Source organism: Paenibacillus sp. EB106-04-04-XG159 (assembly GCF_058791835.1).
This window is the reverse complement of record NZ_JBYTDY010000006.1, coordinates 1-228,397: the sequence shown is the minus strand read 5'-3', so window position 1 is coordinate 228,397 and position 228,397 is coordinate 1. Positions and strand designations below refer to the sequence as shown.

Genomic DNA, 228,397 nt, shown 5'->3' with positions numbered 1-228,397 from the left:
TTTTGTTAATCTCAATTTACGGAATTATTTTTCAACTTTCGTGATGTCGTCCATATTAGGAGTTAGGAAACCTAATGAACGGATGTATATAACTGCTTTGCAGGAACTGAATGTTAATCCCCATGAGGTTATATTTGTGGATGACAACATTCATAACTTGGATGGCGCGAAGAAGTTGGGTATACATACGGTATGGCTGTTAAGAGGCAGTGAGGAATTTATTAATGGAGATTATAAAAGTATCAAGGACTTATATGAATTGGAGAGTTTAATTGAAAAAACGTTTGATTGATAGTTGAAGGATGCGAAGTTCGGTGCAGAACCTTTCTGAGAGAGGAGTTTTTTTATTAGCCAAAGCGATGATTTCATAACAAGACAAGTTAAGCGTGGACGGATCGTTACGCGTACTCTGGTTATTTTAAATGTTGTGTTTATTATAATTGTTGAAATCATTAGTTTAATGCATGGAATATTTTCAAATCTCTTAGGATCTATAATATGGATTACTATTTCTGCTTTCATCTATTTGGGAAGTAACAAAGCTAAATGGATTTTTATTATTTACACCTTAATAAACCTATTCTTATTCTCAAATGCATTAGTTCAAGGGATAATTGAGACACGTTTAACGAATCTATTGATCATAACCATAATCACTTTATTACTGAACTTGATAACTTCAATTATTCTTATATTTTCAAGCGATGTTAATGAATTTTTATATAAACAGGCTAATTGAATGTATATCAGAGCTGCCCTTAGTATGTAATTAAGGATTTTGGTTCGTAAATATAAGAGACGTTATAAGAAATCAACGCGAGTACAATCTAACTGCATAATAAACGGAAAGGAGTTATTTGAGTGGATCCGATTCTATTAGACTTTCCATCTGAATTCTACACTGAAAGGCTATATATAAGAATGCCAATGCCTGGAGATGGTAAAGCAGTATATGATGCAATTGTTGCTTCTATTGATGAGTTGAACCAATGGTTGCCCTTTGTTCGAAAGACACAAACTGAAGAAAACACAGAAGCAATTGTCAGAACAGCCCACTGTAGATTTTTAACACGTGAAGAACTAAGGCTACTAATTTTTCTAAAGGGAACGAATCAGTTCATTGGAGTAACGGGGCTGCATAATCCAAACTGGGATATTCCTAAATTCGAAATAGGTTACTGGATTGATAAACGTTTTAGTGGTAAGGGATATATGACAGAAGCAGTACAAGGTGTTTCTGATTTTGCATTTAATGAATTAAAGGCTCGAAGGCTTGAAATACGATGTGATACTTTAAATATTAAAAGCAAGTTGATTCCTGAAAGATTAGGATTTGTGTTAGAAGGTACACTTCGAAATGAAGATATATCAGTTGATGGGAGTGGAATTCGAGATACTTATCTATATGCAAAGATTAAATAATCGTTTCTTCGACCGGGTGACGACTGTTCTTTCCATCATATGTAATTTATGATAGAGTATTAGCATATCATAATTTTTCCATAGGGAATAGGTGTGCGGAAATGAATAGAACAAATAATAAGAGAAGTATACTTCAAGGATTATTATTAATTTTGATGCTGTGTTCCTTAATAACTAGTGGTTGTACACAAAGCGATGAGAAAGTAGTTAGAGAAACCGTTGATTCGTATCTTGAAAATGTAAAGCAAAACAAACCTGAACAAGCTTATGAATTATTGAACACAACTAGTCTTCCTGAAAAAGAAGAGTTTACTAAGTCAGTACAAGATCATAATTTGAGTAAGTATGAAATTGTAGAAACAAAAGAAGTTGATAGCAATACATACAAAGTACTAACCCAACTTGTTGTAGATGATCAAAGTGCAGAAATGGTCTTCATATTAAGTAAGCACGATAATGAGTGGAGTATCCTTTTGAATACTGACACAACAAAAGATAATATAACGTTTTAGGCACCAGCTCCACATGGGAAGCATCCCAATGGAGCTGTTTTGCATTGATGCTGCAGTTATTTCAAGACATCCATCAAGATTAGGACTGATATAAATGAATGAATTAATTTTCAATAGCATATGTAGTGAATTAAGCAAAAATATCCTCAACAAATTAGAGGAGGGAGCATTCTATGGAACTTCAAGAAATCAATCAAAAATTAAAAGAAACAAGAGACGAACTGCTAGACATTCTTAAAGGATTAAGTGGGGATCAATTAAATGCACATAAAGACTCAAACAGTTGGAGTATTAGTCAGGTATGTCAACATCTCAGTAAGACAGAAGAATTATATGTTGCAGCCATAAAGCGAGGATTAAAGAGCGAAGAAGATTCATTCGTTGAAAAAAAGTCATTGGAATTTCTACTTGATAGAAGTAAGAAGTTAGAAGCTCCTGATATTGCTAAACCAACGGATGAATATATAGAATATCAAGAAATTATTGAAAAACTAAACGATTCAAGACAGAAGCTATATGAGACATTGAACAGTGTAGAAGACCTATCAGTTCTGAGTAGAAGACACTTTAAACACCCCGTCTTTAAAGAGATGTTATTAATTGATTGGGTTAGATCACTGTATTTACATGAACAAAGACATATTAAACAAATTGATGAAAATATAAGTGGATTAAAGTAAACGATCTAGTGAAGAAAGCAAGTTAAGGACCACTGGTTCATATTCTGGTAAGTTGTTTCCTGTCATTAGAATTAGTAATTATGTTTACATAAGTACAGATGATTTAAAAGAATGGTTAAAGGATTCTACATTACAGAGAAAAGAATATTAGGGGGAATTCTGGGATGCATATAAGAGGAATTATACTGGAGGGTTACTCTAATTCAGGGAAAACATCACTATTAAAAACATTAAAGTTGATGCAATCTCAGGATGAAAGTGCTGAACGAAGCCTTATTGTGCTGGGGGAGCATTATTCCCAAGTATTAAATAGTGTTAATGGTGAATTCGTTTTATTAAGTAGATCTGAACATTTAAAGTTACTACAAGAAAGAGTAGAAATGCTAACACAATTAAATGAATGGGCTATCGGGCTGGGCCCGTTTTCTCGTAAATCTCGGGGATTGTTTTTTGTACTAGAAAGATTTCATTTAAATCACAGAGCAGCCTTTAGCAGCACATTAAATCATGAAATTGAAGAATTAGAACAAAACTTAGTTGAACTTGGAGCGAAATGTGCGTTATTGACAATTTCAGATGAGATTGTTGAGGAACGAATAATGAGTAGAGATGCTGGGATATGGAGCGGGAAATCGAGAGAAGATATTTTGAAGGGATGCAAAGAGTTGATAGATACTCAAATGCTATTAAGAGAGCAAGCCAAATTATCGAAAGTGCCTACAATTGAGATAAACACGGATTCGAAAGAATGGGATATATATGCGAAGAAAATTATTACGTACACTGATCTTGAGGGATAGTACCGAAAGGAAGTGAGGGGTGAAGCATTAATGAATAAGAGAATTTACTTACCATTCCTGCTTTGTTTATTGCTAATTGGATGTTCGTCAGCGAAGATGGTGAAGCCAGAAAGCCCTGAAGAACTAGCTTGGTTTATGAAACTTGCGTTGAATAAAGGAGATTACAACAAATTTAATTCGTATTTATCCGAACCTAAAAAAGGGCTTATTAGCATGGAACAGTTTAATGAATTATCTGAGATTACAACTGCAGGGGCTGAATATAGGACTTACAGCTATATCAGGATGGAAAATGGAAAAGTCATATTACTTGAAATTATTAAAGATAATCCAAGTGAGGATTATAAAGTACAGCGAGTAATTGAGGTTCCTGAAGAAATGACGAGTATTTTTGATAGTGGTTTGTAATCGGCAATTAGCGCAAAACCAACAGTGTATAAATGTAAAAAACAGAAAGGGGTAATCCAATTGAATGAACAAAGTCAAAGAAATAAAAAAGCATGGGAGTATCGAGCATACGAGTTTTGGCATAAAAGAGGTGGAACACCTGAGGAGTTAGCAAATCAAATATTAGAAAATCCGATCGCATGCCTTAAAAAGCATAAACATTATTTTGAGCATGTTGAAGGTAAAAAAGTTGCTAATCTGTGTGGATCCAATGGAAGGAAAGCTGTTCCGATAGCTTTATTAGGAGCAGAGGTGACCGTATTCGATATTTCTGAGGAAAATAGCAACTATGCTTTAGAATTAGCTGCGAGTGCGAATACCACAATAGATTATATCGTTACTGATATCTATGAGATTGATCTGAAGAAGTATGGAGGATACTTTGACCTTCTTTATTTAGAAGGAGGGATACTACATTATTTTGGTGATCTAGATAAGTTTATGTCTATTCTTTTTGGTTTATTGAAAGATGGAGGGAGCATGATTCTAAGTGACTTCCATCCCTTTAGAAGATGCATTATTAGCCAAGGGGAAATCGAATATTTTGATCCGGAACTAAGAAGCGGAGACGTGGCATACAAGGGATTCTTTGACGAAGAGGAACAGTCGGGTTTTCCTGATGTCTCCATTCGATTGTATACTTTGAGTGAGATTATCAATGCTGTTCTTTCATCAGGTTTCATATTGAAGAAGTTTGATGAACATCGTGGATGGAATAATGAAAACATCCCATGGGAGTTTACGATACTTGCGGAGAAATAAGAATGTGGTTTGAATACAAGAACATTAGGCGATATTCAAGCAAGATGGGAGAGACAATAAATGCCGCTAAACGATGATCGATTACTAGAAATATTAAGAGATCATGGAATTACTAAGGTTATTGACATCCGGAGGACAGAACAGGTTGCTCGAACTCGAGCTTCCCTCCATAAAATAGATGTACAAACAGAAGACAATAGGGTTTTATCGCTATTAGAAAAGTGCACGGTCTCAAACAATATTCCATACGAAAATACGATATACAAGTATTACTCCAATAAGGATGTGTCTATTCCAAAGGTTCTGTTCAATGAGTATGATACAGTTGGACAAGAAGGTATATTGCTGATGGAAGATCTGACCCCGTCACATAGCAGCATAGCAGACTGGGAACCGCCAATTGATTCCGATCGATTAGCAAATATTATTGAAGCGATCGCACAGTTTCACGCGGTCTCCTGGGAGACAAGCGAGCTGTCTGCTCCTAGGCATCTGGAGAGTGTGGAGGAATATGTAAAGCACATTGCATTTTTAGAGAGAGACTATGATGAATTTAGAAAGCATCAGACTTATGGCCTTGGGGAAGATCAGTTTAGTATTTACGAGGAGAGCTTAATTCGTTTACGTGAACATGCCCAAAAACATATTGATCGTATATCCAGATATCAAAATACTACATATATACATGGTGATCTGAACGTTGGCAATTTATTATATCCGTTGTTCAGTAATGCAAGGCCGTGCATCATAGATCTTGAGGCAGTGAAGATGGGGCTATGTACTGAGGACCTGGTAATGCTATTTGTTCATGATTTATTTCATGGCTGTGACGAGACCTTACGGATTTTTGATCTGTATTTTCATTCATTGCGTAATAAAATCAAGGTCGAATATTCATACGATCAATTCGTGGAGGATATCAGAATATCGATCATGGAAGGAGTCTTTTTTCCATTAAAGCTATTTGTTCATCATGGTGTTAGGGATGAGGAGCTTGTATGGAAATCGTTAAATGCTTACAAGAATTTAGTGGGGGTTACTCGATGAGTGACTTGTTATCTGAAGAAAATCCCATCCAAGGGGGCAATATTTTGAACAGTGTGGGAACCAATAAGCGACTTGAAAGCATTCGATTTCTAGTTCAAGAAATGATCATTTCCATAAATAGCGCAGAACAGAGACAGGATGCATATGTTCAACTTTACGGGGTATCTAACCTTGCCTCCTTGCTTGCGAAGAAAAGGGGTCTCAATCAGGAAATCGCTGCAATCATTGGCCTTCTTCACGATTATTATTTTTTTAAAACCGGAATTAAAGAGTTTCCTGGTCCAAACAGCGCAGAAACGGCAAGACCTCTATTAAGAGATTTGAATATCTTCACCAAAGAAGAACAAATCACAATATTACAGGCGATCTTTTATAGAGGGGACAGAAGTAAGATCCATGGTCCTTATGATGAACTCCTAAAAGATGCTTATGTGATGCAGTTATACTTTCAGAATCCGAACTGTATCTTAACGCAGCAAGATGCCGATAGACTACGAAATGTTTTTCGTGAACTAGCGATTCCAGAAGAGTGTACGGAAGAGGTAGCACACCAAAAGGATGAGATTCTCCAGAACACAGATAGGCGCAGCAAGTTGGCTGATATAGCTGAAGCACTCGGTAGAGAAAATATAATCGGAGTACACGGAGATCAACGATATCGTGAAATCTGCAAATATTGGCCTGATCAAGATATCTATAAAGTATTGCAGAATAGTTGGTGCGCTGCTTTCGTGTATTACTGTTGTATGCAAGCCGGATTTCTATTACCGATTCGATACCCGAATGGCATATATCGACTAGCTGGTGTAGGAGCTTGGTTGGAATGGGCCCAGTTGCCTGAAACTGGATTTTTCCATTCTGATAAGCAAAATGGGTTTACTCCTCGACGCGGTGATATCGTGATTTATGAAAAATTGCTATCTAATGACTCACATGATCATATAGGTATTGTATTAGCATGCGACGACAATGAAATTTTAGCTGCAGAGGGTAATAGGGATAATCAGAATTACTCTAGCGTTTTCTATAGAAATAGGTGGCATTGCATATTGGGTTATATCCGTATAGACAACGGCTATCAATTTGAGTTTAGAGGTGATTACAATCCTATTGTATGTGGGTGAATTAAGGAGTTGATATAAGCTTGAAGATGAGAGAAATGGCAACAGCCTTTATTTCATATAATGACAAATTACTGATGATAAAGAAGAAGCCGGGAAGAGTTTTTTCTTTTGAGTTCTGGAGTGGAGTAGGAGGGCATTTAGAAGAACAGGAATTAAACCGTCCTTATGAAGCCTGCCTTAGAGAGATAGAGGAAGAGACAGGGTTGAAGAAGGATGACCTAATCAATCTGGAATTAAGATATATTTTGTTACGCCAGAAAGACGATGAGATCAGACAACAGTATGTTTATTTTGGGGAGAGTAGACACTCGGATGTGATCAGTTCTGATGAAGGAGAATTATACTGGATACATAAGAACGAAGTAGAGAATTTAAGGGTTTCTACTATATTGAAGTTCATGATTCAACACTATAACGAGAATAGACATAAAACCAGTGTACATGTAGGGACTATGACGATGAGGAATAATGAAGAACCACTGGTACAATGGACAGAACTAATGGATCCAGGGGTATTTTAGTAATTCTGAAGAAGATATCTCTATCAAATAACTTAATACCTTATTCATAAGAAGAAATTCTAGAACCGTATAGGAACGCTTGTACGCAGATGTGAATACAGGTAAAATATAACTACAATTGAATCTTGGGTGGGCATGGTTTCCCTTCAAGCAAATGCTTTCGAAGTAAGTTTCCTTCGGACACTTTGGAGGAGGTGAAGCCATGGAAGTGAAAGATGCAATAACGATCATGTTCTTATTTGGAACGTTCATTCTTGCTCTTTTAACATACATCGATCAAAACAACAAGAGAAAGTAAAAACCCACCCAATGGTTACCGCCGAAGGTGGGTTTTGTCTCCTATAAGACTCAGAAGGGAATAAACCATCCAAGCCAATTGTACTGACCAAGTGTTAGCGCACTTGGTCTTTATTACATCTATGATAACACAAAGAAAAACATGATCAAAGTGTGAGAAGAAAAATTCGAAGATAAAGATAGACGTTATCGGAAATTCCCCAGGGAGGTAGGTAATATATCAACTCTTAACAAGATAATCCCAAAGAGAGCAAACCTGATATTACCCATAGCATTTATACTAAGTGCAATCATAATACTTATTTCTCTAAGTTCAGAAAGTAAACTAAGTCTATCAGACATTAATAGTAACCTTTATGCTGATGGGATTAGAATGGGTATGACTGAAGATGAATTAATTGAGATATGGGGACCTGGTAAGTACCAGGAGGGATTTGGAGGTCATTTTAGAATATTTGGGATTAATATTGGAGATTCCCTTCAAGAATGCATACAAATATTGAAATCAAATGGCTTCAAAACAATAGGAAATGAAGAAAAAATCTTTGTTAATGGAGAATATTATATCTCATTAAGTGGTCAAGAAAATGTTGAATCCATTCAACTGTCATTTTCGGATAAAGATCTGAGAGATAGAAGTTATTAATGTGGAGGTTGAAACCCATGGAGCTGAATATCAATGATATCGAATTATTAAAGAAAGCTGAGAATGTTATTGAAAATAATTTTGATCATACAAACTATAATCATACAGTTGGTGCAGCTGTACGTTGCAAGAACGGAAAAATATTCGTTGGAGTCAATCTTGATGGTATACATGGATCATGTGCAGAAGCGATAGCATTAGGTGCAGCCATTACCTCGGGTGAACGTGATTTTGAATGCATAGTGGCCGTATACGGAAAGGAACATCCTCATCCTGTGTTGCCACCTTGCGGAAATTGCAGACAATTGATATATGAATATGCACCTGAAAGCTTTGTAATATTACAAACCGAAGGGAAATATCAAAAGATAAGAATCAAGGAATTATTACCTCATCCATGCTTATAAAATGATCGTAAGTATAAGGGGGAAGTGATTTCATGAAGCAAGTGATGGCTATTTTTTTACTGATCATTATTACTGGGTGTCAGAGCAATCCAGATCCCGTTGTTTTGAATCCGATATCATTGTCTGAGGCCTATCCAGGAAACATCACAGAGGTAGATAAGATTGAATTGTTGGATGGTTCTTCTGGGGAAAGAAAAGTCATTGAAGATCAAGTAGTCATTGAACAATGGATCAGCAAAATGAAGGATATAACCTTAATGCCTGATGATAATCAAGAAGGAAGCGTCGGTAATATTTTTAGTATAAGGCTTTATGAAGGAGACGAATTTAAGTTAAGTTTTATTCCCAATCGAATTAATAACATCTATTATAAGGCCAATGATGAATTTGGAGGGCTTATAATAGAATTATTTGAAGAATAATTTGGGAAAGAGTTCTAAGGAAAAGCGACATAACTTAATAACGTAACTACGATATGTAGCTAACGCTCTTAGGTGTGCCTCGCTGCAAGGCTAAGTGGTGGACCCACCCAGCGTATTCGCGCCTTAATCCTTTTGGGTTCGTGGATACAAGAGTGTTATATGAAATTCACTAAGTGCTTAAATGAAAGGAGAAATATTAATGGTGAACTTGTCAACATTAGCTCAACTTCTCAATCAAAAAAATGAAATAGATAGACAAATTGCTGCACTAATGGGGCGACCAGCGATGCTGGGGCATACTGGTGAATTTATAGCTTCAAAAATCTTTAATATTACGCTTCAAGAAGTTGCAAATGCAAAGGGCATAGATGGATATTTTGAAAATGGAGCTCTAAAAGGACAATCGGTAAATATAAAATGGTATACCAAAGATTCAAGAATGCTTGATATGAATCCTAAAGGATTGCCTGATTACTATTTACTGTTAACTGGTTCGGAGAATTATTCACTAGGATCTTCAAAGGGATCTCATGCACCATGGATAATTAAAAGAGTGTACTTATTTAATACTAGAAAACTTATGGATTCGTTAAAATCAAGAAAGGTAAAAATAGGAGTTGGCACAAGTATAATTAAATCAATGTGGGAACAAGGAGAGATATATCCAAACTCAATAAGTAAAGAATTAATTATCAATAATGAACAAAGGAATCTTCTAAGCTTATTTGGTGAAGTGGATTAATTTATTTTGAAATGAGGATGTTTATGGATTATTCTCATCTTCAAGAATGGTTTGAAAATGAGCGAGATTTCAATAATGTAGAGAGATTAATTCTGAGTGAATTATTGAGTAAACCATTTAAAGGAAGAGACATTCTTCAAGAACAACTAGCTTATACAAAAGTTAATGGACGATGTACCTGTGGTTGTCAAACGATCACTTTAAATGTTTCTCATGAAATGAGAGCGTTTCCGTATCAATTTCGAGTTCCAGTAGAAATGCATGTCAAAGAACGAAATGAACTTGTTGTGGTTATGTTGCACGTAGTTGACGGTTATGTTAATGAATTGGAGATTTTAAGGGCGGATTCAGAACCAATAGTAGGACAAATAGATCTATCGATTAAAGAACTGTTTATTGAAAGTGATCTCGAAGAAGAATCGAATAGCGTATAACACCTTATTAATGCTGTGCGGCCGCTGCTCTTAAAACCATTAATCTCAGGAGGGTGAGTACGTATGCCTCAATTTGATGAAGTTCTAATTCATCCAGTTTATAATCAAGATTTTTCAAGTTCGGAACATCCAGAAGGGCAATATGCTTACATCGGTGATGCTCTCGGGAGAGATTGTATGGTTACGAAGTTTGTGGATGGTTGGATGAGAGCATATTCAGGGGATGGAAATCGAAATGAAGATTGGTATGGATGGTATGCTGACGTCCTTGCACCATTTGATGGAGTAGTAGAAGACATACATATCAATCCTAAAACTAATATCCCCGGTACCATTGATCCAAGCAGGTCCAGTAGTATTGTATTTACAAGAAACGACGGCGTGAAAGTTGTCTATGCTCATGTGAGAGATGTAGTTGTCAGTATAGGGGATTCTGTTAAAGCAGGTGACGTTGTAGCCAAAGTAGGGAATAACGGCTACTCGAGGCATCCCCATATTCATATTGGTGCGTGGAAAGGAGATACTCCACTACAAATAAGGTTTGATTTAAATATTATGGGACGACAACTAAGGGAATTGGGAGAACAGGGATATTTCTTCTCGAGGGGCGGATTGACTATATGATTACATGGTTATCTCAAGTTAAACGAATTAATAGAGGCAAACCAATAAACCTTAGACCATTTAAGATCGAACAAATTGAGCTAGAACCAGCAGATAATCTCAATGAAATTGCTATGCTATTCATCGCAGGAAGCGTTTTGATATCAGAAGGTATGATGGTTAGTCTTCCAACAAAGAATGAAAGTTCAAGGAAGCAGATATTAGAAGAAGTAGCTCCACATTTTCAAGAAATAAAACTAGTTTGGGTAGATCATCAAATTGAAAAAATTAATATGCGTTTTGTTAAAGAACAATCGAAAAAACTATTTAAGAATGGTAATGCTGAATTTTTAGAAGTAGTAAAGGACCTCTATCGAACGACTGAGAATGGTAATTGGACGAATAGTTCAAAAAGATCAATTCAACGCTATAGAATCGTACAAGAGAAGATTCAAGCATTACATATGTCTAATACAGAAGGAATTAAAGAGTATATTCTTAGGGAATTTATTGAGGAAGATGAAGAGTTGGTCCTTATTCCTACAGGGTGGTATTTGCAGGATGAATTAAGGGAGTCCTTATTTTTAAGGTTTGTTGCAAGTTTTGTCCCTGTAATCGATTTATTGGTAGACCAAGATAACAATGAAATAATTGCAATTGAATTAATGAAATAGACTTGTCGGGAATTCTAGAGAGAGGGTTAGGAGGTAACGCACATGAATTACGAGTTAAGGAAATTAACTATAAACGATGATATGGATATATATGAGATGTTACAAGAGATACCGAGAGATGAAAATGGTTTTATCAATTCAACAAATGGAAGAATATTTGAAGAATACAAACAATGGCTTATTCGCAGTGAAGCTATTTCTAAGGCAGAGGGTTTAGAGGATTGGATGGTTCCATCAAATACATATTGGTTATATGCAAATGGATATCCAGTTGGGTTTGGTAAGCTGCGTCACTTCTTAACTGATAAGTTAAGAGAAGAAGGCGGACATGTAGGATATGCGATTCGACCAAGTGAACGAAAAAAAGGGCATGGCGCCATGTTATTGAAATTATTGCTTGAAGAAGCGAAATCAATGAACATTGATAAAGTATTGCTTACCATTCAAAATAATAACACCAATTCAATTAAAGTTGCTCTGCGTAACAACGGAACAATAGAAAGATTCAATGAAGAGCGGCATTATATATGGATTGAGTGTTAAGCTAAATGAGATATGTTGTGGTAAGAATCGGTAAGAAGCGTTAAATTGAACATACCAAACATGGTCATTAAGGTACGAGTATCTTTGACCACTTTGGGCATCCCCATTACATAGGAGCGTGCGCTATGCTTGTACATATTGAAGAAAGAGAATCTATTGCCATTATCGGAAAGGTAGGACAAGGCTTATCCTCTGAAGGCAGCAACTGGATACCCGCACTATGGCAGGAAGCAAACCACAACTTTAATGAGATCAGAGACTTCGCCAAGACTGACGAAGCCGGTAATATTGTCGGGATATGGGGCGCTATGAGTGATATCTCCGAATCCTTTGAACGATGGGACGAGCAAGGGAAATATTTAGCTGGTTGTGAAGTGCTTGAAGATTCTGAAGCTCCAACCGGCTGGACGAAGTGGGTGATTCCATCCTATAAGTATGCCGTAGTGAAATGCAACCAAGAAACCTATCAAGACATATTTACTAATATGGTCCATGAATACTTGCCCAATCATAATTATTCAATAGTCGGGGCAGTACATGAATATTATAACCCTTCAGAAACAAATGGAGACTTGTATCTGTATTTCCCCATTGGAAAAATAAATAAGAATTAATCCGAGCTATCAAATTTCGGGACTTAAAGTGGAGGGAGAGAATTCTTTGAAGATATATCTAGTCAGACATGGTATGGATGAAGAAGGGTTTCGTGGTGGATGGAGCCAACGAGGACTCATTGATCAAGGTATTATTCAATCGAAGAAGCTAGGGGATCATCTACATAATAATGATAGACATTACAGAATAAATACGATTATTAGCAGCGATCTTCCTCGTGCAGTTGAGACAACAAGAGAAATTGAAGGCTCTTTAAATATAAAAGGTGCATATCTGGAAGAATGGAGAGAAATGAATAATGGCTTTTTAGCTGGAATGCCTAATACAGAAGCTGAAGTACAATATCCAGGTATTTATTTTAATACTCTTCAGATGGATACCCCCTTTCCTGGCGGAGAGACCCCTATGAACTTCTATAATAGAATCTGTAAATCGTTTGATGAACTATGCATGAAGATCGAACATCAAGAACTAGAATCAAATGTTCTGCTAGTTACACATGGCGGTGTAATTAATGTCTTATATTATTATTTGAACGGTCGCGAATGGACGAATAAGTCGGAGTTTTATCCCATTGACAATACAAGCATGCACTCGGCCGAGAAGGGAATAGATGGGTGGAAGCTTCATGAAATGAATATGAAGAACCATCTAGATTGAATATTGATAGTAACTCATCATATTGATACTGCGGAGAATAAACAAATGAAACAAGTAATGATAATAGGCCCTGGAGGTTCAGGTAAATCCACTTTCGCACGTAAGTTGGGGGAAATCACCCATTTGCCTGTACATCATTTGGATGCTTATAATTGGAAGCCTGGTTGGATACCTATGCCCAAAGATGAATGGGATGATTTTCAGAGACGATTAGTAGAAGAAGATGAGTGGATTATTGATGGGAATTATGGAGGGACTTTGGATATTCGAATGGCAAGAGCGGATACCATCATTTTCTTTGATCTACCTCGGTATATTCCTATATTCAGGGCATGTAAGAGAAGAGTTCAGTATCACGGCAAAACAAGACCAGACTTAAATGAGGGGTGTTCGGAACGATTAAGCTTAGATTTTATCAAATGGATCTGGAACTATAAAAAAGAGAAACGACCAGCGATACTGAACAAGCTAGAATCTTATTCCGATACAAAATATGTGATCATTTTCAGATCATTAAAAGATGTGAATTTATTTCTGGAAAATATAAAGCAAGATAAGATGACTAACAGATGATCTATTTTACTTAATGGATGGTGAATTAGAATGCAGGTTTCATTTTATGAGCTTGATACTGTAGATGATAGAAAACTAAAATATGCCGTAATTATGGCAAGATATAACGAGAAATGGATATATGTAAAACATAAAGAACGAGATACATGGGAGTGCCCAGGTGGAACAAGAGAAGAAAATGAAACAATTGAGGAAACAGCAAAACGCGAATTAGTTGAAGAAACAGGCGCTCAATCTTTTGACTTACGTCCTTTATGTGTTTATTCAGTAAAGCGTGATAACGGAGAAGAGTCATACGGTGCATTGTATTATTCTAATGTCACAGATATTGGCTGTTTATCCCCCGAATCGGAGATCGGTCAAGTTTCATTCATGAATGAACAACCAAACAAATTAACATATCCAGAAATACTTCCAGAATTATATAATAAAGCATTGCAAGGTATAAGAATGAAGGTTTGATAAGACAATTTAAAAAAACTCTAGAAAAGAAGATGATAACTCTGAAAAAAGTCTACGTAGCAATTGTTTTCTTCTTTTTGTTTCCAACCATAACGTATGCTAATTTTGTATGGCCAGCAATGTACATGATAGAGGATGTATATTCATGGAAGATCATACTGCTTAGCACAGTAATTGAAACACTAGTGATTTGGGCTATGATAAAGCAGTTCAATTTATACAAATCCATAATTGTAAGCGTGATCATGAATGCGACTTCTGCAGTTTGTGGCGCCCTCCTCCTACCGATATCCGGAATTATATGGGAGTTCATATATGGGCCGATTAGACAGTTGATTTTTGATTACGGTACTTTTCATTGGAGTACGTGGATCTCAAGTTTTATTCTTGCTGTATTTATCAATACGATATTGGAGTGTTCATCAATAAGATGGATCTTCAAAACCAAATTAAGCTTCAAACAGAAACTTTATATTTTCTTAGTGAACGCAGTAACCATAATATTGGCAGCTATTATGGTTCAACAAAAACATAGCATTTGGTAGAAGTGTTCAAGAAGGAGATAAGATCATGTGGTAGGGGAGTGATTGAGATAACAATATTTTATTCTTTCACAGAAGATGAAACTAAGAGGATTATCAGCCATTTTGGTGAGGACTTTTATAAGAAAGTATTAAGGGATATTGAGACGTATGCGGATAGATGGAAATTAACCCGATTTGAATTCTTTCATTCATATTCCCAATGAAACATTAAGAGAGTGTCTCTATATACAAACTGCAATGACTGTATGTTGGGATGTTGAAGATGGATCGCCGCCTACTCTCGACAGAGTTGCTTTTGCTGAAGCTCTTCTTCGCCATTAGTTAGAGTACCAAAGTACTATTTATTTTGAAGGAGATATTATGTCAAAGATCATCTTATTTAGAGGTAAATCTGGAACAGGTAAAACAACTTTATCCAAAGAACTTGGTAAGAGACTCAAACTCCCTATCTTACATAAGGATGACATATACGATTCGGTTGCGGGTCTGGTACCCGAACATGATAAGAGAAATCATATATGTTTTGATTTTCTGTATCGATTTTTACAAACGGTTATGGATTCCAATGCCTCGATAATACTGGATTACGGTCTGAATAATGTTGATGGCGTACGGACACTAAAAAATAGGGTTGAGGAAAGAGGCGGGGAATTAATAACGATTCTTTGTACATGTAGTGATGAGTCCATCTGGGCTGAGAGACTAGCCGAACGAAGTATTAATCCATTGCCTAATCAACTAATAACTAATCTATCCGAACTAAAAGAACATTATAAGGACATCAAAACCGAAATTCTTGAAGGGGAATGTTTAGTAGACACAGTTAATTCAATAGAATCATTGATTGTTCAAGTTAAGGTATTTGTTTTGAAGTAATTTCAAACTATTTTATGAAATATAACTATAAGATTTAAGCGGTCCAACAGATGCATTTCGGAGGTGACTATTGTGATCATATGGATAAATGGAGCATTTGGGGCTGGAAAAACTCAGGCTGCTCATGAATTACAAAGAAGAGTCCCGAATTCATTTATTTACGATCCTGAAAATGCAGGGTTCTTCCTACAGAAGAATATTCCCACTGGGATTAAGCTAAGTGACTTTCAAGATTATCCGATATGGCGTGAAATTAACTATACTACGCTAAAATATTTGAACGATCATAATGATGGGACCATTATAGTTCCAATGACCATCGTTAACCCTCAATACTTTGATGAGATCGTCGGCAAATTAAGAAGAGATGGCGTAACCGTTCATCATTTTGCATTATGTGCTTCGGAAGAAGTCTTGCTGAAAAGATTGCGAAGCAGAGGCGAAGGAAGAAATTCATGGCCTGCCCAACAAATTAAAAGATGCATTGAGGGTCTGTCAAATCACATATTTGAGTTCCGCCTCGATACAGATCATATGACAATCGATGATGTCGTGACACATATAGCATCTACATTAAATATCAGTCTGTTACCTGATAACAGGGGGAAATTCAAAAAGAAATATGACAAGATGATCACACAACTAAAGCAACTCCGATTTATGAATTGAAATAAAGGAGCTATAAGTTAATTCGAAGACAGGTAATGGCATCAGTTAACAACGTAATTACATTGCAGAGGTGATATTTCTGAGATTCATTAGAATAAGCATATTGCTTCTCTTAATTACTATAATAACTTCTTGCCACAACGTCACAATGGAAAAACAATTACCAGATGAACTCATTAAACCGATCATTACAGTCGATGAGAAAGTTATTGAGTATCAAATTGGACAATACTGCTGGTTTGGAACCAATTCAGAACAAGGAATCTGCGGTGATCCGCCTCATCCGGATACATTTAATGAACAAATAAAAGATGATGCCATCACGCTTAACTCTGATAGTGAGATTGAAGTTGAATTTTCGATAAAACCGGAGAAATTGATATTCATTAGAAATAATCCTGACGGTACTCAAGAACAACTAAATAGCAACGGTAGAAAATATTCATTACCGCTATCTCCGGGATACTATCAATATAGACTGTCTGCAGAATGGGACGAAAAGAATACAGCTTCCTATCATTTTGGGATCATAATTGAAAAGTAAGTGAGCAACTATAGACTATAAAAATTTGCAGAGGTAATCATGGGAGAACAACTATCCAAATACAAAACATACATTGAAGAAAAATACCCTAATCTCGAAATCAAGGACATTCAAGCCAATCTTACAGACGGCCTTCATAATGATGTCATCGTAATTAATGATCATGATGTATTTCGATTTGCAAAGCATGATTTTAGTAAAAGTCTATTATCCAACGAATACAAGGTGCTTCAGATTGTTAAACAGTTTGTTGACATGCCCGTACCGAATCTGGAAATGATTGATGAAGGAGTTTCAAGGTATTCCTATATTAAGGGGAATCCCATTTATAGGAGTAATATATTGAGTCTGCCCGAGGACCTTCAAGATCAGACCGCGGAACAACTTGGTCGATTTTTATATCAGCTGCATTCCATTCCGATGAGTATCGTTGAAGAAAATAATATTAGTCCGTTTCCTGGTAATGGAACACGAGAGTCATATATGGATCTGTATTCAAGAATCGAAGCCAAACTGTTCCCTCATATGAAGAGCTATGTCAGAGAGTGCATTCAACATATATTTAGTCCTATATTTAAGTGCAGTGATTTCCTTGATTACAGTCCGACATTAATACACGGGGATTTGGCTCCATACCACATCATAGAAGAATCAAACCGAGTTGTTGGAATAATTGATTTCGGTGTGGCTGGATATGGTGATCCTGCTCACGATGTCGGTGTTGTTCTAGATACATTAGGCGAGGGATTTACTGAGGAAATGGGTAAGTACTACGAGGGTATGGACTCATTTATGGATAGGTCAAGATTCTATGCTAATGTATCATCAATAAGATGGGCACTCATCGGATATGAAAGTAATGATGTATTGTGGCATTTGAATCACTTTTTCACAGCAAAAGATATTAGCCCATATGGTAAAGAGTTGATGATCCTTGGTCGTTAGGGCATTTCGACAGAAGATGCATTCGCATGAAATATGAACGAGAATAGGATGTGGATCCATGGCATATCCATTTGATTGCATAACCGAATTCATGTTTTTTGAAACTAATATTGAGCCAGCAGATGTCATCTTAATTCCTGGTGGAAGCCAGCCGCAGCTAATGGAAAGGGCAGCAGAATTATACCACCGAAAGATGGCACCCTATATTTTGCCGTCCGGCGGACCTACAGCAAAAGTCGAGACAACAGAGTGGGAATTCCTACGCGACATTGGGGTAGGTCTTGGAGTACCTGAAGATGCGATATTACGGGAAGATCAGGCAACGAATACATTTGAAAATGCTAGACTGTCATGGGAAGTACTTCAACGGCATCGAATTCATCCTCAAAAGGCAATATTAGTGAGCAAATGTTATCATGCAAGACGCGCTTTGCTTACTTACCAAGTCTATTTTCCAAGAGAAACCCGTTATTATGTAAGCCCTGTCACGGATAAGACGGGAATAACAAAAGATAATTGGTTCATGGAAGAACAGAAGATCAGAACTGTAATGAATGAGCTAATCAAAGTGGGTCAATACTTCGCACACCATATTCCGAACTGGATTAAAGGGGAGATTTAATAGTGGGTGCAATTGTATTCATATTAATAGTTCTCATTTTTTCTCGCATACTATTAAGATTGTGGATTGTTGGAACCGAAAAAGAAGAAATTGCAGAAGAAGGCAAGGATATTAGTCTATGGGGGAAGGTTGTTCTAGCAGTCATTAGTATGACTACTTACTTTGTTATCATTGCTATTGATAGCGTAGAAGGCAAGGCTATAAAGTGGTTTTGGATGATACTAATCATTGCTGCACTTGGCTTTCAGTCCTTTATAGATTGGAAGTATCTAAAGGGTTCGAAACAATACATTGTATCGCTTATTGTGCTACTCATTGGAGTAACTATGGTTTATTATCTTTACTAATGATATGGGAAATAAAAATATCAGGCGGAGGCCTGAAATACGTATACAACAAGCTAAGTGAAGGAGAGCTTCTATACATGTATGAAGTGAAGACAAAACAAACTGATAGCAGTGTCATTGAGTTTATTGAAAATGTTGAAAACCTTAAAAAACGTGAAGACGCGTATCGATTATTAGATATTTTTACGGAAGCGACAGGTTATGAAGCGAAGATGTGGGGACCAAGCATCATTGGATTCGGAAAATACCATTATAAATATGAGTCCGGTCATGAGGGCGATGCACCGCTAGCTGCCTTCTCACCTCGGAAGGCAAAAATTAGTCTGTATTTTGCAACTGGTGATACAGGTCGAGAGGAATTACTTAAGAAATTGGGGAAACATACCCCAGCTAAAGCGTGTGTATATGTCAATAAAATTGCAGATATTGATGTAGAGATATTAAAAGAATTAATAAAGCAATCCGTCACGTTCCTGAATGAGACCTATCCCAATCATTAATGGTTAAATAAGTACCTTTTCACGCCGAGGGGCTTCCACCCTTTATTTGACAAGTGTATAATTATGGAAGTGTCTCAACCAACAAGCCTCCCGCCTAAGATAGGAGCTATCTAAGGTCGGGCATTTCGCGAATATAGGGATGTTAGATTAATCAAGATGGCAGTGTAATCACATGATAAGGTAGATGATGTAATGATGCTTATGATTAGTGGTTTGGTCCTTGGGTTTTTCTTTTCTCTCATAGCTATATCTAGAAATGCGAATGATGAATATAAGAAGCATATTTTCCAATCTATAACTGTATATTCGATTCTCCTATGTATCATTAAAATAAATCAGGCTACTAACGATTTACCGATAGTGAATGTTCTGGTGTGCGTTTCCATGATATCGTTATTGATCTATCAATATTCAGAGACAGATATTAAATGGAGTTAAAACACTAGGGTAAATATCAATCCTATAGGAGACGTGATGATGAATGGCAAAGACCAATGCAGAAATGATAGAAGAGTTTAAGTCATTTATTCCATTTGTCATAACATTAGATGATCTGGAAGAAAGTCTATGGAACTCACCCCTATCTGAAGGAAAATGGACGTTGAAGGACGTTATCTGCCATATCATGTTGTGGGATAAGTATTTTTATGAAGAAGCAATTGCAAAGATCAAGCGGGGAAAACCCTTAACGGTTAGACATCTGAATTTCAATGAATTCAATGCTAATGCAGTAGAATACGCCATGACTCAATCCAAGAAATCAATCCTTGATCAATTTGTGGAGTATAGATCGAAGATTATTAATGATATTTCAGAGCTAAGTGAAGAGGAATACATCAAAGAATATGTGGATGGCGATAAGAAGAAGTTTAGTATCCGGAAATATTTAAGAGGATTTATACCTCATGACAAACACCACAAAAAGCAGATCGCGAGATTGATAAAATCCTAGGAGGGATAATGTGAAGTTTCTTAACAAGGTAGTATTATTAGCTTTTGTGTTTATGCTTGCGTTTTCAACTACGATGTCAGCACATTCAGGAAGAACGGATTCGAATGGTGGACACAACTGTTCGAAAAAATCTCAGGAAAAAGGTCTGTGTACGGGTTATCACTATCATAACTCTGGTAAATCTTCAGGCAGCAGCAATAGTTCGTCCAGCGACAATAGTAAATCATCGAGCAGTAGTTCATCTTCAGCTAACAAGAAGAGTTCAAGCCCTCAATACGCTAAGTCTACAGTTAAGTACTTTGTTAATAACAAAGAAGTAAAATTGAAAGTCAGTCCAATAATGAAAGATAACAGCAATTATTTCCCTATAAGAGAGGTAGCAGATTCATTAGGAGCGGTAGTCGAATGGAATGAATCTGATTCTACAATATCAATTACTAGAGAGAAGAAGAAAGTTGTATTGGATACAAAGTCAGATAAATTGATCATCATAAATAACACTAATTATGCTCCGATTAGGTTAATCGTTGAGGGGCTTGGAGCAAACATAACATTTGATCAAGACAAAAACTCTATAAATGTTGAGATATAAAATTCATGTCGGTGGTAAAAGCCATCCTAGCTAATTGTAAAGGCCAAGTGTTCGCAGCACTTGGTCTTTCTTACATATATCTTATTTCCAGGGGGGCCGAAATGACGATTACGATTCGAAACATACACATTCCAGAAGACTACGGACAGATCGCTGATTTGCTCAACACTATTTTGTCTGAACAGACAGATGCAGAGAAACTTGCGGATGAGGACTCCAAGATTCCGTCCACAGGAATGCTGGGGAAGAATGAAGCGGGATTATTAACCGGGTTCGATCGATATCGGATAGTGGCTGTCCATGAGGACGATAAACTAGTAGGTTACGGGATCTCATGGAGAGCGCCGTGGACTGCTGCAGGTAAGTTGAATCATACACTTGTTGTTGCACCGAGCCATCGCAATCAAGGGATAGGCACTGAACTTTATAACCGCTTAAAGCAATGGGCAAGCAGCAACGGAGCAAGTGAGTTGTGTTATGAAGTCCGTGATGATGCGGAATGTGCAGTAGCATTTGCCAAGAAGATGGGGTATGAGGTCGAGAGACATTCCTATGAATCTGTCTTGGATCTCTCCTCGTTTGATCGGAATAAGCTTAATGATATGAACCAAGAGTTAACGATTCTTCCTCTATCCGAAATCAAGGATGCTGATAAAGAGCTGAAGCTATACGAATTATACAAAGAGACCAGTTGTGACATCCCTGGCTTCGATGGAGAGTTCTTCGATTTCAACGAGTGGAGAAAGTGGACTTTAGAGTTGCCGGGATCTAAGCCAGAATATGTGCTGATAGCGATGAATCAAGACTGCTATATCGGGGTTGTACATCTGCTCCATCATCCATCAACACAGAGTGTGTATCACGAATATACGGGGGTAAAGAAAGAGTATCGGGGGCAAGGCATAGGCCTAACTCTTAAACTGAAAAGTATCGAACTTGCCTTGAATCTGGACATGAAATACATGCGCACCAACAATGATTCTTTGAATAAGCCCATGCTGAGAATCAACAGAGATCAACTCCAATTTATAGCCGTGCCTGGGAACTACAGAATGGTAAAAAAGTTATAGTTCGTTGTTGAGGAGGACATACGTGCATACTAGATTAGGATATTCGAAGAGTGAACGGTTAATAATCATCAATGCTGATGATTATGGCATCAATAGACGAGCCAATGAAGCTATTTATGACCTAATGCAATCAAACGAGAAGATATCGGCATCACTGATTGTACCTGCTGATGATGTGCAAGAGGCTGCTGAGTTATGTAATAAGCTGCACAACCCACAAGTGGGGATTCATCTGACACTTACAGGAGCACATCAACCGGTCAGTCCATCAGATCGAGTCGACAGCTTAGTTAACGAAAACGGATATTTCCATTCAGATTCGTATGAAGTTGAGATGAAGGCCGACAGAGAACAAGTTAGGCTTGAACTGCAATCTCAGATCGAGAAAGCTATTTCTCTTGGAATAGACCCTACGCACTTAGATAATCATCAAGGGAGCTTACTGGGACTAATGACGGGGCGTGATTTCATAGATGTTGTATTTGATATATGTGAGATGTATGGGCTGCCATTTCTGTTTCCTAGAAATATTGTAGAGCAGAGCTTTTTCACCAATGAACAGAAAGCTCGTTTCTCTCAAATCATTCAACTGGCTGACGATCGAAATATTCCGTTAATCGACGACATGATCACCCCTCCCTATCAGCATCAAGAAGGCGAAACCTATGAAAGCTACAAAGCGATGATGATGAAGGCCATAAAGGATATAAAGCCCGGGATTACTCAGATCGTCATTCATCCCGAAACTAGTGAGAGGAATAGTGATGGATCGAGTCCAGCATCAAGCAATATGAAGAGAGTGATGGAATATAGATTATTTACGGACCCTGAGGTATGGTCTTTCATTCAGCAAGAGGGGATCAGCGTCATCACCTGGAAAGAGATTAGAGACCTATATCGAACAAATAAGATGGAATCTAGATAAGCGGAGGCGTTGTGCTATGCAATTAGAAACTAACAGATTAAGGATCCGTGAACTAACTATGGAGGATTGGAAGGACGTGCACGTATACGCATCCCATAGTGAAGTAACGAAATATATGACCTGGGGACCCAATAGCGAAGTGGATACACAAGCTTACATTGAGCAGCAGATTATGAAGCAGCAAGCCCCAGAGCGGACCGATTATGAATTCGCAGTCATATTGAAGGAGACGAATCAGCTAATAGGCGGCTGTGGAATCTACATCATGGGTCGTAATGCTGAGATCGGGTACTGCTTCAACCAAGAATATTGGGGCAACGGTTATGCTACTGAGGCGGCAAGAGCCATGTTAAAGCTTGGATATGAAACCTTCAACGTGCATCGGGTGTTCGCTACATGTAGACCAATGAATAAGGGGTCAGCGAATGTGTTAATGAAGATTGGCATGAAGCAGGAGGGGCATCTACGGGAACATTTGTGGCACAGAGGGAAGTACCTTGATTCGTATCTATTCTCGATATTAGAGCATGAATACAACTCGAACACGGAATTGGGGGATGAACCATGAAGCAAGCTGTAGAAGCAGTCTTTTTGGATCTTATATAACAAAGGATGCATGCCAATGATACTTGAAGCAGCAGTATTGCAAGTCAAATCGGGACTGACTGAACCATTCGAAGAGAGCTTTAGACAGGCATCCGTGATTATAACAGGAATGAAAGGCTATATCGATCATGAGCTACAAAAGTGTATGGAGGATGAGCATAAATACTTGTTATTAGTAAAATGGGAAACGATAGAGGATCACACCATAGGCTTTCGAGGCTCGCGCGAATATCAGGAGTGGAAGGCGCTGCTGCATCATTATTATGATCCATTCCCGATCGTTGAACATTATACAAGAATATTCTAAGCCCTTCGAACCTTGAGCGAATTCTTATTCATGACACCTACCTGGAGGAGTAGACTACAATGCATCATATCATTTCGCAAGTGAGAGCATTTTTGGAACATGCTAGCTTCGATTGGGCTGTATGCGGCGGCGGAGCAATAGATTTGTATATCGGACGGGACACGAGATCGCATAAAGACATCGATATAGCTGTGTATTGGGAAGATCGAGGCACAATCATTGCTTACATGCTAAACGCAGGTTGGAGAGTCTTTGAAGCATGCGGTGGCGGGATCATACATGAGTTGTTTACAACGGATAGCCGCGAGAAGCGCAATTTATTCTGCTTTACAAGGAGTGAAACACGCTGTCACCTAGAACCGTTAGGTGAACATAAGTATCGATTCACATTTGCCAATGAGGAACAGCATGGTTTTAATTATGTTGAATTTCTATTTAATCGTAGGGATCGCGATGACTTCTATTATTCACGAAATGAAGACATAAAAAGGAGCCTGGATCAGGCGATTGTTGTAAGGCACGGACATCGTTTATTATCTCCGGAAATGGTACTCCTCTATAAATCAACCTATCTGCACGGACCTGATTCCGAGGATCATCATCATGATTTCAATATGGTCCTATCTTACCTTAACGATGAGCAGAAGCTATGGTTGAAGCAAGCTCTTGAAGTCGTGCACAGAGGAGACCATCCGTGGCTGCAGAAATTGTGACATTGTGATTGTTATAGGGTACTGCGGAGATGATCGAATGGGATTGTTACAGGAAAATGAGCGTATGCGGAAGCGGGAAGGGTGGATCTTGTGAGGATCGTCGAACTTAACGAAATGAAGTTGGTTGGAATCAGAGTAGTGTGTCCAGGAGATCAGTATGTCCATGAAATTCCAAAGGCAACTCTGACGCTTAAAGAAAGGCTGATCGAGGTTCAGAATGCCGTAAGACCAACAAGGCTAATTGGTGCATTTGTGGTTGGAGATTTCTCAGAAGAGGAAGACGGTTATTGGGTCTGTGTGGAGGTAAGCGAGATTAATCTAGTTCCAGAAGGCATGGTTTCATTGGTTGTCCCTAAACAAAAATATGCAGTCCTTACACACAAGGGTCCAAATGTTGAAATCAGAAACACGTATGAACAACTGCATGCTTGGATCGAAGCCAATAATCTCGAAAGAATGCATAGAGCTTGGCATCTAGAGATCTCTAGTGAATGGGGAAATGGAGAGACTAGTGATCTTGAGGTGGACTTGTATGACACCATCAAATAGATCTAATGTAACTCTATGCACTCTCACCTCATTCGACCTGGAAGCGGCATATCGAGTCTTTGAGACGTCAATTCCGGATGCATTTGAGAAAGAGGGTCTCGGCCAATTAATCGACGACATTCATCAAGAGATTGAGTATAAGAAGAGTCTGCTTCATGCATCACTGGATCAGACTGATTCGGGGATCCATTTCTTGCTTGCAAAACGAAATGAGACAGTCATCGGTACAATCTCATATGGCCCGTGTGGTGAAGATGTTAAAGCATGCACTCATAATCAGCTTGATAATGTAGGCGAACTTGGAGGCTTATATGTGCTGCCCGAATATCAGGATCAAGGTGTGGGTTCGGCTTTAATTAAAGCTATGGCAACACATCTTAAGGAACAAGGGATTGAGCAGTTCTGCTTGGACAGCGGCTTCCGACGGGCGCAGAGAAGATGGACGCGCAAATTTGGCGAACCCCATACCGTTGTTCAGGATTATTGGGGACCCGATTCTGTTCACATGGTCTGGCTATGTCGAGTGAATGATTATGTAGACACTGTGATAGGTGAGGTTTAGCTATCTGTATCTATCGTAGGAACGCTTCATCCATGGTATATGAGGCCTTGAAGAATCCATCATCTTGAAACATTTACAACGTATTAAGCGTTATTGTAAACGTGAGGTGATCAGATGAGAAATTATATGATTATGTTGGCATTAGCGTCTTTACTGTTGTCTGCTTGCAGTAATAGTGGTGAACATGACTCACCTATTAAAGAGCTGGGTTTCCCAAAAGTAACAGAGCCTTATAGTTCAGAACAAGCAGCTGAAAATGGTGATGTGGTAAGAGTCCATGGAAAGTATATGAATTTAGATAAATGGAATCAGTTTCTTGAGAATGTGAAAAACAATCAAGCAGATCAAATTCGCATTACTCAATATACCGATGAAGGAGACCCTATTTTTTACGAATTAATTTTTGATGGTAATGCTATTCAGTTTACATATGATAATTCTATGGATGCTTTTGGTTCTGATACTGGTAGACCAACAACCACTTGTAAGGGGATTGGAACGAAGAATAGCGAGAATGGTCAAGAGTATTATGTTTTGACTGAATGTAAGAATGATACTGGCGACACGTTTTGGTTTCCAAAAGAATAATATTTCGGGAGATAAGGTATGTACATTAAGAAATATATGTATCAGATAGATCTCAATAAAATGGAAGAGTACAGACGAGTGCTCGCAGAGGCTCATGAAATATACAAACGATATACGGATTACACGATCATGGTCATGGAGAGTATGGAACGGCCAGGAATCATCGAGGAAATACAGATCTATCAGAATGAAGAAGAGTATCAGAATAGTCAACAGCTTATTAATTTGGAGCCCAAGATACAGAAGCTATACGAGGCATTCACCAGCATACTGCACAGAGATCATTCTCTTATCGAAGAAGAGGCATACAGTGATATCATGACGAGTATCACGGGAGATTATAACCATGTATGAAGGTACCTTTAATAAGGAAAATGGTCGTGAAGTGGAGCATGTGGGCAATTTTATGAATAATTATGGAGTTCATGGCGATCCGCCATATCAAACGATACTGTTGCACGGCGGACCAGGTGCTATAGGCGAAATGGAACCACTGGCGAAGACACTATCTGCTTCAATCGGAATCATAGAGGCCTTGCAGACGAAGACATCAATCTCCGAACTGGTGATAGAGTTGAATGAGCTCATCGAACAACACAGCCATGAACCCGTAGTATTGGTGGGGTATTCTTGGGGAGCATGGCTCGGTTCCACATATGCATCTTTACATCCTGATAAGGTTAGGAAACTCATACTGGTTTGCAGCGGACCCTTCGAAGAGTCTTATGCATCAGAGATTATGGCGACTCGATTCAAACGTATGAGTGAGGAAGAAATGCAGGCCTTTAGAGAGCTGCAGCAGAAGCTTCTTCAACAGGACATACATAAAGATGACATCTTAAAGCAATTAGGCCAGCTTATTAGTAACGTAGATGGTTACGACCCTATCTTCCCAGACGGGGCAGAACGGACTGAGGTTAACTTCTACATGCACGATCGTATATGGCAGGAAGCGAGTGCACTAAGAAAGAGTGGTCAATTATTACAGCTGACCGCTAATATAAAGTGTCCTGTATCCGTATTTCATGGAGATTATGATCCACATCCAGTTGAAGGGGTGATTGAACCTCTTGCAAGAACTGTCCAATCCTTCCATTACACCCTGTTAGAGAAATGCGGGCATAAACCATGGACAGAACGGCATGCGAGGGATACATTTGTGAAGCTGTTGCTGGAAGAGCTTAGCTATTGAGTCGACAAGCCGAGTAATTCCGATCGGACGGAATGAAACGAGCTTAAGGATTATTTATTCTCAAGCTTTAAAGCGTCAACATATTGTTTGGCTTCTATTAAAGACAGTCCTAGTGTGTCTCTAACCTCTTTAACGGCTTCAACCTCATGGCCTTCTTGCAGCAGCTTGCGCAAATAGCTGTTTACTAGTTTATCACTGATTCCCATTTCTTTGGCCATCTGGTCCAAAGTATAGTTCATTCTTTTGATACGGCCTTCAAGTTTGGTAATCATAAAGAGTAAATAAACGATGACTGCTAATAACAATAGGTCTATGAATGTAAAGTCCAATTGAATCCCTCCATTATGATCAATCAAGCGTATACTCAATATTTTACATATGGATGATCCATTGTGTCAAAGAAAGCAAGAACATTTCGAATAAACACCACACTAATGAATAGAAAAATTCCTGAATCTGAACACCTTATATAGAATCAACGTAAGGACTAGGAGGAATAGGGTTAATGCCAGCCAATCTAAGCGTTGGAATTAATGATGAAATCATACAGCATTATGTGAGTAAAATGTACGACAGCTCAGCTGTAATACTCACATCGTGGGAAGTTACCCCCTTTAATTACAAGTCGCCTAACTTTACAACTGGAGGAGTCTTTCGCATTCATGGACAAGCTCAGCATAAGGAGAAGACGATAAAATGGTCATTCGTGCTTAAAGTGTTGAGCCCAGATCCGAATCGTAATGTCCCCGAACACTACAACTACTGGAAAAGGGAAGCCTTATTTTATCAATCATCATTGCATCACAGTATTACTCCGATCATCCATGTTCCAAGATGCTACGGAGTAGAAGAACAACCTGACGGTACAGTGTGGCTATGGCTCGAAGACATGTCTGGCGACAATGATTCGGTTTGGCCCATTGAGCGATTCTACGATATCGCGTATGAACTCGGAAGGTTCAATGGAACGTATCTAGTGGGGAAGTCAGTACTGCCTGATGATCCTTGGTTATGCCAAGGTTGGATCAACTCCTGGGTAACAGAGTGCCGCAAGTACATCGAAGAGAATTGGTCTGACTTTCTTGAGGGAGATTACACAACGATTATAGGAGCGACCATCGAACGACACAGGAGCTTTCTAGCCCATATCGACGGATTGGTTCAAGCCTTAAATCGATTGCCGCGAGTGCTTGCGCATCAAGATGTATGGCAGAAGAATCTATTTATAAACGATCATTCTAATGGGCATGGAATGATAACTGCGATAGATTGGCAGTTCACAAGCATTTCCGGTGTAGGAGAGGAGTTAGGAAGGTTCTTCGGACTATGCATGAGTAAGGCTAGCATCCCCCAAGAAATGTATGAAAGCTCAAAGTTTAAGATATTCGATTCCTACATTGAAGGTCTTCGGTCTGAAGGATGGGAAGGCGATATCAGCCTTCCACTGCTAGGTTATTATGGAGCAGCAGCCATTCGTTCGGTCTGGGAAGTTCCTAAGCTTATAAAGAAGATCAACTCCTTAACCGGCTTGTCCGATGAGAGAAGAAGCACTACCGAAGCTCAGATCAACAATCTACTTTTGATTACAAAGATTCAACTAGATATGGCTGATGAGGCTATCAATATAATGTGCATGTTGAAGTAGAATCCCCCATAAGGTCGACACCTAAGTATGATTGTACATATATGAAAATAAAGGTAAAATCCATAATAACATCAAGATCAAGTAAGCCCACCCCGAAGGTTGACCCTCGAAGGTGGGCTTTGTTGCTAATAAGACTATGTCCAACATCATTCTTTATAAGGAAGTGATTCTTGGTGAACATTCAGCAAATTCAAGAAGTGGCGTTCAAGACCATGAGTAAGCGAAAGTCGCATCTGCAAAGAGAGCGGGGATTCATCTATTATCACGGTGAGCGAGTAGCTAAGATTGCGTTGAGATTAAGAAATGCCATATTTCCAGAACAGGATTCCATGGATGACATTATATATGTGGGTGCATTATTTCACGATGTTACGAAAGGAATAGAACCTCATAACCAAACCGGAGCATATCTAATACCTAGTTTACTGAAAGAATATTGTACAGAACAAGAATTGACACAAGTATCAGAAATTATTGAGTTTCATAACCGCAGGCAGCAAGAAGATCAACCTTTCTACGTGAAATTAGTTCAGGATGCGGATGTGATTGATCATTTTGGATCGTTGCAGATGTGGTTGAAATTCATGTACAGCGCTCATACAGAGGAAAATGTATTCGATGCGATTCGATTGTGGGAAAGTGCAGAACACGCACAATATATTAAGAACAACAGAAATGTCCTGAATTATGATCTATCCAAGGAAATATATGATAAGAAGATCGAGTTTGAGCGGGCATACCAAGAGTGCTTCACTCTAGAATGCAATGGAGAAATAGAATGGTGAACGACTCGTAACAAGCCATGTCATTGCAATAGTCGTTTTAATAGAATGGGAGGTGTAGCATTGAGAGCAGCAGCGATACTTTTCTTAACGGCAGCTTTATTATTAACCGGTTGCAGCGATACCAGACTTTTAGAGGAACAGAATGCAGAGCTTCAGAGCCAATTAGAACAGATGAAGGACACAACCACTAAGCTGACAGAGGAACTTAAGGAGAAAGAGGCTGTCATTTCCAAGTACGAGGAAGAAAAATTAATCCTAGAGAATGAGATTCAAGTACTAACTAGTAGAATAAACACTCCTTCCTTCAACGTATTTGAAGAGAAGCTGCTCTCGGATCCTGTCATGTTGACGCCAATAACGATGACGATGTCGAAGATCAAGGAAGTTATGGGTCAACCTCTTAAAGAGGAAGTGATTGAATACTTATATGGTGGAGGCAACCTGCACATATTACATTTTGACGGGATGAAGATTGAATATAATGTGGATGGCGAAAATGAACACCTCAGATGGTATGAGCTCGCGAAGCCGCTGTTCGTTACGAATCGAGGCATCACGGTTGGATCGACTAGGGATGAAATCGTTGATGCATATGGTATAGATTATTACAACTTCTTCGAGAATGATAAAGAAATATCCATGGGTGAAAAGACAGGAATAAAATTTCAGCTTATGAACGGGAAAGTCAGTGAGATCAGAGTGTGGTTTGCGTATGAGTAGAGCCACTATGAATCCCCCTACCAGTTAAAGATCCGAAGGAGAAGGATACTATGAAAAATATATACCTTGTCAGGCACTGCAAGGCAGAGGGGCAAGAGGCGGAAGCCGCCCTTACTGTAGAAGGGGAGCAGCAGGCTGTAGAAATAGCTGATTATTTTGCACAACTAGATATTGATTATGTGGTTTCAAGTCCATTTACTAGGGCAGTTGAAACGATAAGGCCGTTATGCGAGAAGAAGAACCTAGATCTGCATATAGATGATAGGCTTAAGGAGCGAGTGTTAAGCTCACTTCATTTGGATGAATGGATGGATAAGCTGCGAGAAACCTATCATAATGCTGATCTTAAATACGAAGGTGGGGAATCATCCAACGAAGCGATGCGAAGAGGCATGGAAGTCATTCATGAGCTGCTGGACAGACATGAATCCAACGCGATTGTCGTGACACATGGGGCGCTAATGTCCCTCATGATTAGATACTATAATCAAGCATTCGGCTTTGAAGAATGGAGAAGCCTGACTAACCCTGATATTTATCAATTACAGGTAAGTGATGATCGAACTGAAATCATGGTTAACCGTATCTGGACATAGAATTAGGAGGTCGCGGTAATGATCTATGTGATTAGACACGGACAAACGGATCTGAACAAGGAAGGCAGACTTCAAGGTAGACAAGGGTTGCCATTAAATGAATTGGGTATTCAGCAAGCGGAAAGCTTGAGAGATAGGTTAGAAAATATAAAGTTCGACTATGTCTTTTCTTCTCCTCAAGAAAGAGCGATTCAAACAGCGGGGATTGCTACCGGAATTGAAGCCATCATTGATTCCAGACTTGACGTATATGATCTAGGTGAAGCGGATCGGTTAATGAAGGGCGAAGTTAAGATGGCTGGCGTTATTCCTGATCCGAGCGTTTATAGGGGAGTTGAAGATATCGACTGCTATGTGAACAGAATATTTGAATTTATGAAGGAATTAGAGGCAAAGTATCGTAATCGTGACGTGAACATTCTATTATCTGGACACAGATGTACAACTGGTTGTATCGGTGCCTATTTCGAGGGCGTTCCTGAGGATGGGAATATTCTAAGATTCTCGTCAGATAACGGGGATTACAAGACCTATCATTTTGCAAATTGAGATGAGCGGGGTATTCATTTCATGGGGACAGAAAAAGGATTATTGGATTATAAAGGATAGGTATTGTCTAGAATAATTCAAGTGGTAAGGAGACTTATGAAAAGACTTCTGTACGTCATCATTTCCGTCATTGTGATCTCGTTTCTTATTAGTGGGTGCGGGTATAATTCTCTTCAAGAAGCTGTACAGTCTAAATGGGAAACACCAATCTCAATTAAGAATGAGGATAAGGAACATGGATTGGTCATTTATCTAGATCAGACACAGTATGTATTCGGCGTGTATAAGTATAAGAATCACAAATACTATTACGATAATAGTCAGAGTTCAGGATGGAGAAAAAGTCCTGATAATGGAATCCCGCTATTGGTTGTAGCAGAACAAAAGGAGGGAATCGGGAATTTCATATGGGGTGCGGTGTATACGGACATTCCAGCGAAGAGGATAGTCATTGAATATGAAAATGGTGAGAGTCAGGAAACCACTGCGGTTAACAATACATTTATATTAGAAATGCCAGAATCATTCAATAGTATAGAACCACATATGTTCATGGGGGAGCTGCATGATGTGACAGCATACGATGAAGATGACCAAGTGCTAGTTGAATGGTGAAGTTGAGTACTGGTTGGAAATAGATGAATCTTATATGTTAATTGAAACTATATACATCCAAATCTGATTGTAAAGAGGGGTATCATGGAAACCAAGCCTTCAGAGAGCAATATTCATGTGGAGAGGCAATTGCCTTTAGGTATATCTGGACTAGGTGGATGGTTGGTATTAATTCAGATTGGACTCTATTTAACGATCATCATGATAATTAACTCATTGTTTAACTACACCATTCCATCATTCTCTTCAGAAATATGGGGTCCTTTAACCTCAGAGAATTCAGAGCTGTATCATCCTTTATGGGGCTTCTCCATTATTTTCGCAGGAGTGTTTAATACTCTTATTCTGCTGTTGAGTATCTACTGTCTCTTTAATATGTATCGTAAGAAAACTATATTTCCTAAACTGATGATTGTTTTCTATACTTTAAGTTTGATCATTGCAATTGTTGATTATGGATTAACGAGTCAAATACCGTTAGCTAATGAATTAGATGATGGCAGCATGTTGAAAGATATGATTAGAGCCGTAATAACTTGTATGATCTGGATACCATACTTTCTGAAGTCTGAGAGAGTAAAGAACACATTCATCAGATAGATTCATAATATGCCCTACACCGCATATAAGGAGGGGAAATGATGGAGAAGCAGCGATTAATCCGTATATTTGATAAACAAGCGAACCAATATGCCAAGAAGCGGGAAAACCCGGAAATGGCACGATGGCGTCAGCATCTCTTGAGTCATGCTAAGGGCGAGGTGCTTGAACTTGCGGTAGGTGCTGGAGCTAATTTTCCATTCTATCCTCCTGGTGTTAGAATTACCGCTACTGACTTCAGCCCAGCCATGATTGAGAAAGCGAGACAGGCAGCAATTCATCATCGTGTTGATGCTGAATGTGTGTGCTCTGACATTGAACATATGAATTATGAAGATCAATCGTTCGATACGATCGTATCGACGTTATCTCTATGCAGTTATGATGATCCGCGAATGGTCTTGAATAAGATCAACAGATGGTGCAAGCCGGATGGGGTCATTTTACTCATGGAGCACGGGATTAGTTCAAAATATGTGATAGCCGCTATGCAGAAGACGCTTAATCCTCTCCTTTATCGTGCGTTTGGATGTCACCATACAAGGAATATTCTAGGTCTGATCGAAGAGTCCGGCATGAGGATACAGACAGCGGAAAGCCACTGGCTTAACATGGTTCATCTAGTAAGAGCGAAACCGACAATCAAATCCTAAGGAGGCGGATAACATGAAGCGGGCGCAACTGCAGCATACATTTCAACTGTTATTTGGAGAATGGCTTGACCAGTTTGAAGAGGGAGAAGAATATGCTCACTATCATTACGGTCCTGAGGAGATTCATCGTATAGGGTATTCAACTAACATAACACGGGATATCGTGAGACAGGCTGCTGAGAAGCAGGTTCAGCTGATCTTTACGCATCATGATGCGTGGGATTTCATGTACGGAATGAAAGAAGAATGTCACGCGCTCTTGAAGGAGCATCATATCAATCATTTATTTGTACATTTGCCGTTGGATTATGCGGAGTTCGGGACTTGCCATTCGTTGTTTGAAGTGCTCGGGATCGAGAACCTGATCCAACGTTCAGTTCATGAAGAAGATAGAAGTGTTCCAGGTGTGGGTGAGCTTGATGCGCCTGTTACATTTGAAGAACTCGTAGATAAAGTAAAGAATGAATTGGCTGAGGATGTAAAGTCGTGGAAGAATTCTAACCGGCTCATTAAACGAATAGGAATACTGACAGGTGCGGGGAATTCTACAAATAACGTTCGAGATGCATTTAATCTGGAGTGCGATGTGTATATAACAGGAGAAAAGTCATTATATACGGTCCAGTATGCACAGTATATGGGGTTGAACTTAATTGTGGGAAGCCACACATTTACAGAAATCTTCGGGGTAAGGTCGTTTGCGCAGAAGATAAAGGAACTGCACCCGGACGTAGAGATCGTGCAATTAATAGAAGAACACGTTGAATGATAAACAGTGGATGGTGACTAGATATTAAACTTTTATTTATATGCAGCCAGAATAAGTGGAGAAGCTTAACGGCGGAGAAGATATTTCACGGAATCAATGGGTATGAAGTTCGATCTGCGGGTACAGAGGCGAATGCAAGAATTAAGGTAACAGAAGGGCATATCGGGTGGGCAGACCTCATATTTGTGATGGAGAAGAAGCATCTGAGGAGAATAAAAGAGAAGTTCAGTGACTCCGCGTGTAACAAGAAGATCATCTGCTTGAACATACCTGATGAGTATCAGTACATGGATGAGGATTTAATCGGGATGCTGATCTCTAGTGTCTCCATGTATATCGAGCTGCCTGATTCATTAACGGACTTATAATACCTTAGAATTCTTAGATTCGTGAATGCCTTATGCGTTAGCTTGAATTCTCGAGAGTAATATGAGGGTGAGGTATTAGACATTGATATATATTCTAATAATAATCGTCATTGCCGTATTATTTAACATTGATCTCGGGTTGAGGAAGAAGCAGAAGAACGATGAAAGAATCATGAAACTCCTTGAATCCATATTGGCAGAAACGAAGGAACTTAGAAAGCAGGGGGAGGCTGGACAGAACTAAGATTGAACATTCTCGGATTATCAGGTGAGTATGAAACGAAGAGGAATGACACCAACCATGAAAATAAAAGAAATCAATCATCTCTGCTTCTCCGTATCTAATCTGGACACCTCAATTGCGTTCTATACCGATGTATTTGAAGCAAAGCTTTTAGTGAAGGGAAGAAGATTGGCTTATTTTGAACTGAATGGTTTATGGCTGGCGCTGAATGAAGAGGAGATCGATCGGAGCCAGAACAACAGGTCGTATACGCATATCGCCTTTACGGTTGAGGATGTGGACTTTGAATCCCTTGTTAATAGACTTGTAGAATTGAAAGTGAATATATTACCCAGTCGAACTAGAGATGCTAGGGATAAGCGATCGATCTACTTCTTGGACCCAGATGGACATATGTTTGAGTTTCATACGGGGCGGTTAGCAGACAGATTGGACTATTATAAGGCGGATAAAGAACACATGACATTTTATGAATGAGAATAATGCCTTTGTGCATCCTATAGCGTTAAATGAAAATGCAGCAGCAGATAATGGACTCATTTAGCTTGAAGAGATCACAGACTATTCGGCAATAGAGAATAACCCGGAGCTATTGAAGCAGGATATTAGGGATCAGTGGGGGGGCGTCGATGGAACTGTTATTTATTCGTCATGGACATGGTGAACATTTGCTGGATTATCCGCACCGCTTAAACACAGCACATCCAGGTCTCACTAGTTATGGAAAGTTGCAGGTCAATCAGCTTCGCCACGAGTTAGCCATTCAACCTGACGATATTATACTCGTAAGTCCAACCAAACGAACAATTGAAACAGCGCATATCCTGACCGACCATCATCATATCATCATATCTCCACTTGTTGGTCCTAGAATGTTCCCGCAGAATCCAGAGTTCCCGATATTCACATGTGATCAGATCTATTCTAAAGATGAGATTATGAAGCTCTTCAAAGACGCAATCACCCTCGACTTCGATGTGGACTGTTGGGAAGAAGGAATTAATCGAATAGCTCTGGAGAGATTTGAGCGTTATGCCAAGCAGTTACTAGATTGGTGCAAGGATAAGCATAATCGTATCCTCATAATCTCACATGACGGCACTATTACCAATTACCGTATCCTTTTAGGGGAGCGCGGATTAACGAGAAAGGATTTTCTCGGTGAGGCTGGGGTATACAAGATCAACATATAGCAGCTATTAAATTGCTTGGAGTCGTAAATAATCGATGGAATGATTAATGGGACAGCAGAAATGATTCCGAGACCAAGGGGGGAATGTGCTGATGAACATTCGATTGGCAACGTATCGCGACTGTGAAGGATTAGCGATGGTTCATGTGAATAGTTGGCGAACCGCTTATAAGGGGATCGTTGCGGAAGAATATTTGTCCAACTTATCCATCGAGGCAAGAACGAAGAGATGGGAATGGATTTTCAATAATCTCCATCAAGACGAAGTTATCTATGTAATTGAAGAACAGGGTCATATCATGGGGTTTATAGACGGCGGCAAGAATAGAGAAGTAGACACTGAATACTCCGCGGAGATCTATGCATTTTATCTGCTGCAGGAAGTTCAAGGAATGGGATACGGGAAGCGGCTTTTTCATACACTGCTCGAAGAACTGCGGTCGAAGGGGTATAACTCCTTGATGGTGTGGGTGCTCGAACGCAATCCTTCTATTCATTTCTACGAGAAATTAGGAGGACAGTTCGTAACGAAGAAAGAGTTTAAGATCGGGGAAGAGCTATTCATGGAGACCGCATTAGGATGGAAAGATCTTAATTAAGAGTGATCGAACGATAGTGCCATTCATTCTTCATAAAAAAAAGCCCAACCCTCAAGGCTTATGTGCCAATCAGGTCAGCTCCATTACAGGTTATAGTTGAGGAGATTAACAACAATGTGAGTCTTTATCTTTTGGACAGCAAATACAGAATGTCTTTTGAATATTCATCGAATACAAACAAGATCCTTGTGCAGAGCCCTGACAGCGAATCGATACACGTTTAACATCTTCAACTTGAATGGTAAATGTCGAACCACTGCTCTCTTGAAATATGCGTGGAGGAATAATTCTTTCAATTGGGGGGCAGTCATTTCTTGTTTCGATAACAAGAATTACAGTACAAGGTGGTCCTGAAAGATCAGTAACGGAAATTTGCATTATATTGTGATTATTAGTAACATCTTCATAAACTAACTGGTTTGAGCCATTGCAGGCTTGGCGATTCTCAAATGTTACAACATGTGTTTCTATAAAACAGGTGGTTTGGACTTTATGTTTGTCTTTATGTTTATCCGAACATCTACAATTGTCTCGTTTCTCATTACACAGAATACAAATATCCCAAAATGAACGACTATTCATTGATTGATGCACTCCTTTAACCATTTATTTATGATTCGGGATGTTCAATGCTCATTAAAGCACGGCCTCCGCAACCACAATCAGTATCTTGGTCTAGCAATTGAAGTAAACGGTGGATTCGTTGATTAGTGGGAAGGCGTAGCTGTTGTTTCTTTAACCTATCGATTAACTGGTCTAACTGGTCTTGAGGCATAGATAATCCGGTGTTTGGATATAGCAGCATCCTTTGATATTGCGAATTCTGATAGAGCACACTTTTTTCAAACAACTCGATAACATCTTCCTTGGCTGCATCAGTATTTATTAGCTCCATGATATTAAACATGTTCTGTTCTGCAAGATATCTTCTAAGGATTTGTTTCATTCCATTATCCACATATCTCACCCCCATGAATCTATTATATGAAATCTGAGAGAAATTGATCATGTGTTTGTCCAATGCCTTGACCAATTAGTAGCTAGTAGTTATAGATTGTTATGTCAGCATCATTCAGTGATAGATTCTTACCCCAAGGAGGTACTAATGGCATTTGATCATATTAGAAAATGGTTGATAGCAGTCATTGTAATAGGTGTTCTCGTTCTGCTGTATGGGCTGTGGAGTTATATACCGAGGTCGGTGAGCTCAGATACACCGGATTCCTACTATATGGGAGTGATGATTAAGCAAATCACCCTACCGCTATTAGGGCTTGCGCTCATAGCCCTTGGAACGATACTGTTGCGAACCATAGAGAGTACTAAACGAGAGTTATCGGCATTAAGATGCGAATTAATTGAATTGCGCAAACAAACGGAAGCCTTGAACAAGAACAACTCCAACTCATTAAAATGAGTCACATCGGATAACATGGAACAGAGGGAGCCACTACATGGAGAAGCTGTATCTAATTGAGCCAACATCTGAACTCAAGGAAGAATATATCGAGATGATCGAAGAATGGAGTCAGACTGGAGAGAGGATGGTTCCATTCGTTTTGAGGTTTGATTACCGTGATTATGATGGACTACTCAAGGAATTAGCTGATCTAAAGGCAGGAATCAATCTCGCCGAGCATGCAGTCAGTAGTTCGACCTATTGGTTAATTGGGGCAAATAGGCGAGTATTGGGAGCCGTCAATATTAGACATCGATTGAATTCATGGCTGTTAGAGAGAGGCGGACATATCGGATACGGAATACGGCCAAGCGAGAGAAGAAAAGGGTATGCAACTCAGTTGCTGTCTCTAGCCTTAGAGGAATTCAAGAAGATGGGGATTGAGAAAGCATTAGTTACCTGTGATAAAAATAATATAGGATCAGCTAAGACCATACGGAATAACGGCGGTGTGCTGGAGTCTGAGCCAATCGTAGACGGCGTAGCCATTCAAAGATACTGGATTCTTACGTAAGATAGGTGATAAGGGGGAGAATCTTATGAAGCTAGTTATCATATTTGGGCCTCAAGCAGTCGGGAAGATGACAGTTGGGCAGGAACTCGCCAAGATAACGGATCTGAAGCTGTTTCATAACCATATGACGATAGAACTCGTCTCTAACTTCTTTAACTATGGCACTGCGGTGGGGAAACGCTTGGTTAGAATATTTCGAGAAGAAATCTTCGAGGAAGTATCCAAGAGTGATCTAGCTGGCTTAATCTTCACTTATGTGTGGGCGTTCGAGATGCAGAGTGAATGGGACTATATAAATAAGATCAGTCATATGTTCGAGTCTAGGGGCGGTACAGTCTATTATGTTGAGCTTGAGGCGGATGTAGAATTAAGGCTCGAACGCAATAAAAGTCCGAATCGACTCGAGCACAAGCCGACTAAACGAGATCTTGAGTTCTCCGAACGGGATCTTATTCGGTCTATGGAGAGGCATCGATTAAATTCCCATGAAGGCGAAATAACGAAAGAGAACTATATCAGGATCAATAATACGATGCTGAGTCCAGAGGAAGTCGCGCGAATGATTAAGGAAAGGTTTCAATTATAGCAGAGGCAGTGGGGGAGAAGAGCAGTGATAAACGAGTTGTTCAATGCCACAAAATCGTTACGAAGCGAGTGTGATACTTGATGGATTCAGTATGGGGAGAGCTTACTCGGAACTTCGAGCTCACGAATAACTTGAGGGATGACATCTACACATTTCTCAACGCTAATCATTGTCCGAAGACTGCCGAGCATTGTATGGATGTTGGGGCGGAAGCGAGGAGAGTGGCGATCTTGTTTCACGCTGATCCTGCTGCAGCAGAGATCGCGGGCTGGCTGCATGACATAAGCGCGGTGTTTCCGAATCAAGAGCGGATTGCTGTAGCGAGAAGGCTGGGTATTGAAGTGCTGCCCGAAGAAGAAATGTTCCCTATGATCATTCATCAGAAGTTATCGAAGGCGATGGCCAGAGACATATTCAAAATATCGAATGACGAGATATTGGATGCGGTTGGATGTCATACGACACTTAGGGCGAATTCGACTAAGCTGGATCAGGTATTATTTGTGGCGGATAAGATCGCATGGGATCAATCGGGCGAACCGCCATACCTGTATAAGCTTCGCAGTAGTCTGGATAAGTCACTAACTCACGGGGCCTTTGCTTATATCGATTATTTGTGGGAACGGAAGGAATCACTTCAGGTCATACATCCATGGCTCAGAGATGCGTATGAAGAGTTAAAGGATATTGGTATGAATAATATCTTCATTAAACGTATCCATGATCTATCTAAGGTTGATACCTTAGAGTTGGTACAAGAAAGCAGCCTTGCCGGTTATCGTCATATTGCGCGTTTAGTTGAGGAATATCGCTTAGGTCAGAATACATTTGATAAGCCAGGTGAAATGTTGTTGGGGGCATACGATCATGAGCGATTGATTGGCGTATGCGGATTGAATCAGGATCCGAATCATGAACAAGCAGGAATAGGCAGGCTGCGTCGAATGTACGTGTTAGAGAAATACCGCAGACGAGGGATCGCGAAACGCTTGGTAGATGACATTTTGAAATGTGCTCAAGATCATTTTCAGGTGATAATTCTGTATACGGATAACAAGGACGCTGCGAAGTTCTATGAATCTATAGGATTCAAGGTTAATCGAGAATACGTAAAGGCAAGCCACTACATATTGCTCTAAGAGCTGGCGCAGAACAGGATCCTACAGTTTCAATTCATTCGTGAATCCAATGTGCGTTACATTCGGTTGGCGAAGCCTATTATGAGAGGAAGTGTAGCAGTATCTATGAATAAGAGACCAGCATGTTTAGATGCTATTGCTGAAAGAGCGAGTGAACTCAACTTTACGATGTCATGCGATACAGCGACAGGGCAGCTGCTGCGGACATTGGCAGGCTCCAAGCGGAATGGGATATTTTTAGAACTAGGTACTGGAGCAGGTGTTTCGACAGCATGGATACTAGACGGCATGGATGAGTCATCTAAGCTGATTTCGGTAGAGATGAATGAATCCTTTCAGAATGTTGCAAGAGCTAGCATTGTCGACGAGCGAGTGGAGTTTGTCACGATAGATGGCGGTGTGTATATCGAAGAGAATAAGGATAAGAAGTATGATCTTATTTTCGCGGATACTTGGCCTGGTAAATATTATTTGCTGGAAGAGGCATTAGCAATGGTGAAGCCTGGAGGACTCTATATTATTGATGACTTGACGCCAGTGGAATCGTGGCCTGAAGGTCATGCTGAGAAGGCAGAGAGCTTGATTCAGACGATGAGAGAGCTCGAAGACTTTCATGTGCTTGAGTTGAATTGGTCGACAGGCTTGATGATAGCTGCCAGAAAATAAGAGTGTTATTAGAAGGAGGAATCATCCCATGAGGCGTGTAGATGTATCCTATGCATTGGTCGTAGATGAGTCGAATACCAAGGTGCTTATGGTGAAGAACAATAGAAACTCCAGCTGGTCTCTTCCGGGCGGAGCAGTTGAGAGCTCAGAATCGCTTGCGCAAGCAGCGATCAGGGAGGCAAAAGAAGAAACCGGTCTGGATGTAGCGGTGCACGGTATAGTTGCTGTAAATGAATGCCTATTTCAAGACAGAGGAGAACATGCACTGTTTATCACTTTTCGAGCAGAGATCATAGGGGGCAGTCTGGAAATTGTGAGGTCTCATGAAATTGCTGAGGTTGCGTGGGTGGATATAGATCAAGCGGATGAATTCATGCCTTATTACAAGCAAGGTATGAGAGCGTTAATCGAGGGAAGCGAAATCTACTATCATGATCAGGGTGTGATCTAAAGAAAATGTTTAAGGGAAGGGATAGCATGAAGAAAGCTGTAACTGTCGCGATTGTTGTGATCGTAATCGTTTCTGTTGGGTGGCTGGTCAAGGAGCTATTCAGTTGGGGTCCCCCTTCACCGACGATTCAAGCGGGCAAGGATAAAGTTGCTGCGTTACAAGGCTCCTATTGCTGGACCGAGATGTTCCGATCAAAATGTGCAGATATGGCATCTCCTCCGATGATGGTAAAACATGAAGGCGTTAAGCCTGTGGTTGTTTCACCAGAAGCTCAGCTGACTATTAGTTTCGGGAAGAAGCCGCATGAAGACACATTAGGTGCGAATATCTGGCTGGGTGAGAGTGGTCCGAAACAAGCCAATCTCAACGGAAACGTTCTGACCGTGCCTAAGGAAAAAGGCGTGTACATCTATGACATCTATGCGAGGTGGAACAAGGGCGGTTCGAGCTATGTGTTCGTCATTGAGGTTCAATAGCAACTAAAATGGACAGTAAGATCCTCTATTGACGAAAGCGGTTTCAGTCGATATATTAAGTATAAATCGTAACGTTTATATATAAAATGGTACATAATAAACGAAAAAATAGGATGGAATAGCCGTTGATGCTGCTGTACTTCATGGGTAGTAACTTTTTTTGCTTTATTTTCGAAACGTTTCGATCGCGGCAAAGGCTCTTATCATTCATTATGTGTTCTATTACAGCATGTAAAGGAGAATTGCAATGAAGAATGAAAGCGTTAGCATAAAGAGGATATTACTACTGTGTATTACGGGGATGATCGTGCTCACTCTTGTGTTGATACCCATTCTGTCGCAACCAGCCGCACCGGTTCAATCGTTACCTAAGCAAGCAGCACTGTTGCCTGGCGATGAGGAGATGCTGGAGGAAGAGACTCGCAAGTCATTTGATTTTTTCTGGAATGAAGCGAATACAGATCCGAATAGCGATGGATATGGATTGATTCGTGACCGAGCGCCCGGAAATGCGGACATGAGCAGTGTAGCTTCGGTTGGCTTTGGAATGTCGGCGATTGTGATCGGGGCAGAGCGCGAATATATTACGAAGGAACAAGCAGAAGAGCGCATACTGGGAACACTTGATACGATGCTGACAAAGGCGGAGCAGGTTAATGGCTTCTTCTATCATTTTTTAGATATGGATACAGCGCAGCGCTTCGGAAATAGCGAAGTATCGGTTATCGATACGGCCATTTTTATAAGTGGAGCTATCTCGGCAGGAGAATATTTTGGCGGGGAAGTCAAAGAGAAGGCAGAGCAGCTCTATAAGAATGTGGATTGGGAATGGTATCGCAATAAGGACACGAACCAATTCTATATGGGATATTCTCCGGAACATGGATTCACGGGAGCATGGGACTTTTACGGTGAGCAATTTATGCTGTACTTCCTTGGAGCTGCTTCACCAACGCATCCTGTAAATCCTGATATGTTCTATGACTTTATTCGGGAAACAGGGTCGTATGGCCACTATCCGCCATTTATCCATTCTTGGTTCGGATCGATCTTTACTCATCAATTCTCATATGCATGGTTCGACCTCCGCTATAAGATCGATGAGGAAAATGTAAACTGGTGGGATAACTCCGTTATTGCGACGAAGACAAGCCGTCAATTCAGCATCGATCAAGCGGAGCAGTTCAAGACGTTTGGACCGAATTCATGGGGATTAACGGCATCTGATGGTCCAAATGGTTATCAAGGTCGTTACGGCTCAGCGCCGACTGGATTTAACAATGATCAGCATTTAATTGATGGGACGGTTCCTCCAGCGGGTGCGATCGGGTCGATCGTATTTGCGCCAGAAGATGTGCTTGCTGCCATGCGTCATTATAACTCAATTCCGGAATTGAAAGGTCAATATGGCTTTCAGGACTCCTATAACTTAGATGTTTCTCCTGCTTACTATGGAGAGGATGTTATCGGAATTGATAAGGGCATTTCGATGATTATGATCGAGAACTATCGCACAGGGCTCATATGGGATCTAATGAACCAGAACAAGTACATTCAGGCTGGGATGAAGATGGTTGGTCTGACACAGCTAGGTACTGAAGTTGTAGATGATTATGAAGGCAACCGAAATCATGACGGCTGGCAAATGAACACATCCGATCAAATGTATACGCTGCAAGAATCGAATGAGGAATCATATACGGGCTTAAAGTCGATGAAAGTCGAATACGATAAGAAGAATGCCGCCTCGTCTTACTTTAATGCTCAATTCGATCAGGTCGACTTCAGCGATATGGATGAGCTGAGCTTTAATGTGAAAGGGAAAGTCAAGCTGTTAGTTAAACTTGAAGGCGATTCGGGCAATAGCATCGAGAAAGAGTTTAGTTCAAAAGGTGACAAATGGAACCAGTTCGTATGGGAGTTCTCTAAGGAAGAGAAGGCGAAGCTAACCACGATGAACACATTGATGTTCATTGCCCAGCCTGGAGAAGAACAGGTTCAGGGAACCTTTTACATGGATGATATTCAATTTGCGTCCAATCGACCGTTAGGCACGAATCCATTGGTTGAAGGTAAAGTCACTGTTGGCGAGGAGTTAACGGGATCATATACTTATCTTGATGTGAATGGCAGTCCAGAGGGCAAGACGCGCTATCAGTGGCTATCCGCATCGGATAAGTATGGTGAATATACTGAGATAGCTGGAGCGAATGCCAGCAGATATACCGTTAAGGCGGAAGACAAAGGAATGCATCTCAAGGTCGCGATCACGTCTGTTAATCGTGAAGGCATTGAAGGTAAAACATTGGAGAGTCCTGCTTACGGTCCGGTGGTGGAGCCATAATTCTTTTGTAAGATGTTATGAAAAGTGAACTCTAGGTTGAAATGAGTATTGGGCGGGGATTATCTGGAATATTGCCGAGGAAATAATGAAGCTCAAGCAGCAATTAGGCAGAGATTTCATAATCTTCGGCAGTGGAAAACTAGTTCTGCTTTGACTCGGCCGCAGATTCTGCGGCTTTTTTTTGTTGAGCGGTCGCACGATATTACATTATATCTAATCAGCTGGACTACAATGATCGGAAATCCCCCCTCATGAGAAGATTTTATTAGCCGCACAATTATGCCGACACCAACGGACAAATTATTTTGCTCGAATGCGTTATATTAGGTTAATACCAAGATTACATATACTTCCAACAAATAGAATGCCAGTACCTGATGTTGAAATCGCGACGTAATCCATATGTTCAACATTCCAAGCATAGGTGGTGGTCTAAGTGTTTCCTGAATCTTCAACTCCCTCCTTTCGCGCGGCCTTTTTTTGGCGGCACTTTATCAATTACTTTATGTTGATCTTTATTCCGGTGATTGTCGCCAGCATACTGGTGCATCTTCTAGTCGTCAGCTTGATTGAAGAGGATGCTAAGAAGCTGAACAACATGATGATTAGCAAATTTACGGAGCAGGCTGATACCGAGTTCAATAGGCTGAAGACAAATATGATTAACATGCTCAGCAACTCCAACATTCGCAGTCTGTTGAACGCAGTGGAGGATAAGAATCAGGATCCCTTCCAACGCGCTGAGCTGATTCAAGTTCTGCGGGAGCAGCTGAACAAGCTGCAATCGGAAGCTTTAGTGTCCAAAGCGTATTTGTACTTTGTACAACATGACCTGGTGATTGATGCTGATATCTATACGGACAAATACTATTACTTTAACTATTCCTATCCGCTGACCGAACAACAGCAAACGTCTCTTAGGACGAATTTTATGGGTAAAAAAATGATGAGCTTCTTAGAGCAGCAGGGTACTGTCATTCCCGCCGTGATGAGCTATCCTTTCAATACGAACTCTCCAGATGTGTATCTCGTCGTTAACGTTCAACATGATAAGCTGCAGGAGCTCATACGCATTCAGCAGGAATGGGTGACGGGAACCGCTATAATCGGCACCCAAGGGCAAGTTCTAAGCAGAGCTGGTCTGGATACGGAAGAGATTAGCCTGCTGAATGTGCTTCCCCGCCAAGACTTGAGTGACAGCAAGGAAACGAGGTATATGATCAATGGAGACAAGGCGCTGCTAGTCGTTCCATCCGGTTTCGATGATGCTTGGCATTATCTGAGTATCATAGACCAGCAGTTGCTGATGAAGCCCGCGGATATGACCAGAATGATCATCTGGCTGTTCCTGGCCTTCTTCCTCATGGTGGGGAGCATCGTATCGTATATGTTGAGCCGCCGCATCTATCGGCCGATCATGGAGATCCAAGAGAACTTGAAGTCCCATCGCCCTGCCACCAGTCAGGCGGGTGCAAGAGAGAACGAATTTGATGTCATTAACCGCTTCTCCCGGCTGCTGGTAATCGAGAATAAGCAGTTATCCCAGCTGATCAACGGCATGCTGCCTATCGTTCAGGAGCACTTTATCGCGAAGATGCTGCTGGGCGAGTATCGGGATGAACTGTCGATCGAAACGTATGCGAAGGAGATCGGATTCACGTACAGCAAGAAAGCAATGCGCACCGTTCTGTGCATTGCCTTTCATTACAGCGCGGAATACGAAGTGCTATCCGAATCCTCGAGATCGTTTCTGATGGCGGAGCTTAAGGAGCGCATTCATCAACTGTTTCCCCCGACGATCTGGTTCTGCCAGACGAAGCCGGATACGCTGGCATGTGTCGTCCATCAAGATCCGTTCCTCCATCTAACTTCGATGGAGGATGCGAACCTATTGAAGATGGCGCTGCAGCTATACAGCACCTACTTCAAAGCGTCGATCGGCATCGGCCAGAATGTGCATACCATCGAAGATCTGCATCTGTCGTATGAGACTGCGATGTCTGCGCTTCAACGGCGGAGACTTCATTCAGACATTGAGATCTGCACGGTCAACACGGAAGCTGATTCTGTCCCGTGCGATACCTTCTTATCGGTGCAGGAAGTAACACATATGCTGAACCAATACAAGACACGCGAGTATAACAAGCTGCTTCAGTATGTATACGATGTGATTGATGAGGGCGTTCACATGAATACGACGGTCGTCCAGATGAAGCAACTGTGCACGGATATTCTGAATACGTGGATTCGCGCGGTTGAAGTTGACCGCAAGGATTTCAATGTGTCCTTCTATGCGGATCTGTATCAGAAGCTGAATCGATGCATCACGGGTGATGAGCTCAAGGCGTGCTTTGCAGATATTCACGGACACCTATTTCCTATAGCAGAGTTCGGAGATAAGGTCAAGAAATTCAATGATATTCTGACGTACATTCACGAGCACTATGATGAGGAGCTGTCGATCGATTATTTTGCGGAAACCTTGAACATGTCAGTAGGACACTTTAGCCGTACATTCAAGGAAGAAGTCGGGGAGAAATATGTGGACTACATCGCGAAATATAGATTGATGAGAGCAAAAGAGATGCTGCTGACGACGGACTGGAAGATTGACGATATCGCCGAGAAGGTAGGATATTGGGGGCGCAATTCATTTATCCGCATGTTCCGCAGATATGAGGGGATCACCCCTGCACAATACCGTGCGATTCATCAGTAGCCAGCGAGAGACTTCATTATTTTCTGAAGTCTCTTTTTTTTCCTGAATGCGTCTTTTTTCTGTATACTGCAAGGCTGTAAGAATTGCTACCTTACACAAATAAGTACGCTTTACGCTCCAATAACGGCTGCCTATAGTTAGACCTACGGCGCTCAATCCGCCGTCAATACACTGCGAAGAGGGGGGGAGGTTGTGTCAAGAAGTTCTCGCATCTGGTATATATTGAAACGCCATAAAGCGCTGTATCTGCTCATGCTTCCTGGGATCTTGTACTACATCATTTTCAGATACATGCCGATGTATGGGATCGTTATCGCGTTTCAGGATTATTCTGTAGGTCGAGGCATATGGGACAGCAAGTTTGTCGGACTTAAGCATTTCATCGAGTTCTTCTATGTGACCCCGGATGCTTGGAAGCTGATTCGCAATACAGTGATGCTGAATATGTATGACCTATTGTTTCATTTCCCAGCACCTATTGTATTGGCGATCTTGTTCCATGAGATTCGCGGCAAATTTTTTAAGAGACTGGTACAATCCATCAGCTACATGCCCCACTTCTTGTCCACGGTCGTTATCGCCGGGATACTGGTTACCTTTCTCTCGCCGACCACAGGTGTCATTAATCATCTTCTAGTGAAAATATTCGGTATGGAGCCAATCATGTTTCTGGGGATGCCGGAATGGTTCCGGACGATATACGTCGGTTCGGAGATATGGCAGAAGATAGGCTGGGGAACGATTCTCTACCTTGCCGCGATCGCAGGGATCGATCCTACCTTATATGAAGCGGCCAAGATGGACGGGGCGAATCGGTTTCAGCAGATTCGTCATATTACGCTCATAGGCATGCTGCCTGTCATGATCATTCTGTTTGTGCTTACGCTCGGCAATTTCATGGAGATCGGATTCCAGAAAATATTGCTGTTGTACAACTCTATGAACTATGAGACTTCAGATGTTATCAATACGTTCGTTTATCGGCGAGGTATTCTGGATGCGGACTTCAGCTTTGCTACGGCTGTCGGACTGTTCCAATCCCTAATCGGGCTTATTCTTGTCGTGTCAGCCAACCGTATCGTTCGCAAATATTCGGAGACCAGTCTATGGTGAAAGGCGGACGGATATGAAGATCAAAGAAAGTGTTGGGTCACGGCTGTTTGACATCTTAAATTATGGCTTCTTGATCCTGTTTATCATTGTCATGGTCTATCCGATGATCTATGTATTCTCCGCCTCGATCTCTAACAATGCGCTGGTGGCAAGAGGAGATGTGCTGCTATGGCCGAAGGATATCACTTGGATCGCCTATGAGCAATTAATCTATAACTCGGATCTGTGGATCAGTTACTGGAATACGATTCGCTATACAGTTCTTCACGTTGTGCTCACCTTAATCGCAACTGCGGCCATGGCATACCCATTGTCGAAGAAGTGGCTGCCTGGACGCCGAATCATATTGATGCTGGCTGCATTTACCTTGCTGTTCAGCGGCGGAATGATTCCGACCTTTCTCGTGGTTCAGTCATTGGGCTTGTTGAATACGATCTGGGCCATGGTCCTCCCGACATTGATCAGCACCTGGTATCTATTCATTATGCGAACCTTCTTCGAGGCGCTTCCTGCTGAATTGGAAGATGCGGCGACGATAGACGGATGCAGTACCTTGCAAGTGCTGACTCGGGTCGTCATGCCCCTATCGATGCCTGTTATCGTGACGATCGGCTTGTTCACCGCCGTTAACCAATGGAATGCCTTCTTCGAAGCGTTGATTTACATGAGTGACCGCAATATGTATCCGTTGCAGATTATGCTCCGCAACATATTGATAGCTGGAACGAATGTGCAGGGCGAAGGCGATCTAACCTACCTGGAGACGTTGAAGTACGCCATGATCATTATCGCGACGTTGCCTATTTTGTGCGTGTATCCGTTTTTGCAGAAGTATTTTATTCAAGGCACTATGATCGGCGGAATTAAAGGATAGTTGAATAGTTGGATAGTTGTAGATTCATGGAATCTATCGCTATATCGTGTGTGGTTCTGATATGAAAAAAGGGAGGTAGAAGCGTGAAGAGAAAATATGTAGCCATGATTCTAACCGCATGCTTGTTGATCGGGGTACTTGCAGCGGGATGTTCAGGTAAGGGGTCCGATAGCGGCGACGGGGGCGGAGGCTCTAAGAAGCCGATAACGTTCTCTTGGCTCGTATATGACCGGACCGAGGGCAAGGTTCGCACGGATTGGGATATATTCAAGGAGATTAAGGAGAAGACAGGCGTATCGGTTGATTTCCAGGTGGTCAGTCAGGAAGGGCTCGCTGAGAAGAAACAGATTATGATCGCGACGAACACCGCGACAGACTTCATTCAGGTCACCACGCAGGAAGGCAGAGAACACGGGCCAGACAAGATATTCCTTAACTTAAATGATTACCTGGATAAAGCTCCAAACATCAAGAGCTTCTTCGATAAATATCCGGAAGCTAAAGCGGTAGCCACAGGAGCGGACGGCGGCATCTATATGGTTCCCGTAATCGAAGGGGATGCCGAAGGCAAGGGCTTCAACTTCATCTGGTACAGCCGCAAAGATCTGATGACGAAGCACGGCTTGAAGGCGCCGACGACGCTGGATGAATTCTATCAGTTCCTGAAGCAGTTCAAGGAGAAGGAACCGAACTCCTATCCGCTCACAGCGAATGCTATAGTGGGCGATACGGGGATCTATACTACGTTCGGAAGAATATTTACGGGCATTCACGGATTCTATAATATCGATCCGACGACAGACAAATACGCGTTCGCACCATACCATGACGGCTACAAGGATGCTCTCTTATTCTTGAATAAGCTGTACACGGAGAAGCTGCTAGATCCAGAATATTCGTTAATCACGCAAGCTCAATGGGAGGAACGCATCCTGACAGGCAAGTCGCTTGTTACTTATTTCTGGAAGGCGGATCTGGAATCGCTTACAGCGAAGGCTCACAAAGCTGGGACAGCCGACTATGAACTGGATGCTATCCCGCAATTTGCGGCTGACGGCGTTAAGAATTATCAGTTCTCGCGTCCGGTCGTAGGCGCCGTAGGCCGCTCGATCTCAGCGAAGGTGAAGGATAAGGATCGGGCTGTTCAGTTCCTCGACTACCTGGTAAGCGATGAAGGCTCCAAATACCTTTCGCTGGGTATTGAAGGCAAGACATATACGATGGAGGACGGCAAGCCGGTCTATATGAAGGAATTCGGCACTTCTCCATTTACCGTGCTGCGCAAGGATTGGGGCGTGTGGTATGACATGATCACCTTGGATAACGCCAGATCCCGTGAAGTATGGGAACGCGGCCTGAGCGATAAGAGTAAGGATATAAATGCAAGATATGCGGAGTACATCATTCCAGCGCCGAAGCAGATCGTGAAGACGGATGAAGAGCTGGAGCTTGAGAAGTCGAAGCTGACGAACTTGAACAAATTCCTAGAGCAGAAGCTAACAGAATTCGTAACGGGCAAGGTGCCAATCAATGATAAGACGTATCAAGATTTTATCGATCAAGCGAAGAAGCTCGGCTCTGATGAACTGCTGAACATGTACAACACAGCTTATACACGGACATATGGCGGCAAATAGTTGGGAGGGAGTGCGTTGACGGAAGTTTTCAAGATCATCGATGCCGATATCCATAATGAGCAGGAGGACTCGGCTCTAGTGCCGTATCTTCCGGAGCCGTGGCGCTCACGGGTCGCGGCATCCGGTATCGGATATTCGGGATCGGGGTATTACTCTCCGATCGGAGTGATGAAGAAGGACGCCATACCTCCAGGCGGGGGCAGGGCGGGGTCAGACCCTGACCTGATGATTAAGCAGCTCATAGAGAAATACAATCTGGAGTATGCGATTCTGACGGGAGTTGTCTACAACATCTCGTCAACGCATGATCCTGATTATGCGGCGGCCATCTGCTCCGCATACAACGACTTTTTGATCGCGGAGTGGCTTGGCAAGCACCCTGCGTTCAAGGGAGCGATCGCCGTCTCCACGCTCGATCCGGCGCTGGCGGCGCGCGAGATCGACCGGGTGGGAGGTCACCCGGACGTCGTTGAGGTGATCATCTCCAGCGCGGCCCGCATGCCGCTTGGGCATCGGTTCTATCATCCGATCTATGAGGCGGCTGAACGCAACGGTCTGCCCATCGCGATTCATCCGGGCGCGGAAGGAGGCGGAAGCTCAACGGCGCCGACCGCCGCCGGTTACCCGGCGAGGTACATCGAGTGGCACACCTGCCTCGCGCAGATGTTTATGGCGCATCTGGTGAGCATCGTGACCGAAGGCGTGTTCGTCAAGTACCCGCGCCTGAAGATGGTGCTGGTCGAGGGTGGCGTGGCGTGGCTTCCGCCGCTTATGTGGCGGCTCGACAAGAACTATAAGGCGCTGCGTTCCACGGTTCCGTGGCTGAAGAGGCTGCCGAGTGAATATATTCGCGATCACTGCTACCTCACGACACAGCCGATCGAGGAACCGGATAATCCGCAGCATCTGATCGATCTGTTCAATATGTTCGACGCGGAGAATATTCTGCTCTATTCCAGCGATTATCCGCACTGGGACTTCGACGCGCCGGATCAGATCCTGCGCAAGATGAAGCCGGAGGGAAGACGCAAGGTATTCTATGAAAATGCGAAGAAGTTGTACAATCTCTAATGCCGGAGGCGAAGGGCTAATATGGCGGTTCATATGGTGCTGAATGAGGCTGATATCCCGGAGGGCGGACGTGTAGTCGTTCAGGTGGAAGGCAGAGAGATCGGTATCTATCGCATCAACGGAGAGTATTTCGCGCTGAACAATTATTGTCCGCACCAAGGGGCTCCTCTCTGTGCAGGTTATGTGTCGGGTACGAACCTTCCTTCTTCCGTGTATGAGTATGATTACGCTCGAAAGGGTGAGATCGTCCGCTGCCCTTGGCACGGCTGGGAATTCGACATCAAGACGGGGAAGTCCTTATTCAGCGACAGGGTACGGGTCAAGACGTACGAGGTTGAGGTGCGGGACGGCAGGATCGGAGTCATCTTCGGAAAATGAATTCCATAGTCTCATTACGAGTTGGTTTGATGAAGGGCTGCTCCCTAATAGGTCTCCTATTCGGGGGGCGGCCTATTATGCTGCTATGAGGGTGGCCCGACGCCGCCTGCTCGCGGACACAGGAGCCCTTATTTGCTTGAATTTCGCCAAATTGGTAGGGTACGCGGACCGACGATCTATTATGTGTGAACAGTCCGTGGAAATCAGCCGCTTCAACCACAAATAACGTCTCCACGGTCCGTTAACCAGCTAATATCTCCCATTTTCACGCAAATAACGTCCGTACGGTCCGCTCGTGACCTGAGCGGCCGCCAAGGTTGCCGATTGCCCAATCATGCACAATCGTCGCATCCTACTCGTGGACACAGGAGCCCTTATTTGCTTGAAAGTGGCCCATTTGGCAGGGTAGGCGGACATACGATCCGTTATGTGTGAACAATCCGTGGAAATCAGCCGCATCAACTGCAAATAACGTCTCTACGGTCCGCCAACCAGCTGATAGTCCCCATTTTCGCGCAAATAACGTCCGTACGGTCCGCTCGTGACCTGTGCAGCCGATTGGGTTGCCGGTTGCCCAGTTGTGCATAGTCGTCGCAGCCTACTCGCGGACACAGGAGCCCTTATTTGCTCGAAAGTGGCCAATTTGGCGGGGTCCGCGGACCGACGATCCGTTATGTGTGAACAATCCGTGGAAATCAGCCGCTTGAACTGCAAATAACGGCTCCACGGTCCGCCAACCAGCTAATATCCCCCATTTTCGCGCAAATAACGTCCGTACGGTCCGCTCGTGACCTGTGCGGCTGCCAAGGTTGCCGATTGCCCAGTTGTGCATAATCGTCGCATCCTGCTCGCGGACACAGGAGCCCTTATTTGCTTGAAAGTGGCCCATTTGGCAGGGTCCGCGGACAGACGATCCGTTATGTGTGAACAATCCGTGGAAATCAGCCGCATGAACCGCAAATAACGGCTCCACGGTCCGCTAACCAGCCCAAAGCCCCCATTTTCGCGCAAATAACGTCCGTACGGTCCGCATGAGAACTGCTTGGTTGTGCGCTTATGGTTCGATCGCTGGATAAGCAGACTGTAATTAATAGATTTCGTCATATGACCACATTGATCAAAATCAACATAATTATGGAATTATTAGAAAGGAATACAATCGGGGTTATCGAATAGATAAGAGTCGAGAGTTGATCTTCTATATGATAAGGGAGAGGGACGATAATATGGTGACGAAGAACATGGTGCATATGCATTGTGAGATTACGACGAGAGAGGTTCAATTGGTTGGGCAGAGCATTACAGCTAATTTTCCGCAATCATATCCCGATGCAGCGATTCAGATCCAGAAACAGTTCGAAGATCGCCGAGATGAGATACCGAATGCGTTGAATAAAGAAGCCCTATTCTCCCCTTATATGTGCAATGGAATCTTCGCGACTTATTTTGCATGCCTTGAAGTAGAAGATCTGAACTCCGTGCCGGAGGGAATGATAGGCTTCAAGCTGCCTGCCATGGAGTATGCAAAGGTGAACTGCACGAACAAGTCCATAGGTGAGGCATATACGAAGATATTCCAATGGATAAATGAGAACGGATATAGACAGAAGTTTCTTGATAACTCTTGCCCGATCGAGATCTTTTACTATGAAGAAAATGGTGAAGAAGAGTTTGTTGAGATCTTAATTCCGATACAGAAAAAATGATTTCTATTTATAGCAGGGTACAGTGCAACATCAATACGCAAATAAGATAAGGAGTCGAGCATGACACCACCTCAGAGAGTGCATATTATAGGCGCAACAGGAAGCGGGAAGACAACTTCCGCTATGATGTTATCTAAGAAGCTGGGACTACCCATATATGAGCTGGATAACGTCATGTGGAGCAGTTCCGTTGAATTTGCCGGCAAGAATCCGCCTGAAATCAGAGATGAGATGCTGTCCAACATCGTATCGCAGCAGAGCTGGGTCGTGGAAGGTGTCTACTATAAATGGGTTGCAGCGAGCTTGGAAGAAGCAGATCTAATCATCTATATCGATACGCCCGTCTATATCAGAGATGTTAGAATCGTGAAGCGGTTCGTGAAGCAGAGGCTTCGAATCGAGCGATCCAATTACAAGCAGACACTCAAAGGGCTCTGGAAGATGCTGCAATGGAATCATAAATACGATAGAGTAGATAAAGAGAAGATTATGCAGCTGCTGGAGCGTTATCAGGAGAAAGTCGTGCTGTTGAAACACAATAAAGACTTGATGAAGGCAATTCCATAATGGTGTGCTCGCTAAGCAGTTGGATATAGAAATGAAAAGGTGATCATTGTGAAGTCATATTCGATTAGACCAGTAACTAGTGAGGACGTGCCTTTCTTGTGGGATATGCTGTATGAATCCATGCACGTTTCAGAAGGCCAGGAACCATTCAGCCGAGATATACTTAATGAACCTTATATATCAAAGTATATGGATGGGTGGGGAAGAGAAGGAGATCTGGGCTACAAAGCAGTCAATCATGAAGGCCAGCCTGTTGGGTCTATTACCGCGCGGTATTTTACGGAGGATAACCAAGGTTTCGGATATGTCGCTGACGATGTACCCGAACTAGGTATGGCATTAATGCCGGAATATAGAGGATGCGGGATTGGAACTGCTCTGATGCAGCGACTAATCCAAGAGCTGAACGAGCAGGGAGTTAAGGAACTGTCGTTAAGCGTAGCACCAGATAATCAAGCGGCGGTTAAGCTGTATCAGCGCTTCGGATTTCAAGAGGTGGGCATGGTCGGCACATCCATTACGATGGTAACCAAGCTCTAGCGAAAGGGAAGAGGTTATGGCAGGAATGAAGCATAAGCATAATCAGGAAAATGACCTCCCGCATGGCTTGGCGAAGCCCGCGCTGCGTGCGCTCTCGAACTCTAGCATAATGAGCTTGGAGCAGCTATCACAGATTCGGGAGTCAGAGCTCAAGCAGCTGCACGGTATCGGGCCCAAGGCAGTTGAACTGCTCCGCCAGGCTCTGGCCGCGAAAGGGTTAAAGTTCTTAGATGAATAGGATAGCGCTGGGAGTCTAGCGATGCTTTGTTAATAAAGTACGGCCATTCATAGGAGGGGTAATGCATGAAGCTAGCAGAAGCGTTAGTTCTTCGCGCGGATTGTCAAAAGAAGATTGCCCAGATTAAGCAAAGACTAGAGAGAGTTGTCAAGGTTCAAGAAGGAGAGATCCCCGCAGAAGAGCCTAATGCCTTGATCACTGAACTTGAGCGTACAGTCAACGAACTGACCAGCTGGATTCGAAAGATTAATAAGTCGAATGCATTGACCGCATTCAATGACGAGCTAAGCATCGCTGATGCTCTGGCAGAACGAGATAAGCTTATGCAGCAGCGCAAAATCTTACATGATCTCTTGGAACAGGCAACGATTAAGCAGGATCGGTACACCCGATCAGAAGTTAAATACTATAGAACGATTGATGTCGCAATCATTCAGAAGCAGGTCGATGATCTATCCAAGTCTTACAGAGAGTTAGACTTTAAGATCCAACAACTAAATTGGACGACAGATCTGATAGAAGAGTAGCCGTGTAGGTAGCCAACCAATAGAAGCGAGCACAACCACCCAACGGGCATGTTGGATCTCATAGGAGAGACGCGGGGCCATGTCAAACAATTATGACACTTTAGCCCAGTAATGTTACAAGAGTGCTTACGCACATAAGTAATATTAACAGCTTATTGTTATTACCACGTGCTGATTTATTGGTCTGGTGAGGGCGGGAATGGGGATTATATGGCTACTATCGTTAAGGCAGGAGGCCGTCATGTGAATACGAAGATATACGTTGTGAGACACGCTGAGTCTCTGTTCGTTGAGGGCATGGAGCGGACGCGCGGGTTAACAGATCGCGGAATAGCTGACGCCCTCACCATCAAGTCGATACTAATGAAAGAGAAAATAGATCTGTTCGTCTCGAGCCCCTATGAGAGGGCCGTTCTCACGATTAAGAATCTAGCGGATTCATGCGGCGCAAGCATTGAAATGTTCGAGGATCTGAGAGAACGAACGATGGGGCAGATCACGGATATTCATTTTTTAGAAGCAAAGCGCAAGTTATATACGGATAGAAGCTTTGCATTCGATGGCGGTGAATCAAGCAGCGATGCGCAGCAAAGAGCAGTGAAGATTATGGATCATCTGTTAGATGAATTTAGCGGCAAGAGCATCGTGATGGGGACACACGGAGATATTATGACGCTGATGATGAACCATTTTAACCCTGCATATGATTATGAATTCTGGAAGTCTATGACGATGCCGGATATCTATAAGCTCGAGTTTGAAGGCCGTGTTCTGAAGCAAGTTACTAGGGTGTGGAATGAGTAGAGAAGCGGACATCTCCATATGGCAAATCAGGCAGTGAGGAATGAACCTTGCTGCTTTTTATTTTGATCAAATGCAGGTGGGATGCCGATTTTTTCGAATCATAGTCATCATTTCATCATTGAAATGATAGACGATAAGGGTTAAAGTTAATCAACATGGAAGCGTTTTATACCATTTGAGTTACAGCAATACCAACTTCTTAGTGAACAATAGGTGATCATATGCTAACAACTGCACAACAAAGGGAACTATCACTCAAATTTGAACAGATGAAGCTGCTTGCAGGAGAGCGTGCGCAAGAGCTATTTGATGTACTCGACACATGCACAGCTGAAGAAATGGTCTGCATGCAGTATTTGTACGCGCATATGCCGATCAGCGACATGGCGAATTATGATGGCGAGTTATTTTTGAAATTTGTTCGACACGCGTTGAAGGTAAGAGCGATCACGCCATGGGGCAAAGAAATCGAAGACACGATGTTCTTAAACTATGTTTTGCAATACCGGATCAACAATGAAAATGTGGAATTCTACCGAGAACCATTCTTTGAGGAAATATATCCGACGATCAAAGATATGGACATCTATGAGGCAACGATAGCCGTTAACTACTGGTGCTTGGAGAAGGCGACTTATCAGAGCACGGATATTCGTACAGCGTCTCCATTTACAATCTTGAGAAATGCGTACGGCCGATGCGGAGAAGAGTCTACCCTTGCGGTCGCGGCCTTGCGAAGCGTCGGTATCCCGGCAAGACAATGCTATGCTCCTAGATGGACACATTGTGACGATAACCATGCCTGGGTAGAGGTGTGGATAGACGGCAGATGGCAGTTCCTTGGCGCATGCGAACCGGAGATGCGCTTGAATACAGGCTGGTTCCGACTGGCGGCATCGAAGGGAATGCATATTCACAGCAAGGCATTCTCCGATCTCGTTGAAAGAGATGAAATCGTTGCACAGTCTTCCAAATTAACAGAGATCACGATTCTGGATCGCTATGCGGATACGAAGATGATATCCGTGCGTGTCGTGGATACAGCAGGCGCTCCTCTACAAGGCGTCAACGTCCGCTTCGAGATTATGAACTACGCCGAGTTATTTTCGCTCGCCATCCTGAAGACGAATGAAGCGGGTGAAGTTAGCTTTAGAACCGGATACGGAGATCTAGTCGTATTTGCACATCATGAACGTCACTATGTTATGGAGAAAATGGACACTCGGGTGGCAGACAGCATCGAGCTTGTTTTAGATGAGTGCCATCGAGTGCCGACACCGATCGTTGATCTTACACTTGTTCCGCCTACAGGTGGAGTGGAAGACGAACCGGTGCTGTCAACCGCTGTTGAGCATGAGCAGAAACGGCGCAGCCAAGAAGCAGAGAGCAAGCGGAAGGCTTATGAGGCTACATTTTGCAATGGGGAACGGGCAACAGATTATGCGGCGAAGTACGGTGAGTATGCCGCTGATGCAGCGGCGCTGTTGGAGCAATCGCGAGGCAATTATGCTGAGATCATCGCTTTCCTAGAAGATAAGACGACGAACGAGTATCTTGCCTATAAGATAGCGCTGTTGCAGTCCTTGAACAAGAAGGATCTGACCGATATCACGAATCTGATACTTAGAGATCATTTGATAGCGGCTATACCATATCTTCAAGCATACGATAACGATATATTTACAGCCTATCTGCTATGCCCGCGCATCGCATATGAGGTGATCAGTCCATACCGTTCGGCCATACTAGCAGCCATCTCAGAAGAGCAGCAGCGTTCGTTTAAAGCTGATCCACAGTCGATATACCGCTATGTGGATGCGGCGATCAAGACGTGCAATGAGCTCGAATATGAGACCTTAAGTGCTTCTCCTGCAGGCTTGCTTGCGTTGAAGGCTGGAAGCGTGCTGTCGAAGAAGCTGCTCTGTGTATCCATCATGAGAACATTAGGCATACCAGCAAGAATTGAAAAGGCTGACGGTGTCATCGAGTATTGGAATCACGGCGCGTGGGTTATCGCTCCAACACGCCCGAACGAGGCGCAGCCTAGATCAGCAACGTTAACGTTGAAGAAGGCAAGCGATGTCAGCTTCGATTATTATCGCAACTATTCAGTCGCCATTCTCGAAGATGGACACTTCACGACCTTGGACTTTGAAGACCGCGCTTGGTCTAGTGACGAGATTCGCTTTGAGCTGAAGCCGGGCACATACCGAGTGATTACAGCTGATCGCCAAGCGGATGGGACGCTGCATAATAAACTGTATCATGTCCAATTGGAAGCGAACGAACACAAGGCGTTATCGATTGAGTTGGCGGAAGTTAAAGGACTGACGAGAGCGGTACCAGTAAGGGATTATGAGCTTAAGACGTTTGACGGAAACCCTGTCAAGCTGTCCGCGCTCTTGAATCCGAACCGCAATATTGTATCCTGGCTGGATGTCAGCGCTGAGCCAACCGAGCATCTGCTGAATGAGATCATCGAATCAAAGGACAAGTTCAATTCGCTGAAGCCTGCGACTGTACTTATCTTGAAAGATGCTCAGGACCAGAATGACCCTACCCTTATGAAAACACTGAAGGAGGTTCCGCATATCCAGCTTGTTGTAGGTGCAATCGGCGATGATATCGATTCACTGTACAATGGCTTTGATATAACGGATAAGAAGCTCCCATTGGCCGTGATCGTGGAGGAAGAACTGACTGCGACTTACGGATGGGCCGGGTACAATGTCGGGATCGGCGACATGCTTCTGAAGAATCTGAAGAAGTAGAACGAAACAATAAATAATTGAAAATATTTCCATTTTAGTTTATGATAATTAGGACTATGAAGCATTAGCTGGGTCCAACTCTCCTTATTGTACTACTATCATGCTTGCAGCACTGTCATACTCATAGAATATGTTGACACTAAGCTAGCAATAGTCGTAGGACAGGAGGGGAATGGCTCATGAAATGGATTATCGGCACTGCCCTAGGCATTGTGATTCCTTTACTATTGCTCCTATATGATCTCTATCATGGAAGATGGCATGCAGTAGAGTTCATTGGAATGTTGGGCGTATTTTTGCTAAGCTACGCCTTCGGTTGTGCGGCAGACCTGCTGGACTATTTGGGCTCAGATGATAAGGAAGATCTAAGGAAACGCATAGCAGGTGTCATCGCTGTGTTTCTAGTGAGTATACCCAGCTTTACCTACGGACTTGTACAGCTGTATGTGATCTATAACTAAGGGGCGGTGTGATCAGATGCTAACGAAATCAGAACGTATTCAAGCTATGCAGCAGCTAATAGACGATGTTGAACAGTATAGACAATTGGATGAGGCGCGTTGGACGATGCCGCTCGCTGAAGGCAAGTGGAGCATTCGCGATTGTGTAAGTCACATCTTCTTATGGGATAAGTACTTCTATGAAGCAGCGATCGAGCCCATCTCTCTGCAGCAGCCGATTACTTTGGAAAATCTATCGTTTGAACAGTTCAATCGAGATGCTGCGGAACAGGGAAGCAAGATGTCACAGGATGAGATCATTAATTCAACGGTACACTACCGAACGAAGATTATTCAAGCGCTGGAGCTTATTCCAGAGGATACCTATACAACCGATTATGGTAAGTTTACGATCGAGTCCTATTTCGAGGACTTCGCGGATCATGACCGTCATCATATGCGCCAGATTGATCGTGCGCTGCAATAAGAATGGAATAACAGTCGGCTTTGCTGCTGCAGGCAGCTCGGCCGACTGTTATTCTGTGTGAAGCTGGGCAAGCTAAAGAGAGCAAGCGGTACTGTTATTCCTTACACTTCCTCCGCAAGCTCACGGAACGACTTGATCTTTCCGTGTGGATGAGGAGTTTGCTTACGAATCTTGTTCGCATTTTCGCGACGGTTCTTAGGAATAGACATTAGGCATATCTCCTTTGCTCATCTGCATCATTCTTGACGGCTGAGGGCGAATCAGCGCCGAGAATGTATGCTTATAGTGGTCTGGTTGCCGAGCCTCTATCCTCACAAAAGTTTGGTCCTGATTACAGCTATCCGAGACAGAAGAAACATAATCGGTAACCATTCACATTCTATTCGATTTGATTCACTTTAGATGATATCGCGGCCTCTATGTTATATAATACAACCATGATGGTATACAGTATTATGGATAGAACAAACCATATTGTGAAGGAGCGATCCATATGAATCCAATAGGCTATCCGCATGATTATGCAGCCAGTCCCAAACGATATGATCATATGATTTATAACCGCTGCGGCAGGTCCGGGCTGAAGCTTCCGGCTATTTCACTCGGTCTGTGGCACAACTTTGGCGGAGTCGATACATACGAGAACGGTCGCGCGATGCTGCGCCGTGCATTTGACTTGGGAATTACTCATTTTGACTTGGCTAACAATTACGGTCCACCCCCAGGGTCTGCTGAAGAAATGTTCGGCAGAATACTCCAAACCGACTTTAAACCTTACCGCGACCAGATGATTATCTCAAGTAAAGCTGGGTATCATATGTGGGAAGGGCCGTACGGCGAGTGGGGATCTAAGAAATATTTGGTGGCAAGCTTGGATCAAAGCTTGAAGCGCATGGGGCTCGATTATGTGGATATATTCTACTCTCATCGTCCCGATCCGGATACGCCGCTTGAAGAAACGATGGGTGCTCTGGATCAGATCGTTCGTCAAGGTAAGGCGCTTTATATTGGCATATCCAGCTATAGTGCGGAACAGACGGCGGAGGCCATACGCATTCTGAAGGATCTGGGGACACCATTGCTCATCCATCAGCCTAGCTATTCCATGCTGAATCGCTGGATCGAGAACGGCTTGCAGGACGTGCTCGTGGACAATGGCGTAGGCAGCATCGCATTCTGCCCGCTGCAGCAAGGACTGCTGACGAATCGCTATCTGAACGGGATCCCGGAAGATTCTCGCGCGCATAAGACAAGCGGTGCATTACAAGAGAGAGACGTCAATGAGAACGTCATTCTTAAGGTACGCAAGCTGAATGAGATTGCACATCGCCGCGGCCAGTCGCTGGCACAGATGTCGCTTGCATGGGTGCTCCGCGGCGGTCGAGTAACATCGGCGCTAATCGGCGCAAGCCGCGTGAGTCAGATCGAGGAGAATGTAAAGGCGCTTGACAACCTGAACTTTGATGAGCAGGAATTGAACGAAATAGAGCAGATCTTAACAGACTGACCATACACCAATAGCGAAGTCTCCTCTGGATATTTACGGGGGAGACTTCTTTTGTTAGCGTCGAAACATCTCTATGATGTACTTATGAAGTTGCTTCCTGCTGCTCATTTCAGGTAATAATAGAAATAGAACAACTATCGACAAGGGGGGCGCATGATGGCTAGCATTCAACCTATACCGGATCATATCGCGCTTAATATGAAATTAATGTTCGTCGGTTATAATCCGAGTATCCGATCAGGAGAAACAGGTCATCATTACGCGAATACGCGCAACCGCTTCTGGACGATTCTTGAGCAGTCAGGCATAACCGAACGGCGTTACAGTGCGGATGAAGATCAGGATCTGTTGGATCAGGGGATCGGCTTCACGAATATTGTACCGCGTCCAACAAGAACTGCTGCCGAGATTACCTCAGAGGAGTATGCGGAAGGAAGCCGAGAGCTCAAACGAAAGATAGAGCTGTTTCGTCCAGAGCGAGTGTGCTTTGTGGGAAAAGGGGTGTACGAGGCATTCAGCGGCAATCGTCATGCAGCATGGGGATTTCAGACCGTTCCTGTAGTCTCGGGGGTTAAGGAGTTCGTGGCTCCTTCTTCGAGCGGCCTCGTGAGAATGAAGCTGGAAGATGTGATATCCATCTACAAGGAGCTGGCGCAAGACTTGCGGCATAACAAGCAGTTATAGGACATGAACTCTAAAACATGGTATAGTGTGCGTAACAAAAATTGAAGAGGTGATTGAGCTTGTCGAAATTTTTGGGGTTTTCCTTTCTCTGGTGGTTCTTTGGCAATCCATTTATAGCTATTATCGTACTGCTTCTCCTTTTATATTTCATAGATCGTCGTTTTATAGGCTTATCACCAAGTATGATGCGTCCCATTCGACGTATGCAGCGGATATCGAAGCTCAATCAGGAGCTTGGTGCGAATCCGCATGATACGTCTTCCAAGCTGGAGTTGGCCCATCTCCTTATCGAACGCCGTCGTTACAGTGAAGCCCGCAAGTGGCTGGAGCCGCTGCAGGATTGCATGGATCAATCTGCTGAGTATTGGGACGACCTCGGAACCTGTTATCTATATACAGGTGAGACGGAGCGCGGCGAAGCTGCGATTCGCTATGCGTTGCAGATTAATCCGCGTGTAAAGTATGGTCAGCCCTACTTGCGGCTTGCGAAGCATTATGCAGTCAGCGATAAGCAGAAGGCGATTGCTCTATTAGAAGAGTTCGGCGGCATTCATTCCTCGTCCTGTGAGGGGTACTATCGAATGGGCAGCTTGTATGCGGAGATCGGACGCAAGGAAGATGCTATAGCAGCTTGGGAAGAAACGATACGAATCTACCGTTCTTCACCGAAATATGCGAAACGCAAAGAGCGGGCCTGGATGATTAAGAGCCGCTTCAAGTTGTTAACCGCAGGTTAGTGATAAGATTGTAGATAAAAGTTCACATTTCTCCATGATAAAGCGTTTTCTTGGAGAAGTTGGATAGAATATGTAAGGATGAAGCAGTATATTTTCATCTCCTTGTGATCAGTATTCCAGATGAAGCCAGAAGCCCGAATATGATGAATCTTGCAGTCATTTCTCATTTCCTCAAATTCGCGCTGTTCGCTATACTAATAAACGTTCAATCTGGATCTCATGACAAACAAGGAGCGATAAAATGCATTTATCCGAGACAGCGCGTCGCCAGGAACTGATGAAACGGCATATCCATCAATATTTGATGCAGGATAACCAACAGGGGTTGACGCATCAGGAGCAGTATTTACTCAACCATATGATTAAAGAGCTGCACACACAATCACACGAGTCATCCGTACATGCTGCGGATGTAAAATAAATATTCATTCCCTCATCCTTTGAATCGTAGGTTCAAAGGATTTTTTGTGTTTCATCTTGTATATTTATTAGAAGGAAGTTCTTATTGCTTCCGTCTTTTGATTCAGTAGTTCGTATTTAGGTTAAGAGCTAGTCTATGATCATCTTAGACATTCGAGAAGAGGAGAGAATAGCGATGAAGAAGCGTGCATTAATCGTTCAAGGAGGCTGGGAGGGTCACCAGCCGCAGGAGGTAGCGGAGCTGCTTGCAGGAGTGCTGCAAGAAGAAGGCTTTGAAGTTCATATATCGAATACATTGGACAGCTTGAAGACTATAGACTTGTCCATTATGAATCTAATCGTCCCATGCTGGACGATGGGGGAGATTGCATCCGATCAATTGGAGCCGCTACTGCGTGCCGTTCACGAGCACGGTGTAGGAATTGCAGGCTGCCATGGAGGCATGGGCGATTCGTTCCGCAAGGAGACGGAGTATCAGTACATGGTTGGCGGTCAATGGGTAGCGCATCCAGGCAATGATGGTGTCGTATATCAGGTACATATTAAGGATCACGAGCATGAGATCACAGCTGGAATGCAGGATTTCACTGTCGTGTCAGAACAGTATTACATGCATGTGGACCCAGCCATTCATGTATTGGCGGATACGGTATTTAATGGCCACGTGCGCATGCCTGTTGCGTGGACGAAGCAGTATGGAGCGGGCAAGGTATTTTATTGCTCGTTAGGCCACCAGGTGGATATTGTCGCGATGCCGGAAACGCTTGGCATGATGAGACGCGGCATGAAGTGGGCTGCGAAGTAAGAAGCTGCAAAAGCATAGATTAGGGAGCAAGAGGAGGACGAATGAAATGACGGACAATAAGCGTGAAGTTGAACCATTGCGCGCAGGGATTATTGGATGCGGTAATATTAGCGATATTTACTGCCACAACCTAAAGCTCTTTGCAGAGGTTGAACTGGCAGCTTGCGCGGATCTAGATCTGGAACGCGCGCAGCTTAAAGCGGCGAAGCATGGCATTCCCCGAGCGTTAACGGTCGAGGAGATGCTGAGTGATGAAGACATAGATATCATTATTAACCTGACGATCCCAGCCGCGCATGCGGAGGTCAACATTCGTGCGCTGGAGGCGGGCAAGCATGTCTATGTCGAGAAGCCCTTTGCTGTTGAGCTTGAAGACGGCAAGCGAATGCTGGAGCTTGCTGAAGCGAAGAACTTGCTTATTGGCGGTGCGCCTGACACCTTCCTAGGCGGAGGTATTCAGACATGCTTGAAGCTGATCGAAGACGGCGTTATTGGCAAGCCGATTGCCGCGACTGGCTTTATGCTGTGCGGAGGTCATGAAGGCTGGCATCCTGCGCCAGAATTCTACTATAAGCGCGGGGGCGGTCCGATGTTTGACATGGGTCCGTACTATCTGACCGCGCTTGTCGCTCTGCTCGGACCGATTCGGCGAGTAACCGGCTCGGCGCAGATTACATCACCGCTGCGGACGATAACGAGCGCGCCGTTGTGCGGGCAAACGATTGAGGTGGAAGTACCGACTCATATTGCCGGTGTATTGGATTTCGAGGAAGGGGCTGTCGCCACGCTCGTTACCAGCTTCGATATACCGGCAGGAAGCGATCTTCCGCCAATCGAGATTTACGGTACACATGGCACGCTTCGTGTTCCGGATCCGAACTCCTTTGGCGGACCCGTTAGCCTTAAGCGGCCGGGAGCAGCGGATTGGGAAGAGATTCCGCTCGCCTATGGATACGCTGACAACTCACGTGGTATCGGCCTCATCGATATGTCGCGCGCGATTCGTACGGGAGCACCGCATCGAGCAAACGGTCAGTTGGTTAATCACGTGCTTGAAGCGATGCACGGCTTCCATATTGCATCTTCATCGGGTGCCCATTATGAGATGAAGTCCCGCTGCGAACGCCCGGCACTCTTTAGCGCTGATCCGGATAGCACATTGTAGGGTCGACGGAGCAGGAGTGTAAGCCTTGAAGCGGCATATTCGATCACAACTCACGTCTAGCGATAGGCGTGAGTTTTTTTGCAGATACAGTGAATTTAATAATTTTCCGAATCGTACCGATGTAATATAGTGTCAGATGTTCAAGCTTGTTGAAATGAAACTATTAACTTCTAAGAGGTGTATGGATGAAGAAATCACTTATTTCTGCTATTCTTGCGCTCGTGATGTGCGGCGGAACATTTCTCACTACAGTATCAGCCGAGCCTGCAGGCATAGAAGCAGATGCGAATGCTCAAGCTGCTGTCGTCAAGCTGAGATTGACCGACCCTGTCTTGAAGCATACAGTCGATCCGGCAGGCCAAGAAGCGATTCGCGCGAAGTGGAACCAGTATGCGCCAGTATACGATTATGAGCAAAGTCTATTCGAGCAGGAGCCATTGCTGACAAGTCCGTATGCTCCTGGAAAGCTTCAAGAGCAGGTGCTGCTGGATGCGTTGAACATGACGAAGTTTGTTCGCTATCTTGCAGGGATGTCAGAAACGATTGCGATGTCTTCCGCGCTCAACAATTCCGCCCAGCACAAGGTGGTTGTACTTGAACAAGCTTATAACTCAAACGACCCGCATCGACCCGCCCGGCCAGCGGATATGAGCGAAAGCTTCTTCGCGCAAAGCGAGGGCTGGAAGAATCGACGTGTAGGCGCCTTCGAGAATCTACATTATGGCTATTTGCCTATGGATGCTGTAGCGTCTTTTATGGATGACAGGGGCTCTAAAAACCGCTATAGTGTTGGCCATCGCTGGGCGATCTTGCAGCCTGACATCAGTGAGGTTGGATTCGGTTATACGGACAATTATACGATTATGCATCTCAATAAAGGCGGCTCACAATCTGCTTTACCAACCGGTATGGATTATGTCGCTTGGCCGGCGAGCGGTAATTTTCCGACTGAGCTGAGCGACTTCGAGATGTTCTCGATCGTGCTGGATCCGCAGAAGTATGCGCCAGTAGAGCAGGACAAGCTTCAGATCGAGGTGCTGAACAAAGGCCAGCGAACCAAGTGGCTGCTGTCCGATAAGACGAACGGTGAAGCAGGTGATTTCTACTTGTCTCAACGCTCGTACTTGGGAGATCAGGCATCCTTCATCACATTTGGGCCTAAGGGTTTCCACATAAACGATGATGATGAGGTCACCGTGAAGATAACGGGCATAAGGGATAAGTCTGGCAAGGATACCACGATCGAATACTCGACACGATTCTTTAGCCTTGATCCGTCAGCCGCGAACGGCGATGCGGACGAACAATCAAGCTTCTACGATGTGCCTGCCAACCACTGGGCGAGAGAAGCTATTGAATGGGCGGCGAAATGGGAAATTGCAAAAGGGGACGAGTATGGGCAGTTTAAGCCGAATCATCAAGTGAGTGAGGCTGAATTCTTGGCGTTCTTCTATCGACCGCGGGTAGACATGGTCATGGTAGAGTCGCAGGGGAATGATTCGGAGCATTGGGCTGATCCATTGTACAGCCTTGCTCGCGAGTATAACGTTCCCGTGAAGGGATTCGGCGACATTGCTGTTCGGAGCAAGCCGATTACACGCGCACAGGTCGCAGAGATTATCGCCGCCGCAGACGGCGTATATTACACAGGCGACGAAGCGATACAATACGTGCTTGGCAAGGGCTATGCCAAAGGCAAGAATGGCAGCACCATCGCCGGGTATCGAGGCGATGATTTCTTAACTCGCGCTGAGGCGTTGCAATTCAGCTATAGATTAATGGAGCAGATTCCGGAGGTTAAGAGGCGCCCAGATCAACCTTCGCCTGCCAGTGAGCTTGCGCCAATACCTAACAGCTAAGATCAACTCATCAGAACGGAATATAGCCGCTGCAGTTCGGCAATGTCAGGAGCCGAGCCGCAGCGGCTATATTGGCAGATGGAGTTAAGAGAATGGGATAAGATCCTCAACTTCATTAATAGAAAAGCTATATACTTGTTTCTCATCTACATGGTATACATTGATAACTTGAGTTGCACAGTCATAGCCAACGATTCGTCCAGGCAAAGATAACTTAGTTCCTCTTTCCTTATTAATGAGAAGGCGGATCAGCTTATTCTGATCTATGCATGCTTCGATAAGATCTTCAATAGAGAGGATACACTTAGCTGCAGGATCGCGTTGTGGGTCTTCAGGACTGTTGGTTTCTGTAGGACAGCTTTCACGGGATAGTTCTTTAGTAGGTCGATAAGATTTCATAGTGTACTCCATAGGAAAATTTATAAAAAGAATTATACAATAATTTTGTCTAAAATGGTGACTGTTCTTTTCAAAAAAAATAACTTTGCGGGTGAATATAACTAGTAATTTTGTAGGAGTTTGTAACTAGTAACGTTGGTTTACTTAATAGGTGATATATGTAAAGTGGAGAGCTGTTCAGGCTGGAGCTGATAGAAGAGGTCTGCATCATCATACAAGAATATACATATAGTTACTATGAATATATGAGGTTTAGAAGAAGCAGTTGGGGCACATCACATAAAAACACAGCTGCTTAAGGATGAAAGTCCTAAATTGCTGTGTTTATTGGGATATCAATCATATGATCACCTATTGCACCTTTAGCCCCCATAATATCTCGTATTAGACCATAACCTTGTCAATCCATCTGTCTCGCTGGTCATTTAGATTGATGAAGGTTCGATTCACTTCAATCACCGGACGAGTTGGGTAGTAGGGATTCAGCATGACTACTTTGCCGACGGTTCCATCGTTTAACATGACGTCGCTTCCGACAGACAATCGAGCAACCGCATTGGCAAATACAAGCACTGCCTTAGGATCCAGCTTGCCAAAGCTGTATTCAATGAGTTTATCTATGACTAAAAATGGGGATTCCGCTTTCTGATGCAGCCGTTCAGAACACATGGCATGATACATGTCGATAACCGCGACGATCTTGCTGTAAGGATGCATCTGGGCACCGGTAATGCCTAGTGGATATCCGCTTCCATCTTCTCGCTCATGATGCTGGAGCGCCGCCAGCGCCACACCTTGTGAAAGCCCAGGAGTTTGCTTCAACTGCTCATAGCCATAAGTTGTATGCTGCTTCATATCTTCATATTCACTAGGTGTCAGCTTTCCAGGTTCCCATAGTATCTTCGGGTCGAGCTTCGTCTTTCCGATATCCATCAATATCCCCGCTAAGGCGACCTGCATTCTTTCATTTGAAGGAGTTCCCATCCATTTTGCCATCATGTAAGCTAGAATTCCAACACTGACGCTGTGCTCATATATGTATAGACTTGGCTCCTCGGATCTCTTAAGTATAAACACTAAATTGGAATAAACCTCTATATCTTGTATGAGAGAATTAATAATTTGACGAATCTCGATGATGGGAATGTCTTGTTTCGCTTGCACTCGTTCGAATATATCTTTAAAAGCGTAAGCAGCTGTGTTATATCGCTTTGAGAATTCAGTAGGGACATCAACTGCTGGGGCCGTTATATTCCCATTATGATCGGACATGAGTGAAACCTCCTTATCTACGCTATAACAATTGACAACGGCTTTACTATTATTATCGGCAAGTCATGCTCTTAAATGAATAATAAAGATCACGAAGATGCGATGATCTGTTGTGAATATTGCAGGGAGAAGCCGTATTCAAAAGGGCTGCTCACAGACCCAATTTATTCTGCGAGCAGCCCTTGAAGCTTGCTGGTTATGAAGTTGCACATACAGCTGTAGACTCGCGCTTGATCAACTTAGTAGGCAAGAGAATCTCCATAAGCGGCTCTTCTCGATGCTTCATGCGCCAGAATAGCTGTTCGACCGCTTTTCTCCCGTACAGCGTCAGATCCACATCCATCGTAGTCGTGTTCGGAACAGCTAATTGAGACAGCTGCCCATTATCGAAGCTGCAGATGGAGATATCAGCAGGGATTCTGTACCCCAACTGCTGCAAGGTGGAGTTAACAAGGAAGCCAAGCCCGTCATTGACACAGAACCAAGCGGTTGGCTGCTCCTTTAAGGACTGCATGGCAGACAGAAGTGTGGCTTGGTTCTCCTCGGCATGCTGCAGAATCCATTCCTCGCGCACAGCCAATCCGTAGCTATACATCGCCAACCGAAAACCTTCCAATCGCTCATAATAACTGGGGGAGAATTGAATGTTTCCTACGAATCCGATCTGCTTATGCCCGAACTGTACAAGATGGGAGATGGCTTCATATGTGCTAAAACGATTATTAGTCAAGATACAATCGGCATGCACGTCAGGATGATGATGGTCAATGAGCACAGTCGGAATTCCAGTCGCGATCACTTCATTGGTATATGAAGTATCAAGATGGGATAAGATCAGTATTCCATCCACCTGATGATCCGCGATGAAGGAGGGCATGATCCGATCCTGCATCATCTCTCGTGTAATGGACTGGATGAGCAGATTTTTGCCGCGGTTCGTTGCCTCACGCTCAATCGCCAAGTAGATTTCACCAAAAAAGCTCTTCAGAGAAAAAGCGAAGTCCGACGCGATCAGCGCAATGTTTCCTGTACTTCCGTTATGCTCCGATTCAACTATACGTTTGCGGCGTCCTTTTGAATACGTATATCCCATCCGCTCGGCAGTTTCGAAGATGAGCTTGCGGGTCTCTTCAGACACGCCATCCTTCCCTGATAGCGCTTGCGAAACAGAATTTTTAGATATTCTAAGGTGGTCTGCGATATCTTGCATCGTTACTTTTGGTTTCATCTATAGAGAACTCCTTCTTGCGAGAATTAGGAATAATATGTGTTCTTGGAGAGTTCATACAAATTGTTTGGATAAATGAACTATATAAAATGACATACTACTAACATTATGCCAGATATTCGTACATTACAAAACTAATTCCCCGAAAATAATTGTAACGTTACAAATACAGTTAGTAAAGTACATATTTACATTACTTGATTGTTTGGTAATTGTTGCTTTCCTTATTAATATGATTGACAATAGGCTTAAAAAGTTTAATAATGTGATTACAAACGCTTTCAAGTGTTTTGTAATGATATAAAGTAACGTTAAATGTTCAATAGTAACGTTACTGATTGAATTACCTAGATTATACTCATCACAGGAGGTACTTCATCATGAAGAAGAAAATGGCTTTGTTACTTTCACTCACAATGCTGTTCTCAGTATTAGCAGGTTGCTCGACAGGTAATGATGCTGCCAAGGGGTCAAAGACAGCAGATGGAAAAATTGTAGTTGAATTCTGGGCAGCTCCAAACCCGCCGCAACAAGTGTACTGGACGGAAATGGCTAAGGCCTATGAAGCAGTTAATCCAAACGTGAAAGTTAATGTAAGCGCGATTAAGGAAACACCAAGCTCAGAAGCTAGCATTCAGGCTGCTATTGCAAGCGGTAATGCGCCTACTATTTCTGAGAACATTAACCGCGGCTTTGCAGCGCAGCTTGCAAACAGTAAAGCGCTCGTGCCGCTCGAGGAAATGCCGCAGTTCAAGGAAATTGTTGAGACTCGTCATATGACGGAAACGATTAAACCATGGAAATTTAGTGACGGACATCAATACTTGCTCCCGATCTATTCGAATCCAATGCTGATTGGCTGGCGTTTGGATATTCTGAAGGAGCTTGGGTATAACGAACCGCCTAAGACGTACAGTGAAGTGCTTGATGTAGCGAAGAAGCTTAAAGCTAAGTATCCTGACAAGTTCGTATGGGGTAAAGGCGCGGATCTGGCAGATCCAACTGCTTGGAAGCGTTGGTTCGACTTCTTTATCATGTACGACGCAGCGTCTGACGGCAACAAATTTATCGAAGGCGACAAATTCGTTGCTGATGATGAAGCCGGTATCGAAATGCTTCAGTTTGTAGCTGATCTGCAAAAAGAAAATGCAATTCTTGCGAAGAACGTAACCGATCCATTTGAGACAGGTGTAGGTCTGTTCACAGACGTTGGACCATGGGCGTTCAGCTTCTGGAAAGAGAAATATCCTGAGTTGAAATATGGTGAAACATACACATTGTCCTTGCCTCCAGTACCGGATGGAATGGATCCGTCTCAAGCAAAGACATATGCTGACGCTAAGGGCTTAGTCATGTTCTCCAGTGTTCCGAAGGAAGAACAAGAAGCAGGCGCGGACTTCCTGAAGTGGGTATACTCTGACGCGAAGAACGATGTGAAATGGTTTGAAACAACAAACCTGCCTCCTGCACGCGATGACTTGACGACATTGCCTGAATTCCAAGCTATTTTGGATAAAACTCCTGAATTGCGTCCATATGCGGAATCCGTTCCACTTGGTGTGCCTATGATGGACAACCCTAAGTACAACGAACTGCAAACCATTATTGGAGCAGAAGCATTCAATAAGGTCGTACGCGGTGAAATCGATCCGAAAACAGGTTGGGAGAACATGAAGAAGGCGATTGAAAAGGAACTTCAATCATGATAGACAAAAATAACAATAGATTGGGCTGGCTCTTTGCCAGTCCATACCTTATTTTCTCGATCGTATTCTTTTTGTTGCCACTGCTCTATTCGTTCTATCTTTCCTTTACCAACTGGGACATGATTTCACCGACCTATGATTTCGTTGGGCTACAAAACTTTACTAAAGCCTTAAGCTCACCAGGCGTTCAAGCGGCTTTCTGGGTTACGTACAAATTCATGCTCGTATTCGTACCGCTCGTTACGATCATGTCGCTCGGTGTTGCGGTACTGGTGCAAGGTTTACCGAAGTTTCGCAGCTTGTATCTGATCGGGTTCTTCTTACCATATATGTCTTCCGGTGTTGTTGCTTCCTTGATCGCTCAGGGCTTCTTGTCTTACAACAGCCCGATCAACGTATTCTTGCGCAATAACTTCGGACTCGATATTGATTGGCTCGGAACTCCGTTTTCGGCGCTATTTATTGTCGCGTTGATCATTGCATGGAAATTTACAGGCTACTATGCGCTTATTCTGACTTCAGGGCTTGAGAGCATTGATAAAGAAGTATACGAAGCGGCTGCTATCGATGGTGTAACAGATCGTCAGCGCTTCTGGAAGATTACACTTCCGCTTCTGTACCCTGCCATGTATACAACATTGATTCTATCCTTCGGTGTAACATTCGGTATCTTTACGGAGATTTACCAGCTTACAGGCGGTGGACCAAACTATGCTACGAATACGTGGCAGATGGAGATCTATAATCAAGCCTTTACGAATCTGCAGACTGGTTATGCATCCGCTATAGCGCTGATGGCTTCTGTGGTGACGTTCATCTCCATCTTCTTCATTAGAAAATTCCTTGAAATGTGGGGTAAGCGAAATGGTTGGGTCTAAGCAAAACAGTAAAATGCGTCTGACGCTTCGTTATATCTTTGCGTCCCTGCTGCTCGTGGTCATGGTCTACCCGTATCTGTATATGGTATTAAACTCGTTTGCTGATTGGTCAATTGTAGATAAGAAGTTTATACCGACTGACTTTACGCTAAAGTCTTATGAGTGGTTGTTTACAGGTGGAGAAGCTGGAATCGCACGCCCATGGATCAATTCATTCTTCAACAGTGTGATCGTCTCCGTGGCCTCCACGGCATTGATGATGATCTTCGGGATCATGGTTGCTTATGCGTTATCGAAGCTTAAATTCAAAGGCCGCGATACCATTAACAACTTCGTGATGTTCCATATGTTCTTCCCGGCGATTATCTTGCTCATTCCGAACTTCCTGATCATTCAGAAGCTTGGACTGTACGATTCGTACTGGGGCTTGATCATTCCAAAGGCAGTCAGTTTGTGGGCGATATTTATGTACACGAACTTCTTTAAAGCAATACCAACGGTATTTATTGAAGCGGCTAAGCTCGATGGAGCTTCAGACTTCAAGATTCTGTATAAGATTATGATGCCGATGTCGAAGTCCATTACAACCGTTATCTTCCTGTTCCTGCTGATGGAACGCTGGACGGAGCTCCTATGGGATATGATCGCGGTGCAAAGCGACAGCATGTTGACATTGAACGTACTCTTGTCACAGATGTTCGGTCCGTACGGTGGATACCCTGGACCATTGTATGCAGCATCCACGCTGCTGACATTGCCGATTCTTATTCTGTTCTTGATCTTCGGTAAGAAGTTCAAGGAAGGTATGCAATTCAGCTTGAAATAAGAACATATACCGCCTGTTCTGGTCAGTGGCCGAACAGGCGATATGCTTTAGGAGGAAGATTGGCATGACGACTGCGGCATGGTGGCAGCAAGCGGTATGGTATGAGATCTATATGCCAAGCTTCTGTGATGGCAACGGCGACGGGATTGGCGATTTCCCCGGCATTACATCCAAGCTTCCTGAATTGGTGGAGCTCGGCGTCGACGGAGTATGGCTAACACCATTTTACAAGTCGCCCAAGGTAGATAACGGCTATGATATCGCTGACTATTATGCGATTGATCCTGATTATGGGACGATGGAGCAATTCGACGCCTTCATCCAAGAAGCGCGGCGTCTCGGGATCAAAGTTATCGTCGATCTGGTGTTAAATCATACCTCCGCAGCGCATCCTTGGTTCCAACAATCGAAGTCATCCCGTGAGAATCCGAAACGCGACTGGTATATATGGAAAGATCCCGTTCAAGGCAAGGCGCCGAACAACTGGGAGTCCTTCTTTGGCGGATCGGCTTGGGAGTATGACGAAGCTACGGAACAGTATTACTATCACGCATTTGCCACAGAACAAGTTGACTTGAACTGGGCGAATCCTGAAGTCCGTGCAGCTATGAAAGACGTTATGGGCTTCTGGCTGGATAAAGGCGTGGACGGCTTCCGCTTGGATGTAATTAACTTCTTGAAAGTATCAGATGACTATCCTGATAATCCGTATAACACGGATAAGCAGGAGCAGGAGCATCTGTATGATAAAGATCAGAACGGCATACTTGATGCAATAGCCGATATATGCGCGTATGTCCATAGTCGTGAAGGCAAGTTTATGGTTGGAGAAGTCGGCTCCGAGGATATGGAGCTGCTGAAGCGTTACAGCGGCAGCGGTATGCTGGATGTCGTATTCAACTTCAATCTGGGCAGCCAAGCATCGTATAAGCCGGAGCGCTTCATGGAGGAGCTGGAGCGGATGGAGCGGCTCCATTCGAAGGATCAGATTCCAACGCTCTTCTTCGGCAGTCACGATATGGCTCGCTTCATCTCTCGCTATGGCGATGGGGATGCAGAGCTGGAAGAGAAGCGCGCGAAGCTTATGGCTGCGCTGATGCTGACTGCAAAGGGAGTGCCGTTCATCTACTATGGCGATGAAGTCGGCATGCGGGATTATGTTGCACCGCGAATCGCGGATATGCGTGACGTTCAGGGCTTAACAGCTTATCAGCTTGCGCTCGACAGCGGCAAGCCTAAAGGGATCGCGCTGGCAGAAGCGAACGAGAAGTGCCGAGACAAGTCTCGTACACCAATGCAATGGAACGGCGATGAATACGGCGGCTTCTCTACAAGTAAGCCATGGATCTCGATGGGACCTGATGTAGAGCGCTTAAACGTGGAAGTACAGCGGGGGCAAGCGGATTCGATATATTGCTTCTACCAAGCTCTGCTGCAGCTGCGCAAGGAGAACCCCGCGCTTCATCAAGGTCAATATGTAAACTGGTACCGATCCAAGGATGTACTGGTCTATGAACGTCAAGCAGGCCATTCGAAAGCGTTGATCTTACTGAACTTTGGAGAGAAGCCAACAGAAGTTCCAGTAGGTTCTGCGTACAATCGGCAGCCGGATTGTTCAAACTGTCAAGCAGCGAAAGCGGCCGCTGCGGATGTCTATCTCCTGGTGCCTTATGAAGCAGCAATATGGGTTAACTGAGTATAGTTCCAATCGTGATGTGAGTTTTATATATACGATGATCGAATAGTGATGACAATGAACAATGAGCATGGGGGGCAATCCATTTGAAGTTAACGAACAGCGGTGTAAAGACATGTGAAACGCTTCTTCAAGAATATACGGCTCTCAGCCCAATGGCGAAGGATGCTGAGAAGCTGAACTTTACAGGTGTAGGCGATAAAGACGTCTACAACATCACGGCACCTTTCCTGGATCAAGGTGAACTGGTTATTGCGGGACGCGTGGAATCTCGTGATAGTGAGCATTCCGAAGTATTCTTCTTCGTTGAGCGCAATGGAGCTTGGGTACCGCGCGACGGAGCACCCGTCTTCGAATTGCAGGATCCATTCTTCACGCGTATTCATGGCGAGCTGATTGTCGGCGGTGTTCAGATCTACCCGCATCCGACGATGGAGAACGCCTTGATGTGGCGCACGGTATTCTATAAAGGAGCCGCAATTCAAGAACTGAAGCCATTCTTTACAGGTCCGGACGGCATGAAAGACCTTCGTCTAGTTGAGCTTCAGGATGGAAGCATCGGTGTATTCACTCGTCCACAGGGCGAGAAGGGCGGTCGCGGCAAGATCGGCTTTACACGAGTAGCGCGCTTGGAGGATCTGAGCATGGAGATCATCAATGATGCGCCGCTGCTGCAAGGTCAATTCACGGATGAAGATTGGGGCGGCGCCAATGAAGCGCATCTGCTCGCGAATGGTCTAGTCGGCGTGCTCGGCCATGTCGCATGCTTCGATTCAGCGGGAGATCGCCACTACTACCCTTGTGTATTTGCATTCAACCCACAAACAGGCGAGCACAGCAATCTTCAATTAATATCGATCCGTGATAAATTTTTGCCTGGCGCAACAAAGCGTCCTGATCTAGTCGATGTCGTATTCAGCGGCGGAATCGTTCGTCGCCATGATGGTACAGCCACAATCTATTGTGGTATCAGTGATGCAGAAGCACACCGTATGACGATTCAAGATCCGTTCCTTCCGTTCGAGCAAGCATAGTGCTTTTTTACTAGATTTTTTACATCTAAGGAGCTAACATGATGAACATTTATAGATATGAAGAGAATCCCATTATTACACCGGCAGATGTAAAGCCTCATCGTGATGACTTTGAAGTTATTGGCGCCTTCAACGCGGGTGTAGCTTCTTATAATGGTGAAGTGCTGCTGCTGCTTCGCGTAGCAGAGCGTCCAATCAGCCATGATCCGATGATCGTTAAGGCGCCTGTGTACAATCCGAAGACGAATGAACTGGACATCATCGAGCTTCGTACAGACGATGAGCGTTATGATTTCTCTGATCCGCGTGTCATTCGTGATGTAACGAAGAGCGCAACGTTTGAATACTTGACTTCTATCTCTTATATCCGCATTGCGCGCAGCAAGGATGGTCACAACTTTACGATTGATGAGAAGCCGTTTATCTTCCCATCGAATGAGTTGGAGACGTTCGGGATTGAGGATCCGCGCGTAACGCAAATTGATGATACGTACTATATCTATTTCTCAGCAGTTTCTCCAGTCGGTGTTGGCGAGTCCATGGTATCCACGAAAGACTTCGTGAATACGACTCATCATGGCATGATCTTCAGCCCTGATAACAAAGATGTTCTCATCTTCCCCGAGAAAGTGAACGGCAAATACTATGCGCTGCATCGTCCTACGACAAAGAGCATCGGTAACCCTGAGATCTGGATTGCTGAGTCCGACAATCTGCTCTACTGGGGCAACCATAAGCATGTTATCGGCCTGCGCGAGGGAATGTGGGACAGCGGTCGCATGGGCGGCGGAGCGGTTCCATTCAAGACTGAGAAAGGATGGCTCGAGCTCTATCACGGTGCGACGCTTGAGCATCGCTACTGCATGGGTGCCGTGCTGTTCGACTTGAACGATCCGTCGAAGGTTATTGCACGTTCCGAACATCCGGTCATGGAGCCGGAAGCGGATTATGAGAAGAAGGGCTTCTTCGGAGATGTTGTATTCTCTTGCGGCGCGCTTGTAGAAGGCGATGTCGTGAAGATGTACTACGGAGTAGCTGACACTTCAATGGCATGTGCGGAATTAAGCGTGCAAGAAATATTGGACAGCTTAAAGTACGTTTAAAGATAACGAGAAAGCCAAAGCCAAAGTCGGAAGGGACTTTGGCTTTCTTGTTAGTGTGCGCGGCTGTCATCTTATTTACATCAGATGAAGGAGAGTATGAAGTTGAAGCTATTGCTATCTGACAACTGGAAGCTGAAGGATTATAACGTTGGGGAAGCGCGTGATCTGGAAGTCGCGTCGCCAGACTATATCGATTACTTCTGGATGACGACGAAGGTGCCGGGAGATGTTCATTCCACCTTAATCGAACGCGGCATTATCGATGATCCGTTCTTCGGTCATAACGATCAGAAGTGCCGTTGGGTGGAAGAGAAGGTCTGGTGGTACCGCACGACCTTCACCTGGGACGATACGCTCGAGGTGAACGAGCGTATGGAGCTTGTGTTTGACGGGCTCGACACGTTCGCGACCGTGTATCTGAACGGGGTCGAGCTGGGTTCGACCGATAATATGTTCATCGGTCATACGTTTGAAGTGACGCGCGAGTTGAAGCGCGGCAAGAATGTGCTGGCGGTGAAGATCGACCCTGTTGCGCTTCATGCGGAGAGCAAGAAGCAGTATGTATGGTCGGGCTTCAGCAAGAAGCGGGTCTGGACCCGCAAGGCACAGAGCCACTTTGGGTGGGATTGGGGCCCGCGCCTCGTGTGCGCGGGCATCTGGCGTGAGGTCCACCTGGTGAAGCGCAGCCGCGCCCATGTGGACCATGTGTTTGCGCGCACGGCTGCGATTGCCGCCGAGGCGAAGGAAGCCGTGGTGGATGTCACGGTGGACATCCGCACGTATGAGCGCAGCCGCGCACACGGATATACGGTGTGCGCTGAGCTGCTGGACGCGGACGGGCGTGCTGTCGCGCGCCAGACCGCTCCACTAGAGGGCTCCGCCGTGTATGTACAGGACGGAGCCCGCAGCGCATACGCCTTGAGCGGCGAACTGCAGCTCAAGGTGCTGAACCCGCGGCTGTGGTGGACCCACGACTTAGGCGATCCGTATCTATATCGCCTACGCATCTCGCTGCTCGCCGGAGATGAGCTGCTGGATGAATATGAGCAGCAGCTTGGCATCCGCACCGTAGAGCTCCAGCTTCACGACGAGAAGGGTGAGCATGCCTTCACCTTCGTCTTGAACGGTGTGAAGCTGTTCGCCAAGGGCGCGAACTGGATCCCGATCGACAGCTTCATCGCCGCTGTACCTGATCAGCGCTACACGAACCTGATCGAGATGTCAAAGGCTGCGAATATGAACATGCTGCGCGTATGGGGCGGCGGCATCTATGAGCGTGACATCTTCTATGACGAGTGCGATCGTCTCGGTCTTCTCGTATGGCAGGACTTCATGTTCGCCTGTGCGCTGTATCCTGACTACAACCGCAACTTCATGGACAATGTGCGCCGTGAGATAGAATCGGTCGTGAAGCGGCTGCGCAGCCGTACTTGTCTCGCGCTATGGTGCGGCAACAATGAGAACGACTGGCTCTATGAAGCGCTGCATGCAAGCGGCGAGATTCCGCATCCGTTCTATGGAGAGAAGATCTATCATGAGATGATGCCTGCGCTGCTTGAGCAGCTTGATCCTTCACGCTTGTTCTGGCCGAGCTCGCCATATGGCGGCAACGATCATAATTCTCGCGATGTAGGCGACACTCATAACTGGCAGGTATGGCACGGCAACATCGAGCCTCGTCAATTCGGCGAGCCGCAGCTGCAGGATTACAGCGTGGAAGGTCTGTCGTTTAAGAAATTCAAAGGAGACACGACCAAGTTCGCGAGTGAATTCGGGATGCATGCCTCCTCGAATCGATATACGCTGCAGCGCAATATTCCGGAACGTGAATTCGTCTTCGGCAGTGAAGAAATGATGTATCGCAACAAGGACATTCACCATCCGAAGGGTGTGCTCCTGATGGAAGGCTACACGGGAGTCCCTCGCGACATCGAGGAGTATATGAATTACTCGATGCTGACTCAGGCTGAAGGCTTGAAGTACGGCATCGAGCATTATCGCCGCAACAAGCCGGAGACGAGCGGAGCCTTGTACTGGCAGTTGAATGACTGCTGGCCTGGGACGAGCTGGTCTGTGATCGATTATTACGGTTTGCCTAAGGCCGCCTATCATTACTCGCGCAAATTCTTTGCGCCAGTGCTGCTGACGATCGATCACGATGCGAGAAGCAGTCTGAAGCTGTGGGTATTGAATGACAAGCTGGAAGCATATAACGACTCTATTGAACTGCTTGTCTATCGCATGGATGGAGGATTGGCAAGTCGACGCCTCTATGAAGTGAATATTGCACCTAACAGTAAACAGATGATTGAGGAGCTGCAGGAAGCGGATATCTTGGCAGGCGAGGAGCCGACCAAGGTTATCTTCGTCATGCGTTCTGCTTCAGGACAAACCGAGGATAACTTCTATTATATGCGTGATCAACGGGAAATGATCTCGGAGACAGCTCAGCTTCAAGTGGAGGTGTTCGAACATGAAGCGTGTTCAGGCACACTTCGGATTCGCACCGATCGATTCGCGCGCATGGTGAAGATTGAGCTGGATTCTCCGTGGGTCGTGATTGAGGACAACTTCTTTGATCTGCTCCCTGGGCAGGATCGGGTAATTCGTATCTCTCATCCGAATGGCGATCTGATTCCTTGGGACAGTCTTCGCGTATCTGCGTTGAACACCAAGTAAGAATATAGCTGTGGGCCACTCTTAAACGTCTAGCAGCGCAATAGGAATTCAGAACCTCCAATACCTCTTACAAGAGGCGTTGGAGGTTTTTTGTTATAGTCCCATTGCACTTCCGCGAGAGGAAGAAAGTACTCCTTCACCCCATTTTACGACACTCATAGAATTGAGACCGACGCTTCATGTAAATTGTTTCATTTACAATTAATTTAAATTTAAAGGAACCTCTGTTTACATTAAGGCTCTATTCTTAAATTGTTTGCGTTAGCTCCATTTACTAGACAGGGGTACGATCCTGAATCTATTAACCCAAGGAGGAAAGATGAACAATGAATAGTAGACTTCAACGTAAGATTAGTCTGTTCTTATCTGTGCTATTGATAACATCAGTCTTAGCCCCGATCGGTCAGGCTTATGCTGACACCTCTTCCACCCCTGCGTCAATTCTGGATGAAAGGACCTCAGAGATTGGACCAGGCGCTACCTATTACAAGTATAGTATGAAAGACGTAAACGGACTTCAAAAAGCTGCGGCTGTTGAATTTGACCCTAAGAATCCAGCTTTGGAGCTCCAGCCAGGCCTAACGAATCATAAGGTGTTCGGAATGACTGGAGTCAGCAAAATGGCAACCGATGCTGACCAACCCGGCAACAAAGTAATTGCCGCGATTAATGGCGATTTCTATGACATGTCTAATGGCGTTCCTCTAGGCTTCTTTATGGGAGATGGTCGAATTCTCATCAGTCCCCCTGCAGACTGGAATGCCTTTGCCATTAAAGAGGATGGATCCACGATGTATTCTGCGAGTCCTCAATTAACACGGACGATCACTATTGATGGTGTAAGCAGTTCGATTACTCATATTAACCGTCCGCGCGGCGATAACAGCTTAAACCTATACACTTTCGATTACAATACCTCAACGGATACGAATAATCTCGGTGACGAGGTCGTCTTGAATATCATTAGCGGTGATATCAAGAGTGGAGAAACCATGTTACTCGAGGTTGCTCAGATACATAAGGATAAAGGAAATACTCCGCTCGCGGCAGGTCAAGTCGTCTTGTCCGCATCAGGAGCCGCTCGTCAACTGCTGTCTGGTCTCGAAGTTGGCGACCAGGTGACAGCAAGTTTTCAGCTTAGCTCTGGTTGGGAAGATGTGACCATGGCGATAGGCGGAAGTACCATGTTAGTTGTGGACGGTGAAGTACAGTCCATCGCCGACCCTTCATTAGCTCCTCGCACTGCAATCGGTACGAAAGCGGATGGCAAGATCGTCTTCTTCCAGATCGATGGCAGACAGCCTGGCTATAGTGAAGGCGTAACTCTGCAACAGCTGGGACAGATCATGAAGGATATGGGTGTCGTTAATGCCTTGAATCTAGATGGCGGCGGTTCATCTACTATGGTCATTCGTCCAGCTGGTGAAACAGCTCGGAAAGTCGTAAATAGCCCTTCTGATGGCAACGAGCGCTCGACTGCTAACGGTCTATTGCTCGTGAATAAAGCGGCAGAAGGCCACGCGACTTCTCTCGCCGTTAAGCCAAACTTAGAACGAGTTCTGGCTGGAACGACTTCCGTTACGTTCTCAGCTGCGGGGATCGATGCTAATCTTCATCCTGCGCCGATCTCAGATGCTCCAGTATGGTCTGCTGATTCGTCGATTGGAACGATTGACCCCGTGACCGGACAACTGTCTGCAAGTTTAAGTCCAGGCACTGGAACGATCACAGTAGCAGCAGGAGAACTAACAGGTACAGCTCAGGTTGAAGTCGTCGAACAGCTCACAGAGCTCCGATTCCCCCATGAGCTGAAAACATTTGAGTCGGGAAAATCAGAAAAGCTCTCCGTTATGGCGTTGAGAGATGGTCAGGTTATCCAAGCGGACAACAAGCTATTTCAATGGAGTGCTGATCCGGCTATTGGCACGATTGATGCTGACGGGGTGTTTACCGCAGCCACCGGCACTGACTTGAGTGGGAAGATCACCGTCAGTTATAAGGGAATATCGACAAGTATGGATGTGAATGTAGGCGTCCCTCCTGTAATCTTAGAAGACTTTGAGAATGGGCTGGACAGATACAAGACTACAGAAGGTGCTAGTTATGTAAAGTCAATCGCAAGCATCGAATCCACGAATGAAGAGTTCATTCGCTTCGGCAATGGCGCTTTGAAGCTGGATTATGACTTCACAGGTAAGCCGGGCACCTCCGGAGCCTATCTTCAGACGAAAGATTCATCTATGAATATTCAGATTCCAGGTTATCCTGAGAAAATTAGTATGTGGGTATACGGAGACGATAACAAGCATTGGCTGCGCGCTCAGCTTCGAGATGCGAAGGGCACAATACCGATTGATTTTACAGATGAAAAGACTGGAGTTAACTTCGAAGGCTGGAGATACCTTGAAGCAACGGTTCCTAAGGGCCGAACGATGCCGCTCTCTATGGATATGCCTGTTCGTTATATGGAAACTTCCGCTGCGAAGAAAGATGCAGGCACCATATACGTAGATCAGATTCGGGCTCTCTATGGACCTGCTAATGATGATTTGGATCCGCCTGTTATCAAGAACATCTCGCCAGCCGAAGGCTTAACGGTTAAGAACAATAAACCTGTTATATCGGTAAATGCAGAGGACTACGGATATGACCATACGCAGAATCCCGGCAACACACTGATCGATCCTGCTTCCATACGTATGTATGTTGATGGCATACGGGTTCAGCATACACTCTATCCGCCTGAAGGCCGTATTCATTATACGCCGACAGTGCCGCTTGCGGACGGTGTACATCAAGCCAAGGTTCAGGTGAAGGACTTATCGGGAAACCAAACGACGAAAGAATGGACCTTCCAGGTGGATACGGGCGCTGCCAAGATCGAATATACGACGCCGACAACGCTATATGCCGGTGATACGTATGCAGTGGATATTACGGCGAAAAATGCTTCAGTTATTAAGAATGCAAGTCTATCCTTAGCGTTCGATCCGACGCTCGTCGATGACTTCCAGGTTGTGGCTGGAGATAAGCTAACTGACGGACAATTGAACTCTGAAGTGGATGAAGCTAATGGAGTAGTAACCGTCAACCTAAGCCAGTTAAGCTCGGCAGCATTGACGGATCAGGACATTCTTGCTCACATCCAGTATCGAGTAAAGCCTAAAGCTGAAGGAACGCATACACTTAGCTTTAAGTCCGGCTCGATTGAATTTACGAATGCAGGCGAGACGGTGTTCCCGTTCTTCGGGCTCCCTATTCAATCGGACATTAAGAACAAGCTGCAATTAACGTGGAATAAGGACGGTATCGTTCAGGGCTATCCAACTGAATTCAAGGTCAGCGATGAACAAGGGCAGCCTGTTGAAGCTGCCAAGATTATCGCTGATGGAGCGGAGATTGGCAGTACGGATGCACAAGGGATCTTAACGACCGATGCTCTCACGACAACCCCGAAGGAATATAAATTGCAAGCTAAGCTTGGTTCTGCTTACAGCAAGGTCGAGACATTTACCGTATCCGGCCATGCCGGAGCTCCAATCCCATCCAATGTCGTCGTAACGATGGGGCAGGATCCTTCCACATCTCGCGGCTTCACTTGGCAGACTGATCCGACAACGATCGGATCTGTAGTGGAGATCGAGAAGCAGTCCGAATTCACAGGCTTTAATTCGCCGCAAACGCTGCAATTCACGGGCTCAAGCAGCCTGTACAGCACGCAGGATCTCGGCACAGTTCGTGTCCATAAAGCTTCTGCTGCAGGGCTTGAGCCAGGTACAGCTTATATGTACCGAGTCGGTGATGGTAATGGAAATTATAGCGTTCAAGGGACATTCCAGACCGATAGTCGTACAGATGAACCATTTAAGTTCCTGTTCTTTGCAGACTCACAAGCGACCGATCAAGCGGGCTACAATCTGTGGGGCAACACCGTGAAGACAGCAGTTGCAGAGCATCCAGATGCGCAATTTATGTTGCATGTGGGAGACATGGTAGATAAAGGGTACAATGAAGCCGAATGGAATATGTGGTTCAATGCAGCTCAACAGGAGCTGATGAATACGACATTTGTCGCAGCTATCGGGAACCATGAGGCGATGCAGAATGGCAACAGTGATTTTAATGCTCATTTTAACCAACCGGGCAATGGATTGGATTCGTTAAAGGGCAGCAACTTCTCCTTCGACTATGGGGATGCTCATTTTGTCGTACTCAACAGTGAAGAGCAGCTTCAAGAGCAAGCGGAGTGGCTGAAGGCGGATCTTGCGAGCACCGATAAGGGATGGAAGATTACGTTCTTCCACCGCGGTCCTTATGGCAGCATTTACAATTCCGATACCGTCCGCAACTACTGGGCTCCTATATTAGAAGCTGGCGGGGTTGATCTCGTTCTAAACGGTCATGATCATATTTACTTGAGAAACCAGATGAAGGACGGCCAGAAGGTTGAACAAGGCAATGGAACCACCTATGTTGTCGGAGGCTCCACAGGACCTAAGTTCTATTCCCTTACGAATAGACCTTGGATCGACGTTTATGATGAAGAGAAGACGCAGATGTATTCATCCGTCGAAATTAATGGCGATCAACTGAACTTCATCACGAAGACGGTTGGAGGCAGGGTAGTTGATCAATTTACACTTCATAAAAAAGAGGCGCCTTTACCGACAGAAGTCATCATGGATCAGCCGCAAGTCACTCTAGGTGTAGGAAAAAGTGCTCAGCTTCAAGCAACCGTCTTGCCTGTTGAAGCAGCCCATAAGAGCTTAACTTGGTCCGTCGTTGATTCATCTCCCGATGCCGCCGTTACGGTAAGCCAGGATGGGCTTGTAACAGCGCAGCGTGAAGGAACTGCCGTCGTTCGTGCGACGAGTGTCGTGGACAGTGTATATGGCGAAAGCACGGTGACCGTTACGCCGCAGACAGGGCCAATTACAGAGCCTACTGCCGTCCATATCGATCAACCGAGCGCAAGCATCGGCATTGGCGGCAAGGTAAAGCTGAAGGCTACGGTATTGCCGGAGCAAGCAACCAACAAGACTGTCACTTGGTCAGTAATGAATGACTCGCCGGATGCTGCTGTAGCGGTGAGCCAGGACGGCACGGTCACAGGCTTGCGTGAAGGAACTGCCGTCGTACGTGCGACAAGTGTGATCGAGAGCGTATATGGCGAAAGCGCGATTCACGTGACCGCAGACAGCGTGATTCTACCAGAGAAGGTTAACATTCATTCAAAGGCTTCCAGCCTGTATACAGGGGAGAGCATGCAGCTGACCGCAGAGGTACTGCCAGAACAGGCCTATAGTAAGGATGTCACTTGGTCTATTCGAAATGATTCGGCTGCAGGTGCTGCATCGATTAGCGAGAATGGATTATTAACAGCCCTTCGTCCGGGTACGGTGACGGTACGGGCGACAAGTGTAGTAGAAAGTGTGTACGGCGAGCGAACTTACACCATAAAGGACTGGCCGGTTGTCGATCCGGGTCCAAGCGACCCGATTGTTAAACCGCCTGCAGAGAATGAGGATACAAAGGTCATTACATCTGATCAACTACGGGAATCGATTCAGAACGGAATGGCGATTCTGAACATCGACAAGCCTGTACAGTTTATCCAGCTTCCACCTGATGCGGCAAGCATTCTGAATGGAAAGCCGCTTCAAATCGTTACGCAGCAGATCAAGTTGACGATTCCTTATTCCTTGATTAGTGATCCTGCTAACAAAGGGATCCTTACGTTAAGCTATAAGGAAGCGGCTGCTGAGGATACGAAGAAGCAGGTAGATAAGCTGGCTCGTGAAGCTCATGCAGAGCTGCGCGCAGCAGGTCAGGTGTTCAGCATAGGGCTGACACGAGCAGTGGAAGGTGAAGCGAGTCAAGAAGTTGTATCTTATAAGCCATCCATGCAGATTGAGCTGGCTGTTGATTCGTCGATCAATCCGAGGCTGGCAGGCGTATATGAAATTCTAGCTGATGGCAAGCTGCGCTATATCGGCGGCACGGTCTCAGATTCTAAGATTGTCGCAAATATTGATCATCCAGGAAACTACGTAGTACTCGAATACAACAAGCATTATAGTGACATCCCAGCTGGCTTCTGGGCTGAGGACGTCATTAAGGAGCTTTCAGCGAAGCAGCTTGTTAATGGTGTAAGTTCAACTTCATTCGCACCAGCCGCTACCGTAACGAGAGCTGAGTTCATCTCGATGCTCGTTCGTGTGCTGGGTCTTGAAGGGCAGGGTACTGCTGGCTATACAGATGTGCCGGAAACGGCATGGTATGCTGACGCCATCTATGCAGCAACTGAAGCCGGAATCGTGAACGGCGTCAGCGCAACTCTGTTCAAGCCTGAAGCGTCGATCACTCGCGAGGAGATGGCTGTTATGCTCGTTCGCGCCTATGAGTATGCGACAGAGCAGAGCGTCCAAGCGGCGCCAGGAGCGAATGGCTTTAAGGATCTCCATAAGGCATCGCCATGGTCCCAAGAAGCAATCGCCGGAGCGAGCGCGCTCGGTCTTCTGAAGGGGCGAAGCGAAGGTGTATTCGCGCCGAAGGGTATTGCCACGAGAGCGGAGAGTGTGCAGGTTGCTTACAATCTGTTGAGCAAGCTCTCACTCTTTGGAAACACTCACGGCGAGTGATTAGGTGAAGCTGAGCGAGAATCAGCGGTCATATGAAGTGAACTTCAACTAGGTAATTTGCAAGCCAATAAGGGGCTGTCCCAAAAGTGGATTTTTTCTACCTGGGAAAGCCCCTTGTTTTTCGGCTCTCTGATGCGGTTGAGGCGTCTGAGACGTCATCGATAAAATCGATAGCTATCTACAAGGACCGGGAGCGGACACACGATCCGCTATTTGCCGCAAACACCACTAATTCGCCATACTAGCGGACCGTAGAGCCGTTATTTGACCTGAATAAGCAGTTTAGTGCTAGTTTTGAAGCAAATAGCGTCATCTGAGTCCGTAAGCCCTCAAAAAATACCCCGAAATCATGAAATAGCGTCCCCTGTGTCCGTTCAAGCGCGGGTCATACGACTTTGCTGTCACCGTATGTGCTATCGGATAAAAAGACCGCTGATCCAGTCTCATCGACTAGGTAAGCGGTTTCTTGTTGTAGCAACAAAGAAGGGTTGTCCCAAAAGACATGAGAAAAATGACTTTTAGGACAGCCTCTTATTGCATTAGCGAGTCCAGTGTACGCCAATCCAACTGCTTCAATAAGATATTACTGATAAAATAAAGCTCGTCACGCTTGTCAGGCTTGTTTGCATAATTGTCCAAGTACCCTCATAGACATGTTATCAGTGATGAAGCCGAACAATTGGCGAAGAATTTAATATGTCAGAGGGGATGATCTCATGCGACGTTTCACATGGGTGTTGACCATTATGATGAGCTTTGCGATCTTTATGGCCGGTTGCGGTCAGAAAGACGCTGCTTCAGTGGTCAAGGAGTTGGATCAGAAGATGAATAAGCTGGAGAGCTATGCAGGAATCGGCACGATGATTCTGTACTCGGGCCAGCAGCCGTTGGAATATCAGGTGGAGGTGTGGTATCAGGACCCTTCCTATTACCGCATCGAGCTGACCAACGCGAAGAAAGATGTGAAACAGATTGTACTCCGCAACGATGAAGGCGTGTTCGTACTGACTCCTAGCTTGAAGAAGAGTTTCCGATTCCAGAGCGATTGGCCGGATAATCAGGGTCAAGTGTATCTGTATCAGACGCTGGTGCACAGCATCTTGTCGGACAACAACCGCCAGTTCTTGAAGGAAGGCGACAGCTATATCTTCGAAGTCGCCGCTAATTATCAGACAGATTCGCTCGTCAAGCAGAAGATCTGGCTCAATTCCAGCGACTATAAGCCTAAGCATGTACAAGTGACGGATGCGGAATCGAGAGTCGTGCTGGAGATGAAGTTCTCCCAGTTTGAATTCGATAAGCACTTTGATAAGGATGCCTTCGACATGCAGCGCAACATGTCAGCCAGCGCTAATATTGATCCAGCTGAGATTATGCCGGATCCGATCAAGCAAGTGACTGAAAGTGAAGACGCGAAGAATAACGCGGCTCCAACGACCGTTCCTGAGCAGAAGGAGGGAACTGACAAGAACGCAGATCCGGCCGACAATCAGAATGGTCCAGCAGACGGTAAAGATCCACAAGGTAAAGAGCAGGGCACGATGGATATGGGACCATTCGGTATGATCACACCGAACTATACGCCAGAAGGTGTAGCCCTGAAGGATAGTGTTGAAGTTCCGGAAAATGAGAACCACGCCGTGCTGCTGCGCTACACGGGAACTTACAATTACACCATTATGGAATCTAGACCGAAGGATATGGAAACTGGCGTTATCTGGGGACACGGATTGGATATGGGCTTCACTGTAGGTCAATTGGTTGGTGATGAGCAGAAGACTCTCACTTGGATGGAAGATGGTGTGAAGTATCGTCTGACTACGAATGACCTCCCTGAATCCGAAATGGTGAAGATTGCCCAATCTATGGTTGAGCAGCCTGGAAAATAATCAAGCAGGACAGCGCGCGTTTCCACCAATTTCTTACATCTTCGTTGACAGTCTTCCTCATGAGCATTAACATAGATTTGTTGTGGCATGATCGGAAGAGAAGGGGACGGAGAAGGTGACAGTCTTGGAAGCATATTATCGGCCAACGCGCGCTGAGATTGATATTAATAAGCTGCGTCATAATATACGAGCATTTCGTCAAGCGACTCCGGCACATGTTAAGCTTAGCGTATGTGTTAAAGCCAATGGCTATGGCCATGGCGCTGTAGATGTGTCGAGAGTTGCTGCTGAAGAGGGTGTAGATTACCTGAACGTAGCCTTTTTAGATGAAGCAATTCAGATAAGACAGTCAGGCAATAACACCCCTATATTAGTACTAGGCTATACGCCGCCGGAAGGAATTCCGACGGCATTTTGCCATGATATAACGTTGAATGTGTATTCATTGGAAGTCGTAGAGGCGCTGGAACAACTTGCACCTAGATTGTCAGCAAACCACAGTGGACGCAAGCTCAAGGTACATGTTAAGATCGATTCTGGTATGGGAAGGCTCGGAATTCGATCGATTGAAGAAGCTGTCGCTTGTGTGAGACGGCTGTCGGCTATAGAAGGTGTAGAAGTCGAAGGGTTGTTTACTCACTTCGCATGCGCTGATGAGACGGACAAGAGCTATACAACCATGCAGCATTCACGCTTTCGTGCTGTTGTGGAGGCACTGGATGCAGCTGGTTTGCGTCCAGCAATTGTACATGTGAGCAACAGCGCAGCAGCAATCGATCTGTTGGAGTATGGTTATGATATGATTCGTGTTGGCGTCAGCTTGTACGGACTATATCCATCTGCGGAAGTAGATCAACAGCGTATCGAACTGCAGCCTATACTATCATTGAAGACGAAGGTAGTACACGTAAAGAAGATGCCTGCCCATGAAGCCATCAGCTACGGAGCGCACTATCATACTGGAGATGCGGAATGGATCGCGACGATTCCAATCGGCTATGCGGATGGTTATTCACGTATGATGAGCGGGACTGTGGAAATGTTGATTCGAGGAAAGCGCGTTCCGGTTGTAGGACGGATCTGCATGGATCAGTGCATGATATCGCTTCTGCCTCTAGGTGAAGAGGCTGCAAACGTGACAGTCGGGGAAGAAGTCGTACTCATCGGGACACAGGGGAATGCCTCCATTCCAATTGATGAGCTTGCCGACAAGCTCGGAACGATTCATTATGAAGTCGCGTGCATGCTTGCACATCGTGTGCCGCGTGTCTATATTGAAGATAAACAAGTACGCAGTTTAGTTAATCCCTTGTGGAATTAGTATGTTTTTCCGTAATTTCCCTAATGTGATTATGTGATGTGAGGAAGGAATATGACTTCTTATCACGAATAAGGGGATAGAGAATAAGTTAACTTACCAATGCGGTATGAACCGGTATGAACACATCGCTGTATGGATGAGCAACATACTTCATCTTTACGCAGCATATATATGATTCTGTATAATTTTACTACTGGATCGACATAATGGATACTAGGCAGCAAAGGTTTTGGAGGTGCGAGGACAGGTGGCTAATATTCAGAACACCAAAAGGATAATGATCAGCTTGCCCGACCAATTACTTCAAGAAGTGGACGGCATCGTTGCCATGGAGAATTCCAATCGCAGCGAATTTATTCGACAAGCAATGAAATTATATTTAAGTGACCGGAAGAAACGTCATATTCGAGATTCGATGCAGCGTGGTTATATGGAAATGGCGAAGATCAATTTGACAATGGCATCCGAGGCTTTCTATGCTGAAGAGGACGCGAATGGCACTGTCGGCCGTTTAGTAAGCGGGGTGTAAACATTGATCGTAAAGCGCGGCGACGTTTTTTTTGCCGATTTATCTCCTGTTGTCGGATCGGAACAAGGCGGGGTCCGTCCTGTTCTCGTCATTCAGAATGACATTGGCAACCGCTTTAGCCCTACGGTTATCGTAGCGGCTATAACTGCTCAGATACAGAAAGCGAAGCTGCCAACACATGTAGAAATCGATGCCGCAAGTCATGAGTTCGATCGGGATTCGGTTATTCTGCTGGAACAGATCCGGACGATTGATAAGCAGCGACTGACAGACAAGATTACGCATCTGGATGAAGAAACGATGCGTAAAGTGGATGATGCACTGCAGATTAGCATCGGCTTAATTGATTTTTAATGCACGATTTGAAGACCGCTGGGGATGTCCGGCGGTTTTTTTGCATTTGGGATTGATGTTGATTCTACCGCGTTCAAAGAGTGGAAATTGTGCTGAAAGTTTGCGACAATAGAGAGAAGAATACGATGGTTGACAGCAATTACGAAGAAAAGGGGACCTACATGAGCGCACTTGATGAAGTATTGGACATGACTTCTCTAGACAGCTTCTTAGAGCAGTCGCAAGCAGGAGAAGCGGAGCGTCTGTTGAAGCAGCTTATATCGGAGCTTTCTCTTGGCAAAGGGCAGGCTGAACGTACGATTCAGCTGCTGGATGAGGGGAATACGATCCCGTTTATCGCGCGTTATCGCAAAGAGATGACCGGTGAGCTGGATGAGAACCAGTTGCGCGCTCTTGAAGAGCGCTTGGGCTATATGCGCGGCTTGGAAGTGCGGAAGCGTGAAGTGCTGCGGCTCATTGCAGAGCAGGGCAAGCTGACAGAATCGCTGAAGCAGTCCATTGTTAAGGCCGTCAAGCTTCAAGAGGTCGAGGATCTGTATCGACCTTATCGCCAGAAGCGCAAGACCCGTGCCAGTGTAGCGAAGGAGCGCGGACTAGAACCGCTCGCAGAGTGGATATTGAGTGAACCGAAGTCTGGCAGCGCGGAGACGGAAGGCGCGAAGTACGTCGATGCGGACAAGGGTGTGGAGACCGCCGAGCAAGCGGTGCAGGGCGCTCTAGACATCATTGCGGAGCTGATGGCGGACGATCCTAACGTTCGAAAATGGGTGCGCCAATTTACATACGATCAAGGAGTGCTGCGGACAGAGGCGAAGGACAGCGAAGAGGAATCTGTCTATGAGATGTACTACGCTTACTCGGAGCCTGTAAAGCGACTGCCTTCGCATCGAATCCTGGCCATTAATCGCGGTGAGCGAGAAGAGATACTGAAGGTATATCTGGATGTGGCTGCTGACAAGATAGCTGTATATATGGAGCGCCAATGGATTCATTATCCTTCCGTAGTGCGTGATTTTCTAGCGGCGACGGTCGAGGATGCGTACAAGCGCCTGCTTGCGCCATCTATTGAGCGCGATGTGCGCGGGGAGCTCACGGAGAAGGCCGAAGAGCAGGCCATTCAAGTGTTCGCTCTTAACCTGCGCAGCTTGCTGCTGCAGCCGCCAGTGAAGGGCAAGACGGTGCTCGGAGTCGACCCCGCTTTCCGGACAGGCTGCAAGCTGTCAGTCGTCGATGACACCGGCAAGCTGCTCGAAGTGGCGGTAACCTATCCGACACCGCCGAACAATAAAGTAGTTGAAGCGGAGCGCAAGTTCACGGAGCTTGCGGATCGTCACGGCGTCGAGCTTGTCGTGATCGGGAACGGGACTGCTTCCCGCGAGACTGAGCAATTTGTGGCGGATTGGATCGGCAAGCGCAAGACTGCCACTGGACAAGAACTGCAGTATGTCATCGTGAATGAAGCGGGAGCGAGCGTGTACTCTGCGTCCAAGCTGGCGCAAGAGGAGTTCCCCGATCTGGACGTGGCTGAACGGAGCGCCGCCTCCATCGCGCGCCGGATGCAGGACCCGCTAGCTGAGCTGGTTAAGATCGAACCGAAAGCGATCGGCGTCGGTCAATATCAGCACGATGTCGCGCAGAAACGCTTGGAAGAGAGCTTGGGTGCGGTTGTTGAATCCGCCGTTAACCATGTCGGTGTGGATGTGAATACGGCATCGCCATCCTTATTATCCTATGTATCGGGCATCAACTCGACGTTAGCCAAAAATATCGTGAAATATAGAGAAGAGAATGGCAAGTATCTCGATCGCAAGCAGCTGCAGAAGGTTCCGCGCCTTGGTCCGAAGGCTTATGAACAGTCGATTGGCTTCCTGCGCGTTATGGAAAGCAAGCGAATGCTGGACAAGACGCCGATCCACCCTGAATCGTACGGGGTTGTTGAACGCTTGCTGGCTCAATTAGGGCTGAAGGAAACATCAATCGGCACGACTGAGCTCGTGTCTCAGCTGTCGAAGATCGATGTTGCCAAGGTGGCAGGCGAGCTCGAGGTAGGTGTTCCGACCTTGAAAGATATTATCGACAGCCTGCTCCGACCAGGACGAGATCCGCGTGAAGAGCTTCCGACGCCGATCTTCCGGACGGATGTCCTGCAGATCGAGGACTTGAAGCCGGGGATGGAGCTTCAAGGCACCGTGCGCAACGTAATCGACTTCGGTGCGTTCATCGATATCGGCATCAAGAACGATGGCTTGGTGCATATCTCGCAGCTAAGCGATCGTTTCGTCAAGCACCCGCTTGATGTGGTAGCGGTTGGAGACAACGTGACCGTATGGGTGCTTAATGTGGATCTGAAGAAGGGCAGAGTCGGCTTGACGATGCGTAAACCGAATAACACTTAAAAGATGAGCCGAGTGCGAGACTGCACTCGGCTTATATGTTGTCATGTGCAACCGCTCAGTCGTTGGGCATTCATCCATACGCATCCGCACCCGCCTTCATATGCTACAGGATAGGCGGGTATTGTTGCCCTGCATTTTGTATAGGGAGTGATGCGAATGACAGCAAATAAGCAGATGCAAGCGCGCGGCTCTTTGCTGCAGGAAACAGACCTTGCTCGCCAAGATGTAATATTGCGGGGAAGTCAGTATGAATGAGTCTCAGCATAAAAAAAATGACAAGTCAGCAGAAAAAGTAGTGAAAACAGAGCAGCCAAGCGATAAGCAGAATCAAAAGAATGGAAATCCGGCAAAGACAACAGTAAATAGGGATCCTGCAGGTGATATTTTTCAAACTGATAATTTATCATCAGATGATTTAGCTATACTTTCGGTTTATGTCAATATTCTCAGCAGTGTCATAGGATTAGCAGCATTATACATGGCTAAGGCGGAGAAGGAGAGGGAGAGCGCTCAGGCTGAACCTACGGTTGTAGGGGGAATTGCGACTACTCCAGTTGGGGTATTACGAAACAAATCTAATGTGCACAAAAAGAAGCGTAAAATGAAAAAATCCCGCCCTTAATCGAGAGTTGAGGACGGGATTTATTGTTGAGTTTGATCAATAAGCAAGGTTTAATCTGAGTTGCTCGGATGGTTAGGGTCTTTAGGCGGCATAGAAAAAGCGTGGCTGCGAGTCAGGTGCTTGCGATAGAGCCGCTGCCATCTAATAGCGAGTTTGCGGATTCGAACGATAAAAAAACCAGCACTCATTCAATAATTTAATTTGTCGCCGATCCTTCTTCTGGAAGGCGCGCATCAATTGATTGCTCAACCATTGCGGCATTGGGGTTACCTCCTTCTGGTGGGGACGGTATACTCATTGTACCGCTATCTTATGGGCTAAGGTTTATAGAGGTGCAGGTCCGAATAAAAAAGCACCTCCACTAGATCATTTTCGATACTAGTAAAGATGCTCTTCAATGTTCGCCATGAAGCGTAAGTTTTAAAGCTCCGCTTCTTCCTCATACCACTGCTCAAGCTGAGCCAACAGAGCGCGAATCTCAGTCAGCAGAGCGATCAGGGGGTATTCTGTCTCGCGGATGCTGCTAAACGCGCGTTCCAGTCTATTCATATAATCGAGACCGCTAATGATCTGATCCTGCTCGCGCAGCAGCTCCAGTTGGGCGCACTCTGCAACAGCCACCGGCAATTTAGGCACATTGGATGCGGTCAGCTTGCCGATTTCTTTATTCAAACGGAGATTAAGCGCGCTAAGCTGATAGGCGTAATCCGCAGGCATTTCCACATATTCAAACTCTGTATCGTGTTTAAAGATGATATAGCGCATCTTGGACATTCGTAATCCTCTCCTCTATCATCAGAGCCTACTATATAAGGCCTTCTATGGATTCATCATTGATTCTCTTGACAGTGTAAAGGAGTTCAAGTACAAATTCAAGTAGATTCAATATACAATGATCTTACTAGACTGCAGGATAGAAAGGCGATTCATATGGAAAAAATCGTGACTAATGAGGAGCTTCAGCGTTGGATTGAGCAGGTGTCGATGCGTGATTTCAGAAGACCGTTCCGACATAAGGCGCGTTGGAATGCCCGCTTGTCTACAACGGGTGGACGTTATTTGTTGAAGTCCCATGACATAGAGATTAATCCGAAGCAGTATGATATCAATGGAGCGGAAGAAGTGGAGAGAATCATTAAGCATGAGCTATGCCACTATCATCTTCATTTGGCGGGCAGGGGGTATCAGCATCGGGATGCCGACTTTAAGCAGCTGCTGGCTGCCGTCGGCGGCTCGAGATATTGCAAGTCGATGCCGGATCAGAAGCGTAAGCGAACAGAGCCGTATCGGTATCAGCTTGTATGCCATGCATGCGGTCAGAAGTATATGCGCAAGCGCAAAGTCGATATTCGAAAATATGCATGCGGTGTATGCAGGGGCAAGCTGAAGCAGGAAACACTTGTTTAGCTGTTTATTGCTGCTTGGGCGGAAACGGACCTGAATGAATCTCTTGGGAGGTATGGGAATGGCAAATAAGCTGGAAGGCAAAGTCATTGCAATAACCGGACCGCGCAAGGCGGAAGAGATGTCTATACTCGTACAGAAGCAGGGTGGAGTGCCGTTGATTCGTCCACTTCAGGGGACGATGCTCGAAGCGTTCGAGCATCTGGACAGTGAAGTCGACAAGCTGCTTCAACATCCGCTGGATTGGGTCATTTGGACGACCGGGATGGGCGTCAATCAATTGATTGAAGCAGCTCGTGAAGCGGGTAAGCTCGACGAGCTGCTGCTAAGGCTTAGCGAGCTCAAGCACGCCGCGCGCGGCTATAAGACGGTGAATGCCCTGCGGAAGCTGGGCATCACGCCGGATGTGCGCGACGATGACGGCTCCACGTTAGGCCTCGTGCGCGCGATGGAGGCGCTCGGCAGCGATGCCTGGCGCGGCAAGCGGCTCGCGCTGCAGCTGCACGGCGATCCCGCGCCCGCGCTTGTGCGCTGCGCGCAGGCTTTCGGCGCGAGCTTGATTGAGCTGCTGCCGTATCGCCATACCGCGCCGCCGCCGGAGGACATCGAGCAGCTCCTGCGTGAGCTGCTCGCGGGCGAGATCGACGCGGTGGCGATCACGAGCGCCCCGCAAGCGCGCAACCTGTTCCGCTATGCGGAAGAACAGGGGCTCGCGGCAGAGCTGCGCGGCATCTTCGAAGGGCGCACACTCGCCGCTGCGGTCGGCAAGGTAACTGCCGCCGCGCTCAGCGACGAAGGCGTGGCGCGCATTCTCGTGCCGCAGGAGGAGCGCATGGGAGCGCTCATCGTCGCGCTCTCGCACTGGTACCAGGAGGAGCAAGGCTAACGGCTTGCTCCTAAGCACTTGCGCGCATGTGCCGCCAAGGCACGGCACCGCGCTTGCTTGATGTACACAAGAGATTTTTCACGTGCTATTCAAGGATGCTTGACATCGTTAACTGTTCATGGTAAATTAGAAATTGTCATTCCCTGATAGCTCAGTCGGTAGAGCACTCGACTGTTAATCGAGTTGTCACAGGTTCGAGTCCTGTTCGGGGAGCCACTATGGAGAGATACCCAAGAGGCCGAAGGGGGCGCTTTGCTAAAGCGTTAGGGTGTAACAGCCGCGGGGGTTCGAATCCCCCTTTCTCCGCCATTTAACTTTAACTTTATCTTTTTGTAAAATCCCGCAAGGGATTTTTTTGTTTTCCGAATTCATCAAGCAATCAAGCTCAGATCGCCAAAGAGTTATACGATCAAGTATGAAAAATGTCCGCTTCGGAGATGATAATTGTTGTTCGAACATCTTCGTGATCTCGTTTAAAACTTGGCTGAAAAAGGATAAAAAAAGGGGTTGCCAACTTCATCTCTGTTTGATATACTCTTAAATGTCGCTGATGAGGTGACGGAACATTGATGAAACTGCGGCCCGTTGGTCAAGGGGTTAAGACACCTCCCTTTCACGGAGGTAACAGGGGTTCGAATCCCCTACGGGTCACCAACACTCTAGCTGTATAGTGGACGTGTACTAACATCAGAGTTTCAGCATCAAGAGCCATTAGCTCAGTTGGTAGAGCACCTGACTTTTAATCAGGGTGTCGAAGGTTCGAGTCCTTCATGGCTCACCAGTATTTTTTATCTGGTATCCCTAAATGTGCGGTAGTGGTGGAATGGCAGACACGCTATCTTGAGGGGGTAGTGGGCGTACGCTCGTGGAGGTTCGAGTCCTCTCTACCGCACCATAACTTACGAATGATAATCCTTGCGGAAGCGCAAGGATTTTTTTGCGTTTAATTTCGAAAAAGTGATTGAATGCTAGAAGTTGTAATCATCGTGTCAATCGAATATGCTTCTCTTACAGCCGAGAACTATCGATAACTCTTGTAGGATGAAGAAATGACCGATAAGGAGCGATAATCGAATGGCCAATAAGGCAGAACAATGGGAACTCATACTGCTGTCCTCGCTAGCCAAAGTATTTCCAGATGAAGAACTACAGGAAAAGGCTCATGAACAGGGCAGCACCTTGCTGCACGAAGCGTATTCATTCCAACTTGCTTACCGGGCTCCTTATGTGCTGAAGGATATGAAGGTACATATTGAAGCTAGTCTTGAAGCAGACCTGTCGGTATATGCTGTTGGCCTAGTGCCGTCCGAGTATCCCATACACGCTGGTCATGATGACAATCTATTGCGGACAACTCCAGGTCTATACCCAGATCCGCTCTTTACGGAGCAAGAAGGCGGTCCATTTCTGGCGCTGCCGAATCAATGGAGATCGATCTGGATTACGGTGAAGACGGATAAACGAACAAAGCCTGGCAAGCATGAGCTTAAGGTGCAATTAATTTCAGAATCACAGGGATTAATCGGCGAGAAGATATTCTCACTTGAGGTCATCGCTGCCGCGCTCCCGGAACAGACATTCATCCATACCGAATGGCTCCACACCGATTGTATCGCGACGCATTATCGAGTGCCTGTTTTTAGCGAGGCTTATTGGACACTTGTGCAGGCTTATATTGAAACTGCAGTTGAGCATGGAATGAATATGATTCTAACGCCGCTATTTACCCCTCCGCTGGATACAGAAGTTGGGGGAGAACGACCGACAGTTCAACTGATCGAAGTCGAAGTATCTGCTCCTGGACAATATAGCTTCTCGTTTGATGAGCTGGATCGCTGGGTCGATGTATGCTTAGCAGCTGGCGTGAAATATATTGAATTTTCTCACCTATTCACACAATGGGGTGCGAAGCATGCTCCTAAGATTGTAGGCTGGAAAGAGGGGGAGCTGGAACAGCTGTTTGGCTGGGATACCGACGCGACAGGTGAGGAATATGCCCATTTTCTGAAACAGTTTCTGCCAGAGCTGCGGGCTTGGATTGAGGAAAAGGGCATCGTGGATCACTGCTACTTCCACGTCTCGGATGAGCCGATCCTGGAGCATATATCGTTCTACGAGCATGCAAAACGATTGCTGCAGGAAGGCTTGGGGGAAGATATTCTGATTATCGACGCATTGTCAGACTATGACTTCTATGAGCGCGGCTTAGTTCCAACACCGATACCGTCCAGCGATCATATTGAGCCGTTCCTGACGCATAATGTGAAGCCATTATGGACGTATTACTGCACTGGACAGTATGTCGATGTATCCAATCGCTTCTATTGCATGCCGTCGGCTCGAGCGCGAATACTAGGCTTGCAGATGTACAAATATGAGCTGCAAGGCTTTCTGCATTGGGGATACAACTTCTGGTTCTCTCAATACTCCCGCAGACCGATTGATCCGTATCGTACAACGGATGCGGATCGCGCATTTCCATCAGGAGACCCGTATCTCGTGTACCCGGGCAAGGAAGGGCCTGTTGGCTCGATACGCTTAGCATTAATGCGCGAAGTGATGCAGGATATTCGCGCGATGCAGCTTCTCGAAGGGCTGATTGGCCGAGAGGCAGTGCTTGAACTGATCGAAACAGGCGCCGAGCAGCCGATCACGTTCAAGGGGTATCCGCATGAGGCGGCGTGGCTGCTGCAGCGGCGAGAGGCTATTAACAGCGCAATCAAGCACGTACTCATTTCATGATGGAAATAAAAAAGGGGCTTGCTGTCAGCAAGCCCCCTATTGCGTATTATTCGTTAATCGTGATCTTTACAGGGGAATATTCAGCGGTTACGGTTTGACCGTGCACGGATACACTGCCTTCCGGCGTTAAATCCTTCTCCGTCATAATACCAAGCGCAACCGTGAACTTGTTGAACTTGATCGGCACGTTCTTCTCGCGGCGCACTTCCTCGCCGTTTACGTAGAACACGATCTCATCGTTACCGCGGTTATACGTGATGCGGTAGTTGTTGAATTCGCCAGCTTTGAAGTTCGTGTCTTCCTTAAAGATGCAGAAGTATCTCGTCTTATTGGTTTCCGGAACTTGTACACCTGGGAATGGCAATACTGCATACACGCTCGCATATTTGTCTCGGCCTGCGAAGAAATCTAGCGCGCCGCCTGTTGAGAAATCGAGCAGGTTAAGCGATACATAGCCATCGTACAAGTCGTTTGGAACCGTGTTCTGTGTTCTTGCGCGAATATCAAGCTCGAAGCTGATCTCGCCCTGCTCCGGTACTTGAATCTCCTCGACAGAGTAGTACATGTGCTTCGCGTTATCCAGAATCTGAACCTGATGGTTCTGACGGCTAAGCGGAGCACGTACATAGAGGATTCCATTGCGTACAATTACTGTCGCGTTCGGTTCGCGATATTCCCAGAATGAGCCGTCTGGAAGCTTGAAGCCGCCCATCTTCCACACATGCCCTTCATTCAGGATGGTATCAAAGTCGCCTAATACGATCTGTTTTTCCATAGTCTATAACTCCTTCTATGTTGTAATATGGGAATAAATTAGCTTATTGAATAAGACCTTGTATGATAAGTGAAATCATCATGATCGCTCCGCAGCGTATCGTAGCTTGAAGTGACGATTTCATCAATGGCAGGAAGGCGTGAGCCTGTCCGCTCGTGCGAACTCTGCCATAGGTTTGATAGAGCGGTATCACTGTGATGACCGCGATGAGCGCGTACATCGGCAGGATGCCGAGAACGACACACAGGACTAGACTGCCGTACGCGAGGAAGAGCAGAAGCTTCGAGAACTTGAGCGCTCGTTCTTCGCCCCATACGACGACCAGCGTATTCTTGCCTGATTGCTTATCCGCCTGCCAATGCAGGAAGTGATGATTGAACAGAATAAGCGTAGTCAAGAGACCAATCGGCAACGACAGCAATATAGCCCGGTAGTCAAAATGGCTCGTCTGCACATAGTAGGAACCTGCGATTGGCAGTACCCCAAATGAGAGTAGAATAGCAATCTCGCTGTAGCCCTTGCCCCGATATCCGAAGCGAAGCGGCGGTCCAACGTAGAAATAAGCAATTAATCCGCCCAGCAAGCCAAGTCCAAACGCCCACCATCCACTGATGAGGCTTAGAATAATAGCGCACAGCATACCAAAGCCGAACAGTGCCCATGTCATAATGGCAAAGGTGCGCTCGCTCATTATGCCGTTTGCGAGAAATCCTGAATTCGTAGATATGGTCCCAGCCGTTTCTTTAGCTGCTATATCCACACCGCTGCGATAATCCCATAGATCATTGATCATGTTGGAAAATAGGTGCGCGGCCGCCGAGCCCAGCAAGGTGATGATAAGCAGGAGGGGATGAAACACGCCCTCCCATACATAAGCGCCCAATGCTCCCAGAATGACAGGGATGAGCATAATCGGGACAACCTGTACCCGCGACGCTTTCATAAATAGCTGCAATTTGTTCATGCGGATGTTCCCTCCACAATACTGGAAAATGAATCTCTAAACACTTCACTCCCAACCAAAAGTATGGGCTGGGAGTGGAGTTTAGCATAGATATGAATTAATAAGCTAAGGCAAATAGCGCCTTAATATGGGACAAATAACGAATATTACTTGCTTCTTTCATCATGGTAGCTGGCAAACCTTTTAGAGAAGTATTGTTCGCGCCAATCGTAGCTACAGCATCTTTACGTCCGAGGCTGGCAAGCGTACCGGAGTTGATAGGGTTGAACGCCTCCATCTTCTTCTGTTCAAGGTACGCGTGCAGATTATAACCGATCAGCTCACCCATCTGCCATGCGATCTGAGCAGTTGGCGGATATGGACGGCCGTCTGGAGCGAAGAATACGGCGCTGTCGCCAGCCACGAATACGTCAGGATGGGATACGGATTGAAGATGCTCATTCACGGATGCGCGTCCGCGGTTCACTTCAAGACCCGATTCGCCAACGAGCGGGTTGCCTTGAACGCCGCCAGTCCATACGAAGGTGTTCGTTACGACCTGTGAACCGTCCTTCAAGTCAACGACGTTCCCTGCAACATTCGTAACCGCAACGCCCGTCAAGAACTTCACGCCGCGGGCTTCAAGACTCTCTGTTGCGCGAGCAATCAGATGATCTGGGAGCACTGGCAGAATCTTAGGCCCTGCCTCTACGAGAATCAGCTTGATCTCAGCAGGATCGATGCCGTAGTTCTTAGTCCATGCAGGCATCTTGTCTGCAATTTCGCCGACTAGCTCGACGCCCGTCAAGCCGCCGCCACCGATTAAGATGGTTGCATCAGCTTCATTTTTCGACTTCGCATAAGCTTGAAGACGATCTTGGATATGCTGATGGATCTTGTTCGCATCGTCTGCCGACTTCAGTACCATGCTGTTTTGCTCAAGGCCTGGAATGTTGAAGTATGCAGTCTTGCTTCCTAATGCAACTACTAAAGCGTCATAGTTCATGAAAGAACCGTCCGACAGTTTTACTTGCTTCTCATTAACGTTGAATGACTCTACCGTAGCGATGCGCAAATGGATATCTTGGCCTTTGAACAGCTTCTCTAACGGCATAGCAACAGCTTTTTCCGCAACGCTGCCTGCTGCCAGGCGATGCAATTCCGTAATGATTTGATGTGTTGGGTATTGATTAATAACCGTTACTTGCGCTTCAGCCTTGCTGTAATATTTACGAACATTTAATGCAGCTAGAAGTCCGCCATAGCCTGCACCTAAGATGACAATATGTTTAGACATAGTTTATCCTCCGTCCTTACTTATTCCATGAAAATGGAACTATTTTTGATTAGCTCGTTCACTTGAGATTTGAAGATAAGCGTTAGCGAAACGGAACAACTTCTGCGTTTGTGGATCCTTCATCATTTTTAATAGACCAAAGAGACCGATCGCTTCTTGACTTGCTTCAGCGCGATCCTTTGCTTCTATAGCCGTTGCCGCGATATTCTTAACCGTATCTGTAACAGGACCTGCAAGCTCCTTAATCGCGCCAACCGTGTCGTTCTTCAAGATATCGTCAGTTGCCACAGCTTGTACGAAATCATATGACTTTGTCAGTACGTTGACCATCTCGGTCAGCTTAGGCAGCTGCTCTACCAATACAGTTAGTGATTCCTGAACTTCCGGCTTCATCAGCTGATCCAGAATATCAAGCTTGCCTTGATTAGCGGATAACGGCAGCACTTCATGTTCAGTGTTGATTTGTGTGTTTGTTTCTGACATATCCAGTTCTCCTTTACAGTTAGCGTTTTTGCTTCATTCTAGGGGGCAGATTAACTTCTGCCTTCATACAAGTTCATAACTTGAAATAGAGTTTAGTGAATATCATCCTCAATTAATAACAATTATCACTTAATAAAACTAATTATAAAATACATATTGAAATAATTACAGAGGGGAAAGTCAACTTTTGAACATAAAATGTTGAAAAATTGTGAATTTTGTAACAGCGCTGTAGGAAATAGGTGTGAATCAAGCATTTACGAGATGAATTACTATATAATGAAATATAACCACATGAACATTAGCGAGGATGATAACAATGGAAAAAGTAAGCTCTGAAGAGCAGTATCAGACCCAAATTGCACAGGAAGGCTACACCATTTTGAAGTTCACTACGACATGGTGCCCGGATTGTAAAAATCTTGATCGCTTTATTGGCGATATCATTACCGAGCATGCTGATAAGACATGGCTCGAGATCGATGCTGAACAATATCAGCATATTGCGGAAGCGAATCAGGTTAGAGGTATTCCGAGTCTGATTATCTATAAGAACGGTCAGAAGGTTGGACATCTGCACAGCAAGTTTACGAAGACGCCGAATCAGATTAGAGAACTTCTAGATACGCTATCATAAATCGAACTTCATCCGGAATGCGGGGGTTATACGTGAGTAAGGCTTCAATGAAAACAGCAGCAGCTATTGGCTGCCTCGTTCTGATCTGGGGATTGAGCTGGCCCATATACAAGGTAGCTTTGGATTATACTCCTCCTATTCTATTTGCAGGGATGCGGTCGCTGTTTGGAGGGCTGCTGTTGTCTTTATTTCTGATACCGTATGGGAACAAGCTGAAGTGGCGTGAGAATTGGTTTCGTTACGTTATATCCGCCCTGTTCAACGCGGTATTGTTTTATGGACTTCAAAGTATCGGATTATTATATTTGCCAGGCGGGTTGTTTTCTGTAATTGTATACTTTCAGCCTGTGTTGATCGGTTTATTTGCCTGGATGTGGCTGGGCGAACGGATGTCGGCCATTAAGCTTACAGGCCTCATTGTCGGCTTCCTCGGCATATTGACGGTCAGCTCTGATGGAATAACAGGCGAGATCTCTATCATCGGTGTAATCTTGGCGTTATTGACGGCTCTAAGCTGGGCGCTGGGTGTCATCTATGTGAAAAAAGAGAGCGCGAAGGTAGATCCGATGTGGATGGTAGCCTTTCAATTTATAATAGGCGGGGCTATATTAACGGGAATTGGTACTGGGGTTGAGAGTTGGTCCGATATCGTATGGAACAGTTCTTACTTGCTCGGTTTAGGGTTTGGTGCGACGCTGGGTATTCCTGTTGCGTTTGTTATCTATTATAAGCTTGTCAGTACGGGCGATGCGAGTAGAGTCGCGTCGTTTACGTTTCTCGTACCTCTTATTGCAGTGTTAACGAGCACGATCTTCTTGGATGAGCCGTTCACGTATACGCTTCTTCTCGGTTTGATCCTGATCATCATTAGCATCTATTTCGTAAACTACTCGGGGAAGAGGAAAGATGTTAAGCTGCGAGAAGAGCTTCGTTATAATACTTAACACTAGTAGCTATTGATGCTGTCGTGTTGAATGAATAAGGGCTGTTCCCGAAGGTCTGAGCGACCTAGGGAACAGCCCTTTGCTATGTTTATGAAGGCGGGGCTTACAGCTTTACCCAAGCTGTGAGTCCGTCCGGTTGATCCGGGTTGATGCCTTGGCGTTTGGCGCTGGCAAGAGCAACGATCTGCGGGATGAACATGAATGGAATTCCTTGTGCCGCGATATCAAGCTCGCTTTCCGCGATAACAGCAAGGTCAACAACTTCCGCAGGCACGACGCTGGAGCGATCGCCAAAGGCGATAACCAGTGCTCCGCGGGCTTTAATATCCTGCATCAGCTTATGCTGATAATCAGTGCCTTCGTCTGTGAGAACAGCGATGACAAGCGTGTTCGGACCGATCGTTACCATCGGTCCGTGGCGCACATCGAGCAGATGGTAGGCGTGCGCTTGCACCTTCGCAATCTCCGTTAATGCGATGGCTCCTTCGGCAGCGAGTCCTTGGAGCTCGCCGTCTGCGAGCAGAACGGCATGCGACCAGTCCGTATCGGCTGCCTGTGCGAGAGCGGCTTCCACACGCTCCATATACGCTTCACCTTGGCGAATAGCTGTTCCAATATCCGCAATTAAACGTTCATCGTTGCCGATAAAGGCAGCAATCATCAGGTTAGCGGTGTAGAGGTTCGTTACCGTGCGCGTTTGACAGACGCTGTGATCGAATGCCCATGGCAACTCAAGCGAGAAGTCGGCTTTCTTCGATAGCGGTGAGTCTGCAACGCAGGACAATGCCAGCACAGGTATCGGCTGCTCCTGCTTGAGCGCATCTACAGCCTGGACAACCTCGCTCGTGCTGCCAGAGCGAGAAGGTGCGATGAGCAGGGTGTTATTCAGCATCGCGCGATATTGCTTGTAGTTGAGCATAAGATCGCCGCCTGCTAGCGCAGCTGCTGGCATGCCTGCACGTTTGCGAACAGAGAATGCCGCTGCTTCACTTAAGGTGTAGCTGGAGCCGCAGCCTGTAAAGGTAACGGAAGTAATAGACAGGGACTTGAAAAAGGCTTGAAGCTCATCCCGCTTGGACAGCATGTAGTCGTAGGTTTGTTGTAAAGCGCTGTATTGCTGCTTCGTTTCGGTATACGTTAAAGACTTCATCGGAGGCCTCCTCATATAGGGAAAATGATATTTGTATTGCTTACAATCATTATAATGAAATAATACATCATAAAAATGATTGAATCAATCATTTTAGAGGAATTTGCATGGATAGTTGTAACTTTGCCGAACTCCTGGCCACATATCCAATTAGATACATATAAGCAAGTTTATATTGCATAAGAGGTGCATAACCCATAAAATCGAAATGAATGCACGTTCCAACATTTGGATATAGTTATCCAAATCTCATGAAGCGAGGTATGGGGATGAGCCAATCGTGGTTTAACAGGCTGCTGCTTTCTTATATGCCTATCTTTATAGTCGTCATCTCGTTTACCTTCTTCGTAAGCTTTCAATTGATAAGTGAACAAGGCCGCACGGAAGCGATGAAAGCCAACAAGCAGCTTTCCTTGCAGGCCATGAGACTAATGGATACCTCGCTCAAGGCAATTGATAATATGGTGCTGCAGGAGATTATTAATAGCAGAGATCTACAGGATTTTTTCACGCAAACGGAACAGAGAGCGGCTTATATCGATATCCGTGCAGTTAAGAAGATGAATGATATGATCAGCTACTATCCCATTATCGATTCGATCTATCTTGTCCGTTTTTCCGACAGCTATGTTCTAAGCAATGCAACCCGAGATTATGTCAGCACTTATCCTGATAAGGCGTTCATTGAACAATTCAAAGACTCTGCTTCTGTAAAATGGACAAATCTAAGGACCTTTGAGCAATTTCCATTGGTAGGCGGGAAACAAGTCGTGAGCCTGGTCAGAGGTGCTCCCTTCATGGTGAATAATGAAGGGATGATCGTTGTGAACGTAGCCGCTGACAGCTTGCGGCGAATGACTACCGACATGCACGATCCGAACTACAGCTTCATTCAAGTTCGGGACAGATCAGGGCAGGCGATGCTTAATCTCGATATCCATATAGACGAATCAAACGTGACTGCGGATTATACCTCTGGATATACCGAATGGCAGTATGAGAGCGGATTTGTTCGAGGCGGAATAATGAATATCGTGTCCATGCTGTATAACGTATGGTCCATTATTGGTTTGACGATGGTTGTGTTCGGTTTGATCTGGATTGTATTTATTACGAGGCGCAATTCACGGCCGGTAGAGCAGATGGCGGCCCGAGTCAGCGGCTATATGCTGCCGCTAGCGAGTGGTACGAAGCGAGGACGAATAGATGAATTTTCATTTATCGAATCGGCTATCGATAACGTCATGGAGCAAGCACGACAGTTCCAGCAGCAGTATCGAGAGGATCTGCATTTGCGAACGCGACATCTATTCCATCAATTAATCGAAGATGGAACTACGCTCACGCGTGAACAATGGAAGCAGGAAGCGATACGATTACAGCTTCCAGAGCCTACAAGCCGGATTTCGATGTTTATCGTCGAGATCGATAAGTATGGGGAATTCTGCAATCAATTTTCACGCAAGGATCAGCATTTATTTAAGTTTGCATTGCATAGCCTCATTCAAGATATTGCGTCCAGGTCGGAAGTTAGGCAGTGGTCGGAATGGACTTCAGCGTCGCAATTGAGCACGCTGGTGTTTATTCGCGACGAGGATGTCATGATTGATTCCCAATCGCTGCTGCGCATAGCGGATAATGTTCGGGCGTGGACGGAGCAGAATTTAAAATTCACCGTTACGATAGCGATTGGAGAGCCAGCTCATCAGCTGGTCGACATCGCGCAGGCATACAAGGGTGCGCAGGAAGCGCTCAATTATAAAATGGTTCTTGGCGATAACCGTATTATTATTCGCGAAGACATATCAAGAGAAGGCCAGGTGGAAGTATACTCGCATCTTGTAGCTATTCGTTCGATTGTACAGTCGTTCCGAATGCAGGAGGAAGGCTGGAGAGAGAAGTACGATGCGCTCTTTACTCAATTTAAGCAAGGCCTGCTAACGAAGGATGAGATAATGAGCATCATGAATTATTTCATCTATCATCTCGATCGTGAAGCAGCGCATCTGCCATCCGAGGTGAAGGAGATCTGGCAGCACTCAGGTATGGAACAAATGAGCGAGATCATCGACACCTATGATTCCCTAGATCAGATGCAAATTGACATAGCGGAAGTGCTTGATGAACTTGCATTAGCTTTGGAAGCTGACCTGAACAAGCTGCAGCATGCGGCGATGATTCGGAATATGCGCAGTTTTATTGAACACAATTTCACAAGCCCGAACATGTCATTAGAGTGGTTAAGCGATGAATTCAACATGAATGCCAAATATGTGAGTCGATTGTTTAAGGAGCATACGGGTCAGAAATTCGTTGATTTTCTGATCGAGATTCGGCTCCAGGAAGCTAAGCGTTTGTTGAAAGAGACCCAGACTCCGGTTCAAATTATCGCTGAACAGGTAGGGTATACGAGCGCCAATTCGTTCGGTCGCGTCTTTAAGAAGGTGACAGGTTATTCGCCTGGAGAATATCGCATGGATGAAGCGCGAAGGCTGAACGGGTGAAAATGGTTCATTCTAAGAAAAATGAATATTATATCTTAAGATTGCTCGTGAATAGCAGTGCCGTTTGAGTTCGGCGCTGCTTTTTTATGCTTTATTTCCACGATACGAAAATAGTTCATTCGTTAATTATTGTATCTTGTCGACACTGTGCTGGCGGCTATAGACTTACATCAAGATACCGCTGACATGTAGGCCCATCGAAGAAAGGAGAGTCAGCCATGTCCAAGCAAGTGAATGCAGTAAGTGCACACGTGTTACCGACGGATTCCTCAGTGAAGAGGTCGGCCAGGAAGTCTGCGTGGATTCGAATGAGACGGCACTGGCAATTGTATCTGGTCATCTTCCTGCCTCTCGTTTACTTGATCATTTTTAAGTACATTCCAATGGCTGGAATCGTAATCGCTTTCAAAGATTACAATGTCATTCAAGGGATCTGGTCAAGTCCATGGGTCGGAATGAAGTACTTCAATCAATTTTTCGATTCGCCTAACTTCTGGCTGTATATCAAGAACACGCTAGGAATTAGTGTGTATGGACTGTTGGTAGGATTTCCAGCACCTATACTGTTAGCGCTTGCTCTCAATGAGATCCGAAATGGCCTGTTCAAGAAGAGCGTCCAGATGATATCCTACGCGCCTTATTTCATCTCAACCGTAATCATGGTGTCGATCATCATCGTGAATCTCACTCCGAATGTAGGCATTATCAGTAAGCTGTTTCAATTTTTCGGTATGGAAAATACAAACTTCATGGGCATCCCGGGTTTGTTCAAATCAATCTATGTATGGTCAGACGTCTGGCAGCATACGGGTTACGGCGCAATCATATATATTGCCGCACTGGCTGGAGTCAATCCGGAACTGTACGAGGCTGCCAAGGTCGACGGGGCATCACGTCTACAGAAGATCATCAACGTCGACATTCCAACCCTCATTCCGGTATCTGTCATCTTGTTGATCTTGAACCTGGGAAACATCATGAAGCTGGGTTTTGAGAAAATATATCTCATGCAGAATCCCCTCAATTTAAGCACCTCAGAAGTCATTTCTACTTACGTATACAAGGTTGGCTTGTTAGGCTCTAGCTTCAGCTTCTCAGCAGCCATTGGCTTCTTTAACTCCGTTGTTAATCTCATTTTGCTTGTATCTGTAAACTATATTGCACGGAAACTGTCCAGTACGAGCTTGTGGTAAGTTCATACAACCTTATAGGTGAAAGGGGTCCCTTATGGCCAGAACATCTACCATTCAGGAATCTCCGGCGGATCGAATCCTCGTCACGCTGATCTATATTTTCTTGACGATTATATTGGTCATTATTTTGCTTCCATTGCTATATATCATTAGTTCTTCGCTTAGCTCGCCGCAGGCAGTGGTTTCAGGCCAAGTGTGGATCTTTCCAATCGATATGACATTCGCAGGCTACAAAGCCGTATTCCAGAATCCTCAGATTGGTACAGGCTATGCGAATTCGCTCTTCTATACTGCGGTCGGAACGATGCTCAATGTTGTGCTGACTGTGATGCTGGCTTACCCGTTATCGCGAAAGACATTTTACGGACGCCATGTGGTTATGGTGTTGCTGGTCATAACGATGCTCTTTGACGGCGGATTAATTCCTTTTTACTTAGTTGTGAAAAATTTGCATCTGCTGGATACCCGCTGGGCTATGATCCTTCCAGGTGCGATGGCTGTATTTCAGGTCATTATAGCGCGGACATTTTTCCAAACGACGATTCCAGATGAACTGGCAGAAGCAGCAGAGCTGGATGGATGCGGTGATATTCGCTTCATGACAAGTGTCGTGCTGCCTTTGTCAAAGCCGATATTGGCTGTAATGACCTTGATGTATGCGGTGGGGCATTGGAATGCTTACTTTGATGCGCTGATCTTTTTGCGATCACAGGATCTGTTTCCGCTGCAGATCGTGCTGCGAAACATCTTAATTATGAATACGGTTGACGCTACGATGCTGGCGAATGCAGATCAGGTGCTTGCACAGCAAGGGCTTAAAGATCTGCTGAAATATTCATTGATTGTGGTGGCCAGCGCGCCAGTGCTGATCATTTATCCGTTTGTACAGAAGCATTTTGTTAAAGGCGTTATGATTGGATCCTTGAAGGGCTGATGAGATCGATTATAGATTGGAGGTGGGAAGGGGTACGGCATTAAGGCAATATGCATGATCTAGTTGTGAAGCTTGTAGCCATAATCTAATGTTGAGGGGAGTCTTCAGAATGGGGAAGAAATGGAGCAGAACATTTGCGGGGATACTTGGTATCGTATTATGCAGTGTGCTCGTCCTAACGGCATGCAATCCTGATGTAGCGAAGGAGCCGCCTGTTGTAAGTCAGAAAGATGGAGACAAGGTTAAGACTGAGGTCAAGGAAGAGCTATTCACTCCAGTCGGATCGTACCCAATCGTGAATAAACAGATGACAATCAAGATGTTTGCGCCACAGCTTTCGACTATTGAAAATATGGAGACGAACACCTATACCAAGTTTTTGGAAGAGAAGACAAACATCAAGATCGAATGGGATCTCGTTCCGGGAAATGCGTTAAATGATCGCAAACAGCTTATGTTGGCAAGCGGGGATTATCCTGAAGTAATCCTGCAGGGAGGTCTAACGAAGGAAGAACAGATGAAGTATGGCAAACAGGGGGTATTTATCCCGTTAAATGATCTGATTGATCAGTATGCACCGAATATCATGAAGGCGATTGAGGACATTTCTTACCTCAAGCAATCGATCACAGCGCCGGATGGCAACATCTATGCTCTGCCACAAGTGAATGAATGCTTCCACTGTGATAATGCCTTGAAGCTGTGGATCAATAAGGCATGGCTGGATAAGCTGAGCCTCCCAATACCGACTACGACAGAAGAATTCTATCAGGTTCTCAAGGCGTTTAAAGAGAAGGATCCGAACGGTAATAACAAGCAGGATGAGATACCGCTGACTGGTTCAGACGAGATGTGGGTGGGCAACATCTCTGCATTTTTGATGAACTCCTTTATAGTAGACGATTATACAGAGAAGAATGCGGGAACGTTCCTTATGGTGAAGGATGGCAAGGTCGATCTGGTGGCGAACAAGGAAGAGTGGAAGCAGGGACTGCTCTATCTTAACAAATTATACGCTGAAGGCTTGATCGATCCTGCGGCATTCACACAGAATGCAGACGCTATTCAGCAGTTAGCTAACCGCGAGCCGGACAATGTGCTGGGTGGTCTTACGTCAGCGTTAATAAGCTATGCATACGATATGTCGGATAAGCAGCCGCGCCATAAAGATTATGTGACGATTGCGCCGCTGAAAGGTCCAAACGGCGTTCAGCAGTCGCTTAACTTTGCAGGGATCGGAAGTTCGCAATTTGCGATTACGAACAAGGCAACGAAGGAGCAGCAGATTGCCGCTATTCGCTTAGCTGATTATTTGTTCACCGAGGAAGCGATTGTACTTCAGGAAAACGGTCCGGAAGGAAAGGGTTGGAAGAAGGCGGAGCCAGGCGAAAAGGATATTAACGGCCAACAGGCTAAATATGCGTTTATACAGCAAGAGAAGAAACCGACTCATAATGATGGCTGGGAGCAGATTGGTCCTTCTCTCCGCACGTATGCTTATCGCGATTCATGGGTTGCGCCTCAGGATCCGTTAGCAGAAGGCGGTTATGGCACTCGTCTGCAAATGGAGTCGAAGAAATACGTGCCTTACCATTCAAAGGAAAAGTATCCTAACAGTATATTTATTGCTCTTGAAGATGCAGAGATTGCAGCACAGCTAAAAACGACGATCATTGATTATGTGAAGTCGAATATGGCGCAATTTATTACGGGCTCCAAAGATATCGAGAAAGAGTGGAACGGTTATGTAAAGGGCTTTGATGGTCTGCAAACCGAAAAGTATATTGAGATCTATCAGAAAGCTCTGACTATCAAATAATTGAATTTCGCGTTATACAGCGGCAAGCTCGGGCTATTCTGCGCGGGGTCGTGAAGAGGGCATAACCATCTGGCTATAAGAATCGGAGGTGCCAATCCACGACCTCGAGCTTTATCGTTGTATTATTGTTCCAACGGCGAACTAGCGTGAATCAACTTTACAATCGACAATAATAATGTTATATTAATCGAGTACTCCTTTTTTAACTTTTAAACGTGCGGTAGTGGTGGAATGGCAGACACGCTATCTTGAGGGGGTAGTGGGCGTACGCTCGTGGAGGTTCGAGTCCTCTCTACCGCACCATAAACTAATCATTCAGAACTCTTGCGCTGCAAGAGTTTTTTTGTGCATTCATACATAATCCCTTGAAGTCAGATGGGAACTCTAGACCTTCGGAGCGTTGATCAGCGACATAAGTATTCGGTCTCGGGAGAAGCAGGAGCATGTCTGTGAGAGCATTTGACCATTATCCCCTGAAGTCAGGTGGGAACTCTAGACCTTCGGGGCGGTGATCAGCGGCATAAGTAGTCGGTCTCATGATAAGAAGGAGTATGTCTGAGAGAGCATTTGACCATTATCCCCTAAAGTCAGGTGGGAACTCTAGACCTTCGGAGCGGTGATCAGCGACATAAGTAGTCGGCCTCGGGAGAAGAAGGAGTATGTCTGAGAGAGCGTTTGACCATTATCCCATTGTCTCAGGTACGATATACGCAATGACCACTATACAGGTATAGTTTCAAAGACAATTATCGTAAGATGGATACCGAAAAAATATCAGTCTGGCAAAAAAGGCGGCTTCTTAGGATATGATGACCAACCATTTTAAGAATGATTGCGTAGTAGTGGCGTGTGCACAACAATTAATAGACCTTAATTGATCAGGTTAAGGTAATTACGCTGCTAGATATCGAGAGGAAATCGTGTTATGTCTTAATAATGTACGGTAGCGACTGGACATAGATGAACTGATTAAGAGTTCCCATGCAGAATAGCGCCCCGAGCTTGCATTGGAGCGAAAGCAGAATTCATCTAAATAGCGCTGCAGATACTTGATTCCAATCCCGTGGAATGTATCAATCATCCAATTATGAGCTTGTTTAAAAGCTCTCTTCAGAGTATGAAACTTCTGTGCTCGGTAGAGATGAGTAATAATCGAGATATTAGACGCTTCTGTATGAGTATGCAGATCAATAAAATGGCTGCAAGCAATAGGGCGCAGATTTCTACCATAAAGGTGTTGTCGATTGACGGTCTTCATCTTGAGGCGGATGATTTGATCCTCTGTGCCAATGGTAGCAGCAACAATAAGAGGATGCTCATAAGGAAGAAGCTCCAGCGTTGAACGAAAAAGTGGCTTGCAATGATAATCTACAATTCCTTGAACGTTATGTTCTAATGGAGAATCCGTGTCTATAGTACTGATAACAGATCGGATCTTATGGAGCATAGACCAAGCTGTTTTATAAGTAACCTGGATAATAGAGCGCAGCTTAACAGCGTTGATATTAATATTGTGCTGAGAAACGAGCCATATGGCAGTGATCCATTTGTGCAATGGGGTGCGGCTATTCTCCATGATAGTGTTAGTTATGAGCGATGTCTGATGATGACATGCACAGCATTCATACAGCGGGAGCCGCCTTGTATTAATGACATAAGCATGCGAATGCTGGCAGCGTGGACATACGAATCCCTGCGGCCATTTCAAATTGTATAAGTAGGAAACACAAACTTGCTCGTCCGTAAAATGAAGAGATAGTTCCTCAAGCGAATTCCACGAGTTCCAGTTCTCCATAAATTAACCTCCTGAATATCAGAAGAAGGATGAATGTTCCTGCTTTATAGTGAAATTATACCAAACAAACGTTCTCATATCAACCATTTTTATGTTATTTTTTTGTTTTGCAACAATAGCTGATGACTATATTATAGATGGTCAGACGTGCGGAAACCTGAGTGAAAGGGAGAGTGGTCAAAAGAGCTTGGAAGAGACATGCCACAGGGGAATGGCACAGAGCGAAGCCGAGAAGAAGAGCGCGATGTGCCGCCTGAGTGAAAGGGAGAATGGTCAAAAGAGCTTGGAAGAGACATGCCGTAGGGGGATGGCATAGGGCGAAGCCGAGAAGAAGAGCGCAATGTGCCGCCTTAGTGAAAGGGAGAAAGGTCAAAAGAGCATGGAAGAGACATGCCACAGGGAAATGGCACAGGGCGAAGCTGATAAGAGAAGTGCGATGTGTCGCCTGAGTGAAAGGGAGAAAGGTCAAAAGAGCTTGGAAGAGACATGCCACAGGGGAATGACACAGGGCGAAGCCGAGAAGAAGAGTGCGATGTGCCGCCTGAGTGAAAGGGAGAGAGGTCAAATGTGCTTGGTAAAAACAGGCGTTGGGAGTTCAAGGATAATTGGAAATCATAAAAAGTGACAAGAGGCTTGTCCCCTTAACCAGCTAAGCTGATTATAAGGCAAGCCTCTTTATCTATAGTCAGTCATTCCAGCTGCCTTATATTTCATCCGGTGAGATCCACTCTTTGGACCAATTTTCGATTTCAATTAGCAAAGGCTTTAAAGACAGTCCCTTATCTGTAAGTGAATATTCAATCCTAACGGGAGTTTCCGGATATACATCGCGCTTAACGATCCCTTTAAGCTCAAGCTCCTTGAGTCGTTCAGACAATACTTTGCCGCTGATGGTTATTGCAGCTTCGATCTCACTGAAGCGTTGAGGACCGCTGTTAAGCAACTGATAGATGATAAGTGCCGTCCAGCGCTGACTGATGATGCCGACCGCTTTCTCAAAACGGGGACACAACTGTGATTGATTCATGTTCCTCACCTCTATGTATTTATTATATATGGAACTAATAAAAAGTAAAACAATATATATTTTATAGTTGGTGGCTTGACAAATAAAATGTACGATCTTATACTAACTTACATAAAGTAATTAGCTTTTGTTAAGTACACAAAGAAGAGAGGTGCTATGATGGGATTCCATTCACATCCGAATTTATTTATTCGCGATATAACACTGCAGGTTAGTCAGCTTGAGCGGTCAATTGCATTTTATGTTGATTTATTAGGATTTAAGGTTTTGAAGCGGGAGGAAAGCAGAGTCACATTAACGGCCGATGGCACATCGCCGCTCATTATCCTTGAACAGCCGCATGATGTGAAACCGAAACAGCCAAGAACATCAGGCTTGTATCACTTTGCTATATTGCTGCCTACACGAGCAGATCTAGGAAAGTTCCTTGAACACTTAGCAGAGAAGCAGATAGGAATCGGTGCAGCGGATCACATTGTGAGTGAAGTACTTTATTTATCTGATCCTGATGACAATGGCATTGAAGTATATATCGATCGTCCATCAGAGACTTGGACCTGGAATAATAATCAAGTGTTGATGACAACTGATCCGTTAAACGCACAGGGAGTACTAGCTGCCGGAAATGGTGAAAAGTGGACAGGAATGCCAGCTGGCACTTTAATGGGGCATATTCACTTGCATGTTTCTAATTTGCAGGAGGCGAGAGAGTTTTATACTGAGGTGCTTGGTTATGAAGTGGTATGCGAATACGAATCACAAGCATTGTTCCTCTCTTCCGGAAAATACCACCACCACGTTGGCTTAAATACATGGAATGGAGTAGGGGCTCCTGCACCGGATGCACGAAGCGCAGGGATGAAAGTATATTCGATTGCGATTCCATCTGAGTCTTATAAGCAGCGAGTAATTCAATCATTAGTAGCGAAGAATACTAAGTATGAAGAAGTAGACGGAGTGTTGTATACGAGTGACCCATCTCATAACCGGATTGCTCTTCATATAACTCAATTTTGATGGCTAATAGTTTACAAATAATATTTCCAAATACATTACATTTGAAGGAGAAATTCATATGTCTAAAGATTTTTACACAGCAATGAAGGACAGACGTTCCATGTACATGATTAGCAAGGAGTCTACAATTTCGGATGCAAGAATTCAAGAAGTTGTTGAAGAGGCGATTAAACACGCTCCGACTGCATTTAATTCGCAGAGCACAAGAGCAGTTGTATTGCTTAAAGAACAACATGATAAGCTGTGGGATATTACAACTGAAACGCTACGTAAGATCGTTCCAGCTGATTCATTTGCTGATACACAGAACAAGATGAATATGTTCAAAGCGGGTTATGGAACTGTATTGTATTTTAACGATGAATCGATCGTTGAGTCTCTGCAGCAGCAATACAGCCTATATAAAGATAATTTTCCAATCTGGGCCGAGCAATCAACAGGAATACTGCAATACTTAGTATGGACTTCACTGGAGCTTGAAGGCCTCGGCGCAACCTTGCAGCATTACAATCCATTGATTGACGAAGAAGTGAAGAAGGAATGGAATATTCCAGCTTCTTGGAAGCTTACGGCACAGATGCCATTCGGTAAACCTACAGCACCAGCCGGTGAAAAACAATTTTCGCCTGTAGAGGAGCGCGTGAAAGTATATAAGTAATAAGTAGTATGGTGCAAAAAAAGCCCCTCCTGATCAATATCAGTGAGGGGCTTTTGGGTTCAATCTCCGTTTGCGATTATTTTTTGATGAACCTCAGGATCACATACGACGTAAAGTCTAGCATCATGTGGAATGGTTTCATTCAGCTTGCAGTTAATCGTCATATCATTGCGATCTGATATGAGTGTAGCACCTTGCATCAGCAAATGATGAAATGCATCTTGATAAGTCTTCCATTCACTCTTTTTAGGAACATAATAAATATTAGATCCATTCCGCTTACTTAACAGTTGAGTGATAATGTCGATGTTCCCTTCACGAAGTGCTGAGCGAGCGGCAAGACGCGACACAGCATTATATGAAAGAATGAACTCATTCACTTGGATGTGAAGAAAGGTTTTTATATGTTTCTCCTGCATAATTTCAACTGTGGTATGCACCTCAGGAGCTATGCTCTCAATACCGGAAGCGATTAATAATGACTTGCCATCCATAAGAGAGGGGTCGTCAATTCGGGCGTCAGCAAACAAAATGGCCGACCTTGCTTTATCGATGTTAGCTTTGAGGAGCGTGCTTTCTGAGGTTGGATCACCGCTTACAAATTGTACATTCGAGTGCATGTATGGATGTTTGTCGGAGTCATCGATGATGACAATTTCGATCTTGGGATCGTTTTCCAACAGTTCTTCAACGGCATACTGAGCCTTTTTACTCCAATTAATAATGACAATGTGATTTTTGCCTAGGTACTGCAATCTGCCTGACTCCCTTCGCTTATGAAATTTGTTTAATCCATCGATGATCTTTCCGATAATCAAGCTCAACAGACCGATGCCGAATATATAGATGAAAATGGTTAGCGCCATTCCTGCTGTGGTATGAGGAGAATAGTCGCCATAGCCGACTGTAGCCATCGTGGTTAGAACCCAGTAGAGTGCGGTAAACCAGGTTCCATACGTTTCAGGCTCCAGCAAATATGCAGCTGAAGCGCTTATGAAAAGGAAGAGTAGTGTGAATACAGCCAGCGCCCAGTTTTCAATCTTTAGCATCTGAATAGATAGACGGCGTAAGAAATATATCAAAGTAATAGTTACCTCCTAATGTCAGTATGCTTACTTGTTAAAGGTTTCAGTTATTATGCTGAAATAAGGTGAACACATAAACAATACGGATAAAGGCTTGATGAAGTAGCAAATAGTTTTATTTTGATGTAAAATATTGGTCTAAAAACAAGAACCTTCGACACTGCTGTGACCAGTGTGCTGAAGGTTCTTGTCGTATATTGGACTAAAGTGAATTAGATGAAAAATAGCTGTTTCATTTATTTTGATAAATTCAAGAGTACGACTCCGCCAATAATGAACAGGATGCCAAGCGCACCTGTCCAAGTAATCTGCTCCTTGAACAGCAGGAAGCCGATAATCGCGGTTGCTAACGTACCGACACCTGACCAGATCGCATAGGCGGAGCTAAGCGGGATAGATCGCAGCGCCAACGATAAAGAATAGAAGGCGAGTCCATAACCGATGATAACCCCAATTGAAGGCAGGAAGCGGGTAAAGCCGTTCGTATACTTCAGCATCGAGCTTCCGAAGACTTCACTCGCGATGGCAATCGCAAGCCAGATATAAGACATAATTTGGCATCTCCTTAGCGACTAAATGAAATAAGGGGGCCGTGAATTAGGCCCACAAGGCCATAAGTGTGCCGCTGAACGCACCAAGCAGCACGATGAGCCATGGCGGCAGTTTCCAGTATGCGAGCAGCACGAACAGCACTGCTGCGAGCGAAAAGTCAGCGGCGCCTTGTACGGCTGTTGTAAACAGCGGATCGTACAAGGCGGCGAGCAGTATGCCGACGACCGCGGCATTGATCGCGGTCATGGCCTGCTGCATCCGCGCATTGCCGCGGATGGTGTTCCAGAACGGCAGCGCGCCTGCGACAAGCAGGAACGCGGGCAGGAAGATCGCGATGGTGGCGATGATGGCGCCGCCGATGCCTCTAGCCGCCATGCCGATATAGCTGGCGAAGGTGAACAATGGGCCGGGTACCGCCTGCGCAGCAGCGTAGCCAGCCAGAAATTGCTCGGCGTCGATCCAGCCGGTCGGCACGAATTCGCGCTCAAGCAGCGGCAGCACGACGTGGCCGCCGCCGAATACGAGCGAGCCGGAGCGATAGAAGCTGTCCGCCATCGCGATCAGGCTCTCTGGATAGAGTGCTCCCGCTATTGGCAGCGCGGCAAGCAGCGCCGCGAACAGCGCGAGGCAGCCGTACGCCGTGCGCCGGCTGACTGGCATCGCCAGCATCGGCGCCTCCTGCGCCGCTTGCTTGCGGAACAGCAGCAGGCCAAGCAAGCCAGCCGCGATGATAATCGCGAGCTGTGCATAAACGGCCTGCCATAGCAGCGCAAGCGAAGCGGCGCCGACGGCGATGCTGGCGCGGGCGCGCCCCGCGGCAAGCTTCTGGCCCATGCCAAGCACCGCATGGGCCACGATCGCCACGGCCACGATCTTCAGGCCGTGGAGCCAGCCCGCCGCGCTAACATCCGCGCCCTGCAGCAGCCAGGCGAATGCTGCAAGCGCGATGACGGACGGCATCGTGAAGCCTAGCCAGGCTACGATGCCGCCCAGGATGCCGCCGCGCAGCAGGCCGATGCCGATGCCGACCTGACTGCTGGCAGGCCCCGGCAGGAACTGGCATAGCGCGACCAGTTCAGCATATGCCTTCTCATCGAGCCATTGCCGCCTTCGAATATAAGCTTCATGAAAATATCCAAGATGTGCAGTCGGACCGCCGAATGAAGTCAGTCCGAGCCGCAGCGATACACGAAATAATTCTAATAATACAGCTCCTCGACGTATAGTTGGAGGATTGGCTGAGGATGGCACAATTGTTCAACTCCTTGTATCCAGTTGATGACTATCCAACTACCATCATAATAGAAGATGAACCATCCTTACTTTAATAGTTTGTAAAGGAGCGGTCAATATAGAAAAGCAGCAGCCCCAAGGTTTACACCTTGAACTGCTGCCGCATGACGCTATTCACATGTGACACAGGAGGACTAAGCTGCTCCTTCTCCTGCTCCAGAATCTGCTTCCTGAATATCCGATTGACTCTGCTTACCATTGCCAACTCCGTTAAACACGATGTTCAACAGAATGGCGGTGAAGGTACCTGCAACGATACCATTGCCTGTTAGGATCTGCAAGGTAGAAGGCAGCTTCGCGACCAATTCCGGAACCGTTGTAACACCAAGACCCATGCCAACGGAGCAAGCGATAATAAACAAGTTCTCGTGACGGTTCAGATCGACTTCAGAGCCAAGCATGCGCAATCCAGAAGAAACGACCATCCCGAACATCGCTACCATCGCTCCACCCAATACGGAAGGGGGAATAAGCGTCGCTAATGCTGCGATCTTCGGCACGAAGCCGAGCAATATGAGCAGGCAGCCCGCGACCACGACTACGTCACGTGTTTTGATGCGGCTCATCTGAAGCAAGCCTACGTTCTGCGAATATGTCGTATAAGGGAAGGCATTGAATATACCGCCGAGTGTGATCGCCAATCCTTCAGCGCGATATCCGCGCGCTAGATCTTTGGAAGTCACATCACGCTCTAATATTTTTCCAAGCGCCATAAACACGCCTGTTGATTCAGCCACACTCACGATCGCCACGATAATCATCGTCAGAATCGGTGTTACTGCAAATTGTGGAGTACCGAAGAAAAACGGCTTCACCATATGGAAAACTTCAGCATCTGCTACTTTATTCATATCAAGCATGCCCATGAAATATGCCGCAACCGTACCCAAGATCAGTCCGATCAGTATGGATACGGAACGCAAGAAACCCTTGGAAAAGCGATTCATCAAGATGATGAAGATGAGCACACCGAAGCCGAGAAGCAGGTTCTCGGGACTTCCGAAATCTAATGCGTCTTTATTGCCGCCGCCCAAGTCAGTAAATGCAACTGGAATCAACGTCAACCCGATAATCGTAACAACTGAACCTGTAACGACTGGAGGAAAGAAGCGAATAAGCTTGCCAAACAATCCGCCGAATAAGAAGATGAACACGCCAGAAGCGATAATTGCACCGTAAATATAGGAAATGCCGTAATCAGTACCGATCGTGATCATTGGAATAACCGCTTGGAAGGCGCATCCCAGCACTACGGGCATACCGATACCGAACCATTTATTTTTCCATACTTGCAGCAGGGTAGCAACACCGCACATCATCAAGTCAATGGCGACGAGATACGTTAACTGTTCTTGTGTAAATCCGAGTTTTCCCCCAACGATCAACGGTACAATGACTGCTCCGGCATACATCGCCAATACATGCTGCAATCCGAGTGAGAACGTCTTGAACGGATGGCGATTGCGTTGAAACACACGTTCATTGGATGACATGGCTGTATAACCCCCCTAGAAATATCTAAAACTATCTATTATTCGACTATTCGACGAAGTGAACTTTGCCGCCCTCAAATGACTGAATGCGCGCAAGAGATTCTACGCGATAGCCTGCGTTATCCAGATTAGCTCTTCCTGGCTGGAACGATTTCTCGATCACGATGCCGATACCGGCAACCTTGCCGCCAACCTGTTCTACGATGTGAGCGAGTCCAAATGCTGCTTCTCCATTAGCTAAGAAATCATCAATGATAAGCACTGTGTCATCCGCCGTTACGTATTTGCGCGAAACAGTGACATCGTTCGTAACTCCCTTTGTAAAGGAATGCACTTTCGTAACAATCAGATCCTCTGTCAGCGTTAATGACTTCTGCTTGCGCGCGAACACAAGTGGAACGTTCAGTTCCATTGCAGCCATCAGCCCAGGAGCAATACCGGAGGATTCGATCGTCAGCACCTTTGTAATGTTGGAATCTGCAAAGCGCTTCGCGAATTCGCGACCCATCTCCAGCATAAGACCAGGATCCATTTGGTGATTGAGAAAGGAATCTACTTTGAGTACGGTATCCTTCAAGACGATACCTTCATTCCTAATTTTGTCTTTTAGCATCTGCATGATCTGTTGTTCCCACCTAGTAAGTTATTTGAAAATAAATAAAGCCCGATGGGCAGCAACCTGTAGAGGCACTGACCGCATCGGGCTATAGAAGTCTATTCCATAAACAGAGAATAATGAAGACGAGTTCATATGATAGGCATGAACTTTCTTCAATTCATGTTAAAGTAATATGGAATTGCTCCCGTAGTCCGATCATTTACGGTGATCTGGTAGAGACATGCAGGCCAATTCCTGCATATATACGAGAATATTAAGAATGAATATTCGGGTTCAATAAGACCTATTCAGTATAACCGATATTAATAGGTGAAGAAAGAGGTCTAATTAGGAAATTGATGAATTAGTAGACCGTAATTCCTAAAAAAAATACATTTTGGAGATTTAGTTCTGAAAAGGTCTTTTGAAAATAGGTCTGATTACCGATATTAAAATTATTGATGCTTAGCAAGGAGAGTGGAATAACTTTGGAAGTAGCTTATAGCGCAATCTCGAAGCACTTTAAGCATGTCGGCTATCATCCTGGTCGATACTTGCACATTGTTGATGTGACATGTCGAACAGTTGATTTTGATTACAGTGAGAAAGAACGTGTGGATCAAATCGTAATCGGATCAGATAAGTCTATGGATGTATCTGATCTGAAGATAGCAGCGCGTGAGAAGCTGGTGGAGGAGCATCCCGATTTTCAGTTTTACCGAGAGATTGAAGTTGTGGATCTGAATGTCGTGGAGGCTTTTGATCGGGAACTGACTTGAACCTCGTGCGTTGGGAGAACGATTGCCCTTGTTGATATAACGAGGGCATAGTTATTGTTATCACAAGGACAACCTATTAGCGTAGAAAAGGGAGATGGACAATCATGAACCGCGGAATTCGCGAGAAGTTGTTGAATAAGAAAACGTTTTCAAACTTGAAAATGATTAAGAGTCCAATTCGAACAATCGGAGGCAAGTTATTCACCATTTTTGTTGTCAGCATCGTCTTATTTGTATTTATAGTAGGTATGCTTTCTTACTCGGTTTCCAAGTCGGCTATTGAGAAGAAAGTTACAGAATCAACGTACCAGACGATGATTCAAGGCGCTGAGAAGGTTGACATGCTGCTAGACCAGTACAACAAGCTGAGCCTGCAGGTTATGTTCGATAAGAACGTATCATCGCAATTATCTCTGGTCAATTATTCAGATAAAGATTCATTTGACTATTTTCAAGCGGTGAGCCAATTGCATCAGGCACTCCAAAATTATACGATGGGCAACGATCTAATTGAAAACTTGTATCTCATTCCACTGGATCCTGAGCAGCCAACCTTTACCGCTACACAGGGTAAGCAGGATATTACGAAGGACCTAGCTCAGAATGCTTGGTATGAAGAGGCGAAGAGCTTGAGCGGAGATGTGTTGTGGATTCCAACGATGGTGAATGGAATCGACGGCACGAAGTCAGCCACCTTCGCACTTGCGCGATCGATGAAGAACACGTCTTCAACGATGGGCGATTGTATCGTCGTTGTCGAGATTAAGTACGCCGCACTCGAACGCTTGCTGTTAGGGCTTGACACAGGAGAGGGTTCAACTCTTCAACTTATTAATGATAAAGGACAGTACATATACTCACCTGATCGCGTGAAGTTAAAGGAGACGGTACCTAGCTGGATGATGCCAGATCCTGTGGAAGAAGGTAAAATCTGGACGGGTTCCCAAAAAGCAAAATCAGATGAAGGCGAATCAGTACTTAACGTTTACCATCAGGTTAAAAGCAGTGATTGGCTCCTGCTTGGTTCTATTCCAGAGAAAGAGCTCTATAAGGATGCCAATATGATTCTAATCGTTACCTTTATCAGCATTGCGGTTGCTACCATTCTGGCGTTAATCATTGGTTCGCTTATTTTGCGAATGGTTTCGAAACCACTGAAGACGATCAGCGGCTTGATGAAGGAAGGAGCAGAAGGCCGACTTTCAGTTCGCGCAGAAGTGAAGACTAAGGATGAGATCGGAGAACTGTCCGGGGCATTTAATACGATGATGGAACAGATATCTGGTCTCGTGAAGCAGACGGAGCACAGCGCTAGATCCGTACTTGAGACGGCTTCTTCTCTATCAGAGGCATCTAAATCGACAGCTATCTCAGCCAAAGAAATCGCAGTCGCAACAGAAGAGATCGCGAAGGGAGCTACAAGTCTAGCAGTTGAAGCGGAACGCGGCAATGATCTGACAACTCATATGGCTTCGCAGATGCAGAAGGTGCTGGAAGCGAACAAGGTTATGGACGTGTCTGCTCAGGAAGTTGATCATTCCAGTTCTCTTGGAGCATCGAATATGAGCGAGCTTATGGATCGCACTTCGTCAACCGGCAGCTTGATGCATTCGCTGGCAGAACGCGTTCATCAATTAAGCGACAGCGCCGCTTCGATCCGCAAGATCATGGACGTATTGAACAACATGACGAAGCAAACGAATATTCTGTCGCTTAACGCGACAATTGAAGCAGCGAGAGCAGGGGTCGCTGGTAAAGGCTTTATGGTAGTTGCGGATGAAATTCGTAATCTGGCGGATCAATCGCATCAATCGATTGATGTTGTGAACCAGATAACCGAGCGCATTCAGCAAGAGATAAACGAAACGATCGAAGCGTTGTCCTCGGTATTCCCTATATTTGAGAAGCAATCCGAATCTGTTAAGGAAACGGACAGCATCTTTGGACAGGTACGCAATCAGATGAGCGGAATGATTGGCAATCTGGAGAATGTGACAGGTTCGATCGAGCAGCTTCATCAAGCGCAATTCACGTTAGTAGAAGCGATGTCGAATGTCAGCGCTGTTGCGGAAGAAGCTTCCGCTACTTCGGAAGAAGTGGCATCCTTGAGCGGTGAACAGCTTCATATCTCCTCACGACTTGTGGAATTGTCGCAGCAGCTGGAAGATGTCTCAACACAATTGAAGGATTCGTTGACACATTTCCGTTTCGACTAAGTTAATTGCACTTGTCCCTTCATAATCGGCGATCACCATTCATAAGAATGAAGTGAACCGCCATTAAATAGGGAAGGTGGAAAAGTGTTGAATCAGAGACAGTCGATATTGGCTGCACACATGGTATATCCGGTAGATCCCTATGTCATGCAATCCCTGCAGGACGGAACGATTCAGAAGGCCGCGATGAAAAGGTTTCGCGGCGCGTTTCGCCATAATGCAGCGGCTAGCAATCCGGATCATGTGGTGCTCAAAGAAGGTGATAACACCTTACTTTTTCGAAATAAACATAGGGTATGGAATATCGCAGAATAAAAAATGATTTATGAATAACGCCCGCAGCTTCTTCGTGAAGCATGCGGGCGTTTATGTGCTGTGCTTACAAAATGGCTGAGCAGGACTTGTTCGTCACAGGACATAGAACATGCCGGCAATCGAAGCGCTCAGCAGGTTGGCAAGCGTTCCAGCCAGAACGGATCGGAAGCCAAGCTGTGTAATCAGCTTTCTGCGGTCAGGCGCCATGGATGACAGACCGCTGATCTGAATTGCAATCGAGCCCAAGTTCGCGAATCCGCACAATGCGAAGCTCGTAATCATGAGCGTGCGAGGTGTGATCGTATCTTTAAGCTGAGCCAAGCTTGAGAAGGCTACGAACTCATTCAGGATTATTTTCTGACCGATCAAGCTGCCTGCTATAGAAGCTTCGTTCAATGGAACACCGATGATGTAGGCGATCGGCGAGAAGATTAGACCCAGTATGCCCTGTAATGAAAATTCAGGATAGCCAAACCATCCGCCTATGCCTCCAAGTATACCATTGAGCAGGGCTATCAAGCCGATAAAGGCAATAAGGGTGGCGCCTACAGCCAGCGCAATCTGAAGTCCATCTACTGCCCCGCCTGCCGCTGCATCAACGACGTTGGCTGACTTGCTGACTTCTTCAACCTCGATATTCTGTTCCTCATGCTTCTCTGTCTCGGGAATTAACAGCTTCGAAACGAGCAGGCCCGCTGGCGCAGACATAAAGCTGGCTGCAATCAAGTATTCGAGCGGTACGCCCATCAATGCGTATCCCGCCAGCACCGAACCGGACACCGAAGCCATTCCGCCTGTCATGACCGTAAAGATCTCAGACCGCGTCATCGAATTCAGATAAGGGCGAACTACGAGCGGAGCCTCTACCTGACCGACGAATATATTAGCCGTTGCTGAGAGGGATTCGGCCTTACTCGTCTTTAAGAATTTGCTTAAGCCCCCGCCAATGAAGCGAATGACCCATGTCATGATGTGCAAATAGTAAAGGACCGAGATCAGCGCAGAGAAGAAGATGATGATTGTTAACACCTGAAAGGCGAATACGAATCCATCAACTGGTATCGCTGAGCCAAATACGAACTTGACTCCTTCATTCGCATAGCTGATGATTTTGTCGACACCTTTAGATATGCCGTTCAATATGGCTCGGCCTGTAGACCATCTCAGTACGATGAATCCGAATGCAAGCTGAATGAGCAGCGCGCCGCCTACTGTCCTCCAGTTGATGCCGCGCTTCTTCTCTGAGAACAAGAAGGCGATGCCGAGTAGAACAACAATACCCAATATTCCAAATACATAGTTCATTCGAGTACTCCTTTCCGAACTTCCAACAAATTGTCATATGAAGGTAGTATTAGGGATGATGGGTTGCCTTATGCATCCTTCATGGAGGTGACATTATTGAAAGGGTAATGAAAGGATAATCCAATTCATTTCATATCCATTTGCGCTATCCTGTGGTTAGAAACAATTCGAGGAGATGAACGCAAGTGGAAATGCTAAAGATCAGAAATCTCGTCAAGACGTATGAGGGAAAAGTGAATACACCTGTTCTCAAGGGAATTCAGCTATCGATACAGAAAGGTGAGTTTGTGGCGATCATGGGTCCGTCGGGCAGCGGAAAAACAACACTTCTGAACCTGGTTGCCACGATTGACTCACCTACCACGGGAGAGGTGCTGATTAACGGTACGAGCCCCCATCAATTGTCGAAGGAGAAGCTTGCATCATTCCGCCGACAGGAGCTGGGCTTCGTATTTCAGCATTTTAATCTGCTGAATACGCTCACGGTTGAGGAAAATATCGTGCTGCCTCTCACATTGGAAGGCGTAAGTGTGAACAAGATGAGAGCCGATGCTCATGCTTTGGCTGAGCGTTTAGGAATAAAGGAGATCTTGAACAAGCGCACTTACGAAATATCAGGCGGTCAAATGCAAAGATGCGCAATCGCGCGCGCGATCATTCATGCGCCTAAGCTGCTGCTGGCAGACGAGCCTACGGGCAATCTGGATTCCAAGTCATCTCGCGATGTGATGGAGACGCTTGAGCGAATTAACAAAGTGGACGGGACGACGATGATGATGGTTACGCACGATGCATACGCAGCTTCTTACTGCGATCGCGTCATCTTCATTAAAGATGGAGAGCTGTACAACGAGATCACGTCTAGCGGCAACCGCCAGCTGCTGTATCAACACATCATGGATTCTCTCGCAATGCTTGGAGGTGACGACCGTGAACTTTCGACAGTTCGCTATTAGAAATGTCTTTCGCAATAAGCGAACGTATGCGGCATACTTCTTGAGCAGCGCATTTTCCGTCATGATCTTTTTCATCTATTCGGTTATTGCCTTTCATCCTGATATGAAAGCGGGCTTGATTCAGCAGGTTGCAGTTACAGCGATGAGCAGTGCGCAGTGGATCGTGTACGTGTTCTCTTTCTTCTTCATCTTGTATTCTGTCAGTGCGTTCCTCAAGACGCGTCAGCATGAATTCGGGGTGCTGATGATTCAGGGCATGTCCCATCGCCAGATGAATAGACTTATATTTTTGGAAAATATGATTATCGGTTTAGCCGCAATCTTAACGGGAATTGGAGCGGGGCTGATAGGCTCTAAACTAGCGTTGATGATCGGCTCTAACGTAATGGATGTTCGTCTACCGTTCTATGTTGCGCCCAAGGCGTTCTGGTTGACGATCGGTTCCTTCTTCATCTTATTTATGGTGATCTCCTTCTTAACCAGATTTATGGTCAGCAAGCGGAAGGTCATTCAATTGCTGCAAGGCACGAATAAGCCGAAGCCCGAGCCCAAGGCCTCCATCTTGCTATCGCTGCTTGCCGCTGTGCTTCTGATCGGAAGCTATGTATTAGCTGCTACAGCCATCCCGGCAACGATTGGACTGCTTATGATCCCGGTTATCGTGATGACGATTGTTGGCACGTATTTTTTATTTTCACAGCTAAGTGTGTTTATCATTAATATGTTAAAACGCAATCGCTCCTTCTTCTGGCGGAAGACGAATATCTTAACCTTATCGGACCTGTCCTATCGAATGAAGGATAATGCGCGTATGTTCTTTATGGTATGTATCGTTTCGACGGTCGCTTTCTGCGCGCTCGGCACATTGTCTTCTTTCGGAGTTTACTATAAACAGCTGGATTATGATTATCCATTCACATTCAATTACGTATCTCATCCTGGCAATAAGCTGGAGGCAGAGCATCTTAGTACACTGGAGCAGGAGTTGAAGGATAAGCAGGTCGCTTATGATAAGACAACTTACGAAATGTTGAATCTCAAGCTATCTGAGAATGATAACGAGATTACGCTCATCAGTAATTCAACCTATAACAAGCTGGCGACCCTGTTCAATTATCCTGCGCAGGAGCTTACCGGCAATGAAGCAAGATTAATTGTGCACCCCTTATATTATGATAAGGAGAAAAAGCCTGATCGAACGGTCAACTTTAAAGAACAAGGTATCACCATTAAGATTAACGGAGTAGCTGAGGGCTTGGTTGCTGATAATAGGACGATGTACAATGCAATCATTGTCAGCGACGATGAGTATAACAGTCTGAAAGGCAGCTCTGAAGGGACATTTGTCACCGGCTATAAGGTGAAGAAGTGGGAGGATGCCAAGGGGATCGGCACGGAGTTGTCCAAGCTGTATGATGAGCAAATGAATGTTTATTACGATTCCGATCTCAAAGGAGAGGCTCCATTATACAGTTTCAGCTCTCTCCCTGAGGTGGCGTCCATGCAGCGGCAGTTGTACAGCATTATGATGATGTCTGCACTATTGGTAGGCGCTGTATTCTTTATCGCAGCGGGAAGCTTCCTGTACTTCCGTTTGTACTCTGATCTTGAGCAGGATAAAGCTCATTATAAGGCGATTGGGAAGATCGGGCTTAAGGATAAAGAATTGCGCAAGATTGCTACATCTCAGCTGCTGCTGCTGTTCTTTATTCCGATCGTGGTCGCGATCATTCACAGTGTGTTTGCCTTTACAGCGCTTCAAAGCTTGATCCAATTGTCAATCGTTGGAGAAACGATCAAGGTGTTGGCTGGCTTTACGATCGCCCAGATCATATACTTCTTAGTTATTCGTTGGCGGTATATCAATCATCTGCGTGATGCGGTGAACTGATGCACTAGACCCTTTAACGTGTGGCCTTGCGGAAACCGGCGGCTTCTGCATCTTCTACGTTGCAGAACATGTTCTCAGCCGTCGTTTGCTCGTAGCTGTCGCCGCCGGGCACGTGATAGATCTTGTCCTTTTTGGAGTTGATATTGCCTTTTATCAGCGGCTTCGTACAGCCAGATGGCTGGTTGTAATCGGCTGTGTCAGCTGTGTTGGCCCATAGTCCGTTGTTCTGCTTGCGCGCTTCGCGTTCCAGCTTAGCAAAATGATCCGCATACATCACGTTAGGCGAGATGCTCATCGTATTGGCGTAGCCCTCTTGAACAAGCTGGTCATTGTACATGACAGGGTCTTGATCGATGAACACATAACGCAGTAGTCTGCCGTATCGATCGGTGTCACCTGTGTCTTGAAACAGGTAAACGGTTTGATTGGTCAAATGTTCTTTCGTATATTGACTGGCTTCTTTGCCGTAATGCTCCACTTTGCCGTGAACCTCGGGAGTATTAACGCCGATAAGTCGGACCTTGCTGCCTGAGTCGGTCTCGAAGGTATCTCCATCCACGATGCGCTTCACAGAATCGATTTCATACGGATGTCCTTCGAGATCAGGATAATTAGCTATAATTTCTGCTAGAAACGGGTCGTCCTTAGTGCTGGTACTTGTGGTTTGGCATCCGCTGAGGACGGCCAAACCCATCAGCAGGACCGTGACCAAGAGCAGAAGTCGGTTAATTGCGGGTATAGTCTTGCTATGATGTGATCGAGTATTGCTGAACATGTTGATTTATTCGCTCCTTCCGATCCTCATTATGGCAAGGAACTTGTATAGAAGCAAGCAGGCTTATAGTAGAGCGGATGCAAAAGATTGTGACTGAGCAGTTGCTATTCGAGTAAAAATATGGTACATTTCTTAGTAACTTCAATATGAAATGACGGAAGCACCGTCACGATATCGGGTCCCATCTGGGATGTCGAGGTCGTGGCGGTTTTTTGCGTTTACTGCTGCTGATGAGAATTAGAAAGGAGTTGCGTGCTGCATGATTCACGGAATGAAGCAAGATTGGATCTTAGCTCTGCCAGACAAGCGTTTGGCAGAACGCTTCAGTGACTATTGGAGAAATGGTTCGTATGCGGATCAAATTCAGCTGCGAGTATTTTCCCAGATCGATACCCTGCAGCATTATAGTCGCTTGAATCCTAACGTGCATGTATTCATGGTGAGCAAGGACTGGGAAGCGGAGTTGAATGATTCATCGGAGTCATGGTTTGCAGGTGCTAAACGGATATATTTGACCGATGTGGAGGTGCATGAGGAGAACCATGTCTGTATCTTTCAGCCGCTTCCACAGCTGTTTGAGCAGCTATGGAAGATTGGTTCTGCGGAGCTGAGCGCTGCATCAACATTAACAGCTGCCAGTTCCAAGCAAGGCGCCAAAGTGTTGACCGTATGCTCTGCTGGCGGCGGAAGCGGGAAGACGACGATATCGTTTCAATTAGCTCGATATGCAGCCGCTAATGGCTTGCGAGTATTTTATTGGAATGTAGGCTTGTATCCGGAATGGACGCTGTTGTACCCAGACGGGACGAATATTCCGCGAGCGTCGAACAGCTTCTCGCAGCTGCTGTATTATCTTCGACGAGATCATGGAGGCAAGCGGGATATTCCGCTCGATTCGTTTACCGTGCAAGTGACATCACTCCGTGCTGAAACGTTTGATCCTTATATTAGGGCCGAGGAATGGTCAGAGTTCAGCGAACGCGAACTGAAGGCTGTAATCGAGTGGTTGATTAGGACTAATCGTTATGATCTTATCCTGATCGATGCTTCTGATGGATGTCCGTTTCTAGATGCGGCTATTAAGATCTCCAATGATGTCGTTTGGCTTCTACTTGACGACCTTCCTCATCTGAATAAGACAGTGCATTGCTGGAATCGCATAAAGCGTGAAAACAGTATTCCTTATTCAGCCTTCTGTTCCCGCACGCATCTGCTCGTAAACCGTTACATGGGAGCGATTCAGAATCGATGGTGCAGACTGGATATAGGGATTAGTGGATTCTTGCCTTATATCCCTCAATGGAAGCAATTCCATCGCGCGGAGCAGTGGTTCGGCTCGGCTGTGTTTCAAGCTGCTTTCGAAGAATGGGCGGCGGTTGAGATGCCTTGGCTGGGCAGCGGCAGATTGCACGAGAGGGCTGTATGATGCGCAAGGTAACAAGCTTGATGCCGCCTTCAGCTGAAGCAGGCTCAAGAGCTGAGGATCTTGTGCGCTTGGACTTGCCTGAGGCGATGCAGGTACAGGATCACATCAAGCTGAATGCAGGTAATCTGCATATTGCCGAATCGGGGCAGACTGATTCAGATCAATTGTATCAAGCTGTTCGCAAGCAGGTGCGCGATCAGATGGAATGGGAAGAAGAGCTCGGAGATGATGAACTGCTGCAGCGGATTGAAGAGAAGGTGTTCGCTCTTTCCGACATCAACCGATTCACCTCCAAGCAACTGGAGGCGCTCGTGCTGCGCATATTCTATTCCTTTCGCGGCTTTGATGCACTCCAGCCGCTGATCGATGATCCGAGTATCACGGAGGTCATGATTAACAGCCACAGTGAGATATTTATCGAACGCGAAGGAGAAATGCAGCGCTGCTCTATACAATTTGATAGCCCCGAGAAGCTGGGAGATGTGATTCAATCGATTGTTTCGCAGGTGAATCGGATCGTTAACGAATCCTCTCCGATCGTTGATGCCAGATTGAAAGATGGATCCCGCGTGCATGTGGTGCTGCCTCCCATTGCGCTAAAGGGTCCGACTGTTACGATTCGTAAGTTCCCAGCCAAGCCGATGACGATGGAGGACTTGGTTGCACGCGGCGCTATACATAAAGAAGCGGCTGACCTTCTGAAGCTCTTGGTGCAAGCGAAGTACAACATCTTTATTAGCGGCGGAACTGGCTCAGGCAAGACAACGTTTCTAAATGCGCTGTCTCAATATATTCCGCAGGATGAGCGCGTCATCACGATCGAAGATGCGGCTGAGCTGCAGATTCATACGGTGCCGAACCTCGTTTCGCTTGAGACGAGGAATGCGAATTCGGAAGGCAAAGGAGCGCTGCCAATGAGAGAGCTGATTCGCGCCTCGCTCCGCATGAGGCCGAATCGGATCGTTATTGGCGAGGTAAGGGGCGGTGAGGTTCTGGACATGCTGCAGGCTATGAATATAAAAAGGTAATAACCATGTGAATATGCTACAGCACAAAGTTTAGGAAGACTAATCTATATGGACAGGACGTGACAATATGGAATTTAGTTCATCAATCTCATACCGTAGATTCCTTAATGATTATTGCTATGATTTCATGAGCAAGCATTTTAACGATATTATTGACTTTCTAGAAGCAGATGAAGATCATACTTTTGACCAATACTTAATAGAAAATGAAATTTCACATGAAATTGAAAAAAGTCTGTCTTATGTTGCGACTGCTATAGCAAATGAACTAGGTATGAACTATTTAGATTCTATCGTCGATGATAATGATTCCAGCAAACTAATTAAGATTTATGATGATGTTGTTAATATGATTAAAGTGAAATTGAAGAATGTTGTCTGGGACTCTTTAGCATATTATCAATTGGCAGAAAGAATTAACTAAATCGTGGTTTGGGTTACCCATTCTTATAAGTCCCTCCCCTCAACAACGTCTGCAAATGATTAAAAGTAATTTGACGGTTTTAAAGGATTTTGACACTGCTATTTTTATATTCAGACATGTAGTTATAGATGGATGGGTAGCAAAATGGTTGCAAAAAACAAAGCCAATTTTGCAATCAATTTAGCAAACCTATGATTGCCAAAATCAATTTTGTCAGTTAAAGTGATTACGTAATCAAAAATAATGCGTAAGAGGTAAAGTTATGAGAGTACAAATGCGATTAAGCCAAGAAAGTGAATTTATCTTGAGAAAAGAAAAAGAAAATTATAAAGAAAAGGAGGGTATTTCAGCTGCTTATGGCTGGTTAGTAAACAAAATCACTAAATATGTGTTTTCGCAAGATATAAATAAGATTGATTGGAAATTAGTAAAAGCTTATCAATTAAAAATAGTTGATGAACACCAAGCTAACGACTGCGAGTATAATACAACGTTAAATCTAGAAAAAACTGTCTTAGATAACATAAATATACTGCAAATAATGTTCAAAGATGTTTTCGATGCTGCTAGGATTCATAAGGCTTTTGTAGTAAGAATGCTTTTGAAAGCAAACTTTTTAATGAATCAAAATATTAATATATTTAAGGAGGAATAAAACATGGAGATTCTAACAAACCCCCTATCATTTTATGAGCTAATAACACGACATCATTTAAAGCTGCCAACAAGCCTATCTGACGCACGAAGAGTACAGAAAACAAGTTGTAACCCATCTTCATTTTGGGGAGAATTCGATTTTACTGACTCAGATGAAAGAAAGTTACGAGTGCATTTGGAAAGCATTTATGAAGGTGAAATCAAAGCTAACTTCATTCCAAATTTCGCTTTGCGTTTCCTCAACATATCCCAATCCAACAGTATATTGGAGAATGAAGCTCCAACTCTGAGTATCAGCTATGCAGCTATTGGATACGCTGTAGAAAACTGTGCGAAGCTATCCCTGATCGAGTCTCCTTATTAAAGATACTGCTGAGAAGCATTTACGTGTAGTTTGGCGCTCGTCAACCAGACAGTGTGGATAAATTATCAACTGACTAATAAAAACGCTTAAAACTGTGCTGGAGAGAGCCTACAAGAAGTCAACCAGAGAAACCGTATTGTATACCAGTGGTAAGCTTTCTTGTTTTATCAGCAAAAAAATCTGTTTTAAAATTCTCCGATTGTCAATGGTAATGGTGATTAATTGTCGCTCCCCAAAGGGAGCGTGAGGCTTTAGCCTCAAAGGTTTTACCTAAAGGCTTTAGCCGCTTGATTTGCCGCAAGGCGGTAAAGAGATATTAGAAGATTATTAAAGATATTAAAAGATTATTATATACCCTTTTCGGGGCAAAATATCACGCCGCCAATCATCCAGCGGGGCGGTTTTGGAGCAAAATATCACGCGATAGGGTAGGTCAATTTCCCCAACAACTCCTTATGCCACAAGGCTTTATCGAACTTTCTCTGGCATATACCCTTTTGAGGGGAAAATATCACTCCATGAAGCCCGTAGAAGAGCGGTTTTGAGGCAAAATATCAAGTGATAATCTCAATCCATTTTTCCTCGACTATTCTTTGATTTTACATAGTTTTATACAGATTAATATTCATGAAAGACTGCATTTCTATTATTACATCAAGTCAGCTAGTAACCTCGCTCTGTATCCTGTAGCAGTCAGTCTCCGCTACTTTACCGCTGAGAACGTATCACGTATGGTTGTACGCCTCTTGGGATGCTTGTACAGGGGAATTGTTGGTCAGTCCAGATGAAGGGCATAGAGTAAAGCTGGAGCGCCTTACTGAGCAGGGTAATGGCTAAAACTGAAATAGCAAGATCGAATCAAAGAGTAAGGAGTATACTCCTGCTAGATACTCAATCTTTATAAAGCATCTTCCTAAAGAATCATCACGCATATGGAAGAGAAAGACTCAATATCTTTATTATTCTCGTTCAATATTCCTCCGCTTTAGTGACAGTAAACAGTTCTCCCATCGTAATATCGAGATAACCACAAATATTAGCCAATAATGTTGCTGGAAATCTTGCCCCATCAATATCGTTATTTACCAACTTATATATGGTGCCGATTCGCTCTTGAGTATCTTTTGAAAGTCTATACGGAGTAATTTTTTTCTCTTCGAGAATCGCATTCAAATTACAATTTAGCTTATATTTAGCACTCATATATACTGCCTCCAGCGAATAAAAATTAACTATTGACATTAAACGTCTATAGTCTTATAGTGTGTATATAAATATAGCCATTAAACGTATATGACCACAAAACGATTATATCAATGTTTTAAAGGAATGTACACACATATCCTTACTTTCCTATGTCCAAAATTAATCAAAGGAGCTACTATCAAAATGATTACAGCAAAAATAGCAAACTCAAACAAGCAAGCGCAACAAACCCACGATTCTTACGCTTCCATACTTGCCAATCTCGGCAATTCGAAACAGGCTTGGCTGGAACTACTAAAGTGGAATGGAATCAATTACATATGGCATGAAATGCTTGCCTTCCTGCTTCAATCTGAAAAAGACCTTCATGAATGGAATAATTGGTGGAGCGGCAATATTGATGATTTGATTGCAAACATTAGCGATTATCGCCATTATAGGCTAAAGCAGAATCATGCAAAATTGACATTGGTTGAATTTGAACTGCTCTTTGAAGAGAATATGAGAAAAGCAATGGAGAGGCTTTTTGTCGAGCCGATACATGACTACGTGATTGAAAAGCTAAAAGTCAAACAGCTTAATTGCAAATGGATTTATCTTATGGTGATGCAAGGCAAGGTTGGACGTGTGTCACAGGTATGTGCTTTTTTTAGGGATTGTGAGGCTGCATAATAACTAAATAGCGCATCAAAAAAGAGGGCATAAATATGCCCTCTTGCTAATTAAAATAGCTTATGATAATCTCAAAATGGTGGAATAGATATTTTTATGTATACATTATAAATGATACATTGTAGGAATGGTATTGTCAATATCTCTTTATTGGAGTGTTTTTGATTAAAGCAATTGGGAACCAGTAGAACAGCTCAAAGGAGGAAATCCAATGGGAAAAGAAACTAAATTGGAGCGATGGAGAAAGATAGCAGCGAGAAACGAAGAACGAGGTATTGGCTCAATAGAAAAGTCCAATAAACAACAATTATTTTACGAACTATCGACAGTAGACCCCAAAATATTGAATGCATACAGGTCAGTTGAAATAATGGAGAAGATCATACCTTTAATTGAGAGTAGATTAGATTCAATTGAAGAGAAGTTGGATAAGCTTATTGAATTTAATACGAAGGAAAATGAAGAAGTTCCAGTCATTGATAGGAAAGAGGGTGTTTCAGTATCTGTTGATTCAATGGTTGTACAAGATAAGAACGCTACTGAAACATTTGAACCGTCGGAATGCATCCATTGCAAAGCAATAGACCAAATGAAACGAGTCAAGGCGGTCATTTATAATGAAAGCGGCACAGAAATACTGTATAGTGGTGTTCCTGCCTTCGAATGTCAAGAGTGCGGGGAAATGACATTCACTCAGGAGTCGTATAGGTATACTAGTCAGTTAAAGAAACAGTAGAGTTATAAAGTACTATCTAAGTAAAATGAATTCATGTAATCGCTCATATCAACTTAAGGAAGCTGGATTTTTTCGGCTTCTTTTTATTTGTAAAAAAATGGACTTGACAAAGAAATTTGAGTTTGTCCCTAAAGAATTACATAAAAAACATTGAGTTTTCGACAGAATTTTGCCGAAAGTGCGAATGGTATAATAGTGGTATATAGAACGAGCGGTGATTAAGGCTATAGAACGGTTGGTAGTTGAATTGAACTTCTAGTTATTTACAGATTACATAAAAGGAGAATGAATGATTTGAGAGTAACAATGCAGTTTTTTGATGATTTATTCCAAGGACAGGATATTAATTTTCGCTGTATAAGGGACAGGGGAGGGAAGACAAAAATAAGAGATTATCAAGCCAAATATTCAGATGTATATGAATTTTTGGAACGAACTAACGACGAGAATTACGAGACTTACTTTGTTGTTAATAATGGCGGGTACAAGGACAGAGACATTAACAGTATCAATGCAGTTTTTATTGATTTAGATTGCGGAAAAGATGAGAACAAAAAGTTCTATTCACTGGAAGAAGTTGATGTATACAAAAGGCATAAAATAGACGAGATGAAGAACTTTTCCGTGGCTCCATCTTATATCGTAGAAACACGTAATGGATTGCATTGCTACTGGCTACTGGATGATGGAGCGACTAGAGAGCAATTTATGAAATGCGAAGAGAGGTTAATTTCATTTTTTAATGCTGATAAGTCGGTTCGAAATCTTTGTAATTTGATGCGTGTACCCGACACGTATTGGTGTAAAGACCAAGAGAATAAATTTAAGATCGAGATAATTGAAGCGAATAGAGCGCGATATAACATCATGGAGATAATTAAGAAATGTCCAATTGTCCTCCATAATACTAAATTATCTGTCCCCGAGGGGTTTGGTGACAGTGATAAGAAGAAAGATAGTAGTTTGATTGATATCACTGTGCCAAAACCCCGCCCTACAAGTCAACCTGATATCACTCCTGCTACTCCTAATTGGAGACTAATTCAATATAGGCAGCCAGTAGCTTTAAGAGATAGACTTAGCATTACTCCAGTAACATTACATAACCACAATGAGATGTATGATCTTATAAAAAAGCAAGACCTTGCAGGATACTTAGGGGTAAGCAAAGGTAATTTTCCTTGTCTTTTTCATAAGGATAATAATCCGAGTGCCAAAATCTATATTTCAGAAGAGACTGAGCATCAAATTTACTATTGCTACAGTGATAACTGCAAACTTAATAAAAAAGGAAAAAATATAATTCAACTTACTGAACTGCTCACAAGTTATAATCGATATAAAGCTTTAGGGTTTCTTAGGGAAGTTTACAATGTAACATACCATGAAACAGAATGGCAGAAGGAACACCGTGGCATTCTCGAAGAGAATCAGCGGCTTATTATGAGCAGTGAGTTTGAAGTGAATTATGAAGATGTATACAAACGAATAAAAGACTATTTGCCAGAGTTGTATACATTGAACGGATTAGCAAAAGACTTTATTGTAACAGAAGCATATACAACAACTAATGGAAATCCTATTTTTTATGCCAGTAATAATTATCTGTCTGCAAAGTTTACTAAAGATGTTAATGCAGTTTCAAAGCACATTGGTTTATTCACCTATTTAGGATTGCTCGATAAGCTAAAGGATACAGAAGTTCCAGAATTTCTTTATAGAAGAGCGAAACAAGAAGCTGCAAAGAAAAATCAAAAACAAACAATCCAATTCTATTCCGTACCTGCATATGGAGAACTGTCGATGACGTTTAGCATGGACAAAGCAAATGAATATACGGACAAAGGCTTCACAATGAAAGCATTTGGAAGAGAGCTTTTACTACGAACATTAGGAGAAGAAGAGGCAAATAGAGTTTATCCTAAAGCAGAAGGAAAGCAAATCTCAAAAGCGAATGAGCTGGTTAGTTCAGAAATAGAACAATACGTATTGTCTAAAATAAAAGAGTGTGGCTGGGTGACAGAAAAAGAAGTACATAATAATATGAAAGCAAATCACCAGAGAGTTAATGAGCGTCAACTTAAAATGATGTTGCCTGAGTTGCTTGATAAATATGGGCTTGTTAAGACAAGACTAAACAAGAAACTAAAGAGTAAAATAAATTTTGAAGGAGACAGCAATAGCTTTCCGAACATCATCCACATGCCTCAGTTGTTGGATATGGATAGTGCTGCTCAAAGTGTTGGTATTAAAGAAGCAAGGTCTATTCATAACGTAATTACACCACGATTATACTTATCACGGAAAGAACGGAAGCTAAAAGCAGTAAACATGTAGAATAAGACAGTTTCAGTAATTCGTTAGGTACAGGGTTAACTGACCCGATGCGCCGCGCTTGTTAATCCTACGATGCGAGTCATCCCAATATAAGCTTCAAGAAATCAGGGCTTCTATCGTAACGAGCGATGAAAGAACCACAGAAAGTGAACTGTGGTTCTTTGTTATTTTTATAGTCTATTTATCTTGCATAGCATCTTCTTACGAGTTGGATTTTTTAGTATTGACCAGTCATTTTTAACTTCTTGAAACCAAGTAATTGTAAACGTAATAGCTAGAATAGATAGATCAATTATTTTGGTCTGATGTTATTAGATAAATATGGTGTTTTTAAACGTATACCTTAAAGGACATATAAAAAAGGTTAGATATGAGGATGTTTTGTGGTTTGTAAAATACGTTAAATTATTTACAAACGTTTATAAAATAATGTATACATTTATAAACTGATTTTGTATAATTAAAGCATCAAATAAGAAGAGGGATGCTTATGCAGGCTAAAACTTTTGCTTACATTCGTGTGTCATCTAAAGATCAAAATCCAGATAGGCAGCTTTATGAAATGGAACAGCTTGGTATATTTGAAAGGGATATATATATTGATAAGGAAAGCGGTAAAAATTTTGAACGGGTACAATATCAATTATTGAAGCAAAACTTACGTGAAGGTGATTTATTGTACATAAAGTCCATTGACCGTTTTGGACGTAACAGCAAGGAAATTAAGAAAGAATGGGAACACATCACGCAGGAAATTAAAGCAGATATTAAAGTGCTTGATATGCCTTTACTGGATACAACACAGTATAAGGATACATTAGGAACATTTGTGAGTGATTTAGTGTTGCAGGTGCTTTCTTTCGTAGCTGAGAGGGAGCGTGAGAATATTAGACAACGACAAGCTGAAGGCATTGCTGTTGCTAAAGCCAAAGGCAAACATTTAGGAAGACCACAAATGGATTTGGAGTCATTAACAAAAGATCAAAAAGGTATCCTTGAACTGAATTATTCTAAGTGGCAAGATAAAGAGATAACAGCGGTTCAGTTCATGGATATGTTAGAGCTTAAAAAGAACACCTTTTATAAAATTGTGAAAGAATATCAAAAATAGTTTAGTTCAATTACTACTACTCTTGAAAAAGGTAGTAGTTTTTTATTTTGATACATTTACTGACGGGGGTGGGTAAATATCAATAACAATCAACAAATTACAGAAAATGGGTGTAACAGATTAACTCGGCTAGGCTGTTTAACTTTAATTTTCTAATGAACAGATTGTTGAGTCAAAATTGCTCCATAAATATGTTTGAATTTTATTCTAGTAGAAAAGAATTATTGAATTACAATAGAAATATCCAATATTGACAAAAATAGGGTAGTCGTGGTATACTAGTAATAGAGGATGAATTTTTTGATCGGACAAATTGAAAGCGCTTACATTTATGTTTTGAATAATATGAGCTAAAGGGGATTTCATAATAAAGAAGGTATTCAAGAATGAAAAAAGCATCAAATCAGAAAGTAAGCAAGAGAAAACGAGAGTTAATCAGAAAGAGAGGTATTCAATGGACATTTAAAGAAGAAGATTATTGTTGTGAGATTGCTAGTAATTTTAAGACTGATAGAGTTGCAGGAGAACTATCGCAAGAGGAAGTAATGGAGTTGTTAGTGCTGCTCATGAACTCCTGCAAGAACTCTTTAGTACGAGTAAAGGATAAGAATAAAAGAACGTATTTCAATAAACCGCATCAATTCACAAATAAATATGAAATGTTAAGTGAAATTATTCACGTAAAAGGCTTTATTGATGAATGGATAAACCAATACAAAAAATTTAAGGAGAGCCGTATGAGATTAGAGCATCGACCCACATTAGGAAGAATTGATAGTGATAAAGGATATTTAATCGATAACATCGAGGTACAGGCATATGGAGATAATGCTGCCCAAAGAGCGCGGGAGCTATACTCGAAGCAGTGTATTGCATTAGTGGCTAGAAAAGCTGACTCAACAGGGATGATTTTCGAATCACCCAGCGCAACCAATGCGATAGCACGAATCAATGAAGTCATGGATTTGAGGTTAACCAAAACTAAGCTAAAGGGTAATCTTGATACTGGATTGACTCGATTTGATAATGATTACTCTGTATTCATTATTAGTCGTGATAGATTACTAGAATCTCCAAGATTTATTGAAATGGAGGTATTAATACACAGCATTGTAGATGACGCTAGTGTTAGACTCGTTGTCTTGCCTCCAATCAAAGAAGAGGGCTGTAGTAAAGTGCGGCTACAGATTGACGATCTAGGCATTATCTATGCTGATTTTGTTGACGAGTCCATAATAATAGGGGAACTGGAGACTAACTTTAAAAAGAAGGTAGTTATAAAATGAGCAATGCAACTGTAATTCAGCTTTATGATAGAGTCTTTATTGGTTCAGATAGCGCAATGTCAACAAAATTTGTGGATAAAATATATCGAATTGGGGAGGGTGGAAAAAAGCTTTTTGTGGTAGATGACAAGGTTATATTCTGCTCTGGCAATATGGTCTTATCATACCTTGTCATGGAATATTACCATGTGAATGAAGATAAATCAATTAACTCTCTTGCAATGATTGCCAAAGAACTGTTTCGTATTTACGGTAGAACTGAGTTCTCATTAGAAATAATGGTCTGCACGATTCAAGATGGTAAATCGATTGTGTATATCATATCTCCATATAATGATTTTGAAATTGTAAAGCAGGAGTTAAACCATCCAGATCAATACGCAATATGGACTGGAGGAATAAAAACTAAAGAATCTTTTGGTATTACCCACCAAATGTTACTTAGTGGTTTTCCTATTCGAAATATCTATAGACAGGTATTTTCTCAGATTTCATTTGAGGGAGTTGGAGGAACGCTTACAGCATACAGTCTTTCTAGTCAAGGAATATTGAAGATTATCGAGGAGCAAATAGTTGAAAACAAATATGAACGACTGGACGTAAATGAATTAATACAAGCCAATTTGATTGTTGGAGAATATGTACATGGAACTTTAGGTTCTTTCGCCAAGGTTACAGCAAGCTCGATAATTGTAGGTTCAGATAATCAGAAACTACCTGACAATGTAATTGAAAGTTCTTCTAACTGGAATGGGATGTACGATAAGGCTGTCGGTTACATTGATGGGATAAATGGCAAGATTAGAAACGATTTGCGGATAACAGCTCCATTGCCAACAAGTATATCGTTGAATGACAAAGGTATCACAGCTACAACTAGTGACCCAACTAAATTTGCAAGGCTTGATTATCGAGGCTTATACATTCAAAACGGAGCATTGCAGATAACATCGTTAGATGGTACTACAATTATTGATGGCTCTGGTGTAAATGCAAGTAAAATTAATACAGGCTCATTAAATGGTATATATATGACAATAGGTACTGGCAATAGTGTTTTTAAAGCTGATGCAAATGGTATCTATTTGGGAAGTTCAGTATTCGCTTCCGCGCCATTTAGGGTTGATATGAGTGGTAACGTTACAGCTAATAACATTACATTAAGTGGTACAATCAATAGTTCTACAATGAACAATTCTAATATTGTAGGTGGTACGTTGACGATTGGGTCTGGAAACAGCATTTTTAAAGCGGACAGCAATGGTATTTACTTAGGTAGTTCATACTTTGGTTCTGCTCCATTTCACGTTTCTCAGCAAGGTAATTTGAGGGCAAACAACGCTACACTCAGTAACGCTAATATTAGTGGTAATATCACTATGACAGGCGGTAGCATTAGTTGGTCGAATGTGACGAAGCCTAGCTACACAGCGACAGAAGTTGGGGCTTTGGCTACTAACTCTCCGAAACTAACCAATATTACATCAACTGGTATTTACACTGGTACGATAAGTGCAAATCAAATTAATGCTGGCAGGATAAATGCACAATTTATTGATACAGAAAATCTAACTGTTGCAAGGATTGCTCAGAAAGGTTCTCCAAACAACTATGCTGTGCTAGGAGGTTCGTTTGGTGATCTTGAACTTTATTACAATGGAACGAATTATTTTACGATCTACAACGATATTGATGCTGTGACATTGAGACATAGAGGGAAAAATCATATAAGGTTTTCCAGCTCAACAGGAAATAGCGCACCTCTTGGGAATTGGGATTTTAGTGGTGCTAATGTAAGTGGATTGAATGTTGTTGCGGTATTTGGATAGTATACAATAAAATGAGGGACAGTCAGTGTGACTGTCTCTTATTGTGTTAATTAGGATTAAACCTATTATGATTCGACTAAATGTGGTAGCATTTTACTATTGATTGTTTGGTATTAATATGTGCAAAGTTATAAAATTTGAGGTGTTGAACTTAATAACTCCGTCTTTATAAATATATCTAAAAAGGATGATTGTTATTATGGAAGAGAGAATACAACAGGTAATCGCATTGTTAGAAGAAAGAAATTATGATGATGCTGAAAAACTCCTTTTGGACTTAAGAAAAGGAGATTACAATAATTCTACGATTAATTTCTATTTAGGTACTTTGTATTCTAGTTATGACAATCCTAATAAGTCAGACGATAAGGCAAAGGCACACTTTCAAATTGTTCTTAATGGAGAATATGTATACGAATATGCCTTTATTTATTTAGCGGGAACGGAGAAGAACAAAAATCATTCATTAAGACTTAGTAAAAAAGGGCTTGAAGTATTTCCAGATAGTTTTGAGCTTAATAAGAGATTGCTTATGCTCAGTAAAACCGAAGAAAAGGAAAAAGTATATCAAGAGATAACAAAAAGAGGAATATGCTCGAATGAAATATATAACTATATGTTCACTTATTACTATGGTTTAGGAAAATATAAAGACGCTTATGAAATTCTTTCTGAGATAAAGGGAGAAAGCAAGAATGATTTTTTTCTTGTTGAACTAGCAAAGGGATTTTGTTCTTATCGAATTAATGATTTATCTAAAGCTAAGACTATATTCTATTTTCTAGTGGAAGAAGATATAAATCGAGAACTAGACTTTTATCCTTTTATTGGGGCTATTCTCTGCCATTTAAAGCTAGGAGATAATAATAAGGCGTTTGAGGTATTTGAAGAAATTCCATATGATCATGCAATATCTGGAGAATTATACGCTTTTCCTGATTTTATATTTTCATTTGATATGGAGCTACTAGAATTTTTTAAGCAATCAGAGACTAAAACAAAAGATTCAAGCGTTCTGGCAAAGATAAGGGGATTACGAGGGCTTTACCTTTCAAACTTAGATTACGAAAAACATGAAAAGAAGATCGTTAAAGACCTTGAATATGCTAATAAATTTTTACCGAAGACTTTAATTTATTTAAAGATTCTTAAGGACATTGCGGTGTCAAATGATAGAAATTTAGATGCATTCAATTATTGTCTTTCACTTATTAAATCTACCTCCGAAAAGAATAATAAATTTTTGAAAAGTAGATATTTTTGGGATTTTATTGAAAATTCTGAACTTGCAGATGTGCTTGAAATGACTAAATGTTTTATTAATACCCTTAAGGGTATATCATATCATAAGGAGATTTACTCTGGTGTCATTTGTGAAACACTTGTAGAAAAGTTATTTTCGTTTAAACGGTATAATGAAATTTTAGAAGTTTCCAATTATTTTGATATGAAGTCGATAAAAGGTGATTTTTTATTTGAAGTTGCATACTCGTTTTCAGAGAAAGGAAATTTAGAATCAGCAAAAAAAATCTATGAATTGTACCAAAAAAAGCATGGAGAGACGAATGCCTCCATGAATAATTTAGGAGTTATCTACCGCAAACAAAATGACCTTCATAAGGCTCAAGAGATGTTCAAGAAGGCGGTAGAATTAAAACCTGATGATAAAAACGCATTGAATAACTATGAAAACGTAACAAATCTAGTTGTTGAACAAGAAAAGCAAGAAGAAGAATTAAGTAAATCAGCGATTGTTTTTAACTCAGAGAATGCTTGGATAAAGGGAAAGTTAATATCATTTTCAAAACAAAGAAATATAGATGGATTTATAGTATGTCCTTATAGACAGTTGCCCCAATTCCTTGGTGTTTCAGAAATAAAAGCTAATGAGTTAATTAAAATATTCTTAGAAAAAAAATATGTGATTAAAACAACTGAACATAACATAGATACTAATAGTTCAGTTTATCGAATAAATTCAAAAATAGTTGAGTTAATAGAAGAATTACAATTAATGAACCAAAGAGAAAATGAATTAATAAGTATTGCTGAGAACATTAATATAGATAAATTTATTAAGTTTGGATTTGATGAGAAATTGTTAAAATCTCTCGATAAAGTTGTTATTCCTGAATTAAAAAGTATGTTAGAAAGAGACCTTAATGAAAATGTGATTGCTCTAATTACTAAATCTTATAAAACATCTTTAATAATGAGTGGTAGCATAATTGAAGCAGTTCTTTTAGATCACATAACATCAAAAAATATAACGTCGTATATTTTAGAAAATGGAAGAAGCAAGAAAATCAATCAAATGGACTTGAATGAGTTACTGTATATTGCGAATAAAGAAGGATACATTGATCTTCAACTGTACCATCTTTCTCATGCCATAAGAGGTTATAGAAACTTAATCCATCCTGGTGTTGAAAAACGAAAAGCTTCTATTATTGTGAACGAAGAGAATGCAGCTTTAGCGTGGAGTATTGTTAAAAAAGTGATACAAGAGATATAGTGATGACAATCAAATCCGAGTTTGGATCAGTAACTGAGACGGGAGCTTCATATGTGTTTCAACGCTTTCCAATACAGGTATATAGCGTTCTAATGAGTAACTGGTAGAAACTCCGATTGATAAAGAGAGTGTGTATTTAGATGAGATACAACTCTAAAGACTCTTGGGAAAGTCGTTGAGGGAAGTCTTTTGTATCGTATAATAAGGTTTGCAAAATTTGTTGTGAGAATTTTTATAATATTATATCCGAAAGCATTAGTCAAAAAGACTTCTGGAAAGCATCCAGAAGTCTTTTGTTTTTGAGTCACAAAGGTTCGTTTTATTGTTTATTCATATGGGACAATTTATCTTTATTCAGATATAACATTCAATTTAAGAATTATTTAATGGCGAGAACACCCAGATACTAATTGAAAAAAGAAAATGCAGGAAATTAGCGAACTATTGTCGAACCTTTAGACTATAACGTCTAGTGCAAAGGAAGTGATTAATCCTTGCATCTTAATAGAACAGAAGAACGATAATACTACAAGGTGACTACTAACTAAAAATATTTATATAAATAGGTTTATAGTATTAGTTACAACCAAGGATAAGGTGATAGAGTCTTATGGAAATAGATTTTACGAAATACCTCCCATTAGTAGCGGCTATATTATCAGCTACTCTTGGTTATATGTTTGGTGTTAGAACTAAAAAGAATGATAGATTGTTTCATTTTACACAGGAAAATCTTAAAGAAGTATTTAGTCCCATGTACCATGAGATGAAGAAGATAATTTCAGATACAGTTACACCAAAAGATAGGGAATTGATGCTGGATACATTCTTTGAAAGATATACTAGTACGGATATTTCTATATATAAGCTAGGTAGCTTAGAGTTACTGGATACATTTTTTGAGTTAAGCAACAGGTATGAGCAATTTAAACAATCTCGTGATGAAGGATTATGGAAAGAGATGTGGTGGGAGTTTGAGAATAATCTCTTTTATAAAGTAAAAGAAGGATTTAGAAACTCAACTAATTTATTATATCGTGATTTTAATTGGCAACTGTATATTCAAACAAAACCATACTGGTTGAAATTTTACTTTGAATCGATGAAGTTTTTGTACGAGACTGTAAAGGGGATAAATGTAATCTCTGCATTATTATTATACTTCTCTGGTTGTTTTAAATTACTTGGATTTGGACTATTCCCAAATGATTTTTGGGTATTTAGTTTGATGATACTTGCAATGAGCTTATTGGCTACTCTATTTTTGAGATTGTTTAATTTACAGTATATTACTATATCTTCGAATTCAAGGCAAAGTTTAATTAGACAAGTTTTGAAAATGCTATTTCCTAAGACACTTGTTAAATGGGATGGGCTTTTTATTGTTAAGAGGAACTATGATAAAGTTCCGAAAATGTATGAAAAGAAAACATTAGACTAGGAATCAAGCTTTTAACTATTCGTATTTTCATTTAAATCACTAATAGTTTTTTAGTGTAGAATATTTATTAATAAATAATTGGTAAAGGTGACGTAGAGATAAAAGCACGATTCCAATAATATAAGGATAAATCATGATTGCACAGGGGCTATTCAGCTAAACATTCTTACCCATCCATATAAACATATAAATCGCATTTGTTTTTTATTAAGAATTTAATGATGATATATAATAATAAAAAAGGATATGAAGATATGAAATTTTACGTTTTATCGCGCTTTAATAGGGTAGGACAAACAATACGTGACAGTTACCCATATGTAGAGTTAGTGACAGATAATTGGGATGATTATGGTTATAAAACGTCCTTCTCAGCGCACATATTCGTTAATTCATCTACTAAGGTTGATTTAGGTGGAGTAAAGATATTACATATTTATGATAGAACGACTGTAGATAAAATTCCCTATGAATTTGATGACTTAGAAGAAGGTATTTATTGCTCCCTAGGTCTGTCGATGGATTACTATAGAAAACTAAAAAGACTCGAAAAGGAAACTTATGAACAATATCTACATGGACTGAAAGATATTGCAATATACAAAAAATATTATGTCCCTTTCAATGGTCATCAGGGTATTCAGGATTCATTTTTTAGATCAAGTGAGTCTAGGAAGACATTTAATTCTGCTATTCAAATTTTTGGTGGTGAAAAAAAAGATGAAATTTTTAAATTCTCGTATGCTTACAGACCACCATACTCTACGACAAATCAAATAATTGATCTTACATTTGATTACACTACATATGATTTCTTACCACATAGAATGTATGTTTTGGTGGGGAAAAATGGGTCAGGGAAAACACAATTTATGGCTCAATTTGCAAATGCTCTTTGTGGAGATGAAAGTAAAAAAAATAGTATAGAAGCATTTGATAATATGCCTTTATTCAGTAAGGTGATTGCTGTTTCATTTAGCTCATTTGATGAATTTAATAAGCCACATCAAAAAAGGAATATTAACATTGAAGGAGAAGAAGCTAAAAAACTCAACAACTATATTTATTGTGGGATTCAAGGTAAAGATGAGAAGACATTATCAATTAATGAAATGAAAGTGATTGCAAAAGAAAAACTATTGGAACTGCAAAACGATCATATAAAATTTACAGCTTGGAAGAAAATTCTTGAAAATGTATTTGAGGATGAATTTAGAACTTTACTTATTGATGATGAACCTGAGAAATTATTTGATAATAAATTGAGTTCAGGACAAAGTATTCTTTTATATACAATGACTAATGTAATTTCAAATATTGAATATGAATCAATTGTGCTGTTTGATGAGCCAGAACTTCATCTTCATCCTAATGCAATTTCAAATTTAATGAGAATGCTTTATGAACTCTTAAATGAATTTAATTCATATGCTATTGTTTGTACACACTCGCCTTTAATTGTGCAAGAAACTCCATCAAAGTTTATCAAAAAGTTAGATCGTAGAAATAATGCTTTAATTGTATCTGATTTGTCACTAGAATCATTTGGTGAGAATCTCACTTCAATAACAGAAGATGTTTTTAATGTTAGAGATTCTGAAAGTAATTATATGACTACTCTAAGAGAAGCTATCATATTAAAAAATATGAATTTTGGCAGAATATTAGAAAGTTTTCCAATTGGTTTAAGTTATAATGCTATGACTTATTTGAACATAATAGAGAAGAATAAAGTCGAGGACAACTAGAGTGAAGAATTTATCAACTTTAACATCTGAATCACCAGAGAATCTGTACCTCTCGATAGCAAGTAGTAAATATAATCCCTGCAAAGATATACTGTTTGAAAGTATAGAAGACCCGAATAATGGAAACTGTATTCAAAATCGTGTACTAGGACGATATAAAGAATATCAAGATAATTGTTACCAATTAGAAAATCTCTCGCCTAGACCATTTACATTAATAGAAAAGAAGTGTTTAACTAATTGCTATTCTTCGGAAACCCATGTATCTGATTGGTTGTTAACTGAGATTACTAATGTACAAGATCAGTTTAATAAAGATAAGTGTCCATATTGTGGAACTAACTCTCCTACTACGGTAGATCATTATTTACCAAAGGAACTGTTCCCAGAGTTCTCAGTTATGAGTTACAATCTAATTCCTTGCTGTAGTGACTGCAATTTATTGAAAGGTACTAAATGGAAAGACGAAACAACTGGGAAAAGAATGTTTATACATTTTTACTTTGATGAAATTCCAAATGATATTTTTATTAAAGCTGATATTTCAATTGCAAGTAACAATGCTCCGCTAGTTATATTTTCTCTTTGTCCTTCTATATCTTTAAATCCATTCTATGACATAGTAAAAACGCATTATAAGGAATTAAATGTACTAGAAAGAATGGAGTATAAAGTTTCGACATTTGTTTCTGAAAAATTACAATTTAACAAGAAATGTATGGAGTTTGGTATGGAAGAGGCTGATTTAAAGAGAATGCTCCTAATTGATATTAATACAATTGAAAGAAATCATGGGAAGAATTACTGGAAAGCTGCTGTTTGTAGGGGGATCATGGAATGTGATATTTTTTTTAGGTAACATCTATAGTGTCTTCTTGTAATCAAACCCGAATTTTAACTAGTAGCAGGAGCGGGAGCGTCTAGTGTGTTTAGACGCTCTCTAGTATAGGTCTGTGGAGTTATAATTAGAGACAGGTAGGATATAATCCGTAAGGAAGCGAGCGGCGGTAAAATAACGTGGAAGCTTAAAAATGATGTAGCACTTAGTTATCTGGCATGAAAAATGCATAGGAGGAACTTTAAGTTGAAGAGAATCTTATTAGTGCTTATAACATTTTTAATAGTTACTGCATGTTCATCAGTCAGAATTAACGAAAGACCACAAGACATACGTGAAGAAATATGGAGTCAAGGGCTACAAATTGCAATTATTATCAAAAATAATGTTGAACAAGAAAAGAAAGAAGAATTGAAGGGTTTTGCTAAAGCTTCTGGTATATACGGTAGATATAAGCACATAGAAGATGTTACAGAAAGTGAAAAGCAATTAGTTGAAACGATAGGAGAATTATATACTCAATCATTATTTTATGGGATATTTGGAACTGATAAAGAAAGCAATAAAAATTACTATAAGAGTTTGTCAGCAGTAGAAAAGATATATGGGAAGGAAGTACTTGATTATTCAAATTATGATAGCAAAGTAATAGAACCTATTTTGGTAAAAGCAATGGTGTCAGATTTGGAAGAAGAACAAACAGAAAGTGAAAATAGTCCAATTGAGTTATTCAAGAAGGAACACCAGATAAGTCTCGATGCTAAAACAGTACAGTTTGATATGGCGAACAATTTAGATAAATCGTTTGTGATAAGTGGATCGTTAAAATTGGATAACTATTTCAACTATGGTTTTGATGATGAAAAGAATTATTTCTCAGCGTTCATTACTCCAGATGGAGGAAGTTATTCAGATGGCTGGTATGTCTATTTTCAACGAGATAGTTATAAAGAATTATTTAACGAATTGCTGAGTAATGAAAAGAATGTAATTGTCGAAGCTGAGATTCCAAGTTCATATTATGAAGATGGACAGGGCAACATGGCGTTAGTAACAAGAGTTCAATGGTGATAGTATAAGGTTAGTTGCACACGATTAGCTTCAATTCCTGTTCTTAGTTATAGCGTTAAAGGTCAATTGTTTAATGTTACAGGTTGAAGCGTACGGAGTTATTTTCAGGTTAAACTATAGTAAGAAGCAAGTGCATAAGAACCGTTTAGGACGGTCATGCGAAGCATTATGTTGGATAAGCAAAAAGTAGCTCACCTAACAATCACTGTGGCGGCGATTGGGCGAGCTACTTTTTGCTTCTAGATATAATTATTGGATTGATTTAGATATTATATAACCTTATTATATAATTGACTTTTATTTTGGTGGTGGTAATAGTTATGATATATACATTTTATGGACGTGTATCTACTGATAGTAATCAGCAACTATCAGCATTAGATAATCAAGAGCAATACTGGTTAGATTATTTTGAGAAAAATAAATTTAAAGTGAATCTAAGCTGTGGAGCTTATTACAGCCGAGAAGGATTTTTGGCGTCAAGAGATGGGTATTATATAGATGAAGGAATATCAGGTTATAAGTCAAAAAAGTACAGAAAAGCATTTCTTAGAATGATTAATGATGCCCGCCAAAAAAAATTCGATATGATTTATACACGTTCAATAAGTCGATTTGGGCGTAATGTAGAAGATATTATTACGACAATTAATGAATTGAGAAAATATAATATAGGCGTCTATTTCGAAGATATAAATGCAAATACTTTGGATCGAAACGATGATTTTAAAATTCATATTTTTATGGGGTTAGCTCAAGAGGAATCAAGATTAAAGAGTTCAAGCGTTCAAAAAGGGAAGAAAATTGCGGCTGAAAAAGGTGTGTGGAGTGGAAGAGAACCATATGGGTATGATATCTATACGGGTGAATTGGAGATTAATGGAGTAAGACAATATGTAAAAGGTCGATTAGTAGTTAATAAATCAGAAGCATTAATTGTTAAGGAAATCTTTGATTTGTATTTAAGTCATGGTTGGGGATTAAGTAAAATTGCAAAACACTTAAATTCTAAAGATGTTCCTAGAAAAAGAAATTCAAACAAGTGGGATCAAAGTATTATTGGTAAAATGCTTAAGAATCCAATTTATAAAGGAGTGGTTTGGCAACATAGAACATACATTCAAGATTCCCAACAAAATATTATTGCCAATGTACCAGAAGAAGAACAAATTTTGTTTGAAGATCAATCGTTGTTAATAATCGAACCAGAAACATTTGATAAAGTTCAGAAACTAAAGGAAGAACGCTTCAAAATGTTTGGTGACTTCAAATACAAGATCGAAACAGAAGAAGACGAATTAGGAAATGAGATAGAGCGAAAAGTTCGAATAGGTATTGATAGAACTAATCAAAGATATAGCGGATCGCATTTATTTAGTAATTTATTGAGATGTGGTAATTGCGGTTCACCACTAAGATTTAAAAAGCAAAAAAGTACTAGTGGTAAAATACATCATTATTGGTTCTGTTCTAACAACGATAAAACTGGAAAATGTGAATACAGAAATTTACAACGAGATGAAGAATTACTAGAATGGGTCAAGAAAGAGATTGAATCTTTTAAGAGAAACGATTACAAGCATAAAGAAATATTGAGACAATTTATGAAGCTTCAATTTGATTCAGTAGACATTGAGAACAAAATTAGTATTCTTACTGAAGAATTAACAGAATTAAAAAAGCTAGCAGAAACTAATTTGCTCGTATTCTCAAAAGACTATATACAAGAATCGGAATATGCTGAACGTTCAAGTAAACTGAACTCCCAAATAGATGCAATTACGGATGAATTGAATCGTCTAAAAGGAGCAGATGAAGAAAGGCTAAGAATTATTGAACAGTTCAATGAATTTGTTGAGAATTTAAAAAAGATCGACATAAATAATTTAACTAATGTAATCTTGAGAAAAATCATAGATAAGATTGTATTTACAACAACAGACCCTGATCTCCAAACTGCTGCAGCTTTAGGATATGTTGAGCTAATTCAACCGAAAGAAATTTATTGGAGATTCATGGATCAGTCGGTTGATGAATTGCTAAGGGAATATGCCAGCAAATATTTCCATGAATATTTCTATGTAGGTGATGATGAGTACCTAGATTTCCATACGCTTCAACCACTTTATAGACCTTAGTCAGGTCTATTTTTTTATTGGATTATTTCCTTTTTATATTTATCTTTCAGGCTATGAATACGGGCCATGAGGGTTCACTGTATAATACAAAATGCATATCAATTAAATTCTACTTTGGCGTTAGCGTCAAAGTATTTGTTTTTTACACCCTTAACGTTAGAGCAGTCTGTCATTAGCGTTATTTTTTTAAATATTGTTCTTGCAACACGTTGTTTATCAAAATCGTCATAGTCATCCCATTTAATTAATGTGTCTTGAAGCAGATCAGTGTTGACTACATTTTTTCTAGAATTTACTTTTTGGTTCATCTCGTTTGTTAATGACTCCTTAAGCGCATCCTCTTCCGAAGTTATTTCTCTTAACTCTTCTGCGGTCATTAAGTCATTGGCAAACATGTACTGCCATTTCTTTCTTCTTGTCTTAATCTCATCAAGATTACGTTTAATTTTGTTTATCTCTTTTTTGTAAATAAGGTCGTCGTTTTTATTCGATAATTCATCGGTTAACAGGTTTTTGTCTAGGATGATTTTCTGGAAATGTTCCTTGATCAGGTGCTCAACGTGCGTTTGTCTGAACATCGGCATGTCACATGAATTATTTGATTTTCTGTTATTACACCAATAATAGGCATCTCGAATTTTATCTCCATTTTTTAATGTTCGACTAGTGGCCAATCTTCCGAACATCGATGCTCCACATTTACCGCATCTCAATAATCCAGTAAACCAGTAATCTATTTTTCGTGAGTAACCACTTGTTGCTCTTGATTTCATCAATGCCATATGTTCTTCGTATTCTTCTCTAGTCCAAATACTTGGGTAGTTGCTTTCGCCGTATACACATTCAACTCGTTCGTCTATATTACGTGAAATATATCTGCCGTCTGGTAATTTAGTTCCAAAACGAATAATTCCAGCATACAGAGGGTTTTCTAATGTTAATTTCACTGTGTAAGCAGTCCAATTAGAGCTACGTCGCTTTATTCCTCTAATTAGAAAGTATTCAGCAATTTTCTTATAGCTAAGGTTTTCATACATGTATAGGTGACGAGTGAGTTTGATGTATTTCACTTCATCTTCTATCAATTCTCCGTTTTTGTTATATCCGTATGGGAATTTCCCTCCTGGTTTTTTACCTTCTCTCACCTTCTGTTCCATCCCAAATCGCACTCGTTCGGCAATTGTTTCTCTTTCCCATTGAGCGATATCTGCGATTAGTCTGATGAAAAGCCTTCCAGCTGCCGTTCTTGTTTCAAATGATTCTGTGCTCGATTGAAATTTTACGTTTTTTGATTCGAATAATTGAATCAGCTTATCACAATCCGCTGCTGATCTTGTTAACCTATCCAGTTTATAAACCAAAACGACATCGATTTTTCCTTCCTCGAGGCATTCCAACATCTTAGTCATTGCCGGTCTATTTAAGTCTTTAGCAGAATATCCGTCGTCTATATAAATATCAAACAAATTCCAATCTTGAGAATCTACATAAGATAGAAGTCTTCTCTTTTGCGCAGCAATTGAGTATCCTTCTTCCGCTTGTTCTTCTGTAGACACACGAATGTAAATTGCGGCTTTCATGCTTGTCTCCCTCCAAAACGTCTACGAAAGTAAAAACTTCACTTCAACAACCTTGCCGAGTATCTCCACATCTCTTGCCGGAACAAGCATTGGTTCCATTGTTGGATTAGATGGAGATAAGATGCACAGTTCATCTTGAACCTTAACTCTTTTTAATGTCACTTCTCCTTTATTTATACGAACTACTGCAATATCTGATGGGTTAACTTCTGGTTGCTGAACAATGATGACCGTATCACCGTCGTGTATCCGATCTCCAATCATGCTTTCTCCTTTTACGGTAAGCGCAAACCCTCTTCTTCCCCGCAAAATACTATGTTCAACTGCTGTGTATCCTTCAATTACTTCCACACAATCAATCGGTATACCAGCCGCAATTTGTCCAAGAACAGGGATCTTCACCAATAAGCTAGGATCGTATTCTTCAAGATCTAAGGTGCTGCTACAAGTACTATTTTTGGTGTTTATAAAGAAATCGATTTCTTTGCTCTGTGCAAGTGCATCTTCTGCAATTACTTTAAAAAGTTCAAGTTTTTCATTCTGAGAAATAACACCAAGCAGGTATTTTAAATTCTGATCATTTGAGGCTTCGGCGAATTTTTCGAGATATGAATTTATGTCGTTTATTTTAGAAAAGTATTGTTTTACCACTTCAGGAGCCTTGTCCATGAATGCAGCAAATACAAGTTTGTCCGGGTCTCCATTAGTAACGATAGCAATAGCTCGATTAACTTCTTCAGATGCTGGGTATTTAGGTCCTGTTCTTAATTTAGACAAGTAAGACCTGTCGACCTTAACACCTAAATTGTTCATTTTTTCAGCAATTGCACCTAGTCCGAGTCCGCTCTGAGTGAAATATTCATTAATCAAATCAACGTAGTTCACGGGAATCCCCCTCAATTAATTATGTACTTAGGATAACACAGTCGTGACTATTTATTCAACACTAAAATTGAAAATGTGATTAAATGGTCATTGACGAATTGTGGAAGTGAGTTTAATATTGTGACTATAAGGTCACTAGTGATTAAAAAATCACGGAAAGGAGAGCAAATGAAATATACAGAGTTGTTGTGCGCCAGTATAGAAAAGAGTGGAATGTCATTACAGAAGATTTCGGACAAATTGAAATCACATGGAGTGTCTGTAGACAGATCATATATCTCCATGCTCAAACACGGAAGAACAAAAAACCCTGCGTCTGATGAAATAAATCTCGCTTTAGCTAAAGTCTTAGGTGTCAATCCAGTTGAATTGCGAGTGGCTGCAGTAATAGAGAAAATTGGTCCAGAGCTTTACCAATTAATAAAAGATGCTGGTTAGTGAAGAGAGGAAGTGAAAGTGTGGTTACTCCAAATACACCTGTCAATCCAGGACTAAGTGAAGAGGCGTGGAAAAAGCTTCATGCTTTGGTTTCCAAGCTTAATGTCAAATATTCGGCAGAAACACAGTCAAAACTCAATAATAAAACAGCTTGAGTGAAAGGAGATTTATATGAACCAATTACAAGTGGTCAAAGGAGCGCAGTTTGGAGAGTTGCCGGTGATTGTTGTAAATGGAGTTGAATGGTTCGGGGCGACAGAAGCTGCAACGGCACTATCATTCTCCAACCCGCACAAAGCAATCGACAATCATGTGGATGATGATGACTGCACGATCCATACAGTCACCGATTCCCTTGGCAGAAAGCAGAACAAGAAATTCATTAATGAATCTGGATTATACAGTTTGATATTCGGAGCTGCTAAGCAAGGCAATAATCCAGAGATCAAAGAGAAGGCGAAGAGTTTCAAGCGCTGGGTTACCAATGAGGTTCTGCCAACAATTCGCCGCACTGGAATGTACCAAGTTGGAGTTCCGTCCTACATGATCGACGATCCAATCACACGGGCCAAACAATGGATAGAAGAACAGAAGGAAAAGCAAGCGATTGAAACCAAGGCACTAATGCTAGAACAGCGTGTAGCGGAATACGAGCCTAAGATCAGCTACCTTGACTGTATACTCCAATCCAAAGGGACCGTAACCATAACACAGATTGCAAAGGACTACGGCATGAGCGGACAAGCTCTGAACCAAATCCTACACGAAGAGAAGGTGCAGTACAAACAGAATAAGCAATGGCTCCTATATCGGCAGCATCACGACGAAGGATACACCAAGTCAGAAACAATCGATATCAGACGCAGCAATGGTGATCCAGATGTAACTATGAATACGCGATGGACGCAAAAGGGCCGGCTGTTTATACATGACATTTTAAAGAGCCGCGGCATCGTTCCTGTAATGGATCGGGTTAGGGTAGCTAATTAAGAAAGGGGGATGGATATGAGTATGGAAACTACGAAGAAAGTAAATGAACTAATCATAAACCTATGTGACTATATCAATCTCGCAATGAAGAGTGACTCGGCAGACAAACATAATAGCCTACCGAGCCTGATTGAAGCATTAGCTAAACTTATTCGTTAATATCAAACTTTCCATTGTAAGCTTCCTTCACATTCTTAGCAATTGTTTTGAAATACTTTCCAACTTCTTCGGCATTAAGTTGGTTTAGCTCTTCAGCAGTAGATCTGTCATTACCATTTACTCTGTAAATAAGTCCTTTATCTATTGCAGCAAGAGTAATTTCTTTTGCAACATCAAGGATACCCTGCGACATAGTCTCACCTCCCTCCAAATAGTGTCTGGACAACTCTATTGTATAGGGAAGAGGAACTATATAACAGTCAAAAAATGACGAAAGGAGCATAACAATGTACGAATTTTTAGAATCGACGCATCACTGGTATGACCGCCGCGGTGGGCAGCAGGAGCTGGGAGACGTTACGACAACGAATCAATGGGTTAAGCCAGTTGTTAGACTGGACAAGCTGTTTGCAGCCGGCAGCCGAGTGCGCGGGGATGTGCTGACATGAACACCGAAGCTGCACGCAAGCTAAAGTACATCATCAGAGGATTGCACGGCATAAAGCGTATGTTGCCTTTTGGATCTACTGTAGCTATCACTATCGGTATGGTGCTGGAGAAGTTGGAAGAAGCACAAATAAAGCTATTGGGAGAGGACGGGTTGAGATGATGGACAAGCAGATTGTTCGCAAACGACTACAAGATTTACGCCGCATGCGAAATACAACCAGTTTGTTGGATGCAGCATACGACTGGTTAAGCAGTGAGATTGCACAACTGGAGCGAGAGTATTACGGGAGATCGTGGTCATGACAGAACGTTGCGGATGCGGACGGCTGGCAGAGTGGGCAGTATACGAACATAAGGAGCCGCATTGCTTCCATTGCATGGAGGAAGCTGCAGTAGTTGAGAACGTGATTGTAAAACGAGTGTGGGACTGGAGGGAAGAACGTGAGAATGCCATATCGAATTGCATTCAGCGCTGACCGTTTCGACCAGTGGCGGCTATCGAAAGCTGGCGGGGTGATAAAGCGAGTTGGCAAGAAGGAAATGTTTGTATTCGAAAGCGAGCAACAGTACCGCCGCTATCTTGAGTTAAACAGCCATAGAAAGTAATTTAGCCGCGGGGTAGGAGCCGCAGCTAAGAAATAAACTTAATCAATTTGTTAACGGCATTATACCACATTATCGGGAGGAATCAATAGTATGCGTTTGTATGATCTGACTGAACAGTACAATGATTTACTGGAGCTGGCACAGGATGGAGGCGAAGGTGTGGACTATGGCTCCATGCTTGACGGCTTGGAAGGCGCGATCGGAGATAAGTTAGATGGATACTGCAAAGTAGTCCGCACGTTGGAAGCGGAAGCTGAGGCAGTGGCAGCAGAAGCAACACGCCTTGCACAGCGGAAGACGATGATCGAGAACAACGTTAAGCGTATAAAGGATGCAATGAAAGGCGGCATGCTACGTGTTGGAATGGACAAGCATAAGAGCCCACTATTCAGCGTTTCGATTACTAAGCCGCGGGATCGAGTGGAGGTAATGAATATGCCAGCTGTTCCATCTGAGTACGTTAAGCAAGCCGAACCTACAGTTGATAAGAAAGCTGTGATGGATGCGATTAAGGCGGGTGCTAACGTGCCAGGTATTGCAATTGTACAGGGCGAAAGTGGGCTGATGATTCGATGATCTTTTCTGAGTACAATCATGAGATAGCCAAAGCATTGGCTGCAGCATGGGGCGCAATCGAAACGCCGAAACATAATACCAATGTCACTGTTCGCACTAAAACGGGTGGCTCATATGAATTTTCCTATACAGACCTAGACGGTATATTTGAAGCGATCAAAGTTGTGTACCGTGAAAATAAGATTTCAGTAGTGCAGAACGCTCACACATCGTTTGAAGATAACGGGTCGTTGTTCGTGGCCGTTGAAACAATGCTCTTGCATGAGTCGGGAGAGTGGGTAAAGTCCGAATCTCTACGTGTGCCAGCTGCTTCGAGCATGCAGGATCTAGGCGGGCAGATCACTTACATGAAACGTTATTCTTTGTCGGCAATGCTAGGGATTGCAACCGAGAAAGATGATGATGCGAATGGCGTTGCCGGGAACGAAGTCGAATATAAAGCTGATGCACGCAAGTTATCTGAAGCACAAGTTAAGCGCCTTTATGCAATTGCAAGCAGTAAAGGAATAAGCATGGTAGATGTTAAGAAAGTCATTATGAAGGAGTACAACAAGACTCAAGCAGAGGATTTGACCAAGCAGCAATATGACACATTGTGCAAACGACTAGAGTCGGCTGAAAAGGAGAAAGAACATGCTAAATAGAGTGATCCTTATTGGTCACTTAACGAAGGACCCTGAGCTTAGATATACCCCAGAGGGTAATGCTGTTACAAATTTCACTTTAGCAGTTGATCGTCCGTTTAATAATGGCGGTAAAAGAGAGGCTGACTTCATCCCAGTGGTGACATGGCGACAGACAGCGGAGAATTGTGCAAATTTCCTTCGCAAAGGGAGATTGGTAGCGGTGGAAGGCCGTATCCAAGTTAGAAATTACGAAAACAGTGAAGGTTATCGAGTCTATGTCACAGAGGTAATTGCTGATAACGTGCGCTTCTTGGAACGTAATCAAACAACTGCTGAAGAGCCTGATCCACACGGAGAGCAGGCTGGGAATAAACGAGACCCGTTCGCCGGTGATTGGAAGCCAGTCAACATTAATGATGATGATTTACCATTTTGACCATGAAAGATCAGATACCAGCTTATATAGCGGACATTAAGCGACTACGCATTGAAGCGGATAAATACGACACTGAGACGGTCGGAGGGCTCATGGAGCGTATTACATTGCTAACCCAAGTACACACGCTCATGGGCCGCGTCTCGGCTCACATGGATGGTCAGTATAAGCGCAAGTATGCAGAGCGCAAGAACACCTTCACAGCGGTCAAGGCGGCTGCTGGTAAAGGTGACAAGACAGCGCATGCGGAGCTCGCAACAATGGATCTACGTGAGCAGGAAGCTGAAGCATATGAACGCATGCAACTATGGCGGAATGAATTTGCTTCGCTCACTGAGCATCTGCATGAGCTACGTTTGCGACTTAGGATAGATATTAACATCGGAGTTGGTGGAGGATGACATTACCGTTTAATCCAGTGAGCAAGCCCGTGCATCGACGAAACAAGCCAAAGCGCGGGCAACACACAAAAATATCGGACCGAGTACGCAACGAAGTTGACAGGAGAGCCGCAGAAAGAACGGACTACATTGTATGTGAGCGCTGCGGCTGCTCACGTCCTTCCTACCGCTTCGAGAAGGCACATTTAGATAATGCCTCTCAATACGGCTCTGGACGCGTACCGTGGAATATATCCAATCTGTGTGGTCCTAAAACTCAGACCGGAACATGTCATCAATTTGCGGATGAAACGGGAGTTGGACGAGAGTGGAAGCAGCAGAAGCAAGCTGAACTTATTGAATATTATGCGAACGGCGAAGGACGAAACTATTGGCCTTATGAATGAGGTGAAGTCATGAAACGATCAGATGAAATATTGAACTATATCAATGCTTTCAGAACCGAACATTGGTATGCACCTACGGTTAGAGAGATAGCGGCAGGAGTGGGACTATCATCTCCTAGTACAGTGCATGGTCATCTAGTTCGGATGGAAAAGAAGGGACTTATCAATCGAAAGGAATTTAGTCCAAGAGCATTATCAACTAAGTAGGTGTGTGATATGAAAGGGTGGATTAAAGACTATCGGCAAGAGATGGAGGGAGATATCTGGTCGATGCCTCCGCTCTACCATCGCATATGGCAATACCTTAAATACATGGCAAACCACGAAGAGAACATAATCCCGATGAGGGATGGATCAAAGCTTAAATTGTCTCCTGGGCAGCACCTTACTTCTCTCAGAAATATAGCTCAAGGGGTATCTTGGTACGAGCGTGGAGTGCTTAGAGAGCCAAACGTAAAAACGGTGTCGGCGGTGATCGATTGGCTCGAAAAAGAAGGCATGATAACCGTTGATACAGGTAACAGAAAGTATACAGCTATTTCCCTAGTGAAATGGGACATTTATCAGGGTGATGACGACACTAAAGTAACAGTCGATGGATTAGAAAGTAAACAGCCGCTGGATACAAACAAGAATGATAAGAATGTAAAGAATGATAAGAAGATTAAAAAGACTAAAGAAGAAAAGAAGGCATACGCCACCTCTGTTTTTCTGACAACCAAGCAATATGATGAGTTGATTAAAAAACACGGAGAAGAGAAAACCTCTCGGATTATTAAGAGACTTAATGACTACAAGATAAGCGAGGGCAAAGATTACACGAGTGACTATCTCGCTATAACAAGGTGGGTTGTAGAAGCAGTGGAAGGAGATGAGAAGCGTGGAAGGTCTAAAGGGGACACTTGGGGAGCTTCTCCGGAAGATAGAAGCAGCGAGAGCGAGTTCGCCCACCTCGGGAAAGCAGGAAGGAGCTAACTATACCTGCCAAAAGTGTAAGGACCAAGAAAAGATCTTCTCTCACAAGGACACTCAAGTTTATAACGGCATCGAATATCAAACGGACGTATGGATCGATTGTGATTGTGTGAAAGAGAAGAACATGCAGCGGCTAGCGAAATCATCTCAAATCACGGACGAGTTTAGGAAAAGGACGTTTAGAAACTTTGATAAAGATAGCGTGCATGAACTTGTGCAGGCAGCGTATGAGGCAGCATATGAGTACGTGATCAAGTTCAAAGATATCAAGAAAGACAGACACAACAGCGTCGCGTTACTAGGGCGTCCAGGATGCGGCAAGACACATCTGCTTATGGCAGTAGCTAACAACATGTTGTCAAAAGGTATTGGAGTTGTGTACTTCCCTTGGGTAGAAGGCATGAACGAAATAAAAAGCGATTTAGACAGCCTAGACGAGCGCATACGGCGTTTACAGCAAGCGGAAGTGTTATTCATCGACGACATGTGGAAGGGCGTAGACAAGCATAACAAGCCCACTCCATTTGAGATCAAGCAAGCATTCGCAATTATAAACTATCGATACTTAAATAACCTGCCTATCTTGATCAGTTCGGAGCGCACTTTCTTGGAGATGTGCGAGTACGACGAGGCGGTAGGCAGCCGGATGAAAGAGATGTGCAAGGGACACACGATGACTATAAAAGGTACTATCGAACTAAATTACAGGTTAAGGGAGGATTAAACCATGTGTAACTGCGGAGGCAGCGGCGTTGTAATCAAACAGATCGGATCAATGGCAACATTCGCTCCATGTGAGTGTCGGAAAGGAGCTAAGAAGTCATGATCATATTTGCGAAGCAGCCTATCCCAAACAGAGATATGGCGAGAAAACGAAAGCATGAAGTCGGGACCGGTGGAAACGCGGCAGATGACAGAAGAAGAACGTGAACGGATGGACAAGATTAAGCCGTTCCGTAGTGTGGACGGCAAGAGGGTTACAGCCGTTCCGCTCCCAGGAGTAGGCAAGAACAAGCAGAGGAAGAAACGATGAATTGGGCCGAAGCAACAACACTGCAGTTATGTCACATTGTCATTTACGATGAAACGGCTTCGGAAGAAGATAAGCGAGCAGCAGGAAGAGAACTTTTTAATCGGATAGGAGTTGACCGGAATGAAATGCAAAGTACCAGGATGCAATCGAGATGCGAAAAGGAGCTGGGCAACGGTACCAGTATGTAAAATACACCACGCTGAGATAAAAATCGAACATATCAATTACTACAAGCGACTCACCACAAGTCCGGAGAGAGTTGCTTACAACATGATCCGTCATCTCACCCCGAGCGGAAAGGCGCGTATGTTGAGATGAGCAAATACGGACGGCACGAGAAGTCACTCAACGAGTCATGGGCTAGTTGGGAAAATAGTTTGATCCAAGACGCAAGCGTGCTAGATTATCGACTCGTTCAAGCGATGGATTGCGCGGCAGCAGATCGAGTACCAAGAGAATTAGTGATTGAGTTTTACACTGAAATGTTCTGGGAGCTAGTAGAATATGTCGCCAACCACAGGGAGACATACAAACAGCAAGCAAGGAGACAGCTAGATGCCGCCATGAGACGTGAAACAGATCGTCTAGCATACATTTATCGACCGAATGATAAAACGCCGCAGAAGCGAAAATAGGAGGTTTAGAGGGTATGAGATTTGTAGGGATAGATCCAAGCACCAAAACAGGAGTATGCATCATAGACGAAAACGGCAATGTGATCGACGCGATTGAGATCACAGCAACAGGCGAAGATCCTCACAGAATGATGGAGATTATAGCCTCCACAATGGACATGCTCGAAACAAACGATCTTGTATGCATAGAGGGATTCGGATTCGCTTCACAAAGTGGATTCTTACTAGGAGGAATAGGTTGGGGCATTCGTATGGACATGGCATCCAGAAGCATACGATACAACGAAGTAGCACCGGCAGCGCTCAAGAAGTTCGCAGGCGGCAAAGGTAACGCAAAGAAGGACGAGCTTGCCGTACACATCTACAAGCAATGGGGATATGAACACGGCAGCGACAATGTACGAGACGCTTATGTCCTGGCTCAGATCGCTCGAGCAATCCGGATGAAAACAGCAAACACGGCCTACCAGCGCGATGTGATCGACACGATATTAAAGCCGCCAGCGCCGAAAGCGAAGAAGAAAAAACAAGCATAACCAAGTAAAACACATACTGGAGTAACCCTTTACAACCCTGAAATAGAACATATGTGCTTATAAATACAAAGATTGGGGTGCTAATCATGGCACACTGCCCATATTGCAAGACAAGCTGGCGTGAACCGGATGATGAAGTAGGAGACCACGACTGCCCGCACTGCGGAAGAAACAGATGGGAGGAAGATGAAGATGTGGATCAAGTGGAAGTGTGAAGAGTGTTGGGAAGAGTTTATCAGAAAAAGCGATGTAGATGAGCCGCCATGTCCAGAGTGCTGGTGCACTAATACAGAAGCGATCGGCGAGGTAGAAGTAACGGACAAACAGCCGGGAATCGGGGATTAGGAGTTGATAGAGTGCGTAAACTCAGCCTATTTAGCGGCATAGGCGGAATTGACTTAGCAGCTCATTGGGCTGGGATGGAGACAATGGCATTCTGTGAGCGTGAACCATTTCCACAAAAGGTGTTGCGTAAACACTGGCCTGAGGTTCCTATATACGACGATGTATGTACTTTAACGCGGGAGGTGCTAGAAAGAGATGGCATCATCACAGCAGATCGAACAATTGACATTATTTCAGCCGGATACCCTTGCCAGCCTTTCAGTCATGCCGGGAAGCGAAGAGGCGAGGAAGACGACCGTCACCTCTGGCCAGAAGTTAAGCGACTCTTGGAAGAGATCCGACCACGTTGGTTCCTTGGTGAAAACGTTGCTGGGCACATCACTTTGGGGCTCGACATTGTGCTTGCTGACTTGGAAAGCATCGGCTACGCCTGCGAAGCGATTGTTATTCCGTCTGCAGCCGTCGGTGCCCCACATAGACGAGACAGAGTCTTCATTCTGGGCTACACCGAACACGATGGATCATATGGGGCAGAGATCAGAAGAAGCATTGATAAGACAAGCCACGACGAGCAGGAAGGGACGGACGAAACCTGCGAATCTAAGGGGGCAAGTAGATCCGAATGTAATGAAAATGTGGCCGACCACACAGGCGAGGGATTACCGCAGTGGAGACAATCCAGAATCGCCGCGACAGGAACGGAAACAGAACCAAGGATGGAGTCAGAATTTGAACGATGCAGTGAAGTTATGGCCAACACCGACAGCATCAGAAACGACAGCTCGGGAGAATGTGAAGCTAACGGAAACAGGCAGAAGAGAATGTTTGAGTGGAGGCAGTCACAGTTTAGATTTAGCAACAATAGTAAAAATGTGGCCAACTCCACAAGCATCCGACAATCGAGATCGTGGGAACCTTTCAAATCCATCAATCAAACGCAGAGTAGAGATGGGCAAGCAAGTGAATCTATCAATGTGCGCATCGGAGAAGAGCGGTCAATTGAATCCATATTGGGTAGAAAGCTTGATGGGCTTTCCGATTGGTTGGACGGATATAGATGGCCAGCAGCCCTAGGACAAGAACAGTACGAGTGGGAGCCACCTAGAGTAGCAATCGGCATAAAGGATCGTGTAGGAAGGCTGAAGGCGCTGGGTAACGCAGTTAATCCTGTACAGATATATCCGTTTCTAGCAGCGATAAAACAGATTGATGATTTAATCAAGGGCACAACAAGGAGTTGATAGAGTGCAAGAGATCATAGGAGGTGGCATCAAGTGGACTATAAGCAAAAGCGACTGATCTCCATAGCGGAGACTCTTAAGGCTTACACAGACGAAAGTAAGCCGGGTCCGTGGGTTGTGGCTTACAGCGGAGGAAAAGATTCAACAGTGGCGCTTGATATAGTCATTAGATCATTAATGCAGCTTAAACGATACAAGCCCGATGCTCTAAACAGGGATATATACATTACAACAGCTCAAACACACCTAGATTTTGTTACTGATCCATTGAAGCAATCTGAACTGACAAAGATACAGCGTCTTGTGAATGATCAAAGACTACCAATCAAGCTTGCAGAGGTATCGGCACCGATCGAAAAAAGCTTTATGTACTTGACAGTGGGCAGAGGGTCCCATTACCGAAAAGCAGGATGAATCGATGGTGTACAGAGCGATTAAAGATTGAACCATCTCAAAAGGAACATAAGGCTATTGAACCATCTATAACCGTTACTGGAGTTAGATTAAGCGAATCTGCTGAAAGACGAAACAACATCAAAAACAGACAGGTTTCAGAGTTCTTTTCGGATACCGAGTTTATGCCGATCGTGAACTTCACACTGGATGATGTATGGAGCTATCTGGTACATGAGGGAATGGCTTGGGGAGACGCAGAGAAGTTAGGACAGCTCTACAAAGAAGCGACCGGCGAATGTGGATTGCGACAGCGCAAGGCTGGGGCAGGAGAAAAGAACGATGACCCGTGTGGAGCCAGAACAGGTTGCATCATTTGCCCGGTAGTGTCGATAGATAAAAGCTCTCAGGAATTTGCTAAACATAATCCGTGGTTGCAACCTTATGTCGCTTTAAGAAACATGATGATCGAAATGTACAAAAGCCCGCGAAACAAGGCTGGGAGAATGCGTGACGGCAAGGTTTTGGAGTATGGAAAAGGTACATTTACTGTCAAGGCTAGAATGAAGCTTTATGAGAGAGTGAAACAGGCAGAACAGGAAAATGAAGAACTAGCTCGGATGTACGGGGTAGAACCTCAGAAACTTATTTACTCGCAAGAACTGGACGACCTTATACATCGACAATGGGAAGATGACTTAAGAGAGTGCCCATGGGTAGAAGATGCTATGGAGATTGGACGGTTCTACGAGAGTAGGATCAAAGGATTTAGTGGTTATCAAATCGTTTGGAACCATGAGTATGATACGCCACTTAACATTTAATCAAGGGCACAGCCCATAGGGGGAGATATACAGATGGAAAGATACTTTATCGTCACAGAGGTAAGCAACCTTCACAAAGATTGGTTTGAGTATAAGGATAGCCGCAAAAAGGTAAACGAGGCGTACAAGCTATTCAGCGAGCAGGTAGGCATCGAATCGAACGAATATTACGTGTCGGATGATGAGATTTATATCGTACCTACTGAAAAGGACTCGGTGAAATTCCTACCTTCTTTATGTAACCCAATCAACGACGGTCTATGCAAGTTTAAAGCATCGTCCAAGATCGGCAAGTCATGGGTAAAAACTCTGGAAGATGCTGACTTAAAAGTACTAAGGAAACCAATGGTCATCCTTTACTTCAAGTCATTTGGCGGCAAATACAGAAGTAGATTGTTTGACCACAACGGCACGCTGTATTGTTCCATTGATCCATCAGCAGACGAGACGCCTGAAGGTTTTATCGAAATAAAGGCGAGCGAGTTTTACAAGATTGTGGAAGAGATCAATTAACCGCCTACGGGCAAGGGAGAGATAGATATGAATCAGGAAATCACACTTGAACAGCTATATGAAATGCAGAAGGTGTTGGATGCGCGGATCATCGAAGAGAAGGGGCTGCAAGGAAAAGACCTGCTGCCGAACACAGTGCTGGCGCTACAGGTTGAGATCGCGGAGTTGGCGAACGAATGGCGGGGATTTAAGCATTGGAGTAATGATCAGCAGCCACGAACAAAAGTCGAAGTTATGTGTTCTACCTGTAACGGTACAAGTGACGAAAATTGGGAAGCAAGCATGCAAGAGTTGAGTGAGGGACGAGACAGTTATGGATTTGAGCCTTGCGCTGACTGTAATGCCACGGGAAAACTCGGTTTCAGGAATCCATTGCTTGAAGAATACGTTGACTGCCTTCACTTCTTCTTGAGCATAGCTAGACAGATCGGATTATCAGCGAGAAAACTGGATTCATATAGACTACCTGAATTAGGCACAGATACATCAAAAGCTATAACTAAGCTAATTAACAAAATCGGTGCAGTATCCCTAAAGCCAGAGCGTAAAGAAGATCCATTGCTCATTGCATGGACGATATTCATAAAGTTGGGACTGGAGCGATTCGATCTCACATGGAGACAGATAAAGGCAGCATACATGGAAAAGAACAAGGTTAACCACGAGCGGCAGTCAAACGGATATTAAGGGCCTTCGGGCCCTTAAGGGGGAAGAAAGATGGATTGGCAGAAGCTCATAACGGATTTGCGCGAAGCTAATAAAGCAGCAGAGGCGGCAGCAGAGGCAGTAAGTGATGGAGGATCAGCAAACTTGGATTCGGTGTTCCTACGCATTCCACGCCAGCAGGAAATCAAGGTTCTAAAGGCGATTCAAGAGGCTGGACTGTACTGCCACGGTAAGCGTGAATGGATCGGACAGGGCTACATGATAACTCCAACGTGTGGAGGGCAAGGAGATAAACGTTATACAGCGGTCACTGTGATGGTGAAGCAGCTCACTGAACGTGGTTGGGATGCAATGGCGTTTCGCATGGTAGATTAAGGGCCTTCGGGCCCTCTAAGGGGGATAACAATGGCTACAATCAGCAGGCGTGTGTGTGATAGGTGCGGGAAAGAATTGGACGACCACAAGTTAGTAGTACAGAAACGGAAGAGAGCTAAGTTAATTAAATTAATTAGATGCAATCCAGACCCGTACGGAGGCTGGGAGACGAAATATGAATTATGCAAAGAATGCGGCGATAAGTTAACGGAGTTTCTAAGGGGGATAACGGGATGATGAACATAATGGTGTTGCTAAAAGACGGCGGTTATAAAGTAGTGAAGATAGAATACGGGATGGTTGGTGACTTGGCAAAGTCCATCCATAAAAACGGTGTGGAGACATTGCGAATGGTCGGTGAGATCATACAAGTCGTTGGGTTCGTTGTCACAGGTAAGCATACTGGAGAGCGTGTGATTATGCTCGGATTTAAGGAGGCTGAACAGGTTGAAGTTAACGTATGATCGGCTAAGAGAAATAACAGATAGAGCTGAAAATGCCATAGACGAAGAAACATATCTCAAAAACGAGCTTGAGGAAGTCATTGATGAGATGACAGCAGCATGGCAGGAAGTAGATCGGCTAAAGAAAAAATTACAGGCGAGCAGAGATAGTGTGTACGGAATCTCTACCGAGGGTGATGAAGCAAGATGTGAACGGAATGAGCTAAGGGAAGAGAATGAACTACTGAAGTCACAGCTAGATGATGCGGTGAACACTCTTGTGCATTACGCAGATCAATCCAATTGGACTGCAGCGTATTCATATTCCGTTTTTGGTCGTGGTATGGTCCAAGCTATTACTTCTCCTAAACCATGGAGCAAGGCCAGTGAAGCCATACAACGCATAAAAGGGGAGTGCTTAAGGGATGAGTAAACGAGGTGATAACTTTGTTTGAAAAATACATCGGTTATGAATGGTCAATGTATATATCATTTTATTTTCTTGGTATGGCTACAATGCTTCTCGCAGCTATTGTTTGTCTTGTTATTAGTGCTAACAGAAGGGATAGATAGTCATGACCTATACACGTAAGCAGTTGGAACAGATGACGGATGAAACGTTAGAGCGTAAGGCGAGACAACTTATAAAGTACCATGATTTAATGCCGATCAGATACAGCAAGGATGCTAATGTGCTTCAGACACTTGTTTTAATAGATAATGGCGAGGCTTATGCAAGAAGCTTGGATAATGTCATATGCGGAGACGATGACTGGTCAGAGGGTCTTACGTATGAAGGTATTGCCACGTTGCTCAAAGCAAAACCGCGTCAGATCACCATAGCAGCTATCCTAACACTTCAAGGGGAGGGGACAGTATGAAAATCAGAATCACAGCAAACGACCCAAAGTATAAAGAAGATGGAGACATATCTCACCTAATCGGACGTATTTTCGATGTGAAAAGAGTTGACAAGGAAGGATATTACATCCCTTACGGACCTAGTGGATTGTATCTGGTAAGACAGGGAGAGTGCGAATTGATAAGGGAGTCAGGAGGTACAGGGGAATGAACAAGTATGGAAAGGCACCAAACCAAGGACACTTTGAGTTATCTTTCGAGTTAAGCCAACTGGATGTTGGAGACAAAATATATTTCCCTAATAAAAAACAGGGGTTTGAGATTAAAGCGATAAATGCAGATTACTTGATAGCTACTAGACCGCACTTTGACTCATTCTTATACACAATAGTGAATTTTGCAGAGTGTTGGTGTGCTCCTGATGACAGAGTGTTTAGCAAAGGTTATGAGACACAAGAAGACATTGACGAAAGAATGAAAGAATTAGTGAATGGTGACATTGATCTCTCAACTAGACATGGTAAGCTTATAGATTTCGATGGGTACAAGAAGAAAGACGAAAGAAAAATAAAGTGGTTTGAAGGGAGTTGTAGGGGATGAGTAAACAAGCGGATTTTGGAAGTTATGCAGCACACCAACCTAATTATGAACAGTTCAAGCAAATGGGTGTATTGAACGATTATATGTACCAATCACTAGTGCACATAGGTGATGCAACACATAAGTTATCGTGGGGTCTTACAGTCTTAGAAAATGTTAAGGAGCCTCCTGAGGACCTCATGAATGATATACGTCATGCCATGAATCAAATACATGAAATACAAGATAGACTGCGTGAGATCAGGGAGAGCAACAATGGAGGGCTTAGGGGATGAGTAGAGATATTAAGTTTTGTGGTATGGATTTAAAAGGCCGTTGGTTTTATGGAAATCTAGCTATTTTGCATAAAGATTTGAGAAGCACTGGTAATAAAGCTGGCCACTATATCTCCAACGCTGCTGGGGCTCCATTTGCTTATGCAGTGAGACCTGAAACAGTTGGGCAATTCGCAGAATTGTCTGATCGTAACGGTAAAGATATATATGAACATGACAAAGTAAAGTTTCAGAAATTCAATAATGAATACACCGGAGTTGTTCGCTTTGAAAAAGGTTGCTTCATAGTCAAATGGGAAAGTGTTGTTGGCGCTTATGGCGAGAAGGCAAGCCACTCTATGCACTTGAAAGATTGTGATGATATTGAAGTAATCGGGTTCGATTCATTCCTCCTGAAAGGAGAAGATACAGATGGAGCAAACGGCTGAACGTAACTGGCAAGAAGACTGGGACATGTGTGATACAGCATCAAAAGGTCCGTGGAAATGGAACGATGGTAATAAGGAACATAGAGATTTGGGTAGTGTCATTGATGGAGAAGGCATGGATGTGTGCTGGTTCGGTAACGAAACAACTTACTATCCAATAGCAGGAACCGAACCATGCGAAGAAGACATAAAGTTTATGATAAACGCTCGCACAGCTCTCCCACACTGGCTACAAGAGGTTAAGAGACTAAGAGAGCAAGTAGCAAGTCTTACATGTGATTGGCAGCGTGAAAAGAGTATGCGTCATTCATTGGCAGTGGAGGCTAATCGTGAGAAGAAGCGCGCAGACGAAGCCGAGGCGCTGTTAGAAGCAGCATTGATGCTAAATGAGGGTATAGACATAGAAAACGAAGTAATGAGCATGGTGCGCGCTCAACAGGGGTGATGGCATGGAAGACTTAAAGGAACAGTACAAAGATACGAGACGAATGCTCAATAAGGAATATGATGCGCTGAAGCAACTGAGGGACAGCAAGAGAGAACAGCAGCTACAACTCATGGCAAAGCTTACTCTCATCACAACATGGGACAGAGATGATATAGAGGCTGAAATTGCGCAGCTCGAGACAGACATGAAGCTGATCGGGTCCATGAGGTCGGATATGGAATATATAATTGAGTGGCTGGAGACAGGTAAACGTCCAGGTAACAAACGAGGGATCGAGCGGCGAGCAGCGTATCAACGGGAACGGCCAGTAGATCCACTTATCATGCAATCATACTTACGTAATACATCAAGCGGCAGCAACGTGCAGGTGCCAGACAGAGATCGAGACAGGATAGAGTTCGCATTAGAGCAACTGAGTCCGCGAGAAAGAGAATGTTACGAAATGATAAGAGGCAACGGACTAACATATGCAGAAGTGTCCAAGCTATTAGAGATTGAGCGAGCGTCAGTACAGTGGTATATCGATTCGGCTGATACTAAGCTACGGCATCATATTAACCAAGCGGACCTATTCGATTTCATCTAAAATTCTCCCCATACAAGCGCCATCTATATATGAGAGCTTGTTTCTCCTCCTTCCTTATAGCCGCTCCTTCGGGGGCGGTATTTACATTGATGATAATTACCCGCTAATGTAAGATGATGAGAAGGAGGTGGAAAAATTGGATAAGTATACGTACGCTCCTGGGACGGCGTGGAGAAACCATGAATGGTTTGCGCGCGTTACTAGGAAAGAAGACAACAAAGAGGTATTCTTGGAGAAGTGCCCTAATGAGGACACGGCATTGACTGTTGCCTTTGAAGCAGTTAAGAGAATCAGGGATCAAGAAAATAAATGATCAATATTAAGTCACTCTAAACGAGTGGCTTTTTTATTTGTGAGGAGGAACAGTATGCACATCATTATCGAGCAGATCACAAACAACCATGTGAAGATTATGGGCGACAGCGAGGTCGTTTTCACAGAGTTAAGTTCGTGTAATATAGAAGTCTTGATCATTAATGCTAACTCGGAAAGTAGATTTGAATTAGAAATTAAGGCAGCTGATCTTGTGTGCTGTAACGGAATCATTGATTATAAGAAGTCAGTTAAAGACCAGCTTTGTAAATTGTTGAACCAAATGAACGCTGAGTAGGCGTTTTTATTTTGCCTAGAAAGGATGATACAGGTGAGAGAACTTTCGCAACCACTCACGATAGAGGAACGGATCAGGGTAGCAATTGGTGATGATGATCAGCGGCATGTTATTTACTACAGGAGAATGGAAGGGGCTACTACTGCTGCACAAAGGATCGCAGAGAATGATAAGCAAGTAGTCATCCTATCAGGACATCATTGTAAGAGAGAGTGCGAGGAAAAAGGAATCAGATATCTTGATTACAATTCCAGACCGGATGTACGAGAAATACACAACTCAATAATCATCGCCGATGTAGTGCCTGTTCACAAAATGGAAGCGTGGAAAAGTCTTCTTTACCACCAACTTGGTAATAAGATAATCGAACTTAGAGGTGTGCACTGATGAGACTAATCAAATGGCTCATTAAGAAAACAACCGGTAGATCAGGACAAGAACCAAGGATTAGGAAGGAGCGACGACATGGGAGGAGATAGCAAGGTGTGTAACGTAAGCAACTTGACGGTCAATGTAAACATCCAAGATACAGACGTATTCAAACGAGCAACTGAAGCCATAGCTTACTTAGGTCAGCATGTCAGTGATGAAGTAAGACTAAAGGCTATTGAGATCCTAGCAGGAAATAGCGTGGATGGTGAACGGCATGATACAGACCACATGTAATGCAGGATGCAAACAGCAGATCACTATCAATGACTTCGATCAGGCACAACTTGCAGACGGCATTGAGAAGGTGTACTTCATTTGCCAAAACTGTGGTCATGAGTATGTAGCCTTCTATACCGACGAAGAGATACGAAAGCTGCAGCAGAAGATTAGGAACATTCAGAAGAGGTTTGTTAATCAGAATGCGGATCACAAGGTAACAGCAAAGTTGGAGCGGAAGACACAGTTGCAGATCAAAGAGAAGATGGATGCGCTGCGGGAACGGATCGAGGGAGGAAGCGATAATGAAGGATATCGTTAGATACTACATCAGAAGTCCATGGGCGTGGTTAGGGGCTGTCATTGGTGCTGCGATACCCATCATTGCATTGTGGTGAATGTAATGACGGAATGTGTGGACAAGCGACTGAGCAATAGATCATACGACAAATACAAACGCAACAAAGAAGCCAAGGCATTCTACAAAAGCTCGGCATGGTTGAAGTGTAGAGAGGTAGTACTGAAGAGAGATCACTACCTGTGTCAACCTTGCCTTAAGAGTCAACGCATTACAACAGCCAATACAGTCCATCACATCAAACCTCTAGAGGACTATCCAGAGCTTGCGTTAGATGAGGACAACCTAGAGAGCATCTGTCCAACGTGCCACAACAAGGAACACCCTGAGAAGGGTTCAGGTAAACGGGAACCAGAGAAGAAACGAAAGTCGTTGGTGATCATGACGAAACCAAATGTGGAGGTGTGGTAATGGATAGAACACTTCGAATCCTTTTTACATTGATACCACAGAGGATATTAGTTACAAATTCGGGGTTTGCCGACTGTGAAGTTACTTACTTGTGGATGGGTAAACGATGGAGGTTCAAAGTGAAGTAGCCCCCCCTGCCTCTGAAATAAAACGATTAACAGCTAGGGACCGGCGTGGGCCCTTCGTTTTCCACGCGGATAAAATTTTCATGAAAGGGGGGTAAAGCGAAAATGGCAGCACCAACAGCAAAAGCGATAAGAGAATACTTAGGCGATTCTTATCAATCATCCGACGATCAACTTATTCAGTTGTACGTTGAGACACATGCTTTCTATCGGAAGTTGAAAAAGGAAATTGATAAGTCTGATCTGATGTATGAGTACACAAATAAAGCTGGGGCCACAAATTTAGTGAAGAACCCCCTTTCGATCGAGTTAACCAAGACGGTTCAAACGCTTAATAACTTGTTGAAGTCATTAGGCCTAACGCCTGCTCAGCGTAAAAAGGTTGTGAGTGAAGATGACGGAGACGACTTTGACGACTTCTAAATCAACTGGCATCATCCATGTACTAGCTAAGCCCTCAAATGATTTATTGGCTACTTGGTACGCTGAGCAGGTTGTTAAAGGAACAATTATTGCAAGCAAAAAGGTTACACTGGCTTGCGAACGTCATTTAAATGATATTAAGCGGCAAGGGACCAATGAATTCCCTTATGTCTTTGATGCCGAATTAGGACATAGACCAATTCAGTTTATCGAGAAGTATTGCAAACCATCTAAAGGTAACTTCAAACAACTCATCCTGCAGCCATGGCAACACTTTGTGTTGGGCAGCTTATTCGGATGGGTTCATAAAGATACGAGACTAAGGCGCTTTAAAGAGGGCCTTATTTTTGTTGGTCGTAAGAACGGGAAAACAACCAAGATATCTGGTGTTTCGCTATACGGAGTTAGCAAAGATGGTGAAAATGGAGCTGACATTCCACTTCTAGCCAACTCTATGAAGCAAGCACGGCTGCTCTTCGATGAAGCGAAAGCGATGATCAATTCTTCACCAAAATTGAAGAAACGGTTTAGGCCGCTGCGGGATGCTATCCATTTCGACAAAACATTCTCGAAGATCGAACCGCAAGCTTCCGACTCTGAGAAGCTAGATGGTTTAAATACTCATATCGGGGTATTTGACGAGATTCATGAGTACAAGGATTACAAGCTCATCAACGTCATCAAGAACTCACGAGGTTCAAGGGATCAGCCATTACTTATTTACATTACCACCGCTGGGTACCAGTTAGACGGTCCGCTGGTTAATTACTATGAGCAAGGAACTGACGTTCTGAGCGGCGTGATCACTGACGAGCGCACATTCTATTACTTGGCCGAGCTTGACGATGAGTCAGAATTTGAAATACCAGAGATGTGGGTTAAAGCTAATCCGAACATGGGTGTTTCAATCAAACTTTCTGACATGATCGAGGATTGGGAGAAGGCCAAGCGCACGCCGTCCGAACGAAACGACTTCATTACAAAACGTTTCAACACGTTCGTCAACAGTTCCGAAGAGTCGTTTTTGGACTTCGAAACTCTAAAGAAGAACAACAAGGAATGGAACTATGATGACCTAGTTTATATTCCGTGTGTTGGTGGTTTTGACTTATCTGATACAGAGGACTTCACAAGCGCTTGTCTTGAGTTTCCGATAATCGAGACGGGAGAAGTTATTGTACTTTCTCATTCATGGGTCCCATACAAAAAAGTGTTACTCGAGAACGAGAAGATCCCGTATCGAGAGTATGAAGATTTAGGATTGCTGACCATTGTAAAGGATGAATATATTCGAAAAGAACTTGTTGGAGAGTGGTTCGAGAAACAATCCAAGAAATTTATCATCGAAAAGATTGCTTTTGACCCTGCGAAGGCTACTGGTTTAGTAGAATCACTAACTGCTAAAGGCTTTAATATGGAAGTTGTGCGGCAAGGTTATCTCACACTTGGTCCTGCGGTCGATGATGTGAAAGAACGTTTCTTGGATGGTAATATAATATTCAACAACAACCGGTTATTCCGATGGTATGTGAATAACGTGAAGATGGTTGAGGACAGGAACCGCAACAAATTACCAACAAAGATAGGTCGCTACCGTAAAATAGACGGTTTTGCGGCCTTTTTAAATGCTCACACCGAGGTTATGAAGAAATTTGTTAAGCCTGCAGGTGATGGCAACGTTGAATTTATTTCGGTTAACGATCTATTCAGACAATGAGGGGAGGTGAGGGATTGAAATGGACAAGCAAAGTTAAGGCTTCAATGAAAGCGGCGCTTGATGCTTGGCGAGGAGAAGGATTCGACTTTTCATCATGGTTTGGGCGTAAGTTTTTCGGGATTGATAACTCGAAATTAGCCACAAACGAGACCATATTCAGCGTTATTTCTCGCCTTGCAAACACGCTGTCATCATTACCGTTGAAATTGTACAAAGTGCATGATGCGGTTACCAACGGAACATATGATGTGATCACTAATGCGCCTAATGAAAATATGTCGGGATTCGAATTGATTAATAAACTCGAAGTCTCCAGAAATGAGACAGGTAACGGATATGCATTAATTGTTCGCGATATAAGAATGCAAGTCGAGTCACTGGTCCCGATCGATACAAACTACGTGTCGCCGTTAATTAATGCAGATGACGGATCGCTGTGGTACGAAGTTCGCCTATTGGACAAGACGACTTATGTTCACAACATGAACATGATCCACGTCAAGCATATTACTGGTCCGTCAAGGTGGAAGGGGATTAGCCCTTTATCAGTTCTTGAAAACACATTGAAGTACGATAAGGCTGTACAGGAATTTTCTCTCTCTGAAATGGAGAAGAAGGACAGTTTCATACTGAAATACGGCCAAAACGTTGATAACGAGAAACGACAGAAAATTATCGATGACTTCAAAAGGTTTTATCAAGAAAACGGCGGCATTTTATTTCAAGAGCCCGGTGTTGAAATTGATGAAATCGACAAGAAATACTTTGCATCAGACACGCTTGCTTCCGAGCGTATCACGCGCTCTCGAGTGGCCAATGTTTTCAATGTGCCGGTTTCATTCTTAAACGACACGGAAGGGCAGGGGTATTCATCTAACGAGCAAATGATGATTCAATTCGTTCAGATGACTCTTACACCTATTGTTCGTCAGTACGAGCAGGAGTTTAACAGAAAACTTCTGAACGCGGCGGAACGAAAGCAAGGTTATTACTTCAAATTCAGCCTTGGCGGACTTCTGCGCGGAGATACAGCTTCAAGAACAGCGTATTATCAAGCGTCTATCAGGAGTGGATGGTTGTCGCAAGACGATGTTAGACGATTAGAGGATGAGCCACCAGTTGGAGGAAACGCATCTAAGCTTTGGGTAAGCGGTGACTTGTACCCGATAGATATGGATCCATCGCAGAGGAAGGGGGTGAAAACGAGTGACAAAACCGAATAAGTTCTGGGAAATGAAGATGGCAGCTAAGAGCAAGACTGCTGACATTTACATTTATGGCGAAGTCACCAAATATGCGTGGGAGGAACTTGGAGAAGTATCCTCCACATCATTTAAGAAGGACTTAGATGCACTTGGCGATGTAGACACCATCAACCTTCACGTTAACTCGCCAGGCGGAAGTGTATTTGAAGGAATCGCGATATTTAACATGCTGAAAATGCATAAGGCGAAGGTATACGCATATATAGATGCCTTGGCCGCATCGATATCATCTGTCATTCCGATGTGCGCAGATAAAGTATATATGTATAAAAACTCCATGATGATGATACACCATGCATGGGACTTCGTGCAGGGCAACGCCAATCAACTAAGGAGAGCTGCGGATGATTTGGAGAAGATAAGCAAATCAGCTTGTCAATCTTATATCGACCGCGCAGGTGACAAATTAACAGAGCAGAAACTAGAAGAGCTTCTTGACGCCGAAACATGGCTTTCGGCTGATGAAGCTTTTTCTTATGGGCTGTGTGATGAAGTTCTCGCAGCGAATCAAGCAGCTGCTTCGATCAGCAACGACTTATTCAAGCAGTATGTCAATGTGCCGGCGGCCTTGTTTGATAAATCAATGCAGTATCAGAATCAAGTTGTTTCAAGTGAAGAACAAGCAATGCGCACCAAAATTGCCGATGAAGCAAAGGCTGGATCGGCATATATCGAAACCATTCTAGGGGGAATGTATCAATGAAAACACTATTCGAACTAAAGCAAAACCTTGTCACTATCGGTCAACAGCTTCAAAAGACAGAGAACGACCTTTCGGCAAAGGCTATCGATCCTAGCACGAAAATGGAAGACATCCAAGCCATGCAAAGAACTAAGGAAGATTTGAAGATGCGCTTCAATGTCATCAAAGAGCAGCACGATGCAATGGAGGCTGAGCAACTTGCTGCAATGAGTGCCAATAAAGGCATTCAAGGCATTGCAGATCCGAAACAACAGAAAATCAGCGCTAAAGCTTCTCTGGTTCGCTCAACGGTCACAGGACAGAGTGTGTCGCCTGATGTCAAAGCTATTCTCGGCGATAACAACGCTTCTGGCGGCGAAAAGATCTTGCCAACCACAATGACGAACGAATTGCTGCATGAGCCATTCATAAAAAATCCGTTGCGTGGAAACTCCACTGTTACAAGCATGACGAATCTTGAAATTCCTAAGATTACTTTCACTCTTGATAACGACGATTTCATCGCTGACACTGAAACGGCAAAAGAGCTGAAAGCAGAAGGTGACGTTGTTAGCTTCGGACGGAAAAAATTCAAAGTGTTTGTGCCGGTATCCGAAACAGTTCTTTCAGCTACAGACACAAACCTTGTTCAAACGGTGGATATGGCTCTTGAGAGCGGCCTTGCTGCGAAAGAAAAGAAGGTAGCATTTACTAAGACACCTAAAGCGGGCGAGGAACATATGTCATTCTATTCTGCTCAAAACGCAATTAAGGAAGTTTCTGCTGCGGATAAATACAAAGCTATCAAGGCCGCTATTGCAGATCTGCACGAGGACTATCGAGAGAATGCAAAAGTCGTAATGACTTATGCTGATTACATGGACATTATCGAGACGCTGGCTAATGGCAGCGCTACGCTTTATGGCGCTCAACCTGAGCAAGTACTTGGAAAACCGGCGTTGTTCTGTGACTCAGCCACAGATCCAATCGTCGGCGACCTTCGCTACTCGCACTTCAACTATGATCCAACTATGCTGTATGACCACGACAAGGATGTAAAAACTGGCGTTGAGAACTTTGTCCTCACGGCTTGGTTTGACCACAAGATCAAGTTGAAATCTGCATTCCGCATCGCTAAAGTCGTACCGGTTCCTTAAGCGAGGAGTCAATCATGGTGGATCAGGAGCTTTTAAGCAAGGTTAAAAGGTTTCTAAGACTGGATAGGAGCGAGGACGATGATGTTCTCGCTCTTCTCATTCCCGCTGCCGAGGCTTCGCTTGCTAAGTCTGGTGTGGTTAAGCCAGATGCAACAGACGAAGGATCGACTGAATTATATCATCTCGCGGTCATTCTGTTCGTGAAAAAGGAACAAGCACGAGATGAGCAGGAAGTTAACATGACTATACGATCTCTCAACAGCATCATATTGCAACTGAAATCGTATGGGGAGGTGTAAAAGTGCCGAAGTATGTTGTCATCAAAGAATTCTTAGATCGTTTCGATAATCACCGCCATCTACATCCAGGAGACGAGCATGTACCGCACAGCGAAGAGCGCGCGCAATTATTGGTCTCTCGCGGTTATATAGCATCTGTCGAAGTATCCGAACCAACGACAGAAGAAAAGGTTGAGAAACCAACGCGCGGCCGAAAGACAAAGCGGGATGGTGAAGCGAATGGCGAAAAGACTGAGGGCAAATGACCTAAACCGTCTTATCACTATCCAGCGCAAGGGCATCACAGAAGATGATGCAGGTTATCCGATTCCAGACGCTAAAGATTGGGAAGATGTTGTTACCACATGGGCTGCACGTGAACCATTGAAAGGCCGTGAATTCTTCGCGGTGGCATCATCCCAGACCGAAGTGTCAGTTAGATATAAGATCAGATATCGAACGGGAATCGAAGCAGGCATGCGTATAGTTGATCTGAAGGATAACCGCTTCTACATGATCGATGTACCGCCGCTTGATGATGTATTTGACGATCGCACAGAGACGCACTTAATGGTGTCAGAGGCGTCAAATGGCTAGCGGCATTGAATTACAAGGCATGGAGCAGATGTTGGCGACGATTCGAAATAAGATGGCTTCCGGTGTCGTTAGAATGGAAAACCAAGGCTTGCGCATGGCTGGCGAGTTAATCGCTGAAGCTCAGCGCGAAAAAGTTACGGTAAGTTCGATCGATCACCAGCACATTAAAGACGACATCAAAGTCAGTGGTGTCATGCGCGGCGATGGAAATCGTTATGTACTAGTGGGACCAGGTAAAAGAACAGGTTGGAGGTCTCACTTTTTGGAGTTCGGAACAAGCAAGTCACCAGCTCAGCCGTTTATCTATCCGGCGTCAGAAGAGAATAAAGACTTAATAGTCGATATCTTAGCATCCCAGCAAAGAGAGGGGATGAGATAATGATTGATCTAAAGCCTGAAATAAGACAAGCGCTGCTAAACAATGCTGCGCTTGTTTTGTTGTTGGGTGGAAAAAAAGTGTGGCCGCAGGTCGCGCCAGAGAAAATGCGCGAAAACGGCCAAGAGGTTTCTGTCGTGGAACCATACATCACATTCTTCGAGATCACAAGCTTCGATACATCGTTTGCGAACAATGTATCGATTGGTGATTCCATTCATTTTCAAGTTGACATCTGGACAAAGGGAAATACAGGCGCGATCGCATCAGAAGTTGACAAAACGATGAAGGAAATGGGTTTTAGTCGATCTGGATCAAAAGACATGTATGAGCAAGAAACAAAGACGTACCACAAGGTACTGCGCTATAAAACTATTAAATATGGGAGTTGATTAATTTGGCAGATCCAACAACAGTAATCTCAGTTCCTGTTGGTTTACAGGACATTTATTACGCACTATTAACGAAAGACGATAAGACAGGCGCCGAATACGCCGCACCGAAATTAATGGCGCCAGCACTCACGGCAAAAATAGCCCCATCTGTTAACTCTGCAACGCTGAATGGTAACGACGGTCCAATAATAACCGCAAATGCCCTCGGTGAAATACAAGTAGAGATTGGTGTTGCAAGCCTTCCGTTGACCACACAAGCTGAGTTACTTGGTTCGAAGGTGAATGCAGATGGCATGCTTATTGATAACGCTGACGACAATGCACCAGAGGTTGCGCTTGGATATAAACGCACCATGCACGACGGAAGTGTTATCTATGTATGGCTTTTGAAAGGAAAGTTTATGATTCCGGAGGAAGATGCTCAAACCAAGCAGGGTACCCCACAATTCCAGACTCCGACAATAAAGGGTACTTTCTTGAAAAGAGCTTATGATGGTCACTGGAGATTCCGCGCAGACAGCAACAACACGGCAAGTGCCGCCTTGATTGCGGCGTGGTTTACGGCAGTTCCTAACGCAGTACCTACGCCGTAGGATTAATAACCAATAGAGAGAGAGGGGAAACCTTCTCTCTTTTTACTATTTCGGGGAGTGAAAAGATGAAAACTCAAAAAGTCCCGATAGATTTAGATAAACACCGACACCTTGTATACGACATGAGCGCGGTATATGACTTGGAACAAAGATACGGATCTATTTTACAGGCCACTAAGCATGTGCGAATTGATGCGATTGAGGATATAGCGATTATTTTATATCACGGTTTAGCGCATGAGGATGAAGATTTAACCATAGATGTTGTGGACCAACTTATTGGTGTATCTAACAGATACGAAGTGATTGCGAAAATATTGCAGGCTTTGATTTATTCTCTGCCTGATTCAAATAAAGAACCTGCCTTTAACCAGCCTGCAACCGACCAAATAGACGGGTGGGATTGGGGTTGGCTTGATTATATAGGAACCGTCCTGCTCGGCATGAGCGAGGCGGTTTTTTGGCGTTGTACACCGCGCAGATTATTCACCTTATGGGAACATCACAAGCGCTATAACGGAATGGAAGAAAAGGAATCAAGTGAACAAGCGGCAGCGCGCGCATGGATCGATCAATACATCTAGGGGAGGTGAAGTTTAATGGCAGAGGATATAGAAGTATCTAATCTAGTCACCAAGATATCTATTGATGATACCGGCGTAGAACGATCAATGGCGTCGCTGACGCGTCAAATGAAGGTTGTTGAGTCTGAATTTAAAGCAGCATCAGCGCGCTTGGGAGAACACGCTAACTCACAGGATGCTCTTAAAACAAAGACTGATTTACTATCCAAGCAAATGGATATTCAAGCGCAGCGGATCGCTAAGCTAAAAAAGCAACACGAAGAATCCGCGGCGGCAAAGGGTAAAGACGCCAAGGAAACGCAGAATCTCGAGATCAAGCTTAATAAGGCGGTAGCTCAGTACAATAAACTGGATTCCGAGCTCAAGAAAACAACTACTGAGCTCGAGAAACAAACGTCAGCTTGGAATAAAGCGTCATCCGCAATCGATGCAGCAGCGAAGAAAATGGAATCCGCGGGGCAGGCAATGACCAAGGCAGGCACGGGACTAAGCTTGATGGTCACCGCACCTATCGCTGCAGCTGGCGTGGCGGCAGGTAACGCATCAATTGAATTTGAGACTGCCTTTGCAGGAGTGCAAAAGACCGTTGATGCAACAGCTGAAGAGTTTAAGAAGTTTGAAAAAGAAATAATCGATATGTCAAAACAATTACCAGCAACAGCAGTGGAGATAGCTGGAATTGCAGAAGCGGCCGGACAACTGGGAGTTAAGAACGAAGCAATAATGAGCTTTACTCGTACAATGGCTGATCTAGGCGTTTCAACAAATATGAGCTCTGATCAGGCGGCCACGGCGTTAGCTCGTTTAGCAAACATCACACAGATGCCGCAAAGCGAATTTGACAAGTTAGGTTCGACTATTGTTGCCCTAGGCAATAACTTAGCGACCACTGAAGCTGAGATAACCGAGATGGCATTACGTTTGGCGGGTGCTGGTCATCAGATCGGTTTGACCGAAGCTCAAATACTCGCGTTTGCTGGTGCGTTGTCATCCGTTGGCATTGAAGCTGAGGCTGGCGGTTCCTCGTTCTCTCGTGTCATGGTCGATATGGCTAATGCTGTAGCCACCGGCGGAGCATCGTTAGAATCGTTTGCATCCGTGGCTGGAATGAGTTCGCAACAATTCAAAACAGCTTTTGAGAAAGACGCAGCTGGCGCATTAGTTTCGTTTGTAGAAGGTTTGGGACGCATGTCCAAGGCAGGAGAAAATACATTTGCTGTACTGGAAGATCTTGAACTATCTGAAATCAGAGTGCGTGACGCATTGCTTCGTACGGCTGGCGCTGGAGATCTACTTCGAAACAGCTTGGAGCTTGGCACGAAGGCCTGGGAAGAAAACACGGCTCTGACCAAAGAGGCTAATACGCGTTATGAAACAACGAAGTCACAGTTAGAAATAATGGGAAACAGAATCACTGCTACGGCTAAAAAACTAGGTGACGCTTTAGTTCCTGCAATCATGGATGTTCTTGACTCATTGGAGCCACTATTCAAATCCATCGAAGAAGGTGCGGAATGGTTCGCCAGCCTTGATACTGAATCACAAAAGACTATTTTAACGATGGTAACTATGGTGGCCGCAGCAGGTCCGTTACTTATCATTGCTGGTCAGTTGACGATAAGTATAGCAGCGCTCGTACCAGTCGTTAAATCATTGGGAACAGCGCTCGCGTTTCTCGCTACGAACCCGATCGGTCTCACGATAACAGCCATATTAACAGCAGTAGGCGCGTTCCTAGCAATCAAAGACGCCATGAATGACGCTGAGAAGGCGGCGGCAGAATTAGCGCAAGCGCAAGAGGAATTGCAAGCCGTACAGCAAAACGGGATCACTCGAGCTGAAGTGGATGCCACGCAAGAAAGAATAGATAAAGGCAACGAATTAATTGAAACTTATCAAAAACTCATAGACATAGCATCAGAGTCAAACGCTGCGCAGATGGGAAATAATGCAGGCGCGATCAATGATGCAGCTGATGAGTTAGATGTCAAACTCGAAGAATTAGCGGAAACAGCAAAAGGATTTGGCGTTACCCTCGAATTCATTGATGAAAACGGCAAGATAGCAGCGAAGTCAATGAAAGACATGCAAAATGCTGTCAATATTTTAAACAAAGCAGTAAAGGACGCCAATAAGGAAACAACGTCAGAATTAAACGATAAAGCTAAGCAGATAGCAATACGAAAACAGGAAATCGTCAGCATAGATAACTTAATCAAGACTTATACAACAGCTGAAAAAGGCTCTGATGATTGGTTAAAGGCTAATAAAGAATTGACCAACCAATTCCCTCAGTTCGTTACAGCAACAGGGCTTAATACCGAAGCCGTAAAAGGCTTAGTATTGATTAAGCAACAAGAAATCGAAAAAGAATGGGAAAGCATCCGAGCTAAAGCTACGGCAGCCGTACAAGACAAAAATGCAGCGATCGCCAAGCAGGAAGCGGCTATTAAAGTCGCTGAAGGCATTGCGAAGATAACTGGCGAAAGCGGTCTTGCTCAAGCTGCTCTAACGCGAATGAATGATGAACTTGACCGACTACGCGGCGAAGCTGCAAGCTTACAAGCTCTGGCTAACTCTAAACCAGAGGACATACCTGTAGCTCCTGTAAAGCCGCCTCCGATTTATATCCCTAGCGATCCAGATAAGAAGAAAGACAAAGGCGGAGGAACAAAGGCATATGAAAACAAGGCGCTTGACGAAGCTTACAAGAAACTAGAGCACTTAAAAGCTCTGGATCAACTAACGGCTGAGCAAGAACTTAAATCGTTGGAAGAAATCCGTTCTAAGTACATCAAGACAGCCGACGAACGGATGGCTATTGAAGAGAAGATATATGCTTTAAAAAAGCAGATGGGTGATGACTCACTTCAAGACGCTATTGATAACTACGAGAGAGCTAAGGAGTTAGGCAAACTCACTGAGAATGATGAGATTGTCTTGCTGCAACGTATCAAGAAGCTGTACGCTGACTCAGCGGAAGAACGTAAGGACATGGACGACCGCATATTCGAAGCCACGCAGCGCAAAATTGAGGCAGAGAAGCAGTCTCGTGTCAACGCAGTCCAATATACCAATCAACAACTGCAAGCCGCCTACGAGGATCGTATAGCGCGTGAGAAGCTGTCTGATGAAGAGATGTTCAAACTTAAGGACAAGCTTTATAACGAGCAAATCTATCTTAATAAAAACTACCTGCAAAAAGTGCTCGCGGATAGCCGTTATTCAGCTGCGGAGAAACGACAGATTGAACGCGAGATAACTGAGCAGGTGCGGCAGCAGACGAATGAACGCATACAGCTGCAACGAGAATACACAGAGGCCGTTAATAAGTCGCAGATCGATTCGGTTAACGACTTATCCAAAGGGATTCAAGGCGCTCTGAAAGAGAAGTACCAGACAGAAAAGAAAGCAGCTGAGGAAGCCGTTAAAGACGCTCAGGAAGCGAATGAGAAGTGGAAGAACAATCAGCTTGATGCAATCAAAACGGTATACAACGCTCGTGTTGATGCTGCACAGAAGGCAGCAGACGCCGAAATCGAGCACATCAACAGCGTGTACAACGCACAGATCGAAGCGATACAAGCTGAACTTGATGCACTTGAACAAGCCGAGAAACAGAAGTCGCGCGGAGATATGGACGCCGAGGACCAGCGGAAGATAGATCGCCTACAAGGGCTTATTGAGTACGAGCATGATGAATTTAACAAGGCTCAATTACAGAAGGAACTCAATAAGATTCTTGCGGAACAGGATGAACGTCATCGCAAGGAACAGCTTGACGACAAAAAAGAAGCTCTTAAAGAAGAGCAAAAAGAGCTAAAAGACAAGTTGTCCGAAGAAACCAAAGTCATCAAGGACCAGCTGGAAGCGAAGAAGGAAATAATGGCGGCAGAGTACCAGGCACAGCAGGACAATATCAATGCGATATACAACGCGCAAAAGGCAGCGCATGATCAACATTTGATCTCTGTCCAAAATCACTACAATCAGTTGCTAAATGCAAAAGCACTGCAAGCCGAAGCTGAAAAAATGATCATCAACCAACAACAACAAGATATTCTTAAGCTGCTCAAAGATTTCGGAGATGATTACAACATTGCTGGGCAGACGTTGGGCGAGCAGATGTATGAGGGGTTCAAGGGACAGGTCATGCAGATTCAACCTTTAATCGATAACATCAATGCTCAAATTGCGGCGGCGCGCGCGGCAGCAGTTTCGGCTATGAATTCGGCGGCAGCAGGATCGTCTAATGTTGTTAACAACAACAATTCAAAGTCGGTATCACAGGTTAATAATTTCTATTCGCCGGCATCATCGCCGAGCGCTATCTCACGCGCAACACAAAAAGCAGGGCAAGCATTGTTAGGCTATTAAGGAGGGACGAGCATGCAACAAGTTACATTTACAAATGCTCGCGGCGAGTCGGTAGCGCTTGGAAAATATAAGCCGTTCGTCCTCTCTGGTATCGACGGCACGGGCGGAGCTCCGACAGAGGTTAAGTCAACTCGTTCGCCGTATCAAGACGGGTCAACCTACGCTGGAGCATACGTTGCAGACCGCTTCATTACGATTAATGGTTATATCATTGCCAATAATCAAAATGACATGTATGCGCTGCGGAGAGAGCTCAGTAGGATACTTAATCCCAAGGTTGGGCTCGGTCGACTCGTATACACTAATAACAATCGGTCTTATGCTATAGACGCCGTACCAGAAGAGAGCCCGATTTTCGGTGAGCGGTATGTTGCAAATCAGGCGTTCGCGATCTCATTTCACTGTCCTGACCCTTATTGGCGCGATGAGCAAGAGACAGTCAGGGGGTTGAAATTCGAAGAGGGCGGGATGACATTTCCGTTGAGGCTTCCGACTACATTTGCTTTCTCGTCCTACCGTGGCTCATTTGCGAACAGTGGAGATGTAGAGGCACCGCTCTTGGTCAATTATCAAGGTCCAGCAAAGAACCCGATAGTCATTAACGAGACGACTGGTGAATTTATCAAAATTAACTATGAGTTGTCCGACACCGATGTACTAGAAATCAATACAGCCTTTGGGCAAAAGCGAGTTGAGGTTGTAAAGTCAGACGGTTCGCGTGTGAATGTGTTCCACTGGATAGATATCAACAGCTCCTTTTTTCAGCTTGTCGTCGGCGAGAACATCTTGAGGTACGACAGCGATCAAGAAGCAGACCGCGAGCGGGCCCGTGTCACAATATATTGGAATAACCGGTACATTGGGGGATGATGGACATTAAAGCACCGCCAATTCGCATATTGGATACAGCATTTAACTTGCTCGGGGAGATCGACGATTACGAGAGCTTGCAGTTTACTCGCCGCTATTACCGAGCAGGAGAGTTTGAGATCCATATTGATCTGAGCAAGCAGCACACTGACAAGCTACTCAAGGACAATATCATCATGATTGGCAACCAATCGCATAAGTCAGGTATTGTCATACAACGCGAGATTAATGCCGAGAACAGTGAGGAATTGATTGTTAAAGGCAGTACTCTTGGAGGCGTGCTTGACCGCCGCGTAACGGTAACAGACAACTATGACCGAGTGCGTGGAGCTGCTGAAACAGTCATGAAGCATTACGTTAATAGGCACATAGTGGATGGCATTTACCCAGAGCGGCGAATGCCATTTTTTGCGATTTCTCCAGACATGAAGCGCGGCAAGCAGACGCCATGGCAGACAAGGTATGAGCAGCTTGACCAAGTGATACAGGAGATTGCAGAGTGGTGCGATATTGGATGGTTCGTAAAGTTAGACATCCCAGCGCGCAAGTGGGTGTTTGATGTGTTGGTCGGTCGAAATTTAACTGTAGATCAAAACACTTTGCCGCCGGTCATATTTTCGCACGCCTTTGACAACATCCAAAGCCAACAATACCTTGATAGCGATTTTGGGTACAAGAATGTCGGGTACGCAGGCGGCAAGGGCGAAGATGCGGAGCGCCTTATACAAATGGTTGGCGCGGGTGCTGGACTGGAACGCCGAGAGGTTTTCGTAGACTGCTCACAAGCCGAGAACGCCGCTGAACTGATCGATATGGGCCAACAAAAGTTAGGCGAGCACAAACGCATCACGACACTGAGTGGCAAAGTGCTTGATACTCGTAGTTTTGTCTACGAGAAGGATTGGGACTTGGGCGATATCGTAACCGTCAAGAATCTAAATTGGGGGCTTACCATGAACACCCGCATAACAGAAGTCAAAGAGATATACGAGCCCGCCAGTAAAATAGAAATCGGCTTTGGTCAGGAAATCCCGACCATCACAAAAGTGGTCAGGAAAATAGAAGAACAAGCAAAAAGGAGAGGATAGCGTGCCACAAAAATCAGGTTTTTTTGATACAACCGCCGATGATCCTCGGCAATATCCCGCGCGCGAGTTCGCTGAATACTTTGCCAAATTCGTAGGCAACGGCGTATTCGGTGGCGGGACTAAGTTAAAAGTATCTGCATCAGGATCGGACAGCAATGTGTCCATAGCGCTCGGGTACGGTTGGATCAATGGCTACATGTACTCGGTGTTTGACTCGCAGTTGGTATTGCCTATTGTTCCAGCTGCCACGCAAGATCGTATTGACCGTATCATTTTACGGTTAAATGTCAGCTTGCCAGTAAGGGCAATTAAAGCAATGGTCCTACAAGGCAATCCTGCGGCATCACCAACCGCACCAGCAATTGTTCGAAGTGGCGACATATATGACTTATCGCTTGCACAAGTGCGAGTCAAAGCAAATACAACGGTCATAGCGCCTGATCAAGTCACGGATGAACGACTCAATAATGCTGTTTGCGGAGTGGTCACAGCTTTAATCCAACAGGCTGATACAACAAGCATATTCAATGAGTTCCAATCATGGCTAAATACCAAGACAGCAGAGTATCAACAACAGTGGGTTGATTTTATGGAGTCAGTTCAGGACGAAGGCTTTGCAACTACTATGTATGTTGATAGTAAAGCCAATCAAGCAGAGACTAATGCTAAAAATGCGAGTTTGCCGTATAAAAAAGTTATCAGCGGAACTTTAGACTGTAACGCGCAGCCTTCTGGAACATGGTTTATGGAGATCAAAAACAATGCGAGCATTACGCTTGTAAATGCTCCAAGTGGCGTATCTCTATTGGGATTGCAACAAATTGAAGGGTCACACAGCAGATGGGTATCGCAAGTTGCGTATGCTCAAGGTGGAGGTATCTACCAACGATACTCTATTGATTCAAACAATATAATGTCATGGCAACCGTGGAGACGTATTTTAGACGAATCTGGTGGGCTTTTATCTGGAACTGTTCGTACATCACATGGGAATCCATTCATCTATGAAAGTCCGTTAGTAGACGGTAGAGGTTGGATTGTGCATCGTTCCAGTGCATCCGACTCCAAAGACACGTTAATCTTCACACCAGAGACAACGCCGAAATCTGGTCAATGGGATTTCAATAAAGCTTTGAAGTTACACGCCACTGGTGAGCTGGAATTGGTTGGCATGGGTTATATGAAGATAGGGGAAGAAATTAACAATTTAAAGCAATCTGGCGTTGATGCTAAAGCTGCAGTAGTCGCATCTATCAACGCCATGGGTGGATCAGCGACTACAAATGATACATGGGCAACGTTAGCAGCTAAGATACGTCAGATTAATACAGGGAAGAAGTTTGCAAAAGGAACGTTAACATCTGACGGAACTGGTAAGATAACCGTAACAGGCTTATCGTTTGCCCCGAGAACTGTATTGCTAAGTCATTATTACTATCAAGCATCAGCTTTTTATTACTTGATACATTCAGCGGAGGATACAGTTGGCAACCGGTTGTGGGTTGATTTTGGACAATCAACTGGATCTAGCGCTAGAGGTACAGTTAACGCATCTAACTATGTCGTGCCAAACAGTAATGGATTCGTTGCAACTGGTGCGAGAACATCAGAATCTTATACATGGTGTGCGTGGGAATAGGGGGACGTTATGAACGAGATTGGCAGACGAATTTATTATGATGTCGCAACAGGAAATGTAATTATCAACACTGGCGAACGTTCTGGATCTGTAGTTGAGACAACTATTGACCAAGATATCGAAGCATACACAGCTCTATCAGAACGTAACCGAAATACGTTCGATGTGATTCAGCTTGAATATGGACAGTATGCGCAAGACTTCGCAGATTGCAATGGCTATCGAGTAAATCTAGAAACAAAAGAATTGGAGTTTAGCTATCCCGATCCAAGCGAACCCGAGAAACCGCCAGTGTATCGCAAGTCGCTGTCCGAAGAAGTAGCCGAAAACAAAGCAAGGCTCACAGATTTAGAGTTAACAATCGCTGAAATGGTGACAATATAATCAGAGAGGATGATATCAAATGAAAGACTTTCAAATCCGAGTAATTGCACGTGCTTGTATCACACGTTACGACATGGGCGAGGGCGACATTAAATCAATAATTGCTTACTACAATCTAGCCGACGGGGATGCAGTGAGAGTAGAAGCATACATTTACTCTCAGCGTTCTGATATTACACCAGCAACAGCTTAAAGCGCAGCCTTAATGGTTAGCGCTATTTTTATGCCCATATATCCAGCGTGCCCCGAGCCGATCGGGGCTATTTTATTGCATAGGGGTGAAGTAATGGCACAAGATGGACAAGTATTATCGGATATTGCCGTGAAAGTCGGCAAATTAGAAGCGCTACAAGAAGCAAATACGCGCGCTATAAGCGACATGGCAAGTAGTGTAGATCGACTTGTTACAAAGTTAGATCAATCTGATGACTTGGCGCGCGAAGCGATCCAGAGCACAAAATCAGCTCATCACAGGATTGATGACATGGCCGACAGCATTAAGGATGTCGAAGGTGATATCAAATGGTTATGGCGCACCGCCGTAGGAGCGGTAATCGCAGGAGCGATTGCATTACTTTTTAAATTAAAAGGAGGTATGTGAGATGGAATGGAACACTATTGTTAACCTTATTGATCCGTCGTTAATTATTGTCGTAGCAGCGTGTTGGGTACTTGGATATGTCGTTAAACAGACGCCTAAGGTTCCGGACTGGAGCATCGTGTATATTGTAACTGCGTTTGCAATCGTGTTTGTTGTGCTGCTGCTTGGTTTCTCGGCCTCATCGATCCTACAAGGCATCTTGTGTGGTGCTGTGGCTGTGTATGGCAACCAATTGGTCAAGCAAGCTAAGAAAAGCGGTGATGGCAATGAGTAAAGTAATTGTTATCGATCCAGGACACGGTGGTAAAGACCCGGGAGCTGGCGGGCATGGGTTGCGCGAGAAAGACATTACTCTGGAAATAGCTACAGAGGTAGCGCGGCGGCTACAAAACGACTATGACGGAGTACGTTGTTTGCTGACTAGATCGACAGATATGCATCTGGAATTGGAAGAGCGAACCGATATGGCAAACAAGGCGAAAGCAAATCTGTTGCTTAGCATACACGTAAACGCAGGCGGCGGGGCAGGCGGGTTTGAGTCGTTTACCTACAGCGGCATAACAGATGCGGCGACGGCGGCATATCAAAATGTACTGCATACTGAGATAATGGCACGTCTCAAACCATTTGGAATTATTGATCGTGGACAGAAGAAGAAGAATCTGCACATGTGCCGCGAATCAATTATGCCGACAGTTTTGACGGAATGCTTGTTTATTGACGTAGCGGCTGACGCTGCGAGGTTAAAGAGAGACGAAGTGATTGAAGCGTTTATAGCTGGTCATGTAGGTGGCGTGGCGAAGTACCTCGGTTTATCAGCCAAGCAGACGAAGCAGGACAACCTTGTAGACGTTTACGTAAATGGTAAATATACCTGCAATGGTGAAATCGAAAATGGCGTGACGAAGGTTCCAGCGCGCGCTGTTGGCGAAGCGCTTGGTGCTACTGTCGGTTATGATGCTAAACAGAAACGCGTTGACATAAATAAATAGGAATTAATAACAGCCGCAGTTTCTAAAGGTTGCGGCTGTTACCTTTAAACATTGTTGGATATCTGAAGTAGTGCATCGACGATCCGTCTGGCTCGCGGAGCTTGACTGTTTCTGGCGTGATCGCCTCCACAATTCCTTCACCCTCAAAGCAGTACACTCCAGCGGCATCCTCTAACCAGGCTTCTACCTTTGTCTGTGTCATAGCTGCAGCAAATAACTCCTGATCTGTGTTCAGTATTAGACTCATAGCACAACTCCTAATCAGAGATGTTTACCCTACTCTTCCAAGAACTTATCATAAGCCAGCATTGCATTCTCAAGATCTTCTAATGTCATGTTTTTTCTTACCATGTGGAAATATTTGATATAGTGTACGATGTAATGATTCGCTGCAACAACTTTCAACTCTCTGGGCTTTACGTGGCCACATTCATTTCTTAAATTGTTCAAAGTTATATCGAACATGTTAGGTGTGGTAAATTTATCACTCATTATGATGCCTCCTCGGTTATAATGGATTAATCTTAGTTTATATTGTTCATGCAATATATGTAAAGGTGAGCGTGCGCAGCTCACTCGTAACAGATATCCGCGACCCGCCCCGAAGGGCTGAGGTTTCGCCTGCTTCTGCTGCAGGCTCATCAGGCGGCTACTTACGGTTACGAATAACCATGACCAATGCGGCAACGCTTAGAATCAACGCTGTTGTGCTTATGATCCATGTTGCCAGTTCCATATGATCATCCTCCAGTCATTGTTTTGAGGTGAGGGTATATGATAAGATTGGGGAGTAAGGGGCGGTGCTACGCCCCTTACAGTAGGTACTAACGTTTGCGCGGGGAGCGCTTCTTAGTACCTTTTTTCTTTTTACGAGCTTCTGACAGTAAGATTATTGCTGTTAGTAATTGGATGATTGCTGTCAGAAGCGTTACCCAATCTTTCATGTTTCCCTCACCTCCTTATATATCTATTATACGATATCGTATAATGAATGTCAATGGGTATTGCTAATAAATATACGATATCGTATAATGAGTTATGGGGTGATTGTTATGAAGGTAACACCTAAGCTAACTGAGATATTGAATGAAAAAGGGCTGACACAAACGAAGCTATCGGAGATGTCTGGAGTGCCTCAAGGATCGATATCTCGCTTTGATAAGAACAGCCGACATGAGGATGCTCACTTATTTGCAATCGCGTCTGCTTTAGGGCTTAAGGTAGAAGAGCTTTTTAATATTGAAGAATCATAAAAGAGCCACAAGGTCATTTGCGGCTCTTTTATTGCGTGATCGGTTTATCTCCAGGCAACGTAGGGTCTACAAATTGACTTGTATCCAACCCCAAATAAGCCATCATACGGACACTGCATTGCGCCCGTAGAAAATCATTTAGTAACGTCATCTCCCCGTGGTATCCCCTACAAAGATATTTAGTAGTTATTCCGTCCTCGTCTCGTTCAGACTCCAGCATCTTCAGCCCACTCTTGAACATAGTTCTTTTAACTTCGGTGTGTACCGTAATTACTTTCTTAATTGCTTGATCCAACAGTTCCGTGTATGGATCTGGTGTCTTTAATACGGATTCTATTTTCTTTTTATCTCGGTCAAAAGCCGCGAGTATCATCGGTAGCATGATCGCCGATTTGACGAGCATTAACTCTTCTTCAGTTATAAGCGGTCCCATGTTGTTCACCTCGCATATATTATATACGAACATATATTCGATATTCAATGTTGAAAACGATGAGAACAAAATGTGAAATAAAAAAGATCGCCCTTAGTCGGACGACCTCATTTGTATTCTATATATTATAGGTATCAATTCTCTATAATTTGAATTGTGCGTCAGTTCCACCCATAGCTTTATACGCGTCAAGAACGTTCTGCAATGACTTCTTCTCTTGATCAGTAACAGTACGATCCTGCTTTCTTTCATCGCCTCGTGAACGGATCACGGTTTTTTCAGAACTAATAACAGCATTAATGATCTCGTACACGTCTTTAGTGACTAATGTATCATAGTATTCCCACACACCGCCAGATTGATTATCTCTATGGACATCATTGTAGCCTGGACTGATCGTAAATGTTTGGTCATCAGCCTTAATTATGTAATCTTTTATAAATATCCAAGAATCATCAGCGTATTGAAATCTTGCATATAAAACAGGAATATTATCTTTGCCAACAACGATAAATGCATTAAATCCGTTTTCATTAATATACTCAGGGCTGGATTTATCTTCATATACAGTATATCCAGTGACTTCATCCGTTCTCTTTCTCATATGAGTAAGAGCAGCTTCTTGCCGTTTCTTTTCGACGGCAGCCTTTTCCTCGGCTTCTGCTTTTTCTTTAGCAGCTTTATCGTCTATTTGTTTTTGAAGATCTTCAGCTAAACCTTTGATTTGTTGTTCTTCCTTAGATCCAGGATGTTTCTTTGTTATGGTTTCTTTTGTTTTCTTTAACTTCTCGATATCCCCAGAAGAGAAATAAGAATTTGCTTCCGCTAAAAGCTGTTCTGGTCCGTATTTTAATTCATCCAATTCTTTCTTAAGTGATTCATTTTCTAACTTTAGTTTTTCTAATGATTCTTTAGTAGATGCAAGTTCTCCAACTGCGTTGGAACTAGTTGGTCCGCATCCGGACAGCAAAGACATTAAAGCAATAATTATAACTGCATTTCGAAGTTTCATGTTCTCCCTCCGCGTAAAAAGTTATGTTTCAAGTCTATCAGACAAGGCAATATTTTACTACGATTATTGCGCCATCAACCTCATTCACCAGAAGTCTCCACTATTTACATCGTATCCTTGTTTCCTGAGCACAGAAACAATCTTCTGCTTAGTCTCCACACGAGGATTCAAGTCTTTATCCCCATCGCAAAGATCAGAAATACTATCTCTGTTCATGCCTGTAGCTTTAGCAAGCCACTCTTGATTAATGCCTGATACGCCATCTAAAAACTCTCCTAGTTTCGTTCTTCGCTTTCCAAGTCCAAACATCATATCCACCCCCATTTATATCAATAGGGTGGACAATCTATGAAAATTTTATTCAAAACACTCCGAATAATGTCCAAGCACGACCTAATAAAGTTAGGTATACGCAAAGCCGACAGGAGGTGTACAGAGTGCATACAAAAGTAGACTTTCGCTTGCGGAAGGAAGTAGACGCTGATCTGATCCGCGCTACATCGCACTTGTGCAAGAAAGATATCAACCAGCTATGCAGAGATGGGCTGCGGCTAATGCTTGGAATTCGAACGACGAGAACATCTATAATCACAGAGCGCCCGATCCATCCAGTAGGTAGCAATACGACTGTTACCGTTGCAGGCAAGCCAGCTGTATTTATTCCAGCAAAGAAAGGGTGACGAATGATGATTGGTATGACATCTTTGTTCGGGGTTCTTGGGGTGGCAGCAGTTAGCACACTCTCGGAGTATCTGCTGGAGCGATTCGGACACAGTGACAAGATAGTTTTTGTTAAGATTGCGGGCTATTGCATCTGTGCTTATGTGGCGTGGGACATATGGTTTGAACTGGTCCATCACGTAGGGGCTATGTTCGGGGTCAGACTATAGTCGCGGGAACTGCGTTATTATTTACGCCACTAGATGCCGATTTTTTAGTTCACTAGATAGGTTATTAATTAGGAGCGTAGCTTTACGCCACTAGTACAAGGTGGACAATTGACTATGAAACGGTTTTTAAATCTGTTTAAAAAGCAGGTGGTAGAATGTTTGGTTTGATGGTGGCGACCGCCGCGTGCTTAGGTGGTGCACTCGCAGTGTATCGCACGCTGCCGGCTCCTGCGGCACGAATCAAACTCCGCAAGATGTTTGTTCTTGGTGACATTTGCTTAAAGCAAAAGATGCGGAATGGAAAAGAGATCAAGAAATACCCAATCATACACCGCGTTACCGAATCCGAAACGAGGGTTCAAGCGGTATTTACAATCCCGCAAGGGCTGGACCCTAAGGAGATCATTAAGCACGAATGGCTGTTCAAGCAAACGTTTGGCAATGAAATTGAAATCATCGGGGATGTTAAGGCATTTACTTTGAATGTGTATCACAGTCCAATCAAAGCATTCGCATACGAACTGGAGACCATACAAAGCAAGATCAAAGAGCACCTGCTAGGTATAGTGGTGGGTCAGAGCAGAGACAAGTACGAAGTCTACGACATGACCAAACGTCCGCATCTGCTCATTGCTGGCGAAACGGGAAGCGGAAAGTCTACGCAGTTGAGATCCATCCTAACCACCATGATTCGTAGCTACAGCCCCGATCAGCTTGAATTGTACCTTGGCGACTTGAAGCGCAGCGAGTTCTTTCTTTTTGATCGACTCGAACACGTCAAAGCGAATGTGGTTGATGCGAAGTCGCTGTATAAAGATCTTCTAAAGATAAGCAGAGAAATGAAGCGCCGCGGCGATTTGCTACATGAAGCGGAAGTTGCGCATGTGGATGATCTGAAAGATAAGCTGCCGTACATTGTAGTGTGTATCGATGAATTTGCATTACTGAAGAAGGAAAAAGAGATCATGGAGATAGTCGAAGAAATCTCATCGATCGGGCGGGCGTTGGGCGTGTTTCTAATCCTCTCATGCTTGCGTCCAGATGCAGAAGTGTTGGACGGTAAACTAAAGCAGAATCTAACTGTCAGGATGGCTTTTAAACACGCCGATGCCATCAACAGCCGTATTACTATCGGCAGCGACGAAGCAGCCCATATACGGCAATCTGACTACGGCAGAATGTATCTGAAAATGGATGGACTAAAACTCGTGCAAGCTCCTCATCTCGAACTTGAGGAAGCAAAGAAGCTCCTGGAGCCACTGAAAAAACCACGAAGCAAGAACAAGGAGATAGAAGAAACGACGGATGCAGATAACGAAGTGTGGGGTGTGTTAGATGAATGACCGCGACAAAGCGATTATAAGCGATCTTGAGCGTTTTCGATGCCTACAAAGGGATGATATTGTTGATTTGCATTTCCGTACCGTCAAGAACGGAGTGGATCAAGCGAACAAGGTCCTGAAGCGGCTGCGGCGAGATGGACACATTGAATGCAGCACATCCCAGCGAATGTATATGTACTTTCCTAAGCCGAGCATAAAGAAAGACAGCGCGAAGATTGCGCACTTTATATCCATTGCACGATTTTACAAACAAATAAAGGAGATCGAACACCCGAAATACTTTGAAGTGGAACCTAAATACGGAAAGGGTAATCCTGAACCAGACGTATTCATGATCTGGAAGCGCACGCCGTTTTATGTTGAGATCCAGCGCAGCGTGTACAGCAATAAAATCATGGATGATAAGATGAAACGTTACGAGAGATATTGGGCAACTGAAGAGTGGAAAAGCGAATCGTGGCAACCTGCAGATAAGAAGGTATTTCCGCTGGTATGGATTTTAAGTGATATATCATACAACATTGATACTCCATTTAAAGTGATCCAAACAAAATCGGTTACAGAGATAATGAAAAAGTAAGCTATTGATATACGAACATAAGTTCGTATATAATGAGAACAACGACAGTCTATGAGAAGTCTCGCAAAGTGGTTTGGTAAATACGGTATGGGGTACAAGTAAAAGTTAATTTATGTAAGTTATTGATCATATATTCATTTTGTTTATAGTGATATGATTTGCATAGAAAGGAGGGAAATTAAGCAGTCCTTGACTATATGTCAAGTTTTCATCAAGGGAGGAGCCAAAAGCTCACTGCCGTTTACCTTTTTCAACCGTGATCCACTCGTAAAAATCTTCAGCGTGACAATTAAGTATGCGAGCTGCAAGTACCGCGTTTTCAAATGACATTTCTCTTTCGCCATTTATCCATCTGGATACAGCTGACTCTGTGACATTCATTCGTCGTGCAAGCTCAGATTGTGGCATTTGGTCTAAAAGTTCGCGTAAACGACACCTCCCTTTCTGGAGGGCCATATGTATCCTTTCAATTCATTTTTTTATTTACAATGTTATCTTCAAAGTAATTATTAATCAATGATTATTACAACTGGAGGTTAACTGATGACCATCGCTTGGTTGGAACCATCTGTCCAAAAAAGGATTGAACAATTGAATAGTGAGTGTGAATTCAATTTCCAGAAAGATTATTACACCTTTTTGGAGTTGTTGAACAATATAAAGAGAAATCCAGACGAAGCCGATAAATTCATTTGTACTCTTGAGGATATGTATATTGACACGGTGAAGTATGTTGAATTCGGATATCGTCAAGCAGTTAATGACATGATTACTCTAAAAAATAATTTGCGATAGCAAAAAAGAGAGCTCGATAATTACAATCGGCTCTCTTTTTTTGTTGTGCACTTTATATAATAAGGTTCTCTATCAACAGGGCATAGCAACAGCGCCAAGGATATGATGAGCCGCTTGGAGACGATGGCGCTCAGCGCAGCAGCGCTGCCGCTGTTAGTGATTCGTCAGCAGATCGCATCGGCCTTAGATATCATCGTTCATCTTGCGAGGCTGCGCGACGGGTCGCGCAAAGTGATGGAGATCTGTGAAATGGTGGGTGTTGAAGGAGGTGAGGTTTTCTTGTCTCCGCTGTATGTATTCACGGAGCAAGGGGAAGCGGAAGGGAAGATATGCGGCCGATTGGAGCCGAGGTTCCAGCTGAACAACCGCTGGAAGCTGGCAATTGCGGGTCTGAGCTGGGAGGGAGAAGATGGGCGAGAAGAAGATGTTTCCATTCACTCGCGATGTGAGGCGACTGGCTAGCAGATCAACAGCTCATGCGCCAGCAGATCGCGGATTGCCTGATTATATGAGCTATACCTTATCGTTGAAACAGTATGTAACAGCAGTAATGCTCGGTGTAAGCATGATGGGATTAGTAGGGTACTTATTTTATCAGCATTGGCTGGGAGTTTGTATTATTGGCAGTGCTGGTTTCGCCTATCCGAAGATGAGGCGAGCAGCGCTGCTGGAACGCAGAAGGAGTCAATTAACGATTCAGTTCAAGCAGGCGCTGTATGCGATAAGCTCCTCACTCTCCGCGGGTCGGTCCTTAGAGAATGCTTTCAAAGAAGCTATTGTCGACTTGCAGCTGCTGTATCCAGGAACTGATGTTGATGTCATTCGTGAGCTGCGAATCATCCGCTCCCGGGTAGATAATGGCGAGCCGATGGAAATGGCAATGCTTGATTTCAGCAGACGCGCCAAACAGGAGGATATCGCGAACTTTGCAGATGTGCTGGTGACCTGTAAACGAATGGGAGGCGATGTCATTGAAGTCGTAAGGAGAACGGCATCCGTTATTAGCGAGAAGATGGAGATCGTTCAGGAGATTGATGTTCTTATCGCTCAGAAGCGCTTAGAGATGAAAGCGATGATGGTTGCCCCTTTTCTATTTATCGCTTTCATGAACATAACTGCGCCAGACTTTATGCTCATGCTGTACAGCGGGGTTGGGCGCTTGATCGCGACGGCTGCTTTTCTGCTGCTTCTAGCCGCGCTCTGGCTGATGAAGAGGATGATGAACATTCGAGTGTGAATCCTTTCGGTTCTTAAGGCCTATTGGTTTACAAGAAGGAGTGTAGATTGTGCTGCCGACGTGGTTATGGTTATTGCTGGCTGCAAGCGGAGCTGCCGCTGTCTGGCTCGTGAATCGATTCAAGGCGGAATTACATCTGGAATTGATGAATAAGGAGAATGTTGGGAAGCTGAAGGCGTGGCTTCCAGCTTTCCTTGAACTGTTGAAGCCGTATCAGCAAACGTTCGATACGCATCCGCTGCTGATGTCTGTCCGACAGGCGCTGCTGCAGCTGTACGGTCCAGCGCATGCCTATAACCGCTTTCGGCTGTTTATGGCTGAATTAGCATTTATGCTGGTGGCAGGGCTTCACTTTGGCTTCATATGGGCAGCCGTTACAGAAGGGACAGCAATCAATATGCTGACCGGAAGCTTGCTGGGCATCGTGCTTGCATTAGCCCGCGTTAAAGAAACAATCGGACGGGCGGAGAAGCGGAAGCAGGAGATGCAGCTTGAGCTTCCCGAGCTGTTAAGCAAGCTGACGCTGTTAGTGCAAGCGGGTGAGACAGTGCAGAAGGCGCTTCAATCCTGCTTGCAGCGCAAAGCGGGACAGCTCGAGCATCCGCTGTATCACGAGCTGGAGCGAATGATGAAGGATATGCAGCATGGATACGCATTCGCACAAGCGTTGGAACAATTCGCTAAACGCTGTGCAGTGCAGGAGGTGTCCATGTTTGCGACAACATTGCTGATGAATCAGCGCAGAGGCGGAGAGTCATTTGTGTTGGCGATGGAGGATTTAGGACGCCAGCTATGGGAGAAGCGCAAGGCTGTTGCGCGCAAACGGGGAGAAGAAGCTTCCACGAAGCTCATATTTCCGGTAATGCTTATGTTTATTGTCGTTCTTATTATTGTTGGAGGACCGGCATTTTTGATGATGTAGTCCATGCTGAAATACAGTTAATACCAATTATTAGGGAGGATTTAATATGCTGACACTTGTTCAATCGCAGATGTACAAGCTTTGGAAGGATGAAGACGGAATTGGCGTAATCGAAATCGTAGTTATTGTTGCTATCCTGCTCATATTGGCGTTAACCTTTCGCACCGAAATAACAAAGATGCTGAACGATATCATTAAGAAAGCCAATGAACAAAAAGATAAAGTTCTTCCATAAACCCCGTTCATGCCGCCAAGTGTTGTCGTCTGCTCGAAAGCTGATTCTGCAAGATCGAGGAAGTGCAGCGATCGAGGCTTCACTCGTTTTTCCTCTTATCCTGCTGTGTACGTGCGTATTCATATTCTTTGGGATGATGATTTATATGAAGGTGCTGACTTCCCATGCCGCAGCATATGCGGCGGAGCGAGCAGCTATCGTATGGAATAACAGCAGCAAGGATCCTGGCACAGGCGCGTTTGAGCCGCATCAATATGATGACTTGTATTGGCGAGCATTGTCTGATCAGATGCTGGATCAGCTGTTTAGCGGTTTCGGCAACGAACAGGATTATCGTCTGGACGTACCCACGAGCCATTCACCATCTGACAGCTTGCCCGTTCGTAAGCTGGCCTCCGGCGCTTCTTTTGTCTTGCCGCCGCTATCTGGCGAGCTGCAGTACGATAACAGATTGCTCGAGCGCTTGATAACAGTCTCGATGAGTCATAGCGCGCAGAGCTCCATGATTGCGAAAATGACAGGTGTCGATGTACGTGCGGAAGGTAAGGCAGTCAGTGCGATTGTCGAACCGGCTGAGTTCATTAGAACAGTGGAGTTGGTTCGTTATATGACAGCTAAGCTTCAAGCTATGAAACCGCTTGGTGCTAGCCCTCAAGCAGCTGGAGAAGTGCTGAAGGAGAAGCAGCAGCCGTAGTTTATGACTCAATAGCTCCTTGGCAAGCGAGAACTGGAGGAATACATGTGAAACGAGTAAGCAAAAGAATAGCTCACAGGGGAGCTTCCAGGTTGAGAACGGTCAAGAGTCTAACTGATGAGCGCGGTGTAGTGTCAATCTTTCTCATCTTTGTCGTAATGATCATCTTTACGATGATGGCCGTATTCATTGACTATGCGCGAATAGCAGCGATGGAGCTTCGCACAGAAACACTAGGGCAAACCGCTGCGCGCTCTCTTCTCTCCGCGTATGACCCTAAGCTCCAGCAGCAATATGGACTATTCGCGTATGGGCAAACTGACCCCTCGCTCATTACGACTTATGTGATGACGGACCACACTCCGAAGAGTAATGACAGTCTCTCGTGGATTAATCTGCAGATTGAAGACCATACCTCAACCATTGATCGACCAATTGGATTATTGGAGGAGTTTGAACATCAAGTGCTAGAGGATATGAAGTACAAAGCTCCTATTCAGATCACTTATGAACTTATTCATAAGATGAAGCCTGTCGCTGCCCCGATGAAGGACGCCGCTCAGACAGCAGATCTGTTGAACACGATATCGAAGGATTATGATAAGCGCAATCGTGCATTGGAAGAGGCGCTGCGCATGCAGCAGGAAGCGAGAGATCGCGCAGGACGTGCGGACATCCCTCGACTAATCGGCGAAGTGGATCAGTTATGGAGCAATATCTCGACGGGCAGTATAAACAGCGCGTCGGATATTGTTCGAATGTATGAAGATTACCGACGGATGATTAGGGATGACGCTGAACTTAAAAGTGATGAGAAGCTATATACATCCGAAATCGCTCAATACAGAGCGGACGCGTTAATATTCAGCTATCGATATTACGAACAGATCCAGCAGGCAGGGATGAAGCACACGCAGCTCATCGAAAAGGGGAAGGAGGCAGTTGTTCAAGCGAGACAGTTCAATAAACGAATTCAGGATGCCGTTCAGAAAGCGCGAGCTGATGGTGATAGCTCTTACCAAGGCTATGATAATACAGCTAATGCCAAGGTTCCCGGGAGCGTCGTCGACTCGGTTGACACCGAAGTCATTAAAGGCATCAACGGTTCTATTGATTCGCTTGTGCTGCCCGAATCTTTCTTTGATGAATATGATCAAGAGCTTCAACGGCAGAGCCAGCTCTTGACTCAACTTGAGCGAGAAGCAGCGCGGTTCAAGAGCAAGGTCAACTCAGCCCTAAGCGGCGGCGAATCAATTGCCGGTGCAGCCAGCTCGATCACGGAGACGTGGCAAGCGTGGCGGCGATATGAGACTGCGTATATTCAGCTCCCTGCTAACATTCTGACTGAACGGCAGGGGAAGATTGATAAGCTTACGGAGGCGGATAACGAGAGGCGCAAGTACGAGCAGGAAGCTCGTCAGCAGCTAAGAGAGCTTAACGGATTAATAGCAATGCTGGCGAATCTAACAGTGCTTAAAGAACATCAACAGAACTTTGATGATGTTAGCTCGAAGACCGAAGCTCTTCGAGCGTTCAATCAATCCACATTGTCTCAAGGAGAGAATGGGCTTTCTATGAGCGGAGACGCCGAGGAGGCGAATGAGGAAGCCATGAAGGGGATGACCGATTTGTTCACCCAGCTTGGTGATCTTGCAATAGGGGCCAGAGACCGTATGTACCGTAATGAGTACGCATTCTTGTACTTTACGAGCTTCGACCCGAAGCATCTGCAAGCTCTCTTTCAAGCGGGGTCGCCTTCTCAAGAGTTAGCCTCAGCTCTCGATATCAGCAACCAAGAGCTGGAGTATATCATGTATGGCTTCCAGAATCCCGCAGGCAATATTGCGGCAGCATATGGCGAAATATTTGCGATGAGGCTGGCGATTCGTACGATGGAAGGGTTCGTGGCACACGCGGGTCTAGTTCATCCGCTAGCAATCCTTGCTGCGGCTATCGTATATGGATTAACGATGGCGGCGGCGGATCTGATTGATCTCGTTACAACGAATGCAGTCCCGTTATCCAAATACGCTCCCAGCATCACGTTATCGTACAGCGACTTCTTGCGTCTCTTTATGATGATGCACGGGGATAAACAAGAAATGTCGATTCGGATGCTTGCCCTTATACACTACAACACGGGAATCAATCCTGCTGAACGAGGAACGTATGCTCAAATTCAGATAAAGGCTCGTATGAAGCTGTGGTTTCTGCCGGGAGTGATGACAGCGCTAGGTCATACTGGATTGTTAGGGGGAAAGGTCAGAAATGGCTGCTATGAAGTCGATCAGCTATCAGCGTATTCATACTAGGATCAAGACAAGCAAGCTGCCTATCAATCGCTCCGTCGAAGGCAGCATTGTATTGGAAGCCGCAGTCCTGCTCCCTATGATCATGCTGCTGTTCGTATTCTTCGTTTATCTCATTCAGGCGGCTGTCATATCGACAGCGCTGCAATCCACTGCGACGCAAACCGTCAGACAGGTGGCAGCGCATATGTACCCTGTATCGCTGGCTGCGATGAAAGCTCAATCCCTTGATCCATCAGGAACTGTGGGATCCGTCATGTCTAAGCCGCCGGCTCAATGGATGCGGCTAACGGTGGAGCAATTCACCCAAGAGTTTGCGAAGACACTGCCTTCGCCTGCGTCCGATTGGATTGTTGACGCCGGAAAATGGGCTGGCGGAGCAGTGGAGTCCGCAGGTGAGCAGGCGCAAGCGGAAGCAGGTAAGTATCTATTGCAGCCGTTATTGGAGAGGTACGGTGTGAAGCAGGTGCTGCAGCCCGATCGAATTCGCTTAACTCACCTGAAGCTGCCTGATCTAGTAGAGAAGCGCGAACCCTATATCGCGCTGCAGGTAGAATATGATCTTCCTATGAGAGTCCCTTTATTGATGACGACGATAACACTTACGGCAAGGGCATCCGAGCGGGTCTGGGTAGGGGATAGTCCTGCCGCGAGCGGTAATGATGGCGGCACCGCATCAGAGAAGCCACCATTACAGATTGTTAGCATTGACCCTCAGCCGTTGAAGCCCTGGCGCAAAGCGAGGCTGGTCGCTAAGGGTGCTCCGAACGAAATGCTGAAGCTTAAGGTGTATTACAAGAGCGGTGAAAGTGTAGCCCAAGGCTTAGTGTGGAAGATGACAGACAGTGAAGGTCTCGTTTCCTGGGAATGGGTAGTATCGGGCCATACGACAGAAGGAGTATGGCGACTGGAGGTCATCGCCGAGGATGGCCGTGTTGTAGACCGCAGTTTCATGGTTGGAGACAGCGTTGGGACTCACCGTAATGATAATTCTTAAGAGAAAATGAGGAGGCAAATTAGATGCTACTAACCGAAGGTGCTGGAGCAGCGCTGCTCCTTGCGGCTTTAGTTACGGATATACGTACGAAGACCATTCCTAACATCCTAACCGTCTCAGCGCTAGGGGTAGGATTGCTCCTCCACACGATACTGAATGGTTGGGATGGCTTAGTCTATAGTTCACAGGGGATGCTGGTGGGGTTTGTACCGACATTTGTATTATATCTCTTGCGCGCGATCGGCGGGGGAGATGTTAAGCTGTTTGCCGCGCTTGGAGCTTGGATGGGCAGTCATTATGTGTGGCAGACCCTGATTGGGAGCATCCTGTTGGGAGGAATCATCGCTGGCGGATTGCTGCTGTTTCACTACCGTTCGTTTGGACGCCGCTTTCTGCAATCCATTTGCTTGCTGGCTGGTTCTAAGTCCATCACTGCGTTTCAATTGATTCTGCACAAGCCTGCTACATTTCCTTTCATGATCGCTGTCGTTCCCGCCGCGGTATTTGTTTATTTTTCAAATTATTCGGTTTGATTCATGTGATATGGAGAAGCATCTGCCGAATGAAGGAGGAGACCAGATGCACGGATACCGTGCTGATTATATTCATGATGGCAAGCTGAAGCTAAAGCTCTATCGCGATGAAGCCGTACAGGCAGAACTGTTGGACCCCCATCCGATTCGCATGCTTCAGCAGCATGCCGTACCGCATCTGCTGAAGCTGGACGTCAGTATTATGAATGAGGAAGCTGTGTTCTATTATGACTTAAGCGGCAAACGGCTGCTCATGCCGCTTCTCGCCGTTGAAACGGTAACGGAGCTTCAATATTATGAATGGATGCTGCAGTTAATTCGTACAGTAGAAGACTGTCAGAATTACATGATGCAGCCTAATCAGCTTCTTATTCATGAGGATGTGCTGTTTATTGAAGGCGGAATGGGCGGCAGCACTTTATACATACCTTATATCCCGACGTTGGAATCTTTGCATCCGCGAGCTGTGATCAAGAGTTTACAGCGGATCGCGATTCGTTTATCGAGCGAGGTGAAGGATTGGAAAAGCGATGGATTTCAAGGTCTGATTCGTATACTTTATCGTGAGAATGCCTCTTTTACTGAGCTGAGACAGTATGTGCAAGCTCTAATTGTCCCTCATCAGACTGCCAAGCCCCATGGGGGAATAGTGGAGTCAGCAGCTCCAGCAGCACCCTATGCTCGTTCTGGAACTGATCATTCGATTGCATCAAATGGATCAATGAGAGAGACGATGTCGGATAATCAAGTTCAAATCTCGCTCCCGCGCAAAGTCGAGCAGACTTCTAGCGAAAGGGATTGGCAGAGGGAACCAGCGTGGGGGGAGAGTGACGCTTCATATGATCATTTCAGTGATGAGGAAGATGATTCAGATCATGAATACAGCAGGCTTCACTCGCACTCCCGTTCATCCTCCCAATCTCAACCTCAATCGTGGATTATTTCAGTTGGTGCAGCGATCCTTATAGCCGCGTTCGGCTGGAAGTTTGGATACGGTCGAAGTCAGGGGACGCTGGGGCTAACGGTCAGCATCTTGTTTACCGTTATTGGCGTTGTATGCGGCTATGCATGGTACAGAGGCTTGATCCTTCAATGGTTTCTTCATATTAAGGATCATTCGCATAATAGAAAGGAGCCCCCCTCATCCCTTACAGAAGCCTCTCTCGATCTACCTGCCACTTGGCGTCACTCAGAGCATCAAATTCCGGAGCGAGAGGAGCGCGCTCGTAGTTCGGATATGCATAACTCAGGCATGACAGAAGCTGAGGTCGCAGTTGCCGCCGCGGACCACTCTTCTTTCAATCGGAACGGTGTTGATGGATATTACGATCAACTAACGGATCATACGACGCTGCTTCATGCAGGAAGTCGAGATATGACTGCACTGCTTGATGGAAATGCTTCAGCACCAAGGCTCACTCGCCCGGTCTTGGAACGTATAGGCGCTACAAGAACTATGGAATGTCATGATATCGTAAATAATCCCTGCATTATTGGTCGAGCGGAAAGTGGTGTTCAGCTGTCTATACTAGAGCCGGGCATATCTAAGCTGCATTGCGAGATTCGACATGAGGAAGGACTGTATTGGGTGCAGGACCTTGGTTCGAAGAACGGTACAGAACTGCAAGGTGAGCTTCTTATTCCATACAAGAAGGCTGCTCTCCAGACCGGAGATATCTTGAAGCTAGCCCAGATCGAGTATCGCTTCTCCTTGTTGGAATGACCTCAAGCTGAATAGCAAAGAAAGAGGCGCCGCCTTAAAGGGAGGCCACTGAAGAACTTATGTTTTTTTACGAGCGTCTCGCACAAGTTGCAAAAAAGACATCCACCTCCATTTTTTAGGGGGCGGATGTCTTTTTTTGAGGTCTCTAAATCGGTCTACTCGCCGTGTTTTCAATCTACCAGTTTCAATATTCGCTTAAGATTTACTGCGAATATAGCCATTGCACCTTGCATTTCCATGCCAAGCAGACCCGAGGATGTGGCGACATCATACCCGTGTCCATGTTTAAGTTCGCTGTTCTTTGCTTCAATTTTGTACCGCTCTTTGGACTTCTCCTTGAAGTATTCCGTCTCTTGGAAGGCCATTTGCTCCAAAGGTTCATTGGATTTAATGGTTACAGAATACGTCTTGCTTTTGGCACCTTCTTTGTAACAGCCTTCTTTGAGCGGACAACGCTTGCATAGTTCTACATCAAAATAATAGGTAGCCGTCTGGTTTTGGCCGACACCTTTTTTACCCTCACGAGCCTTTCGGATCGCCAAGTGACCAGCTGGACATACGTACATTCCGGCATCTTTGTTGAACAGAAATTCGTCTTCCTTCTTACGGCTGCCTTGCGTGATGAGCGGATTGAGTTTTGCCACGAGTTCAATCTCGTTACTTTTCGCGTACGAAATATTATCCTTTTCCGAATACGCAGTATCGCCAATGACAGTGTTGACCTGTATGCCGGCTGCTTTGCTTTTTTCGATGAGCATCTGCAATTGTTTGCCATCATTCTTCTCACCAGTTGTAATGACAGCCGCTGTAATAATACGTTCCTCGGTCATAGCTAAATGTGTTTTGTATCCAAAGAAGGCGGAGTCTGCACTCTTGTGTCCCACACGCGCATCCGGATCCGCCGCCAGACGAAGTTGTTCGACATCGTCTTCCACCGTCTCCTTCAACAAGTTGAGCGGATCCAGAATTTTCGGTACTTGTGCGATTCCGGATTCATTTTCGATGAAGGCGACGAGTTTTTGGCAATACTTAATTTCGTTTTCGAGTTCGTTGCTCGTGTTCTTTACTGGCATCTTGGCTTTGGCCGATTCATCCATGCTGTAAACGGCCTTTCGTAATTTTCGTGCACGATCTTGTAGAATTTCTTGCGGCGATTTCTGGTTGTAGCGCGCTTTCGAATGCGTAGCGTCAACAATAATGGAGTTGCTCTTCAGAATATTCTGCTCGATGGCGAGGGCTACCGTCTTCCCAATAAGCATGTCCAACAGGTTGATGTCTTTTAACCGCAGCTTACGAAATTTCGTCAACGAACTCGGGTCAATAACCGGATCCTCCGGCGCCATACCTAGGAAATATTTGAACGAAAGGTCATACTTAGAGCGCTCGACAATGTCTACGTCAGATAGTTCAAAAATAGATTTCAGCAGTAGATATTTAAACATGCGAATGGGGTCAATGGCGTTACGTCCATTGTCCAAACAATATTTTGCTTCCAGTTCCTCATATATGAAGGTGAAGTCCACCAGTTCGTTGATTTTACGGAGTATATTGTCCTTCGGCACGACGATGTCATATAGTGCCTCGTAAGGACTCAGAACCAAAGTTTGTTGTTGCCGAATCATCTGCTCTCACCCACTTTTCGTGATGCCTTAATTATACGGCAAAAAAGGTACAACCTCCTCAATTTTCTTGAAGGACTGTACCTTTTTCGTATGAAAGGACTTTTTCAGTGGCCTCCTTAAAGGACGGGTGCCTCTTTCTTTGCCATTCGGTCATGACGGAGAGCGCGCAGAGCGTTCTCAACTGTCCCATATTGGAATGTGAAGCCATGTTCCAGAGCCTTAGCAGGATAGACGCGTTGTCCCTCTAGCAGCAGGGCGGACATTTCACCGAATACGATCCTAAGCATCCAAGCCGGAACTCGAAACCAGAACGGGCGGTTGTAAACTTTAGCGAGAGTACGGCCGAATTGTTCGTTTGTGACCGTCTCTGGGGATGAAGCATTCACAATGCCATCGATCGTAGAATCCGTGACAATAAAGTCGATCATGCGCACCAAGTCATCAATATGAATCCAGGAGAAGGGCTGTTTGCCGCTGCCGACGGGCCCGCCGAAGTACAGCTTGAAGGGCATCAGCATTGGCGGAAATGCTCCAGCCGTGTTGGCTAGCACGGGCGCGATGCGAAGCTTAATATTCCGCTCTGCTGGAATGAGATCAGCGCTCTCTTCCCATTGCCTGACCACATTGGATAGGAAATCTTCGCCTTCCGCGGCGCTGGTTTCGTCAAACACACCAGTATAAGAAGTGCCGTAAATCGATATGCCGGAAGCGCTAATAAATAACGGCAGCTTCTTACTCAGAGAACCGGCCCAATCCTGAAGCCGTCTTGCAGGCATAACACGTGATGCCGTGATGCGATTTCTTGCGGATTCCGTCCATCGCTGATTGATCGTTTCTCCAGCGAGATTAACGACAACGTCGATATTTTTACATGGACCCGTATTGGCTCTTAGATCTGCCCAGCTTGCATACAACGGCTGCTTGTTCGGGAAATCACGTCTTGGCGCACTCTTGGAACGTGTCACGATAACCACTTCGTGACCTTCGTTAAGCCAAAAGCGCGCAAGCGAATGTCCTACTAATCCTGTACCTCCACATATGAGCATATTCATCCAAATTCCTCCCTGATAACTTATTCAAACCCGACACCCCTGCTCAAATGATGGGAAGGTGCAGCTATGAGGGGAATAACGGATGGCGATCATTAATCTGAGTTCAGCAAGTGCGCGTATGGTGAGTAGTCAATCTGATTCCGCTTCAAGTGTTTTATAAGAAAGGCATGATCTGCGCGCGGTGTAGCTTTGATGTATCCCTCGATGCAGTGCTCGCGAGTGACCTCGTTGGAACCGCTCTCTACAGCGATCTGTCCAATCTGGGCAGCGATCGAATGTTTAGCAATATCTCGAAAAGCTTTAGGAACAGGGTTGACCAGAATCTGTAAAAAATCCTTGGAATCTTGCGTCCATAGCGGGCGGCTTCGTTCAACCCAGTGGTTCTGCCAGTCCAGCTTGGACATGCCATCATTCTTAGGCAGCACCTTTAAAAATTTGCGAAACATAAAATATCCGCCAATGCTCATGAAACCGAGCATGATGAACGTCCATACGGCAATGGAATTCATAAACCAGTTCGGAGGAGAACTGTCAGCAAGCGGAAAAAGGTTTAGACCTAGATTCATCTCGATCACCTCAGCATAATTACCTTAATTTTCTAGTGTGTCTATAACAAATTATACCTCATTCCTAGATTTATTTCGATATTACCTGTAAAATAAGGAGAATTAACCTGAAGGAGTTGTATTATGTTAAAAATCGGATCACATGTCTCGTTCTCAGACAAAGGATTGGTAACAGCCGCGAAAGAAGCCGCAACCTACGGATCCAGCACATTCATGATATATACCGGGGCGCCGCAGAACACTCGCCGTAAACCAATAGATACGTTATTTATCGAAGAAGGCAAGCAATTGATGGCTGAGCAGGGCATCGATGAAATCGTCGTGCATGCGCCATACATCATTAATCTAGGATCGTACAAGCCTGACACGTTTGAGCTCGCGGTGAACTTCCTGCAAGAAGAGATTCGCCGTACCCATTACATCGGTGTAAAGCAGATCGTGCTGCATCCAGGCGCGTATACGGATAAAGATGCGGAGTTCGGCATCAATCGGATCGCAGAAGGATTGAATGAAGTGCTCAGCAACACGAATGATACCGATGTCAGCATTGCGCTGGAGACGATGGCAGGCAAAGGCACGGAGATCGGCCGCAGCTTTGATGAGATTGCCTCTATCATAGACAAGGTGGAATTGAACAATCGTCTATCCGTGTGCATGGATACTTGTCATATTCACGATGCTGGATATGATATCGTGAACAACCTGGATGGCGTGCTTCAGGAGTTTGACCGAATAGTCGGCTTGGATCGAATAGCGGTCGTGCATCTCAATGACAGCAAAAACCCTACAGGAGCAGGCAAAGACCGACACACGCCTGTAGGCTCCGGATATATTGGCTACAACGGTATTCGCGGGGTCGTGAACCACGAAGGGCTGCAGGGAAGACCGTTTATTCTGGAAACGCCTTGGATCGGGAAGGATGCCAAGAAGCAGTTCCCGATGTATGAGACCGAAATCGCGCTGCTTCGCGGTGACATTAAGGGACGCTTCGGAGAAGGCTTCTTGGAAGACGTAGAACGCTTGGAGCATTTCTTCGCCAGCGAAAACGTAGATCGCCGTGATTACGTGCTGGATACATGGAATGTGTTGAAGAACGACGCCAAGGCTAAGAAGGCTGATCCGCGTGAGCCGTTGGAGCGTCTGTACGACCAAATCATAGGAGCGCAAGTGCTGCCAGATCTGAGAGAAGATCAAATTAATCAGCGACTTATCGCATGGTTTGCCGGTAAAGACATCCGATAGATCAGAACTTGTGATGTAAGCTTTATACTCGCTTTTGATCGATATAGAGAGACATTAGGGAGTGGAGGATAGTACTATGACACACCAACACACTATGGCGCAAGCTCGGCAGGAAGCCGATCGTGCGTCAATCAACAGAGCGCGCATGCTCATTTCATGTCCCGATCGGGCTGGAATTGTTGCTGCAGTATCACGCTTCTTATATGAAAATGGAGCGAATATTGTACAATCCGATCAATATACAATGGATCCAGACGGCGGCATGTTCTTTATGCGCATTGAGTTCGATTTGGAGCAGCTTCATGAAAGATTGCCGCAAGTAAGGCAGGACTTCGCCAGCATTGCTGAATCGTTTGAGATGACATGGCGTATTTCTCGAGTCAGCAAGAAGAAGCGTTTAGCTATCTTCGTGTCGAAGGAAGACCATTGTCTGCTCGAACTCATGTGGCAGTGGCAATCAGGCGATCTAGACGCTGATATTGCGATGGTCGTCAGCAATCACAATGATATGCGTGAATACGTCGAATCATTCGGCATTCCCTATCATCATATTCCAGTCACGGCTGATACGAAGGCGGAAGCAGAACGCCGTCAGGTCGAGCTGGTGGCAGGGAACGCGGATGTGATTATACTTGCTCGGTATATGCAGATTATTTCGCCGCGATTCATTGAGCAGTATCGCAATCAGATCATTAACATCCATCACTCCTTCCTGCCGGCATTCGTTGGCGGCAAGCCGTATCATCAAGCCTACAATCGCGGAGTGAAGCTTATCGGAGCGACAGCTCATTACGTAACGGAGGAGCTTGACGGCGGTCCGATTATCGAGCAGGACGTCGGTCGTGTTACGCATCGCGCAGATGTTAACGAGCTGAAGCGAATCGGTCGGACGATCGAGCGTGAAGTGCTGTCGCGCGCAGTACACTGGCATGTTGAAGATCGTGTCTTGGTGCATCAGAACAAGACGGTCGTATTTAACTAATACTTGGATACATGAACCTCTGTACACCGTGTGAACAGCGCGGTTGCAGAGGTTTTTCTTATGGTTGCAAGTCCAATGCAATTTGAGGCAATTCAGCCGTAGAATGTAATGTGAAAACCAAGTATAGTAATATAGCAAGCCACTGATAGAAGAAGGAAGCTGAGATTATCTATGGAACAATCCAAGCAGTGGAAAGAGCGCGTCGTTCACGAACTGCTTCCGCAATTAATAATTACTAGCTTGTCCTCTGAAGATCCGGTGACGGTAAAGTATGTTCCTGACGACTGGTCGCTGATGGGGAGAGGGAATTATGCAGCGGTATTTTATCCGAACAATGACCCGCGTTGGGTTGTTAAGGTATATGCCGCAGGACGTCCCGGACTAAGCGACGAAGTTGAAGTCTACCATAAGCTCGGAAACCATCCAGCATTCCCAGAATGCTATGAAATAGGTGATTCCTTCCTCATCTTGAGGCGTCTAGAGGGCATTAACCTTTATGAGTGCTTGCTGCAGGGAATCATCATTCCTCCTTCCGTGATCGATGATGTGGATGAGGCAGTGGCTTATGCTAGATCACGAGGGCTGAATCCGCGCGATATCCACGGTAAAAATATTCTCAATCATAACGGAAGAGGATATGTAGTCGATGTATCGGACTTTCTCCTCGAAGGTCCAGATCGAGTGTGGGAACACTGCAAGTGGGCCTATCGTTTACTCTATCGTCCTTTCCTCTATCGCAAGCCGATTGCTATCTCGGCATCTTGGCTGGAGCGATTGCGCAAGACGTATCGACGATTCGTCAAGATAAGTCGCAAGCCGTCATTATAACTTCTACTTCCAGAGCACGGTCCACTCTCAACCGTGTTCTTTTCTGTTAAATCTTAACATTCTCTTAACTCTCCCTTTGATTTTATTCAGATATACATAAGAAATTGCTAAACGAATGGTGCCTTAATTGTTAAGGACGCCCGACTATAATCTCCTCATAAGATATGTAAGCTCAACTGAGGAGGAAGTTCACGTATGTTGGATCACCCTATTCTAAGTGTAAAGAAGCTGCTCATTTGCATGATTGTCGTCCTGCTGCTGGCAGGCTGTGTGCAAGTCATTCCGAAATACATTACCGTCTCTGTAAATGGAACCGTACTTCCGAATAATCCAAATTCGATTCAGATGCACAATAATTATCTTATGGTATCGGAAGCGTTTATGGAGCAGGAGCTTGGTCTCGAGGTTGAGACTTCTATCGGACAGCTTGAGGAGAACATTTATTATCAGGATCAGGTAGCGGTGCTTATGTATCATCATCTGGAGCCGGAGCCTACAGCCAAGGGAGTGCTGTCTGTCGATTCGTTCAGAGAGCAGATGGAGCTGCTCCGCATCAATGGGTATCATGCCATCAGCATGGAGGAGTATGTCAGCTATATGACGGAAGGGGCAGAGGTTCCGGATAACGCGGTGTTGATTACATTTGATGATGGATATGAGAGCTTCTATACGCACGCTTTCCCGATTCTGAAAGAGTATGGGTATTCGGCAACCAACTTTGTGATCGTATCTGCTATTGACCAGCAGACCGGGATCAAGAAGATGACCTGGGATCAGATGAGAGAAATGAAGCAAGCCGGCATGAGCTTCTACAATCATACCTATAATTCGCATCAGTATAAGGAGATCAACAAGAAGGGCAAGAAAGCTGCAATGCTGTCCGGGGAGCTGTATCTTCCTGATGAGAAGCGCGTCGAGACGAAGGATGAATACTTGAACCGCATGAGGCTCGATCTAGGCACCGCAGAGAGGCGCTTGCGTGAAGAGCTGGGCAACACGATCGGCATAATCGCTTTCCCATATGGCGTGTTCAATAAAGATGTGTTTCATGTGTTAAATGAGCTGGAGATCAAGCTGTCATTTACGATTCGAGCAGGCATGACGACTAGAGCGGATCACAATGCATGCCGCTTCAACATGGGGACGATGGAGAAGACGCCTGAGCAGCTGGTAGCGGCTTTGCAAGAAAGTAATCCTAGCAGAGAATACGTGCGCATTCAAGTGGACGGCAAGGATATCCGCTTTGTTGAAGCGCAGCCGCGCAAGATCAAGGGTACGATGATGTATCCGCTGGGAGAGCTCAGCAGGATATTCGATATCGATGTGCAATGGGACAAAGACAAGAAGACCGTTCATCTCATGAGAAAAGTGTAAAAACGGATTCTGAAGGATGGAGCTGTTTAGGTGATGGAGAAGGAGAAAGTTGAGTATTTATCGCTATATCGAGCAATGGCGATTGCGGCAGTTGTTCTCATTCATTCAACGTCGCAGCCGGTTGCTGCCGCACAAACCTCTGATCTGTATTACATCTATGTGTTTCTTAATATCGCAGCGAAGTTTGCCGTACCTTCTTTTATTTGCTTGACCGCATTTGTCCTATTTTATAACTATGCTCATAAAGGACTTAAGCCTGCACAGATCCTGTCATTCTACTATAAGCGCTTGAAATACATACTAGTTCCATACTTCATAGCCTCGCTCTGTTACTTCGTATTCGTGCAATTTATTCGTGGAGACATCAGCTTGAACTGGGCTCAGCTTCGTCTGTTTGGAGAAGATCTCCTCACAGGAACGGCCTATACGCACTTATATTACATTGTGATCATCGTGCAATTCTATTTGCTGTTTCCGCTTCATCTGCTGGCCTCCCGTTCAAGGACATTTGTAAAATACAGCATCTGGATCGGGCTTCTGCTGCAGTGGTCTTTCGTTCTGCTGAATAAATATGAATGGCAGCTGCCTCGAACGGGAAGCATCTTTCTCCCTTATATGAGTATATGGATGCTCGGTGCTTTCCTCGGGATTCATTGGGAAAGATATAGAGCTTGGCTCGAATCTTTGTTCAATCCGGCTGCCGACCTTCGATACATGAAATGGAATAGGCTGCTGTGGCTAAGTTGGGCAGTCGTTACTTTAACACATGTTCAGGCGTGGTATATGACTCATCTGGAGATGATCGTCATGAACACGCTTATCTATGAAGGCTTGTTTAAGCTGCAGAGCTTGCTGTCCTGTCTTGTGCTGATTCAAGCTGCTTCTCTCATTCAGCGCCGCGGTAAGGCGTTATGGGTAAGACTGATGCATGGCCTTGGGGAAGTATCATTTGGCATCTACCTGCTGCATCCGGTGCTGTTATTTATCTATCGTAAGCTTCCTTGGCACCGGGGCTCACCATGGCTGTATCCGCTCTGGATCGCGGGCGGCTTCGTAGTGGCTTTAGGGCTTACATGGCTCATCGTTGCTTACTTATCGAGGCGGCTCCCAATGTCCTGGATCTTCTTTGGCTCGAATGCGAAGCCTCCTTCAGTCCATCAGCACCACAGCTCCATTTCGAATCAAGCAACAGATGGCCGACATATGTAAGCTTTTATATGTGTGATGAGCTCTTTTGACCAAGACAGACCAGCCATCGGATGATATGATGAGGGTATTGTGACCGTGGTTTTATTTCCCATAATGCTTGATGGTTGGAACAGTATAGGTCAAAGGAGTATGCCGCATGTCAAGGGAAACGATATTGCTAGTGGATGATGAGAAGGAGATTGTAGAGCTGATCGAGATCTATCTGAAAAATGAAGGCTATCAGCTTCTCAAGGCCGCGAACGGCGTGGAAGCGCTGAAGCAGCTGCAAGCTCATTCCGTTGATCTCATCATATTAGATGTAATGATGCCTGAGATGGATGGTATTCAGGCCTGCATGAAGATCAGGGAGCAGAACAATATCCCGATCATCATGCTCTCCGCGAAGAGTCAGGATATAGATAAGATCGCCGGCCTTAGCATCGGCGCGGACGATTACGTGACGAAGCCGTTTAACCCGCTGGTGCTTGTGGCGAGAGTCAAGTCTCATTTGCGCAGATATAAGCAATTCAATTCCGCGGCTCCGCTTAAAGAGAATGAAGTCCAGATTGATGATCTGATTATTAATTTTAGCACGCATAAGGTCATGGTAGAGGAGAAGGAAGTAAAGCTGACGCCTAGAGAATTCGCTATATTGAAGCTGCTAGCTTCCAATAAAGATATCGTATTAAGCATGGATCGCATCTATGAGGAAGTATGGAACGAGCCGTTTATGGAATCAAAAAACACAGTAATGGTACATATCCGCAAGCTGCGTGAGAAGATTGAGAAGGATAGCCAGAATCCGAGATTTATTAAGACAGTGTGGGGGATCGGCTATAAGATTGAATCTTCCTAAGGAGAGCAATAGATGAATTCGAATAAATGGAGCTCTAGTATGAGGTGGAAGTTTCTAGGGGCGTCTGTTGGCAGTCTGGCCATAACAGCCCTAGTATTGCTGCTCGGAAATATAATTGCCGCGAGATTATTATTGATAGGTATACCCTCACTCACGACGCCGGTGCGTTGGATCATTAACAATATCGGTTCGCTCCCGATTATGATCATCTCGGGCACCGTTGTATTCACTGCCAGCTTCTATTGGTTGAGTCTGCCGATGATTCGTTATATTCATAGGATCGAGCAGGTTGTTCAAGAATTGGCATCAGGACGCATGCTTTCGAATGTATCTTCTACGTCTTCCCATGAGCTAGGTGCGCTTGCCCAGCAGGTGAACGAGGCGGTAGCGGAGCTGAACAGCTATATGCTTGAGATTAAGCAGGGCTTACAGGAGATTGCGACTGGAAACTTCACATATACGATCCCGGTTAGGGAGCTTAGTGAGTTGGGAGAAGTTGCAGACCATATCAATAAGATGAGCGCGCAGCTAAGTCGATCGATTGAGGAAGAACGAAATGCGGAGAAGACGAAGAATGACTTGATTACCGGTGTGTCGCATGATCTGCGCACGCCATTGACATCTATTCTAGGCTTTTTGGAATTGATCGAAAAGGATCGTTATCAAGACGAGGTAGAGCTTCGTTATTATGTGAACATCGCTTATGAGAAATCATTGCGCTTGAAGAAGCTGACCGATGATTTATTTGAATATACGAGAATTAATAACGGTATGCCGCTTATGTTTGCGGAGCTCGACTTGGTAGACTTCATGCAGCAATTAGCGGATGAATTCGTTCCGGTGCTGGAAGAAGCGGATATGACGTGCCGCATTCATGCAACTGCTGAGCCTGTTAAGGTGATTGTAGACGGGGATCAGCTCGTTCGAGCCTTCAGCAATCTGATGTCCAACGCTGTCCGATATGGACATGTGGGCAAGATTATCGATATCAATCTGGAGGCAGACGAAGATCGAGCGATTGTGAAGGTAACGAACTATGGCCCGCCTATTCCAGTACGGGACTTACCTTATGTATTCGACCGCTTCTACCGAGTAGATTCGTCACGGCAGGTGACGACGGGCGGAACCGGACTTGGACTTGCGATTACGAAAAGTATAATTGAAGCTCTTGGCGGACGCATAACCGTGTACAGTAATCAGCGACACACCACATTTGAAACAAGCTTGCCGTTGAAACGAAAATGGCGAAACCAATAATATGAGCTCGATGCTGCGCGTTAAAGTGAGGAAGATAACGAGTTAACCGTCTGCACCATGATAATTCAGAGAAATTCGTATTTAGTCAAGTAGCGCTCCTGTATAACTAGTGGTACAATAATGCAAAATGACATAAACAAGCTCGAGTAGACTGTCTTGAACTAGTCTGCCTCCAGCGACTAGAGAGGGAGGAAATCATCAATGACTGCAACACCTTCTAATATTGATTCCTTGTCCATTGCTACTATTCGGACGCTGGCAATTGATGCAATTGAGAAAGCGAAATCTGGCCATCCGGGTATGCCAATGGGAGCGGCACCGATGGGTTATCATCTATTTGCAAAGGAAATGACGCACAACCCGGTTAATCCGACTTGGATCAATCGCGATCGTTTCGTATTGTCTGCTGGGCATGGTTCCATGCTTCTCTACAGCTTGCTTCATCTTAGCGGCTATGACCTTCCAATGGAAGAGATCAAGCAGTTCCGTCAATGGGGAAGCAAGACGCCTGGCCATCCGGAATTCGGACATACAGCCGGTGTTGATGCAACTACAGGACCGCTTGGACAAGGTATTGCGATGGCGGTAGGTATGGCTATGGCTGAAGCTCAAATGGGAGCTACATATAATCGTGAAGGCTTTAATGTAATTGATCATCATACATTTGTTATCTGCGGCGATGGCGACCTTATGGAAGGCGTATCTCATGAAGCGGCTTCTATGGCTGCCCACATGAAGCTGGGCAAGATGATCGTCCTCTATGATTCTAACGATATCACGCTTGACGGTGAAGCGAACCTGTCGTTCAGCGAGAATGTACGCCAGCGCTTTGACGCATATGGATGGCATACGGTGCTGGTTGAAGACGGCAACGACTTGGCTGCGATCGCAGCAGCGGTTGAAGCAGGGAAGGCTGAGTCGAACAAGCCAACTTTGATCGAAGTGAAGACGGTTATCGGCTACGGCAGCCCGAACAAGCAAGGCAAGGGCGGACATGGCGGTACACACGGTTCTCCGCTTGGCGCAGAAGAAGCGAAGCTGACGAAAGAAAACTACAAGTGGACATTCGAAGCTGACTTCCATGTACCGGATGAAGTATATGCTCACTTCGAGCAGAATGCGAAGCAGAAGGGTATCGAAGCTAATAAAGCTTGGGATGCGATGGTAGCTCAATACGCTGTGTCGTATCCAGTGCTGGCTGAACAGTTCAAGACGGCTGTCAGCGGCAATCTGCCAGCGGATTGGGATGCTTCGCTGCCGTCGTATTCTGTCGAGGATAAAGCTCTATCGACACGTGTTGCTTCTGGTAACGCTCTGAACGGCTTGGCGAAGCATATTCCGTTCTTGACTGGCGGATCTGCTGACCTCGAGAGCTCGACGATGACTCACATGAACGGCTTGACGAACTTCCAGCCAGGTCAATATGACGGCCGCAACATTTACTACGGCGTGCGCGAGTTCGCGATGGCTGCAGCGATGAACGGCATGATGCTGCACGGCGGCGTGAAAGTGTTCGGCGGCACGTTCTTCGTGTTCACGGACTACTTGCGTCCAGCAGTTCGCTTGTCCGCTATTCAAGGTCTGCCTGTTACGTATGTGCTGACACATGACAGCATCGCTGTCGGTGAGGACGGTCCTACGCATGAGCCGATCGAGCAATTGGCATCTGTTCGGATCATTCCGAACGTGACCGTCATTCGTCCAGCGGACGGCAATGAAACTTCCGCGGCATGGGCCTATTCGATGCAGAACAAGAACAATCCTGTCGTGCTCGTTCTGACACGTCAGAACCTGCCGATACTTGCTGCTTCGCAAGAGCATGCTCGCGAGGGCATAGCTCGCGGTGCCTATGTGGTATCCGAAGCGCAGAACGGCAAGCCTCAAGCACAGCTGATCGCTACTGGCTCCGAAGTACAGCTCGCTGTACGCGCGCAAGCGGCGCTGGCTGAAGAAGGCATCCATGTTCGCGTCATCAGCATGCCTAGCTGGGATCTGTTCGATAAGCAGCCGCAGGATTATAAGGATTCCGTGCTTCTGCCTGGAGTGAAGGCGCGTCTTGCCATTGAGATGGCGCATCCATTTGGCTGGGAGCGCTATGTCGGCGATCAAGGCAGCGTGCTCGGTATTTCCACATTCGGCGCGTCGGCCCCTGGAGATCGCGTCATCAGCGAATACGGGTTCACCGTTGAGAATGTAGTGAAGCGCGTTAAGGCGCTGCTTTAATTTAAACGCATCAAGACATAATAAAGCCCGCTGTTCAGCTGTATAGCTGCAGCGGGCTTTGTTGCATCAATTTATACAAAGTGCCCTTATGTCTGCTTACTTTGGTTGAATAGCATGTCCGATCCACTGTTCGTAGATCTTGACTACAGAGCATAGATCCTCTGGGCCGTAGCCTTGGGTCTGTCCCATCTGGAACGTGCTCTTAGCCATCTCAAGCAGAGGTGTTGGCAGCTGCATGGAATCGGTCAACACGGAAGCGAGCTTCAAGTCCTTGAGCATCAATTGGAGCGAGAACTGATTGTCGAAGTTGCCGTCAATAATCTTCTGGCCTTTCAGATCGGCTGCTTTGCTGCCTGCGCTGCCGTTTTGCACAACTTCGAGGAATGCGGTTGGGTTAACATCCGCCTTGGAAACGATAGAGAAGCCTTCCGCTAGCGCGATGTTATTAATGCCTACAATCGTGTTGTGCGCCAGCTTCGTAATCGCTCCGCTGCCGTTCGCCCCCATATGTACGATGCGGGTGCCCATCGCTTCGAATACAGGCATCGCCGCTTCGAGCACTTCTGCTTCACCGCCGACCATGAAGAGCAATGTGCCGGCTTCTGCGGCAGGCTTGCTTCCGGTTACGGGAGCATCAAGGAACTTGGCGCCGCGCGCCGTACAATCCTCAGCCAGCTTCTTCGCAAGCGAAGGCGAGATCGTGCTGCTGTCGATGACGATCGTACCAGGCTTCAGAGCAGCGATAATTCCATGCTCCCCATCATAGATGCTATGGATGGAATTATCATCGCTTACCATCGTGATCACGACATCAGCGGAGGCAGCAGCTTCGCCGGGAGTATGAACCAGCTTCGCGCCTTGTGCAGCAAGCGGCTCTCCTTTAGCAGCTGTACGGTTATAAATCGTCAGCTCGAATCCTTTAGTTAACAAATTGAGAGCCATCGGATAGCCCATCGTTCCTAATCCAAGTAATGCTACTTTCTTCATATCGATTTCACCTCTTGTATGATATCGTGCATGTTGGGCGTTTAAAGAGCTTGTTTACATCGTTTATTGTAGCATAATTACTTCCGCCAACGCAGGAAACGATTGGGATAGGGTTCTGATGTAGTGGAATCATAAGAATGCTTATACTAATGGCGGAAAGTGGAGGTGATAACGCATTCATTCGAGGTTTTAACTAGTTCAACGAATTAGTTTTGCTGTGTAACCCCTTTCATGGAGGGGGTTCGCTTGTTTTTACTAGTGAAATCCAGTATCCTAAGCTTATATCTAGTTTCATGGATTAAAGTGGAAAAGTAAACCATTTCCGTGTATCACAGCACTTCATTTCAACAGAGGAGGGTGTACATTGACTAAAAAAGTGCACTTCGATTATAGCAAAGCTTTGACTTTCGTTGGACAACATGAAATCGACTACTTGGCAGAGCCAATCCGATTGGCTCATGAGCAACTACATAATAAGAGCGGAGCAGGCTCCGATTACTTGGGTTGGATTGACCTTCCAACCAACTATGATAAAGAAGAATTCGCTCGCATTAAGCAAGCGGCAGCTAATATACAAGCGAACTCCGATGTATTGATCGTTATCGGTATCGGCGGTTCTTACCTGGGCGCTCGCGCAGCAATTGAGATGTTGGGACATTCCTTCTACAACATGCTGCCTAAGGATAAGCGCAAGACTCCAGAAATTTATTTCGCAGGCAACAACATCAGTTCTACTTACGTGTCTCACTTGCTTGAGCTTATCGAAGGCAAGGACTTCTCCGTGAATGTCATTTCGAAGTCTGGTACAACGACAGAGCCGGCAATCGCATTCCGTATCTTCAAGGAAGCACTTGAGAAGAAATACGGCAAGGAAGAAGCGAAGAAACGGATCTATGCAACAACAGACAGCGCGAAGGGCGCGCTCAAGAAGCTTGCAACAGAAGAAGGCTACGAAACGTTCATCATTCCAGACGATGTGGGCGGCCGTTATTCTGTTCTCACAGCAGTTGGTTTGCTGCCGATCGCAACAGCAGGCATTAGCATTGATGACATGATGCAAGGTGCTGCAGACGCTGCTAAGGAATACAGCAATCCGAATGTAGCTGAGAACATGAGCTATCAATACGCGGCTGTACGCAATGCGCTGTATCGCAAAGGCAAAGCTATTGAGATTCTTGTCAACTATGAGCCTTCCTTGCACTATGTATCAGAGTGGTGGAAGCAATTGTTCGGCGAGAGCGAAGGTAAAGACTACAAAGGCTTGTACCCAGCTTCCGTTGATTTCTCAACAGACTTGCACTCCATGGGCCAATTCGTTCAAGAGGGCGCACGTAACCTGTTTGAGACGGTCATCCAAGTTGAAGAAGTGAAGAACCACATTTCGATTAATGAAGATGCAGCTGATCTGGATGGCTTGAACTTCTTGGCTGGCAAGACGATGGACTTCGTTAACAAGAAGGCGTTCCAAGGCACCATGCTCGCGCACACAGACGGTCAAGTACCGAACCTGATCGTGACAATTCCAGATATGACACCATACTCCTTCGGATACTTGGTTACATTCTTCGAGAAAGCTTGCGGCATCAGCGGCTATCTGCTCGGAGTCAATCCTTTCGACCAACCGGGAGTTGAAGCCTACAAGAAGAACATGTTTGCGTTGCTGGGCAAACCTGGATACGAGAAAGAGAAAGCGGAATTGGAATCTCGCTTGTCGGAATAAGACTTTAGGTTTATGCAATGAACGTTAGTTTAACGGCAAATCAAACAGCTTAGATATACAAATTGCCGACGGAAGCAGTTTCTCCATGATGAGAAGCTGCTTTCTTGGCAATCTTGGAAGGTGAAACACTTGTTAGAAAAATATAAGACGGTGCGAGAGTTTGGCAGCAAAGAAATCATCATCAAGAAATCTCGCTTTATTGGTTATGCAAGACCAGTTCAAACAGAAGAAGACGCAATCGCTTTCATTGAAGAAATCAAGAAGAAGCATTGGAACGCTACGCATAACTGTTCTGCTTATTGTCTAGGCGAACGCAATGAGATTCAGAAGGCCTCTGATGACGGCGAACCAAGCGGCACTGCCGGCAAGCCGATCCTGGAAGTGATTAAGAATCAAGGCTTGAAGGATGTCGCGATCGTAGTTACTCGTTATTTTGGCGGTATCATGCTCGGAGCGGGGGGATTAATCCGAGCATATACAGATGGGGCTGTAGCCGCTATTGAAGGTGCTGGAGCCATTGAGAAGGTGCTCCACCAGAAAGTTACGGTCGAAGTGGATTACACATGGTTAGGCAAGCTGGAGAATGAGCTCAGAAATAAAGGTACGCGAATGGGGGAGACACAATTTACCGACAAGGTTACGCTGGTTTGTTTGCCGGTAGTGTCTGAAAGCGATGCCTTTATTGCTTGGATTACCGACTTGACCCAAGGGCAAGCGGTTATTCGAAAGGAAGATTTAGAATTTCATATTGAAGGGGAATAAGGAGAAGAAGCGCTATGCCAAGAAAAGCCGTAGAACAGGAATTGTCGCGAGAGCGCATTCTGGAGGTAGCGAGGCATTTATTCGTAACGAAGGGCTATCGTTCCATATCAATGCGCAGTATAGGTCAGCAGTTAGGATACAGTCATGGTTCGCTCTATTATCATTTTAAAGATAAGGCAGAGCTGTTCTATGCCATTGTGCAGGAGGATTTCTGCAAGCTGGGGCGACTGTTTGAACGAGTGATCAATCAAACGCAGCACGATGGAATGTCGAAGCTTGAACAAGTCATGCTAGAATTTATTAGTTATGGATTAAACAACCCGCATCACTATGAGATTATGTTTATGACGCGAGATGAAGAGCTTCTAGCGTATGCTCGTGCTGAACAAGGCCGATGCCTGGAGACATTTTCAACTATAGTCCGTCAATCGCTCAATGCATATTTATCGAATGATCAAGATCGGCACAACATACCTCGTACCCTGTTCTTGGCCATGCATGGCTTCATTTCTTATTACATTCAGGATCAAGTCAGCTTTGAAGAAGTGAAGCCGGCGGCTTCCGCTCACGTCCGTTTCCTATGTCGTAAGGCGGCTGAAGAAGCTGCTCAAACTGCTTAACTTCCCATATGTTATGAAAAAAGACGTCTTTTGACGTCTTTTTTCTTTAGTTAACGAAAGCGTCGCAGATGTAATGAGTTATGGGGCTAATGTGCTAAAGCGTTAATGGTAGAACCCTGTCGAATGACCTACGGAATATTAATGGCATGCGGCATTCACGATCACATTGACCGGTGCATCCTCAACAATAATTTTCCGCAATTGTACCTGTACATATGAACCAAATATAAGCATTTCGAATAGGTTGCATAAGGAAATTTGAATAGTAGCACAGGAAATGCATGCTGATGCCTATATCCACAATGGTACATTTGCGTGATTGACAAATAATGGAGAGATTTAGTAACATAACACCAAGTAAGTTGCTTGGAATAATCATATATGGAGGAGGGAACAGCTGCGATGAATGCGATATTACGGCATAAAGGAGCAATGTGGGGGTTTCGAACCACGTTATTGCTATATATCGTAATCTTGATTGTCCTGCCGATTGCAGGCATCTATGTTCATGCATGGTCAAAGGGATGGTATACATTCTGGGACAGCGTATTTGAGCCTATAGCGTGGCAAGCCGTATGGCTTACGTTCAAGCTGGCTGTGATCGCGGCACTTATTAATGCTGTACTAGGGACAATATGCGCTTGGGTGCTGCATCGCTATCGTTTTCCAGGCCGTGTGCTGTTGAACAGCTTAGTAGATCTTCCATTTGCGCTTCCAACAGCTGTTGGTGGATTGATGATCCTGCTGCTGCTTGGACCTAGCAGCATAGTGGGCCAGTGGGCGGATCAGCTTGGTTGGCGATTGGTATTCGATAAGCCTGCAATTGTGATTGCGATGGTCTTCGTCACGTTTCCGTTTGTCATACGTGCGATTCAACCGCTTCTGGAGGAAAGGGACAGAACTCAGGAAGAAGCAGCACTGACCTTAGGCGCATCCAAATGGCGCACCTTTATGCAGGTGCTGCTCCCGCAAATGAGACCTGGCATCGTGAGCGGCAGCATGCTGGCATTTTCTCGAGCTATAGCTGAATTTGGAGCAGTTGTGCTGATAGCTGGCAATATTCCCGGCAAAACCTTAATAGCCTCCGTATATATATTCGGTGAGATTGAAAGCGGCAATCCGCAGGGGGCAGCCGCGATATCGGTTATTCTGCTGACGATGTCTCTCCTTATCCTATGGTTCGTTCATTCCGTACAATCTTGGGGGAATCGCTCATGACATCTGACCCCAATCCAAGCAAAACCTCTTCTATAGGCAAACTCCTTATCTTAGCAACCTACCTGATATTTGTCCTGCTTCTCGTCAGTCCATTATTGCAAATGCTCTATGGAGCAGTCCAAGACGGTCTTCAAACGATCATAAATGCATTGCTTCGCCCAGAGGCGCTGCATGCCATGTGGATGACAGCCGCAGTTGTACTTGTCGTTACGGTACTGAATACGCTATTTGGCGTATGGACGGCACTGTTGATCGTTAGAGGCGGGTGGCTCAGTCGGTTGCTGCGCAAATGGATGAACAGTATCATCGATCTGCCGTTCGCAGTATCGCCCGTGATAGGCGGCTTCATGATTGTGCTGCTGCTCGGACCGCATACGGTTCTTGGAGCACTGCTGTCTGAGGCAGGGTTCCCTATCGTTTATGCATTTCCCAGTATGGTATTAGCTACACTGTTTGTAACCTTTCCACTAATGGTTCGCGAGGTTGCGCCTGTGCTGCAGGAAATTGGTACTCAGCAAGAGGAAGCGGCCTATATGATGGGGGCGTATTCGTGTACTACATTTTGGAGAGTAACTTGGCCTTCCATTCGATGGGGTGTTATCTACGGTATTGTGCTGACAGTAGCTCGTTCACTCGGTGAATTTGGCGCAGTGCTCGTCGTATCAGGCAATATTATGAACAAGACACAGACGATGACCACACTTGTTTATCAGGATGTGGATAATTTTAATATAGCAGCAGCTAACAGTCTCGCTGTTGTGCTTGCCATCATCTCAGTCTCGCTGCTTCTGGTTATGGAATGGGCGAAGAAACGAAAAGGAGGGCCTGATCATGCACATTGAGGTTCACAAGCTGAATAAATGGTTTGGACCCTATCAAGCGGTTAAGGATGTGAGCTTCAATATCGAAGCAGGCAAGCTGATCGGGCTGCTTGGTCCGAGCGGAGGCGGCAAGACGTCTCTGCTGCGCATGCTGGCTGGGCTAGAACAGCCGGACAGCGGAGAGATTCGGTTTCAAGGGCGTGTGATGAACGGAGTACCGCCTCAAGAGCGCGGCATCGGATTCGTATTCCAGCATTATGCGCTGTTTAAGCATATGACGGTGTTCGACAATATTGCATTTGGCCTAAAGGTGAAAAAATGGTCTAAAGTACGAACTAAAGCGCGTGTAAAGGAACTGCTAGAGCTTACTGGCTTGAAGGACATCGAGAAGCGCTACCCTCATCAGTTGTCCGGAGGACAGCGGCAGCGTGTTGCCTTTGCGCGTGCTTTAGCGCCAGAGCCGCAGCTGTTATTGCTTGATGAGCCCTTTGCCGCTATTGACGCTAAGATCCGCCAAGAATTGCGCAGTTGGCTGCGTCAGCTCATTGAGCAGGTTGGCATCACCTCGATATTCGTAACTCATGATCAGGATGAAGCGATTGAAGTCGCCGACGAGATCATGATCATACAGCAAGGGTATATGGAGCAGAAAGGGACACCTTGGGATATTTATAAGCATCCTGAGACGCCCTTTGTTGCGTCATTTATCGGAGAGTCGACCATCGTTTCAGATATTCATTTGTTAAAAGGTTTTGAGAGTGCGACTGTGTGGACATCGAGCAAAGCGCTGATTCGGCCGGAGTATATCGAAATTGGAAAGCCTGGAGAACTCAGATTGGCATCTGCAAGCGAGCAAGGGGTAGTTAAGGCGCTTCATTTTCGCGGCAGTGAATGGCTTGTCGAAGTAGAGGTCGGCGATCTGCGGCTTAAAACGTATCGTTCGCTGGAGAGTCCTTCCTTAACTCCGGGTGAGCAAGTGCAGGTACTTGTGCACCGTATTTATTTGTTCCATGGAAATGATCATTGGATGCTGGAGAATGCCCTCAAGAGTGATCCTGCGCCCATATACATTTAGCCAGTACTCGAATGACTTGTCATTTCTACAGGTGAAATAAAGGAGTTGGAGCGCATGAATCTATGGCTGCTGCGATCAGGGCGGAGGGGGGCAGCCTTCTTGGTAATCGCCCTATTGATACTTGTACTGAACGCTTGTGTGAAGCAGCCTAGTGCATCTGTGAACACAAATGTATCAGCGGACATGGCATCAGACCGAACACAAACCTTGGTTATAGGCGCTTATTCGGTAGCCAAGGATGCGCTGCAGCGAATCATCCCCGAGTTTCAGCGGCAATGGCAAGCGCAGACTGGCCAGACTCTGAACATCCAGCAATCGTACGAGGCTTCTGGGACACAGGCGCGGTCAATAGCTGGAGGAATGGAAGCGGATGTGGCGTTGTTCGCGATGGAAGGCGATGTGGATAAGCTGGTTGCAGCTGATTTAGTGCCAGAGGATTGGAAGCAGCGTGATCCGTATGCAGGTATGGTGACCCGCTCCATCGTCGTTATCGGCACGAGAGAAGGTAATCCGCATGGCATTCGAGATTGGAATGATCTCACACAGCCTCATGTGGATGTGCTGTACCCTAATCCCAAGACGTCTGGCGGGGCGCAGTGGGACATTAACGCGATCTATGGCGCTGGCTTGCTCATGGCGAAGGAAAAAGGCGTCGATGCCGCATCCTATGCCAAAGAGCTGCTCTCAGCCGTACATCAACGCGTAATATCGATGGATAAGAGCGGCAGAGCTTCAATGGCTGCCTTCGAATACGGTGTCGGAGATGCAATCATAACGTATGAAAATGAATTGTTAGCCCGCCAAAAGCAAGGCGTGCACTATGAGATCGTGGTGCCTAAGCATACGATCCTGATCGAGAATCCAGTCGTCGTCGTTGATCGATACGTCGATAAGCATGGAACCCGTGAGGCTGCTGCTGCCTTCGTAGAATTCTTGCGCAGTGAGCAGGCGCAGAAGCTGTGGCTGGAGTCAGGATTCCGCCCTGTTATTCCGCTTCCTGGAATCGATACGGAAGCGGCAGACGAAGGTGTGTTTACGATCGAGGAGATGGGTGGCTGGAAGCATGTCCGCGAACTGCTGTACAGTAAGCGCGGGATCTGGTATCAAGTATTAGCAGGATTATAGCAGAATGGATGATACGCCGCGTGTCCTTGAGTTGAGGCATGCGGTATTTTTGCTGAATATGTGTCTTAGTTGCTGATCATTATTTTGTAGACTCAGTATTGGTGAGCCTTTGAGTAATATCCCCTGGCCTCAGAATGCGTGTGAGCACCTGAGAGGCTGGGATAATAGCGAGATGGAAGTAGAAGGGGTAGTGGAGTAGAGAAGCATTCGAGTATTATCCCCAGGACTCAGAATGGGGTCGACACCTGAGAAGTTGGGATAATAGCGAAATGACGGTAGATAGGGTAATGGTGTGGCGAAGCCTTTGAGTACTATCCCCAGGGCTCAGAATGGGGTCGACACCTGAGCGGTTGGGATAATAGCGAAATGGCGGTAGAAGGGTAGTGGTCTGGCGAAGCCTTTGAGTACTATCCCCTTGCCTCAGAATGGAGTGAGCACCTGAGAGGTTGGGATAATAGCGAAATGGCGGTAGAAGGGGTAGTGGTCTGGAGAAGCTTTTGAGTAGTAGGCAGTGGTTTGAGGAAGTTCAGTATGGATTGGTTGCGAGTTGGGCGGTCAACATAAAGAAAGCCAGCAGCACGGGATGAAGTGCTACCTGTCAAGTAGACAGTGTAAAAAACAAAAACAGTTGGTTTATTTTCCTCAGCTCGGTTTAACAGAG

Annotated in this window: 263 protein-coding genes, 6 tRNA genes and 1 riboswitch (1 of these 270 cut by a window edge); of the genes, 230 read left to right on the top strand and 39 right to left on the bottom strand. The window is 44.3% G+C overall.

Translation table 11 applies throughout. The features are described 5' to 3' along the window. The 42 genes from AC3WTP_RS09990 to AC3WTP_RS09785 form a co-directional block, all read left to right on the top strand. Positions 1–292, top strand: partial view of an HAD family hydrolase gene (locus AC3WTP_RS09990; RefSeq protein WP_492394445.1) — the end only. It extends 416 nt beyond the left edge of the window; 292 of the gene's 708 nt are visible here — the last part of the coding sequence; its start codon lies off the left edge, out of view; it ends in the stop codon at positions 290–292. A gap of 569 nt (positions 293–861) precedes the next feature. Beyond that, positions 862–1,422, top strand: a complete 561-nt coding sequence (locus tag AC3WTP_RS09985) for a GNAT family N-acetyltransferase (RefSeq protein WP_492394444.1) — start codon at positions 862–864, stop codon at positions 1,420–1,422. A 101-nt stretch (positions 1,423–1,523) separates the two neighbouring features. After that, positions 1,524–1,934: a hypothetical protein gene (locus AC3WTP_RS09980; RefSeq protein ID WP_492394443.1), complete on the top strand. Its 411-nt coding sequence runs from the start codon at positions 1,524–1,526 to the stop codon at positions 1,932–1,934. 173 nt (positions 1,935–2,107) lie between these two features. After that, positions 2,108–2,614 (top strand): DinB family protein, encoded by a 507-nt coding sequence (locus tag AC3WTP_RS09975; RefSeq protein ID WP_492394442.1) that lies wholly within the window; start codon positions 2,108–2,110, stop codon positions 2,612–2,614. Positions 2,615–2,778: 164 nt separating this feature from the next. Continuing rightward, on the top strand, positions 2,779–3,414 hold the full coding sequence (locus AC3WTP_RS09970) for a hypothetical protein (protein ID WP_492394441.1): 636 nt from the start codon (positions 2,779–2,781) through the stop codon (positions 3,412–3,414). Positions 3,415–3,444: 30 nt separating this feature from the next. Further along, entirely contained in the window at positions 3,445–3,822 is a 378-nt protein-coding gene (locus AC3WTP_RS09965; RefSeq protein WP_492394440.1) for a hypothetical protein, read from the top strand. 60 nt (positions 3,823–3,882) lie between these two features. Then, positions 3,883–4,623 (top strand): class I SAM-dependent methyltransferase, encoded by a 741-nt coding sequence (locus AC3WTP_RS09960; protein WP_492394439.1) that lies wholly within the window; start codon positions 3,883–3,885, stop codon positions 4,621–4,623. 60 nt (positions 4,624–4,683) lie between these two features. Further along, the gene (locus AC3WTP_RS09955; protein ID WP_492394438.1) at positions 4,684–5,670 is read left to right on the top strand and encodes a phosphotransferase; all 987 of its coding nucleotides are present in this window, start codon (positions 4,684–4,686) and stop codon (positions 5,668–5,670) included. Further along, entirely contained in the window at positions 5,667–6,794 is a 1,128-nt protein-coding gene (locus AC3WTP_RS09950; protein ID WP_492394437.1) for a CHAP domain-containing protein, read from the top strand. The genes AC3WTP_RS09955 and AC3WTP_RS09950 overlap by 4 nt, the downstream gene beginning before the upstream one ends. Positions 6,795–6,820: 26 nt before the next feature. Then, positions 6,821–7,315 (top strand): NUDIX domain-containing protein, encoded by a 495-nt coding sequence (locus tag AC3WTP_RS09945; protein WP_492394501.1) that lies wholly within the window; start codon positions 6,821–6,823, stop codon positions 7,313–7,315. 202 nt (positions 7,316–7,517) lie between these two features. Beyond that, positions 7,518–7,613: a competence inhibitor ComI gene (gene comI / locus AC3WTP_RS09940; RefSeq protein WP_492394436.1), complete on the top strand. Its 96-nt coding sequence runs from the start codon at positions 7,518–7,520 to the stop codon at positions 7,611–7,613. Between the two features lie 378 nt (positions 7,614–7,991). Continuing rightward, positions 7,992–8,258, top strand: coding sequence for a hypothetical protein (locus AC3WTP_RS09935; RefSeq protein ID WP_492394435.1), 267 nt, complete (start codon positions 7,992–7,994; stop codon positions 8,256–8,258). 17 nt (positions 8,259–8,275) lie between these two features. After that, positions 8,276–8,665: a cytidine/deoxycytidylate deaminase family protein gene (locus AC3WTP_RS09930; protein ID WP_492394434.1), complete on the top strand. Its 390-nt coding sequence runs from the start codon at positions 8,276–8,278 to the stop codon at positions 8,663–8,665. Positions 8,666–8,697: 32 nt separating this feature from the next. Beyond that, positions 8,698–9,087, top strand: coding sequence for a hypothetical protein (locus AC3WTP_RS09925; RefSeq protein WP_492394433.1), 390 nt, complete (start codon positions 8,698–8,700; stop codon positions 9,085–9,087). A 199-nt stretch (positions 9,088–9,286) separates the two neighbouring features. Further along, positions 9,287–9,829, top strand: a complete 543-nt coding sequence (locus AC3WTP_RS09920) for a DUF6998 domain-containing protein (protein ID WP_492394432.1) — start codon at positions 9,287–9,289, stop codon at positions 9,827–9,829. A gap of 23 nt (positions 9,830–9,852) precedes the next feature. Continuing rightward, the gene (locus tag AC3WTP_RS09915; RefSeq protein ID WP_492394431.1) at positions 9,853–10,263 is read left to right on the top strand and encodes a hypothetical protein; all 411 of its coding nucleotides are present in this window, start codon (positions 9,853–9,855) and stop codon (positions 10,261–10,263) included. 63 nt (positions 10,264–10,326) lie between these two features. Beyond that, positions 10,327–10,887, top strand: coding sequence for a M23 family metallopeptidase (locus tag AC3WTP_RS09910; protein WP_492394430.1), 561 nt, complete (start codon positions 10,327–10,329; stop codon positions 10,885–10,887). Next, positions 10,884–11,540, top strand: coding sequence for a hypothetical protein (locus AC3WTP_RS09905; RefSeq protein WP_492394429.1), 657 nt, complete (start codon positions 10,884–10,886; stop codon positions 11,538–11,540). The genes AC3WTP_RS09910 and AC3WTP_RS09905 overlap by 4 nt, the downstream gene beginning before the upstream one ends. 42 nt (positions 11,541–11,582) lie before the next feature. After that, a complete protein-coding gene (locus tag AC3WTP_RS09900; RefSeq protein WP_492394428.1) occupies positions 11,583–12,083 on the top strand; it encodes a GNAT family N-acetyltransferase in 501 nt (166 codons plus the stop codon). A 125-nt stretch (positions 12,084–12,208) separates the two neighbouring features. Further along, entirely contained in the window at positions 12,209–12,697 is a 489-nt protein-coding gene (locus AC3WTP_RS09895; protein ID WP_492394427.1) for a GyrI-like domain-containing protein, read from the top strand. A 46-nt stretch (positions 12,698–12,743) separates the two neighbouring features. Beyond that, positions 12,744–13,358: a histidine phosphatase family protein gene (locus AC3WTP_RS09890; RefSeq protein ID WP_492394426.1), complete on the top strand. Its 615-nt coding sequence runs from the start codon at positions 12,744–12,746 to the stop codon at positions 13,356–13,358. Between the two features lie 45 nt (positions 13,359–13,403). Beyond that, positions 13,404–13,931, top strand: coding sequence for a DNA topology modulation protein (locus tag AC3WTP_RS09885; protein ID WP_492394425.1), 528 nt, complete (start codon positions 13,404–13,406; stop codon positions 13,929–13,931). A gap of 30 nt (positions 13,932–13,961) precedes the next feature. Further along, entirely contained in the window at positions 13,962–14,393 is a 432-nt protein-coding gene (locus AC3WTP_RS09880; RefSeq protein ID WP_492394424.1) for an NUDIX hydrolase, read from the top strand. 905 nt (positions 14,394–15,298) lie between these two features. Beyond that, the gene (locus AC3WTP_RS09875; RefSeq protein WP_492394423.1) at positions 15,299–15,814 is read left to right on the top strand and encodes a P-loop nucleotide/nucleoside kinase family protein; all 516 of its coding nucleotides are present in this window, start codon (positions 15,299–15,301) and stop codon (positions 15,812–15,814) included. 72 nt (positions 15,815–15,886) lie between these two features. Next, entirely contained in the window at positions 15,887–16,483 is a 597-nt protein-coding gene (locus AC3WTP_RS09870) for an AAA family ATPase (RefSeq protein WP_492394422.1), read from the top strand. 148 nt (positions 16,484–16,631) lie between these two features. Beyond that, positions 16,632–17,027, top strand: coding sequence for a hypothetical protein (locus AC3WTP_RS09865; RefSeq protein WP_492394421.1), 396 nt, complete (start codon positions 16,632–16,634; stop codon positions 17,025–17,027). A 39-nt stretch (positions 17,028–17,066) separates the two neighbouring features. Then, positions 17,067–17,972 (top strand): aminoglycoside phosphotransferase family protein, encoded by a 906-nt coding sequence (locus tag AC3WTP_RS09860; RefSeq protein WP_492394420.1) that lies wholly within the window; start codon positions 17,067–17,069, stop codon positions 17,970–17,972. A 58-nt stretch (positions 17,973–18,030) separates the two neighbouring features. Next, positions 18,031–18,594, top strand: coding sequence for a YdcF family protein (locus AC3WTP_RS09855; RefSeq protein ID WP_492394419.1), 564 nt, complete (start codon positions 18,031–18,033; stop codon positions 18,592–18,594). 2 nt (positions 18,595–18,596) lie between these two features. Continuing rightward, positions 18,597–18,941 (top strand): DUF4181 domain-containing protein, encoded by a 345-nt coding sequence (locus AC3WTP_RS09850; RefSeq protein WP_492394418.1) that lies wholly within the window; start codon positions 18,597–18,599, stop codon positions 18,939–18,941. Positions 18,942–19,018: 77 nt separating this feature from the next. After that, entirely contained in the window at positions 19,019–19,441 is a 423-nt protein-coding gene (locus tag AC3WTP_RS09845; protein WP_492394417.1) for a DUF1801 domain-containing protein, read from the top strand. A gap of 481 nt (positions 19,442–19,922) precedes the next feature. Beyond that, a complete protein-coding gene (locus AC3WTP_RS09840; RefSeq protein ID WP_492394416.1) occupies positions 19,923–20,393 on the top strand; it encodes a DinB family protein in 471 nt (156 codons plus the stop codon). A 10-nt stretch (positions 20,394–20,403) separates the two neighbouring features. After that, complete coding sequence (locus AC3WTP_RS09835; RefSeq protein ID WP_492394415.1) at positions 20,404–20,985, top strand: copper amine oxidase N-terminal domain-containing protein; 582 nt, start codon at positions 20,404–20,406, stop codon at positions 20,983–20,985. Between the two features lie 101 nt (positions 20,986–21,086). Further along, on the top strand, positions 21,087–22,055 hold the full coding sequence (locus AC3WTP_RS09830; RefSeq protein WP_492394414.1) for a GNAT family N-acetyltransferase: 969 nt from the start codon (positions 21,087–21,089) through the stop codon (positions 22,053–22,055). 22 nt (positions 22,056–22,077) lie between these two features. Beyond that, positions 22,078–22,980 (top strand): polysaccharide deacetylase family protein, encoded by a 903-nt coding sequence (locus AC3WTP_RS09825; RefSeq protein ID WP_492394413.1) that lies wholly within the window; start codon positions 22,078–22,080, stop codon positions 22,978–22,980. Positions 22,981–22,996: 16 nt separating this feature from the next. Then, positions 22,997–23,548, top strand: coding sequence for a GNAT family N-acetyltransferase (locus tag AC3WTP_RS09820; protein WP_492394412.1), 552 nt, complete (start codon positions 22,997–22,999; stop codon positions 23,546–23,548). Positions 23,549–23,602: 54 nt separating this feature from the next. Further along, positions 23,603–23,893, top strand: coding sequence for an antibiotic biosynthesis monooxygenase family protein (locus AC3WTP_RS09815; RefSeq protein ID WP_492394411.1), 291 nt, complete (start codon positions 23,603–23,605; stop codon positions 23,891–23,893). A 59-nt stretch (positions 23,894–23,952) separates the two neighbouring features. Continuing rightward, on the top strand, positions 23,953–24,606 hold the full coding sequence (locus tag AC3WTP_RS09810; RefSeq protein WP_492394410.1) for a nucleotidyltransferase domain-containing protein: 654 nt from the start codon (positions 23,953–23,955) through the stop codon (positions 24,604–24,606). Between the two features lie 90 nt (positions 24,607–24,696). Further along, entirely contained in the window at positions 24,697–25,155 is a 459-nt protein-coding gene (locus AC3WTP_RS09805; RefSeq protein WP_492394409.1) for a GyrI-like domain-containing protein, read from the top strand. After that, a complete protein-coding gene (locus AC3WTP_RS09800; RefSeq protein WP_492394408.1) occupies positions 25,139–25,717 on the top strand; it encodes a GNAT family N-acetyltransferase in 579 nt (192 codons plus the stop codon). Before AC3WTP_RS09805 ends, AC3WTP_RS09800 begins: the two co-directional genes overlap by 17 nt. 114 nt (positions 25,718–25,831) lie before the next feature. Then, a complete protein-coding gene (locus AC3WTP_RS09795) occupies positions 25,832–26,305 on the top strand; it encodes a DUF4362 domain-containing protein (protein WP_492394407.1) in 474 nt (157 codons plus the stop codon). 18 nt (positions 26,306–26,323) lie between these two features. Next, complete coding sequence (locus AC3WTP_RS09790; RefSeq protein ID WP_492394406.1) at positions 26,324–26,659, top strand: hypothetical protein; 336 nt, start codon at positions 26,324–26,326, stop codon at positions 26,657–26,659. Next, the gene (locus AC3WTP_RS09785; RefSeq protein ID WP_492394405.1) at positions 26,652–27,497 is read left to right on the top strand and encodes an alpha/beta fold hydrolase; all 846 of its coding nucleotides are present in this window, start codon (positions 26,652–26,654) and stop codon (positions 27,495–27,497) included. Before AC3WTP_RS09790 ends, AC3WTP_RS09785 begins: the two co-directional genes overlap by 8 nt. A 50-nt stretch (positions 27,498–27,547) precedes the next feature. Here the strand turns inward: AC3WTP_RS09785 and AC3WTP_RS09780 are convergent, their stop codons facing one another. Beyond that, positions 27,548–27,826: a hypothetical protein gene (locus tag AC3WTP_RS09780; protein WP_492394404.1), complete on the bottom strand. Its 279-nt coding sequence runs from the start codon at positions 27,824–27,826 to the stop codon at positions 27,548–27,550. A 176-nt stretch (positions 27,827–28,002) separates the two neighbouring features. Between AC3WTP_RS09780 and AC3WTP_RS09775 the strand changes: the two genes are divergently transcribed. The 13 genes from AC3WTP_RS09775 to AC3WTP_RS09715 all read left to right on the top strand — a co-directional run bounded on the left by AC3WTP_RS09775 (position 28,003) and on the right by AC3WTP_RS09715 (position 36,832). Then, positions 28,003–29,142, top strand: a complete 1,140-nt coding sequence (locus AC3WTP_RS09775; protein WP_492394403.1) for an oxidoreductase family protein — start codon at positions 28,003–28,005, stop codon at positions 29,140–29,142. Positions 29,143–29,315: 173 nt separating this feature from the next. Further along, positions 29,316–29,927 (top strand): HD domain-containing protein, encoded by a 612-nt coding sequence (locus AC3WTP_RS09770; RefSeq protein WP_492394402.1) that lies wholly within the window; start codon positions 29,316–29,318, stop codon positions 29,925–29,927. Between the two features lie 60 nt (positions 29,928–29,987). Beyond that, the gene (locus AC3WTP_RS09765) at positions 29,988–30,647 is read left to right on the top strand and encodes a hypothetical protein (RefSeq protein WP_492394401.1); all 660 of its coding nucleotides are present in this window, start codon (positions 29,988–29,990) and stop codon (positions 30,645–30,647) included. Between the two features lie 50 nt (positions 30,648–30,697). Next, positions 30,698–31,243, top strand: a complete 546-nt coding sequence (locus AC3WTP_RS09760) for a histidine phosphatase family protein (protein ID WP_492394400.1) — start codon at positions 30,698–30,700, stop codon at positions 31,241–31,243. Between the two features lie 18 nt (positions 31,244–31,261). Beyond that, positions 31,262–31,792, top strand: coding sequence for a histidine phosphatase family protein (locus tag AC3WTP_RS09755; RefSeq protein WP_492394399.1), 531 nt, complete (start codon positions 31,262–31,264; stop codon positions 31,790–31,792). Positions 31,793–31,888: 96 nt separating this feature from the next. Further along, the gene (locus AC3WTP_RS09750) at positions 31,889–32,407 is read left to right on the top strand and encodes a hypothetical protein (protein ID WP_492394398.1); all 519 of its coding nucleotides are present in this window, start codon (positions 31,889–31,891) and stop codon (positions 32,405–32,407) included. Positions 32,408–32,491: 84 nt separating this feature from the next. Further along, entirely contained in the window at positions 32,492–33,007 is a 516-nt protein-coding gene (locus AC3WTP_RS09745) for a DUF2569 domain-containing protein (RefSeq protein ID WP_492394397.1), read from the top strand. A gap of 38 nt (positions 33,008–33,045) precedes the next feature. After that, complete coding sequence (locus tag AC3WTP_RS09740; RefSeq protein WP_492394396.1) at positions 33,046–33,660, top strand: class I SAM-dependent methyltransferase; 615 nt, start codon at positions 33,046–33,048, stop codon at positions 33,658–33,660. Positions 33,661–33,673: 13 nt separating this feature from the next. Then, positions 33,674–34,429: a Nif3-like dinuclear metal center hexameric protein gene (locus AC3WTP_RS09735; RefSeq protein ID WP_492394395.1), complete on the top strand. Its 756-nt coding sequence runs from the start codon at positions 33,674–33,676 to the stop codon at positions 34,427–34,429. 23 nt (positions 34,430–34,452) lie between these two features. After that, positions 34,453–34,797, top strand: a complete 345-nt coding sequence (locus AC3WTP_RS09730) for a low molecular weight protein tyrosine phosphatase family protein (RefSeq protein WP_492394500.1) — start codon at positions 34,453–34,455, stop codon at positions 34,795–34,797. A gap of 301 nt (positions 34,798–35,098) precedes the next feature. Then, a complete protein-coding gene (gene fosB, locus AC3WTP_RS09725; protein WP_492394394.1) occupies positions 35,099–35,518 on the top strand; it encodes a metallothiol transferase FosB in 420 nt (139 codons plus the stop codon). A gap of 152 nt (positions 35,519–35,670) precedes the next feature. Continuing rightward, positions 35,671–36,234, top strand: a complete 564-nt coding sequence (locus AC3WTP_RS09720; RefSeq protein ID WP_492394393.1) for a histidine phosphatase family protein — start codon at positions 35,671–35,673, stop codon at positions 36,232–36,234. A 91-nt stretch (positions 36,235–36,325) separates the two neighbouring features. Continuing rightward, positions 36,326–36,832 carry a GNAT family N-acetyltransferase gene (locus AC3WTP_RS09715; protein WP_492394392.1) on the top strand — a complete coding sequence of 169 codons (507 nt, stop codon included), beginning with the start codon at positions 36,326–36,328 and terminating at the stop codon, positions 36,830–36,832. Between the two features lie 105 nt (positions 36,833–36,937). Here AC3WTP_RS09715 and AC3WTP_RS09710 read toward each other — a convergent pair whose 3' ends face one another. Both AC3WTP_RS09710 and AC3WTP_RS09705 read right to left on the bottom strand, forming a co-directional pair. After that, on the bottom strand, positions 36,938–37,414 hold the full coding sequence (locus AC3WTP_RS09710) for a hypothetical protein (RefSeq protein WP_492394391.1): 477 nt from the start codon (positions 37,412–37,414) through the stop codon (positions 36,938–36,940). A 28-nt stretch (positions 37,415–37,442) separates the two neighbouring features. Further along, positions 37,443–37,790, bottom strand: coding sequence for a hypothetical protein (locus tag AC3WTP_RS09705; RefSeq protein WP_492394390.1), 348 nt, complete (start codon positions 37,788–37,790; stop codon positions 37,443–37,445). A 147-nt stretch (positions 37,791–37,937) separates the two neighbouring features. On the opposite strand from AC3WTP_RS09705, the gene AC3WTP_RS09700 reads away from it, so the two are divergent. The 14 genes from AC3WTP_RS09700 (at position 37,938) to AC3WTP_RS09635 (ending at position 52,259) form a co-directional block, all read left to right on the top strand. Further along, positions 37,938–38,249 (top strand): hypothetical protein, encoded by a 312-nt coding sequence (locus AC3WTP_RS09700; RefSeq protein ID WP_492394389.1) that lies wholly within the window; start codon positions 37,938–37,940, stop codon positions 38,247–38,249. Between the two features lie 37 nt (positions 38,250–38,286). After that, positions 38,287–38,805 (top strand): GNAT family N-acetyltransferase, encoded by a 519-nt coding sequence (locus tag AC3WTP_RS09695; protein ID WP_492394388.1) that lies wholly within the window; start codon positions 38,287–38,289, stop codon positions 38,803–38,805. A gap of 25 nt (positions 38,806–38,830) precedes the next feature. Continuing rightward, entirely contained in the window at positions 38,831–39,391 is a 561-nt protein-coding gene (locus AC3WTP_RS09690; RefSeq protein ID WP_492394387.1) for an AAA family ATPase, read from the top strand. An 80-nt stretch (positions 39,392–39,471) separates the two neighbouring features. Beyond that, positions 39,472–40,530: a GNAT family N-acetyltransferase gene (locus AC3WTP_RS09685; protein WP_492394386.1), complete on the top strand. Its 1,059-nt coding sequence runs from the start codon at positions 39,472–39,474 to the stop codon at positions 40,528–40,530. 105 nt (positions 40,531–40,635) lie between these two features. After that, entirely contained in the window at positions 40,636–41,196 is a 561-nt protein-coding gene (locus AC3WTP_RS09680) for an O-methyltransferase (RefSeq protein ID WP_492394385.1), read from the top strand. Between the two features lie 28 nt (positions 41,197–41,224). Further along, a complete protein-coding gene (locus AC3WTP_RS09675) occupies positions 41,225–41,647 on the top strand; it encodes an NUDIX hydrolase (RefSeq protein ID WP_492394384.1) in 423 nt (140 codons plus the stop codon). Between the two features lie 26 nt (positions 41,648–41,673). Then, the gene (locus tag AC3WTP_RS09670) at positions 41,674–42,123 is read left to right on the top strand and encodes a hypothetical protein (protein ID WP_492394383.1); all 450 of its coding nucleotides are present in this window, start codon (positions 41,674–41,676) and stop codon (positions 42,121–42,123) included. A 247-nt stretch (positions 42,124–42,370) separates the two neighbouring features. Beyond that, a complete protein-coding gene (locus tag AC3WTP_RS09665) occupies positions 42,371–44,467 on the top strand; it encodes a glucoamylase family protein (RefSeq protein ID WP_492394382.1) in 2,097 nt (698 codons plus the stop codon). 436 nt (positions 44,468–44,903) lie between these two features. Beyond that, complete coding sequence (locus AC3WTP_RS09660; protein WP_492394381.1) at positions 44,904–47,186, top strand: helix-turn-helix domain-containing protein; 2,283 nt, start codon at positions 44,904–44,906, stop codon at positions 47,184–47,186. Positions 47,187–47,378: 192 nt separating this feature from the next. After that, positions 47,379–48,299 (top strand): ABC transporter permease, encoded by a 921-nt coding sequence (locus AC3WTP_RS09655; protein WP_492394380.1) that lies wholly within the window; start codon positions 47,379–47,381, stop codon positions 48,297–48,299. Between the two features lie 13 nt (positions 48,300–48,312). After that, complete coding sequence (locus AC3WTP_RS09650; protein ID WP_492394379.1) at positions 48,313–49,173, top strand: carbohydrate ABC transporter permease; 861 nt, start codon at positions 48,313–48,315, stop codon at positions 49,171–49,173. Between the two features lie 104 nt (positions 49,174–49,277). Further along, positions 49,278–50,810: an extracellular solute-binding protein gene (locus tag AC3WTP_RS09645; protein WP_492394499.1), complete on the top strand. Its 1,533-nt coding sequence runs from the start codon at positions 49,278–49,280 to the stop codon at positions 50,808–50,810. 15 nt (positions 50,811–50,825) lie between these two features. Beyond that, a complete protein-coding gene (locus tag AC3WTP_RS09640; protein WP_492394378.1) occupies positions 50,826–51,881 on the top strand; it encodes an amidohydrolase family protein in 1,056 nt (351 codons plus the stop codon). Between the two features lie 21 nt (positions 51,882–51,902). Continuing rightward, complete coding sequence (locus AC3WTP_RS09635; protein WP_492394377.1) at positions 51,903–52,259, top strand: Rieske (2Fe-2S) protein; 357 nt, start codon at positions 51,903–51,905, stop codon at positions 52,257–52,259. A gap of 352 nt (positions 52,260–52,611) precedes the next feature. Here the strand turns inward: AC3WTP_RS09635 and AC3WTP_RS09630 are convergent, their stop codons facing one another. Next, complete coding sequence (locus AC3WTP_RS09630; RefSeq protein WP_492394376.1) at positions 52,612–52,845, bottom strand: hypothetical protein; 234 nt, start codon at positions 52,843–52,845, stop codon at positions 52,612–52,614. 12 nt (positions 52,846–52,857) lie between these two features. Next, entirely contained in the window at positions 52,858–53,232 is a 375-nt protein-coding gene (locus AC3WTP_RS09625) for a hypothetical protein (RefSeq protein WP_492394375.1), read from the bottom strand. A 253-nt stretch (positions 53,233–53,485) separates the two neighbouring features. On the opposite strand from AC3WTP_RS09625, the gene AC3WTP_RS09620 reads away from it, so the two are divergent. From AC3WTP_RS09620 to AC3WTP_RS09580, 9 genes are all read left to right on the top strand, one after another. Next, positions 53,486–53,965, top strand: coding sequence for a GyrI-like domain-containing protein (locus AC3WTP_RS09620; RefSeq protein WP_492394374.1), 480 nt, complete (start codon positions 53,486–53,488; stop codon positions 53,963–53,965). 60 nt (positions 53,966–54,025) lie between these two features. Then, entirely contained in the window at positions 54,026–54,532 is a 507-nt protein-coding gene (locus AC3WTP_RS09615; protein WP_492394373.1) for an isopentenyl transferase family protein, read from the top strand. A gap of 48 nt (positions 54,533–54,580) precedes the next feature. Then, a complete protein-coding gene (locus AC3WTP_RS09610; RefSeq protein WP_492394372.1) occupies positions 54,581–55,072 on the top strand; it encodes a GNAT family N-acetyltransferase in 492 nt (163 codons plus the stop codon). Between the two features lie 25 nt (positions 55,073–55,097). Continuing rightward, positions 55,098–55,310: a helix-hairpin-helix domain-containing protein gene (locus AC3WTP_RS09605; RefSeq protein WP_492394371.1), complete on the top strand. Its 213-nt coding sequence runs from the start codon at positions 55,098–55,100 to the stop codon at positions 55,308–55,310. 65 nt (positions 55,311–55,375) lie between these two features. Then, positions 55,376–55,837: a DIP1984 family protein gene (locus AC3WTP_RS09600; RefSeq protein ID WP_492394370.1), complete on the top strand. Its 462-nt coding sequence runs from the start codon at positions 55,376–55,378 to the stop codon at positions 55,835–55,837. Between the two features lie 243 nt (positions 55,838–56,080). Then, complete coding sequence (locus AC3WTP_RS09595) at positions 56,081–56,641, top strand: histidine phosphatase family protein (RefSeq protein ID WP_492394369.1); 561 nt, start codon at positions 56,081–56,083, stop codon at positions 56,639–56,641. Positions 56,642–56,862: 221 nt separating this feature from the next. Then, positions 56,863–59,412 (top strand): transglutaminase-like domain-containing protein, encoded by a 2,550-nt coding sequence (locus tag AC3WTP_RS09590; RefSeq protein WP_492394368.1) that lies wholly within the window; start codon positions 56,863–56,865, stop codon positions 59,410–59,412. A gap of 179 nt (positions 59,413–59,591) precedes the next feature. Then, a complete protein-coding gene (locus AC3WTP_RS09585) occupies positions 59,592–59,873 on the top strand; it encodes a hypothetical protein (RefSeq protein ID WP_492394367.1) in 282 nt (93 codons plus the stop codon). 16 nt (positions 59,874–59,889) lie between these two features. Further along, positions 59,890–60,339 carry a DinB family protein gene (locus tag AC3WTP_RS09580; protein ID WP_492394366.1) on the top strand — a complete coding sequence of 150 codons (450 nt, stop codon included), beginning with the start codon at positions 59,890–59,892 and terminating at the stop codon, positions 60,337–60,339. Between the two features lie 101 nt (positions 60,340–60,440). Here the strand turns inward: AC3WTP_RS09580 and AC3WTP_RS09575 are convergent, their stop codons facing one another. Further along, positions 60,441–60,548, bottom strand: coding sequence for a DUF6254 family protein (locus AC3WTP_RS09575; RefSeq protein WP_492394365.1), 108 nt, complete (start codon positions 60,546–60,548; stop codon positions 60,441–60,443). A 284-nt stretch (positions 60,549–60,832) separates the two neighbouring features. Between AC3WTP_RS09575 and mgrA the strand changes: the two genes are divergently transcribed. The 7 genes from mgrA to AC3WTP_RS09540 all read left to right on the top strand — a co-directional run bounded on the left by mgrA (position 60,833) and on the right by AC3WTP_RS09540 (position 67,516). Then, positions 60,833–61,846, top strand: a complete 1,014-nt coding sequence (mgrA, locus tag AC3WTP_RS09570) for an L-glyceraldehyde 3-phosphate reductase (protein ID WP_492394364.1) — start codon at positions 60,833–60,835, stop codon at positions 61,844–61,846. 165 nt (positions 61,847–62,011) lie between these two features. Then, on the top strand, positions 62,012–62,530 hold the full coding sequence (locus AC3WTP_RS09565) for a mismatch-specific DNA-glycosylase (RefSeq protein WP_492394498.1): 519 nt from the start codon (positions 62,012–62,014) through the stop codon (positions 62,528–62,530). Between the two features lie 59 nt (positions 62,531–62,589). Continuing rightward, positions 62,590–63,267, top strand: a complete 678-nt coding sequence (locus AC3WTP_RS09560; RefSeq protein ID WP_492394363.1) for a tetratricopeptide repeat protein — start codon at positions 62,590–62,592, stop codon at positions 63,265–63,267. Between the two features lie 241 nt (positions 63,268–63,508). Continuing rightward, positions 63,509–63,688, top strand: a complete 180-nt coding sequence (locus tag AC3WTP_RS09555; protein WP_458567259.1) for a hypothetical protein — start codon at positions 63,509–63,511, stop codon at positions 63,686–63,688. Positions 63,689–63,862: 174 nt separating this feature from the next. Next, entirely contained in the window at positions 63,863–64,492 is a 630-nt protein-coding gene (locus tag AC3WTP_RS09550) for a ThuA domain-containing protein (protein WP_492394362.1), read from the top strand. 46 nt (positions 64,493–64,538) lie between these two features. Beyond that, positions 64,539–65,657 (top strand): Gfo/Idh/MocA family protein, encoded by a 1,119-nt coding sequence (locus AC3WTP_RS09545; RefSeq protein ID WP_492394361.1) that lies wholly within the window; start codon positions 64,539–64,541, stop codon positions 65,655–65,657. A 185-nt stretch (positions 65,658–65,842) separates the two neighbouring features. Beyond that, entirely contained in the window at positions 65,843–67,516 is a 1,674-nt protein-coding gene (locus AC3WTP_RS09540; RefSeq protein WP_492394360.1) for a CAP and S-layer homology domain-containing protein, read from the top strand. 84 nt (positions 67,517–67,600) lie between these two features. Here the strand turns inward: AC3WTP_RS09540 and AC3WTP_RS09535 are convergent, their stop codons facing one another. The 3 genes from AC3WTP_RS09535 to AC3WTP_RS09525 form a co-directional block, all read right to left on the bottom strand. Continuing rightward, positions 67,601–67,915, bottom strand: coding sequence for a hypothetical protein (locus AC3WTP_RS09535; protein ID WP_492394359.1), 315 nt, complete (start codon positions 67,913–67,915; stop codon positions 67,601–67,603). 384 nt (positions 67,916–68,299) lie between these two features. Beyond that, positions 68,300–69,187, bottom strand: a complete 888-nt coding sequence (locus tag AC3WTP_RS09530) for an HD-GYP domain-containing protein (protein WP_492394358.1) — start codon at positions 69,185–69,187, stop codon at positions 68,300–68,302. A 196-nt stretch (positions 69,188–69,383) separates the two neighbouring features. Beyond that, positions 69,384–70,415 (bottom strand): LacI family DNA-binding transcriptional regulator, encoded by a 1,032-nt coding sequence (locus tag AC3WTP_RS09525; RefSeq protein ID WP_492394357.1) that lies wholly within the window; start codon positions 70,413–70,415, stop codon positions 69,384–69,386. Positions 70,416–70,795: 380 nt separating this feature from the next. Here AC3WTP_RS09525 and AC3WTP_RS09520 point away from each other — a divergent pair, with 380 nt between their 5' ends. The 14 genes from AC3WTP_RS09520 (at position 70,796) to AC3WTP_RS09455 (ending at position 94,089) form a co-directional block, all read left to right on the top strand. Further along, positions 70,796–72,121 carry an ABC transporter substrate-binding protein gene (locus AC3WTP_RS09520; RefSeq protein ID WP_492394356.1) on the top strand — a complete coding sequence of 442 codons (1,326 nt, stop codon included), beginning with the start codon at positions 70,796–70,798 and terminating at the stop codon, positions 72,119–72,121. Beyond that, positions 72,118–72,999, top strand: a complete 882-nt coding sequence (locus tag AC3WTP_RS09515; RefSeq protein WP_492394355.1) for a carbohydrate ABC transporter permease — start codon at positions 72,118–72,120, stop codon at positions 72,997–72,999. The genes AC3WTP_RS09520 and AC3WTP_RS09515 overlap by 4 nt, the downstream gene beginning before the upstream one ends. Further along, complete coding sequence (locus AC3WTP_RS09510; RefSeq protein ID WP_492394354.1) at positions 72,986–73,825, top strand: carbohydrate ABC transporter permease; 840 nt, start codon at positions 72,986–72,988, stop codon at positions 73,823–73,825. The genes AC3WTP_RS09515 and AC3WTP_RS09510 overlap by 14 nt, the downstream gene beginning before the upstream one ends. Before the next feature lie 64 nt (positions 73,826–73,889). After that, a complete protein-coding gene (locus AC3WTP_RS09505; RefSeq protein WP_492394353.1) occupies positions 73,890–75,521 on the top strand; it encodes an alpha-glucosidase in 1,632 nt (543 codons plus the stop codon). Between the two features lie 86 nt (positions 75,522–75,607). Next, complete coding sequence (locus tag AC3WTP_RS09500) at positions 75,608–76,555, top strand: MTP-1 family protein (protein ID WP_492394352.1); 948 nt, start codon at positions 75,608–75,610, stop codon at positions 76,553–76,555. Positions 76,556–76,596: 41 nt separating this feature from the next. Next, positions 76,597–77,658: a BtaManbiosPhlase gene (locus AC3WTP_RS09495; RefSeq protein ID WP_492394351.1), complete on the top strand. Its 1,062-nt coding sequence runs from the start codon at positions 76,597–76,599 to the stop codon at positions 77,656–77,658. Between the two features lie 102 nt (positions 77,659–77,760). After that, complete coding sequence (locus AC3WTP_RS09490; RefSeq protein WP_492394350.1) at positions 77,761–80,337, top strand: beta-mannosidase; 2,577 nt, start codon at positions 77,761–77,763, stop codon at positions 80,335–80,337. 326 nt (positions 80,338–80,663) lie between these two features. Beyond that, the gene (locus tag AC3WTP_RS09485) at positions 80,664–86,978 is read left to right on the top strand and encodes a phosphodiester glycosidase family protein (protein WP_492394349.1); all 6,315 of its coding nucleotides are present in this window, start codon (positions 80,664–80,666) and stop codon (positions 86,976–86,978) included. 716 nt (positions 86,979–87,694) lie between these two features. Then, positions 87,695–88,867 carry an outer membrane lipoprotein-sorting protein gene (locus tag AC3WTP_RS09480; RefSeq protein WP_492394348.1) on the top strand — a complete coding sequence of 391 codons (1,173 nt, stop codon included), beginning with the start codon at positions 87,695–87,697 and terminating at the stop codon, positions 88,865–88,867. Between the two features lie 124 nt (positions 88,868–88,991). Continuing rightward, entirely contained in the window at positions 88,992–90,188 is a 1,197-nt protein-coding gene (gene alr / locus AC3WTP_RS09475; RefSeq protein WP_492394497.1) for an alanine racemase, read from the top strand. 247 nt (positions 90,189–90,435) lie between these two features. After that, the gene (locus AC3WTP_RS09470) at positions 90,436–90,717 is read left to right on the top strand and encodes a CopG family ribbon-helix-helix protein (RefSeq protein WP_492394347.1); all 282 of its coding nucleotides are present in this window, start codon (positions 90,436–90,438) and stop codon (positions 90,715–90,717) included. Between the two features lie 3 nt (positions 90,718–90,720). Beyond that, positions 90,721–91,071 carry a type II toxin-antitoxin system PemK/MazF family toxin gene (locus AC3WTP_RS09465; RefSeq protein ID WP_458567243.1) on the top strand — a complete coding sequence of 117 codons (351 nt, stop codon included), beginning with the start codon at positions 90,721–90,723 and terminating at the stop codon, positions 91,069–91,071. A gap of 161 nt (positions 91,072–91,232) precedes the next feature. Next, positions 91,233–93,467, top strand: coding sequence for a Tex family protein (locus AC3WTP_RS09460; protein ID WP_492394496.1), 2,235 nt, complete (start codon positions 91,233–91,235; stop codon positions 93,465–93,467). Between the two features lie 247 nt (positions 93,468–93,714). After that, on the top strand, positions 93,715–94,089 hold the full coding sequence (locus AC3WTP_RS09455; RefSeq protein WP_492394346.1) for a hypothetical protein: 375 nt from the start codon (positions 93,715–93,717) through the stop codon (positions 94,087–94,089). Positions 94,090–94,230: 141 nt separating this feature from the next. On the opposite strand, the gene cmpA is transcribed toward AC3WTP_RS09455, so the two are convergent. Beyond that, a complete protein-coding gene (cmpA, locus tag AC3WTP_RS09450; RefSeq protein ID WP_458567240.1) occupies positions 94,231–94,350 on the bottom strand; it encodes a cortex morphogenetic protein CmpA in 120 nt (39 codons plus the stop codon). Positions 94,351–94,509: 159 nt separating this feature from the next. Beyond that, positions 94,510–94,863 carry a hydrolase/acyltransferase gene (locus tag AC3WTP_RS09445; protein ID WP_492394345.1) on the bottom strand — a complete coding sequence of 118 codons (354 nt, stop codon included), beginning with the start codon at positions 94,861–94,863 and terminating at the stop codon, positions 94,510–94,512. 156 nt (positions 94,864–95,019) lie between these two features. On the opposite strand from AC3WTP_RS09445, the gene AC3WTP_RS09440 reads away from it, so the two are divergent. From AC3WTP_RS09440 to AC3WTP_RS09405, 8 genes are all read left to right on the top strand, one after another. Beyond that, a complete protein-coding gene (locus tag AC3WTP_RS09440) occupies positions 95,020–95,496 on the top strand; it encodes a SprT family protein (RefSeq protein ID WP_492394344.1) in 477 nt (158 codons plus the stop codon). Between the two features lie 58 nt (positions 95,497–95,554). Further along, positions 95,555–96,379 carry a uroporphyrinogen-III synthase gene (locus AC3WTP_RS09435; RefSeq protein WP_492394343.1) on the top strand — a complete coding sequence of 275 codons (825 nt, stop codon included), beginning with the start codon at positions 95,555–95,557 and terminating at the stop codon, positions 96,377–96,379. Between the two features lie 140 nt (positions 96,380–96,519). Continuing rightward, positions 96,520–96,595: transfer RNA gene (locus AC3WTP_RS09430), tRNA-Asn, on the top strand. 4 nt (positions 96,596–96,599) lie between these two features. Next, positions 96,600–96,688: transfer RNA gene (locus AC3WTP_RS09425), tRNA-Ser, on the top strand. 270 nt (positions 96,689–96,958) lie between these two features. Continuing rightward, positions 96,959–97,033 (top strand) — tRNA-Glu (locus AC3WTP_RS09420). Between the two features lie 51 nt (positions 97,034–97,084). After that, a tRNA-Lys gene (locus tag AC3WTP_RS09415) sits at positions 97,085–97,160 on the top strand. 28 nt (positions 97,161–97,188) lie between these two features. Beyond that, positions 97,189–97,274 (top strand) — tRNA-Leu (locus AC3WTP_RS09410). Between the two features lie 179 nt (positions 97,275–97,453). Beyond that, the gene (locus tag AC3WTP_RS09405; RefSeq protein WP_492394342.1) at positions 97,454–99,121 is read left to right on the top strand and encodes a DUF4091 domain-containing protein; all 1,668 of its coding nucleotides are present in this window, start codon (positions 97,454–97,456) and stop codon (positions 99,119–99,121) included. 46 nt (positions 99,122–99,167) lie between these two features. Here AC3WTP_RS09405 and AC3WTP_RS09400 read toward each other — a convergent pair whose 3' ends face one another. From AC3WTP_RS09400 to AC3WTP_RS09385, 4 genes are all read right to left on the bottom strand, one after another. After that, entirely contained in the window at positions 99,168–99,896 is a 729-nt protein-coding gene (locus tag AC3WTP_RS09400) for a DUF6081 family protein (RefSeq protein ID WP_492394341.1), read from the bottom strand. Between the two features lie 43 nt (positions 99,897–99,939). Beyond that, positions 99,940–100,860: a prenyltransferase gene (locus tag AC3WTP_RS09395; protein WP_492394340.1), complete on the bottom strand. Its 921-nt coding sequence runs from the start codon at positions 100,858–100,860 to the stop codon at positions 99,940–99,942. Positions 100,861–100,957: 97 nt separating this feature from the next. Next, positions 100,958–102,136 carry an NAD(P)/FAD-dependent oxidoreductase gene (locus tag AC3WTP_RS09390; protein WP_492394339.1) on the bottom strand — a complete coding sequence of 393 codons (1,179 nt, stop codon included), beginning with the start codon at positions 102,134–102,136 and terminating at the stop codon, positions 100,958–100,960. 39 nt (positions 102,137–102,175) lie between these two features. Beyond that, positions 102,176–102,619, bottom strand: a complete 444-nt coding sequence (locus AC3WTP_RS09385; protein WP_492394338.1) for a helical membrane plugin domain-containing protein — start codon at positions 102,617–102,619, stop codon at positions 102,176–102,178. A gap of 319 nt (positions 102,620–102,938) precedes the next feature. Between AC3WTP_RS09385 and AC3WTP_RS09380 the strand changes: the two genes are divergently transcribed. Together AC3WTP_RS09380 and AC3WTP_RS09375 are read left to right on the top strand one after the other, a co-directional pair. After that, positions 102,939–103,256, top strand: coding sequence for a thioredoxin family protein (locus AC3WTP_RS09380; protein WP_492394337.1), 318 nt, complete (start codon positions 102,939–102,941; stop codon positions 103,254–103,256). Between the two features lie 47 nt (positions 103,257–103,303). Then, complete coding sequence (locus AC3WTP_RS09375; protein ID WP_492394495.1) at positions 103,304–104,200, top strand: DMT family transporter; 897 nt, start codon at positions 103,304–103,306, stop codon at positions 104,198–104,200. 103 nt (positions 104,201–104,303) lie between these two features. Here the strand turns inward: AC3WTP_RS09375 and AC3WTP_RS09370 are convergent, their stop codons facing one another. Next, positions 104,304–105,350: an SIS domain-containing protein gene (locus AC3WTP_RS09370; RefSeq protein WP_492394336.1), complete on the bottom strand. Its 1,047-nt coding sequence runs from the start codon at positions 105,348–105,350 to the stop codon at positions 104,304–104,306. A gap of 269 nt (positions 105,351–105,619) precedes the next feature. On the opposite strand from AC3WTP_RS09370, the gene AC3WTP_RS09365 reads away from it, so the two are divergent. The 5 genes from AC3WTP_RS09365 to AC3WTP_RS09345 all read left to right on the top strand — a co-directional run bounded on the left by AC3WTP_RS09365 (position 105,620) and on the right by AC3WTP_RS09345 (position 112,103). Beyond that, a complete protein-coding gene (locus AC3WTP_RS09365) occupies positions 105,620–107,854 on the top strand; it encodes a helix-turn-helix domain-containing protein (protein ID WP_492394335.1) in 2,235 nt (744 codons plus the stop codon). Positions 107,855–108,162: 308 nt separating this feature from the next. Further along, complete coding sequence (locus AC3WTP_RS09360) at positions 108,163–109,047, top strand: ABC transporter permease (RefSeq protein ID WP_492394494.1); 885 nt, start codon at positions 108,163–108,165, stop codon at positions 109,045–109,047. Between the two features lie 34 nt (positions 109,048–109,081). Further along, entirely contained in the window at positions 109,082–109,981 is a 900-nt protein-coding gene (locus tag AC3WTP_RS09355) for a carbohydrate ABC transporter permease (protein WP_492394334.1), read from the top strand. Between the two features lie 109 nt (positions 109,982–110,090). Continuing rightward, complete coding sequence (locus AC3WTP_RS09350; RefSeq protein ID WP_492394333.1) at positions 110,091–111,800, top strand: extracellular solute-binding protein; 1,710 nt, start codon at positions 110,091–110,093, stop codon at positions 111,798–111,800. A gap of 217 nt (positions 111,801–112,017) precedes the next feature. Further along, a tRNA-Leu gene (locus AC3WTP_RS09345) sits at positions 112,018–112,103 on the top strand. Positions 112,104–112,692: 589 nt separating this feature from the next. On the opposite strand, the gene AC3WTP_RS09340 is transcribed toward AC3WTP_RS09345, so the two are convergent. Then, positions 112,693–113,595 carry an IS1595 family transposase gene (locus AC3WTP_RS09340; protein ID WP_492394332.1) on the bottom strand — a complete coding sequence of 301 codons (903 nt, stop codon included), beginning with the start codon at positions 113,593–113,595 and terminating at the stop codon, positions 112,693–112,695. Positions 113,596–114,298: 703 nt separating this feature from the next. After that, positions 114,299–114,622 carry a catDE operon transcriptional regulator CatR gene (gene catR, locus AC3WTP_RS09335; RefSeq protein WP_492394331.1) on the bottom strand — a complete coding sequence of 108 codons (324 nt, stop codon included), beginning with the start codon at positions 114,620–114,622 and terminating at the stop codon, positions 114,299–114,301. A gap of 159 nt (positions 114,623–114,781) precedes the next feature. Between catR and AC3WTP_RS09330 the strand changes: the two genes are divergently transcribed. Further along, positions 114,782–115,639 carry a VOC family protein gene (locus tag AC3WTP_RS09330; protein ID WP_492394330.1) on the top strand — a complete coding sequence of 286 codons (858 nt, stop codon included), beginning with the start codon at positions 114,782–114,784 and terminating at the stop codon, positions 115,637–115,639. Positions 115,640–115,697: 58 nt separating this feature from the next. Continuing rightward, the gene (locus tag AC3WTP_RS09325; protein WP_492394329.1) at positions 115,698–116,297 is read left to right on the top strand and encodes a nitroreductase family protein; all 600 of its coding nucleotides are present in this window, start codon (positions 115,698–115,700) and stop codon (positions 116,295–116,297) included. 59 nt (positions 116,298–116,356) lie between these two features. Here the strand turns inward: AC3WTP_RS09325 and AC3WTP_RS09320 are convergent, their stop codons facing one another. From AC3WTP_RS09320 to AC3WTP_RS09300, 5 genes are all read right to left on the bottom strand, one after another. Then, entirely contained in the window at positions 116,357–117,379 is a 1,023-nt protein-coding gene (locus tag AC3WTP_RS09320; RefSeq protein WP_492394328.1) for a potassium channel family protein, read from the bottom strand. 239 nt (positions 117,380–117,618) lie between these two features. Continuing rightward, on the bottom strand, positions 117,619–117,933 hold the full coding sequence (locus tag AC3WTP_RS09315; protein ID WP_492394327.1) for a DMT family transporter: 315 nt from the start codon (positions 117,931–117,933) through the stop codon (positions 117,619–117,621). 46 nt (positions 117,934–117,979) lie between these two features. Further along, positions 117,980–119,185, bottom strand: a complete 1,206-nt coding sequence (chrA, locus tag AC3WTP_RS09310; protein WP_492394326.1) for a chromate efflux transporter — start codon at positions 119,183–119,185, stop codon at positions 117,980–117,982. A gap of 176 nt (positions 119,186–119,361) precedes the next feature. Continuing rightward, entirely contained in the window at positions 119,362–120,720 is a 1,359-nt protein-coding gene (locus AC3WTP_RS09305; protein WP_492394325.1) for a nucleobase:cation symporter-2 family protein, read from the bottom strand. 46 nt (positions 120,721–120,766) lie between these two features. Continuing rightward, entirely contained in the window at positions 120,767–121,339 is a 573-nt protein-coding gene (locus AC3WTP_RS09300) for a xanthine phosphoribosyltransferase (RefSeq protein ID WP_492394324.1), read from the bottom strand. Positions 121,340–121,506: 167 nt separating this feature from the next. After that, positions 121,507–121,607: riboswitch (purine riboswitch) on the bottom strand. Positions 121,608–121,806: 199 nt separating this feature from the next. On the opposite strand from AC3WTP_RS09300, the gene AC3WTP_RS09295 reads away from it, so the two are divergent. The 3 genes from AC3WTP_RS09295 (at position 121,807) to AC3WTP_RS09285 (ending at position 124,628) form a co-directional block, all read left to right on the top strand. Then, complete coding sequence (locus AC3WTP_RS09295) at positions 121,807–122,097, top strand: hypothetical protein (protein WP_492394323.1); 291 nt, start codon at positions 121,807–121,809, stop codon at positions 122,095–122,097. 104 nt (positions 122,098–122,201) lie between these two features. Beyond that, entirely contained in the window at positions 122,202–124,313 is a 2,112-nt protein-coding gene (locus AC3WTP_RS09290; protein ID WP_492394322.1) for a methyl-accepting chemotaxis protein, read from the top strand. Between the two features lie 87 nt (positions 124,314–124,400). Continuing rightward, complete coding sequence (locus AC3WTP_RS09285) at positions 124,401–124,628, top strand: DUF2642 domain-containing protein (protein WP_492394321.1); 228 nt, start codon at positions 124,401–124,403, stop codon at positions 124,626–124,628. 93 nt (positions 124,629–124,721) lie between these two features. On the opposite strand, the gene AC3WTP_RS09280 is transcribed toward AC3WTP_RS09285, so the two are convergent. Next, positions 124,722–125,933: a NupC/NupG family nucleoside CNT transporter gene (locus AC3WTP_RS09280; protein WP_492394320.1), complete on the bottom strand. Its 1,212-nt coding sequence runs from the start codon at positions 125,931–125,933 to the stop codon at positions 124,722–124,724. 191 nt (positions 125,934–126,124) lie between these two features. On the opposite strand from AC3WTP_RS09280, the gene AC3WTP_RS09275 reads away from it, so the two are divergent. Both AC3WTP_RS09275 and AC3WTP_RS09270 read left to right on the top strand, forming a co-directional pair. Beyond that, positions 126,125–126,889 carry an ABC transporter ATP-binding protein gene (locus AC3WTP_RS09275; protein ID WP_492394493.1) on the top strand — a complete coding sequence of 255 codons (765 nt, stop codon included), beginning with the start codon at positions 126,125–126,127 and terminating at the stop codon, positions 126,887–126,889. Next, positions 126,864–128,780, top strand: a complete 1,917-nt coding sequence (locus AC3WTP_RS09270) for an FtsX-like permease family protein (protein WP_492394319.1) — start codon at positions 126,864–126,866, stop codon at positions 128,778–128,780. Before AC3WTP_RS09275 ends, AC3WTP_RS09270 begins: the two co-directional genes overlap by 26 nt. 13 nt (positions 128,781–128,793) lie before the next feature. Here the strand turns inward: AC3WTP_RS09270 and AC3WTP_RS09265 are convergent, their stop codons facing one another. After that, positions 128,794–129,555: a thermonuclease family protein gene (locus tag AC3WTP_RS09265; protein ID WP_492394318.1), complete on the bottom strand. Its 762-nt coding sequence runs from the start codon at positions 129,553–129,555 to the stop codon at positions 128,794–128,796. A gap of 259 nt (positions 129,556–129,814) precedes the next feature. Between AC3WTP_RS09265 and AC3WTP_RS09260 the strand changes: the two genes are divergently transcribed. The 5 genes from AC3WTP_RS09260 to AC3WTP_RS09240 all read left to right on the top strand — a co-directional run bounded on the left by AC3WTP_RS09260 (position 129,815) and on the right by AC3WTP_RS09240 (position 133,454). After that, on the top strand, positions 129,815–130,981 hold the full coding sequence (locus AC3WTP_RS09260) for a nucleotide-binding protein (protein ID WP_492394317.1): 1,167 nt from the start codon (positions 129,815–129,817) through the stop codon (positions 130,979–130,981). Next, positions 130,978–132,009 carry a TadA family conjugal transfer-associated ATPase gene (locus tag AC3WTP_RS09255; RefSeq protein ID WP_492394316.1) on the top strand — a complete coding sequence of 344 codons (1,032 nt, stop codon included), beginning with the start codon at positions 130,978–130,980 and terminating at the stop codon, positions 132,007–132,009. Before AC3WTP_RS09260 ends, AC3WTP_RS09255 begins: the two co-directional genes overlap by 4 nt. 67 nt (positions 132,010–132,076) lie before the next feature. Then, complete coding sequence (locus tag AC3WTP_RS09250) at positions 132,077–132,433, top strand: hypothetical protein (RefSeq protein ID WP_492394315.1); 357 nt, start codon at positions 132,077–132,079, stop codon at positions 132,431–132,433. Positions 132,434–132,695: 262 nt separating this feature from the next. After that, positions 132,696–133,088, top strand: a complete 393-nt coding sequence (locus AC3WTP_RS09245; protein ID WP_492394314.1) for a hypothetical protein — start codon at positions 132,696–132,698, stop codon at positions 133,086–133,088. A 3-nt stretch (positions 133,089–133,091) separates the two neighbouring features. Then, a complete protein-coding gene (locus tag AC3WTP_RS09240) occupies positions 133,092–133,454 on the top strand; it encodes a hypothetical protein (protein ID WP_492394313.1) in 363 nt (120 codons plus the stop codon). Positions 133,455–134,423: 969 nt separating this feature from the next. Here the strand turns inward: AC3WTP_RS09240 and AC3WTP_RS09235 are convergent. Continuing rightward, positions 134,424–134,657, bottom strand: coding sequence for a helix-turn-helix domain-containing protein (locus tag AC3WTP_RS09235; RefSeq protein WP_492394312.1), 234 nt, complete (start codon positions 134,655–134,657; stop codon positions 134,424–134,426). A gap of 186 nt (positions 134,658–134,843) precedes the next feature. Here AC3WTP_RS09235 and AC3WTP_RS09230 point away from each other — a divergent pair, with 186 nt between their 5' ends. From AC3WTP_RS09230 to AC3WTP_RS09175, 12 genes are all read left to right on the top strand, one after another. Then, on the top strand, positions 134,844–135,332 hold the full coding sequence (locus AC3WTP_RS09230; protein WP_492394311.1) for a hypothetical protein: 489 nt from the start codon (positions 134,844–134,846) through the stop codon (positions 135,330–135,332). Between the two features lie 211 nt (positions 135,333–135,543). Then, entirely contained in the window at positions 135,544–136,068 is a 525-nt protein-coding gene (locus AC3WTP_RS09225) for a hypothetical protein (protein WP_492394310.1), read from the top strand. Positions 136,069–136,362: 294 nt separating this feature from the next. Continuing rightward, positions 136,363–138,405 (top strand): hypothetical protein, encoded by a 2,043-nt coding sequence (locus AC3WTP_RS09220; protein ID WP_492394309.1) that lies wholly within the window; start codon positions 136,363–136,365, stop codon positions 138,403–138,405. Between the two features lie 490 nt (positions 138,406–138,895). After that, positions 138,896–139,516 (top strand): recombinase family protein, encoded by a 621-nt coding sequence (locus AC3WTP_RS09215; RefSeq protein ID WP_492394308.1) that lies wholly within the window; start codon positions 138,896–138,898, stop codon positions 139,514–139,516. Between the two features lie 386 nt (positions 139,517–139,902). Then, a complete protein-coding gene (locus tag AC3WTP_RS09210; protein ID WP_492394307.1) occupies positions 139,903–140,802 on the top strand; it encodes a hypothetical protein in 900 nt (299 codons plus the stop codon). Then, positions 140,799–142,631 carry a hypothetical protein gene (locus AC3WTP_RS09205; RefSeq protein ID WP_492394306.1) on the top strand — a complete coding sequence of 611 codons (1,833 nt, stop codon included), beginning with the start codon at positions 140,799–140,801 and terminating at the stop codon, positions 142,629–142,631. Before AC3WTP_RS09210 ends, AC3WTP_RS09205 begins: the two co-directional genes overlap by 4 nt. Positions 142,632–142,830: 199 nt before the next feature. Beyond that, positions 142,831–145,146, top strand: a complete 2,316-nt coding sequence (locus AC3WTP_RS09200) for a tetratricopeptide repeat protein (RefSeq protein WP_492394305.1) — start codon at positions 142,831–142,833, stop codon at positions 145,144–145,146. Positions 145,147–145,756: 610 nt separating this feature from the next. Beyond that, positions 145,757–146,587, top strand: coding sequence for a hypothetical protein (locus AC3WTP_RS09195; protein ID WP_492394304.1), 831 nt, complete (start codon positions 145,757–145,759; stop codon positions 146,585–146,587). A 254-nt stretch (positions 146,588–146,841) separates the two neighbouring features. Next, complete coding sequence (locus AC3WTP_RS09190) at positions 146,842–148,335, top strand: AAA family ATPase (protein ID WP_492394303.1); 1,494 nt, start codon at positions 146,842–146,844, stop codon at positions 148,333–148,335. Position 148,336: 1 nt separating this feature from the next. Further along, positions 148,337–149,194: an HNH endonuclease gene (locus AC3WTP_RS09185; protein ID WP_492394302.1), complete on the top strand. Its 858-nt coding sequence runs from the start codon at positions 148,337–148,339 to the stop codon at positions 149,192–149,194. 225 nt (positions 149,195–149,419) lie between these two features. After that, entirely contained in the window at positions 149,420–150,244 is an 825-nt protein-coding gene (locus AC3WTP_RS09180; protein ID WP_492394301.1) for a hypothetical protein, read from the top strand. Positions 150,245–150,564: 320 nt separating this feature from the next. Continuing rightward, entirely contained in the window at positions 150,565–152,382 is a 1,818-nt protein-coding gene (locus AC3WTP_RS09175) for a recombinase family protein (RefSeq protein WP_492394300.1), read from the top strand. Positions 152,383–152,480: 98 nt separating this feature from the next. Here AC3WTP_RS09175 and AC3WTP_RS09170 read toward each other — a convergent pair whose 3' ends face one another. Together AC3WTP_RS09170 and AC3WTP_RS09165 are read right to left on the bottom strand one after the other, a co-directional pair. Further along, positions 152,481–153,962, bottom strand: a complete 1,482-nt coding sequence (locus AC3WTP_RS09170; RefSeq protein WP_492394299.1) for a recombinase family protein — start codon at positions 153,960–153,962, stop codon at positions 152,481–152,483. A 21-nt stretch (positions 153,963–153,983) separates the two neighbouring features. Further along, a complete protein-coding gene (locus AC3WTP_RS09165) occupies positions 153,984–154,847 on the bottom strand; it encodes a LexA family protein (protein WP_492394298.1) in 864 nt (287 codons plus the stop codon). A gap of 168 nt (positions 154,848–155,015) precedes the next feature. Here AC3WTP_RS09165 and AC3WTP_RS09160 point away from each other — a divergent pair, with 168 nt between their 5' ends. Continuing rightward, positions 155,016–155,285, top strand: a complete 270-nt coding sequence (locus AC3WTP_RS09160) for an XRE family transcriptional regulator (RefSeq protein WP_492394297.1) — start codon at positions 155,016–155,018, stop codon at positions 155,283–155,285. Between the two features lie 171 nt (positions 155,286–155,456). Further along, the gene (locus AC3WTP_RS09155) at positions 155,457–156,275 is read left to right on the top strand and encodes a phage antirepressor (protein WP_492394296.1); all 819 of its coding nucleotides are present in this window, start codon (positions 155,457–155,459) and stop codon (positions 156,273–156,275) included. A gap of 148 nt (positions 156,276–156,423) precedes the next feature. Here AC3WTP_RS09155 and AC3WTP_RS09150 read toward each other — a convergent pair whose 3' ends face one another. Further along, entirely contained in the window at positions 156,424–156,627 is a 204-nt protein-coding gene (locus AC3WTP_RS09150) for a GTPase-activating protein (protein WP_492394295.1), read from the bottom strand. Positions 156,628–156,721: 94 nt separating this feature from the next. Here AC3WTP_RS09150 and AC3WTP_RS09145 point away from each other — a divergent pair, with 94 nt between their 5' ends. The 60 genes from AC3WTP_RS09145 (at position 156,722) to AC3WTP_RS08850 (ending at position 191,262) form a co-directional block, all read left to right on the top strand. Next, positions 156,722–156,883, top strand: coding sequence for a hypothetical protein (locus AC3WTP_RS09145; protein ID WP_492394294.1), 162 nt, complete (start codon positions 156,722–156,724; stop codon positions 156,881–156,883). Beyond that, complete coding sequence (locus AC3WTP_RS09140) at positions 156,880–157,044, top strand: hypothetical protein (protein ID WP_492394293.1); 165 nt, start codon at positions 156,880–156,882, stop codon at positions 157,042–157,044. The genes AC3WTP_RS09145 and AC3WTP_RS09140 overlap by 4 nt, the downstream gene beginning before the upstream one ends. Next, entirely contained in the window at positions 157,041–157,187 is a 147-nt protein-coding gene (locus AC3WTP_RS09135; RefSeq protein WP_492394292.1) for a hypothetical protein, read from the top strand. Before AC3WTP_RS09140 ends, AC3WTP_RS09135 begins: the two co-directional genes overlap by 4 nt. Continuing rightward, positions 157,184–157,360 (top strand): hypothetical protein, encoded by a 177-nt coding sequence (locus AC3WTP_RS09130; protein ID WP_492394291.1) that lies wholly within the window; start codon positions 157,184–157,186, stop codon positions 157,358–157,360. Before AC3WTP_RS09135 ends, AC3WTP_RS09130 begins: the two co-directional genes overlap by 4 nt. Then, positions 157,332–157,490 carry a YjzJ family protein gene (locus tag AC3WTP_RS09125; RefSeq protein ID WP_492394492.1) on the top strand — a complete coding sequence of 53 codons (159 nt, stop codon included), beginning with the start codon at positions 157,332–157,334 and terminating at the stop codon, positions 157,488–157,490. The genes AC3WTP_RS09130 and AC3WTP_RS09125 overlap by 29 nt, the downstream gene beginning before the upstream one ends. Positions 157,491–157,580: 90 nt before the next feature. Further along, positions 157,581–158,066 carry a siphovirus Gp157 family protein gene (locus AC3WTP_RS09120; protein WP_492394290.1) on the top strand — a complete coding sequence of 162 codons (486 nt, stop codon included), beginning with the start codon at positions 157,581–157,583 and terminating at the stop codon, positions 158,064–158,066. Then, on the top strand, positions 158,063–158,710 hold the full coding sequence (locus AC3WTP_RS09115; RefSeq protein WP_492394289.1) for an ERF family protein: 648 nt from the start codon (positions 158,063–158,065) through the stop codon (positions 158,708–158,710). Before AC3WTP_RS09120 ends, AC3WTP_RS09115 begins: the two co-directional genes overlap by 4 nt. Then, positions 158,700–159,128, top strand: coding sequence for a single-stranded DNA-binding protein (gene ssb / locus AC3WTP_RS09110; protein ID WP_492394288.1), 429 nt, complete (start codon positions 158,700–158,702; stop codon positions 159,126–159,128). Before AC3WTP_RS09115 ends, ssb begins: the two co-directional genes overlap by 11 nt. A 2-nt stretch (positions 159,129–159,130) precedes the next feature. After that, the gene (locus AC3WTP_RS09105; RefSeq protein WP_492394491.1) at positions 159,131–159,529 is read left to right on the top strand and encodes a hypothetical protein; all 399 of its coding nucleotides are present in this window, start codon (positions 159,131–159,133) and stop codon (positions 159,527–159,529) included. Then, positions 159,526–159,915, top strand: coding sequence for a hypothetical protein (locus AC3WTP_RS09100; protein WP_492394287.1), 390 nt, complete (start codon positions 159,526–159,528; stop codon positions 159,913–159,915). The genes AC3WTP_RS09105 and AC3WTP_RS09100 overlap by 4 nt, the downstream gene beginning before the upstream one ends. A 9-nt stretch (positions 159,916–159,924) precedes the next feature. Beyond that, on the top strand, positions 159,925–160,122 hold the full coding sequence (locus AC3WTP_RS09095) for a LexA family protein (protein ID WP_492394286.1): 198 nt from the start codon (positions 159,925–159,927) through the stop codon (positions 160,120–160,122). A gap of 9 nt (positions 160,123–160,131) precedes the next feature. Then, positions 160,132–160,890, top strand: a complete 759-nt coding sequence (locus tag AC3WTP_RS09090; RefSeq protein WP_492394285.1) for a hypothetical protein — start codon at positions 160,132–160,134, stop codon at positions 160,888–160,890. Next, complete coding sequence (locus AC3WTP_RS09085) at positions 160,796–161,614, top strand: DnaA ATPase domain-containing protein (RefSeq protein WP_492394284.1); 819 nt, start codon at positions 160,796–160,798, stop codon at positions 161,612–161,614. Before AC3WTP_RS09090 ends, AC3WTP_RS09085 begins: the two co-directional genes overlap by 95 nt. A 156-nt stretch (positions 161,615–161,770) precedes the next feature. Beyond that, positions 161,771–161,923: a hypothetical protein gene (locus AC3WTP_RS09080; protein WP_492394283.1), complete on the top strand. Its 153-nt coding sequence runs from the start codon at positions 161,771–161,773 to the stop codon at positions 161,921–161,923. Positions 161,924–162,237: 314 nt separating this feature from the next. After that, a complete protein-coding gene (locus AC3WTP_RS09075) occupies positions 162,238–162,558 on the top strand; it encodes a hypothetical protein (RefSeq protein ID WP_492394282.1) in 321 nt (106 codons plus the stop codon). Between the two features lie 14 nt (positions 162,559–162,572). Next, positions 162,573–163,094 (top strand): crossover junction endodeoxyribonuclease RuvC, encoded by a 522-nt coding sequence (locus AC3WTP_RS09070; RefSeq protein WP_492394281.1) that lies wholly within the window; start codon positions 162,573–162,575, stop codon positions 163,092–163,094. 86 nt (positions 163,095–163,180) lie between these two features. Next, on the top strand, positions 163,181–163,309 hold the full coding sequence (locus AC3WTP_RS09065; RefSeq protein ID WP_492394280.1) for a hypothetical protein: 129 nt from the start codon (positions 163,181–163,183) through the stop codon (positions 163,307–163,309). Continuing rightward, positions 163,287–163,439 carry a hypothetical protein gene (locus AC3WTP_RS09060; protein WP_492394279.1) on the top strand — a complete coding sequence of 51 codons (153 nt, stop codon included), beginning with the start codon at positions 163,287–163,289 and terminating at the stop codon, positions 163,437–163,439. Before AC3WTP_RS09065 ends, AC3WTP_RS09060 begins: the two co-directional genes overlap by 23 nt. 74 nt (positions 163,440–163,513) lie before the next feature. Beyond that, on the top strand, positions 163,514–164,680 hold the full coding sequence (locus tag AC3WTP_RS09055; RefSeq protein ID WP_492394490.1) for a DNA cytosine methyltransferase: 1,167 nt from the start codon (positions 163,514–163,516) through the stop codon (positions 164,678–164,680). 33 nt (positions 164,681–164,713) lie between these two features. Next, positions 164,714–165,094 carry a hypothetical protein gene (locus AC3WTP_RS09050; protein WP_492394278.1) on the top strand — a complete coding sequence of 127 codons (381 nt, stop codon included), beginning with the start codon at positions 164,714–164,716 and terminating at the stop codon, positions 165,092–165,094. Further along, positions 165,091–165,897: a phosphoadenosine phosphosulfate reductase domain-containing protein gene (locus AC3WTP_RS09045; RefSeq protein WP_492394277.1), complete on the top strand. Its 807-nt coding sequence runs from the start codon at positions 165,091–165,093 to the stop codon at positions 165,895–165,897. The genes AC3WTP_RS09050 and AC3WTP_RS09045 overlap by 4 nt, the downstream gene beginning before the upstream one ends. Before the next feature lie 33 nt (positions 165,898–165,930). Beyond that, a complete protein-coding gene (locus AC3WTP_RS09040) occupies positions 165,931–166,410 on the top strand; it encodes a hypothetical protein (RefSeq protein WP_492394276.1) in 480 nt (159 codons plus the stop codon). A 27-nt stretch (positions 166,411–166,437) separates the two neighbouring features. Further along, the gene (locus AC3WTP_RS09035; RefSeq protein ID WP_492394275.1) at positions 166,438–167,097 is read left to right on the top strand and encodes a dUTP diphosphatase; all 660 of its coding nucleotides are present in this window, start codon (positions 166,438–166,440) and stop codon (positions 167,095–167,097) included. Positions 167,098–167,127: 30 nt separating this feature from the next. After that, positions 167,128–167,451, top strand: coding sequence for a hypothetical protein (locus AC3WTP_RS09030; RefSeq protein ID WP_492394274.1), 324 nt, complete (start codon positions 167,128–167,130; stop codon positions 167,449–167,451). Between the two features lie 233 nt (positions 167,452–167,684). Further along, the gene (locus tag AC3WTP_RS09025; protein ID WP_492394273.1) at positions 167,685–167,915 is read left to right on the top strand and encodes a hypothetical protein; all 231 of its coding nucleotides are present in this window, start codon (positions 167,685–167,687) and stop codon (positions 167,913–167,915) included. Then, on the top strand, positions 167,899–168,327 hold the full coding sequence (locus AC3WTP_RS09020) for a hypothetical protein (RefSeq protein WP_492394272.1): 429 nt from the start codon (positions 167,899–167,901) through the stop codon (positions 168,325–168,327). The genes AC3WTP_RS09025 and AC3WTP_RS09020 overlap by 17 nt, the downstream gene beginning before the upstream one ends. A gap of 142 nt (positions 168,328–168,469) precedes the next feature. After that, on the top strand, positions 168,470–168,775 hold the full coding sequence (locus tag AC3WTP_RS09015) for a hypothetical protein (RefSeq protein ID WP_492394271.1): 306 nt from the start codon (positions 168,470–168,472) through the stop codon (positions 168,773–168,775). After that, positions 168,772–168,966: a hypothetical protein gene (locus tag AC3WTP_RS09010; protein ID WP_492394270.1), complete on the top strand. Its 195-nt coding sequence runs from the start codon at positions 168,772–168,774 to the stop codon at positions 168,964–168,966. The genes AC3WTP_RS09015 and AC3WTP_RS09010 overlap by 4 nt, the downstream gene beginning before the upstream one ends. Then, entirely contained in the window at positions 168,963–169,355 is a 393-nt protein-coding gene (locus AC3WTP_RS09005; RefSeq protein WP_492394269.1) for a hypothetical protein, read from the top strand. Before AC3WTP_RS09010 ends, AC3WTP_RS09005 begins: the two co-directional genes overlap by 4 nt. Further along, entirely contained in the window at positions 169,352–169,630 is a 279-nt protein-coding gene (locus AC3WTP_RS09000; RefSeq protein WP_492394268.1) for a hypothetical protein, read from the top strand. Before AC3WTP_RS09005 ends, AC3WTP_RS09000 begins: the two co-directional genes overlap by 4 nt. Beyond that, a complete protein-coding gene (locus AC3WTP_RS08995; RefSeq protein WP_492394267.1) occupies positions 169,627–170,058 on the top strand; it encodes a YopX family protein in 432 nt (143 codons plus the stop codon). Before AC3WTP_RS09000 ends, AC3WTP_RS08995 begins: the two co-directional genes overlap by 4 nt. Beyond that, positions 170,042–170,503, top strand: a complete 462-nt coding sequence (locus tag AC3WTP_RS08990; RefSeq protein WP_492394266.1) for a hypothetical protein — start codon at positions 170,042–170,044, stop codon at positions 170,501–170,503. The genes AC3WTP_RS08995 and AC3WTP_RS08990 overlap by 17 nt, the downstream gene beginning before the upstream one ends. A gap of 4 nt (positions 170,504–170,507) precedes the next feature. Further along, positions 170,508–171,092, top strand: a complete 585-nt coding sequence (locus tag AC3WTP_RS08985; RefSeq protein ID WP_492394265.1) for a sigma factor-like helix-turn-helix DNA-binding protein — start codon at positions 170,508–170,510, stop codon at positions 171,090–171,092. 136 nt (positions 171,093–171,228) lie between these two features. Beyond that, entirely contained in the window at positions 171,229–171,405 is a 177-nt protein-coding gene (locus tag AC3WTP_RS08980) for a hypothetical protein (protein ID WP_492394264.1), read from the top strand. 54 nt (positions 171,406–171,459) lie between these two features. Next, on the top strand, positions 171,460–171,702 hold the full coding sequence (locus AC3WTP_RS08975; RefSeq protein ID WP_492394263.1) for a hypothetical protein: 243 nt from the start codon (positions 171,460–171,462) through the stop codon (positions 171,700–171,702). A 33-nt stretch (positions 171,703–171,735) separates the two neighbouring features. After that, the gene (locus tag AC3WTP_RS08970; RefSeq protein ID WP_492394262.1) at positions 171,736–172,089 is read left to right on the top strand and encodes a hypothetical protein; all 354 of its coding nucleotides are present in this window, start codon (positions 171,736–171,738) and stop codon (positions 172,087–172,089) included. Positions 172,090–172,167: 78 nt separating this feature from the next. Then, positions 172,168–172,368 carry a hypothetical protein gene (locus AC3WTP_RS08965; protein ID WP_492394261.1) on the top strand — a complete coding sequence of 67 codons (201 nt, stop codon included), beginning with the start codon at positions 172,168–172,170 and terminating at the stop codon, positions 172,366–172,368. Beyond that, complete coding sequence (locus AC3WTP_RS08960; protein WP_492394260.1) at positions 172,349–172,672, top strand: hypothetical protein; 324 nt, start codon at positions 172,349–172,351, stop codon at positions 172,670–172,672. The genes AC3WTP_RS08965 and AC3WTP_RS08960 overlap by 20 nt, the downstream gene beginning before the upstream one ends. Before the next feature lie 81 nt (positions 172,673–172,753). Beyond that, the gene (locus AC3WTP_RS08955; RefSeq protein WP_492394259.1) at positions 172,754–173,119 is read left to right on the top strand and encodes an HNH endonuclease; all 366 of its coding nucleotides are present in this window, start codon (positions 172,754–172,756) and stop codon (positions 173,117–173,119) included. Between the two features lie 230 nt (positions 173,120–173,349). Further along, positions 173,350–173,667, top strand: coding sequence for a P27 family phage terminase small subunit (locus AC3WTP_RS08950; RefSeq protein WP_492394258.1), 318 nt, complete (start codon positions 173,350–173,352; stop codon positions 173,665–173,667). Next, positions 173,639–175,384: a terminase large subunit gene (locus AC3WTP_RS08945; protein ID WP_492394257.1), complete on the top strand. Its 1,746-nt coding sequence runs from the start codon at positions 173,639–173,641 to the stop codon at positions 175,382–175,384. The genes AC3WTP_RS08950 and AC3WTP_RS08945 overlap by 29 nt, the downstream gene beginning before the upstream one ends. A 44-nt stretch (positions 175,385–175,428) precedes the next feature. After that, positions 175,429–176,607: a phage portal protein gene (locus tag AC3WTP_RS08940; protein WP_492394489.1), complete on the top strand. Its 1,179-nt coding sequence runs from the start codon at positions 175,429–175,431 to the stop codon at positions 176,605–176,607. Between the two features lie 10 nt (positions 176,608–176,617). Beyond that, positions 176,618–177,352, top strand: coding sequence for a head maturation protease, ClpP-related (locus tag AC3WTP_RS08935; RefSeq protein WP_492394488.1), 735 nt, complete (start codon positions 176,618–176,620; stop codon positions 177,350–177,352). Further along, positions 177,349–178,488 (top strand): phage major capsid protein, encoded by a 1,140-nt coding sequence (locus tag AC3WTP_RS08930; RefSeq protein WP_492394256.1) that lies wholly within the window; start codon positions 177,349–177,351, stop codon positions 178,486–178,488. The genes AC3WTP_RS08935 and AC3WTP_RS08930 overlap by 4 nt, the downstream gene beginning before the upstream one ends. Before the next feature lie 17 nt (positions 178,489–178,505). Next, positions 178,506–178,787, top strand: a complete 282-nt coding sequence (locus AC3WTP_RS08925) for a head-tail connector protein (protein WP_492394255.1) — start codon at positions 178,506–178,508, stop codon at positions 178,785–178,787. A gap of 2 nt (positions 178,788–178,789) precedes the next feature. After that, entirely contained in the window at positions 178,790–179,032 is a 243-nt protein-coding gene (locus AC3WTP_RS08920) for a hypothetical protein (protein ID WP_492394254.1), read from the top strand. Further along, on the top strand, positions 179,007–179,363 hold the full coding sequence (locus AC3WTP_RS08915) for a phage head closure protein (protein ID WP_492394253.1): 357 nt from the start codon (positions 179,007–179,009) through the stop codon (positions 179,361–179,363). Before AC3WTP_RS08920 ends, AC3WTP_RS08915 begins: the two co-directional genes overlap by 26 nt. Further along, positions 179,356–179,742 carry an HK97-gp10 family putative phage morphogenesis protein gene (locus AC3WTP_RS08910; RefSeq protein ID WP_492394252.1) on the top strand — a complete coding sequence of 129 codons (387 nt, stop codon included), beginning with the start codon at positions 179,356–179,358 and terminating at the stop codon, positions 179,740–179,742. Before AC3WTP_RS08915 ends, AC3WTP_RS08910 begins: the two co-directional genes overlap by 8 nt. Beyond that, the gene (gene gp17, locus AC3WTP_RS08905; protein ID WP_492394251.1) at positions 179,742–180,131 is read left to right on the top strand and encodes a tail completion protein gp17; all 390 of its coding nucleotides are present in this window, start codon (positions 179,742–179,744) and stop codon (positions 180,129–180,131) included. Before AC3WTP_RS08910 ends, gp17 begins: the two co-directional genes overlap by 1 nt. Before the next feature lie 5 nt (positions 180,132–180,136). Further along, positions 180,137–180,727: a major tail protein gene (locus AC3WTP_RS08900; RefSeq protein WP_492394250.1), complete on the top strand. Its 591-nt coding sequence runs from the start codon at positions 180,137–180,139 to the stop codon at positions 180,725–180,727. Between the two features lie 65 nt (positions 180,728–180,792). Continuing rightward, complete coding sequence (locus tag AC3WTP_RS08895) at positions 180,793–181,311, top strand: hypothetical protein (RefSeq protein ID WP_492394249.1); 519 nt, start codon at positions 180,793–180,795, stop codon at positions 181,309–181,311. Positions 181,312–181,326: 15 nt separating this feature from the next. After that, positions 181,327–185,688, top strand: coding sequence for a phage tail tape measure protein (locus tag AC3WTP_RS08890; protein WP_492394248.1), 4,362 nt, complete (start codon positions 181,327–181,329; stop codon positions 185,686–185,688). A gap of 12 nt (positions 185,689–185,700) precedes the next feature. After that, a complete protein-coding gene (locus AC3WTP_RS08885) occupies positions 185,701–186,558 on the top strand; it encodes a phage tail family protein (RefSeq protein WP_492394247.1) in 858 nt (285 codons plus the stop codon). Then, positions 186,555–187,646, top strand: coding sequence for a siphovirus ReqiPepy6 Gp37-like family protein (locus AC3WTP_RS08880; RefSeq protein ID WP_492394246.1), 1,092 nt, complete (start codon positions 186,555–186,557; stop codon positions 187,644–187,646). The genes AC3WTP_RS08885 and AC3WTP_RS08880 overlap by 4 nt, the downstream gene beginning before the upstream one ends. A gap of 1 nt (position 187,647) precedes the next feature. Next, positions 187,648–189,285 (top strand): hypothetical protein, encoded by a 1,638-nt coding sequence (locus AC3WTP_RS08875; RefSeq protein WP_492394245.1) that lies wholly within the window; start codon positions 187,648–187,650, stop codon positions 189,283–189,285. A gap of 9 nt (positions 189,286–189,294) precedes the next feature. Beyond that, complete coding sequence (locus AC3WTP_RS08870) at positions 189,295–189,669, top strand: hypothetical protein (protein ID WP_492394244.1); 375 nt, start codon at positions 189,295–189,297, stop codon at positions 189,667–189,669. A 19-nt stretch (positions 189,670–189,688) separates the two neighbouring features. Beyond that, entirely contained in the window at positions 189,689–189,862 is a 174-nt protein-coding gene (locus AC3WTP_RS08865) for a hypothetical protein (RefSeq protein WP_492394243.1), read from the top strand. A 93-nt stretch (positions 189,863–189,955) separates the two neighbouring features. Continuing rightward, positions 189,956–190,270: a hypothetical protein gene (locus AC3WTP_RS08860; RefSeq protein ID WP_492394242.1), complete on the top strand. Its 315-nt coding sequence runs from the start codon at positions 189,956–189,958 to the stop codon at positions 190,268–190,270. Between the two features lies 1 nt (position 190,271). Then, entirely contained in the window at positions 190,272–190,544 is a 273-nt protein-coding gene (locus AC3WTP_RS08855) for a phage holin family protein (protein ID WP_492394241.1), read from the top strand. Beyond that, positions 190,537–191,262, top strand: coding sequence for an N-acetylmuramoyl-L-alanine amidase (locus AC3WTP_RS08850; RefSeq protein ID WP_492394240.1), 726 nt, complete (start codon positions 190,537–190,539; stop codon positions 191,260–191,262). Before AC3WTP_RS08855 ends, AC3WTP_RS08850 begins: the two co-directional genes overlap by 8 nt. 22 nt (positions 191,263–191,284) lie before the next feature. Here AC3WTP_RS08850 and AC3WTP_RS08845 read toward each other — a convergent pair whose 3' ends face one another. Next, positions 191,285–191,509: a hypothetical protein gene (locus AC3WTP_RS08845; RefSeq protein ID WP_492394239.1), complete on the bottom strand. Its 225-nt coding sequence runs from the start codon at positions 191,507–191,509 to the stop codon at positions 191,285–191,287. A 29-nt stretch (positions 191,510–191,538) separates the two neighbouring features. Further along, positions 191,539–191,754 carry a hypothetical protein gene (locus AC3WTP_RS08840; RefSeq protein WP_492394238.1) on the bottom strand — a complete coding sequence of 72 codons (216 nt, stop codon included), beginning with the start codon at positions 191,752–191,754 and terminating at the stop codon, positions 191,539–191,541. 560 nt (positions 191,755–192,314) lie between these two features. Here AC3WTP_RS08840 and AC3WTP_RS08835 point away from each other — a divergent pair. Beyond that, the gene (locus tag AC3WTP_RS08835) at positions 192,315–192,515 is read left to right on the top strand and encodes a helix-turn-helix domain-containing protein (RefSeq protein WP_492394237.1); all 201 of its coding nucleotides are present in this window, start codon (positions 192,315–192,317) and stop codon (positions 192,513–192,515) included. A 28-nt stretch (positions 192,516–192,543) separates the two neighbouring features. Here the strand turns inward: AC3WTP_RS08835 and AC3WTP_RS08830 are convergent, their stop codons facing one another. From AC3WTP_RS08830 to AC3WTP_RS08820, 3 genes are all read right to left on the bottom strand, one after another. Continuing rightward, positions 192,544–192,948 (bottom strand): YhjD family protein, encoded by a 405-nt coding sequence (locus AC3WTP_RS08830; protein WP_492394236.1) that lies wholly within the window; start codon positions 192,946–192,948, stop codon positions 192,544–192,546. Between the two features lie 142 nt (positions 192,949–193,090). Continuing rightward, positions 193,091–193,960: a hypothetical protein gene (locus AC3WTP_RS08825; RefSeq protein ID WP_492394235.1), complete on the bottom strand. Its 870-nt coding sequence runs from the start codon at positions 193,958–193,960 to the stop codon at positions 193,091–193,093. Positions 193,961–194,044: 84 nt separating this feature from the next. Next, positions 194,045–194,272, bottom strand: a complete 228-nt coding sequence (locus AC3WTP_RS08820; RefSeq protein WP_492394234.1) for a transcriptional regulator — start codon at positions 194,270–194,272, stop codon at positions 194,045–194,047. Positions 194,273–194,397: 125 nt separating this feature from the next. Between AC3WTP_RS08820 and AC3WTP_RS08815 the strand changes: the two genes are divergently transcribed. The 4 genes from AC3WTP_RS08815 to AC3WTP_RS08800 all read left to right on the top strand — a co-directional run bounded on the left by AC3WTP_RS08815 (position 194,398) and on the right by AC3WTP_RS08800 (position 196,773). Then, positions 194,398–194,640 carry a hypothetical protein gene (locus AC3WTP_RS08815; protein ID WP_492394233.1) on the top strand — a complete coding sequence of 81 codons (243 nt, stop codon included), beginning with the start codon at positions 194,398–194,400 and terminating at the stop codon, positions 194,638–194,640. 42 nt (positions 194,641–194,682) lie between these two features. Continuing rightward, on the top strand, positions 194,683–194,850 hold the full coding sequence (locus AC3WTP_RS08810; RefSeq protein WP_492394232.1) for a hypothetical protein: 168 nt from the start codon (positions 194,683–194,685) through the stop codon (positions 194,848–194,850). Between the two features lie 155 nt (positions 194,851–195,005). After that, positions 195,006–196,193 carry an FtsK/SpoIIIE domain-containing protein gene (locus tag AC3WTP_RS08805; RefSeq protein ID WP_492394231.1) on the top strand — a complete coding sequence of 396 codons (1,188 nt, stop codon included), beginning with the start codon at positions 195,006–195,008 and terminating at the stop codon, positions 196,191–196,193. Further along, positions 196,186–196,773, top strand: a complete 588-nt coding sequence (locus AC3WTP_RS08800; protein ID WP_492394230.1) for a replication-relaxation family protein — start codon at positions 196,186–196,188, stop codon at positions 196,771–196,773. The genes AC3WTP_RS08805 and AC3WTP_RS08800 overlap by 8 nt, the downstream gene beginning before the upstream one ends. 231 nt (positions 196,774–197,004) lie before the next feature. Here the strand turns inward: AC3WTP_RS08800 and AC3WTP_RS08795 are convergent, their stop codons facing one another. Continuing rightward, positions 197,005–197,229 (bottom strand): helix-turn-helix domain-containing protein, encoded by a 225-nt coding sequence (locus tag AC3WTP_RS08795; RefSeq protein ID WP_492394229.1) that lies wholly within the window; start codon positions 197,227–197,229, stop codon positions 197,005–197,007. A gap of 87 nt (positions 197,230–197,316) precedes the next feature. Between AC3WTP_RS08795 and AC3WTP_RS08790 the strand changes: the two genes are divergently transcribed. From AC3WTP_RS08790 to AC3WTP_RS08745, 10 genes are all read left to right on the top strand, one after another. Further along, positions 197,317–197,568, top strand: a complete 252-nt coding sequence (locus tag AC3WTP_RS08790) for a hypothetical protein (protein ID WP_492394228.1) — start codon at positions 197,317–197,319, stop codon at positions 197,566–197,568. Between the two features lie 102 nt (positions 197,569–197,670). Beyond that, positions 197,671–198,030, top strand: a complete 360-nt coding sequence (locus tag AC3WTP_RS08785) for a type II secretion system protein E (RefSeq protein WP_492394227.1) — start codon at positions 197,671–197,673, stop codon at positions 198,028–198,030. Beyond that, positions 197,978–198,805, top strand: a complete 828-nt coding sequence (locus AC3WTP_RS08780; protein ID WP_492394226.1) for a type II secretion system F family protein — start codon at positions 197,978–197,980, stop codon at positions 198,803–198,805. Before AC3WTP_RS08785 ends, AC3WTP_RS08780 begins: the two co-directional genes overlap by 53 nt. Before the next feature lie 49 nt (positions 198,806–198,854). Then, positions 198,855–199,727, top strand: a complete 873-nt coding sequence (locus AC3WTP_RS08775; RefSeq protein WP_492394225.1) for a type II secretion system F family protein — start codon at positions 198,855–198,857, stop codon at positions 199,725–199,727. 46 nt (positions 199,728–199,773) lie between these two features. Continuing rightward, positions 199,774–199,962 carry a Flp1 family type IVb pilin gene (locus AC3WTP_RS08770; RefSeq protein WP_492394224.1) on the top strand — a complete coding sequence of 63 codons (189 nt, stop codon included), beginning with the start codon at positions 199,774–199,776 and terminating at the stop codon, positions 199,960–199,962. Then, positions 199,934–200,656 carry a TadE family protein gene (locus tag AC3WTP_RS08765; protein WP_492394223.1) on the top strand — a complete coding sequence of 241 codons (723 nt, stop codon included), beginning with the start codon at positions 199,934–199,936 and terminating at the stop codon, positions 200,654–200,656. Before AC3WTP_RS08770 ends, AC3WTP_RS08765 begins: the two co-directional genes overlap by 29 nt. Before the next feature lie 92 nt (positions 200,657–200,748). After that, positions 200,749–202,968 (top strand): acyl-CoA cholesterol acyltransferase, encoded by a 2,220-nt coding sequence (locus AC3WTP_RS08760; RefSeq protein ID WP_492394222.1) that lies wholly within the window; start codon positions 200,749–200,751, stop codon positions 202,966–202,968. Then, positions 202,925–203,962 carry an AAA family ATPase gene (locus tag AC3WTP_RS08755; protein ID WP_492394221.1) on the top strand — a complete coding sequence of 346 codons (1,038 nt, stop codon included), beginning with the start codon at positions 202,925–202,927 and terminating at the stop codon, positions 203,960–203,962. Before AC3WTP_RS08760 ends, AC3WTP_RS08755 begins: the two co-directional genes overlap by 44 nt. 23 nt (positions 203,963–203,985) lie before the next feature. Then, on the top strand, positions 203,986–204,495 hold the full coding sequence (locus AC3WTP_RS08750) for an A24 family peptidase (RefSeq protein ID WP_492394220.1): 510 nt from the start codon (positions 203,986–203,988) through the stop codon (positions 204,493–204,495). Positions 204,496–204,541: 46 nt separating this feature from the next. Further along, the gene (locus tag AC3WTP_RS08745) at positions 204,542–206,218 is read left to right on the top strand and encodes a DUF6382 and FHA domain-containing protein (protein WP_492394219.1); all 1,677 of its coding nucleotides are present in this window, start codon (positions 204,542–204,544) and stop codon (positions 206,216–206,218) included. A 170-nt stretch (positions 206,219–206,388) separates the two neighbouring features. On the opposite strand, the gene AC3WTP_RS08740 is transcribed toward AC3WTP_RS08745, so the two are convergent. From AC3WTP_RS08740 to AC3WTP_RS08730, 3 genes are all read right to left on the bottom strand, one after another. Next, on the bottom strand, positions 206,389–207,840 hold the full coding sequence (locus AC3WTP_RS08740) for an IS1182 family transposase (protein WP_492394218.1): 1,452 nt from the start codon (positions 207,838–207,840) through the stop codon (positions 206,389–206,391). Positions 207,841–207,956: 116 nt separating this feature from the next. Beyond that, positions 207,957–208,892 carry a TIGR01777 family oxidoreductase gene (locus AC3WTP_RS08735; RefSeq protein WP_492394217.1) on the bottom strand — a complete coding sequence of 312 codons (936 nt, stop codon included), beginning with the start codon at positions 208,890–208,892 and terminating at the stop codon, positions 207,957–207,959. Between the two features lie 92 nt (positions 208,893–208,984). Further along, positions 208,985–209,458: a DUF2621 family protein gene (locus tag AC3WTP_RS08730; protein ID WP_492394216.1), complete on the bottom strand. Its 474-nt coding sequence runs from the start codon at positions 209,456–209,458 to the stop codon at positions 208,985–208,987. Positions 209,459–209,581: 123 nt separating this feature from the next. Here AC3WTP_RS08730 and AC3WTP_RS08725 point away from each other — a divergent pair, with 123 nt between their 5' ends. From AC3WTP_RS08725 to tkt, 8 genes are all read left to right on the top strand, one after another. Further along, complete coding sequence (locus tag AC3WTP_RS08725; protein WP_492394215.1) at positions 209,582–210,700, top strand: deoxyribonuclease IV; 1,119 nt, start codon at positions 209,582–209,584, stop codon at positions 210,698–210,700. Between the two features lie 76 nt (positions 210,701–210,776). Next, positions 210,777–211,682: a formyltetrahydrofolate deformylase gene (gene purU / locus AC3WTP_RS08720; RefSeq protein WP_492394214.1), complete on the top strand. Its 906-nt coding sequence runs from the start codon at positions 210,777–210,779 to the stop codon at positions 211,680–211,682. A 171-nt stretch (positions 211,683–211,853) separates the two neighbouring features. Further along, positions 211,854–212,510: a serine/threonine protein kinase gene (locus AC3WTP_RS08715; RefSeq protein ID WP_492394213.1), complete on the top strand. Its 657-nt coding sequence runs from the start codon at positions 211,854–211,856 to the stop codon at positions 212,508–212,510. Positions 212,511–212,705: 195 nt separating this feature from the next. Further along, positions 212,706–213,884, top strand: a complete 1,179-nt coding sequence (locus tag AC3WTP_RS08710) for a polysaccharide deacetylase family protein (protein WP_492394212.1) — start codon at positions 212,706–212,708, stop codon at positions 213,882–213,884. A gap of 33 nt (positions 213,885–213,917) precedes the next feature. After that, positions 213,918–215,093, top strand: coding sequence for an acyltransferase (locus AC3WTP_RS08705; protein WP_492394211.1), 1,176 nt, complete (start codon positions 213,918–213,920; stop codon positions 215,091–215,093). A gap of 136 nt (positions 215,094–215,229) precedes the next feature. Continuing rightward, a complete protein-coding gene (locus tag AC3WTP_RS08700; protein ID WP_492394210.1) occupies positions 215,230–215,928 on the top strand; it encodes a response regulator transcription factor in 699 nt (232 codons plus the stop codon). Between the two features lie 12 nt (positions 215,929–215,940). Next, complete coding sequence (locus AC3WTP_RS08695) at positions 215,941–217,185, top strand: sensor histidine kinase (RefSeq protein WP_492394209.1); 1,245 nt, start codon at positions 215,941–215,943, stop codon at positions 217,183–217,185. 201 nt (positions 217,186–217,386) lie between these two features. Beyond that, entirely contained in the window at positions 217,387–219,408 is a 2,022-nt protein-coding gene (gene tkt / locus AC3WTP_RS08690; protein WP_492394208.1) for a transketolase, read from the top strand. Positions 219,409–219,504: 96 nt separating this feature from the next. Here tkt and AC3WTP_RS08685 read toward each other — a convergent pair whose 3' ends face one another. Next, positions 219,505–220,401 (bottom strand): NAD(P)-dependent oxidoreductase, encoded by an 897-nt coding sequence (locus tag AC3WTP_RS08685; protein WP_492394487.1) that lies wholly within the window; start codon positions 220,399–220,401, stop codon positions 219,505–219,507. A gap of 358 nt (positions 220,402–220,759) precedes the next feature. Here AC3WTP_RS08685 and AC3WTP_RS08680 point away from each other — a divergent pair, with 358 nt between their 5' ends. The 7 genes from AC3WTP_RS08680 to AC3WTP_RS08650 all read left to right on the top strand — a co-directional run bounded on the left by AC3WTP_RS08680 (position 220,760) and on the right by AC3WTP_RS08650 (position 227,736). Beyond that, complete coding sequence (locus AC3WTP_RS08680) at positions 220,760–222,115, top strand: glucose-6-phosphate isomerase (protein WP_492394207.1); 1,356 nt, start codon at positions 220,760–220,762, stop codon at positions 222,113–222,115. A gap of 129 nt (positions 222,116–222,244) precedes the next feature. Beyond that, positions 222,245–222,877 carry a YigZ family protein gene (locus AC3WTP_RS08675; RefSeq protein WP_492394206.1) on the top strand — a complete coding sequence of 211 codons (633 nt, stop codon included), beginning with the start codon at positions 222,245–222,247 and terminating at the stop codon, positions 222,875–222,877. Positions 222,878–222,891: 14 nt separating this feature from the next. Continuing rightward, a complete protein-coding gene (locus AC3WTP_RS08670) occupies positions 222,892–223,497 on the top strand; it encodes a TetR/AcrR family transcriptional regulator (protein WP_492394205.1) in 606 nt (201 codons plus the stop codon). Positions 223,498–223,899: 402 nt separating this feature from the next. Further along, complete coding sequence (cysT, locus tag AC3WTP_RS08665) at positions 223,900–224,715, top strand: sulfate ABC transporter permease subunit CysT (protein WP_492394204.1); 816 nt, start codon at positions 223,900–223,902, stop codon at positions 224,713–224,715. Then, on the top strand, positions 224,712–225,557 hold the full coding sequence (locus AC3WTP_RS08660; protein ID WP_492394203.1) for a sulfate ABC transporter permease subunit: 846 nt from the start codon (positions 224,712–224,714) through the stop codon (positions 225,555–225,557). The genes cysT and AC3WTP_RS08660 overlap by 4 nt, the downstream gene beginning before the upstream one ends. Then, positions 225,547–226,611 (top strand): sulfate/molybdate ABC transporter ATP-binding protein, encoded by a 1,065-nt coding sequence (locus AC3WTP_RS08655; RefSeq protein WP_492394202.1) that lies wholly within the window; start codon positions 225,547–225,549, stop codon positions 226,609–226,611. The genes AC3WTP_RS08660 and AC3WTP_RS08655 overlap by 11 nt, the downstream gene beginning before the upstream one ends. Before the next feature lie 54 nt (positions 226,612–226,665). After that, the gene (locus tag AC3WTP_RS08650) at positions 226,666–227,736 is read left to right on the top strand and encodes a sulfate ABC transporter substrate-binding protein (RefSeq protein ID WP_492394201.1); all 1,071 of its coding nucleotides are present in this window, start codon (positions 226,666–226,668) and stop codon (positions 227,734–227,736) included. Positions 227,737–228,397: the final 661 nt, after the last annotated feature.

Bases quoted from the DNA above. Each gene is read 5' to 3' on its own strand.
- AC3WTP_RS09980 (WP_492394443.1), top strand. From the start codon at position 1,524: ATGAATAGAACAAATAATAAGAGAAGTATACTTCAAGGATTATTATTA.
- AC3WTP_RS09975 (WP_492394442.1), top strand. From the start codon at position 2,108: ATGGAACTTCAAGAAATCAATCAAAAATTAAAAGAAACAAGAGACGAA.
- AC3WTP_RS09970 (WP_492394441.1), top strand. From the start codon at position 2,779: ATGCATATAAGAGGAATTATACTGGAGGGTTACTCTAATTCAGGGAAA.
- AC3WTP_RS09965 (WP_492394440.1), top strand. From the start codon at position 3,445: ATGAATAAGAGAATTTACTTACCATTCCTGCTTTGTTTATTGCTAATT.
- AC3WTP_RS09955 (WP_492394438.1), top strand. From the start codon at position 4,684: ATGCCGCTAAACGATGATCGATTACTAGAAATATTAAGAGATCATGGA.
- AC3WTP_RS09950 (WP_492394437.1), top strand. From the start codon at position 5,667: ATGAGTGACTTGTTATCTGAAGAAAATCCCATCCAAGGGGGCAATATT.
- AC3WTP_RS09945 (WP_492394501.1), top strand. From the start codon at position 6,821: ATGAGAGAAATGGCAACAGCCTTTATTTCATATAATGACAAATTACTG.
- comI (WP_492394436.1), top strand. From the start codon at position 7,518: ATGGAAGTGAAAGATGCAATAACGATCATGTTCTTATTTGGAACGTTC.
- AC3WTP_RS09935 (WP_492394435.1), top strand. From the start codon at position 7,992: ATGACTGAAGATGAATTAATTGAGATATGGGGACCTGGTAAGTACCAG.
- AC3WTP_RS09930 (WP_492394434.1), top strand. From the start codon at position 8,276: ATGGAGCTGAATATCAATGATATCGAATTATTAAAGAAAGCTGAGAAT.
- AC3WTP_RS09925 (WP_492394433.1), top strand. From the start codon at position 8,698: ATGAAGCAAGTGATGGCTATTTTTTTACTGATCATTATTACTGGGTGT.
- AC3WTP_RS09920 (WP_492394432.1), top strand. From the start codon at position 9,287: ATGGTGAACTTGTCAACATTAGCTCAACTTCTCAATCAAAAAAATGAA.
- AC3WTP_RS09915 (WP_492394431.1), top strand. From the start codon at position 9,853: ATGGATTATTCTCATCTTCAAGAATGGTTTGAAAATGAGCGAGATTTC.
- AC3WTP_RS09910 (WP_492394430.1), top strand. From the start codon at position 10,327: ATGCCTCAATTTGATGAAGTTCTAATTCATCCAGTTTATAATCAAGAT.
- AC3WTP_RS09905 (WP_492394429.1), top strand. From the start codon at position 10,884: ATGATTACATGGTTATCTCAAGTTAAACGAATTAATAGAGGCAAACCA.
- AC3WTP_RS09900 (WP_492394428.1), top strand. From the start codon at position 11,583: ATGAATTACGAGTTAAGGAAATTAACTATAAACGATGATATGGATATA.
- AC3WTP_RS09895 (WP_492394427.1), top strand. From the start codon at position 12,209: ATGCTTGTACATATTGAAGAAAGAGAATCTATTGCCATTATCGGAAAG.
- AC3WTP_RS09885 (WP_492394425.1), top strand. From the start codon at position 13,404: ATGAAACAAGTAATGATAATAGGCCCTGGAGGTTCAGGTAAATCCACT.
- AC3WTP_RS09880 (WP_492394424.1), top strand. From the start codon at position 13,962: ATGCAGGTTTCATTTTATGAGCTTGATACTGTAGATGATAGAAAACTA.
- AC3WTP_RS09875 (WP_492394423.1), top strand. From the start codon at position 15,299: ATGTCAAAGATCATCTTATTTAGAGGTAAATCTGGAACAGGTAAAACA.
- AC3WTP_RS09865 (WP_492394421.1), top strand. From the start codon at position 16,632: ATGGAAAAACAATTACCAGATGAACTCATTAAACCGATCATTACAGTC.
- AC3WTP_RS09860 (WP_492394420.1), top strand. From the start codon at position 17,067: ATGGGAGAACAACTATCCAAATACAAAACATACATTGAAGAAAAATAC.
- AC3WTP_RS09855 (WP_492394419.1), top strand. From the start codon at position 18,031: ATGGCATATCCATTTGATTGCATAACCGAATTCATGTTTTTTGAAACT.
- AC3WTP_RS09845 (WP_492394417.1), top strand. From the start codon at position 19,019: ATGTATGAAGTGAAGACAAAACAAACTGATAGCAGTGTCATTGAGTTT.
- AC3WTP_RS09840 (WP_492394416.1), top strand. From the start codon at position 19,923: ATGGCAAAGACCAATGCAGAAATGATAGAAGAGTTTAAGTCATTTATT.
- AC3WTP_RS09830 (WP_492394414.1), top strand. From the start codon at position 21,087: ATGACGATTACGATTCGAAACATACACATTCCAGAAGACTACGGACAG.
- AC3WTP_RS09820 (WP_492394412.1), top strand. From the start codon at position 22,997: ATGCAATTAGAAACTAACAGATTAAGGATCCGTGAACTAACTATGGAG.
- AC3WTP_RS09815 (WP_492394411.1), top strand. From the start codon at position 23,603: ATGATACTTGAAGCAGCAGTATTGCAAGTCAAATCGGGACTGACTGAA.
- AC3WTP_RS09810 (WP_492394410.1), top strand. From the start codon at position 23,953: ATGCATCATATCATTTCGCAAGTGAGAGCATTTTTGGAACATGCTAGC.
- AC3WTP_RS09800 (WP_492394408.1), top strand. From the start codon at position 25,139: ATGACACCATCAAATAGATCTAATGTAACTCTATGCACTCTCACCTCA.
- AC3WTP_RS09795 (WP_492394407.1), top strand. From the start codon at position 25,832: ATGAGAAATTATATGATTATGTTGGCATTAGCGTCTTTACTGTTGTCT.
- AC3WTP_RS09790 (WP_492394406.1), top strand. From the start codon at position 26,324: ATGTACATTAAGAAATATATGTATCAGATAGATCTCAATAAAATGGAA.
- AC3WTP_RS09785 (WP_492394405.1), top strand. From the start codon at position 26,652: ATGTATGAAGGTACCTTTAATAAGGAAAATGGTCGTGAAGTGGAGCAT.
- AC3WTP_RS09775 (WP_492394403.1), top strand. From the start codon at position 28,003: ATGCCAGCCAATCTAAGCGTTGGAATTAATGATGAAATCATACAGCAT.
- AC3WTP_RS09760 (WP_492394400.1), top strand. From the start codon at position 30,698: ATGAAAAATATATACCTTGTCAGGCACTGCAAGGCAGAGGGGCAAGAG.
- AC3WTP_RS09755 (WP_492394399.1), top strand. From the start codon at position 31,262: ATGATCTATGTGATTAGACACGGACAAACGGATCTGAACAAGGAAGGC.
- AC3WTP_RS09750 (WP_492394398.1), top strand. From the start codon at position 31,889: ATGAAAAGACTTCTGTACGTCATCATTTCCGTCATTGTGATCTCGTTT.
- AC3WTP_RS09745 (WP_492394397.1), top strand. From the start codon at position 32,492: ATGGAAACCAAGCCTTCAGAGAGCAATATTCATGTGGAGAGGCAATTG.
- AC3WTP_RS09740 (WP_492394396.1), top strand. From the start codon at position 33,046: ATGATGGAGAAGCAGCGATTAATCCGTATATTTGATAAACAAGCGAAC.
- AC3WTP_RS09735 (WP_492394395.1), top strand. From the start codon at position 33,674: ATGAAGCGGGCGCAACTGCAGCATACATTTCAACTGTTATTTGGAGAA.
- fosB (WP_492394394.1), top strand. From the start codon at position 35,099: ATGAAAATAAAAGAAATCAATCATCTCTGCTTCTCCGTATCTAATCTG.
- AC3WTP_RS09720 (WP_492394393.1), top strand. From the start codon at position 35,671: ATGGAACTGTTATTTATTCGTCATGGACATGGTGAACATTTGCTGGAT.
- AC3WTP_RS09715 (WP_492394392.1), top strand. From the start codon at position 36,326: ATGAACATTCGATTGGCAACGTATCGCGACTGTGAAGGATTAGCGATG.
- AC3WTP_RS09710 (WP_492394391.1), bottom strand. From the start codon at position 37,414: ATGAATAGTCGTTCATTTTGGGATATTTGTATTCTGTGTAATGAGAAA.
- AC3WTP_RS09700 (WP_492394389.1), top strand. From the start codon at position 37,938: ATGGCATTTGATCATATTAGAAAATGGTTGATAGCAGTCATTGTAATA.
- AC3WTP_RS09695 (WP_492394388.1), top strand. From the start codon at position 38,287: ATGGAGAAGCTGTATCTAATTGAGCCAACATCTGAACTCAAGGAAGAA.
- AC3WTP_RS09690 (WP_492394387.1), top strand. From the start codon at position 38,831: ATGAAGCTAGTTATCATATTTGGGCCTCAAGCAGTCGGGAAGATGACA.
- AC3WTP_RS09685 (WP_492394386.1), top strand. From the start codon at position 39,472: ATGGATTCAGTATGGGGAGAGCTTACTCGGAACTTCGAGCTCACGAAT.
- AC3WTP_RS09680 (WP_492394385.1), top strand. From the start codon at position 40,636: ATGAATAAGAGACCAGCATGTTTAGATGCTATTGCTGAAAGAGCGAGT.
- AC3WTP_RS09675 (WP_492394384.1), top strand. From the start codon at position 41,225: ATGAGGCGTGTAGATGTATCCTATGCATTGGTCGTAGATGAGTCGAAT.
- AC3WTP_RS09670 (WP_492394383.1), top strand. From the start codon at position 41,674: ATGAAGAAAGCTGTAACTGTCGCGATTGTTGTGATCGTAATCGTTTCT.
- AC3WTP_RS09665 (WP_492394382.1), top strand. From the start codon at position 42,371: ATGAAGAATGAAAGCGTTAGCATAAAGAGGATATTACTACTGTGTATT.
- AC3WTP_RS09650 (WP_492394379.1), top strand. From the start codon at position 48,313: ATGAAGATCAAAGAAAGTGTTGGGTCACGGCTGTTTGACATCTTAAAT.
- AC3WTP_RS09645 (WP_492394499.1), top strand. From the start codon at position 49,278: ATGATTCTAACCGCATGCTTGTTGATCGGGGTACTTGCAGCGGGATGT.
- AC3WTP_RS09635 (WP_492394377.1), top strand. From the start codon at position 51,903: ATGGCGGTTCATATGGTGCTGAATGAGGCTGATATCCCGGAGGGCGGA.
- AC3WTP_RS09630 (WP_492394376.1), bottom strand. From the start codon at position 52,845: ATGCACAACTGGGCAACCGGCAACCCAATCGGCTGCACAGGTCACGAG.
- AC3WTP_RS09620 (WP_492394374.1), top strand. From the start codon at position 53,486: ATGGTGACGAAGAACATGGTGCATATGCATTGTGAGATTACGACGAGA.
- AC3WTP_RS09615 (WP_492394373.1), top strand. From the start codon at position 54,026: ATGACACCACCTCAGAGAGTGCATATTATAGGCGCAACAGGAAGCGGG.
- AC3WTP_RS09605 (WP_492394371.1), top strand. From the start codon at position 55,098: ATGAAGCATAAGCATAATCAGGAAAATGACCTCCCGCATGGCTTGGCG.
- AC3WTP_RS09600 (WP_492394370.1), top strand. From the start codon at position 55,376: ATGAAGCTAGCAGAAGCGTTAGTTCTTCGCGCGGATTGTCAAAAGAAG.
- AC3WTP_RS09590 (WP_492394368.1), top strand. From the start codon at position 56,863: ATGCTAACAACTGCACAACAAAGGGAACTATCACTCAAATTTGAACAG.
- AC3WTP_RS09585 (WP_492394367.1), top strand. From the start codon at position 59,592: ATGAAATGGATTATCGGCACTGCCCTAGGCATTGTGATTCCTTTACTA.
- AC3WTP_RS09580 (WP_492394366.1), top strand. From the start codon at position 59,890: ATGCTAACGAAATCAGAACGTATTCAAGCTATGCAGCAGCTAATAGAC.
- AC3WTP_RS09575 (WP_492394365.1), bottom strand. From the start codon at position 60,548: ATGTCTATTCCTAAGAACCGTCGCGAAAATGCGAACAAGATTCGTAAG.
- mgrA (WP_492394364.1), top strand. From the start codon at position 60,833: ATGAATCCAATAGGCTATCCGCATGATTATGCAGCCAGTCCCAAACGA.
- AC3WTP_RS09555 (WP_458567259.1), top strand. From the start codon at position 63,509: ATGCATTTATCCGAGACAGCGCGTCGCCAGGAACTGATGAAACGGCAT.
- AC3WTP_RS09550 (WP_492394362.1), top strand. From the start codon at position 63,863: ATGAAGAAGCGTGCATTAATCGTTCAAGGAGGCTGGGAGGGTCACCAG.
- AC3WTP_RS09545 (WP_492394361.1), top strand. From the start codon at position 64,539: ATGACGGACAATAAGCGTGAAGTTGAACCATTGCGCGCAGGGATTATT.
- AC3WTP_RS09540 (WP_492394360.1), top strand. From the start codon at position 65,843: ATGAAGAAATCACTTATTTCTGCTATTCTTGCGCTCGTGATGTGCGGC.
- AC3WTP_RS09535 (WP_492394359.1), bottom strand. From the start codon at position 67,915: ATGAAATCTTATCGACCTACTAAAGAACTATCCCGTGAAAGCTGTCCT.
- AC3WTP_RS09530 (WP_492394358.1), bottom strand. From the start codon at position 69,187: ATGTCCGATCATAATGGGAATATAACGGCCCCAGCAGTTGATGTCCCT.
- AC3WTP_RS09525 (WP_492394357.1), bottom strand. From the start codon at position 70,415: ATGAAACCAAAAGTAACGATGCAAGATATCGCAGACCACCTTAGAATA.
- AC3WTP_RS09520 (WP_492394356.1), top strand. From the start codon at position 70,796: ATGAAGAAGAAAATGGCTTTGTTACTTTCACTCACAATGCTGTTCTCA.
- AC3WTP_RS09515 (WP_492394355.1), top strand. From the start codon at position 72,118: ATGATAGACAAAAATAACAATAGATTGGGCTGGCTCTTTGCCAGTCCA.
- AC3WTP_RS09510 (WP_492394354.1), top strand. From the start codon at position 72,986: ATGGTTGGGTCTAAGCAAAACAGTAAAATGCGTCTGACGCTTCGTTAT.
- AC3WTP_RS09505 (WP_492394353.1), top strand. From the start codon at position 73,890: ATGACGACTGCGGCATGGTGGCAGCAAGCGGTATGGTATGAGATCTAT.
- AC3WTP_RS09495 (WP_492394351.1), top strand. From the start codon at position 76,597: ATGAACATTTATAGATATGAAGAGAATCCCATTATTACACCGGCAGAT.
- AC3WTP_RS09485 (WP_492394349.1), top strand. From the start codon at position 80,664: ATGAATAGTAGACTTCAACGTAAGATTAGTCTGTTCTTATCTGTGCTA.
- AC3WTP_RS09480 (WP_492394348.1), top strand. From the start codon at position 87,695: ATGCGACGTTTCACATGGGTGTTGACCATTATGATGAGCTTTGCGATC.
- AC3WTP_RS09460 (WP_492394496.1), top strand. From the start codon at position 91,233: ATGAGCGCACTTGATGAAGTATTGGACATGACTTCTCTAGACAGCTTC.
- AC3WTP_RS09455 (WP_492394346.1), top strand. From the start codon at position 93,715: ATGAATGAGTCTCAGCATAAAAAAAATGACAAGTCAGCAGAAAAAGTA.
- cmpA (WP_458567240.1), bottom strand. From the start codon at position 94,350: ATGCCGCAATGGTTGAGCAATCAATTGATGCGCGCCTTCCAGAAGAAG.
- AC3WTP_RS09445 (WP_492394345.1), bottom strand. From the start codon at position 94,863: ATGTCCAAGATGCGCTATATCATCTTTAAACACGATACAGAGTTTGAA.
- AC3WTP_RS09440 (WP_492394344.1), top strand. From the start codon at position 95,020: ATGGAAAAAATCGTGACTAATGAGGAGCTTCAGCGTTGGATTGAGCAG.
- AC3WTP_RS09435 (WP_492394343.1), top strand. From the start codon at position 95,555: ATGGCAAATAAGCTGGAAGGCAAAGTCATTGCAATAACCGGACCGCGC.
- AC3WTP_RS09405 (WP_492394342.1), top strand. From the start codon at position 97,454: ATGGCCAATAAGGCAGAACAATGGGAACTCATACTGCTGTCCTCGCTA.
- AC3WTP_RS09400 (WP_492394341.1), bottom strand. From the start codon at position 99,896: ATGGAAAAACAGATCGTATTAGGCGACTTTGATACCATCCTGAATGAA.
- AC3WTP_RS09395 (WP_492394340.1), bottom strand. From the start codon at position 100,860: ATGAACAAATTGCAGCTATTTATGAAAGCGTCGCGGGTACAGGTTGTC.
- AC3WTP_RS09390 (WP_492394339.1), bottom strand. From the start codon at position 102,136: ATGTCTAAACATATTGTCATCTTAGGTGCAGGCTATGGCGGACTTCTA.
- AC3WTP_RS09385 (WP_492394338.1), bottom strand. From the start codon at position 102,619: ATGTCAGAAACAAACACACAAATCAACACTGAACATGAAGTGCTGCCG.
- AC3WTP_RS09380 (WP_492394337.1), top strand. From the start codon at position 102,939: ATGGAAAAAGTAAGCTCTGAAGAGCAGTATCAGACCCAAATTGCACAG.
- AC3WTP_RS09375 (WP_492394495.1), top strand. From the start codon at position 103,304: ATGAAAACAGCAGCAGCTATTGGCTGCCTCGTTCTGATCTGGGGATTG.
- AC3WTP_RS09370 (WP_492394336.1), bottom strand. From the start codon at position 105,350: ATGAAGTCTTTAACGTATACCGAAACGAAGCAGCAATACAGCGCTTTA.
- AC3WTP_RS09365 (WP_492394335.1), top strand. From the start codon at position 105,620: ATGAGCCAATCGTGGTTTAACAGGCTGCTGCTTTCTTATATGCCTATC.
- AC3WTP_RS09360 (WP_492394494.1), top strand. From the start codon at position 108,163: ATGAGACGGCACTGGCAATTGTATCTGGTCATCTTCCTGCCTCTCGTT.
- AC3WTP_RS09355 (WP_492394334.1), top strand. From the start codon at position 109,082: ATGGCCAGAACATCTACCATTCAGGAATCTCCGGCGGATCGAATCCTC.
- AC3WTP_RS09350 (WP_492394333.1), top strand. From the start codon at position 110,091: ATGGGGAAGAAATGGAGCAGAACATTTGCGGGGATACTTGGTATCGTA.
- AC3WTP_RS09340 (WP_492394332.1), bottom strand. From the start codon at position 113,595: ATGGAGAACTGGAACTCGTGGAATTCGCTTGAGGAACTATCTCTTCAT.
- catR (WP_492394331.1), bottom strand. From the start codon at position 114,622: ATGAATCAATCACAGTTGTGTCCCCGTTTTGAGAAAGCGGTCGGCATC.
- AC3WTP_RS09330 (WP_492394330.1), top strand. From the start codon at position 114,782: ATGGGATTCCATTCACATCCGAATTTATTTATTCGCGATATAACACTG.
- AC3WTP_RS09325 (WP_492394329.1), top strand. From the start codon at position 115,698: ATGTCTAAAGATTTTTACACAGCAATGAAGGACAGACGTTCCATGTAC.
- AC3WTP_RS09315 (WP_492394327.1), bottom strand. From the start codon at position 117,933: ATGTCTTATATCTGGCTTGCGATTGCCATCGCGAGTGAAGTCTTCGGA.
- AC3WTP_RS09305 (WP_492394325.1), bottom strand. From the start codon at position 120,720: ATGTCATCCAATGAACGTGTGTTTCAACGCAATCGCCATCCGTTCAAG.
- AC3WTP_RS09300 (WP_492394324.1), bottom strand. From the start codon at position 121,339: ATGCAGATGCTAAAAGACAAAATTAGGAATGAAGGTATCGTCTTGAAG.
- AC3WTP_RS09290 (WP_492394322.1), top strand. From the start codon at position 122,202: ATGAACCGCGGAATTCGCGAGAAGTTGTTGAATAAGAAAACGTTTTCA.
- AC3WTP_RS09280 (WP_492394320.1), bottom strand. From the start codon at position 125,933: ATGAACTATGTATTTGGAATATTGGGTATTGTTGTTCTACTCGGCATC.
- AC3WTP_RS09275 (WP_492394493.1), top strand. From the start codon at position 126,125: ATGCTAAAGATCAGAAATCTCGTCAAGACGTATGAGGGAAAAGTGAAT.
- AC3WTP_RS09265 (WP_492394318.1), bottom strand. From the start codon at position 129,555: ATGTTCAGCAATACTCGATCACATCATAGCAAGACTATACCCGCAATT.
- AC3WTP_RS09260 (WP_492394317.1), top strand. From the start codon at position 129,815: ATGATTCACGGAATGAAGCAAGATTGGATCTTAGCTCTGCCAGACAAG.
- AC3WTP_RS09255 (WP_492394316.1), top strand. From the start codon at position 130,978: ATGATGCGCAAGGTAACAAGCTTGATGCCGCCTTCAGCTGAAGCAGGC.
- AC3WTP_RS09250 (WP_492394315.1), top strand. From the start codon at position 132,077: ATGGAATTTAGTTCATCAATCTCATACCGTAGATTCCTTAATGATTAT.
- AC3WTP_RS09245 (WP_492394314.1), top strand. From the start codon at position 132,696: ATGAGAGTACAAATGCGATTAAGCCAAGAAAGTGAATTTATCTTGAGA.
- AC3WTP_RS09240 (WP_492394313.1), top strand. From the start codon at position 133,092: ATGGAGATTCTAACAAACCCCCTATCATTTTATGAGCTAATAACACGA.
- AC3WTP_RS09235 (WP_492394312.1), bottom strand. From the start codon at position 134,657: ATGAGTGCTAAATATAAGCTAAATTGTAATTTGAATGCGATTCTCGAA.
- AC3WTP_RS09230 (WP_492394311.1), top strand. From the start codon at position 134,844: ATGATTACAGCAAAAATAGCAAACTCAAACAAGCAAGCGCAACAAACC.
- AC3WTP_RS09225 (WP_492394310.1), top strand. From the start codon at position 135,544: ATGGGAAAAGAAACTAAATTGGAGCGATGGAGAAAGATAGCAGCGAGA.
- AC3WTP_RS09215 (WP_492394308.1), top strand. From the start codon at position 138,896: ATGCAGGCTAAAACTTTTGCTTACATTCGTGTGTCATCTAAAGATCAA.
- AC3WTP_RS09210 (WP_492394307.1), top strand. From the start codon at position 139,903: ATGAAAAAAGCATCAAATCAGAAAGTAAGCAAGAGAAAACGAGAGTTA.
- AC3WTP_RS09205 (WP_492394306.1), top strand. From the start codon at position 140,799: ATGAGCAATGCAACTGTAATTCAGCTTTATGATAGAGTCTTTATTGGT.
- AC3WTP_RS09200 (WP_492394305.1), top strand. From the start codon at position 142,831: ATGGAAGAGAGAATACAACAGGTAATCGCATTGTTAGAAGAAAGAAAT.
- AC3WTP_RS09195 (WP_492394304.1), top strand. From the start codon at position 145,757: ATGGAAATAGATTTTACGAAATACCTCCCATTAGTAGCGGCTATATTA.
- AC3WTP_RS09190 (WP_492394303.1), top strand. From the start codon at position 146,842: ATGAAATTTTACGTTTTATCGCGCTTTAATAGGGTAGGACAAACAATA.
- AC3WTP_RS09175 (WP_492394300.1), top strand. From the start codon at position 150,565: ATGATATATACATTTTATGGACGTGTATCTACTGATAGTAATCAGCAA.
- AC3WTP_RS09170 (WP_492394299.1), bottom strand. From the start codon at position 153,962: ATGAAAGCCGCAATTTACATTCGTGTGTCTACAGAAGAACAAGCGGAA.
- AC3WTP_RS09160 (WP_492394297.1), top strand. From the start codon at position 155,016: ATGAAATATACAGAGTTGTTGTGCGCCAGTATAGAAAAGAGTGGAATG.
- AC3WTP_RS09155 (WP_492394296.1), top strand. From the start codon at position 155,457: ATGAACCAATTACAAGTGGTCAAAGGAGCGCAGTTTGGAGAGTTGCCG.
- AC3WTP_RS09150 (WP_492394295.1), bottom strand. From the start codon at position 156,627: ATGTCGCAGGGTATCCTTGATGTTGCAAAAGAAATTACTCTTGCTGCA.
- AC3WTP_RS09145 (WP_492394294.1), top strand. From the start codon at position 156,722: ATGTACGAATTTTTAGAATCGACGCATCACTGGTATGACCGCCGCGGT.
- AC3WTP_RS09140 (WP_492394293.1), top strand. From the start codon at position 156,880: ATGAACACCGAAGCTGCACGCAAGCTAAAGTACATCATCAGAGGATTG.
- AC3WTP_RS09135 (WP_492394292.1), top strand. From the start codon at position 157,041: ATGATGGACAAGCAGATTGTTCGCAAACGACTACAAGATTTACGCCGC.
- AC3WTP_RS09130 (WP_492394291.1), top strand. From the start codon at position 157,184: ATGACAGAACGTTGCGGATGCGGACGGCTGGCAGAGTGGGCAGTATAC.
- AC3WTP_RS09125 (WP_492394492.1), top strand. From the start codon at position 157,332: ATGCCATATCGAATTGCATTCAGCGCTGACCGTTTCGACCAGTGGCGG.
- AC3WTP_RS09120 (WP_492394290.1), top strand. From the start codon at position 157,581: ATGCGTTTGTATGATCTGACTGAACAGTACAATGATTTACTGGAGCTG.
- AC3WTP_RS09115 (WP_492394289.1), top strand. From the start codon at position 158,063: ATGATCTTTTCTGAGTACAATCATGAGATAGCCAAAGCATTGGCTGCA.
- ssb (WP_492394288.1), top strand. From the start codon at position 158,700: ATGCTAAATAGAGTGATCCTTATTGGTCACTTAACGAAGGACCCTGAG.
- AC3WTP_RS09105 (WP_492394491.1), top strand. From the start codon at position 159,131: ATGAAAGATCAGATACCAGCTTATATAGCGGACATTAAGCGACTACGC.
- AC3WTP_RS09100 (WP_492394287.1), top strand. From the start codon at position 159,526: ATGACATTACCGTTTAATCCAGTGAGCAAGCCCGTGCATCGACGAAAC.
- AC3WTP_RS09095 (WP_492394286.1), top strand. From the start codon at position 159,925: ATGAAACGATCAGATGAAATATTGAACTATATCAATGCTTTCAGAACC.
- AC3WTP_RS09090 (WP_492394285.1), top strand. From the start codon at position 160,132: ATGAAAGGGTGGATTAAAGACTATCGGCAAGAGATGGAGGGAGATATC.
- AC3WTP_RS09080 (WP_492394283.1), top strand. From the start codon at position 161,771: ATGAAGTCGGGACCGGTGGAAACGCGGCAGATGACAGAAGAAGAACGT.
- AC3WTP_RS09075 (WP_492394282.1), top strand. From the start codon at position 162,238: ATGAGCAAATACGGACGGCACGAGAAGTCACTCAACGAGTCATGGGCT.
- AC3WTP_RS09070 (WP_492394281.1), top strand. From the start codon at position 162,573: ATGAGATTTGTAGGGATAGATCCAAGCACCAAAACAGGAGTATGCATC.
- AC3WTP_RS09065 (WP_492394280.1), top strand. From the start codon at position 163,181: ATGGCACACTGCCCATATTGCAAGACAAGCTGGCGTGAACCGGATGAT.
- AC3WTP_RS09060 (WP_492394279.1), top strand. From the start codon at position 163,287: ATGTGGATCAAGTGGAAGTGTGAAGAGTGTTGGGAAGAGTTTATCAGA.
- AC3WTP_RS09055 (WP_492394490.1), top strand. From the start codon at position 163,514: ATGGAGACAATGGCATTCTGTGAGCGTGAACCATTTCCACAAAAGGTG.
- AC3WTP_RS09045 (WP_492394277.1), top strand. From the start codon at position 165,091: ATGAATCGATGGTGTACAGAGCGATTAAAGATTGAACCATCTCAAAAG.
- AC3WTP_RS09040 (WP_492394276.1), top strand. From the start codon at position 165,931: ATGGAAAGATACTTTATCGTCACAGAGGTAAGCAACCTTCACAAAGAT.
- AC3WTP_RS09035 (WP_492394275.1), top strand. From the start codon at position 166,438: ATGAATCAGGAAATCACACTTGAACAGCTATATGAAATGCAGAAGGTG.
- AC3WTP_RS09030 (WP_492394274.1), top strand. From the start codon at position 167,128: ATGGATTGGCAGAAGCTCATAACGGATTTGCGCGAAGCTAATAAAGCA.
- AC3WTP_RS09025 (WP_492394273.1), top strand. From the start codon at position 167,685: ATGATGAACATAATGGTGTTGCTAAAAGACGGCGGTTATAAAGTAGTG.
- AC3WTP_RS09015 (WP_492394271.1), top strand. From the start codon at position 168,470: ATGACCTATACACGTAAGCAGTTGGAACAGATGACGGATGAAACGTTA.
- AC3WTP_RS09010 (WP_492394270.1), top strand. From the start codon at position 168,772: ATGAAAATCAGAATCACAGCAAACGACCCAAAGTATAAAGAAGATGGA.
- AC3WTP_RS09005 (WP_492394269.1), top strand. From the start codon at position 168,963: ATGAACAAGTATGGAAAGGCACCAAACCAAGGACACTTTGAGTTATCT.
- AC3WTP_RS09000 (WP_492394268.1), top strand. From the start codon at position 169,352: ATGAGTAAACAAGCGGATTTTGGAAGTTATGCAGCACACCAACCTAAT.
- AC3WTP_RS08995 (WP_492394267.1), top strand. From the start codon at position 169,627: ATGAGTAGAGATATTAAGTTTTGTGGTATGGATTTAAAAGGCCGTTGG.
- AC3WTP_RS08990 (WP_492394266.1), top strand. From the start codon at position 170,042: ATGGAGCAAACGGCTGAACGTAACTGGCAAGAAGACTGGGACATGTGT.
- AC3WTP_RS08985 (WP_492394265.1), top strand. From the start codon at position 170,508: ATGGAAGACTTAAAGGAACAGTACAAAGATACGAGACGAATGCTCAAT.
- AC3WTP_RS08975 (WP_492394263.1), top strand. From the start codon at position 171,460: ATGCACATCATTATCGAGCAGATCACAAACAACCATGTGAAGATTATG.
- AC3WTP_RS08965 (WP_492394261.1), top strand. From the start codon at position 172,168: ATGGGAGGAGATAGCAAGGTGTGTAACGTAAGCAACTTGACGGTCAAT.
- AC3WTP_RS08960 (WP_492394260.1), top strand. From the start codon at position 172,349: ATGATACAGACCACATGTAATGCAGGATGCAAACAGCAGATCACTATC.
- AC3WTP_RS08955 (WP_492394259.1), top strand. From the start codon at position 172,754: ATGACGGAATGTGTGGACAAGCGACTGAGCAATAGATCATACGACAAA.
- AC3WTP_RS08950 (WP_492394258.1), top strand. From the start codon at position 173,350: ATGGCAGCACCAACAGCAAAAGCGATAAGAGAATACTTAGGCGATTCT.
- AC3WTP_RS08945 (WP_492394257.1), top strand. From the start codon at position 173,639: ATGACGGAGACGACTTTGACGACTTCTAAATCAACTGGCATCATCCAT.
- AC3WTP_RS08940 (WP_492394489.1), top strand. From the start codon at position 175,429: ATGAAAGCGGCGCTTGATGCTTGGCGAGGAGAAGGATTCGACTTTTCA.
- AC3WTP_RS08935 (WP_492394488.1), top strand. From the start codon at position 176,618: ATGAAGATGGCAGCTAAGAGCAAGACTGCTGACATTTACATTTATGGC.
- AC3WTP_RS08930 (WP_492394256.1), top strand. From the start codon at position 177,349: ATGAAAACACTATTCGAACTAAAGCAAAACCTTGTCACTATCGGTCAA.
- AC3WTP_RS08915 (WP_492394253.1), top strand. From the start codon at position 179,007: ATGGCGAAAAGACTGAGGGCAAATGACCTAAACCGTCTTATCACTATC.
- AC3WTP_RS08910 (WP_492394252.1), top strand. From the start codon at position 179,356: ATGGCTAGCGGCATTGAATTACAAGGCATGGAGCAGATGTTGGCGACG.
- gp17 (WP_492394251.1), top strand. From the start codon at position 179,742: ATGATTGATCTAAAGCCTGAAATAAGACAAGCGCTGCTAAACAATGCT.
- AC3WTP_RS08895 (WP_492394249.1), top strand. From the start codon at position 180,793: ATGAAAACTCAAAAAGTCCCGATAGATTTAGATAAACACCGACACCTT.
- AC3WTP_RS08890 (WP_492394248.1), top strand. From the start codon at position 181,327: ATGGCAGAGGATATAGAAGTATCTAATCTAGTCACCAAGATATCTATT.
- AC3WTP_RS08885 (WP_492394247.1), top strand. From the start codon at position 185,701: ATGCAACAAGTTACATTTACAAATGCTCGCGGCGAGTCGGTAGCGCTT.
- AC3WTP_RS08880 (WP_492394246.1), top strand. From the start codon at position 186,555: ATGATGGACATTAAAGCACCGCCAATTCGCATATTGGATACAGCATTT.
- AC3WTP_RS08870 (WP_492394244.1), top strand. From the start codon at position 189,295: ATGAACGAGATTGGCAGACGAATTTATTATGATGTCGCAACAGGAAAT.
- AC3WTP_RS08865 (WP_492394243.1), top strand. From the start codon at position 189,689: ATGAAAGACTTTCAAATCCGAGTAATTGCACGTGCTTGTATCACACGT.
- AC3WTP_RS08860 (WP_492394242.1), top strand. From the start codon at position 189,956: ATGGCACAAGATGGACAAGTATTATCGGATATTGCCGTGAAAGTCGGC.
- AC3WTP_RS08855 (WP_492394241.1), top strand. From the start codon at position 190,272: ATGGAATGGAACACTATTGTTAACCTTATTGATCCGTCGTTAATTATT.
- AC3WTP_RS08850 (WP_492394240.1), top strand. From the start codon at position 190,537: ATGAGTAAAGTAATTGTTATCGATCCAGGACACGGTGGTAAAGACCCG.
- AC3WTP_RS08845 (WP_492394239.1), bottom strand. From the start codon at position 191,509: ATGAGTCTAATACTGAACACAGATCAGGAGTTATTTGCTGCAGCTATG.
- AC3WTP_RS08840 (WP_492394238.1), bottom strand. From the start codon at position 191,754: ATGAGTGATAAATTTACCACACCTAACATGTTCGATATAACTTTGAAC.
- AC3WTP_RS08835 (WP_492394237.1), top strand. From the start codon at position 192,315: ATGAAGGTAACACCTAAGCTAACTGAGATATTGAATGAAAAAGGGCTG.
- AC3WTP_RS08830 (WP_492394236.1), bottom strand. From the start codon at position 192,948: ATGGGACCGCTTATAACTGAAGAAGAGTTAATGCTCGTCAAATCGGCG.
- AC3WTP_RS08825 (WP_492394235.1), bottom strand. From the start codon at position 193,960: ATGAAACTTCGAAATGCAGTTATAATTATTGCTTTAATGTCTTTGCTG.
- AC3WTP_RS08820 (WP_492394234.1), bottom strand. From the start codon at position 194,272: ATGATGTTTGGACTTGGAAAGCGAAGAACGAAACTAGGAGAGTTTTTA.
- AC3WTP_RS08805 (WP_492394231.1), top strand. From the start codon at position 195,006: ATGTTTGGTTTGATGGTGGCGACCGCCGCGTGCTTAGGTGGTGCACTC.
- AC3WTP_RS08800 (WP_492394230.1), top strand. From the start codon at position 196,186: ATGAATGACCGCGACAAAGCGATTATAAGCGATCTTGAGCGTTTTCGA.
- AC3WTP_RS08795 (WP_492394229.1), bottom strand. From the start codon at position 197,229: ATGGCCCTCCAGAAAGGGAGGTGTCGTTTACGCGAACTTTTAGACCAA.
- AC3WTP_RS08790 (WP_492394228.1), top strand. From the start codon at position 197,317: ATGACCATCGCTTGGTTGGAACCATCTGTCCAAAAAAGGATTGAACAA.
- AC3WTP_RS08785 (WP_492394227.1), top strand. From the start codon at position 197,671: ATGATGAGCCGCTTGGAGACGATGGCGCTCAGCGCAGCAGCGCTGCCG.
- AC3WTP_RS08780 (WP_492394226.1), top strand. From the start codon at position 197,978: ATGGGCGAGAAGAAGATGTTTCCATTCACTCGCGATGTGAGGCGACTG.
- AC3WTP_RS08770 (WP_492394224.1), top strand. From the start codon at position 199,774: ATGCTGACACTTGTTCAATCGCAGATGTACAAGCTTTGGAAGGATGAA.
- AC3WTP_RS08765 (WP_492394223.1), top strand. From the start codon at position 199,934: ATGAACAAAAAGATAAAGTTCTTCCATAAACCCCGTTCATGCCGCCAA.
- AC3WTP_RS08755 (WP_492394221.1), top strand. From the start codon at position 202,925: ATGGCTGCTATGAAGTCGATCAGCTATCAGCGTATTCATACTAGGATC.
- AC3WTP_RS08750 (WP_492394220.1), top strand. From the start codon at position 203,986: ATGCTACTAACCGAAGGTGCTGGAGCAGCGCTGCTCCTTGCGGCTTTA.
- AC3WTP_RS08745 (WP_492394219.1), top strand. From the start codon at position 204,542: ATGCACGGATACCGTGCTGATTATATTCATGATGGCAAGCTGAAGCTA.
- AC3WTP_RS08740 (WP_492394218.1), bottom strand. From the start codon at position 207,840: ATGATTCGGCAACAACAAACTTTGGTTCTGAGTCCTTACGAGGCACTA.
- AC3WTP_RS08735 (WP_492394217.1), bottom strand. From the start codon at position 208,892: ATGAATATGCTCATATGTGGAGGTACAGGATTAGTAGGACATTCGCTT.
- AC3WTP_RS08730 (WP_492394216.1), bottom strand. From the start codon at position 209,458: ATGAATCTAGGTCTAAACCTTTTTCCGCTTGCTGACAGTTCTCCTCCG.
- AC3WTP_RS08725 (WP_492394215.1), top strand. From the start codon at position 209,582: ATGTTAAAAATCGGATCACATGTCTCGTTCTCAGACAAAGGATTGGTA.
- purU (WP_492394214.1), top strand. From the start codon at position 210,777: ATGACACACCAACACACTATGGCGCAAGCTCGGCAGGAAGCCGATCGT.
- AC3WTP_RS08715 (WP_492394213.1), top strand. From the start codon at position 211,854: ATGGAACAATCCAAGCAGTGGAAAGAGCGCGTCGTTCACGAACTGCTT.
- AC3WTP_RS08710 (WP_492394212.1), top strand. From the start codon at position 212,706: ATGTTGGATCACCCTATTCTAAGTGTAAAGAAGCTGCTCATTTGCATG.
- AC3WTP_RS08705 (WP_492394211.1), top strand. From the start codon at position 213,918: ATGGAGAAGGAGAAAGTTGAGTATTTATCGCTATATCGAGCAATGGCG.
- AC3WTP_RS08700 (WP_492394210.1), top strand. From the start codon at position 215,230: ATGTCAAGGGAAACGATATTGCTAGTGGATGATGAGAAGGAGATTGTA.
- AC3WTP_RS08695 (WP_492394209.1), top strand. From the start codon at position 215,941: ATGAATTCGAATAAATGGAGCTCTAGTATGAGGTGGAAGTTTCTAGGG.
- tkt (WP_492394208.1), top strand. From the start codon at position 217,387: ATGACTGCAACACCTTCTAATATTGATTCCTTGTCCATTGCTACTATT.
- AC3WTP_RS08670 (WP_492394205.1), top strand. From the start codon at position 222,892: ATGCCAAGAAAAGCCGTAGAACAGGAATTGTCGCGAGAGCGCATTCTG.
- cysT (WP_492394204.1), top strand. From the start codon at position 223,900: ATGAATGCGATATTACGGCATAAAGGAGCAATGTGGGGGTTTCGAACC.
- AC3WTP_RS08660 (WP_492394203.1), top strand. From the start codon at position 224,712: ATGACATCTGACCCCAATCCAAGCAAAACCTCTTCTATAGGCAAACTC.
- AC3WTP_RS08655 (WP_492394202.1), top strand. From the start codon at position 225,547: ATGCACATTGAGGTTCACAAGCTGAATAAATGGTTTGGACCCTATCAA.
- AC3WTP_RS08650 (WP_492394201.1), top strand. From the start codon at position 226,666: ATGAATCTATGGCTGCTGCGATCAGGGCGGAGGGGGGCAGCCTTCTTG.